This window comes from Ruminococcus sporogenes (genome assembly GCF_054655175.1).
Genome location: NZ_BAAHOA010000001.1, coordinates 516,600 through 747,285, shown reverse-complemented (window position 1 = coordinate 747,285; position 230,686 = coordinate 516,600). Strand labels below are relative to the sequence as shown.

The following is a 230,686-nucleotide window of genomic DNA, read 5'->3' as shown; positions in this document are numbered from 1 at the left end:
GTGCATCGGTGGTGGCTTCGTGGATAAAGCGTACCTGTTCGGCAGGAATGCCACGCTCGGTGAGCTTCCCACGAATATCGTCATAGATGTTAAAGCTGCCGTCATTTTTCGGAGTGGAGAGGTCACAAAAGATAAGCTGCGTTGCTTTCGTGTCGGCGTGTTCCTCCCAGATACGGTACACATTATCCACGCAGGCATTAACCTTACTGTCGGGGTCATCGGGCAGCATTGGGTCAATCATTCTCTGGTCAAGGGCAAGTTTCCGCCCGTCATTCGTGATTTTCAGCATATTATCGACCTGTGGCTCAACAGCTCTGGCACGGACTTTCTCGGCTCGCTTGGCAAGGTTGGCTACCATTTCAGTCTGTATCTCGCTCGGCTTGGTCTTGATATTGTGGTAATTGACCTTTGGAACGGGGAGCTTCAACATATCGGCGGTTTGAATGTCCGCAACCTCACGAAACATCTGCATAAGCTCTGGGAGATTGTAAAACTTGGCAAATCTCGTCTTGGCTCGGTAATTTGTACCTTCTGGAGCAAGCTCCAGAGCCGTGACCGTTTCTCCGAAAGTAGAAGCCCAAGAATCAAAGTGCTGTAAGCCGTTCTGCATCAGCGTGTCGTACTGCAAGTACCTCTGGACAGAGTATAGCTCTACCATTGAGTTTGAAACAGGCGTACCCGTGGCAAATATCGTACCTCGGCTGCCTGTGATTTCGTCCAGATAGCGGCACTTCATAAAGAGGTCGGAGCTTTTTTGTGCTTCGGTCTGTGCAATGCCGCCCACATTCCTCATCTTGGTATAAAGGTACAAATTCTTGTAAAAATGGCTCTCATCAATGAATAAGCGGTCAACGCCCAATTCCTCAAAGTCAATCACGGTGTCTTTCCGCTTGGTGTCGTTGAGCTTGTCGAGCTTATTCTGGATAGACTTTCGGGTTTTCATTAGCTGCTTGACCGTGAACTGTTCGCCATTAGACCTCTGAATATCGTCAATGCCACGCTCAATATCGTCAAGCTGTTCCTGAAGCATATTGTACTGCCGTTCAAGGCTCATCGGCACTTTTTCAAACTGACTGTGACCGATGATGACCGCATCGTAATCGCCCGTGGCAATCCTGCCGCAGAACTTCTTTCGGTTGGCGGTTTCAAAGTCCTGCTTTCGTGACACTAAAATATTGGCACTCGGATACAGCCGCAGATACTCGGAAGCCCATTGCCCCACAAGGTGGTTTGGCACAACAAACATAGACTTATCGCATAAACCAAGCCGTTTGCTTTCCTGTGCGGCGGCGACCATTTCAAAGGTCTTGCCCGCACCGACCTTGTGTGCAAGGAGCGTGTTGCCGCCGTAAAGGATATGGGCAATGGCATTGACTTGGTGGGGTCGGAGCGTGATTTCTGGACTGATGCCGCCGAAAGTGATATGGCTTCCATCATATTCACGGGGTCTGACAGAGTTAAAGGTATCATTGTAGGAACGGACAAGGCGGTTGCGGCGTTCTGGGTCTTTCCATATCCAATCCTGAAACGCCTGCTTGATTACTTCCTGCTTTGCCTGTGCCGCCGTGGTTTCCTTATGGTTGAATACCGCCTTTTTGTTGCCGTGTTCGTCGTAAACATAGTCAAAAATACGCACATCACGCAAATTCAGCGTGTCCTCGATAATACGGTAGGCGGACGCCCTCTTTGTACCGTAGGTGCTGTCCGCCTTGACATTTCCATAATCGGAACTCTTATTCTCGATAAACCAGTCGCCGTTCATCGCCGTGTAGCGTACCTTAATCCTGCCTGCCGCATAGCTTGACGGAGTTAAAAGCTCCATCACAAACTGCTGAATATCCTCCTGCGGTATCCAAGTAGCTCCAAGCCGCACGGAAATTTCTCCTGCACTCAAATCCTTTGGAATCACTTTCCTTAGTGCTTCGGCGTTGATGATTAGCTCTGGGTCTGTCTTTGCCGCCGTTTCTGCAATCACAAGTTTATTGCGGACATTGCCAGACAGATATTCGTCTGCGGTCACATATTTTGCAGGCTCGGAGTGGGGTATCTTAAAGATAACGCCCTGCAAATCACGGATGATTTCTGCCTGCTCCTTGCCTGTCAGCTCCGCCATAAACGGCAAATCAACACGGGCTTTCTCCCCGATGGAGATTGCCAGAGCTTCGCTTGCCGTTTCCACGGAAGTCACGGCACGATGGGGTTTGATTGTCCGCTTGGAGAACATATCGGCTTTCCGTTTGAAGTTGCCCTCGTCGTCAAGCACCTCCAAAGAGCATAACAGGAAGTAGCTCTCATCTGAAGCAAAGGCAAGATAGTTTCCTCGGCTGTTGATTAGACCGTACTTTTTAGTGTAGCTGTCATATAAGCGGTTGAGGTTTTCCTGTTCGGTGCGTATGAGTTCCTCTGGATAATCCTCGGTCTGATAGGATATGAGCTTCCGCACACAATCTCTGATTTCCACCAAACCTTTGACACGGCTCTCGGCGGTCATTGAGAGATTGGCAGGTGTCATCACATCGTTTTCACGGAAATACACCTTGCCGTTGACCAGAGTGTAAGAGAAATTCTTAACGCTTGGGTCGGCAGGGATTACCTCGTCCTGCTCGTCAGAGATTTCGTCAATCTCATATTCTGGAATCTCACCGTGAATGTTCTGCACAGCGACTTGAAGCTGTTCTGCAAGGGAAATATCCTTTTTCGCTTTGCAGGCTGCGTCCATTTTGCCGAAGCGTGTGCTTTCCATTACCATATCGCCCAGAATCATTTCTGGGTGCTGCACAAAATAACTGTTCATCGTGATACCGTTCTCATCGGTATCACGGTGTACCCAGTCTGGCTCTATATCCATTACACGGTCACGCTTCTGCAAAATGAGAATGTCACTTGTGACCTCCGTGCCTGCATTTGCCCGAAAAGTATTGTCGGGCAGGCGGACAGCTCCCAAAAGCTCGGCTCTTTGGGCAATATATTTCCGCACCTCTGGACTTGCTTTGTCCATCGTACCCTTTGAGGTAATGAACATCACAACGCCACCGGCACGGACTTTATCCAATGCCTTTGCGAAAAAGTAATCGTGTATGCGGAAATTCTGGGCGTTGTATCGGCTGTCATTGACCCGAAAATCTCCAAACGGCACATTGCCAAGCACCACATCAAAGTGGTCGTCTGGGAGCTTTGTTTTCTCAAAGCCGCAGGTGGCGATATTTGCTTTCTGGTAGAGCTGCTTTGCAATCCTGCCCGTCAGAGAGTCGATTTCTACGCCGTGGAGCTTTGAATTTGCCATACTGTCTGGAAGCAGACCAAAGAAATTGCCTGTGCCGCAGGACGGCTCCAAGATGTTGCCCTCGGAAAAACCAAGTCGGTCAAGTGCTTCATACATTGCCTTGATAACAACAGGCGGCGTATAAAAGGCGGTCAGCGTGGACTCCTTTGCGGCACGGTATTCCTCTGGGGAGAGGGTCACATACAGCTCCTTAAATTTATTTGCCCAAGCCGCATTGTTCTCATCAAACGCCATAGACAGACCGCCCCACCCCACATAGCCTGCAAGGATTTTCTGTTCTTCGGGTGTGGCAAGACGGTTTTCAATCTCAAGGTCGTGTAAGAGATTGACCGCCGCCATATTCGCCTTAAACTTTTCCTTTGCTCCGCCAATACCCAAAGTATCCTCGGTAATACGGTAGTTGCTGCGGTCAGCGGTAACGGCAGGAGCTTTTTCTTTTTCTGGAAGTGGCGAAGCCTGCTCCTGTGCTTTGAGCCATTCACGGACACGGGGCAGCTTCTCCACACGGTTAATCGGGAAGCCTGCTTCGTTCTGGAATGTGATGTCACGCATCGAAACATCGCCGCTGATTTCTTCAACACTTTCAATGACATAACGGCGGTTATCAAGTGTGATTTCCTTGCCGATGAGGTCGGCATTATCCGCTTCACGCTCGGCATCTTTCGCCGCAAACAGCTTCGTGATATGCTCGGCACTATTCAAAGTATCGGCGTATTCCTGTGCTTCTTCCTCGGTTTCAAAGGTCTGGTAAATGCCGTCCACATCGTAATATTGGTCTTGCGTACCCTCTGGTACGGCATTGTTCCTTATGATAAAGGGGTCTGCAAAGGCATCGGAAGTCTGCTCAACGGTATAATGTGGCTTATCTTCGGATTGCTCCGCTTCTTCGGGTACTCTAAACCATTCGCTTTCGGTAGCCATTATCTCGGCAAGGAGCGTTTCATCCTCTTTCGTCAGCTCGGTGTGCTGCTCCAGATAGGGAATGAACTGCTCACGCCCGAAACGCAGACTCTCCATCTTCTCTCGGTAGTAGTCCTCGCCCTGCTTTTTCCACTCTGGGATAAAGGGGCAGTTCGGGGATAGGCAGTAATCATAGTAATTTTTGATATGGGCAATCAAATCGCCCTCGCCGTCGCCTATGTCAAACCGTCCGTCATAGCGGAAGTCCTCACCGTCAAAAACAGCGGAAATCTCAAAATCGGTCTTGTGATACCAACCGATATTTTTATCGCCTTCACGCTCACGGTGCTGTTTTTCGTCCAGAACGCCAAACAGCTTATTCCCAAGAGCAAAGCTCAAATTGGTAAAGCGGTCATTGAACTCCTTATCATAAAAGGCAGGGTGTTCCGAAAAGCCGATAGAGAATGTCAGGCTGTCTGGCTTTTTCTCGGAGAGTGTTTCTGTTTTCTGCTTCTCGGTAACGACTACTTTCAAGTGGTCGTTTGCAGCATTCTCCTTTAGCTTTTCTTCGAGGTCGCCACGGCTGAACTCTTTACCGAACAGCGGGAACTCCACATTTTGCAGAGAAACACTGTCCTCGGAAATGGTCACTACCTCATACTTATCCGCACCGATATACACCACATCGCCCTCGTGATAGAGGTAGTGCAGAGGGTGCAGCTCCAAAAGCTCCTGCCCGAAACGCCACGCATTACTGCGGCTGTAAACATCGCCCGTCTTACCCTGTACCAATTTCAAGAAATCAATGAGCTGCTGAACGGTGGCAGGGTCGGATAAATGCTGTTCCATCTGCTCGGCAGTCACATTGGAAAGGTCTGTGCGTTCCACATTGGAAAGCAGATTCTTCTCATAGCCGTCCAAATCTCTGATAAAGTCAGAAAGCCTTAACGCAAGGGTATCCCGTTTGTCAGCAGGGGGCAGGTCACGCTTGGAGTCAATAAAGACCTGCCGTTGTATCTTCCTCTGGGCGTCAATCTCATATTGCGGAGCTTCTATCTTTTCCAGATAGTCGGGGTAATGTTCTTCCTCTTTCGGATTGAGATAGCGTTTATTCTTAACTATCAGTTCACGCAGGCGTTTCTCCACCTTTGACCAAGAGAGAAGTAAATCGGGGTCGGTATATGAGCCGTACTTTTCAATAGCAATCCCTTTTCCGCTACACCAGATATGACCTTCTGTACCGTCTGGATAGGTGTAACCTCCGCCACTTATCCCGTATTCCTTTTTGAGAAATTCGATATTTTTCTTGCTGTCCTCAAGTTTCCAAAACTGGCGGTAAATACGGTACTTACTGTCCTCAAATTCACTTCCTTTTGTAAGAACAGCGTCAATATCCTCCTGTGAAACAGAAAAAGCAGAGGATTTTTCGTCCTCTGCTTCAGCTATCATTTCAATCTGTTCATCTACGGTGGGAAGATTGGCTCTAACCTCATCTTCATTGGCAACGCTGTCTTGCGGCTCTGATTCCTCTAATTGTAAATCAGTTCGCTCAAGATAATTTCCTCCGCCTGACTGCGGATGTTGTTCATCAGTCCGACCCACTGCATCGGTGCTTTCTCTTTCAGTTCCTCCGTCACGCCCTGCTCCTTTGAGAGCTGCTTCGTCAGACACTCCAATCTCGTAAGTGCGGTCTGTTCGGTCTGGTAAAGATGTCCGTTCAGTTTGCCCGATGTCAGCAGATTGAGGTAGGTCACTCGCTTGTGCTGCTCCAGATAATCCCTGTGCATCATAGCATACCTGCCAAGCTGAATTTCTGGCTCTGTCGGTAATGTTAGGTCGGGAATAAGGTAATCCCCCTGTTTCGTGTAAGTGATTTCGCTCATTATCATTGCTCCTTTCGGGTTGTTTTCTGCCCACATCATACTGCTTTGGGGCAGGCTGTGCAAAGGTGCGATTCTGGCTTCGCTCCGATATTTGCACATTTCGGACAGTCTGGGAAATCCCCCTAAGAGCCATTTCGGAAATATCACTTGCGGCAAGTCCGATAGCATTTAGAGTAGCAGGGGTATTGAAATTCACGATGTCGGAAAAATCATCACGCTCAAAATACACACCTGTATCCAGACCGCAGCGGCTCATCAGCATAAAAGCAACGCTGTTTACCGCAAGCCGCTTATACATTACCTCTACATTAAAGTCGTCCAGTTCCTCTAAAAAGCTGTCTTTCGTACAGTCTTTAAGCTCTGCCAGATAGTCGGGCAGGTTATCCTCTACGGCATTTTGGGCTGTCTGCATCAGAGCTTCGCCCAAATCGTTACCCTCTAAATCTCCAAACCTGTCGGAGAGCCGTTCAATGACCGCCTGTTCGTATCGCTCATTCATCTGCCATATCGGAACAGGGCGGCTGTTATATCCCTCGTGGGTATCGGAAATGTCAAAGTAGTATTTGAGGGTATTCCTGCGACCTTTCGTGTCAAACACCGCTATACCTTTGCTGTTCTTATTGACCCACCGCTTAAATTGTCTGTTCCAAGTTTCAAGGGTGGTTACAGCGGTAGCATCGGGGCGTTGTGCGAAAATCAAAAGCTGCTCGTCAAAGCGGCATTTATAGTTTCGGCAGGCAGAGGATAAGAAGCTCTGCCACGCCTGCGGACTTTTCGCAACCGACACGCCTGTACGCCGATACAGCTCTGTGATTAGCTGATACTTTGCAGCCATTTTCTTTACACCTCCTTGTCATTTTTGCCCCATCATCAGGCAGGGGCATAGCCGATTTTATTTTGCTCCATTTTCTGTATAAAGTCTTTTGTGTCATAAACCACACCGTCAATTTCTGCACGGCTTTCATCTACATAGCGGCAGAGGACACACTGCGTATCGCCGTTTTCTGAAAACAAGCGGAGTACACCGCCATCGGGAACGGCTGCAACGACTTTATCCTCACTATCCTTAAAGCAGATAATCTGTTTACTCATTTGCACCACCGCCCAAAAAGGAAATGACCTTATTTGCCTTGATACTCTTTTGCAGGTCGTTGATAATGGTAATGTCCGCAACCGTGATGCCCTGCATAGAGAGAATATCGTCCATTGTCATTGCGGAAATGGCTTTCTCATCGGTAAAGCCTGCTTCAAAAATCTTGTTTAAGACTTTCACTGCTTTTTGATTTACATTCACTTTCTCAATCCTCCTTATCTTTCCAAATTCTTATGCTTCGGTGCTTTGACCGCCTGCGGCTCGGCAGGTATCGGCTCATAGGTCGCACCGTTTTTCTCCATACGCTCGGCAAATTCACAGATGTGGTAGAGGTTATTGCCGATTTCGGTATGATACTCGTCAATATAGCGGCAGGTGCGTTCCGACTTTTCTCCCCAAGCGGAAGTGATACAGATTTTACCGCTATCTGGGATACGAAACAGCTCCTTGTAATGAGGGTCGATAAAGCGGATGCCTTTTTCTGCATTGCCGATATGCTTATCAAGCCATTCCTTGACATAGCAATAGCAGTAAAAGTTATAGTCGCCCTTTGTGGGATTTAAGCGGAGCAGATAGGCGTACTTTTCGGTATCCACTCGGAAGCCGTACTCAGTACAGTAATTCCCCTTAAAAGCACTGTCGGGGAAACGCCTTGCATATTCGCTCATCGCAGGACGGTTTTGAAGCAGCCCGTATTGGGGAGAACGCAGGGCATTGATAACCTCGTCAAGCTCGGTCTTAAATTCGTCCGTTTTCCATTGCGGTCTGTGGTCGCTCCAAGTGGTATAAAAGCCGTAACCACCAGAATCAAAGTCGCCACGGAGATGACCGATGCTGCCTGTCTGTCCTGTTATCTGCATACTCTGGGAATAGGTGTATTTCCATTCATTCGGTGCAATCGTTCTTATTTCCATATCAGCGTTCCTCCTTACTGTGGGGTTTCTTTGCCTTTTCCTGTTTCTTGATTGTGGCAACCGCTTCCTTTGCCCAATCGGGCATTTTCTCTGGCTTGATAACGCCAAGCACATCGTACCTTTCCCATCTGGCTCGCTTGCCGTCTGCAAGGCAAGTACCGAACACCGCCTGACCTCTGCCGCCAATCGCACCGTGTCCGCCGTCCACCAATACAAGCTGATAGGCGGAGTGCTGATACTCATAGCGGTTAAGCTCTGCATTGATAACCACCACCTTGCCGACAATGCTTTCACTTCGCTTATCGGGAATACAATCGTCTTTGGTAAACGGGGTCATATCAAAATCAAATCTGGATTGTTCCTCTTTGACAACCTCAATCTGTGCCTGCACTCGGTCAGTAAATATCTGCATTGCTTCCAGATAATCGTCCGTACCCACCGCCTCTGTTGCCCACGCTGCGGAAAACGGATTATCATAGGTGCAGTAGCAGACCATAAAGGGGTATTTGTCTGCTTCGTTTACGCCGAACACAACCTCTTTTTTGCCGATATGGATACTCTGTTTGACCTCATAATCGCCAAGCATACGCTTTTCTTCATTCTCCATCTGGCTGCTCCTTTCTTCGTTTTTTCTCGTTCTGCTCGTCTAAAATCTTTTTGATACAGACATCGCAGAAAATAACAGACCCGTCCTTGTATCGGGGATAAGGGCAGGTCGTACAGTCATAAATCTTTTTCTTATCGCTCACGGTCATCACGCTTTCGGGGCTTTTTATCTGGCTGATTGTAAGGCATATTACATTCGGTTTTATACCGTTCCTTCAGCTTTTCTCTGGCAGAGGACAGCTCATTACAGTAATAGCCCCAGAAATAGTTGTCGCCGCCTTTACAGTACCAACAGACATACGGATTAGGAGCTTTTGGGTTATGACCGATGACAAGCTCGTTATTCCCGATAGTACGGCTCTCAATGATTTCATAACCTCCGTTGATGCGTTTTTCTTCGTTCATAAGCACCTCTCATTCTTTGGCATACTTGCGGTACGCCTTTTCGCCTGCGGCACGGAGCTTCTCCATACGGGCGTTTCCTCTAAGCTCTGGGAACTGTGCCTGCAGCTTGCGTCTTGTCCTGCCCACGCTCTCAAAGCTCGGCAGACCCAGATATTTATACTGCGACATTACCTCCGCAAAGGGCATTGCACCCGTACCTTTCAGACAGGTATTACACACCTTGAGGTAGAGGGTCATATCGTCATTTCTGGCTTCCTCATCTTTTTGCAGGATGGCTTTTACCTTGCCCTCAATGGTCTTGAGATTTCTCATCGCATACCTCCATATATGGAAAGGGGGCAGCCTTTTTCGACTGCCCCCAGACACTTTACTTATTCTTACGGTTACGGATATTCAGCCAGATTGCTCCGCCTACAATAAATGCCACAAGCACTATGGCAACAATCGTTTTCGCATCCATTCCTTAATCCTCCTTTTTCTTTCTGCTTTTATAACCCATAAAGCCGAGTACGCCTGCACCAATAAGGGATACTGCCGCAAGTCCGCCCCAGAGATACGGGTTAAAGTCATCGCCCGTTTTCGGGGTATCTCTGAACTCATTGTGCATCTGGACAACCGTGGTCGCATCCACCTTGATAGTTGCCTGTTTATCGGCAGGCAGGATATATCCTGCGGAAGCCTTGTCGTTTACTTCGGATACGGTGTATTCGCCAATCCTCAAATCTTCAATGAAGATTTCGCCGTTTTTGTCGGTCTTAAAGGTCTTGTCATAGTCCGTACCTGTCACTCGGAAAGAGAAGCCCTCTAACTTGCCGTCAGAAGATGTCTTTACGATTTTAAGAGAGCCAGTCTGTGCGGCGTTCACAAAGCCTTTGCCTGCTTCATTTTCCACCACATAGGTCTTGCCGTCCTCCTCAATGGATACGGTATAGACCTTTTCATCAAGGACAAAGCCTGTCGGTGCCGTTTTCTCACGGACAAAATATTTGCCGTAACGGAGTTCTTTCATCTGGTAAATGCCGCCGTCAAGCTCCGCCATTTCGCCAAGCAGCTCATCGTCCTTATCAAACTCGCCGTTTTTGTTGGTATCGGCAAATACCTCAAAGACAGCACCAGAGAGCTTGTTGTCTGGATAATCCTTATCCACCTTTGTCAGCTCAATATTGCCCTGAATGAAGTAGTTGATAAGCTCGATTTCAACAACCTCGTCCACCTTGCCGATTGTTACGGCAATTTCTTCTTCGGAGAGTACAAAGCCTTTCGGACTTTCGATTTCACGGATTATCCAAGTTCCATACGGCACTTTTACAAAAGAAAAACTACCGTCATCTTTTGATGTGGTAGTCTCGATAGCATTTTCTTTTGTAAATTCCTCTGTGCCTGCCTTAAAGATATCGATAACCGCACCGCCTAACGCCTTGCCGTCCTCATCTGATTTCTTACCGCTGACAGAGCCGTAAATGATGTTGTTCTCAATGGCTTCGCCGTCATTTGCTGTGATGTGGACAGTTGCGGTGTCCTGTCCTTGATATTCAAAGGTTACAGGGTATTTCTGGTCGCTGATGATATATGCGGAGTTGGTGGAGATTTCTTTCACATAGTAGCTGCCAAACGGCAAATCGGTTGCCGCCTTGCCATAGCCGTTCTCGTCAAAGGAGATAATCTCAATCAGACCATCAGCAGGGAGTACCGTACCGTCTGTGGCGGTCAAGTCCTCTGCGGCATACAAGCCAAAGGTTACATCAAAGATTTCCCCGTTGCTGCCGACACCGTAATCTTTATCCACATCAAGGCTCTTAGTAAGGTCGATTTCTACACGCTGTCTTTCGTTATAGAAGCTCGTTGCCGTTTCGGTCACAGCCACATCCTGCCCTGCATAGACAAGCTCAACATTGTGGATTTCCTCATTCAGCACCATACCGTAAGGAGCTTCGATTTCCCTGACCGCATATTTTCCAAGATGCAGCTCCTTTGATTTTGCCGTACCGTCTGCACCTGTGGTAACGGTATCCACGACCTCGCCTTTTTCTGCTCGGAGTGTTCCGTCCAGAGTGTAAATATCCTCGGCTGCGGTAATCTCATAAACTGCACCCTCCAAACCGCCGACTGCGTAAACAGGCTGATACAGACCGTTATTTTCTGATACGGAGCTGAACATCTCGCCAGATTTGGAAACGGTAATCGTGCCTTTCTGTGCCAGATTAGAGCGTACCACCTCAATGACGGTAATGCCGCTTTCTTCGGTGGAATCGGATTGTTCCACATCAAAATAGACAGGCTCGGAATCTAAGACATAGCCATACGGGGCTTGCACCTCTACAAGAGAATAACCCTTGCCGTATTCCAAAGTCTGGGGCGTGATGAGATAACCGTCCGCTGTGGTATAGAAAGTGTCAATCGTCGTTACTTCGGGGTAAGTGAATGTCATTGTGATGAGGTTTCCATTCGGGTCATAAAGCTGAAAGCCTGCACCTGCATACGGAATGGTATTGCCTGTTTCCGCATCTTTCTTGACAATCTTGATATAGCTTTCAAAGTTGGCGTTGTTGATTAAGAAACGGTAGGTCTGACCGTCGGCACTGATAAACACATCAAAGTCCTTCATCAGCTCACGCCCCTCCCAACCAGAAATCTGGTGGACGGTGTAAATACCGTAAGGCATATCTTTTGTCTGGGCAAAGCCGTTCTCATCGCAAGTGAGGGCATCACGCTCGGTTTCCTTTGCGTTCTCATAGCTGCCTGCCGATTTCAGATAGACCTCAAAGGTCGCCCCGACTTCGGGCGTTTCAATCTGGGTTTCGCCGTCATCGGTGTGTTTGATAATGGCGATATTACCCTTGATAACCTGCTCATTCACATCATTGTCGGTAGAGTTATATTCCACGGTATAAAGCTCTGGCTCTGCACCGACCTTGTGGATGGTCGGGTCGAGCAGATAACCCTCGGACGGACTGATTTCTCGGATAGTCCAGTCATCACCGCAGACATAATACTCTGTGGTAAACTGCCCGTTGTTGTCTGTGGTGTAGGTGTCAATGAGTTCTTCTCCCTTGTAAATGCCGTACACCGCACCTGCAAGAGAAGCGTCGCCCTGCGGTGTGCCTGTTTCTGCATCCGTTTTTGTCACGGTCACATTGAACTTTTTGAGTACATTGACAAAAGTGCGGCTCGTTACCTTTTCCCATTCAATCGGTGCTGTCTGGGAAGCAGGAACGACATAGCGTACTGCGGTATCGACTTCCTCCACCACATACGGCGTATCTCCGCTGATAAGGACATTCGGGAATTTCGCCACGCCTTTTTCATTGGTCACGGCGTATTCGTCAACAGGCAATCCGCTTAACGATGTGCCGTAAAGGTGGAACTTCACGCCCTCCACCAGTTTATCCTCGGGGTTCTTGATAATCTCCAGAGAGCCACGCTTCAAGGTGTTATTGAAGTTTACGGTGGTGGTCTTTCCGCCGATAAGGGTCACGGTCTGGCTTTCCTGCGGCTCATAGCGGTCAATGGACTGCTCCGTGATGGTATAGGTGGCAGGGAATAAACCCTCTACGCTGATATTTCCATCCTTATCCGTTGTCACGGTTTTGTTGAAGTTATCGCCCTTGATATTGAACTGAATGCCGCCGACAACGCCGTCCTCGGAAGTCTTTTTGAGAGCAATCGTACCTGTCGGCGTTTCCACATTGAGATATGCTGCCACGGTATCGGCGTTTTCCACGCCTGTGACTACATCCTGCAAGTTCGGGTCGCCGTAAGCAATCATCTTGGCACTTTCACTCACAGTCGGCACGCCGTTTCGCTTTGCCGTAATGCGGACAGAGCCAGAAACGGCAACGGCAGAGCTGATAGTCAGCTTGTTGCCAGACTTTGATACCGATACATTTCCGTCAGAGCTTGAAAAGCTGTAATCGGAAAGCACACCGTTCTTGTCCGTCAGCGTAATGCTGTATTTTCCGTCTTTGTAGGCAAGCTCTTTGGTAATATCATTTTTACCGCCCGACATAAAGCTCGGAATGGTGTTATGCTCACTCATCAGCGAAACAATCTGGTCATAGGCTGCCTTTGCTCCGCTGTTGGGATAGTTTGAGCCGAAATGCAGGCTGTACGCCTTTGTGCTGTTCTGCTGATAGGAGCCTGTGGCTTCACGGCAGCCTGTTACAAACTCCCATACAAGGGTCTGTGTCGCAAGCCACTTTTCATCATCACTGCCCGACAGATGACTGCGGTTACCCTGATACCCGTAGAGCAGGGCAAGCCCTACCGCCTTTTTCTGGTTTGCAGAAAGGGCGTTCCAAGTGTCTGAGGAAGCCTTTTTCAAGGTGTTTCCCGTTTTCAGCGGTACGCCCGGCTGAATACAGAATCCCACATCGCCGTCCACAAACATACGGTACTTGTAATTGCCTGCACCGCCTGCGGTATAACCGTCAAAGACAGCACTTGAATTGTATCTCATCGCATTGCCGCTGCTGTCATAGGTGTGGGTAAAAGAAATCGTGCCTATATCGCCCGCAGCAAACGCCGTTGTCGCAGGCAGGACGGACAATGCCGTGACCGCAGCCATAAGAGCAGCCGCAGCCTTTTTGAATAATCTATGAAATTTCATCGTTTACCTCCTGTTATTGTTGAGTTGAATTTTCCTTACCAACCGAAAAAAGCCGCCTGTTGGCAGCTCATATATTTTCTTTTTTCGGATAGTTACTGGTAGTAGTTAGGGGGAGAGGTGTGGAGAGGGGGAAGCCGAAAATATGGCTATCCACCGCAAACAGGCAGACCTCGCCCTCGGTGTGTGGCTATCGTTCACGGTCTTTGCTCCGCTGCAAATGGCGGTTATAAAACTCCAACGCTTTCACAACAAAGTCCGATTCCTGTCCTCTGGGAACAGACTTGGGGATGAGCTTGGTTATCCGTTCATCACGGAAGGCAGGCTTCTCCCTCTGGTTTGGTTTTTCCTCCTCCATAATGGACTGGATAACCTCGTCCGTGAGCTTATCATCCTGCATAAACTTCTTCATTTTAATAGCCTGTGCAAGTGACGGGGTAGCATCGCTGTACTCCATAGCTTGAAGCAGAGTGTATTGCTGTTCTTCGGGCAGATAAGAGATTTCCACCGCAGGACGAAAAGCAATCTGCCTGTCATCAACCATTTGCAGGATTTCGGGAACAAGCTCGGTAAGGCGGATATAGCGGTAAATTTGAGGTTGACTGTCACCGCTTTTTTCACTTATTTTTTGTGCTGATGTTGTTCCTTTCAACTTATTATCCATTGGAGAATAAGTTAAATCGTTACGCTGTCCTTGTCTGTTCATCGCTTCAAGCCGCATTTTATAGGCAAAGGCTTTCTCACTTGGAAGAATGGTTGACCTCTGCAAGTTGCTCTCCACCATTACGATAATGGCTTCATCACGGGTCAATTCTTTGACCTCGCATTTCAGCGTTTCCAGACCTGCAAGCTCACACGCCTTTTTTCTCCTGTGTCCGCTGATAAGCTCATACCGTCCGTCCTCTTTGAGCCGAACAGTAGCAGGGGTCATTACACCATTTCGTTTAATACTATCGACAAGCTGCTCCATATCCTCGTCTATGAACACCTTAAACGGGTGGTCTGGAAACTCGTCAATTTCTGAAATGGGAATATCCCTTATCTTGCTGAGCTTCGCTTCTTCACGGCTCTGGTCTGTTTCAAACAGGTCATCGTAAGCGGTCAGCTCGATTTTTGTTTCTTTGCTTCTCGCCAATGTCTGCCACCTCCTTTCCAAACTGCTCATAGGCTGCGGCTACCTTTCCGCTTTTGTCATAAGCGAAAATGCTTTTTCCCTCTGCCGTGGCTTCAACCGCACGGATAGAAAACGGTATCTGCGTATCAAATATCCTGATGTTACGACCATAGGCGTTTTTCACGGTTGAGATTACTGTCTGCGTAATTCTCGTCCGTGGCATTACCATTGTCATTAAGATACCGTCAATCCGAAGATTGGGATTGATTTGCCGCTTGACCCTTGATACGGAGCGTAGCAACTGTTCCAGACCTTTGATAGAAAAGTAGTGGGGCTGATTGGGGATAACCACGCTGTCTGCCGCCGCCAATGCGTTAATCGTCAGCATACCAAGAGCAGGCATACAATCAATCAGCACATAGTCATAATTCTTTTTGACCTCACTGATACAGGTTTTCAAAACGCTGTCACGATTTTTTGCATCAATCAAAGTTGTTTCGATACCTGCCAATTCCACGCAGGACGGGAGCAAATCAACGCCCTCATCAGTACGCAGGATACTCTTTGGAACATCAACAGATTTTCCGTCTATAACATTCTGCATAAGGTCAGACAAGGTAATCGGAAGATTATCCGTCTTGGTATATCCCAATGCCATTATGAGGTTAGCCTGTGCGTCCGCATCGACAAGCAGAACTTTTTTTCCCTGCTGTGCCAAGCTCACGCCCAGATTTACCGCCGTTGTGGTCTTGCCGACACCGCCTTTCTGATTGGTCAGAGCAATTACTTTGCAATTTGACATTTGTGCGTCCTCCTTTCGCATAAATTTAGCCGCTTTGTCAAGGCGGCTATGTAAAACGCTGTACTAAACCACACACTTTTGGATACATCAATGGTGTGGTTTACTACAAACTGTTCTTCAGAACGCCAAAAGCCGACTGGCTGTTATACCAATCGGCTATGTAATGTTCGTTTCTCTTATTCAGTTTTTAAGTTGACACACAAGACTTTTTGCACCTGTTCCATATCCCATCTGTTGGGAAAGAGAGCTACCAATATGCGTATCGCATCATACAGTCCTGCGATATATGAGAAATCGGCATACTCTAAGTTCTGGCTATCCCTGCAATCTAATAATACATCACAGACTTCTCGTTGTTCTTTTGTTAAGTCAAGCTCCAAATAGCGTTCCTCTGCCAAACCACTTAAATCTTTTTCTTTTTGATACTCTACACTTTGCTGTACCATTTGATAGATAGTTTCTTCTTTCAAAGTTTCAACCGCTATCTTTACAAGCCTTGTAAATTCTCTGTCATACATCTTAACCTCCCGTTGTGACTATTTTCAGTTTCTTCACGGGAGCATTTATGACTTTGAAGATAAGCTCGTCAACACAGTCCGTATATCTGCCTTGCTGTATGAGTTGATTTTTAAGCTCCACAAGGCTCTGTAACAAGGTTGTCTTTTGGTGGCTATCCAAATATATGTGATATGTTTGCTCTCTCATAAACAGCACCTCCGTTTCTGGCTTCATTATATATAAAAGCCCAAAACTGTTCAAAGGTGCAAATTTGAGCGAAAAAAATAAACGTACCACTATTTCTAATGATACGCTTATCCATTTAGATTACCTCAAAATGCTTCAAAGCATCTTTGATTGCTTCCACTTTCTCCGCTGTCGGATGTTTTCTCGGCTGTTTCAATTCCTCTACCGCATTGGGAGCATCATACATCGGTAAGCCTAAATCTCTCTTAACCTCTGCAATATATGCAGTATGTACTTTGAAGCCATATTTTGCTTCTATGTACTCTTTTATCATTTTGTAGGTGACTCGCTCTTTTGGCTTATAGGCTTCTGCCCTTTCGGAGATTGCCTTTAAAGGAACTTTGCCCTCACCCTCGCCGAACTCAACTTTTACGTTGATATGACTGTCGGGCTTTTTGTGGGAAAGCAGTACTACCGTCTCCACATGCGCAGTTCTGGGAAAGAGGTCGACAGCCTTGACTTTTTTAACATCGAAACCGTTTTCAGAAAAGTAAGAGCAGTCTCTTGCGGCAGTTGATGGATTACATGAAATCATTATAATTTTTTGAGACTTCATTTTAATAACTGAATCCAAAGTGAGCTTATCGCAGCCTTTTCGCGGCGGATCCAATACAATAACGTCCGGCGCCTCATCTATTTCAGCAAAATATTCAGCCGCCTTTCCTGAATCCGAGCATATGAATTCCGCGTTCTTAACTCCGCTGTTTTCTGCATTTTCCCTTGCGTTATCAACCGCCTGAGGTATTATTTCAACTCCGATCAATCTGCTGACCTTATCTGCCATCGAAAGTCCAATGGTTCCTGCACCGCAGTATAAATCAAGCAGTTTCTCATTTCCATTCAGTTCTGCAAATTCTTCTGCAATTCTATAAAGCTTTTCAGCCTGCGGTGAATTAATCTGATAAAAAGTCTCCGGTGAAATACTTATTACATTCCCGCACATAATATCAGTTATTTTTCCGCTGCCCTTAAGTATTATTGTTTCCTTTCCAAGTATTACATTTGTATTATCCGGATTTATATTTAAAGCCACCGTTTTTATAAGACTATATCTTTCGGTCAGCTTACCGCAAAGCTCGTCAAAATTATAATTTTTCGTTGCAACCAAACATACCATTATTTCTCCGGTTGCCGGAGCCTTTCTAAGATAAATATGTCTTAATATACCTTTATGCGTTTTTTCACTGTATGAGCTTACGCCATGATTAAAGCAGTAATTAACTATATATTCCGCAATACTGCAAAACTCGTCAGGCAAAAGCCTGCATTTGCTTCCCCCGATTATTCTGTGACTTCTTTTAGCGTAAAACCCGCATATTATTTTTCCATCATCCGTTTCTGATACGGGATACTGAGCCTTATTGCGGTATCCATCAGGATTTTCACAGCCAAGTATAGGCATAAATTCACAATCTATTTTTCCGATCCTTGTAAATGCGTCATATACAAACTTTTCTTTTATTTTAAGCTCTGCGTCATAGCTTATATGACGGAATGAACAGCCTCCGCATTTCGGGAAATGCGGACAATCGGGTTTTATTCTATCAGCAGACGGATTTATAATACGATTTACTATTCCATATGCATAATTTTTTAAAACCTTTACAATCCTTGCCTCGATTACATCTCCCACTGCCGTTTCGGGAATAAAAACCGCCATTCCATTATATCTGCCGACGCCGTTTCCCTCTGTTGTAATATCCGTTATTTCAATATCTATAATTTCATTTTTTTGCATAATATAAAAATTATTTTCCTCTCTCTGAAATAATTGCCGCCATTTCTCCTACATTTTTCATTCCGGATACCTCTTTCATTTTAAACCGCATGGAAAATTCCTGTTCCACAGCTTCAATAAGATTAATATGCTCTAAGCTGTCCCAGTCTTCAATATCTTCAGATGTAGTATTTTCGTTTACATTTATTTTTTTATCGTCGAAAACGTCCCTGAAAACCTCGTTAAGTCTTTTCCAAAGCTCTTCCTTATTCATTTTGTCTCTTCCCTTTCCTTTACTAAAATAACGTTATTTTTGTTCTTATATACGGATATATCAAGCAGCCACTTGCTGTCCCCTTTTTCATTTTCATATAATTCAATAAACCCAAACTGTTTGTAAAGTCCGCTGACCATAGAATTTTTCTTTGTTTTATAATAATACCCATATATATTTTTTATATTTTTCTCCCTGCATTTCTCCACAAGAGAGTCAAGCATCGCATATTCCATATCTCTTTTAAGCACCCGGCAGCTCATAAGCCATAAATCAATATGCAGATCCCCGCCTTCTATTTTCCCGATAATTACGGAAACCACTCCGTTATCGCCAAACTTATCTTCCAATCTGCCGTATAAATGTATATATCCTCTGTTCCTTGAAATTTCTTCAATTTCATTTTGAGTATACCGTTTCGTAGTAAGATTAAATTGATTACTTTTATTTGTGAGCTGAGTTATTCTTGGCAGATAAACGGCTGAAAACGGTTCTATTTCCGCTGTCATATTCAAACTTAAAAGATAATCGCGATAGCTTTCAAACCTTGCCGCAAACCGCGTTCTCTCAGCATTTGCCTTATACATCTCATTCCTTGAGATATCGTCCTTTGAAATAGACGTAGGCTCAAAAAAACCGTTTCTGTCAAAAATCCTGATGTAATCCTCCGGAGAAGATATTTCAGGCGCACTGATATTAAGCTGCGACCTTACTATTTCTCTTTCGGCAGGATTGTCATCCGCAAATACAAAGCTTTCAGGAAGTATTCCTATTTCCTCGGCCGACGCCGCTATATTCTCACTTTTAGGTTCCCAGTTCGCCTTTATTGAAATAAAGTCAGACGGCTTTAATAATCCGTCAGGATGATTCAATCCGTCAAGCGCATTTTCCTCATCGTTCTTAGAACATACTGTAAGAAGCACTCCAAGCCGGCTTTGCTCCTTAACGTATTTCTGGAATGCAAGAAAAGCTTCCCCGATTGGAGTTTCATTGCCCAATTCTATTCCTTCAGCCGTATCTTCTCCGATCACTCCGCCCCATAATGTATTATCAAGATCCAGAGCCAAGGCTTTCTTATTTTTTCCGAAAACAGATTTTATTATATTTGCAAGGTTAAACGCAAATTCAGGTATTGCCTGAGGACACATAGCGTATTTATACATATACCAATACTTAGGATCCGACCATTCCTTAAGTCCGTATTGAGCCGAAATATAATTTATATCGTTTATATAAAAATTATCATGGATCAATGCGTATTCATTAAACCTCATATTAAGACGGCTAATAAAATTAACTCGTCCGTGATAATCCCATGCGTCGCGGTTTCCCAGAGTTCTGAAAAGCGGCAGTTCAAAATTATTCTGTATAACCGGACAGTCATAAATTTCATTCAGACGATCCCACATTGCTTCAAAGCGTCCGTACTGCTTTTCAAGAGCAGCGTCAATAAATTCCTTATTCAAATTCAAATCAAAAGTATAGTCGGTAATATTTCTGGAGGTAGTATGAATAAAAATAATATCCGGAGAAAACGCGCTAAGCTCGCTGTTTCCAAACATGGCGTCTTCCCAGTATTTATTGTATTCCGACTGATAAAACTCTGCCTCGATTCCGTTTTCAAGTAAAAACAAATCAAGCACGGCTATAATATCGTCGGTTGTCGATCCTCCTAAAACGGCTATTTTCTTTTTGATTCTCTCACAATTCGCAGACAAAAGCGATTTTTTTATTTTCTTTCTGTTTTTCTTTATAAATCCGCTGTCAAACGGATAAAGAAGCTCCTTCATATCATTTTTCCTCACTGTGTCCTGATTTGTTCTATACATTCAAAATTACTTCCGGTCGCGCTAAAGGTATTCATTGCAAAAAGAAGATCAGTTATCCCCCATTCCTTAAACTGAGAAACCGCATTCACTTCAAAATATCTCATATCAACTACATATATATCCTCAAAGGAACCGGTAAGACACGGCACTAAAGCATTGCCGTAGCTATCCTTGACTATAGCGAGCTTTCTGCCGTTTCCAACATCGGTATGAATATGAGCGACAGCCTCGTCAGTGCCCATAAATACAAGATACCAGCTTACAGGATCAACATTATCAATATTTATAAGAAGATTCCCCTCCCTTTCATTAGACATATCAGTATCATAATATGTCGTGGAATAATTATTCATAGGCTTGTAGTAAGAGAACGTTTCAGGATTGTTCTTTAAATCAGCGTCGCCGGTATATCCATAAAGAGTTCCTACATACCCTTCCTTTTCAATATGCTCGTAGCTGCTGAGCTTTGCAAACGGGACGTCGGCCTGTTCCGCAAATTCCATAGCTGCATAATAAGCGCCAAGCTGAGACCAGTGATGGTCGGTTCTCTGATAAATATCTTCGCTTTTATGCTCCATCAGGACGCCATACGCGTCAATCGGGATAACTCCGTCAAGGTACTCGTTTATATTATCAATATTATCCTTTTCACTCGCAGTTAGATCCTCATATTTTTTAGGAAGATAATACGAAACAGGCGTCGGACAAACCATTGAATAAACATTTATCCCTAAATCCCGCTTAAATTTATTTACATATTCAGCATAGGTTTTTCCATTTGAATAGCTTCCTCCGAACAGCATTATTCCGCGGTTTTTATAGACCAGAATATTGTTGCTTATCTCTCCCTCGATATCCGGATCATCAAGAGGATCGGGTTCCTGTGTAGTCGTGGCAACAGTTGTCTGCCGCGCTTGCGTCGGCTGAGTCAAAGCAGACGTATATTCAGCGCTCTCCCCGGTTTCGGCCGGTCTTGTAACTGCCGCATTTTCATTATCCGGACGGCTGTCCTGTTTTACAGGAGTTCCGTGTATCTTTACATCCTGAGACTGTATACCGAATAAATCTCTAATCGAAGCGGTTAAATTTTTAAATGTTTCACGTCCCGGAACCGTATCGTTATAATAATTTTCGACCTCCGAGGTATATTTTCCTGAAAAATAATCTGCAAAAGAAAAATTGGGCCACTTTGCAAGCGTCCTGTTTTCTATTTCAGAAACCTCGGGACGTTTTAAAACTATAAGACAAACCGCAATAACCATAAAAGTAAGCGCGCATACTATAACGTTAATTCTCTTTAAAAGCTTGACCGTATAGCGCTTTTTTACCCTTTTTCGTTTTTTCCGGCGAAGATCTATATCTATATTAAAATCGTCTCTATTATTCATATTAGCCTCCCTTTAAAATCTGAAATATAAAAACGGATTATTAGTCGCGTCCACAAGCATTATACTGCTAACCAGTATAAGCGATAAATTGACCGCGATCTTTGAAACGCTGACTGCATATGCCGCGACCGCAGATTTTCTCGCCGCTTTTTCTATAAGCTTTGCAATAGGGAAAGAACATAATAAAGCCGCTATAATCAAATAGAGATTATTGGTGAAAGCAAGCTTTGTAAATTCGTCAATAAAGCCGTTTCCGTTTAAACCTACAAGATTTTTAAAGAAGCTACCGAGCCTGCCTAAATCTTCAAAATAAAATATACCGAATCCTATTATAATAACTATTTTATTATATATATGTCTTACAACTATCGGAATTTTTTTCATTTTCTTTTTGCCTATTATCTGTTCAATAAAAATAAACAGCCCGAAATAAATACCCCAGATAACAAAGTTCCAGCTTGCGCCGTGCCATAATCCCGTACAAAACCATACAAGAAACAGACCTCCGTATTTTCTTCTCTTGCCGAAAATCGGAACGTATAGAAGATAATCGCGGAAAAACGTACTTAAAGAAATATGCCATCTCTGCCAGAATTCTGAAACATCCTTGCATATAAATGGATAATTGAAATTTTCATCAAAGTGAAAACCGAAAATTCTTCCTAAACCAATAGCAATATCAGAATAACCGGAAAAATCAAAATATATCTGAAGAGCATATAGAGCCGCTCCCAACCATGTTCCAACAACTGAAATATTCTTAAGTTCGCCGTCAAACAGCGAAGTTACGACAGCGCTGAGACTATTGGCGATTATAACCTTTTTTCCAAGTCCTACAGCTATTCGTGAAATACCGCTGTATAAATCGTCAAGTGTAGTTTTTCTTGAACTAATCTCGCTTTCAATCGTACTATACCTGACTATGGGACCTGCAACAAGCTGAGGAAACAAAGAAACATACATCAGAAATTTTGAATAGCTTTTCTGAACCTCAACCTTTTCCCAGTAACAGTCAATTATATAAGATATCATCTGAAACGTAAAAAAGCTTATACCTATAGGAAGCTTTATATCCGGAACATTTAAATTCAGCCCCGCAACAGCGTTAATATTTTCAACTATAAAACCGCTGTATTTAAATATCCCCAAAACTGCTACGTCAAAAATCACAGCGGAAGTAACCGCTATTTTTGAGCCTGTCCTCCCCTTGTAACGGTCTATAACCAATCCGAACAGAAAGTTGACGGCAGCGCTTATTATAAGCAAAAAAACGCAAAGCGGCTCGCCCCAGGCATAAAAAATAAGTGAAAATGCAAGCAAGACCATATTTCTGTAATAAATGCGCTTTGTCGCGGCATAACAGATAACACAAAGAGGCAGAAAGAAATAGAGAAAGAAAAGACTTGAAAATACCATTTTGTCAGCTCCAATACATATTTTTTTCTTTTGTTCATTTATCTTTTGTTTAAATTTTTATATAATTAAATTTTACAGATAATTTTTGCCGTTTTTAACAATTATGCACATATAAAAGTATGAAAATTAACAAAAATATTGCTTATTTCAACATAATTTATTTGAAATTTAGGTCAAATTAACTATAAAATTCAACTATAATAACATTATACAACATAAATATCGTCCTTGCAATACCGCTTAAAAATTTTCGCAAAATATACAATTTTCGATTATATATTACAGAAAAAGGAGTGACATTTGCCACTCCTTAAAAATATCATATTATTTTTTGTTTAACTTTCACAAATTATTGATTATCCGTTTTCTCAGCGTTCTCATCGCTGATAATTCCTTTCAAGCCTGCGGCAAGACCGGCAATGCTCTGAATTTCACTTGGAATGATGATTTTTGTAGCTCTTCCGTTCGCAACGTTCGGAAACGCCTCGATAGCCTTGAATTTAAGCACCGTTTCAGTCGGAGCAGCCTGATTAAGTCTTTCAAGCGACTCAGCCTTTGCGTTCTGAACATTTTTGACAGCAAGCGCGTCGCCCTCTGATTCAAGTATTTTCTTCTGCTTAATTGCTTCTGCACGAAGGAGCATCGCTTCTTTTTCAGCCTCGGCTTTTAAAATCTCCGCCTCCTTAGCTGCCTCGGCACGCAGGATCTGCGATTCCTTATCGCCCTCGGCCACAAGAATCTTGGATTTTTTCTCACCCTCGGCAAGAAGAATCTTTTCACGGCTCTCACGTTCCGCTTTCATCTGCTTTTCCATCGAATCTTGTATTTCTCTTGGGGGAAGTATATTTTTAAGCTCTACACGGCTCACCTTAATACCCCAGCGGTCGGTAGCCTCATCAAGAATAGCCGTTATCTGCTTATTTATTCTGTCCCTTGAGGTAAGAGTTTCATCAAGCTCCATATCTCCGATAATATTACGAAGAGTTGTGGCGGTAAGATTTTCAATTGCAGATATCGGACGTTCAACGCCGTAGGCATACTGCTTTGCGTCTGTAACCTGAAAAAATACTACCGTATCTATCTGCATAGAAACGTTATCCTTCGTTATAACCGACTGAGGCTTGAAGTCAACAATCTGATCCTTTATAGAAACCTTTTTTGCAACTCTGTCAAGGAACGGAACGAGAAAATGAGGTCCCGTACTCCATTCAGAGTAAAACGTGCCGAGACGTTCAACAATATAAACCTGAGCCTGCGGTACAATTTTGATTCGTGTTATCAAAATTATAATAATAAATATTATAATTCCGAAAATGATATAGCCCATAATTTCCTCCCATTATTTAGTTATTTTTATTTTATCCTCATAAAGGGTAACATATAATTTAGTCCCCTTTATATTATCAATTTTAACAATGCTTTCCGCCGGTATTACAGAGCCGTCTGAAGAAACGGCCTTCCAATCAACACCGTTGAGTCTTGCCCGTCCTGCGTCAACTTTATTATTTATCTCTTCGATTACAACAGCCGTTTTTCCAATATCCAGTTCAACATTTGTCGGCTGAACCTTAGGCACTGTAAATTTCTTAAGAAGAGGTCTTGTAACGGTAAGTAAAACTATGGAAACCACGACAAAAACAAACATCTGCAAACCCATTCCGAATCCGCATAGGGCAATAATAAACGAAGCCAGCGCTCCGGCGGCAAACCATATTGAAACAAGCTGCATTGAAGCAAGCTCCGCTATCACCATTACTGCAAAAACTACTCCCCATACAATAAGGTGTACGAACATAACTTTCTCCCTTCACTATGTTTATCAAATAAACTTATGATCAGCGACTGTATCCGACAAAAATTTATAATTTCAGACGCTGATTTCTTTATTATTGTATCACAAATCAGATTATATTACAATATCTTTTAAACAAAAATATTTTGCCATTAAAATTTTATTTTTTCAGCAGCTTTTTTTCCGCTGATAATACTCTGTCCCGTCCAAAGATAATCCCATTCCCCAAAGCGTCCCGCATATATAATATCCAAGCTATCAAGAAAATCATGTATTATTCTTCTTGCGCTGTAAATTTCTCCGGTAAACATTATATTAGCGTACTTTTCAGTTCTTATATCTGTAAAAACAATATCCTTTTCTTTAAAAAGTCCCATTTTTATCATGTCGGAAACCGTTTTTTCTTTTATCTCATTTAAGGATACCTTAAGGGGATTATATTTTGAATAATATATCTCCGCCTGCATAGCTGAGCGCCCGGAAGGCACATTATTCTGAGATTTTATATCCGGACAATAAATCCTTGCCGGCAAAATATCTTCATCATAAATATAAAACCATAGGGACGGTGAATTGTGAGGCTTATCAAGTCCCACCGACACCATTGCTCCGGAAGTATAATCAAGCCTTTCAGCTGCGTTAATAATATTTTCCGGAACCCGCACATCGGCAATTGATTTTACAAGAATCTCTAACGGCACGGTTGATATAAGCTTTTTATATCCTACCTCCTCTCCATCGCTGAAAACGGCGCAGGAATCCTTAATAAAAAGCCTCGCAAGCTCCTTTAACGGTTTATAGCCGGCGTCTCTGCAAAACGACTCCATAAAGCTGCCATAACCGCCGTTTAAGGGATAATGCATTTCCTTACTGTAATGAACGTTGGGCGTATTCTCAGTCATTGCTCCCCGCAGAACCTCATCAATTGAAGGCATATACATTCTGCCCTCAACCCATTTGGTCTCAAGCGACTTCGGCTCAACAGTCCAATATTTACGCGTATATTTTGCAGGGTAATTATCTGCAAAATAATTCCCGTATTGCTTTCTGAGCCATTCGTCATAATTTTTCGGCTCAAAATCCTCTCTGTCTATAAAACCCTTAATAATTCTGATTCTCTCTTCAACGTCAAGTCCTATAAGGTTATTCTGAACGGGATTTCTTATCCAAACGCCTCGACTGTAATTATATGCCTCCGGTTTATGAATAATAAATTCCGTTTTCCCTTCAAGCATAGAAGTAACGTAAGGATCCTTGCTGAAATTTACGTGTGCGAACGTATCGAAAGTATATCCCTTTATTTTAAAGCTCCGGCAAAGACCGCCGGCATGGCTGTTCTTATCATAAACGGCAGCTCTTACGCCGCTTTTATTCAGCGTATACCCCGCGGATAATCCCGCCGGGCCTCCGCCTATCACTAAAACATCATATTTTTTCATAATCGGGAATATTCCTTTTTTACTTTTCGAGAAACGGCCAAAGGTCGTCAAATTCTGCCGCTTTAAGCGATCCGTCCGGCATCACTCTGGAGGCTATCCTCGGAGCGATAGTACCGAACTCCTCAACCATTACCTCGCATACAACGGGACCGTCATATCCGAATACTTCGTTAAGCTTCTCGTCTATTTCGTCATTCGAGCGTATCTTTACAGCCTTTAGACCGTAAGCTTCTGCAACCCTGCAAAAATCCGGCGTCTGTAAGCCGCTGTCAGGACCTACTCCGAGAAACCGATCATTCATATAGTTATGCTGATTATGACGTATCAGCATATAACCGTTATTATTATAAACAAAAAGCTTAAGCGGAAGCTTATAATATTTCATCGTCGCAAAATCTTGAATATTCATCTGAGTACTTCCGTCGCCGGAAAGCGCAATAACCTTGTCGGAAACGGTCGATAATCCTATTGCGCCTGCCCAGAATCCCATGCAAGAAAGCCCTCCCGATATAATATATCTCTGATTTTCCTTGAGCTTCCATGTCTGCGATACTATATTGCAAACGCTTCCGGTGTCTACCACTACATTAACGCCCTCGGGAGTATGCTCCGATAATTTCTCCGTAAAATAATAGCTGTTAATAATATTCGAATCACGATATTCCTGAAGTACGACAGGATACTTTCCGCGCAGCTCCTTACAGCGATCAACCCACCTTTTTCTTGCGTCAGCATTATAGGAGGAATCCGCTCTGTCCGACAGATTATCAATAAAATCAGACAAATCACAATTATAATTCTCATCAACCGGAACGTCTCTCTTGTCAATTTCCTTCCGGTCTATATCTGCCATTACCTTATAGGCGTTTTTTCCGAAACGGTCAGGATAATATCCGATTGTTGATACTGAAAGTCTGCTGCCCAGAATAAGCATAAAATCACACTCCTGAATGGCAAAATGCGACGCTCTGTCTCCATAGCTTCCAGGTCTGCCTACAAACAACGGGTTATCTGTCGTAATAACGTCTATTCCTCCCCTGGACGTCACAACAGGAATATTCTGCTTATCACAAAATTCCAGCAGCTTTCCCGCACTGCCGGACGCTCTCACACCAAAACCCGCGAGAACAAGCGGCTTTTCAGATTTCGCCAGTCTTTCCAACGCTTCGGATGAAATTTCCGCGTCAGTCTTTTTATCCTCCGGAATATCAAATCCCTTCATCTGTTCAGGCGCCTGTCTGTTCTGCACATCAATCGGTACGTCCAGCCATACCGGTCCTCTTCTGCCCTCCATTGCCGAATAATATGCCTTTTCCATATGGAATCTTATGCTATCAGGCGACATTACGGCCGCAAAATATTTAGTGATAGAAGATACCATCGGTTCAAGATCCAAGCTTTGAGTACCCTTCTGTCTTATTCCCGTATCCATCTGATATTGCAGTATTTTTGAATTAGCCTGACCTGAAATAACAAACATAGGAGACGAATCCAAATACGCTTCCGCTACTCCGGTTATAGCGTTTGTTGCGCCAGGACCTATAGTTACAAGACATACCCCCGGAACATCGCCGACACGTCCACAGCAATCCGCGGACATGGCTGCCGCCTGCTCATGATGGCAGCAATAAGCGTTCAGTCTGTCATTTCTTTTGAGTGCGTCCGTCAGCCACATAGCCGAGCTACCGGATACCATAAATACATTTTTTACTCCTTTTTTTTCAAGAAAATCAAATATATATTCTGATACAGTCATTTTTTCCTCCATCATCAATTCGCAGTTATCCAATAATCTTCAGTCATAATATTCTGATAAACAGAATCCTTATCTCCGTTGATGTTCATACTTATTACAAGTCCTGCAATGGTCTCTTTAAGTTTCTTATCGGCAGGAAGCGAGGTAGTATGAATATCCGCATTTGTACATCCGTATTCTGAAAGCTTATCAAGAAAATCACTGTAGTTTACCGCCTTTATTTCAATCGGCTGACTTCCGATATTAACGTTTAACATAGAAAGAAAGCTTCTTGCATCGTTTGCGTTTCTTACACAGAATATTATATATCCGCTGCCGCTGAGCTTTGATATAAGATTTTTAAGAAACCCAAACGGGTTATTATATGAATTCAGCGGACGTCCTACAATTATAAAATCAAATTTATTATTCTCACTTGAAATCAGCGTTTCAGGATTACCGCATATAACCTCGTCGGCAATACTGATATTATCCGCATAATATTTAATATCAGAAGTATAAACTTTTGAATATAAAACATCCGCGCCATAGCTTCGGCAGTAATTTTTCATTTCCAGAACAGGAGTACCGCATTTTACATCAACGGCCAATATACTTTTACCGTTTTTATTCGTTATATCTATATTTTCAAAGGTAAAATTAATATAATTACCGGTATCCTCCCATGCGTCTACCCCAAAATATTTTTCTCTGAAAAATTCTCTGGAGCGTTGACTTATAGCTAATCGTTCAGGAGGCAAAGCTTCCTGATTATGATCATGATGAACAAAGGTATCTCGGCAGAGAATCAGTTTATATCCGGCTCGGCGTACTCTGAACGTAAAATCGTCGTCTCCGAAATCATGCATAAAACCTGCGTCGTATAGTCCTACCGTATCAAATACTTCTCTTCTGTATAACGCGGCTGTAGGAATAAGTCTTATTTTTTCCTCCCATTTAGCAGGGTTACTTTTGTTAAACAAGGCTGCTTTCATCTGCATTTCTTCCGAATTATTAAAGCCGCCCAGATTTTCCTGCTGATAATTGCTTACGTTAGTAGAAGCGGGACATATCATGCCGATATTATCGTCGCTTTCGGCGCAGGTAAGCAGGTTATCGAGCCAACCCTCGGTTACTATAATATCGTTATTAACAACCGCTATATATTTAGTATTAAGTCTGCGCAGAACATTATTGATTGCATAAACGCCTGTAATATTTTTGGTGATACGAATTATCTGTTTTTTGCGGCGCTCCACGCTTTCAAAAAAATCTATTAATTCATTATCAGCAGTACCGTTATCCATTAAGACCAAATCATATTCTCCGCGGGTATATTCAAGTATGCTTTTAACGCAGTTTCGCGTCTTTTCAAGCCGACCATATGCCTGAACAACAATAGACACTCCGTTATTTTCTTCTCCGCATATATAAGCTCTCGCCTTTTTATAGTGAAGCTCCGGCAAAGGCTTTTCAAGGTTATCAGAATTTATAATTATCATTTTCATCTCCGTTCGGTTAAAAGAGTGTATCTGCCGTCTTTCAAATAAGCAATATTTCCGCTATAATCAAGCTCTAAAAGCTCTGTAATTATATCCTCGTAATATTCAGACGATGTTATTAAAATAAGCTCGCATTCATTTAACGCTTCCCTTGACGGCCGCTCCACCGAGCGATTCATTCCCGGTATATACTTTCCGTTCAGGAAAATATTATTATCAAATAAATGCCTTATCCTACTTTCATCGTCATTTATCATATTTAATATGTTTCTGGCTCTTACTCCGATGCCGAAAACGCCTATCCTATTATAGCCATTAATAAGGTCGCTTAGAAGTCTATTATCAGCCTTTTTCTTTGCCGAGAATAAACCGCAGGGCAAAGATTTTTTAAGCCATACGGTTAAATGAAAACCGTTTCCGAAACCTTCCTCCAGATTTAAAATCTCAAAGCCAGAACTGTAAGCCAGTTGAGTCAAGCTTTGCGGAGTAAAATAATTTATATGCTCAGGAAATATATCACTGTATGAAGCAGTATCAAAAATTTTCTGTCCGTTAGGAACATTTAAAAGCATAATTCCATTATCGTTTAAATTATCATACGCAGAATCCATAAATTCTCTTAAATTTTCAATATGCTCTAAAACCATCAAGCAAGTTATACCGTCAAATTTCCGGTCAAATACGGTACTATTTCCAAAATACCCGTTTAAAACATTAAATCCACGGTTTTCAGCCGCCTTACATAAACGTCCGGACGGCTCTATTCCAATACAGTAATTATACATTTCCGATAATATTGAAAGCATATCGCCCGCCGCACAGCCTATATCAAGCACGCTGTCATTATCATCGGATAATTTTCGCATTCTTTCAAAACAATTATGATAATAGCCCATAAGCTTTTCAGGATAACCTGAATCCTCACCCGGTTCAGGCTTATAAATTATATTATAATTACTGTAATAGGATTCATTCAAAAATGATTCAGTCTGTATATGACCGCAGCCGGGGCACCTATATATTTTTATATCAGCTTTAATTTTTTCTACAGGCTTATTATAAAAGCCTGTAACGTCAGTAATATTACTCCATATCGTATCATATAAGCCGGCTTCCGAGCCGCATACTCTGCATATCATAGCTATTCCTTCCCGTTAAATTTCTACAAGCTGTCAATATAGCTTATAACGTCCTTTTCCAGTTCATAATCGCAGTTATCAAGGATATCAATAAGCTGTTCGATATTAGAGCAGCTTACAAGAGCGGTTCCTTCAAGAGCATTTGATGTAATATATCCGCTGACAACCGCCGTAGGCGAAACATTTCTCTTCCCGCAGTATTCTCTGATATAATCAAGCCTTTTCAAATTGCTTTCGGTGACAATACGCCGCTTTAAAAACTCGTCTATATTTTCCAGACCTTTCGTTATTGCTTTCTGAAAAAAGCCCTTGCATTGAGAAGTATATGCCATTGCGAACATTCCGCTTCCTGACATATAGGAATATAATTCACTGTCCATATGCGTAGTGTTGGGATCGTCCCACATCTCATACTTATATTCCGCTAATGACCACCACGTCTGAACGGTACGAAAAGGCTCCATTCCATGCTCGACCGCATAGGCGTTCGCCCTTTTAATTCTTTCCGTACTCCAATTTGACGCGCCGATTATTCCTACCCTGCCCTTTTCTTTTAAATACTGCATAGTCTCAATAATTTCCTCTGCCGGTCTGTCCGGTTCGTCACGATGGAGAAGATATATATCTATATAATCTGTCCTTAACGCCTCAAGGCTTTCACAAAGCTCCTGACAAAGATTTTCTTTAGAAAGATTTATAAACCAGTTCTTACCCTCGTTTCTTACTCCGCATTTTGTAGACAAGCAGATCTTATTTCGATTCCCTCTGGAATCCAGCCATTTTCCTAAACATTCCTCGCTTTTACCTCTGCCGTTTTCAACCCATTCATAATAATTTCTTGCAGTATCTATAAGCGTGCCTCCGTTTTCATAAAAGCAGTCAAGCATATCAAAGGAAAGAGCCTCTGAGACCCTTGTCCCGAATCTGCCTGTTCCAAGACCTATTTTAGATATTTTTGTATCATTTATATATTTCATTGTTAATCAGTCTCTCCTTAGGTACGGCATATAAAACCGTTTCATTCAGATTCATATAGCTTCTCAAAAAAAAGCTGTGATCAGGTAAAATTTCCTTTATTTTCAGCGGAAGCCTCCATAAATCATCAGGCTTATGATATACTGCCGCTGCAATCAAAGGCTTATACTTTTTAATAGTTTCAATCGCTCCGTTAATCAGCTTTTCTTCAAATCCCTCTACATCTATTTTAATAAACGTCGGCTTAATATTATACTTTCCGCATATATTGTCAAGCGTATCCGCATAAACCTCAAAGCCTTCCTTGCCTATCAGTGAGTTTTCGTTCAAGTAATTTTTCATTCTCAGGATCTCAGGCTTATCAGATAAGGCACATTTTATAACGTTTACGCGGCAATCGGCTGCCTCGTTCATTTTTTCTATTCTTCTGTAATTTTCGGGATCAGGCTCAATAGCTATATATTTTTCATAATTCCCGCTGCTGTTTTCAGTAAAATATCTTAATATGTCTCCTCGGAATGCTCCGCAGTCTATAAATACCTCGTCCGATATTTTCTTATAAATGTCATAGGCAAAATATTGTTCTTCTATAGGAAATGAATTTATGAATGAATCATATTTACCACAGGCAAATTCAATAATATTTTCATATGTTTCTACTGATAAATCATCGCGAAAATTGTTTTTCACCAAATTAAGCTTATCCGCATTGTTTTCTCTCCATTTATCCGGTAAATTGAAAATAAGAGGCTGATTTTTAAACAACTCGCATATATCTGATATTTCATAAATACATCTGACATCAATATATCCTAAATCATTCAGATATTTTCTTATACCCGGATAAAATTTCCTGTTTAGCATACAAACTATAACAATACATTCGGAATTTCTGCATTTATAAGGCTCCGAGATATTTATATTATTAAACTGCATTCCATGCTTATTTCTGTCAGAATCAAAAAAAACAGAGGGCTTGATTCCGTTTTCTAAAAGCATATCAGAAAATACCAAACCGCAGAAACCTGCTCCGTAAATAATGATTTCGCTTTTCTGTAATTGACTGTATTTAAGATCTGAAATCATTTTTTTAATACCTTCACTAAAAGTATACCTGCATTTCCAGCCGGTAGTTCTTCTGAATTTATCTGAATCAAACGAAAAGTCGGACTGAGAGCATTCTCCGAAAATTAGGCGGCTTTTATTTCCGGCAATATTGTTCGCAATCCTCAGATAATCCCGAAAAAGCAAATTCTGACCGGAGCCGACGTTATAGACGCCTTCAGCCTGCTTTTCAATAGCGGCTATCACCGCGCAGGCCGCGTCGTCAGCGCAAATGAAATCATAGTGTTGATTTCCGTCGGAATAAAATTTTATATCTTCTCCCTTTATCATTTTATACAGCGAGTTCTGAAGCATCTGTCTTTTAGCCGGAAACGCACCGAAAACACTGTGAAATCTAAGCTCTGTCAGAATAACGCCATTTGCAGATTTTTTCAGACTCTCATATAAATAAAGCTTAGCTCTGCCATAGGAGGAAAGTGTGTTATTATCCGTTACATAATCCTCTCCGACATTACCGTAAGCTCTGCCGTATTCCGCCTGACTTCCTATAAGTATGATCTGATCAATACGGCATTTTTCCATTATATTTTTTACCTGATTGCCAAGTGCGACGGCGCAAGACATATTTATATCTTCATTATTTCTTTCTTCCGCTCCGCTGCCGGCCCACGCTGAAACGATAACCGCTTTATAGAAAGAAACGAGCTTGCCTGACCGACCAATGTCGCTGCCGAATATATCCCATTCAATAAAATTAATATTCTTATTATCAGTTTTTTTTCGCCCTGCGGCGTCAATACAATAGCCCATATTCAGAAGATTTTTACACAGGCATGTGCCAATCAGACCTGAAGAGCCCAACAGCAATATATTATTCATAATTAAACCAATCGTTCATAATAAATTCACCGCTTAAAATAAATTTTTCTATATATATGATTCCACAAAGCCTTACAACCTGCCGCATAAAAAGAAATCATATATTTTCAATAAAGTGATTTTTATATTTATTCCAATACTCCTTATACACAAATTCGTAATTATTATCAAAATTTAATTGATACATTCTGAAAGTAACCAAAAAATTTTTAGGCTGCCATAATTCTTCATAAGAATACATATAATTCATTCCCAACGCCTTCATTACATTACCGCTTCGAATATTATCAATATCATGCGTTGCAGTGATATATGACATACCGTCTTTTTTTACCTGTTCAACGACTGCGCTGCACGCTTCCCTTACAATGCCTTTATGCCAAAGATTTTTCAGTAATCCATAACCAAGATCGTGGCCGACTTCTGTACTTATATTAACATAACCAACAGGAATATTATCTTCCTTTAGGCAAACAGCATATCTGTAACCGCAAGGCTGTAAATAAGCCTTAGCGTATCTTTCATCATAAAAATCCTTTGTTTCTTCAATTGATTTTAACGGAAACCATGGCAAAAACGTATTAACTTCAATATCGCTGAAAATTTTAAACAAAGCATTCAAATCGTTTTCCGTAAATTTCCTCAATATCAAACGATCCGTTTCAAGTCTAGGTGTATTCATTAACGCCTCCCGTTCTTCATAAAAATAAAGGATGCTTCAATTACAAAATCGTTTACGAGCAATAATAAATAAAAGACAAATGATTCATATACGAACGAAGATTAAATCTGTAATCCGGATTAAAGCTCTTTATGATCATAGGAACCTCCCACAAATCCCGCGTTTTATGGTAACCCGCTGCGGCTATCAACGGTCTGAAATTTTTTATAGTATTTTCAGCTCCCTTTAACGCTTTAATTTCAGACCCCTCGATATTCATCTTGATATATGTAGCTTTTCTTCCTTCCAACGCCTTGTCTATCGTTATTGTATTGACACTTTCGTTTCCAATATCCGCCATAAAGCTTCCCGGACCTTTGAGAGAATAAAAAGTTTCTGTTCCGCATTCGCCATAAACGGCAGCGTTAAAAATTTCAGACCTTTTTCTTATATCTAACGGCAGTCCGTTAATAAATTTATTTAAAAGCTGAAAATTATACGAGTCCGGTTCAAAGCCGTAATACCTTTCAAAAACGCCGCCGTTTATTTTCAAAAAAGTTTCCATACTTATACCGTTAAAGGCTCCGCAGTCAACAAAGCACGCGTCTGTTTCATTTCTATAAAAATCCTTCTCAAAATACTGGCTTTCCTGTGTAATCGTCGGTACCTCTGTACTATCGTCAATAAGTCTGAACCTTACTATCTTTTCATAGGTTTCTTTTGAAACATCATCGTCAAGCAAATCATATACATGAGTTACGTTATCCCTGTTTTTAAGCATTTCACCTATATCAGAACAGGACGGTAGGTTATACGGATCTCCATGAAAAAGGCTGTGACATCTTCTGAAATATGTATAGTCGATTACGTTTCTGCAGCCCGCCTCGCTCAGTCGCCTGTGAACACCGCTGTGCCCGCCGATTCTCAAAGCCTCTTCAAAGCTTTTGCAGTATCTTTTGCCGTCGGTATTAATGGTAACTATAACAAGCGCGTCCGCTCCAAACCGTGCGGCGATATTCTCCGGAGAAATAATTTCAAGCCCTTCGCAGAATTGACCCTGCTTTTCCGGCTTGCCGTCAGCAAAGCAGACAGGATAAATACCTGCGTCATTCAGATACTTCAAAAACGCTATACCTGCGCTGCCTGCGCCGTAAAGAACAATCTTATTTATCATATTCCCAAGATCAGATTTCATTTTTTCTATGCTTATTTCAATTTCAGATCTTATTTTGTCAAATTCCTCGTAAATACTATCAATACGGTTCATTATTCTTCTCCGTCAAGAATTAACTTTATTGTTTCCGCAACGCTTTCAGCGTCAATTCCGTAAAGCTTATTAAGATATTCCCTCGAACCTGTAACAGGAGCGAATGAATCAGGAAAACCAAGCTTTACAAGTCTTGCATGAGAACCCGCGCCGCCTTCAAGAATTACATTTCCGACAGCGGATCCAAGACCTCCGTTTTTACTGTGTTCTTCAAGTGTAAAAATAAAGTCATATGTTTTCATGCATTCTTCAATAAGCTCCCTGTCAATCGGCTTGATCGTAGGCATACTGTAAAGAGAAATATTTATTCCTGATTGTCTCAGCAGCTCCGCAGCCCTGACGCCGTCCTTCAGCATAGTTCCAGCAGCAAACAAAACCGCCCTTTCTCCTTTATTCATTTCTATTGCCTTACCGATTTTAAAATCTACAGGTCCGCTATGCACCGCAGGATCAACGCTTCTTCCGATTCTTATGTAAACGGGACTATCAAGCTTATATGCGGCATACATAGCCGCCTCCATTTCAATTGGATCGCCGGGGCATATAACAGTCATATTCGGCAAAGACGTCATAAGCGACAAATCGAAATATCCGTGATGAGTAGGTCCGGCAGGACCGTACGCATGACCGCCTCCTACTCCTACAAGCACTACCGGATTTTCCTGAAAGCTGACGTCAAGCTCTATTTGCTCAAAAGCACGATATGTCATAAATGATACAACATTATAGATAAAAGGCTTCATTCCCATAGCGGCAAGACCGGCGCCGAAGCTGACAAAATTCTGCTCCGCAATACCGATATTAACGAATCTATCCTTGTATTTTTTTTCAAATTCCTCAAACACCGAAAATCCGGTATCGCCGATAACGCAGATAACCCTTTCGTCCTTTTCAGCAATTTTGTCGAGAACCCTAACAAACGTATTTCTCATGATTCAAGCTCCTTTAAAATAGTTTCAAGCTGTTCATCGTTCGGCGATTTGAAATGCCACTCCAGACGGTTTTCCATAAACGACGCGCCCTTGCCTTTGATTGTATCGGCGACTATTACCGTAGGAGCCGAAGGCATTCTTGCCGTGGAGGTCATAAGCGCCTTTAGAATCTGTCCGTAATCGTGACCGTTTATTTCCTGAACATTGCAGCCGAAGCTTCTGAATTTCTGCGCCATATCTCCCATATTCATGACTTCAACATCGCTGCCGTAGGACTGAAGCCTGTTTCTGTCTATGATAAGCGCCAGATTTGACAGACTGAAACGAGCGGCGCACATCGCAGCTTCCCATACGGAGCCCTCGTTGCATTCTCCGTCGCCCATAAGAACATACACGTTTCCGTTATAACCCATGCACCTTTTAGCATAAGCCATGCCTATACCGACATTTGCCCCATGTCCAAGCGATCCAGCCGACATTTCAACTCCCGGAACAACATATCTTCTTGAATGACCCGCATAGTTTTCACCATCGACAACATGCTTTTCAAGATCCTCCATCGGTATAATCCCCTTGTGTGCAAGAACCGTATAAAGCGACGCGGCAATATGCCCCTTGCTCAGAATAAATACATTTCTGTTAGGATCATCGAGATTTTCCGGGCTTATATCCAGAACTCTCGTATATAAGACCGATAATATATCTATCGAGGAATATCCTCCTCCGATATGTGAATCCCGCGTTCTGTGCAGGATTTTTGCAACATCTTTTCTCACATTCAAAGCAAACTGCTGAATATCCCTGTAATTATTATCAGACATTACTTACTCCTTTCATATACCTGTTTATAAAATCCAATGCAATAGCTCTCACGCCTTCACCGGATTTCTGACGCATTGTAAATTCAGCAGACATTTTCACAGTATCCTCAAAGCTGTAAATCGGTCTCCAATCAAGCATATTTTTAGCCTTTGTACTGTCAAGCTTTAAAATATTAGTTTCAATAACATTATCGAGGGATCCGCTTATTTTATAATCCGCTCCGCTGAATTGACCGCACAGCAAATCCGTCGCTCTTTCAACTGTAGCAAACCCGTCAGGTTCCGGTCCGAAGTTAAAGGCAGACGAATAATCCGAATCGGCGTTTCCGCTTTCATACAATTTCTGAATCAGAGCCAGATACCCTCCCAGCACGTCCAATACATTCTGCCACGGTCTTATAGCCTTAGGATTACGTATCTCGGCTACGACGTTCTGCGAAAAGCAATCTAACAGATAAGGAAAGAGTCTGGTAAGGTTATAATCTCCGCCTCCTATAACATTGCTGGCTCTTGCCGTAGCAATAGGAATATTAAGCTTACCTCGCTCAAAAAACGACCTGCGGTAGCATTCGGTTATTAACTCCTGACACGCCTTGCTTGTGGAATAAGGATCCTGAGCGCCCAATACCGAATCCTCTTTATAGCCTAACGTGCTCTCAAGATTTTTATAGCATTTATCGCTTGTTACAACCAAAACCGCTTTTACCGTATTTGTTACCCTTACCGCTTCAAGCAGATTAACGGCTCCTATAATATTGGTATCAAATATGTAATCTGTTATTTCAGCGCTTTTATTAAGGGTTGAATGAGAAGCGAAGTGAATAACTATTTCAGGCCGGACCTCGCATAAATAATTCCTTATACATTTTCTGTCCTGTATAAAGCCTAAAAAACTTCCCGCCATTTGAGGCGAAGCCTGTGAGAAAAACGGCGTGCTCTCGCTTTTTTCAAGCGCATAGCCGTATACCTCTGCGCCGAGCTTTTCAAGCATAAGCGACATCCAGGTTCCCTTAAAGCCCGTATGACCTGTCAGAAGAATTTTCCTACTTTTAAAAAATTCCCTTTCAAACATTATCCGCCGCCTTTTTCTCCCAATTCGGTGAAAATTCCTCCCCAACCTGAATAAAAGACGTTCTTTTATTCCAATTGCAGTGCGACGACTGATAACATCTGCGGCACGGCGAATCCATACCTGCCGTATTTACATTTTCACGGTATTTCTGATATTCCGGAGCGTTCCATACATCCATGAAGCTCATGCCGCCGTCATATTTGAAGAATTTAACCGGAGTTGACATACAAGGTCTTACATATCCGTCGGAGCCAAGGAAAAAGTCTCTCCAAGCTACAAAGCAGTCCTTGTGCATATTATCTCCGGCTATATCCTCGCCGGCAATATGCGGAAGCTTTAAAACTATTCCCAACTCGTCTCCAAGCCTGACCGCTTCGTCAAATATACATCTGACTTCGTTCTCCATTCCCCATAGAGTTTCGTGCAAAAGCTCGTTATTGAATACGGTAAGATAAACTACCTTTACCTCCTCTATTCCTATTTCAGCCGCAAGCCTTACAAGATCCGGCAGTTCCCTTATATTTGATTTCATAGCGCAAAAAACAAAGTTTATCCAAGGATATTTCAAACCCCTTGCTTTTTTCTCAGCGACTATATCTTTCAGATCCGACGTAATAATCTCCAGATCAGAACCTCTTCTTATTCTTGAATTAGTTTCTGAATTAGCTCCGTCTACGCTTACCGCAAAAACGTCCACGTTATATTTAAATATACTTTCCTTGATTTTTTTCAGATTCATTCCATTAGTGCAGAAATACTTCCTTGCGCTGTGCCTGTCGATAATCTCAAGCATTTCATTAAAATCAGGATGTATGGTAGGCTCCCCCCATCCCATCAGCGTAACCTCTTCTATGGTGTCCATCATAGGTTCAAAGGAACGGAATATATCCATATCAAATGATGTCAGTTTAAAATCGGCGGCGTTTCTTCCGCACATAATACAATTCAGATTACAGGCGTTAGTCAGCTCGAAAACAAGTCTTCTCGGATATGATTCAAGTATCGTTTTATTTTCTCTGATCTCATTTAAATTCAATTCTGTATTTTTTTTCTGCTTTTCTGTAAGAGGCTTTCCCTCAAAAAGCATTTTTGTCTTTGCTCTGATTACCATACCTCAATCTCCATTCAATAAATTTTTACTCCCATTTAATCCACGGGGCTTTATTTTCATCAATCAGGCTGTTCAATATATTCTGATCCCTCAATGTATCCATACACTGCCAAAAGCCGTTATGCTTATAAGCGGAAAGCTGACCGTCAATCGCCATGCTTTCCAAAGGTTTTTTCTCAAAAACAAGATCAGGATCGTCGTTTAGATAATTAAAAATTTCCGGCTCCAAAACCATAAAACCGCCGTTTATCCAACCGCCGTCCTCCTTACTTTTTTCTGTAAATCTTCGGATTACGCTTCCGTTATCAATATCCAGAACTCCGAATCTTCCGCCGGGCTGTATTGCCGTCATAGTGGCATATCTTCCGCCCGCCTCATGGTGGTCAAGCAGTCTGTTAATATCCACGTCTGAAACTCCGTCGCCGTATGTAAGCATAAATCGTTCGCCGTGAATATAATCCTTTACTCTTTTTATTCTGGCGCCTGTTTGGGTATTAAGCCCAGTGTCTACCACAGTAACTCTCCATGGCTCCGCTACGTTATTATGTATGATCATTTCATTTTTATTAGAAAAGTCAAATGTCACATCAGAACGATGAAGATAGTAATCAGCAAAATATTCCTTTATCACATATCCCTTATATCCGCAGCAAATAATGAAATCATTATATCCGTAATATGAATAATATTTCATAATATGCCAGAGTATAGGATTACCGCCTATTTCAATCATAGGCTTCGGCTTAAGATGGCTTTCTTCACTGATTCTCGTACCTAATCCGCCTGCAAGTATTACAACCTTCATAATATTCTCCATTCATTAGTAGGCGCATTGACCGTCAATAATAAATACTTTATTAAGAATAACAGTATCGCATACAAAAAAACAAATTTTATTTACAATATAAAATATATATCGGCTGAAAAGTAAAAAATTAAAGACGGTTTTATTTAATTATCAAGCAAACTGAATGGAAGTATTTTACTGATTTACTATTTTTATATATCATAAATTATTAGCTTATTATTGCCTTTTTTAATTTTATGTGTTAAAATGTAATCTATAACGCAAAACAGGAGGCAGCAATGAAAAAGAAAAGTTTATTGAAAAGAATTGCCGTAATAGCTTTAGCGGCGATTATAGTTATTGGTTTTGTGCTTCTGCCGATACTAAATCTGAGCTGATCGGAGGAATACAAATGTCAGAAAAAAAAGATAAGGATTCATATGCAAGAGATACTCTTGCCTTCTCTGTTCCGCCAGAGCATAAAAAGCGTCCGCGACAATCTGAGAATATTCAACAACAGCAGGATCAAATGCATTATCAGCAATATCCTCAGGGACAACAAACACAGGGACAGCGGCCTCAGGGACAGCGACCTCAGGGACAACAAACACAGGGACAGCGACCTCAAGGACAGCGGCCTCAAGGGCAACGACCTCAGGGACAGCGGCCTCAGGGACAACGGCCTCAAGGGCAACGACCTCAGGGACAACGACCTCAAGGACAGCGGCCTCAAGGACAGCGGCCTCAAGGGCAACGACCTCAAGGGCAACGACAAACGCCTAAAAAAAATTCTCAGCAATATTCGGCCTCTTCAAAGCAAAAAGCTAATAAAAGGCGTAAAAAAGGCGGATGCCTTAGTAAAATCTTATTCTCACTGCTCGGCATTGTGGTCGTCATATTCATTATATATTCAGTAATTTCTTTATCACTAATAAGCAAGGTAAACGTTGTTGAAAACGGAGAAAGAAACGAGCCCAGCCACTCTCTTTACACTTCGCCGTCCGTAAGAAATATTCTTCTTATAGGCACGGATTCAAGAGGAGAAGACAGAGGAAGATCCGATTCAATGATACTTATGTCAATAAACAGCAAATCAAATAAAATTTCATTGGTATCATTAATGCGAGACACATATGTTCAGATCCCCGGTTATGGCGGAGACAAGCTAAACGCTGCATATTCATACGGAGGTCCGGAGCTTCTTATGGACACTATAGAAGAAAATCTGTATATTAAAATAGACGATTATTTCACAGTGAACTTTATCTCCTTCGCCAATATTGTAGACGCTGTCGGAGGGGTAGAGATTAAAGTAAACGAGGACGAGGCGGACGCCATAAACGTTCTCCTTGACAGTCCGGAAGGAAAAACTCTTTTCGGGACGCCGGATGAAAGCGACTACTTAAACGGAGCCGGAACCTATAAGCTCAATGGAAAACAAGCGCTCTGCTATTCACGTTTAAGATATGTGGGAAATGCTGATTTTGAAAGAACTGAAAGACAGCGAACCGTCTTGACTGAAATAATTAAAAGCGCAGCGGTCATGAATCCGTTCAAGCTTGGAAGCGCGGCTAAGGACGTTCTTCCGTCAATGAACACTAATATGAGCAAATTAAGCATGTATCTGCTGTCCCTTCGCGCCCCTGCTCTTATCATGGGTTACGATATTGAAACCCTTAGAATACCGGCCGAGGACACCTACTGGGGATCTACAATAGACGATCAATCTGTACTCGAAATTGATGTCGAGGCAAATCTTGATATAATCGAAAAGGAGTTATATTAAATAAAAATGCTGTTGGGGCGTCCTCCGTAAAGGAAGGCGCCCCAAGGCTTTGTATCTCAAATAAAATATTATTGCGTTTAAACAGTGCAACGGATTTAATTTTTTTATTTCCGCAAATTGGGCATAGCACCCATTTTTCATTATTCATCTGTATATTATCGCTCATTTCATTAGTTCATCCGTTAAGCGTAGAATTTCTGGTGCAAGGCGTTCCCGTTCTTTTTTCGTGATACGAACATACAAAGGATAAGATATGCCTACCCCTATAAGTCCGATAATGCCCACAACTATACCAACCGTAAAGAGTGTATCTCCCCACACCATACAGCAGCTCATACCAAAACCCAGAATCAAAGAGCTGATAATGCCGACTACCAAGGACACAATCGTTCCTTTTCTTGTAACGCTTGCGTCTAAACGACGCAGTTGTTCCATTTTGTTTTCTTCTTTCGGAGAGTATTTCTCTCGAATTTGTTTTATTTCGGCTCTGTCTTTTGCCGAATAGGTATAATTGTATTGATTTTCATTATTCATTTTAGGAACTCTCCTTTTCAAGTTGATGTAATTGTTTTGTAGAATGATCAATCATATAAATTGCCATAGCAAGTACGATTACACACACCGCCGCCCCTGTGCAGGCAGTCATAATCTTTCTGAAATTTGGACTGTTTCCCTCGCCAAAGGCTGTAAACATAGCTGTTTCAAGAGATAACATTGACACAAAGGCTGCCACAAGGTTGATTATCTTTGAAGCAGATATAACAGGACTGTTATATTTTCTGTATCGAATCAAATTAACTACGGCAGTTGTAAAGACAGTAAAAGTATAGGCTGCCATTGAGATAGTCATGATATAGTGATAAGTAAAGCCTTTATTTTGACTTACTATATAAAACGCAATAACAGATAAGGTAATATTCATCAGCAGTAAAATAATTCCGCATAAACGGTAATTTAAGTATTCCCTATAAAGATTTTTACCAAGGCTCTCATTCCGACTGTTCTTTAAAAGTAAAAAACGCATTGCAGCAAGCAGTAAGTAGTAACCCGACAAAGCGTAAAACCATACGGAATGGTTGATGAAACCAAGTCCAAGCTGCATTACGGCATATAAAACATTTATCATAAAAGAGCCGTACAGGGATATTTTTACACGCAAGGCTGCATCTGAAAAATATAGTACAGCATATTTGTTTTCCTGCTTTATTGCCCTCGCTTTTTTATAAAGAACGGGCGCTTTCGCACAAAGCACGGTCATCGTATAAGCCGACAAACCGTATGCTGCATACTGCACAGCGGAAACAAGCTTTTTTTCCGTAAAAGCGTATAGCAGCATAACTGCCGAAACAGGTATAAGCAATAGTATAACAGCAGTATGCGGAAACAGTATTTTAAAAATAAGTCGTTTCAGCTTTATCATTTATTACCCTCCGCATTTTTACCGTAAATGTGCTGCCTTTACCCACCTCGCTCGAAACAGATATTTCACTCCCCGTAATATCAACAATGCGTTTGACAAGCGCAAGTCCCAAGCCGTTGCCTTGTGAAGCGTGAGAAGTGTCGCCCTGATAGAACTTATCAAAAATATGCGTTCCCACTTCTTTTGATATGCCGCAGCCCGTATCTGTTATAGTCACGACAGCATTATCATTTTCCGCAGTCAGTGAAAGTGAAACGCAACCGCCTTTTTCGGTAAACTTAATAGCATTTGAAAATAGATTGTTCCATACAAGGCTCATCATTTCCCTGTCGGATTTTACCATAATGCTGTCCGCCATATCCGTGCCGATTTCAATACCTTTTTTCTCCCACAATTCTTCAAAACCAAGCAGACATTCGCAAAGCTGCTCACCTAAGTCGTAAACAGAAGTTTCGGGGAATATTTGCTGATTATCAAGCTTATTCAGCTTCAAAATATTGGAAATCAAATCATTCAAACGATGCGTAGCCCCCGTTATAGCTTTTGCATACTCTTTTCTCTTTTCTTCGGGCAGGTCTTTCTGTGAAAGCAAAGTTGCATAATTTTGAATCACTGTAAGCGGCGTTTTGATTTCGTGAGATACATTGGCTGCAAAATCAGTACGCAGCGTCTCAATGCTCGACAATTCCTCCGCCATTTTATTGAAGCAGTTAATAATTTCATTGAATGTATTATCTGTTATAAAGCCGTCAACTTCGGGAATACGCACGGAAAAATCACCTTGCACAATTTTATCCGCTGCTTCCGTAATCTGATTCAACGGCTTGGTTACAGTGAATTTTCTTCGGACATTATCTATAACAGTGAAAAGAAGCGTCAGTAAAATCACATTTCCAAAAGTCAGTTTGGCAGCGATATCTATATTTTCCGCTGTATAGGTAATTCCCATATTAGAAGAAAACACATTCAAGAACAAGGACATACAGCAGGTAACGGTAACGGAGATCAGCGAAAAAAACATAAAATATTTCCATATTAAACGCAAAATTCTTTGAAAGGTATTCTTTTTCATTTGATTACCGCCTTGTATCCAAGTCCGTGAACGGTTACGATTTCAAAATCATCACACCCCGAAAATTTATCACGAAGCTTCGTCATATACACATCCACCGTCCTCGGTCCCGACGAAGTATCGCTGTCCCAAAACTCATCCATAAGCTGGGAACGGGTAAAGGTTTTTTTCGGATAAGAAAGAAGCTTATATAAAAGATTAAATTCTCGCACTGTCAAAGAGATTTCTTCTTCACCCAAACAGGCGGAGCGTTCCTCTGCGTTTAATATAAGATTGCCAACCGTCAATTTTTTACTCACTGCGATTTTGGCTCTGCGTAGTAATGCTCCAATTCTGAGAAGCAGTTCGTCAAGGTCAATCGGCTTTACCATATAATCATCAATACCCACACGGAAGCCACGCTGTTTGGAAGCGAAGTCATCACGGGCGGTCATAAAAAGAATAGGAATTTCCTCATTCAGTTCACGCACCGTTTTTGCAAACTCAAAGCCGTCAATCTGCGGCATCATAATATCTGAAATTATCATATCGAAAACCGTTCCGCCGTACATTGCGTCATAGGCTTCATTTGCTGAAAGACAACCGAGTGTTTCATACCCGTTTTGACCAAGATATGCACAAACAGTGCGATTCAGCTCTTTGTCATCCTCTACAACTAATATTTTGAACATAGTGATTACCTCCTCGCACAGTTTTAATGTATTATAGCATACAAATGTTAAAGTTTTGTTTGTGTTTTCAAAAAGCAGGAAAGAAAGCGGAGTAAAACCCCACTTTCTTTTCATTTATTTACATTTCTTTTGATTATAATGCCGACGGCAACCGCCGCAGCCGTTGCAACTGTTGCGCCAATCCCGATAATCCACTTCATCATTAACAAAACCTCTTTATCTTTCTCTATCACTCTATCCCGCCATTATATCAAAATAAGCCGTTTTTCTGTGTCAGACGAACTTTTGCTTCTTCAACAGTTTCTCCATCTTTGGTTAAAAAGTGATCAACGAATTTATCTGATATTGCATTGAACTCATTGACAACACCATTTTCAATCTTTTTGTATCCTCCAACAACACCATTTTCAATTTTCTTATATCCACCCACAACGCCTTCTGCGATTTTGGCATTTACAGCTACTAATTTTGACTTTGCCATTTTTTCACCTCATTAACCTTTCATAATATTATCGCTGATAGCGATGATTTTATTTGCGTACTTTTTGCGGCGGCTGTCAAGTATGCCCTTGTAAATTGGATAGTTAACGATTGCCATAAGCATACCGATAACACCAATTACAATACCAGTAGTCATTGTGTTATCCATACCGATAGTAGAGCCGACATCGGTCATTACAAGGCTCATACCGCCGCCCATAATCAAAGCGCCGATAGAACCGAACACATAGGAGAAGATGTTAGCAGGCTTTTTCACCTTGCCGTCCAACTTCTTCAGTTCGTCAAGCTGAGTGTGTTCCTTTTCAGTGTACTGTATACGGATTTTCTGTACGAGAAATTCTTGGTCATTTTTGTTCATGGTGAAATACCTCTTTCTTTTATTTGATGTCTGTATTTTACTGTCCTGATGTTTTTGAAAATTTTAAATTTTGTTAGAGAAATATTAAAATGAAGTTTTAAAAAAGAACAGCAGAGATTTCTCTCTGCCGCCTCGTCTTATAAATAAATGATTTCCCGCTCCCCCGGACAAGCCCGTATGTTATACACCACCATTTGGTCGTTCGCCTTTAACTGTCCGATAACTCCCTGCATTCCTGCCATTCTTAACCGGCTGAAAAAACATTTCTTCCGCCTGCTCCTCAATATCAGCAGGATAGTTGTCAACCTGCAAGATGTCGGCAGATTGACATAAAACACTCGATTATGCTCTTTAATGTATCGCAGACGTCACCGTTCCCAAATACCGGGCGAGTAATAATCGTCCTGTTTTTCATATACCAAAGACCGTCCTTCTCATCGTAAATATGCCTTTCCATTATGTAATCTTCCAAATATATTGATTTTCCTACAATTTTAATCATATCGGCTGATTACAAAGCCGAAGGGAGAAGTTACTTCCTTATGCAGCTTCTCCCAAAGTGTCTTTTTATTTATAGTCATCTACATCAAATACCAGGTTTTTGAAATAATATCGACGGTCATCATCAGTTATTTTACGGATAACCCTTGCAGGATTTCCGACTGCAATAGAATTATCAGGAATATTTTTTGTTACAACGCTTCCTGCTCCTATAACGCAATTGTTCCCAATTGTTACCCCCGGATTTATAACCGCATTCCCGCCTATCCATACATTATCTCCAATGATAACGGCTATGCCGTATTCATAGCCGGAATTTCTTGAAGCAGGATGAATCGGATGACCGGCAGTATAAACGGATACATTAGGAGCAAACATTACATTATTGCCAATCTTAACCTTACCTACGTCAAGTATTACCGTATTAAAATTCGCGAAAAAATTATCTCCAATTTCAATGTTTTTGCCGTAATCACAGTAAAAGGGCGGTCTTATAGTAATATTCTTTCCGGCTTTCCCAAGAATTTCTCTGATAAGCTTTTCTGCGCCTGCGGTATCGTTCGGCGGAAGACTGTTATACCGATATGTTTTCAAGGCATTTTCCATGCTTTCTTCAGGAAGACCGTCCATCCACGCTTTATATGGAAGACCGGCCAGCATTCTTTCTTTTTGATTCATATATAAACCTCTGTTAAAGCTTTCTTTTTTCTTCCTCAAGAGCCTTAATCAAATCGTCTATCGAATTTATATTGTCCTTACCCGTCTGCGTCCTTTTTTGTGCGGTATTTTTTCTGACGGGTTTTTGTGAAACTCCTGAATTTTGCTGCTGTGGCTTTACCGCTTTAAACGCCGATGTCCTACCGGATATATCAGGTTCTACAGCTTTTTGCGCATTAACATCCTGATTTTCGTTTTTCTGGCTTAAAGCCGCCTTAATCGCCGCCAGCTTTTCGCTCACGTCGGGATTAGCGTTTTCGGGAACAAGAGTGGACTTTCTCATTACCGGAGCGTTAGGCTTTTCATCAACAGCCGCCTTGAATCTCTCTACGGCAGCCTTCGGAACCGTCTGATCCATATGTTCAGAACGTTTTTTATCAGCGGCCGGCTTACGTCCGAAATTCTGCGCAATTGATGATTTTTTACGTTCAAAATCATCTCCCGGATTAATATCCTCTTCAGGATTAAATAAAGGAGATGTACTGCGACTTTTTACCGGCTTTCCGTTAAAGCCTTCAAATTCACCGCCGCTGCCGTCTTCTTCCTCGTCTTCCTGATAAGTATCCTCATCGCCGTCGGCTTTTCTAATGGAGATAATTTTAAAAATAAGAAATGCCAGAATAATAATGCAGGGAAGAATCATTCCGATCAAAATTCCCGGAATACTTTTCAGAAAACGAATAACAGCTCCAAGATTATGACTTTCCGTCGTACATTTTGCTATAACGTTTTCTTTTGATACGTCCACCGTACTTTCCGGTGAAGAATCAAGCGCCGCACGGTAAACGGTACTGTCAGTGTTATGTACTACCTCCTTGATTCTCATAACGTCTTCACGGCCGCCGTTTTTAAAGAGAATAACATTTCCCTCGGTAAGAACCGTTATTCCGTCCTCGGAAGCAATAACAGCAGATCCCTTTTCAATTTCCGGCTGCATCTCGGCAGTTTCCATTATATATATATATCTGCCGAACATTTTTCCGGATACTCCGCCTGAACTGAACATATAATTTATGCTCAAAGTAAAGACAATCGCAATAATCATTATAATTGTCAGAACTACGACGCAAACGGAAACGCCGAGTCTTTTGTTCTTCGCCATATTTTTTTCCTCCAGAATATTTTCTTATTTTATTATAGCATATAAATTTATAAAATACAATTTTATTTTCATTTTTTTCTCATATTTTTTTAACATGAGAAAAATAAAAAATACCCGGTAAGGGAGACGTTACATAAAGAAGTAGCAATGAACCAAAGTCAATAAAGTGGGCAAGAAAAATCAGAAAAAATAGAATTCAGCTTGAATAGGAGTCAAGCCGTTATTATGAGAATGAGGTCTTATCGAATTGTAAAAGCCGTTAATGTACTGAAAAACAGTAAGGTTTAAATCCTCAAGAGAAGAATAAGTCTTACGGTTAACTTCTTCCTTTTTCAAGTATTTGAAAAAGCATTCCATAACAGCATTATCATAAGGATGCCCCTTAGCTGAAAAAGACTGAATCATGTTCAGATTGTCCAGTTGTCTGCGAAATTCCGCTGATGTAAATTGACTGCCTCTGTCCGTGTGGAATATTATACCTTTGGATTTACCTCTTGCGGCAACAGCCGCATTAACGGTATCTATCGCAAGTTTAGTATCAATTTTATTTGATAATTTGTATGCAATCACCTTCCTGGAAAACAGATCGAGAATTACGCATAAGTAATAAAATCTTCCTGCTGCTCTTATGTAGGTAAAGTCGCATACCCACGCCTTGTTCGGAGCAGATTGATTGAATTTTTGGGAAAAAAATATTTTTGCATTCTCCATCGGAATCCGATTTTGATTTGTGTTTAAATGGCTTAACAGCGCTCATTTTGGGTAAGTTCATACTCTTCATCAAACGGTACGCTCTGCCGGCGCTGATGTTTATGCGATAATCGCGCTTAAGACAAATTTTCATTTTTTCAGCGCCAAAACGCTTTTTGCTCTTTGCGTAAAGCACAAGAATACATTTGCGCATATGGCGGTTTTCCTTTTCGATGTTTTTATTATATCTTACTTGTACACTTTTTTAGTATATATCCACAAATGAACAATATTCGAGCAAGAGCTAAAGAAATATGTTTCGGGACGAGACGGAGATTGAAGCGTAAAAGAATACAGAGCCTTTGCCGAAAATCAAGGCTCTGTATATCTTTTGTATGATTTTCAATAACAGGCTATCTAATCAGCCTATTATTTTCAAGATAACTGTCAATAGCTTCCGTGTCCGATTCATCAACAAATAAGCCGTCATGCACAGTCCCATTTCCTGCGCTTTTCCGTACAAACTTCATAGAGTTTTCAAACTGCTCTGTATCCATTGAAGCCGACTGCGTAAACGGGTAAATATCAATTCCCGTAAGATCGTAGCTTTCCAAAAATGTACCGATAATCATCGGTGCAGTATGCCACCAAATGGGATAGCCGATTAAAATCGTGTCATATTCGTCAACCGATTCGGGAAGATTTGCGATTTCGGGACGTTGATTTTCATCTCGCTCAACTTTTGCAAGCTCGCCCGTTTCGTTGTAATCTTCGGGATAAGGCGTTAAAGGCTCAATCTCCAAAAGGACGCCGCCTGTCTGCTCTGCAATATTTTCAGCCATTTCTTTGGTGTTTCCCGACCATGTGAAATAGGCGACTAAAACATGATTTTCATCAGATGTCAGGCTTTCCGTTTCTGTGGTGTTCTCAGATTCTTCCGGCGTTTGTTCCGATGATTCCTGCATACGTGCAGTTTCAGCAACTGTTGATTCTTCTGAAATTTCTCCCTGCTCGGCTCCGCAGGCGCAAAGAGCTAATCCCATAGTCATAGATAATATAAAACAAATTATTTTTTTAAGCATTTTCAGTTCCTCCTTACAGGCATTCCATTAAAATCTGATATATCTCCGTACTGTCCAAAGCACGGGGATTGGTTTTTATGATATTCGTGCTGTCGGCAACCTCTTTCAGAAGTTCCTTTGTTATCGGTACTGTCGTTTTAAGCTGTGAAAGCTTGGTCGGCAGTCCGCACTCACGGATAAAGCCTTCGAGCGCCGTAAGTCCCGCCTCAGCATTACTTTCACCGAAAACTACATTTGCAAAACGTGTGAATTTTTCCTGTGTATCATTCAAAATATGCCGATAGTAAACAGGCTGAATTACCGCCAGTCCCTCGCCGTGATTGCAGTCGGTATATGCGCCGAGCTGATGCTCTATCTGATGCGCTTGAAAATCAGTCAGCCTGCCGCATTTGAGTATTCCGTTTTCAGCCATTGCGCTGTTCCACATGAGGTTGCTTCTTGCTTCGATGTCGTTTATATCCGCAAGCAGTCTGCGCATATTAACTACAGTATTTCTCATGACGGCAAGCGCCAAATCATCCGAAACATTATATTTGTCTGAACTTCCGAAATAGGTTTCCATAGCATGGCTTAATGTGTCAAACGCTCCCGAAAATACTTGATTTTTGGATACGGTCAGCGTATATTCGGGGTCAAGCACGGCAAATGATGCCTGTGTTCCAAAAAGCGGAGCTTTCAGCTTCTTGTCTGTAAATGTGATAACCGCACCACCGTTCATTTCCGAGCCTGTTCCCGAAGCTGTGACGATTGCTCCCATCGGTATTCCTGCCGACGGAAAGCTGCCCTTTGAATATTCAAGCTCAAAAATATCCTCATCAAGAGCGGCTTGTGCGGAAATCACCTTACAGCAGTCAATAACGCTGCCGCCCCCGACAGCAAGAATAAAATCAACGCCATGTGTTTTCGCAAGCACCGCTCCCTCCTGCACCTTTTCATAGGTGGGGTTTGACATAATACCCGAAAACTCAATCACTGTTTTGTCCGCTTTCTTAAGAAGCGTCATAACCTCATCATAAATTCCGTTATGCTTAATTGAGCCGCCGCCGTAAGCGAGCATAACCGTTTTGCCGTACTTTTGAAGCTCTGCGTTAAGCGCATCGTCTGCACTGCCATTCCCAAAATACACCTTTGTCGGGTTAGAATAAGTAAATTTGTTCATTTGGATACCTCCGTTTTTATCTGATAAAATTGGTTAAGACCTTTTCATTTGTCGGCTGCGGTACGCCGTTTTCTTTGCCAAGCTCTATACATTTGAGCAGCCACGCCATATTTTTTCCGATATTGTACATCGTCATAAGTCCCTCTTTGTCCTCTGCAACCTGTTCGGGCTGTGCGCCGTAGACATGATTCCAGTAGGTTGAGGAAACAACAGGCATAGAGCAAATGGTAAAATACTTGTTGATGACATCAAACGATGCCGTTGTTCCCGCACGTCTGGCAGACAATACTGCCGCCGCCGGTTTAAATGCAAATGCAGAACCGCAGGAATAAAACGCCCTGTCCATAAATGACAGCAACCTACCGCTTGGGTGGGCGAAATAAACAGGAGAGCCAAATACAAAGCCATTAGCATTTTTCGCTTTTTCTACAAATGCGTTTACCTCATCGTGAAAAATACATTCTCCGTTTTCTCTGCATTTGCGGCAGGCAATGCAATCGGAAATCGGTTTGTTTCCGACAAAGATTTTCTCGGTTTCAATGCCATTCTCGTTTAAGGCTCTCGCAACCTCATTCAATGCAATGTTTGTACAGCCGTTTTCCCTTGAACTTCCGTTTACAAGCAATACTTTCATCAAAGTTTCACCTTCTTTCAATTGCGATTTGTTGGCTTATGTGGTATAATTCGATTGTTTCAATCGGTTTCTATAATCGATTATACAATGCGGTTGTAACTGTCGGTCAATAGGCAAAACAAAAAAATCTCGTGAATTTTTAGTGATTATCTTGTGAAAAGGAAAGTGATACATATGTATACGATGATGCAGGTTTGCAGGGAACTGGATATGACTTATCAGACATTGAAATTTTATTGCAACGAGGGACTTGTCCCGAACGTGAAACGTGATAAAAATAACCGCCGCATTTTTGACGAAAAAGACGTAAAATGGATTCATGACCTTTCGTGTCTGAAAAAATGCGGAATGAGCATACAGGAGATGAAAGAGTATCTTGCTTTGTGCCTTGAGGGGGAGTCAACGATAAAAGCACGCAAGGAAATGCTCGACAAAAAGCAAAAAGCCCTGCGTGAAGAAATAGCAGAGCTTGAAAAAAGCATTGATTATATTGATTGGAAACAGAATTTTTACGATGATGTACTTTCAGGAAAACGACCGTATGTAAGTAATCTGATTTCTGCGAATGAGAATGAATAGCAAAGTGGAACTCTATCCTTTTGTCGATGTCGGTACACATTTGTGTGCCGGATTTTTTAGTTGTCCAAAACGCCGGTTACAACTGAAGACCGGCTGAATGGAATATGATTTTGCGACGACCCCTTTTTCGGAGAGTGAGCAGAACAACGCTGCGGTGAGAGTCCGGGGCAGGGATGGAAAAACGACATTCGGATCAAACGGCAAAATACAACACGAGAACGGCATTAGAGATGTCGTATGCTGTAACGAGTGGGGAAACTGTATTGACAGTTTCCAATCAAATCGGCAGCAAGCGCCGATTCCCCTTTAGTGAGAACCCTAATACCCCTTGAAAAATCAAAGAAAGGACTGATGTTATGAATTAAGTAAAAAGCAAAAATCTTTTTATCGAGTGAGCGAGAAGGAGAAGAAAGCCATTGAGCGCAATGCAGAAAAATGCAGGCTGTCCGTGTCTGAACATCTCCGTCAGCGAGCCTTGGGATATATGCCGAAAGCTGGTGTTCTTCTCTTTCAGCGACAAGCTGGTCCCTCTTTGTATCGTCTGCGAGGATAAAATCACAGCGGATACGGAGACAAAAATTATCGCTTTGATTGATGAAATCACCGAAGAATTGATACTTCCAAAGCGTGAAAAGGAGGCGGTGTGACGTGGCTACAATCGGCTTCTGGCCCGTTAAAAACAGGCTAAAGGAAGTTATCGACTATGCGGAAAATCCCGATAAAACCATCGACAAAAAGTATGTGGTTCGGTGAACTGCAATACCTTATCGACAACGAGGAACAGGAAATGTATGATTTAAACCTGTTTCTGAAAAATGTCCGAAAATATACAAACCCCGAAGAACTTACCGCTGAAATGCTGAACGATTTGATTGACAAAATTTTAGTCCATGCTCCCGACAGGAGCAGTGGACAGCGTACCCAAAAGATTGAAATTTATTACAAGGCTGTCGGCATTATTGAAATACCGGATTTAGACGAGTGCTTCACAGCGAAGATGAAACAGAAAGACAGTAAAATGACGGCGTAGCTTACGCTACACCGCCATTACATAACTTACTTCTTTATGACTACTCTCCATACGAAGGGCGCCCCAAAGCCGGGTATTTTTCAAAAGTGAAAATATTAATTTCTTGATCCTCCGCTTGAGCTTCCCATTGCTGACGCACCGCTTACCGTACCGGTTGTTGCGTATCCGTTATCATCAAGCGTTCCGGAAAATGTTCCGCCGCTATAAATATTGTAACCGTCAATATCCATTGATCCATAAATAACCATTCCGTTTAAATTCATATCGTCGGGCGCTTTCAAAACTCCTATAGTATTTCCCGACGAGTCCGCAACGCTTATTAAATTTCCGGCAGAAATAGCGCCGCTGCCCGTAATATATGTTTTAGACGACGGATAAACCGCCATATCTGAAGAGCCTATACCGAAAAATACTCCTCCGGTATGATTGAACGACGATCCGTTATCCCCAATATCAAATATACCGTTTCCTCCCCCGGTAGGTCCGCAGATTATTGTAGTTCCGCCGCTTATGTTCAGGTTTCCGTTTGAATCAACTCCATCTCCCTCGGCTCTGACAAATATATAACCGCCGCTTATATTAAGAATTCCACTGGAGGTATTCATATTGCCCTGTCCCCAGCCTCCGGGATTAAAATTTCCGGAACCGTCTCCGCCTGCGGCGTTAAGTCCGTCGTCTGACGAAACTATTTTAATCGTACCTCCGTTAATCTCGATATCATAAGCTTCAAGTCCTTCATAGGAATCAGTTATGTTAATCATTCCGTCAGTCACTGTAAGATTATTATCGGCATGAATACCGTCGTCGCCTGTTTTAGCAATAATCTCACCGCCGCTTATATTTATATCCGTACCATGAACGCTGTCATCAGTTGAATCTATATTAAACGTACCTCCGGCTATATTGATAGTTCCTTCTATTACAGTTCCTGAATCGTCTGTACATCCGGCCTTAATACCCTTTGCGCTTACATCGTCCGACGCCGCCGTACTTCCGCTTCCCCAGCTTCCTCCCGGCTGCTGATTTCCGCTCGAGGACTGCTGAGCTGTGGTTTTAATTTTAAAATCTCCTCCGTTAAGGTTCATAAGCTGCGAGGCATGCATTCCATCAGAATATGCCGTAATATCGACCGTTCCTCCGTTTGCAGTTATATAGCCTTTCCCTGAAGACGTATCTGTCTGCGTACTTTTTATTCCGTCCCCGCCTTTTGCTTCTATAGTAATATTGAGATTGCTGAAATCCGTATCAGATGAATTGCCAATTGTTACCGAGTCCTTTCCTCTTATTCCGTCGTCTGCTGCGGTAACCTGAATCGTACCGTTATTAATTTTGATATCATCCTTGCTGACAATTGCATCCTGATAGTTTCCGTTGACTATAAGCGTACCCTTTCCCTTCAAAGTAAGGTCATCCTTGCTGTATATTGCCCCTGCGTCATCATCAGCGTTTAAATAAGCTGACGAGCCGTCTGAAATTGTATTTACAGTACCCTTTTTAGCGGAAATAGAGCATTTATCATCGACACTTGCGATATAAATCGGCGAAGTCAATTCGTTTGTCAGCGACATTCCCTCAAGTGAAAGTTCCACAGTAGCGTCAACATACTCTGTTTTATCTACGTCTACTATAATTTGACCGCCTTCCATTTCACCCTTAACAATGTAAGTACCGGGCTGCGAAATAGTTACCACACGGTTTTCGTCGCTTAATTCCATACCTGTTCCCTCAATAGAAATTGACGAACCGTTAAGATTTATATTATTTTCATCTGAAACGGGGTTCTGCATAACTATTCTTCTTACTGCGACAGCGTCAAATACATTTACGCTTCCGTCGCCGTTAACGTCCGCGTCGCCTGACAGACTGCCGTCCAGTCCCACCAGAAACTTTTTCAAAGCGCTGATATCGTTTGCGTTTACTGCGCCGTCCCCGTTAACGTCCCCGGCGAGAGCGGCTCTCGCGGTTAAGTTTTCTTTTTCCATACCGCTTAAACAGCTTGCTCCTGCCGCAAGCGTCAATGCGGTTACGGCTGATAAAACCTTAATTCCGCTTTTTTTATTAAGCATTTCCAAACTCTCCTTTAATCATTAAATAATTTCTGTTTATTTTATAAATTCATTATAGTAATAGTTTCTTAAATTAGTCTTAAATAACTAAGACATAATATTTTATAAAAAAATTCTGTTGATTTTCAACAAAGGAATATAAAATAATCCCCTGAAATAATACGTTATTTCAGGGGCGGCACAATAAGCATTTATATTTATCAAAACGATTATTTATCATATATCTGATCGTCATATTTGTAAAGTATAAGAGTAACGTTTAGATTACCGTTCAGGGTTCTTATACTGTCTATAAATTTTTTCTGATCAATATTATTTTTTAGCTCCAAACTGTAAACAAGATCAAACAAGGTTCCAAAATCTACTGTTTTTACTCTTTTTAAACGCCACGCTTCAGTATATTCATTAAGAACATTATCAAACAATCCCTGATAATTCAGATTTTCAGGTACGGTAATTTTGAGCGTCATTGAGGAAGTTGACGGGGCTCCGAACCTAACCGCATTCAGTATCAGCATTAACGCGCCTATAAGCAGAAGAAAAACAAACGAATAGCCTATGTAACCCAATCCGCAGCCAACGCCTGCGGCCATTGAAAAGAATATATATGCGATGTCCTTAGGATCGCCCGGCACGCTTCTGAACCTTACAAGCGAAAACGCTCCTGCAAGTCCAAGCGCCTTTGAAGTATCGTTAATAAGAAGTATTATCAGAGACACTATACCTGGCAGCATAACTAAAGTCAATACATATCCCTGCATATAGCCTTCCTTTTTGTGAGTGAATTTATACAGCACACTGATTATAAAGCCTATTGCCGCCGCAGAAATAATACATCCGGCAAATACGCCGAAGTTGGTTTCTGTTCCTACTATTGAATTAAAAATATTAAGCATATATACCGATCCCCTTTTCTTGATTTATATGATCCAAAACAAAGCTCTGATACGCTTTTCCGTATTTTGAAAAACTTGTCTTATATACCCCGAGCAGGGATAGCTGTTCGCTCAACCAGTATGGTATCGAATTGCTGATCTTTATTTCCATCAGCCTTTCATCAGGACGAATAATTTGCCTGCCATAGCATTCTTTTCTTAACGACAAGTCATATCGTCTTTCAGTAAGCTCTCTGTCAAAGGTTATACGGAAATCCTTATCAGCTTTTCCGAAAAACGCCATTCTCTGATAGCTTATATACTGAGCTTCGGATATATCATATTTTGTTCTGAACGCGTCTATTTCATCAAGCACCTGATTAGTTATATATTTATCAGATAAAGGTCTTTCTCCCGTTTTTATGTAACAATCTGCTTCGTCAAGCGTCATAGTAACCCGTCTTTTCGATACGATACCGCCTATTTTTTTCTTTATTTCAAGGAATACCCTGTCGCTGCCGGACGCCGGAGAATAATAGCTTCGCAGACGCAGCTTTTCCTTATAATACGGCTTGGATAACGACTCTCTTATAAGTGTGCTGTCGGCCGTGTCATAATATATATTATAAATGCCGTATTCATTACCGTTTTTACAATATTCATCAGGAATCATATACGCTTCAAGCATTTCAATTAATGAATTAAACTGATACATTGAAAGCCTGAATTTAATTTCTTTTCTCATAAAAGTATTGATAGCCATTATACTTAATCCGCAGATATTGCAGATTTTCCTCCCCTCATTGTTTTTTATATTATATAAAATCTTTCTTAAATTAATCTTAAAAATATGTAAAATAATAAAATCCTCCGGCATAAAACCGAAGGATTAAAGCTTTAAATATTTTTTAGCGTAAATTCTTGAAATACTCGTTTGTAATCGCCATCCATTCTCTTATATAATACGTCGGCATAAGAACCGCATTAAAGAAATCTGTTTGGGCATTTATAGCCGCGGCGTCATATCCAAAGCTTTCCGCAATATATCCGGCGCGGTACTGATGAAAACCGTCGGTTATTATGGCAATCTCGCCGCTTCCGTTTCCTCCCAGCAGAGCAACTGAGTTTTTTATATTTTCAAGCGTATTGACCGATTTATCTTCCGTTAATATCCTGCCCTCATCAATTCCTTTATCAACAAGATATTCTTTCATGGCCTGAGCTTCAGATATTTTTTCGTCCTCTCCTTTGCCGCCGGATACAATACACACAACATCTTCATTTTCATTAAGGTATATTACCGCCGAATCAAGACGTCTTTTAAGCATTCTGCTTGGAGTATTTCCGTTGACCTTACATCCAAGAACTATAACCGCGTCCGGATTTTCGGGCTTGTCCGTCTGTGCCTTTATCATAAAAAAAGTCAGAACAACCACATAAATTACACTCGCCGTTAATATTGCGCCAACAAATAACAGCAATACCTTTCCGGAATTATTTTTCCATAATCCGAAAATTAATCCGATAAGCTTTTCATGAAAAATCGTTGCGGCAAGCAGTAAACCGCAGATAATTATTCCGGCAATATTTCCGGGATTTATTATATTTGAAAAAATCGGAAGCACAAAAAATCCTGCGGCAACGATTTCCAATATAACGGCAATGCTTTTAACAGACATATTAACACCTCATTAATAATATATCATTAAAATGTTTACTTGTCAATATTTATATATTTTCCCCGGACTATTGACTTATAACTGATGATATTTTATAATTGACATATAAATTTTGTTAAACAGGAGTATAAAAAATGGAAGAAAAGATTTACAGGATCCATATGGGAAAGGCTAAATGCGCCGTCGATCTCGGAGACGGAAGTGAAAGAGGAGAATATGTCAATCAGGATTATATTCTTCACAAGCTGGGAAGACCTCACAGAAGCATCAGTCTGATGTACTGCTACTATCCGCTTGATAAGGGCTGGCCGGGACGTGCAAGCGAGGTTCATGCCAGTCCTGACGTAAGCTTTGCATGGGATTATCCATACGACGATTACTTTACTTACAAGGGAGGTATCGGCGGAAATACAGAGGACGAGCCTTTCTGCTATATGCGCGATATTCGCGCTCACGGTCAGGACGTGAACCTTACGCTGACTATTGATCCCCACGTAAGCGACGATCACCTTATCAGGATTGCAGAGGATCTGAAACCATACGGAAGAATGTTCCTGAGAATTAATCACGAGGCTACGGGAAACTGGTTTTCTTTTAATAAAAGATGCAGCTACCAGGAGGTAGCCGACTTTTTTGTAAGATTCTGCAATATATTGAGCAAGCATGCTCCAAACGTATCAAAGGTAGTTTGCATAGGAGGTATAGAAGATCTTTCAAAGACTGAAATGGAAAAGGAAAAGGAATTTGCGCAGACAATTCCGGCAGCCGACGTATGGTCAGTAGATAAATACATGGCTCTCCATTGGGGCTGGCCCTATGACGTTGCCGAGAGAGGCGGAACTTCACATAAACGGGATACCGTAAAAAATACCTTTGATATGACAAAAGCGAGCTTTGAACGCTTCAAGTTTTTGAATAACGGCAAAGCAAAGCCCATGACCATGGCTGAATTCAATGCGGACGGCGATGTAACGGGACCCTATGAGCAGGCCGAAATGGTAAAGGAATTCTGTGATATGATCAAAAACGAAAAGGCTGAATGGTTTACAGGCTTTACATTCTATCAGTTCCGAGACCGCGGCAGACTCGGTCTTGAAATAGAAGATCCTAATTATCAGGACTGCGGCATAGAGCAGCCTGTAATGAAAACTTACAAGGAAATAATTCATGACGAATGGTTTATGCCTGAAATAAAGCAAGAGGAAGAAATAAAACTGCCGGTAAAGCTGCGCTGGGGCGGTTCTGAAGACGCCGAAGGAATCGCCATTCCCATTCATTTTGAAAAAAATCCTGTTTTCTGCGAAGTAACGTTCGACGACGACAGCAATCTTATGCTGGAAATAAACGGAAAATGGTTTTATAAATCCCCCAAAGCAAAGACCGTTGATTTAATGTCCGCTTTCTTTGAAAAGCCGCTGAATGATAAATGCGACCTGACTCTGAAAATATTTGCTCCTCCGGCAAACGGATTAAACGATCTTTCAGAAGAAGACGGTCTTTTTAACAGCTATACAACGCTTGAAAAGCTGCCCGATATCAGAGTAAGATTCGAGCCTGTGGAAATCTGACTATAAAAAGAGCATTTCATAATGAAATGCTCTTTTCGGATATTTATTATAAATATTTAGTCCGCACTTTTTGCCGAAATCTTATCCTCGATAAATTTTCCTATATCTTCTTCGTCAATCCCAAGGACAAATGCAAACTCATGATGCATCAGTCGCTCTGCCTCGCGCATTGCCTTTTCGTCAGCGGCCAGCAGCTTCTTTCCCTTTGAAACCTGCTCCTCCCGCTGTACGTAAATCGTCCTCATCATAGATATAAGCTCATGATAATTATCGCTCTTTAAAACAGAAATAAACTGATTTTTCCTCTGATTTCTATCCTCGCACCATTGCGCCTCGGCATTCGGCATTTCTTCAATCAAAGCGTATATTTCTTCCTTGGAAAGCAATCTTCTTATCTTTTCCTCATAATCGTCAGACGGTATATAATATGTCGAGCCTTTGGAATAAACAGGAATCAGCTTATAATACTCCCTTGGAGTTGTGCCGTCAAAGCAGCGCTTTACCTTTTCCTCGATCCTGCATATTTCATAACCGCCATAAACTACGTAATCACCTATATTAAAACTCATATCAGTCACTTTCCTCCGATCTGAACGGATTTTGATTTATACTACAATATAATTATAACATACTTTTATAAAAATTACAAAGGGATTTTTGCATAAATAAGTTATTAACGCATAAATTTTCTGCATTTATTATGCACAATATGACATTAACCTGAAAAATTCTTGACATTGATTGTAACATATTATAAAATATCATTATAATATAATTTTTCGGAGGAATTTTATGAATTATAGAAAAAAATCAATAATTTCCGTTCTCTCATCTATGGCAATGGCGTTTTTATGCATTTTTCACGTAAGCTCTGTTGAAACTGAAGCCGCTGTAAGAGTCATGCCTCTGGGCGATTCCATAACCGACGGATTCTCAACGGTCGGCGGATACCGCGAGCCGCTGGCTAATAAGCTTGAACAAAACGGCTTATCAGGAAAAATCGATTTTGTAGGCCCTAACTGGGGCGGAAACTGCTATGATCCGCAACATGCCGGTTACAGCGGATATTCCATAGATAATATTCCGCAGGAAAATTCAATTTCAGGAGCAAGAACAGGACTTTCCAGCTTTATAGACTGGCTTATGGAAACGTACCCCGCTGATGTTGTAATGCTCCAGATCGGCACAAACGACATACTAAGCTATTATGACCTTGAAAATATCGGTACCCGTCTTGAAGGTCTTGTAGACTCCGTTCTCAAATACATTCCTGAGGACGGTATGCTTTACCTTGCCACAATACCCTGTATGGACGCAAATAATACTCTTTATATAAACCCCTATTATTTCACGCCTGATTCCATGGACGAATGCGTTGATAAATACAATGAAGAGATAAAAAGAATTGCGGCAGACAAACAGTCTCAGGGAAAAAATATCAGACTTGCAGATATTAACGGCGTTCTTACGAAAGAAGATCTTTATGACGGAGTACATCCCACAGCGGACGGCTATAAGAAAATGAGCGAATATTGGTATGATACCTTGAATCAATATTTAAACGGAGAAGATACGGAACCGACTCTTCCCACCGAGCCGACAGATCAAACCGAGCCGGTTACTACCGCTCCGCCTGTAACGTCTGTTACTACATTCACTTCCGTAACTGTTGTAACAGAACAGACTGTAACTACAACGATTGAGACTACGGCCATACCGGAATCGACTACTGCTCCGCAAACCGTAACTCAGCCGAATGTAACCACATCTTATGCTTATAAAAAGGGGGACGTAGACTGCGACGGACAGATAAATACCGCCGATGTAGAAGTATTGAGCCGTATTCTGGTTTCAGATATAAAATTAACCGATCATTCCGGTTACACTGCGGATATGAATAACGACGGAGTAATAAATGTATTTGATATGATACTTCTAAGGCGAATAATCCTTGACAATTAAATATTATCGGAGATTTAATTATGAAAAAAATATTATCAGTAATAACAGCGTGTATAATAAGCTCGGCAGGATTCGCCGGATGCGTAGAAAAGAATAAAGAAACCGCTGAAAAAGAAAAAGTATACTCTTCTCCTCAATTTGAAAAATATGTTTCCAATACGTTTATTTCCACTTCTAATAATAAAAAAATATCCAATGCGGATAACGTCACCTACAGGGCGTATATCCCTCTTGAGGAATACGGAGAATTTGAATATTGCTTTTATTTTTCCAATACGGTTGATTCCACATGGGGCGACGGGAGAAGTATTTACGCGGGACTTCAGGGCGGTGAATATGAGATTACCAGCGCCTCAGTCGGCGACGGCGGCTCCGGCTTTGAGGACGAACCTGTGAACATGGTTTCAGTTACCTTTAACGAAGCTGCCGGTAAAACGGTGTCTCCCGGAGAAACATTCTGGAGCGATCCGGTGAACGTTAATATACCCGACGGTAATTTTCTTGTATGGGAATGGACTCTGACAGGCGAAAACATACCATGTATAAATATGTCCGACCTTACCCCCTGCTATGCGGACGGCGTATATACAAATGAAATTCCTCTTCCGGCAATGTTCGGCTGTAACCGTGAAGTAAAAAAAACTATTGCCGCACTTGGAGATTCTATTACTCAAGGCTGTCAGACAACATCTCATTCATATAAATTCTGGGCGGCGGATATTGCGTTAGATCTGGGAAGCGATTACAGCCTGTGGAATCTTGGCCTCGGCTATTCTCGGGCAAGCGATATAGCGCAGAATGGAGACTGGCTGAACCGAGCCAAAAATGCCGATATTGTTTTAGTTGCCTACGGAACAAACGATATAGTAAGCGGCAAGAATATTGATTCAGGTCCAAGCTCCGCAGAACAGATTGAAGATTGGGTAAGAACTACAGTTAAAGAACTCAAAGACGCCGGATGCGAGGTCATTCTGTTCAACGCTCCCCCGTTCGATTATGATCCGACCTCTGAAGAAATCAGAACGGCATTTAATGAAAAGGCTCCGCTGATTGCTGATGAATACGGAGCAGAACTATTTGATTTTGCTTCATATCTATCAGATCCGTCAAACCCATCTGCTGCAAAATACGGCGGTCATCCCAATGACGAGGGCTGTAAAATAGTAGCCGACGCTTTTCTTGACAAATACGCAAATCTAATAGAAAAATAGTTTACACATAAAAAATGGAACGTATTAAATACGTTCCATTTTTCTATTACATTATCAAACGGTAAAAAGAAGATCCGTATATGTAGGAAACGGCCAGTATTTTTCCGGTACGCACATTTCAAGCTCATCAGCTACCGCACGAAGGCTCTGCATAGCCGCAAAAATTTCATCTCTGTAATATCTTGCGGTTTTAAGAACATCGTCTTCATAATCCTTTGACGCAATTCTTTTAGAATCAAGCGTTTCAATAGCATTGCTCAGAGAAACGGTAAGAGCCGAAAGCTTATTGGCCATAGAAACCTCAAGCGAAGCGTCCACACCGACAGCTTTCATTGACGCCACAGTATCGCACATTTCCTTTGTATATTCAATAGCGGCCGGCAGAATAGATTTTTTAGCCATATCGAGCATTGTCAGAGCCTCAATATTAATCACCTTGCTATAATTTTCCAGAAGTATATCCATTCGCGAAGCGATTTCAGCCCTTGTATATACCTTGAATTTTTCAAACATAGAAACATATTTATTATCAATGTAGTGTGGAAGTGCGTCTACTGTTGATACCAGGTTGGGCAGACCTCTTTTTGCAGCCTCTTCAATCCATTCGTCTGAATAACCGTTTCCGTTGAAAATAACCCGTTTATGCTCTCTTATCGTTTTAACGAGAAGCTTTTTCAAAGCCTCTTTAAAATCATCGGCCTTTTCAAGCTCATCTGCAAATTCACTGAGTACCTGCGCAAAGATCGTATTCATCATTACGTTTGTACATGAAATTGAATCCGCAGAGCCAAGCATTCTGAATTCAAATTTATTTCCTGTAAAAGCATAAGGAGACGTTCTGTTTCTGTCGGTAGTATCCTTAGGGAAATTAGGAAGCGCGTCGACTCCTATTTCAAAAGTCTTATCAGAGTTAGGCTCCACTGACGTTCCGTTTTCAATAGCGTCAAGGACGCGCTGAAGCTCGCCGCCGACAAATACTGAAATAATAGCAGGAGGAGCCTCATTAGCGCCGAGCCTATGGTCATTACCAGCTGATGCGGCTGAAATTCTCAGAAGAGGAGCATATTCGTCAACACCCTTTATAATAGCGCAGAGAAACGTCAAAAACTGCATGTTTTCCATTGGGGTGTCGCCCGGATCAAGAAGATTCTGACCGTCGTTAGATGAAATAGACCAGTTATTATGTTTTCCCGAGCCGTTTACTCCTGCAAAGGGCTTTTCATGGAGCAAGCAAACCAGACCGTGCTTTAACGCTACCTTCTTCATAATCTCCATTGTAAGCTGATTATGATCCGCCGCAATATTTGAAGTTGTAAATATCGGCGCAAGCTCGTGCTGTGCAGGCGCTACCTCGTTATGCTTGGTTTTTGCATATATACCAAGCTTCCAAAGCTCACAGTCAAGATCCTTCATAAAATCCGATACGCGCTGTTTTATATTGCCGAAATAATGATCCTCAAGTTCCTGTCCCTTTGGAGCCATTGCTCCGAACAGAGTTCTGCCCGTTAGCATAAGATCCTTTCGCTGATCATAATACTTTTTATCAACAAGAAAATATTCCTGTTCAGGACCTACAGTTGTAGTAACTCTTGTTGCGGTAGTATTACCGAATAATCTTAGGATTCTAAGAGCCTGTTCGTTGATGACTTCCATAGAACGCAGAAGAGGAGTTTTCTTGTCAAGAATTTCTCCGGTATAGGAGCAGAAAGCGGTAGGAATATATAACGTATTATCCTTTACAAACGCGTTGGACGTAGGATCCCAAGCCGTATATCCTCTCGCCTCAAAAGTCGCTCTGAGCCCTCCGGAAGGGAACGAAGAAGCGTCAGGCTCACCCTTTACAAGCTCCTTGCCCGAAAATTCAAGGATAACGTTTCCGTCTTCAGTAGGCGTTATGAACGCGTCGTGCTTTTCGGCAGTTATACCTGTCATAGGCTGAAACCAATGAGTATAATGAGTCGCACCCTTTTCAACAGCCCAGTCCTTCATTGCATTCGCAACAATGTTTGCCACGTCGTCGTCAAGAGGAACTCCCATCTTTTTAGTCTGCATAACCGATTTATATGCATTTTTAGGAAGTCTTGCTCTCATCACCGAATCGCTGAACACATTACAGCCGAAATAATCTGCTACTGTCTGAACTTCTGACATAAAAATCCTCCTTAAAAATAAAAGCGCTTCAACAGCGGAAAAATTTGTATTCCCGCCATTGAAACGCCATTGTTTCAATTGATTTCTGAATAATTTATATTTATATGATACACCCTTTTTTAAAAATTGTCAATAGCCATATTTTAAATTAGTTGTATTCAACAATTTTAATTGACAGAAAAAGCTTCATTTATACAAAATTATTTAAAATGCCTTCTATAAATAACTATTTATACATATTTCTGTTTACATTCAGATAAAAATGTGTTATTATAAATGGTATGAAGTTTATTATTGAAAGGAAAGATAACAATATAATGAGCTATAAAAAAAGAAGACGTTCAAGAGTAAGATATGACAGAATAGCAGGGGTTGCAGCAGTTTTTGTTGTTCTGATCATTCTTTTAGTTTCCTGCTGCAAATCCTGCGGCAAGGACAGTCAAAGCAAAGACGACGTTAGTTCCTCTATTGTTCCGACTTCATCCAAGGAGGAAAAAAGCGAAGATAAAAGCAGCGAAAGCACAGCCGGCAGCAATGAAGAATCGTCTCCTGACGATACTGACTCCGCATATACGACTGTAAGCGCGATGCCGAACGAAATTTACACAGGAGACCTTATTCTTGTCAACAAACAGCATGAGTACTCTTTTCCTGCTTCAGAAGAGGACGCCGGAATAACTCCGATATATACAATGATTTCAGATAGCTATCAGTGCAAGGATTACGAAATAAGCCTTGCGTCAAAAACAATTACCGCTTTGAATTCGATGATGGACGCTTTTTACAGCAAAACAAACAATACAGATATAATGGTAATTTCCGGATACCGTAATAAGGAATATCAGGACGGTCTTAACGATCCCGATATAAAAGGCGGATTTTCCGAATATCATACAGGCCTGAGCTTTGATCTCGGCGTATTCCCCGATTCCGAAAGCTCTTATTATTATACGGCGGACGGAGATTACGCATGGATTGCTGAAAACTGTGCAAATTACGGCTTTATATTAAGATACCCGGAGGATAAGGAAGACAAGACCGAAATGGATTCTAAGACCTACCAGTTTAGATATGTAGGCGTGCCTCATGCTATTTATATGAAAGAAAATAACCTATGCCTTGAAGAATATATAGATGAGCTGAAAAATCACACAAGCGACGGAGAACACATCAAGGTAACCGGCGGAGAAAAGAAATATGAGATATATTATGTTCCCGCTGATCCTTCGGCAAATACTGATATACCTGTTCCGAAAGACAAATCCTACTCCACTTCGGGAAATAATGTTGATGGATTCATAGTCACCGTTGAAATATAGTCATAAAACGCAGGAACGCCTTTAGCGCTCCTGCTGTTTTTATTTTAATCATGAACATATAAGCTCCTTTTATAATATAATGTTATGTAGAAGTTTTTATTAACCGTAAAACGGTGAAAGGAGATCAATATGCCCAAAATCTTTTTAAGTCCGTCGACTCAGGAATGGAATCAATACGTAACCGGCGGAAACGAAGAAGAATATATGAATCTGCTTGCTGACAGAATGGAGCCTTATCTTCGATCAAGCGGAATAACCTATGTAAGAAATGATCCGTCGAGGAATGTTGTAGGAGCAATTTCCGATTCAAATGCAGGAAATTTCGATGTACATCTGGCTCTTCATTCCAATGCGGCGCCGGAAAGACTTGCCGGAAAGCTAAGAGGTATCGACATCTACTTTTCCCCTTCAAGCTATGACAGCGAACGTCTCGCTACAATAATCGCAAACAATCTTAAAAGCATTTATCCTCTGCCGGACAAAACAAGAGCCGTGCCGACTACGAGCCTTGGAGAAGTGACGCAGACAAGAGCTGTTGCCGTTTTATGCGAGCTTGGCTATCATGATAATGTCGAGGACGTAACATGGTTGAAAAACAATCTAGAAGCCATCGCCGCCAACCTCGTTCAGTCGCTTTGCGATTATTTCGGAATACCGTTTGTCAAAGCAGGTCCGGTTTTCAACGGAATTGTTGCGGCGGGCGGCTCAAACCTTAATATACGCGATTACCCGTCGACCGGCGGACAAATCATCGGCTCCATTCCGGACGGGGCAAGACTTACCATATACGGAGATGTCGGCAACGGCTGGTACGTTGTACATTATAACGGCGTTACTGGATATGCAAGCAGTCAGTTTATAGTAGTCGGTTAATTTTTTATAAAAGGAAAAATAAAATGGAATTTAAATATAGCGACGATAATAAACGCTATCACACTTTATCGTATTATAATAAGCATAAATTCGGGAGAAAAATATTAAAGGCCGTTATCGACGCCGGATTTACATGTCCGAATAAGGACGGCGTTAAGGGAAACGGCGGCTGTATTTTCTGCCGGGACGGAAGCGGATATTTTACCGGAGCTCCGGAAATTTCCGTTTCCCTCCAGCTTGATTCTGAAATAAAAAGGATACGGAAAAAATTTCCCGATTCCGGTATAATAGCTTACTTTCAGGCGAACACAAACACCTATGCCAATATTGAAAAACTGAAACAGATTTATCTTCCTATCTGCCAAAACACAGAAATTACAGGAATTTCCATAGGTACCAGAGCAGACTGCCTTTCCGACGAAGTAATGGAGCTGCTTTCATACATAGACCGTCATACGTCGCTTACCGTAGAACTTGGAATGCAAACTGTTCACAATAAAACCTTAAAGCTTATTAACACAAATTATTCCCATGAAGAATTTATAGACGGATATAAAAAATTAAAAAAACAAGGTATCAGGACATGTCTGCATATAATAAACGGTCTGCCGGGAGAATCGGAGAACATGATGCTTAAAACCGCCGAAGAGCTTGCCGTTTTAAACCCGGACGCCGTTAAAATACAGCTTCTGCACATATTAAAGGACACGCCTTTAGAAAAAATGTATTTAAACGGCGATATAAAAGTTATGTCTAAAAGCGAATATATCTCAACGGTCATAAGCCAGCTTGAACTTCTTCCTGCGGAAACAGTTGTAGAGCGCATTACAGGAGACGGAGATAAAAAATATCTTATAGCTCCGCTCTGGAGCAGGGATAAAATTTCCGTCATAGGTGGCATAGACAAGGAAATGGTCCGCAGAAATACCTTTCAAGGAAAAAAGTATAATATAAACCCTTGATTTTTTTTTCTTGTTATGATATAATAATAAACGTTAGTGAATTATCAATAGCACTACTGTCTAAGGTAACTGATGGGCTGCTGTGTTAATCATAATTGGTTAAACGAAAGAGGTGACAATCATGAAAGAGGGAATCCATCCTAAGTTTGAAAAAACTACTATTACCTGCCATTGCGGAAATGTTATAGAAACACGTTCCACCAAGCAGGATATCAAGGTTGAAATCTGCTCTAAGTGCCATCCGTTCTATACAGGCAAACAGAAGCTTGTTGACACAGGCGGACGCGTTGACAGATTTAAAAAGCGTTTCAATATGGACAAGTAATAAAATCGGACGGCCTTAAGTCGTCCTTTTTTTATATAAAATTCAATGGAGTTTCAAATGAAATATATAACTGTGAAATCACCTGCCGAAAGCTCGTATATTGAAAAGAGGTCTGAATTTATAGGTCACATATCACCGGCGGAAACTAATGAAGACGCAATAAATTTCATTAATCATATAAAAGAGAACAATAGAAAAGCAAGACATAACGTTTATGCTTATATCCTTCGCGACGGAAACATCTCAAGATATTCTGACGACGGAGAACCTCAGGGAACAGCGGGAATACCTGTTTTGGAAGTTTTGCGCAAAAACAATCTGACAGACGTATGCTGCGTTGTAACAAGATATTTCGGAGGAATTCTTCTTGGCGGCGGAGGTCTGGTCAGAGCGTATTCCCACAGTACAGCTCTTGCAATAGAAGCGGCCGAAGTATTGAAAATGTATAAGTGCTCAGAACTGATACTTTCCCTATCCTATGATCTCTACGGAAAAATTACGTATATTTTTTCTGATTACGAAATCAAACAAATAAATTTGGATTTTTCAGACGGCGTTAAAATTACGGCAAGAGTAAAGTCCGAGCTTGAAAAACCTTTCTGCAATAAACTGACTGACATAACCTTCGGTAAAATAAAAATTAATAAAACTGCTGAAATCTATGACGATTTCCCAAAATAGCTTACAAGTATCAGGTAAATAATATTACTTATATTGTCGAAATTTGCGAAAACAGTGCGGATATTTTGTCGAATTATATGCTATAATGTACTCATGATTACAAAGGAGGTAATTATGAAAATGTTATATGAAATTATAAAAACAGCCAAAAGCTCCGATAATTTAATTTGCTATTTTCTTTATAAGCAAAATATTGATTCGGAAAATATTTCCGCCGATTCATACGGAGTTTGCGCCGCCGATTTATTCGAAATTTTTTCAGTAAACGATGTTTTAACAGATCATGAAAAGGCTCAGGTATTGTTGTCGGAAATAGCTGAAAACTCTGTTTCCGTCAATCGTCTGGAGGATTTTATTACCGATTACATTGATAAGATGTAAAAAATCAACTGCGCTCTCATAATAGATATGAGAACGCAGTTTTATTAATTTGATTTTCTTGATTTAATAACCTTAAGACGTGAAAATTCTTCTCGTTCCTTTTCCTCCAGACTATCCGTTATATACTTAACCATGCTATCATATCTCGGAATAAGTACGTTCTGTAGAGCGTTTGCTCGTCTCTGAGCCTTTTTTATTGCAATAGCGAGACGATAAATACTGTTTTCCACCTCTGCAAGCAAAACGGTTATATCCTTTACCTTTGAAAATGAAACATACGCCTGGTCAAGCTGCGAATTAGTTGAATAAAATCCGTAAGGCACTTCGGTTTTTGTACGTTTCAGCGTAAGCTTCGGTATATCAACTCCCATAACGCTTCTGTAAGAAACGGATATACCGTTTTCCACAGGTATGCTCCTTGCTATATTTTCAATAACGCCAAGAGTTATATTGGCTCCCTGCAAAGCCGCATAAGCCTCCTTATACGTATCCTCAATAGAATCCCGGAGAGACTTTGCCTTGTCCATGAGCGTCATCATTTCTCTGATAAGAATATTGCGTTTTCTATCCATAAGCTCGTATCCGAGATTACAAAGGGCAAGCGTTTTTTTTGCTTTTATTAAATTTCCTTTAGTAGGAAAAACCTGTTCTGCCATGAATAAACACCTCTGTATTCCAATAATGCAAAACGAATAAATGCATTTATATATTAAAAAACTAAAAAAATACATTTACACGCCTCTTCAGCAAAAATTAACGCAGCTCAACCGCTGTTTCAGGCTTATAATGCTCCTTCAAAAGCTGATCGTCAACTCTATCCAGTTCACTTTTGGGTAAGAGCGAAAGAAGTCTCCAGCCTAAATCAAGAGTTTCCTCAATAGTACGCTCCTCATTGAAGCCCTGAGTAAGAAAGTACTTTTCAAAGGCATCTCCGAACCTAATATATTTTCTGTCGGTATCCGAAAGCTCTTCCTCTCCTATAACGGAAGCAAGCGACCTTGCGTCCTGCACCTTTGCATAAGCGGCAAAAAGCTGGTTAGCAGCGACCGAATGATCTTCTCTTGTATATCCCTCCCCGATACCGTCTTTCATAAGCCTTGAAAGCGAAGGGAGAACTGAAACAGAAGGGTAAATACCTGTTTGATCAAGACTTCGGTCAAGAACAATCTGCCCTTCAGTTATATAGCCCGTAAGATCCGGAATAGGGTGAGTTATATCATCGTTAGGCATAGTAAGAATCGGAATCTGCGTTACACTTCCCGAGGATCCCTCGATAACGCCCGCACGTTCATAAAGGGAAGCAAGATCAGAATAAAGGTAACCAGGATAACCCTTCCTTCCGGGTATCTCACCCTTTGACGAGGAAAATTCCCGAAGAGCCTCGCAGTAAGAGGTCATATCAGTAAGAATCACCAATATATGCATATTTTTCTCAAATGCAAGATATTCAGCGGCAGTCAAAGCACATCTTGGCGTCAGTATTCTTTCAATTATAGGATCGTTCGCAAGATTCATAAACATAACAACCTTTTGCTGAACTCCGTTTTCAGCAAAGGATTTTTTAAAATAATCAGCAACGTCATTTTTTACACCCATTGCTCCGAATACTACGGCAAAATCCTGTCCGCTTTCATCGGCAATTTTAGCCTGTTTAACGATCTGTACCGCAAGCTTATTATGAGACATGCCAGATCCTGAAAATATTGGAAGCTTTTGCCCTCTGATAAGCGTCATAAGACAGTCTATAGACGATATACCTGTTCTTATATAATTTCTCGGATACGTTCTTGAAACGGGGTTAAGCGGCTTTCCGTTTATATCCTGAAATTTTTCCGGATAAATATCCCCCAATCCGTCTATAGGCCTTCCTGATCCGCTGAACGTTCTTCCAAGCATTTCCTCAGATAATGCAAGCTCCATAGGCCTGCCTGTAAATCTTGTTTTCGTATTTGTAAGTGATAGTCCTTTTGTACCTTCAAAAACCTGTAAAACAGCTTTATCTCCGTAAATTTGTACTACCCTGCCCAATCTTTCAGTCCCGTCGCTCAAACGCAGTTCCGCAACCTCTTCAAAGCCTATGTCCTTTACGTGATCAAGAACAATAAGCGGACCGTCAATCTTTTTCAGACCAATATACTGTATATTCATACGGCTCCGCCTTCCTTTGCATTCCTTATAAGCTCTGTAAATACGTCCGCTATTTCCGTATTATATTCACCGAACATTTCCGGCTTATCATTAGGAATATCATATTTAACCTTTATGACCTTTTCAAACAATCCGGTAGCCATAATATCATTCATCGAAATCTGTTCCTTTAGAGCCGACTGAGCTTTGTGATAAAGAAAAAGTATGGTTTCCATCATAAGAAGCTGTTTGGAAAGCGGAACATAAGTATCGTCCTTATGATACGCATTCTGCTGCAAAAATCCGACTCTGATAACTCTTGCAAGCTCTATTATAAGCTTTTGTTCGTCAGGCAAAACGTCAGCTCCTATAAGCTTAACAATTTCCATAAGCTGATTTTCCTCAACTAAAATATTTGAAATCTCCTGACGGTATTCCATAAACCTTTCTCCCGCCTCTTTTTCATAAAACGGCGTAAGATCGTCCACATATTCGCTGTAGCTTGTAGTCCAATTTATAGCCGGATAATGTCTCGCATAGGCAAGAGATTTATCCAGCGCCCAGAAGCACCTTACAAAACGCTTGGTGTTTTGAGTCACAGGTTCGGAAAAATCAGATCCCTGAGGTGAAACAGCGCCTATAATTGTAACAGAACCTTCCTTTCCGCAAAGGGTTTCAGTATAACCGGCTCTTTCATAAAATTCCGCCAGCCTTGACGGAAGATAAGCGGGAAAGCCCTCCTCGGCAGGCATTTCCTCAAGACGTCCGGAAATCTCACGCAGAGCCTCCGCCCATCTTGACGTTGAGTCCGCCATAATGGCAATATGATACCCCATGTCCCTGTAATATTCCGCAAGCGTAATACCGGTATAAATAGAGGCCTCTCTCGCGGCCACAGGCATATTTGACGTGTTAGCAATCAACACCGTTCTGTCTGTCAGCGGACGATTAGTTTTCGGATCGATAAGTCCTGAAAATTCTTCAAGCACCTGAGTCATTTCGTTTCCGCGCTCTCCGCAGCCTATATACACGATAATATCGGCGTCGCACCATTTTGCAAGCTGATGCTGTGTCATTGTTTTACCGGTGCCGAATCCGCCGGGTATAGCCGCAGTTCCGCCCTTTGCTATCGGCAAAACAGTATCTATTATCCTTTGCCCCGTTATAAGCGGACGAGAAATCATAAGTCTTTCAGAGACAGGTCTCGGCTGCCGTATGGGCCATTTCTGGCATAATGTCAGTTCATGGATATTTCCGTCTGAATCCTTTATTCTGCATATTATATCGTTTACTCTGTATCTGCCGTTTTCAGCCGTCCAGACAACCTTTCCGGAAAGGAGCGGAGAAAGCATACAGTAATGCCTTATCAAGGGAGTTTCGGGACAAGAGGCGTAAATCATTCCGCCGCTTATCATATCGCCCATTTTAGCTTCAATAGTAACGTCGTAAAATCTATTTGTATCAATTGGCGAAACGTCTGCGCCTTCATTTATGAACGCTCCTGAAAGCCTTTTTATTTCCATAAGCGGCCGCTCTATGCCGTCAAATATGTTTGAAATAATACCTGGTCCCAATACAGCGCACATCGGAGCTCCGGTTGTATAAACGGGTTCTCCGATTTTCATACCCGTAGTAACCTCATAAACCTGTATAGTAGTAAATTCATCATCTATACTAATGACCTCTCCTATAAGCCGCTTATTTCCTACATAAACCATTTCGAGCATGGAGAATTCATTAGTATTCCTGACCTTTACAACCGGTCCGTTAATGGAATATATTTTATTCAAATCAGTTTCTCCTCTTTTCAGCCTTCATATTTGAAGCTATACTTGCTGCTGAAACTTTTTTTCTGATCCTCAAGAGAACCGTCTAAGGTTTTATCTATTATAAAGCCTTGAACAGAATCGGTAATTGAAAGTCCGCCTAATTTTATACCTTGGTCTATCCTTACTTCGCGTCCGGAGACTTTCCTTAAATTTTCTGCATATCTCTGATCATTTTGAGATAAAAATATAACCGCGTCCTCAGAAAGCTTCTCTGCAGAAACAAGTCTTATAAGATATTCTTCATATTTATCCGATTCAGTAAAAAGCATAAGCTCCCTTTCTACATCATCAAATATAGCTTTTGAAAGCTCTTCCCTGTGACGCAGAGCGTCCATTCTGCATTTTTGTTCCGCCAATGCAAGCATTCTGCGGTATTTCGATTCAATCTCCCTTACGGATTTCTGGATTCTGTTAAACGCCTCCTCAAGCGCTTTATCCTCAGCCCTTTTAAGACGTTTTTCACTCTGATCCTTTGCCGCTTCAACAATTTTGTTTATATGTTCCCCGACCTCCATATTAACCGATCTGGTAAACTTATCCAGCTTATGTGCCTGCATATCGTCCATTTTTCCAACCTCCGTAAGTTACATTTTCAAACCGATAGCGTCGCTTACATATCTGTTTATTGCGTCGGTTATCTGAGAAGTTGCGTGTCGGTCCGGTATCTCAACAATAAGAGGAGATTTTCTGTTAAGCTTTATATCGTAAACAAGTTCGCTGCATAGCCTAACCAGCTTTTCAGTCATAAGTATTACGGCAATCTCTTTATCAACCAATGCTTTTTCGAGCTCTCTCTTTACCTCGTCAGGCTCGTGTACCACAACACCGTCTATGCCTGCCAGACGCATCCCCATCTGAGTGTCAATATTATCGCTGATCAAATAAAACTTCATATTTTATCACTCGCTTTTAAAGCTTATTCAATATCATAAACGAAATAAGAAAGCCATATAAAGCTACGCCTTCTCCAAGCGCTACAAAAATAAGCGCCTTTGAAAACGACTTAGGTTCCTCCGCAACGGCTCCTATTGCAGCAGGAGCGGCAGCGCCTACAGCTATTCCGCATCCTATTGAGCCCAGACCAACAGACAGAGAAGCAGCAAGATATCCGAGTCCCGCTCCGCTAAAGGCTGATTTTATTGTTTCTGAAGCTTCAGCGCTGACAAGTCCTCCGATTGGAAATATTGCCGCCAATGCAAGTACTGCAAAAAAAGAACATAAATTAACTATAAATGCGGTTTTAGCCGCGCCGTTGCTTTTTTTCTTTTTCAACGCATAAACAACCGGCAGAATAAGCAAAACGACCGCAAATAAAGGCAATAGCATTAATTCCAGAATATTCATAAAAAATAACTCCTTATTATTCTATATTTGTATCATAATTAATTTTAAGAGGCTCAAAGGGATGACCGTTTCCTTCGTAAAATCTTGAGAAAATTTCATAAAATTCAAGCCTTAAAACCTGAATTCCGACAATAAGACCTTCCATTCCCATAACAAAAAGATTACCTATAATAATAACGACAGGCGACGCGTCGGTTGATACCATTTCCGATAATATCATTACCACCGACATCATTCCTGCATGTGAAAATACAAATCCTCCTATTCTCACAAATGAAAGGGTATTGGTAGCGTATCCCAGCATAAATTCGAAAACCTCAAAAAAATTGGAAGCAAGGAAATCGCCTAAGCCGCTTTCAAGCTTGAACCTTTCCCCTTTGACAAGACAGCCGAGAGGCTCTCTGAAAAACATAACGATAACCGGTATAATAATAAGAACAATTACATAAGGAGCAGTAAAAATATTTCCCCTGCCCGTAAGCATAAATCCAAGACCAACAAGCACAGCCCCGAAAAAAACAAATCCCGCAATTCCGTTGTTTCCAAATACCGCATTGACATAATCCCTGTGCTTAAAGCCTATAAATATATTAATAATTATTGAAACAAATATAATTGCGACTCCTATTAAAATCGCGCCTATTAAAACTCCCATGGTATTTTCCATTATTTCCAAGGGCTTATGCTCAAATCCAAGCTTTTTATATAAAGGATTCAGGGCATTTTCAAAGCCGAATACCGAACCGTAAATAAGTCCGAAAAAGGCGCTTGACAAGCCTATTCTTTGTAAAATCGCACCGAGTCTGTTTCCGCTTTTTTTATAAATTATCAATCCCAAAAAGGATAATAAAAGTCCTTGCCCTAAATCTCCGAACATTATACCGAAAAGAAGAGTATATGTCACCGCCACAAGCATAGTAGGGTTAAACCCATTATATGAAGGAAGCCCGTACATTTCAACGAACATGGAAAACGGTCCGGAAAATTTGTTGTTTTTAAGCTTTACCGGCGGCTTCAAAAGACTGTCCGCACCTGCATTTTTGGTTATCACAGAAACCCTGTCCATAGATTCAAAATGCTTTTTAAAGCTTAAAAGTCCGGCTTTAGGCACAAAGCCAACCATATAAAACTTATCTTTATAAACCGAAACATATTTACGCATTTCAAAAATATCGTAATGATATTTTAAAAAGCTGAAAATTCCGTTCAGCAAATCGCCGTTTTCATCAATAAGACTATCACGCTTTTTATTAAGCTCAGAAAGTCTTATTTCAAGATCATTTAAATTACTCCTTAATATTTCTTCCTCCCTTTCGGGAGTATCCTTTAAAAATTCAGGCACCTTTATAATTTCAAAATAAAGCGTCTTAAAAATATTATCAGCTTCAGCAATACTATCAACAGGAGCAAAATAGAATCCCCACTGATAGCTGCCGTCGTCATCGTACGGTATAAAAATAAAGTTTCTGTCATCGTAATAGGATAGCTTAGCGGCGCTGTCGCATGGCAGCCTTCCAAATCTGACATTTATATGAGTACATTCAAAAAGCCTTCGAAAATCTATTTTCATTCCCCTTAAATGCTTTAATTGAGTAAGCGCCTGTTTTCTTTGCGATATATCATCGCTGCAAGTATTTATTTCATCAGACAATCTATGAAACTCAGTTTCAAGGTCGGAAACAGTTTTCTCAAGTTCCTCTCCGGTCATTATTGAAACGCTGTTCCAATCGGCCCTTTCCCAGATAAAGCCGCTACCGGTTTCAATCGAAATTACCCGCTTCAAAAGAGCTTTATACGGATTTTCACCGTCAGGACGGTTGAATCCCTCCTCTCCGGAGGATTCCTTAACGGCGTCTGCTATATGAAAGCAACCGCTTTCAACGCATTTTTCCATAGTTCTGTCAAGATCCTTCATAAGTCCCACTATGGTGACATATTCCATTTTTTCAATAGACACCCTACCGCCTCCTGTTCTATTGCAAAACTATAAGATTTTCCATATATGATACGCTTTTATTATACCTTATGCCCTCAATTATATTAATAATATTATTAAGCTCTACTTCTGAAAGATACATAAGTGAATAAAGACTTACCGCGGCGTCTTCTGAAAACATCAGCGATCGTTTAGCCAGCGTACATCTTATCCTGACAAGCTCCCTCTCAAATTGCTCGCTGGGCATTGTTTCCGTAAGCGTTTCCATTTTTCTGCCGTAAGACGTCCTGGCAAGCATTCTGAGATAATCCTCCGGAGACTGTGTTTCAAAAAGGACAAACTGTTTTTCCTTTGAAAGACGTCCGTAAAACGGAAGCATATATTTTTTCAAGGTTTGAGCATCTGCATAAAAATATTTTTTCATCCGATAAGCGTTTATGAGATTTATTACGTCAGTCTGTACATTAATCTGATCAAGCAAAGCTTTTTTTGATTTTCCGTGAACACATTCTGACGCTTTTTCAATAAGCCATCTGAGATAATATGTTCTTAATCTAACTTCGCATTCCGTATAAGGAATATGCCCGCGACTATCCGTATTAATGCTTTTTAAAATATCGTAATAGGGCGTATGCCTGATAACCTTAAGCAAGCCGTTAAAATCCGAAGCTTTGGCAAGCTCCATAAGATCAAAGCTTGATTTTTCAATAAGATACGCATGCATAGACTCTATATAAACGTCGTTGCTTTCATTATTAAGATAAAGCAAAGCTTTAAGAAGCTCGCGTATCTCAGAACGCACAAGAAGGAAATTAAAAAACGGCTTTTCATTTAAATGCTGAAATCTGCAAAGTTCCTCATACATATCATAATACGACTTATGCAATATAGATTCAAGAAAGCCTCGGTGAATGGCAGAGGTATCTATTGATGATAAGGCCTCGGAAAAATGAGTGTTCTTTTTAAGATATTCAGCCGCCTCTGTTACCTTTTTTCTTGACGCAAGCTCGAAATAATCGCTTTCCCTGAGTCTTTTTCCATATATTGCCCTCGCCTTTGCAACCGTAGCGTTTTCAGCGGATTTCAATTTGTTCACCTACTATTTCAGAAAATATGCTTTTTTCAATTTCAGTATGGTGATTTTCGAAAAAGCTATCCATTCTTTCTTTTTCCAAATTTATTTTTTTATTTAAAACCGATATTTTGGATTCATAATCCGATTTATTTATGGATTCAATCTCTGCAATCCTTTTTTCAGCCGCCGCTGTAATATCTTCGCGGATTTTCTTGCACTTTTCCTCAGCGCTTTTAAGAATATCTTCGCTTTGCTTTTTAGCGTCGTTTATTCTGCCGTCTGCCATACGGTCTATTTCAATAATTTTATTTACTAAGCTTTCCATAGAAACTTCCAGCCCTTCCTGCTTTAGTTTTTTATACTATGCATAGGCGCGGGTATTCTGCCGCCTCTTGAAATAAACTTGGCGGGAGATCTAGTATTTACTTTCATAACGGGACCGCTTCCCAGCAGCCCTCCGAATTCAAGGGTTTCACCGACGCTTCTGCCAATCGCAGGGATAAGTCTGACAGCGGTAGTTTTATTGTTCACCATACCGATAGCAGCCTCGTCCGCAATAATTGCCGAAATGGTTTCCGGAGTAATATCTCCCGGTACCACTATCATATCAAGCCCTACCGAGCAAACCGCCGTCATTGCCTCAAGCTTTTCAAGTCCCAGCGCTCCGCAGTTTACAGCGTCTATCATTCCTGCGTCCTCGGACACCGGTATAAACGCGCCGGAAAGTCCTCCCACGTTTGACGACGCCATAACTCCTCCCTTTTTAACAGCGTCGTTAAGCAACGCCAGAGCGGCGGTCGTTCCGTGAGTACCGCACGATTCCAGTCCGATTTCCTCAAGAATATGAGCGACGCTGTCTCCGACAGCAGGAGTCGGAGCAAGAGACAAGTCTACAATACCGAAGGGAACACCAAGAATTTCAGACGCTTTCGAGCCTACAAGCTGTCCCATTCTTGTTATCTTGAAAGCGGTTTTCTTTATTATGTCGGCAATTTCGTTGATTGACGCGTCGGGATATTTTGTGATGGCCGAGCGAACCACTCCAGGGCCGGAAACTCCCACGTTTATAACGCAGTCCGGTTCACCGGTTCCGTGAAACGCTCCGGCCATAAACGGATTATCCTCCGGTGCATTACAGAATACAACAAGCTTTGCAGGTCCTATGCATTGTTTGTCCGCGGTTATTTCAGCCGATTTTTTAATAATTTTTCCCATCATAGCCACGGCGTCCATATTTATTCCCGATTTACTCGAACCTACGTTAATTGAAGAGCATATATTAGACGTAAGAGACAGCGCCTCAGGAATTGAATTTATAAGCTCCTTATCTCCGGCGCTAAAGCCCTTCTGGACAAGCGCTGAATAACCGCCTATAAAATTAACGCCGCACTCGTCGGCCGCCTTCTGAAGAGTCAGAGCAAATTTTACGGGATTTTTTTCTCTGCATGCAGCAGAAACTATAGCGATAGGCGTAACAGAAATTCTTTTGTGTATTATAGGAATTCCGTATTCCTTTTCAATTCTTTCTCCGGTTTTTACAAGTTCGCGCGCCTTAGACGTTATTTTTTCATACACCTTTGCGCAAGCGCTGTCAATATCGCTGTCTATACAGTCAAGAAGCGAAATTCCCATTGTAATGGTTCTTATATCCAGGCATTCGTCCTGGATCATCCTTATGGTTTCAAGTATATCATAAGCGTTAAGCATCTGAAAATCTCCTTATAATGATATCAATATTAAATACGATGCATAGAATTAAATATGTCCTCGTGCATCGTATGAATGGAAAGTCCAAGCTGCTCGCCCAGTTCATTGAGCTTATCGCCGAGGACAACAAAATCCGTATTCATTTTAGAAATATCTACCATCATTATCATAGCGAACATTTCCTGCAAAACGCTTTGTGTAACATCCATAACATTTGCATTATATTCGGAGCATATATTGCTGACCTTAGCAAGTATGCCTACATTGTCTTTACCGATAACAGTTATTACCGCTCTCATAATATTCTCCATTTAACCGCATAAGCCATGCGGCGCCGCCGATTACGGCAGACGGCACGCCGAATTTGCATACGGCGTTCATAAATTCAATAAACGCCTAAAATAATATATTTTTCATTATATCATAACTTTTGGAAAAAATAAAGCAAAAAAATCATATTATCAATTTATTTTTCCGCAGCCATTTTACGTTTTTTAATTGTATTTCTCGTAACCGCCGCCATTTTTTCAACGGTATATTCAGGAAACGACGCCAGAAACTGTATGCTCTGATCATTGGCCTGATTTTCGTCAAGCTTAAGAATATCGAAAAAAAATGCATAAACGTCGCGGTAATTTTCTGAAAGTCTTTCCGCAGTTTCTTTTCCTTTATCTGTGAGCTGAACACTTGAAGAATAATCTGGATTAATCAGTTCAAGCCGGACCATGCATTTCAGCATCCGGCTTACGCTCGGCCTGGTAACCGAAAGCGTATTTGCTATATCTACAGATCGTACAACACGCCGTTTTCTGCTTAACTGATAAAGAGTTATCAGGTATCTGCATTGTCCCGCGCAAAGCTTCATTTAAATCCTCCCCTTTTATTTATAATTACATTCTATCACTTTTAACATAATATTTCAATAATTTAAATTGACAAAAATAATTTTAAATGTTAAAATACCCTATGAAAGGATAAAATTATGAAAATCAAAAGAATAATTTCATACATACCGTTAATTATCTGGATGGCGGTGATATTTTTATTTTCTGCGCAGACTTCAGAAAATTCATCAGAAACAAGCAGTCTTCCCGCCGCAATATTAGCTCGTATAATAAATCCGGATTTTGAATTGCTTAATGAAACAGATCAAACGGCGTTAATTGATAAATGTCAGTTTGCCGTAAGAAAACTTGCTCATTTTTCAGTATATACCGTGCTTGGAACGCTTGCCCTTTTCGCCTTAAGCTTTCATGAAAAATTAAACGCAAAGAAAAGAATACTCTTTTCATCGCTTATCTGTTTGGCATATGCTGTAAGCGATGAAATTCATCAATATTTTGTTCCCGGAAGAAGCTGTCGGCTACTGGATATACTGATAGATTTCTGCGGCTCCTTGTTCGGTATATCAATAATATTTATAATAGCCCTGATTATAACAAAAAATAAAATAAAGATAAATGATAAATAAAGCCGCGAGTGATTCTCGCGGCTTTATTGTTTGCTTTATTCCGTAGTCGGCTCCAAAACAGCGTAATTTCCGTCCGCTCTTTTATAAACTACGTTCGTCCCGCCTGTCTGGGCATTGCAGAACATAAAGAATGAATGTCCAAGCATATTCATCTGTAAAATGGCTTCCTCTACGTCCATGGGACGCATTACAAAGGTTTTATGCTTTATAATTTCATAATCGACCTGCTCGTCCACCTGATCCGCATATAATTCCTTAAAGGCTGTATCCTTCAGGCTTTTTTCTATTCTGGTCTTGTTTTTTCTTATCTGGCGTATTATTTTATCAATGGCGCTGTCCAAAGCGTCATTCTTATCCTCAGCCGTTCTTTCCGCGCGGAATATCATATTATTATATTTAACCGTAAGCTCCAGTATTATCTGGTTCTTATGTTCAGTCATCGTTATTTTTGCATCAGCCTCTTCTCCGAAAAATTTACTGAGTTTTGAATCAAGTTTCTTATCCGCATAATCAGGAAACGATTGCGGAACCTGCATTTTTCTTGCTGTAATAGTTACTTTCACGATATATTCCTCCTTAGCCGGCCTCGCCGGTTATTTTTGTATTCTTATTATATCATACCCGTTAATAGATTTCAAGTACTTTTAATACAAATTGCATAAAAAACATTTTTTTGTATATTCTTTATTATGAATTTCATATAATTATTTATTCCTTAGACTTCAATATTTCTATTACCTCTTTAAGATCAGAAGCCTTTGCATAAAGCATTTCGATTGTTTTTTCATCGGGCTCGGAAAGATCCGGAATCATAATGGGAAGGCATCCTGCCCTAAAAGCAGACAGTACACCGTTAGGCGAATCCTCCAGCGCAGCGCATTCTTCCGGCTTTAATTCAAGCTCTCTGCACGCCTTAAGATAGATATCCGGCGCCGGTTTACCGTTATCCACCATCGGACCGCATATTACCTTATCAAAAAATCCCCAAACCCCGGCTTTTTTCAAATAAATTTCCGTTCTTTCATAATCGGTTGCCGTTGCGACCGAAATTTTATATTTACCTTTAAGGTAATTGAGAAGCTCGTCAAGACCTTTTTTCTTTTCAACGCCGAATTTCTCTATATAATCATTCATAAGACGAATCCGCTCCGCTCTGATGGATTTATAGTCAAACCCATCCCCGAATATTCCTTTAAGCTTCGGTTCTGCAAAAACAGCCGCCAGGCTCCGTATTCCGAGAACATGCTCTTTCTTCATTTGATAACCGAATTTTTCAGCCGCCTCAGTCCAAAAACGTGTCAACAGCTTTTCGGTATCCAGCATAAGCCCGTCCATATCAAATATTACGCCCTTTATTTTCATAAGGTTTACCTCCGTTTCTTATATTATACTATAAAAGCTTTAAGAAAACAAGATTTTCGTTCATACAATAGCTATTAAGCCTATTTAGTTTAATATATAATGAAATCCTGAATTTTCTTGTATTTTATATGCAGGAGTGGTATAATATAAAATATATGACCGCATGCGAATACGACCTTTCAAGGCGTATATCCACCGCGGGCAAGTAAATTAACGGAGGAAAATAATATGAAAAATACGGTTGCAACAATTATGAAGCAAAAGTCAGTTCACGACCGCATCGCTATGTTGACTGCCTATGATTATTCCACCGCAAGGCTGATTGACGAAGCAGGCGTTGAAATGATACTGGTCGGAGATTCGCTGGGAATGGTTATGCTGGGATATGAGGATACTATTTCGGTTACAATGGAAGATATGATACATCATACGGCCGCCGTCAGCAGAGGAGTCAAAAACGCCGTAGTCGTTGCCGATATGCCGTTTATGTCGTATCAGACAAGCGTTTACGACGCTGTTTTCAATGCAGGCAGACTAATGAAGGAAGGCCGCGCCAACGCGGTAAAGCTTGAAGGCGGGAAGGAATTTTCTGATCATATCAAGGCGATTACGGAAGCGTCCATACCTGTTGTGGCACATATAGGAATGACCCCCCAGTCGGTAAATATGTTCGGCGGTTTCAAGGTACAGGGTAAAAACATTGAAGCGGCCAAAAAAATTATCAGCGACGCAAGGGCTGTTGAATCGGCGGGTGCATGCGCAGTTGTTATGGAATGCGTGCCGGATAAGCTTGCAGAATATATTACAGATATACTAAAAATTCCAACGATCGGCATAGGCGCGGGAACCGGCTGCGACGGTCAGGTATTGGTCTATCAGGACATGCTGGGAATGTATTCGGATTTTACTCCTAAGTTTGTAAAAAAGTACGGAAATATAGGCGAAGCTATGAAAGACGCCTTTAAAAAATATATAAGCGATATAAAATCAGGCGTTTTTCCGTCTGATGAAAACAGCTTCAAAATGTCCGACGACATAGATTTTAAACAGCTTGAGAAGGAATGTTAATATTATGAAAATTGTTAAAACTATAAATGAAGTCAGAGAAATAATATCAGAATGGAAAAGCAAGGGGTATAAAATAGGTCTGGTTCCTACAATGGGTTATCTGCATGAAGGACATCTGAGTCTGATAAGCCGTTCATTAGAAAATGACAAAACGGTTGTCAGCATTTTCGTAAATCCGATACAATTCGGTCCCAACGAGGATTTTGAGGATTATCCCAGAAATCTTGAAAGCGACGCTGATAAATGCAGGAAATCAGGAGCAGATCTGATTTTTGCCCCGGACGTTTCTGAAATGTATGAAAACAATTTTTCTACATTTGTAGATATGACCGGTCCTACAGATGAGCTTTGCGGAATCAGACGCCCAGGACATTTCAGAGGAGTCTGCACCGTTGTAAGCAAGCTTTTTAACATAGTCGCCCCCGACAGGGCATATTTCGGTCAGAAGGACGCTCAGCAGCTCGCCGTTATAAAACGTATGGTCCGCGATCTCAGCTTTGGAATTGAAATTATAGGTTGTCCCATTGTAAGAGAAGAGGACGGACTTGCTAAAAGCTCAAGAAATACTTATCTTAATTCTGAAGAACGAAAAGCTGCCACAGTAATATTTAAGGCGCTTAATGCAGGCCGTTCCATGATAATGAACGGCGAAACAGACGTTTCTGAAATCATTTCGTTTATAAAATCGCAAATTGAAACGGAACCGCTTGCTAAAATAGATTATGTCAAAGCAGTGAACGCGGACAGCATAGAGCCGGTTAATGAAATAAAAGGCAACGTACTTGTAGCTGCGGCAGTTTATTTCGGAAAAACCAGGCTGATCGACAATTTTATAGCTGAAAGGAACTGAATATATGACTCTGACGATGCTTAAAGGAAAAATACACAGGGCAAGAGTAACGGAAGCCGATCTGAATTACGTCGGCAGTATAACCGTCGATTCAGAATTAATGAAAGCCGCCGGTATCCTTGAATATGAAAAGGTTCAGGTTGTAAACGTTACTAACGGCAGCCGCATTGAAACATACGTCATATGCGGAGAACCGAATTCGGGCGTAGTTTGCCTGAACGGAGCCGCCGCCAGATGCGCCGCAGTAGGAGATATCGTTATAATAATGGCTTACGCTCAGATGAATGAAAAGGAAGCTGAAACATTCAGACCTAAGGTTGTGCTGACTGATGAAAAAAACAGAATAGATAAGATATTTCGCTACGAAACTCACGGTGAAATCAAATGATACTTGCCGTTGACATCGGAAACACGACTGTAGCTGTCGGCCTTATAAATTCCGGAAAAATATTAACGCACGAAAAAATCATGACTGACATATCCGAAATTGAGGTCGATTATCTGGAAAGAATAACCCGTATTATTAAAGCTTGGGAAGTAAGCAAAATAGAAGGCGCGGTTATTTCCTCTGTCGTTCCTCTTTTAACAGGTCTGATAAAAAATATAATTATTTCAGAATTTGGAATAGAGCCTCTTATAGTAAGTAATATTACCGCTTCCGGTATTGTAATAAAGACTGATAAGCCTGAAAGGGTTGGCAGCGACCGCATAGCAGACGCGGTCGGAGCAGTTTACGAATATGGTGCGCCGATTATAATAATTGACATGGGAACCGCCACAACAATATCAATTGTCAATAAGAATAAGGAATTTATCGGGGGTATGATTCTTCCGGGAGTAACGACAGCCTTGAATTCTCTTATAAAGAATACGGCTCTGCTTCCTCAAATTAAGCTTGGCTCGCCGCCGGAATCTATAATAGGCAAAAATACGTCCGAATCCATCGAAAGCGGAATTATTTACGGAACTGCCTCATGTATAGACGGTGTATGCGAAAGGCTCTCCGAAGAGCTTGGATATAGACCTAAAATAATAGCCACCGGAGGAAACGCAGGTAAAATTATTCCTTTCTGCAGAAACGAAATTATAATCGACAAAAAACTTCTTCTAAAGGGGCTGAACATAATATTTAATAAGCACGGGAGGAAAACAGATGCTTAACGGAAAGTCAGTATTGATTGGTATTACAGGAGGAATAGCCGCCTATAAAATTGCAGGCCTGTGCAGCTCGCTTGTCAAGCTTAATGCGGATACAAACGTAATGATGACGGAAAATGCGTGCAGATTTATATCTCCGCTCACATTTGAAACTCTGACAAACAGTAAATGCATGACAGATACGTTTGACAGAATGTTTGAATTTGATGTAAAACATATCTCAGCGGCCAAAAAAGCAGACGTTCTTCTAATCGCCCCTGCAACCGCAAACGTAATTGCAAAGCTTGCATACGGTATTGCCGACGATATGCTTACAACAACCGCTCTGGCATGCAGATGTCCGAAAATCGTTGCTCCCGCCATGAACACCAACATGTATCTGAATCCGGTTGTACAGAATAATCTTAAAAAGCTTGCGGAGTACGGTTGGACGGTCGTTCCGCCAGATAGCGGCAGGCTCGCCTGCGGCGACAGCGGAACGGGTAAAATGCCGTCTGAAAAAACGTTGCTATCCTATATTCTGAAAGAAACGGCATGTAAAAAAGATCTCAGTGGAAAAAAAGTACTTGTTACTGCGGGAGCCACCTCGGAATCAATTGATCCGGTAAGATTTATAACAAACCATTCTACCGGGAAAATGGGATATGCGGCAGCATGCAGAGCAATGCTGCGCGGAGCCGAAGTTACGCTTGTCAGCGGAAGAACAAGCATTGAGCCGCCGCCTTTTGTCAATACAATTAATGTACTCAGCGCGCTTGAAATGTATAATGCAGTAATAAAATATTCAAGCAGCGCCGATATAATTATAATGGCTGCCGCAGTTGCTGATTACAGACCAATAAAAGCAGAGACAGATAAAATCAAAAAATCAGAACAGACTATAACAATTAATCTGGAAAGAACTGACGATATACTTTCCGCCGTATGTAAAAATCGTAAAAAAAATCAGTTTATCTGCGGATTTTCCATGGAAACAGAAAATCTTATTGAAAATTCACGAAAAAAGCTTTATAAAAAGGGCTGCGATATGATTGCGGCAAATAATCTGAAAATTGAAGGCGCAGGATTCGGTACAGATACAAATGTCCTTACGCTTATAACCAAAAGCTTTGAAGAAGAGCTTCCTATTATGACTAAGGAAGAAGCGGCAGACCGTATTCTCGACGAAGCCGTTAAAAAAACAGGAGACAATCAATGAAGCCTGAACAGATTGCCGCTATTGCTGTTATTATTCTTATATTATACTTTATATATAGGCTGTGCCTTTCAAAGAGAAATTCCGGAAGCTTCCTTCCTTATCGAAAAAAGCTATTGCTTACTAAAAATGAATGGAATTTCTATAAAAAGCTGAAACCTGTTACAGACAAATACGGATATGGTATAATTGCTAAGGTCAGGCTTGCCGATCTTATAGAAGTTGATACTGATAAAACAAAAGAATTTGGCAGATTTTTTCCGAAAATCAGTTCAAAGCATATTGACTTTGCTCTTATAAATCCTGATAATATGGAGGTTTTATTTTTAATTGAGCTTGACGACCGATCTCATGATTTGCCTGCAAGGAAAGAACGCGACGATTTCGTAAATAAAGTCTGTGAAAAAACCGGCTACCACCTTATCAGAACCTACGGAGATACAGAAGAAATTAAAGATATTCTCCAAAGAAACAGACTAACATATTAACAGAATACATAAAAAGCTCTGATAATCATATCAGAGCTTTTTATTTACTTTTTAGCGTTAGCCAGCATAAGCTTTATTCTGTTTTCCTGATTTACCTTGGTAGCGCCGGGATCATAGTCGATTGCTACTATATTTGCGCCGGGATATGCCTCTTTTATAACTCTTGACATGCCCTTTGCAACAATATGATTAGGCAGACAGCCAAACGGCTGCGCACAGATTATATTCTCGGTTCCGGTTTCAGCAAGAGCAGCCATTTCTGCCGGAATAAGCCAGCCTTCCCCCATATTGACGCCCTGACTTATATATTTATCAGCCAGCTTTTTTATATGCTCAAAATCATGGGGCGCTTCAAAAACGCCGTGCTCGTTAATCGTTTTGATTATAGTTTTCTGGATCATATGAATAAAGTCGTATCCTATTTTGCTGATAAGCGTCTTTTTATTCTTAGTCTGATAAAGCTTGCCGTCAGCAACAGAACCGGCAAGACAATACATTACAAATTCCATAAGCGCCGGTACTATAGGCTCGCACCCTTCTGAAAGCAGAAATTCCTCAAGATGATTGTTAGCAAGCGGAGAATATTTTACATATATTTCCCCGACTATTCCGACTCTGATCTTTTTTTCTTTGGTACGCTCTATTTTATCAAAATCCTCAAGAATCATTCGGCAGTATTTTTTACATTTAATAAATTCTCTTTTATCAAATATTGTGGTTAACTTTTCCTGCCATTTTTCTCTGACGCTTTCCGATTCACCACTGTGAATTTCATAAGGCTTGCATTGGTTATACAGCGACATTAGCAGATCGCCGTAAAAAACTGCATATACAACCTTAATCAATAACGGAAGCGTCAACGATAAACCGCTTCCCTTTTCCAGTCCGCTTAAATTAAGAGAAATAACCGGAACCTGCGGAAATTCCTTTTTCAAAGCTTTGCGCAGCAAATGTATATAATTTGAAGCACGACAGCCGCCGCCCGTCTGCGTAAGCATAAGCGCCGTTCTATTAACATCGTATTTTCCGCTTTTTAAAGCGTTTATAAATTGCCCGATAACAAGAAGAGCCGGATAGCAGGTGTCGTTATGAACATTTTTTAATCCCTCGTCAACAACCGCTCTGGTAGACGTCTGTAAAAGCTCGACGTGATATCCGTACTTTTTTAGAATATTTATGATTAGCTTGAAATGGATCGGCAGCATATCCGGTATAAGAATTGTATAGCTGCTTTTCATTTCTTCTTTAAAGACAGGATAATCCATAAAAATCCCCTTTCTTTCACAGCCGACGCTATTATTTCTATCGGTAAAATATTAAACCGTATATGAGGCTGTGTTTTATTCTTACTCTATCTCTCGTCCATTGCCGCAACAAGACTTCTCAATCTTATTTTCGCAGCTCCCAGATTATTAATCTCATCTATTTTAAGCTGGGTATATAGCTTACCCTTAGATTCAAGAATTTCCCTGACCTCGTCAGTTGTTATAGCGTCAATACCGCACCCGAATGAAACAAGCTGTACAAGCTGCATATCCGGCTGTGTGGTAACATACTGTGCCGCTCTGTATAATCTTGCATGATAGCTCCACTGATTCAAAACATGAGGATCGGGATAATGACCGTACTGAAATACCGCGTCCTCCGAAACTACTGCCATGCCAAGACTCGTTATAAGCTTGTGTATTCCATGATTTATTTCCTTATCTATATGATAAGGACGTCCGGCAAGAACAATTATCTTCTGACCGTTTTCCCGCGCCCTGTTTATAATCCGGTTTCCTTTGTTGAAAATTTCATTTCTGTAATCGGAAAGAGCGCTGAAGGCTTTCTTAACCGCAATTTTTACCTGAGATTTTTTAACGCCGTATCCGGTAAGAACGTCTGTCATAACAGATACAACATTTTTTTCACGGTTTAGATCAAGATATGGATGAATAAAGTTACCGTCGTTCAGACGCTGATTATTTGCCTTTAAAAGCTCCGGATAATAAGCGACCACAGGACAATTGAAATGGTTATCGCTTTCTCCCTCGTCAAGATTATAGCTCATACAGGGATAAAATATAAAATCGACATTTTTCTCAAGGAGGCTTTCAATATGACCGTGAACAAGCTTTGCCGGATAGCAGACCGTATCTGACGGTATTGTATGCTGTCCTTTATAATAGGTATCTCTTGAGCTTTCCTCTGAAAATACGATCTGCATATCAAGCTCTTCAAAAAACGCTTTCCAGAAAGGAATCAGCTCATAGAAGTTCAAAGCCAGAGGTATTCCGACTCTTGCCTTTGAACCGGAGCTGTTTTTAAACAAATCCAATACATATTTATATTTAAACTCATAAAGACTTTCGTCTCCGCTTGAATTAGTTTTACCGGCGCCCTTTTCGCATTTGTTTCCGGATATAAACCTGCGTCCGTTTCCAAAATTTATAATATTAAGGCTGCATTTGGCAGTGCATCCCCCGCACTGCGCTGATTTCGAGGTATAGCTGAAATTCTGGAGATCCGCGCCTGAAATTATTGAAGATATTCCTTTTGATTTTTCCTTTGCGTAAAGCGCGGCGCCGAACGCGCCCATAAGACCTGATATAGCAGGTCTTATAACGTTCCTGCCCATTTCTTTTTCAAAGGCTCTTAAAACGGCGTCGTTTAAAAAGGTTCCACCCTGAACAACTATATTTTTACCAAGCTCCTCAGGAGATCTTGCGCGTATAACCTTATAGATAGCGTTTTTTATAATTGAAGACGACAATCCTGCGGAAATATCCTCAACAGTCGCACCGTCCTTCTGAGCCTGTTTGACGCTGCTGTTCATAAAGACTGTGCATCGTGATCCCAAATCCACGGGATGTTCAGCCATAAGTCCAAGCTGGGCAAAGTCGGATATGTCATAGCCCAGTGCAAGAGCAAAGGTCTGAATAAACGATCCGCAGCCGGAGGAACAAGCTTCATTAAGCATTATACTGTCAATGCTGTGATTTTTTATCTTAAAGCATTTTATATCCTGTCCGCCTATATCAATTATAAAATCAACCTCAGGACAAAAATAAGACGCCGCTTTAAAATGAGCTACTGTTTCCACAATTCCGAAATCTATAGATAATCCTGATTTTATCAGCTCCTCTCCGTAACCGGTAACTGCCGAACCCTTAATTACTATCCCAGGATTTATCTGACTGTAAATATCCTTTAGCTTAGATACTACTTTATCAAGCGGCTGTCCCTGATTTGAAGAATAATGCTGATAAAGAAGCTTTCCGTCCTCAGTGATAAGAACAAGCTTTGTTGTGGTAGAACCGGCGTCAACGCCCAAATAGGCTCCGCCCTCGTATGTATGCAAATCGGCATATTTTAAATCGTGCTGTTTATGTCTTTCTATAAATTCTTCATATTCACGCTGCGTCCTAAAAAGAGGCTCTCCGGTAACTACTCCTCCGGCAGTTTTTGAATTTTCTATTCTTTTGATAATATTGTCTATTGAAAATTCTTCATTTCCGTTCTGAGCAAACAGCGCGCAGCCTAACGCTACAAATACAGGCGCTTCCTTGGGAAAAAGAGCAGTTTCTCCTTCCTTAAGATGAAGAGTATTTATAAAGGCTCTGCGAAGTCCCTTTAAAAATGAAAGCGGACCGCCTAAAAACAGTACCTTTCCCTCGATCGTCCTTCCCTGTGCAAGTCCGGATACTGTCTGATCAACCACGGCCTGAAATATGCTTGCGCAGATATCTTTTCTTTCAGCCCCCTGATTTAGCAGCGGCTGTATATCAGATTTTGCAAAAACGCCGCACCTTGAAGCAATAGGATAAACCTTTTGAGCGTCAAGCGACATCTGATCCATTTCTGTAACCGTAACTGCAAGAAGGGTAGCCATCTGATCAATAAAAGCGCCGGTGCCTCCCGCGCAGGAGCCGTTCATTCTCTGCTCGACTCCTCCGGTCATAAATATGATTTTTGCGTCCTCTCCGCCAAGCTCAATTACAGCGTCAATATCTGAAAAGCGTTCCTTAACAGCTATAAACGCTGAATTTACCTCCTGAACAAAAGGAATCTCCGCTCCGTTTGCAAGTCCCAAACCGGCAGAGCCGGTCATACAAACCCTGAACGTATCGTCAGGAAATTTTTCGGCAATAATTTCAAGCTGTTCCTTGACAGCTTCTTTGACCTTAGAAAAATGCCGCTGATATTCAGAATATATAATATCCTTATTATTATTAATAATAACGGTCTTGACTGTCGTTGATCCTACGTCAATACCTAATGAATAAATAGCCATATAAGAACTCCATTCTGCTGTATACATACAGCAAAGCTGAAAATGTATCTTTAATATTATAACACAAAATTTTAAAAAAGAAAAGACTTTTTCAAGTCCTTTTAAATCCAACTATTGAAATCCTTAGCATATTTCAGAGTTTTGTAATTTATATTGACATTATAATCATTTAATGGTAAAATATAATTATAATATTTATAGGGAGATGTATTATGAAGCTGGTTAAAAAGATTTATACTTTTATTACGGCAGCGGCATGCTGCGCCGCAATATCAGGCATTATGCCGTTTTCCTCCTCAGCGGAGGAATCTGTGAAAACATACGGCGACTTAAGATATGTTAACTCAGATTCAGACGGCAATGGAATATATGATTATATTGCAATAATCGACTGTAACGAATCAGTAACAAAGATTGAGATTCCGGCAGAAATTGAGGATATACCTGTAGTTGAAATTGAAAGTAGTGCATTTAATGGTTGCGCAAACTTAACAAGCATAATTATTCCTGATTCGATTACTTCTATTGGAGATTTTGCATTTGAAAATTGTTCAGGCTTAACAAGTATAACCATTCCTGATTCGGTTACTTCTATCGGAGATCATGCATTTTACAATTGTTCAAGCTTAACAAGTATAACTGTATCTGAAAACAATAAATATTTTTCAAGTTTAAATGGAGTATTATTTAATAAAGACAAAACTGAATTGGTTACATATCTAATTGGAAATGAACGAACAGAATACGCAATTCCTGATTCGGTTACTTCCATCGGTGATCGTGCATTTTACAAATGTTCAAGCTTAACAAGCATAATTATTCCTGATTCGGTTACTTCTATCGGAGATCATGCATTTTATAATTGTTCAAGCTTAACAAGTATAACCATTCCTGATTCGGTTACTTCTATCGGAGATCATGCATTTCACAATTGTTCAGGCTTAACAAGTATAACCATTCCTGATTCGGTTACTTCTATCGGAGATCATGCATTTTACAATTGTTTAACAAGTATAACTGTATCTGAAAACAATAAATATTTTTCAAGTTTAAATGGAGTATTATTTAATAAAGACAAAACGGAATTGATTACATATCCAATTGGAAATGAACGAACAGAATACACTATTCCTGATTCGGTTACTTCTATTGGAAATTTTGCATTTTATAATTGTTCAAGTTTAACAAGCATAACCATTCCTGATTCGGTCGCTTCTATTGGAAATTCGGCATTTTACAATTGTTCAAGCTTAACAAACATTAAACTTCCTGACGTCATTGATATAATTAGCGGTAATACATTCCGAGATTGTTCAAGCTTATTAAATATAATAATTCCGGATTCAGTAACTGCAATAAAAGAGTGTGCATTTTATAATTGTTCAAATTTAACAAGCATAACCATTCCGGATTCGGTCGCTTCTATTGAAAATTCGGCATTTTACAATTGTACAAGCTTAAAAAGCATAACATTAAATAACCCTGATTGTGAAATTTCTAATGATAAAGATACTATTCCAGAAACTGCTGTAATATGCGGCTATGAAAACTCAACGGCTCAGGCTTATGCTGAACGGTATTACAAAAGATTTGTTGCGATAGAAGATATCGGCGATATTTCCGGCAACGGCAAAATTGATCTCTATGACGCAATTGAAATCGCTAAAGCTATTATGGGTATGAGAACCTTTACTGAAGAGGAAAAGCTGATTGCCGATTTTAATAAGGACGTTACAGTCGACCTTTATGACGCGATAGAAATCGCAAGGACGCTGCTTCCTAAATAACGCTTAACTCCCGTGTATTTTTACACGTGAGTTTTTGTAAATAAATTTGATTGTCAGGAATTAAATTGTAATTTGTATTGACATTATAATCATTTAATGGTAAAATATAATTAAAAAATAAGGAGAGAGACGTTATGAAGCTCATAAAGAAATCTTTAAGTTTTATTACGGCAATCGCTTGCTGCGCCGCAATATCAGGCATTATGCCGTTTTCCTCCTCAGCGGAGGATTCCGGCACCTACGGCGATTTAAGCTATACTAAGGTTGATTTGAACGGCGACGGAACATATGATTATATTTCAATAAGCGGCTGTAAAAGATCTGCAGTAGAGGTGGATATTCCCGCAAAAATCGAGGGACTTCCTGTTGCGACAATTGGAATTTATGCATTTGCATATTGCGAAAGCTTAACAAGCATAACTATCCCTGAAAGCATTTCACAAATAAACATATGGGCATTTAAGGATTGTTTAAGCTTAATAAGCATAAACATTCCTGATAATGTTGTATATATAAGTTCATCTGCATTTTATGGGTGTAAAAGTTTAACAGATATTAACGTAACAGAAAATAATAAATATTACAGCAGTTCAGCCGGATTGTTATTTGATAAAAATAAAACCGAATTAATTAAATACCCTGCCGGAAAATCATTGAAAAATTTCAATATACCTAACGGTGTAAAATCACTAGATAGGTATTCATTTTGTAATTGTTCAAATTTAACTAGTATTAATATTCCTGAATCGGTTACTTATATAGGAATAGGAGCGTTTTACCTCTGTACAAATTTAAAAAGTATAGCTATCCCCGATTCAGTTACTAAAATAGAAAATATCACATTTACCGGTTGTTCAAGCTTAACCAGCATTAGCATTCCTGAATCAGTTACTTATATAGGATTAAACGCATTTAAGGATTGCACAAGCTTAACCAGCATTTATATTCCTGACAGCGTTACATTAACCGGATTATCCGGTACATTTTCTGGGTGTACAAGCTTAACAAACGTTAAACTTCCTGACGTCATTTATATAATTAACACTAACACATTTGCCGGTTGTTCAAGCTTATTAAATATAATAATTCCGGATTCAGTAACTTCAATAAAAGAGTGTGCATTTGAAGGCTGCAAAAGCTTAACAAACATAGCGATCCCCGAAAGTGTTACAAAAATAGGAACCTGGGCATTTAAGGATTGTACAAGCTTAAAAAGCATTGCAATAAATAACCCTGATTGTGAAATTTCTAATGGTAAAAATACAATTTGGGAAACAGCTACAATCTACGGCTATGAAAACTCAACGGCTCAGGCTTATGCTGAAACGTATGACAGAAAATTTGTTTTATTAATAGAATATACCGAAACAATTCTTGGCGATATTTCCGGCAACGGCAAAATTGATCTTTATGACGCCATTGAAATCGCTAAAGCTATTATGGGATTGAGAACATTTACAGACGAAGAAATGATTATTGCCGATTTTAATATGGACGGCACAGTCGACCTTTATGACGCCATAGAAATCGCAAGGGCGCTGCTTCCTAAATAACGCTTAACTCCCGTGTATTTTACACGGGAGTTCTTATAAATCAATTTCAATAAATTTTATATAAGCAATAAGACCGGATACTTTCATTTAAGTATCCGGTCTTATTATTAATTTACGCTTCTCTTTACATATGTTGTATGAAGTAATTCGTGAGCCTTATGACTTCCCGGTTCGCCAAGATAATTTGAATATAGTTCCTTGATAACCGGATTTTCATGTGATTTTCTGATCTCTCTGCTTTCGTCAAGATCATAAAGTACCTTAGCTCTCAACGCTCTAATGTCGGTAAAGTTTCTAACGCTTGCCGGTTGCTGAGGCTGTCCTCCACCGTTTACGCATCCTCCGGGACATCCCATTATTTCTATAAACTGATAATCGGCTTCACCGTTTTTAACCTTGTTCAACAGTTCTCTTGCGTTTGAAAGACCGCTGGCAACCGCTACCTTTACGTTCATACCTGCTACGTCATAGGATGCTTCCTTAATACCCTCGGTTCCTCTAACATCTACAAAATCTACTGACGGAAGCTCCTCTCCGGTAAGCTCTTCGACCGCAGTTCTAAGCGCGGCTTCCATTACTCCGCCCGTAGCGCCGAATATTACCGCCGCGCCGGTCGAAACACCCAGCGGATCGTCAAATTTTTCATCGGGCAAAGCAAGGAATTGAATACCTGCACGTTCGATCATTCTTGCAAGCTCTCTGGTAGTAATAGCTATATCAACATCAGGATATCCGGCGCCGTCCTCGTCATCTCTGCCTATTTCAAATTTCTTTGCCGTACAAGGCATAACGCTTACGGAAACTATATCCTTAGGATCAATTCCTTCCTTTTCAGCATAATATGACTTAACAATAGCTCCGAACATCTGCTGAGGCGATTTACAGCTTGAAAGATTTTCAGTCATATCGGGGAAGTAATGCTCGCAGTATTTAACCCAACCCGGTGAGCAAGAAGTAATAAGCGGAAGCTTTCCGCCGTTTTTAACTCTGTCTATAAATTCGTGAGCCTCTTCCATAATGGTCAGATCAGCGGAAAAGTTTGTGTCAAACACCTTATCAAAGCCGAGCTTTCTTAAAGCTGCCGCCATTTTTCCCTCGACATCAGTTCCTATAGGCAGACCGAACGCTTCTCCTAGCGCCGCTCTAACAGCAGGAGCCACCTGTACTACGACATGCTTAGACGGATCTGCAAGTGCGGCAAATACCTCGTTTGTATTGTCCTTTTCAGATATCGCGCCAACCGGACAAACAGCGATACACTGTCCGCAGGAAACGCAGCTTGTTTCTCCAAGCCCCATATCAAACGGGCTGGCTATAACCGTTTTGAATCCTCTCTCATTAGCGCCGATAACTCCGATTCCCTGAACCTTTTCACAGACTGCTGTGCAGCGTCTGCAAAGAATACATTTATTATTATCCCTGAACATATGAGCTGCGGAATTATCAATATCATATTTATTCTTTTCGCCGTCGTAAACGCTTTCATCATCTACGCCCATATCTCTTGCAAGCTTCTGCAGCTCACAGTTTCCGCTTCTTACGCATGAAAGACATTTTCTGTCGTGATTCGAAAGAATCAACTGCAACGTCTTTCTTCTGGATTCAATAACCTTAGGAGAATTTGTCAAAACCTCCATACCCTCGCTGACAGGATAAACACAGGAAGCTACTATCCTGAATCCGCGTCCCTCGTTAGCCTCTACAACGCAGATGCGACAGGCGCCGATTTCATTGATATCCTTTAGATAACAAAGTGTAGGAATATCAACGTTTGCAAGACGGGCAGCTTCAAGGATTGTAGAGCCCTTTGGCGCGGAAACTTCCACACCGTTTATTTTCAGATTAATATATTCCATTTCCGATTCCTCCACTATTTCTTGGTGATAGCGCCGAATTTGCATTTTTCTATGCAGGCGCCGCACTTCAAACATTTATCCTTGTCAATAACGTGAGGCGTCTTAACGGCTCCGCTTATTGCGCCTGCCGGACATACTCTTGCACACATCGTACAGCCCTTGCATTTATCAGGATCAATCTCGAAGCTGAGAAGATGCTTGCAGACTCCAGCCGGACATTTCTTATCAACTACGTGAGCAATATATTCGTCTCTGAAATAACGTAATGTAGAAAGAACCGGATTCGGAGCTGTCTGTCCAAGTCCGCAGAGAGAATTCTGCTTAATGTAATAGCAAAGCTCTTCAAGCTTGTCAATATCTTCAAGCGTAGCCTGACCTCTGGTTATTTTATCAAGCATTTCATACATACGCTTTGTTCCTATTCGACAAGGCGTACATTTTCCGCATGATTCGTCTACTGTAAATTCAAGGAAGAATTTAGCAATATCAACCATACAGTTGTCCTCGTCCATTACGATAAGACCGCCGGAGCCCATCATTGAACCTATACTTATAAGATTATCATAATCTATCGGTATATCCATATGCTCCGCTGGTATGCATCCTCCGGAAGGACCGCCTGTCTGTGCAGCCTTGAATTTTTTCCCGTTTGGAATACCGCCGCCGATTTCTTCAATAACTGTCCTCAGAGTAGTACCCATAGGAACTTCAACAAGTCCCGTATTATGTATCTTACCGCCCAATGCGAATACCTTTGTTCCCTTGGACTTTTCAGTACCCATTGAAGCAAACCAATCAGCGCCGTTTAATATTATCTGCGGAATATTCGCATATGTCTCAACATTATTAAGTATAGTCGGCTTCTGGAAAAGACCCTTTTCAGCCGGGAACGGAGGTCTTGGTCTCGGCTCTCCCCTGTTTCCTTCGATAGAAGTCATGAGAGCTGTTTCCTCGCCGCATACGAAAGCGCCGGCGCCGAGTCTCAAGCCTATATCAAATGAAAAATCAGTGCCAAAGATATTTTTACCGAGCAGACCATACTCGCGCGCCTGCTTAATTGCTATTTCAAGACGCTCAACTGCAATCGGATATTCGGCGCGGACATAAATATAGCCCTGTGTTGCGCCTATTGCATATCCTGCGATTGCCATTGCCTCCAAAACTACATGAGGATCTCCTTCTAACACTGAACGGTCCATGAATGCGCCCGGATCTCCCTCGTCTGCATTACAGCAAACATATTTCTGATCCGCGTCCTTTACAATGTTTCTGGCAAGCTTCCATTTCATACCCGTTGGGAAACCGCCGCCGCCTCTTCCGCGAAGACCGCTATCGAGAATCGTCTGTATAACATCCTCCGGGGTCATCTCAGTAAGAACCTTTGCAAGAGCCTGATAACCGTTTTCTCCGATGTATTCTTCGATATTTTCAGGATTAATAACACCGCAGTTTCTCAGAGCAACACGATTCTGCTTTTTATAAAATGCAGTTTCCTGAAGAGACTTAATTCCGTTATCGGTAACGGTTTCCTGATAAACCAGTCTTGTAACTACCCTTCCCTTAAGAAGATGCTCTTCAACGATCTCGGGGATATCCTCCTCTTTAACCATTGAATAGAAAGTTCCTTCCGGATAAACTATCATAATCGGACCTAATGCGCAAAGACCGAAACAGCCTGTTTTGACAACCTGCACTTCTTCGGTCAGTCCGTTTTTTGCGATTTCAGAAACAAGCGCCTTTTCAATTGCAGCGCTACCGGATGAAGTACAGCCTGTACCACCGCAAATCAAAACGTGTGAACGATACATAATTTAATTTCCTTTCAGCATGTCATATTTTTGACAGCAATTTATTGCAAGTCAATAGGATAAAACAATAATACTATCAGACGGTATATTCGGACACAACCTGTCCTCCGATAAGATGCTTCTCAATAACCTCGGCCGCCTTATCGGCGCTCATATTTACATATGTAACCTTATCTTTTCCCTTTTCATATATTTCAACGATCGGTTCATACTGGCACATTCCAATGCAGCCTGTCTGTGTAACCGTTACATTTGCAAGATTTTTTTCAGCTGCTCCGTTTGCAAAAGCTGTAAGAACTTCTCTCGAACCGGCTGAAATTCCGCATGTCCCCATGGCGACAACAATCTTTGTGTTGTCGGGATCCTCTGCTCTTAGAGTAACCTGAGCTTTCATTTTATCTCTAATAGCGTTTAATTCTTCTATTTTCATTTTTTCCTCCTTATAACGAAAAATTTTTCTGCCGTAACTGTCAATATTTAAAAATTCCGAATTTTCCTCAAAATATCTTCTAATTCTATACCATAAGCTATAATTATCCGCCGGACCTTCCTCTTTCATTTTACGCGTATCAAACTCAAGCCTTTTACCATCCGACTGAAAGAAAAAGCTTATATCGGGCGCGTTTTCATTCAAAACCGCTGCCGCCAAATCGTCCCTTAGATTTCCGATAACCGGACAGTCGGCATGATCCGTACTATAAACAGCTCTTATAAAAACGCCGTTCCCGCAGTTAGATAAAATTTCAAACGTACCTCCCGTACATTCCGCAGATTGCTTGAAAAACGGGATTCCAAGACCTGTTATTCTGTTTTGTCTTGAAGTAAAAAACGGATCGGTAACTGATTCAAGATCAGATTTTGCGATTCCCGTACCATTGTCCGCAACCTCCACTGTAAGAAGTCCCGCACATTTATTCGAATAAATACGAATACTGACAAGAGTCGCCTTTGCTTCAGCAGAATTGTGAAATATATCAAGAAGATGCCGGGAAATTTCAGAAAACATAATTAATCGGCATATTTTTTAAGAATGTCATCTACATCGTCAACAGTAAGTCTGCCGTAAACCTCGTCATTAACAGTAATAACCGGAGCAAGGCCGCAAGCGCCTATACAGCGGCACGCTTCAAGGGAAAACTTTCCGTCCGGAGTACATCCGCCGCCCTCGATACCGAGCTTTTCCTGAAGCTTGTTATAAATATCGCCCGAGCCTTTAACGTAGCAAGCCGTTCCAAGACAGACGGATATTTGATATTTACCCTTAGGATTAAGTGAAAACTGCGAGTAAAACGTCACTACTCCGTAAATCTTTTCTAACGGAATATTCATTTCATTGGAAATAATAGTCTGAACCTCAATAGGAAGATAGCCGTAAATATCCTGCGCTTTCTGTAGAATAGGCATCAGAGCGCCTCTGTCATCTTTCTTTTCAGCAATCACTTTCAGCAGCTCTGCTTCCTGAGCGGCAGTACCGTTAAAAGGAACTGCGTTTGTACTTTTACTCATTATTGGACCTCCTTGGTTAATTAAGTATATGATCAACGTATACCCATGCTTTTTAATTATAACATAAACCAGTTTTAAAATCCATTCGAATATCTCACTAATGAACATTTAATTATTTGTCAATTTTCCACAAAATCGTTAAAAATTCTACAATCTCTGTTCTATATACATTGCCTCCTTGATAAATATATTATCGCTCATTCTCAGATTATACTTTACATCATATTAATTTCTTGCTATAATAAGACTGTAAATTTTTTTTAAACATGGAGCTTAAATAGTGAATAAGATTTTTAAATATGAAGTCAAATCAGGCGATTTTGAAAACGGCGGAAAAATATCCGACGATATAAGGGAAAAGCTCAGAGAGCTTAAATTTGACGCTGAAATTATTAGACGCGTTTCCCTTGCTCTTTATCAGGGTGAAATAAATATGATAATACATGCCAACGGCGGCAATATCACAGTTGAAATTACCGACGACTGTATTACAATGAATCTGACCGATATAGGTCCGGGAATAGAAAACGTTGAAGCGGCAATGCAAAAAGGATACTCAACCGCCGATGAGAATCTTCGTTCAATGGGCTTCGGCGAAGGTATGGGATTTACTAATATGAAAAAATATACCGATGAAATGACTGTACATTCAAAGGTCGGAGAGGGCACTCAAATTATTATGAAGGTCTATATCCGATGAAACCATGCGATATAAATAAATCACCTGATTTTATACAGATTTCTTACGGAAGGAATCCGGAGATTTCCGGAATATACTGCTGCGATCTTCTGAGCATGGCTCTGGGAAAGCTGAAGGAAAACCAGATCCTTGTTACTGTTATATCGAATATAAATACTCTTGCTGTCGCATATCAGAAAAAAGCATCCTGCATAGTAATAGCGGAAAATATACCGCAGGACAATGAATTTATAATTACTGCTGAAAAATACGGTATAACAGTATTCAGAACAAAATTATCAACATTTGAAGCAGCTTTGAAATTAAGCTCAATGCTATAATATTTTATATTGCGCAAATAAAATTAATTTGCTATAATTACTTTATAAAAAATCACGGAGGATTATTAAATGAAATTTAAAAAAATACTGTCTGCGGCAGCGGCTGTAATTCTCGGCTTTTCAGTAATAGCCGGCTGTTCGGATTCAGATTCTAAATCAGACGCTAAAAAGGATATCAGCTCTATTACAGCAGCCGACGTATTCAGCGATATGAAGGTCGGCTGGAATCTTGGAAACAGTCTTGACTCAGTCGGCAGCGGTCTTTCTTCCGAAACCTCATGGGGAAACCCGATTGTAACGAAAGAACTTATTGACGCTGTAAAATCAGCAGGCTTCAACACCGTCCGAATTCCTGTAACCTGGATGGGACATTTCTCAGAAGCGCCGGAATATAAAATAGACGAGGAATGGATGAACCGCGTTGAAGAAGTAGTTAATTATGTTATTGACAATGGTATGTACGCGATTATTAATATACATCATGACGGTAACGATACCTCGTCATCCTGGCTTACCCCGGAGCCGACTGACGAAGCTGAGATGATCTCGAAATTTACAGTTCTCTGGACGCAGATTGCCGACAGATTTAAGGACTATGACGAAAAGCTTCTTTTTGCCGGAATGAATGAGTTACATAAAGGCTACGACAAGCCGGCCGACGCATATTTGCAGCTCACAAACAAGCTTAACCAGAGCTTTGTGGATACCGTTCGCGCAGGCGGCGGAAATAATCCGCAGAGAATATTAATCGTTCAGGCATATAATACAAACGCCGAATATGCGATCAGCGGTTTACAGATACCAGACGACACAGCAGAGAATAAGATAATGGCTGAATTTCATTTTTACGATCCGTGGAGTTTTGCAGGCGAGGGTAGAAATTCATGGGGCAAAGGCGGTCCGACAAACGACAGATGGGGTCAGGAGGAATGGGTTGACGATATATTCGGCAGATTAAAAACAACGTTTTCTGACAATGGCATTCCGGTTATAATGGGTGAATACGGAGCTGTCAATAATAAAGCCGGATATAGCGATACAAGAAGATATTATGTAGAGTATGTAACAAAAGCAGCACGTCAAAACGGAATTCTGCCTATTTGGTGGGATAACGGCTTTGACGGAATCGACGGCGGCGAAGCGTTCGCTCTTTTTGACAGACAAAACGGAAACGTCGTATTGCACCAGGATCTAATAGACGCCATAATGAGAGGCGTAAACGAAGAAGATTACGAAATAGCTTTACCAGTTTATCCATCATAATGAATTATAATAAATCATAAACAAAAGCCTTCAGCAAAAAATTGCCGAAGGCTTTTTAATCTAAAGAATCCTTTTTCTTATTATTGAATTAACCGGAAACGCCGTACTACACGGAAAACTGAAATTCATCATTGCATGATTCACCGTTTCAAGTATTTCGCCGTTTTCATCAAACAATTTCTCAGGAATAATTGAAAACGGTTTTTCCCCCGGGGAAAGCACTTCTAATTCATCTCCCGCAAAAAATCTGTTTCTTTGCGTAGCATAAATAATACCGTTTTCACATCTGTCAACTACTGCAACTACATCATAGTTTCTTATATAGCCGCCCGTTTCATAATACTGACAATCCTTCGGATACCCAAAGAAAAAGCCCGTACAGTATTTTCTATGACTAACCTTAAATACCTCGCTGCTTATCCATTCCGGAACAGGAACCGCACCGTGCTTCTTATGCCAATCCACCGCCATTCTATAGGCATTTGTTATAACAGATACATAATAAGCGGATTTTGCCCTGCCTTCAATTTTTAAGCTGGTCACTCCTGCTTCTGCAAGCTTATCAATATGATTAATCATACATAAATCCTTGGAATTAAGGATATATGTACCATTTTCGTCCTCGAATACCGGAAAATACTGCCCTTCCCGTTTTTCCTCCATTAAATGATAACCCCATCGACACGGTTGAGCGCATTCTCCTCTGTTGGCGTCACGATTTACAAGATAACTTGAAAGAAGACATCTGCCCGAAAAGGATACGCACATAGCTCCGTGTACAAAAACCTCGATTTCCATATCGGCAGGAGACTTTGCTCTTATTTCAGCGATTTCATCTATAGACAGCTCTCTTGCAAGAACAACCCGCTTTGCTCCCATATTATAAAGCTCGTTTGCTGTTGCATAATTAACGATACCTGTCTGAGTTGACATGTGTATTTCCAGATCAGGAGCGTATTTCTTTATAAGCGACATAAGTCCCAGATCCGCCGCTATTGCCGCGTCAACGCCGCATAGTTCAGTATTCTCCATAAACTCCTTGAAATACGGTATCTCATTATTCCTTGGCAAAGTATTACAAGTCAAATAAACCTTTACACCTTTTTCATGCGCCCTTTCCACAGCCTCTTTTAACTGTTCAAAAGAAAAGTTTCCGGGCGAAGCTCTCATGCCGAAGCCCTTTCCACCAAGATATACAGCGTCAGCGCCGTAATCAAGCGCGGCATTAAATCTCTCCATATCTCCGGCCGGCGCCAGAACCTCTAAATTATTAAAATTATCCAAGCTATTCTTCTCCATCATCATTTCCTGCTTCCTGCTGCTCTCTCACCATATCTTTATTTGCCTCATGCCCTTCATTTGTTCCAGCAAAGAAGGTTTCATTCGTTTCAATATTAGCAAAGAAGAAATAATAATCAGTATCCGCAGGAAATAATACCGCTTCTATTGCGTCGATTCCGGGATTACCTATAGCTCCCGGAGGCAGACCGTTTGATTTATATGTATCATAGGCCTCGAATATTGCTTCGGAAGGAATTTCAATATTAGGTCTTATTACTTCGTCCACATAATAAGTGGTTGGATCGGATTCAAGTCTCGGAAACTCCTCAGGATTTGCCAGTCTGTTTTCAAATACTGAAGCAATTTTCTTCATAGATTCCACGTCAGGCGCTTCCGCCTGAACGATAGAAGCAAGAGTTATAACCTCGTCAAGAGTCATATTCAATTTTTTCATCTGCTCATAGTATTCCGGCTTGAATTTCTCATCAAAATTTTTATATATTTTCTGACATACTACCTCCGGATCCGTATCGACATAAAACGTATAGGTATCGGGAAACAGATACCCTTCCATTCGATTAAACTTCGACGCGGTTGATGTTGGAAGGTACTTTTCAAAATCAAAGCCATAATCGCCGGCATTAAAGTAATAAATAAATCTTTCCGCGTCGCAGACGCCGGCCTCTTCAAGCTTTTTCGCGGCTGAAATAAGATCCGAACCCTCGATAAATGTAACGTCTGCCGTTTCCTTTTCTAACGATTTATCAGTTGTAAGCTCGTTAATAATAGTTTCATACGCATTACTGGGACTCAGCTCGTGCTCTCCCGCTATATATTTTGTATCTGAACCGCCCAGCTTGGATATAAATACAAATGCCTTGGGTATTTTAATAATACCTTCGTCGTAAAGTATCTGCGCTACATCCTCTGTATCTGCTCCCTCCGGAATAGTGACAATTTTTAAATCATCTGATTTTCCGATTGCAAGCATATCCCTGCCGACTGAAATTATTAGTACTGAAAGAGATATGGCAATCGTAAAAATAATTGTTGTAACTATCAGAACCATAGGAAGCCTGCCGGAGCCTCTCCTGCGTTTTCCGGATTTAACTTTATGAGTAGTGACGTCGGCTCCGGGATTTATAGTCTGAACCTTTTTAATCGCAGATGTATGATTATTATCTTCATATATATTATCGGCAGTCTTGCGGCCGGCGGATGACAAATCTGACTTACTCTTCGCAGAACCGTTCATTAATACGCCTGTTCTATCCAACGTATTCATATTACCGGTTTTATGATATTCTGAGGCTCCGCTATTGACTGATCCCGTTCTTCCGGTATCTGATATACCTCCGGAGCTTTTTCTTTCTCCTGAAATATTTGAATCATATAAATAACTGCTTGAGGTTTTACCTGTAGAGGATGCTGAACGATTCAGCGTGCCGCCCGATTCAGACGAATATGACCGACGCTCCGAGGCAGCCCTGTTTGCCGATGAAGCGGCTGCTCTCGCAGCTCTTCCGCCGCCCGTTCTTCCGGAATTCTTTTCCTGAGCGCCAAGCTTAGAAAGAATATCCTCCAGCATTTTATCTCTGTCAGAATCTCTGTTTTTATTTTCCATTATACGCCTCCAGACTTTTTTCTGTAGCAACAAACGCCGCATTACGATCAAACTCATTCCTTACAAGCCGACTCTGGATATTATCGAAATAGCATATCCCAATCGTTATAAGGTTTTCATGCGCGCTTAAAAAACGGTCATAATATCCGCCTCCATAGCCAAGGCGGTAGCCTTCATTATCAAAAGCAAGCGCCGGAAGAATACAGACGGTATTTTCAAAGCTTTTTATCTCGTTATTCTCATCTTCAATCGGCTCCATTATCCCAAAAGTCGATTTTACAAGCGGCGTATTGCCGTTATAGTAATAAAATTTCATTAAACCGCCATTCATGCATTTTGGTAAAGCAATCTTTTTCCCGTTTTCAAGGCAATACTTTATAATAGCGTCTGTTCCGACTTCTATATCCGTAGATTTATAAGCGAGGACTGTTTTTGCGTTTTTAAACGCCTCGCATTTTAATACATTACTGAAAATTTTTAAATCAAGAATACTTTTTCGGCTGTTTCCAATACCTTTTCGCATTGTCTTTAATTCAGCGCGTAATTTGTTTTTTATAATGTCTGTTTCTGTCATTTTTTATAATGCACCGACGCTTTAAGAATATTGCTTCGTTCACTTGAAATAAGAAGCTTTACAAGCTCAAATGAAAACTCCATAGCGGTGCCTGCTCCCCTTGAGGTTATAATTTTGCCGTCTGTGCAGACAGACTTTTTACTGATTACAGCTCCTGTAAGCTGAGATTCAAAGCCGGTAAAGCACGTAGCTGTTTTACCGGATAAAATACCCTTGTGTCCAAGAATAGACGGCGCCGCACAGATTGCCGCGATATATCGATCATTTTCAGCACAAAAATCTATCGCCTTCTGAACATAAGAAGAAGCCTCCAGATTTAAAGTACCCGGCATACCTCCCGGCAGAACTATCATGTCAAGATTATCGTCAAGCCTGATTTCAGAAGCGTCAATATCAGCAGAAACTGTAATACCGTGAGAGCCCTTAATCACCGTACCGTCAACTCCGACAGTTACAACGTCAAGCTCGCATCTTCTGAGCATATCCACCGGCGTCAAAGCTTCCACTTCTTCAAATCCGTTAGCAAGAAATACATAAATCATCACAATTCCTCCCTTATTTAAATGTCACAGTGTATTTGTCAAGTATAAATACAGGATTATAAGATCTTTTAGCTTTTCTAAGTCCTTCAATTCCCAAGTCTTCCTCACGGTTTATATATTTAAATCCGGACGCGGCATATTCGGCAAATTCACGATTGATCGCAGGGTAGAGCCCCTCTACGGAGGCGTCCGCCTTTTCTATATGAACGCAAAAGGTATTGCTGTTAAGCCGCTCTCCAATCGTGAAAGCTCTGACCTTTCCTTCAACCGTTATAACTCCGCCTTTTAGCTCCAGTTCGTTAAAATAAGTAAAATAGGTATGAATTGCATATTGCTCCGCTATGCTGGATTCATCGTCATAACCGTTTTTACTGTTATAATTTACGGCGCTGAATTCAATGCATTCATCAAAAAAAGCTTCGGTCATAGGATAAAACTTCCAGTCATAGCCGTTTATCTTTGAAAGATGATTACGTTTTTTATGATATTTTTTACCCTTAAGATTAATAAGATCATCAGCCAGATAAATATAATCTCCGCTTCCGTCCGCCAATACGGAATTATAATTATCAGATCCGAATATATCATTGAATATTTTTAATCCGGTTTCTGTTACACCGGTTATCGCAAGCGGCTTGCCGTTTGATAGTGCATATTCTTTCAGTACCGAAAAAAGCTCTTTATAATCTCCTTCCCCGGCCGGAAATGAAATACTGGTATAATTCTCATTTTCAGCTTTTATCAAATAAAAATCCTTATATCTTGAAATCGTTGAATTGCTAAGTCTGCGCCAAGCCATATTATTTGCGAAGCTATATTCGCAGCCCATAAAATCTGATTTTCTGAGTAATTCATTTACCCACTGCCTGTCGCTTATGTCTATCTGCCGAAATTCAAGCATTTAATATCACCTTTATAATTTTCCTTTAAGCCGCATTGACGGTAAAGCTATTTTCTTTATTTTTATTTTAAAACACCAATTTTTCTCTAATATATGTTTTCTCGGTTTGTCAGCTTTATACCATATTTTAATCAATTATAAGACTTTACTTAATTTTCTTACAGAACAAATCATTGTCTTTTACGGTCTATATCTTCTTTTATTTTATTGAACTTTTGTCTTACGTCTCCGGATTTCCCGCAGGTCATCTTACCTTCAGAGCATTGCCCTGCACAGCACGACGGCCCGGCGCAGCTAAATAAAGATGGAGCTGCTTTATAGCAAAGCTTAAACATTTCGTCGGCAAGCGCTCTGATTTCCCACTGCGCTCTATTACAGCATCTTAGCCTGAAAAAATTAATCAGGCTTCTTGCATTCATAGTAACTACCATTTTGGTTTCACATGCATTGGGCAAAACAAATCTGGCATCTTCAATCGCCATTTTTTCAGCCTTTGACCTGGCAGAATTACCGCTGATTCCCGACTTTTCCAGCTCTGCCGAGTATTTTTCAAAAAGCTTGTCCGAAATTTTATTATAAGCCTTATAAGAATTCTCCATGGCTTCCGTATACAGTCTGTTTATTTCTTTGTCCTCAGATATTGCGGGAGGAATTATATAAACAAAATTATCTTTTTTGACATACCGCTGGCTTTGGACTGAAAAGGAGGCGTGCCTATGTCTTGTAATCTGAGCCAGCAGAGCACGTGAAACGCCCTCGATTCCAAAGGTAAAGCTAACATGTTCAATAGGGCTCTCATGCCCCATATCTGACAGCATTTTTACAAACGCCGCAGTTTTATCGTTATCAAGACCTTCCATTATATTTTCACAGCCGGAATCAGAATAGCAAAGCTTTGCCGCGGCCGCAACTATTTTTTCGGGATTTGGAGTATATTCTATCAAAGTAACGTTCAATTACAACATTCCTTACAATTTAAATTATTCTTTATAATTATACCATTTTCGGCTTTAAACGTCAACAGTTATTATAAAACAAAAGAGCGTTCCAATCGGAACGCTCTAAATATTATTATTAATTAAGGATTATATTCTATCGGTTGCAAACATTTTATAAAATTTCGCATGATATAAAAAGAGAATATCAAACCTAAAAAAGTATACCAGAAAAAAACTTTTCTCGGCAGCAATTTAATATTTTTATTAAATGCGGCAAATATAAATTCTAAATAAAGAAAAAATAATATAATTAAAATAATTGCCGGTGCGGGATTATTATGCAGCGATCCGAGTATATCTCCTTTTATCAAAGATAAAACGCTTCTGGTATTTCCGCACGCAGGACATAGAAGTCCGGTTATTTTGTTGAATCGGCATTTTGGAAACATAACCGATAAACAGTTAATTTGTTTTCTAAAGGAAAAAATAAGCTCAGCAGATAACGGAACCATAAAAATTATTAAAATTTTAACAATCCTTTTCACATCACATAAGTCCCAATGATCCCAGAATAGCTCCGCCCATAATAATTGTAACGACTGCAAGTGCAAGTGAAATAATACAAAGAACTAATCCCGCAACAGCCATACCCTTTCCTGCATTCGCTTTTTTCAAGGCTACCGCCGCAAATATAAGGCCTAACAATCCGCAGGGAAACGCTATGTAATAAAAGCAGCAGGAAAATAGTATTGAAACTATACCCAGAATCATAGACGCAATACTTAAGCCTGCGCCTCCGCCGTTTTTATTGATTTCATCCATAATATTCAATCTCCTTAAAGTAATATCAGACTCAAATTGCCAATATGATTTAAAACAATACGGAAAAAAATTTTTTTCGATCAGACTTTAATTCAAAATCCCCCCTTCTATAAATCCTCTTGGTTTATTCACCCCCGTCAATCATGTCTTTGACTATCATCTTTTTAACACATAATAAAACCGCTGATCCGAAAATAATCAGAACTGATAACACTAACAGGATTAAATACGGTCTTTTGTCAAAAAGCAAGCCGCCGCCTATTTGTTTTTTCCGCAGTATTCCATACCGTTTCAATCAATCAACCCCTTTAATCGAGTTTTAGGACAATTTGTCCATATTTGTATTATAGGACATATTGTCCTATTTGTCAAGTCTTTTTTTAAGCTGTCTTATAATTATATCTGAGGTGATAGAATGTTTGTAAGAATCAGAAATCTCCGTGAAGATAACGATAAAACCCAAAAAGAAGTCGCAGAATATCTTTTCTGCGATCAATCACTATATTCAAAATATGAAAGAGGTCAAAGAGATGTCCCCGTTGGAATAATCATAAAACTTGCAAAATTATATAACACCAGCACAGATTATATACTTGGACTTACAGATATTAAAACTCCATACGGATAAACAAAAAAGAGAAGCATAAAAGCTTCTCTCAATTTATTTTTATTCACTTACATACGGCAAAAGCGCAACATATCTTGCTCTTTTAATTGCAACAGTCAACTGACGCTGATGGAATGCGCATGTACCCGTAACTCGTCTTGGCAGAATCTTAGATCTGTCAGTCATGCACTTTCTGAGTCTTGCAATATCCTTGTAATCGATCTCTTCAACTCTGTCGGCACAGAACATACAAACCTTTTTACGCGGTCTTTTTGAACCACGGGAATTTCTTTCTCTTTCCATTACAGAAAACCTCCTTCAGTATAAAGATATTAAAACGGAACTTCGCCGTCGCTGAGGATTTCTTCAAAATCGCCTAAATCTCCCAATGAAACAGATTCGTTAGCTGGCTGCTGCTGAACCGACTGTTGCTGATTCGGCTGCTGGAAATTACCTCCGCCGATTCCGATGCCGCCGTTTGGCGCGCTTGCAGATTTGCTTTCACCAAACGAAACATTATCTGCCTGAACGTCCATAGAGTAATGCTTAACGCCGTTTTGATCAGTATAATTATTATTTCTAAGACTTCCTTCAACAATTATCATTTTACCCTTAGAAAAATATCTGCTGACAAATTCAGCCGTATTGCGCCACGCCACGACATTTATAAAATCAGTCTGCCTTTCACCGGTTTCCTTAGAAGTATAATTCCTGTTTACCGCTACCGAAAACCTGCATGACGACACGCCGGAAGGCGTTTGTCTCAATTCAGGATCGGCCGTCAGTCTGCCCATCAGAATAACCTTATTAAGCATTTGAAGTCCTCCAATCGGTTGTAATCGTAATTACTTAACTGTTATCATAGAACGTAAAACGCCGTCTGTGATATTCATTACTCTCTCAAGCTCAGCAGGGAAATCCGGCTTGGATTCAAATGTATAGAGAACATAATAGCCCTCTGTTTCATCATTGATCTCATATGCCAGCTTGCGCTTGCCCCATTCGTTTGCCTCTTCAAGAGTCCCGTTGCTTTCGATAAGCGACTTGAACTTCTCTACAAGAGCCTTAACGTTATCTTCGCCGTTCTTGATGCTGAATACAACCATTGCTTCATACTTAGCGGATAATTTTGCCATATTGAAACACCTCCTTCTGGATTTCACCCGTCATAAAATACGGGCAAGGATAACAAATTAATTATATAGTATTAAACAAGCTTTGTCAAGCTTTAATTTAAATTTCCGGCAATTTTTTTCAAATACTCTTTAAATTCATTGCCAATTTCACAATGAGCAAGTCCAACCTCCACCTGTGCTTTAAGAATACCCAGCTTATTTCCCATATCATATCTTGTGCCGGTAAAATCCACCCCTGCAATTCCGGAACGGGCGGCAAGGACCTTCATAGCGTCGGTAAGCTGAAGCTCGTTTCCTGCGCCGTATGGAATATTTTCAAGTATTTCAAATATTTCCGCCGGAAGAATACATCTTCCCAATATCGAAAACAATGAAAACTCCTCTCCCGGTTTCGGCTTTTCAATCATATCCGTTATTTTATAATAATTGTCCTTTATAGGCTCAAGCTTCATTGAGCTGTATTTGCATACGTCCTGCTTAGAAACCTCCTTTATTCCAACTGCTCCGCACATTCCCGTTTCTTCATAGGCCCTGATGAGCTGACCTATGCAGGGATCGTCTCCGATGATTACATCGTCTCCATATAATACTGCAAAGGGCTCGCCGTTTACAAACTTCTTAGCCTGCAAAACGGCATGTCCCAGTCCTTTCTGCTCCTGCTGCCTTATATACGTTATATTGGCAAGCTGAGCCGCTCCCACAACCTGTTCGAGCATGTCCCTTTTAGCGTCTCCTCCGGCCTTCAGCTTACTTTCAAGCTCAGGATTTCTGTCAAAATGATCCTCCATTTCGGATTTTCCCCTGCTTGTGATTATCATTATATCCTCAATACCGCTTTTTGCCGCTTCTTCAACAATATACTGTATTGCCGGTTTATCAACAATAGGAAACATTTCTTTTGGTATTGCCTTTGTTGCCGGAAGCACTCTTGTCCCAAGACCGGCCGCCGGTATTATTGCCTTTTTTATTTCCATATTTTCCTCCGATTATTGTGTAAATAATAATATAATTGCACCAACTATAAAGGTCTGCACTGCCAATGATATAAATACGGACGCCATGCTTGTGCCGCCGGATTCCAGAAAATTCTCATTAACCCGAGACTCTCCGGCAAGCTTTTTTTGTTTTAGCTTCTTTATTACATGCCTGTAATAAATCCAATTAGAAAACATCAGCATAAGCGCCTGAAATCCGAAATTCAGCAGATTAGCGGTATTATAAACAACTGCAAAGCTAGTTGATTCTATATTAATGCCTTCAAGAAAACCGCCTGTCATGCCTGCATTGACCATCAAATAAATAAAATAAGGCACACTGAATAATGTTGTCAGCAATATCGAAATTATTGCCCACAGCCATACCTTTCTATTTGCAAAATAAAACTGCGGAAAGAAAAAAGAAACTATATTTATAGATATTTTTTGTCCCGTGTCCTTTATTCTCTTAAAAAACGGCAGATAATACATTTGATTTTTACCGACAAAATCAGCTACGTCCTTAAGCTTGACTGATTCAAATTCTTCCTCCGGATCCATGCCGCAGCATTTATCATTAGGATCGAATGCAAAGCCGCCGCCGTAAGGTCCGTTAGCGCCGGACTGCTGCCCGAACGGTCCTCCGGAAGCGTTTTCCCCTCCGGAAGATCCCATCTGCTTATTAAGGCTTTCAACTAAAGGGGCGCCGCAATGCTCACATATTATAGAATGCGGCTTATTTACCGTTTCACAATAAGGGCATTTTTTATATCCGGTTTTACTCCTTTCAGACTCTGTTTCTTCTCTCCAGCTTTCACCGGATTCATGGAGCTTTTCATTTACGCATTTGCCGTTTTTTATAAAGCATTCTCTATGGTACGGCGTACCGCAGTCAGGACAAACGACAATATCGTCGTTTTCTTTGAATTCCTGTCCGCACATAATACATTTTGAGCCCAGATAATTTGACATTTCACCCTCCTGCCAATTTGATTCGACTTTATAGTATATTATTATATCACATTTTTTATGATTTTCAAATACTTTCACAAAATTTTCTTAAAAAATTTGCAGTTTCTGAAATTTTGTAGTATAATAAAAAAGTATAAATTTACAAGGACGATTTATTTAATCATCTTTTAATATTAGCTTAAATAAGAATTATAGCCTTTTTTGCAGAGGAAAGCTGTTATATTTAATATCTATATCGGCGTGTCTTAAAAAAAAATACATAATAATGCCGGAACTGCGGCAGATTGGAGATTTATATGATTTTACTGGACGAATTAAAATCTGAGCTTAATTCATACCTTCCTCAGATAAAAGAGCTTGCGGACGTTCTCAATATTGAGAATTCAAAAACCGAACTTGAAGAGCTTAGAAACAAAGCGGCCGAGCCGGGATTCTGGGATAATCTTGAAAATTCACAAATGGTTCTGCAAAAAACAAAAACCATCGAAAATAAAATAGCAAGCCTGGAATCGCTGTCATCTCAGCTTGACGATCTTATAGCGCTTACCGAGCTGTGTATCGAAGAAGGAGACGAGGACACCGCAAAGGAAATAACCGAGGGACTCGACGATTTTAAAAGAAAGCTTGAAAATGAGAAACTGGCAACGCTGCTTACAGGAGAATACGACAATTCAAACGCAATATTAACCTTTCATGCAGGCGCCGGTGGAACAGAGGCTCAGGATTGGGCCGAAATGCTTTACAGAATGTATAACCGCTGGGGTGAAAGCCACGGATTTAAAATCAATTTACTGGATTACCTGGACGGAGACGAGGCCGGTTTAAAAAGCGCTTCTATTCTTATTGAAGGTGAAAACGCATACGGTTATCTGAAATCAGAAGCCGGTGTACATCGCCTTGTCAGGGTTTCGCCTTTTGACTCCTCCGGCAGACGTCATACTTCATTCGCCGCAGTAGAGGTAATGCCGGAAATAGACGACAACATAGAAGTCGATATACGTCCGGAGGATATAAAAATGGACGTTTTCAGAGCAAGCGGCGCCGGCGGACAGCACATAAATAAAACGTCCTCCGCAGTAAGACTTACTCATATACCAACGGGAATTGTAGTATCCTGCCAGACGCAAAGAAGTCAATTTCAGAACAGAGATTTCGCTATGAAAATGCTGCGTTCAAAGCTTATAGAAATCAAAGAAAGAGAACACCTGGACAAAATATCTGATATTAAAGGCGTTCAGAAGGAAATAGCTTGGGGAGCTCAGATACGTTCATATGTCTTTATGCCATATACTATGGTAAAGGATCACAGAACAAATTTCGAAACAGGAAATATCGGAGCCGTTATGGACGGCGATTTAGACGGATTTATAAACGCATATTTAAAATCGCTGTCTCACGGAACACTTGAAAAATAACAATAAAAGCGGACGTTATAAAGCGCGGTGAGATAAGAAAACAAGCAAAAAGCCTTAAATCATCGCGTTTATGGACGGCGGGCAAACAGGTTACAACTGAATAACCGAGCAAAAGGGGCGTTATCAGACCGATAGCGTCCCTTTCTGCATATTGTCATACCGCAGCTTGAAAAGAGTTGCGGTTTTTTTATGCCCAAAAACAGACGGTAACGTGGAACGTTAGGCGCGAAAAAGCCCTTGCAATACAAGGCTTTTCAGACGCAAAAACGGCAAAGGCATACTGCAATACCAAAACCGCCGAAAACGGCTTTCTAATATTCCACGCAGACCGAGAAAGGAAGTGATAAAAAATGGCAGTTTTCCGAGTTGAGAGAAATACGGGCTATACCGTTATGAGCAACCACCACTTGCGCAATAAGGAACTCACCTTAAAGGCAAAAGGATTGCTTTCGCAAATGCTGTCCTTACCCGAAGATTGGGATTATACCCTTGCGGGCTTATCTCACATCAACCGCGAGAAGATCGACGCAATCCGCGAAGCGGTCAAAGAACTTGAAAAAGCCGGATATATTGTCCGCAGCCGGGAACGCGACGAAAAAGGACGTTTGCGCGGTGCGGATTATGTCATATATGAGCAGCCGCAGCCGCCTACATCGGATTTACCTACATTGGAAAATCCAACATTGGATAATCCAACGTTGGAAAAACCTACGCAGGAAAAACCTACGTTGGAAAATCCAACGCAATTAAATAAAGATATATCAAGTAAAGAACAATCAATTACTGATTTATCAAGTACCCATTCCATTCCTTTCCATTCCCTAAATCCCTTGCCTTATGAGCAGGACGAAGCGGCTACGCCGCCGGAAAGGAAAAGAACGGAAGCGAAAACAAACAGCGCAATAGAGATTTATCGGGAAATTATCAAAGACAACATCGACTATGACATTCTCATTCAAGACCCCAAAATGGATAAAGACCGTCTGAATGAGATTGTTGACCTCATGCTGGAAACCGTCTGCACAGCGCGGAAGTCAATCCGTATTGCCGGGGACGATTATCCCGCCGAGTTGGTGAAATCAAAGTTTTTGAAGCTGAACAGCAGTCATATTGAGTTTGTTTTGGACTGCATGAGAGAGAACACAACCAAAGTGCGCAATATCAAGCAGTATCTAAAAGCGGTGCTGTTCAATGCACCGAGTACCATTGACAGCTACCATACCGCCCTTGTCAATCACGATCTTTACGGCAGCGAATGAGCATAGCCGCAGTTTACCGGGAAAGGAGTTGAGATACCTTGCAGGAGGAAGTAACCCAAAAAACGATTGCCCTGTATGTCAAAGTGGGAAAAGGCGCGGCGAAGCTGACCGAACAGGCGTTGCAGAAAGCAATCAAGAAGTTTTTGGAACAGAAAGGCAAAGCCCCGCATGGGAAACAGACCATGCGGCAGCTTATGAAGCAAAACGCGGGCGTTTCCAACATTGAGATCACCGACAGCAATATCAAAGCCTTTGAGAGTACGGCGAAAAAGTACAACATAGATTTTTCGCTGAAAAAGGTTAAGGGCGAACAGACCCGTTACCTTGTGTTTTTCAAAGGCCGGGACGCAGACGTTATGACCGCCGCTTTTCAAGAGTTTTCCGCAAAGAAGCTGAACAGGGACAAAAAGCCCTCTATCCGCAAAGCCCTTGCAGCGGCAAAGGACAAGGCGAAGCAGCTTAACGCCGCCCGCGACAAGGTAAAGAAAATGGACAGGGGGCGCGAGATATGAAGCAGCTAAACTATAAAAAGCTGATACTTCCGAATATTCCCTATGTGTTCTTTGTCTATCTCTTTGATAAAGTGGGACAGGCGGTGCGGCTTGCCCCCGGCGCAGATGTTTCCGCAAAGATACTGAACATCATGCAGGGATTTTCCGCAGCCTTTGAAAACGCCTTGCCGAGCGTCCACCCGCTGGATTTGCTTGTGGGTATCGTCGGCGCGGTGGTTATCCGTCTGATTGTCTATGTCAAAGGGAAAAACGCGAAGAAATACCGCAAGGGCGCGGAGTACGGCAGCGCACGTTGGGGCGGTACAGCCGATATTCAGCCCTACATAGACCCCGATTTTTCCAACAACATCATTTTGACGCAGACGGAACGGCTTACCATGAACAGCCGCCCGAAGCAGCCGAAGTACGCAAGAAATAAAAACGTCGTCGTGATCGGCGGCAGCGGCAGCGGAAAGACAAGGTTTTTCGTCAAGCCTAATTTAATGCAGCTTCATTCCTCTTACGTCTTGACAGACCCGAAAGGTACGGTTTTGATCGAGTGCGGGAAGCTGCTGCAACGGGCGGGCTACCGCATTAAGGTACTGAACACAATCAATTTTCGGAAAAGTATGCACTACAACCCTTTTGTGTATCTCCACAGCGAAAAGGATATTTTGAAGCTGGTAAACACGCTGATTGCGAATACCAAAGGCGAGGGAGAAAAAAGCGCGGAGGATTTTTGGGTAAAGGCAGAACGCCTTTTGTATTGTGCGCTGGTGGGCTACATCTGGTACGAAGCCCCGGCAGAGGAAATGAACTTTATCACGCTGCTTGAACTTATCAACGCAAGCGAAGCCCGCGAGGACGACGAGGAATATCAAAGCCCCGTCGATCTGCTCTTTGCCGATTTGGAGGAACGCGACCCCGACCATTTTGCGGTGAAGCAATACCGCAAGTACAAATTGGCGGCGGGCAAGACCGCAAAATCAATCCTCATTTCATGCGGTGCGCGGCTTGCCCCCTTTGATATAAAGGAACTCCGCGATCTCATGTCCTATGACGAATTGGAACTTGATACGTTGGGCGACAGGAAAACCGCCCTGTTCCTCATTATGAGCGATACGGACAGCACCTTTAATTTTGTGATCGCTATGCTGCAATCGCAGCTTTTCAACTTGCTTTGCGATAAGGCCGACGACGAATACGGCGGCAAGCTGCCCGTCCATGTGCGGTGTCTGCTGGACGAGTTCGCAAACATCGGGCAAATCCCGCAGTTTGAAAAGCTGATTGCCACAATCCGCAGCCGGGAAATCTCGGCTTCTATCATTCTGCAATCGCAGAGCCAGCTAAAAGCCATTTACAAGGACGCGGCAGAGATTATCCTTGATAACGCCGACAGCACCTTGTTTTTGGGAGGGCGCGGGAAAAATGCAAAGGATATTTCGGAAAACTTGGGACGGGAAACAATCGACAGTTTCAACACTTCCGAAAATCGCGGCACGCAGGTTTCTCATGGCCTCAATTATCAAAAATTGGGAAAGGAGTTGATGACACAGGACGAGATCGCAGTTATGGACGGAGGAAAATGTATTTTGCAGTTGCGCGGTGTGCGCCCCTTTTTCAGCGACAAATACGATATAACGCGGCACCCGAACTACAAATACCTTTCCGACTTCGACAAGAAAAACGCTTTTGACGTTGAACGGTATATGTCTACCCGTCCGGCAATCGTAAAGCCCGATGAAGCCTTTGACATATACGAAATAGATTTGTCCGACGAGGACGCAGCCGCCGAGGAATAACGGCGGCATTTTCATTTTCAACAACATTTTTTGAGCCGCACAGCGGCAGAAAGCGAGGTAATGTATGGATTTTTTCAACAGCGCAGTTGACGTTTTGCAGACTTTGGTAATCGCGCTTGGCGCAGGTCTTGGTATTTGGGGCGGCATCAACCTCATGGAAGGTTATGGAAATGACAATCCGGGGGCAAAGTCGCAGGGCATGAAGCAGATTATGGCGGGCGGCGGTGTCGCCCTGATCGGCCTTACCCTTGTACCGCTGCTCTCCGGCCTGTTTGGATAATGCCACAATCTAACACTACCCGCCGCGCTCTCCCGCTTCATGCGGGAGGGCGCGGGAAAGGAGGGATTAGCTATTGATATGGCAGATGATTGAAGATTGGTTTCGCGGCATATTGACAGACGGGATTTTATCTAACCTTTCCGGCCTGTTCGACAGCGTAAACACAGAGGTTGGCAATATCGCTACGGAGGTTGGCACGACCCCCGCCGGGTGGAACGCGGGCATATTCAACATGATACGCAGCCTTTCGGAAAACGTCATTGTACCGATTGCGGGGGTTATCATTACCTTTGTCATGTGCTACGAACTAATCCAGCTTGTCATTGAGAAAAACAATCTGCACGATCTTGACACTTGGATTTTCTTCAAGTGGATTTTCAAGACTTTTGTTGCGGTGCTGCTGGTAACAAACACATGGAATATTGTTATGGGCGTGTTCGACGTAACACAAAGCGTTGTCAACGACAGCGCGGGGGTTATCATATCGGACACAAGCATTGATATTTCAACCGTAATCACCGACATAGAAGCAAAATTGGAAGCTATGAGCGTCGGCGGGCTGCTTGGGCTATGGTTTCAATCCCTTTTTGTTGGCCTTACCATGAAAGCCCTGTCAATCTGCATTATGCTTGTTGTGTATGGGCGCATGATCGAAATATACCTTGTAACAAGCGTTGCCCCTATCCCGATTGCGACAATGGCAAATCGTGAATGGGGCGGCATGGGACAGAACTACTTAAAATCTCTGCTTGCGCTCGGTTTTCAAGCGTTTTTAATTTTAGTGTGCGTCGGCATTTATGCGGTTTTGATACAGACAATCGCCACAACCGACGACATATCCGGCGCGATCTGGGCTTGCATGGGCTATACCGTTCTCTTGTGCTTTACGCTTTTCAAAACGGGGAGCCTTGCAAAGTCGGTATTTAGCGCACATTAAGGAGGTGGAACATGGCGTATGTAACCGTCCCAAAGGACTTAACAAAAATCAAAAGCAAGGTAATGTTCAACCTTACCAAACGACAGCTAATTTGTTTCAGCGCGGCGGTAGCAATCGGACTGCCGCTATTCTTTTTGGTAAAAGGCAGCGTTGGAACGAGCGCAGCGGCATTGTGCATGGTGCTTGCCATGCTGCCTATGTTTTTGCTTGCTATGTACGAGAAAAACGGGCAACCGCTGGAAGTGATTATTCGGCAATTTGTGGAAGTGAAGTTTCTTCGCCCCAAAGAGCGACCTTATCAGACCAACAATTTTTATGCCGCCCTTGCGCGGCAAGAGCAATTAGATAAGGAGGTACGGGCGATTGTCAAAGGAAAAGAAAAACACCCAAAACGAAAAGCGTAAACTTTCCCGACAGGAAAGAAAACAGATAGATACCCTTATCCGACAGGCAAAGGGCGACGGGAAGCCCCATACGGCGCAGGACAGCATACCGTTTGAGCGAATGTATAAGGACGGGATTTGCCGCCTTGCAAACGGGCGGTATTCAAAGTGCATTGAGTTTGAAGATATTAACTATCAGCTTGCGCAGCCGGACGATAAAACCGCCATTTTTGAAGCCCTTTGCGATATGTATAACTCTTTCGACGCTTCAATCAGCGTGCAACTGTCCCTTATCAGCCGCTATGCAAACAAGGAGGATTGGGGAAACAGTATCACGATTGCGCCGCAGAACGACGACTTTGACAGTATTCGGGCAGAATACACCGAAATGCTACGGGCGCAGTTGGAGCGCGGCAACAACGGGCTTATCAAGACAAAGTTTCTCACCTTTACGGTGGAAGCAAAGGACATTAAAACGGCGCGGGCGCGGCTTGCCCGGATTGAAACGGACACCCTCAACCATTTTAAGGTGATCGGCGCGGCGGCGCGGACGCTGGACGGGAAACAGCGGCTTGCGCTGCTGCACGGCCTGTTCCACCCGGACGGAGAACGCTTCCATTTTGAATGGGAGTGGCTACCCGCAAGCGGCCTGTCTGTCAAGGATTTTATCGCCCCGTCCTCTTTCCGGTTTGGCGACGGGCGAATGTTTCAAATGGGCGGCAAGTTTGGCGCGGTTTCCTTTTTGCAGATTGTCGCGCCGGAACTCTCCGACCGTATGCTTGCCGACTTCATGGACGCGGAAAACGGGATTATCGTCAATCTGCACATTCAGAGTATCGACCACAACGAAGCAATCAAGACGATTAAGCGCAAGATTACCGACCTTGACCGCATGAAGATTGAAGAACAAAAGAAAGCAATCCGTAGCGGTTATGACATGGATATTATTCCGTCCGACCTTGCCACCTACGGCGGGGAAGCAAAAAACCTACTCCGCGATTTGCAGAGCCGCAACGAAAGAATGTTTCTGCTTACGCTGCTTGTCTTAAACCTTGCAGATACCAAGCAGAAATTGGATAACGAAGTATTTGGGGCGGCAGCAATCGCACAGAAATACAACTGCATTTTAACCCGTCTTGACTACCGGCAGGAACAGTGGCTTATGTCCTCTATCCCGTTGGGGGATAACCTTATCCATATCCAGCGCGCTTGACGACCAGCAGCACCGCCGTTTTCGTTCCCTTTACGGTGCAAGAGCTGTTCCAAAGCGGCGAAGCATTGTATTATGGCTTAAATGCCCTTTCCAACAACATGATTTTGTGCGACCGAAAGAAGCTGAAAAATCCCAACGGCTTGATACTCGGCACACCGGGCAGCGGCAAAAGTTTTTCTGCAAAACGTGAAATCACAAACGCTTTTCTCATTACGGCAGATGATATTATCATTTGCGACCCCGAAGCCGAATATTACCCCCTTGTCGGACGTTTGAAAGGACAGGTTATCAAGGTATCGCAGAACAGCACGCAGTACATTAACCCTATGGATATTAACCTCAATTACAGCGAGGGCGACACGCCCATAGCCTTAAAGAGCGATTTTATCCTTTCCTTTTGTGAGTTGATTATGGGAGGTAAAAACGGGCTGGAAGCTGTCGAAAAGACCTTGATTGACCGCGCTGTTATCAGCGTGTACCGCAACTACCTTGCCGACCCGAAGCCGGAGAATATGCCGATTTTGGGCGATCTCTACGACGAGATCAAGAAGCAGCCGGAAAAGGAAGCGCAGCGTATCGCGGCGGCATTGGAACTCTATGTAAACGGCAGCTTGAACATTTTTAACCACAGGACAAACGTTGACATTCATAACCGCCTTGTCTGTTTCGATATTAAGGAACTCGGAACGCAGCTTAAAAAACTTGGTATGCTCATTGTGCAAGATCAGGTTTGGAACAGAGTTACCATAAACCGCAGCGAGGGCAAGGCGACGCGGTATTACATCGACGAGTTTCATTTGCTCTTGAAAGAGGAACAGACCGCCGCCTATTCCGTCGAGATTTGGAAGCGTTTTAGGAAGTGGGGCGGTATTCCGACAGGTATCACGCAGAATATCAAAGACCTTTTGACGAGCAGAGAAGTTTCAAATGTTTTTGAAAACAGCGATTTTGTCTATATGAAAAGACGGATAAGCCCCCAAACGGCAAATTGCGTCATAACCCGTTATCCCGTCCGGCGCAGGAATTGGACGCCGCCGTACATGGAAAAATCTATGAGGTGGAGAAAGAAAACGTCGGTGTGGAAAGCGGACACAGGATAGAACTTGTGGGCGAGAAAGCGGGCGGCATGACGACGCGGGCAGTAAAACGCGGCATACGCAGCCATAAGCTGAAACCCTACCGGGCAGCGGCAGCAGCCGAGAAAAAGGCAGCAAAGGCAAACGCCGATTTCCTCTATCAAAAGGCGCTGCATGATAACCCCGCCCTTGCGCACTCCAACCCGATTTCCCGTTTTTGGCAAAAGCAGCGCATTAAAAAGCAGTATGCAAAGGCGTTGAAAACAGGCGGCAAGGTGAAAAAGACCGCCGAAGCCACCGCAAAGGCGGCAAAGAAAACGGCGCAGGAAACCAAACGGGCGACGTTCTTTGTCGTCCGACATTGGAAAGGCTGTTTGATTGTGGGCGGGATTGCCTTTATTGTGCTTCTGTTTTTCGGCGGCTTGTCCTCTTGTTCCCTGTTCGGCGGCAACAGCGGCAGCGGCTTGATTGCGTCGTCCTATCTCTCCGAGGACGCGGATATTACAGGCGCAGAAAGCGCGTATGTCGCTATGGAAGCCGAGTTACAGGATATGCTGGATAATATCGAAAGCGAATACCCCGGCTATGACGAATACCGGGTAACGGCTGACGAGATCGAGCATGACCCGTATGTGCTAATCTCTATCCTCTCCGCTTGGCATGAGGGCGTGTTTACTCTCGATGAAGCGCAAAGCACCCTTGAAATGCTCTTTGATAAACAGTATATCTTGACGGTTACGGAGGAAGTCGAGGTGCGCTACCGCACCGAAACGCGGACGGACAGCGAGGGCAACGAATACGACGTTGAAGTACCCTATAACTATTACATTCTCAATGTGGATTTGGAAAACTTCAACCTCTCCCATGTTCCCGTTTACATTATGGGCGAGGAACGGCTATCCATGTACGCTATGTATATGTCGTCGCTTGGAAACAGACCCGATCTTTTCCCACAATCCGGCTATATCTCAAAATACTATGAAAACCCGCCAGCGGATTATGAAATCCCGCCCGCCTATTTGGAAGATGAACAGTTTGCGCGGCTCATTGAGGAAGCGGAAAAGTATGTCGGTTTTCCCTATGTGTGGGGCGGCAGCAGCCCGGAAACCTCTTTTGATTGCAGCGGTTTTGTTAGCTATGTGCTGACGAACAGCGGCTTATACAATACGGGCAGACTTGGGGCGCAGGGGCTTTACAACATTTCAACCCGCGTTTCCAACCCGCAGCCGGAGGATTTGGTTTTCTTTACGGGTACATACGACACGCCGGGGGTATCTCATGTGGGTATCTACGTTGGCGAGGACGGGGACGGAAGCCCCGTCATGCTGCATTGTGACGACCCGATACAATACGCAAAACTTGATACAAGCTATTGGCAATCCCATTTTTACGCCTATGGGCGGCTACATTACAACTGACTTTGAAAGGAGTTTATTTCTATGGCAAACACGAAACTTGACCGTATCGAAAGGGATATTGAGAAAACGAGGGCGAAAATCCTTGAATACCAAAAAAGGCTGAAAGACCTTGAAGCGCAGAAAATCGAGGAAGAAAACGCGCAGATCGTTCAAATGGTGAAAGCGGTACACCTTGACGGGGCGCAGCTTGCCGCGTTCCTCTCCGCTTACGCCAGCGGCGAAATCACCTTGCCGCAGCCGGACGCAGACTATACCGACGAACAGGAGGAAACCGAAGATGAAGCATAAAAAACTGTTCCGCAGCGTTACCGCTTTGCTTGCCGCCCTTGTACTCATGGGCGGCTTTTCTGTTACCGCTTTTGCGGGCGGCGGTGATGTGAGCGACGAGCCGCCTACCCCCGTAACCGAAACCGAGCCGGAAGAAACGACAGGCGGCTATGAGCCGCAGCCCTTAACGCCGGAGGGCAACATGAGCCTTGTGGACGACATAACGGGCGAAGCGTCCGGCGATAAGCAGTTTGTTACCGTCGTTACGAAAAACGGAAACTATTTTTACATCATCATTGACCGAGCCGAGGACGGAGAAAACACCGTCCATTTCCTCAATCAAGTTGATGAAAAAGACCTTTTGCAGCTTATGGAGGACGAACAGACCGAAACCCCCGCTTGTAGCTGTACTGAAAAATGCGTTGCCGGAAGCGTCAACACCGATTGCCCCGTTTGCAGCGTCAACATGAGCGAGTGCGCGGGCAAGGAAGCCGAGCCGGAGCCGGAAGAAACCGAGCAGCCGGAGCCGGAGGAAGATAAAGGCGGCGGCATGGGCGGTGCTATTCTGCTTGTCGTGCTGCTTCTTGCCGCAGTGGGCGGCGGCGCGTTCTATTACTTTAAGATTATGAAGCCCAAAAAGGACGCGGCAAAAGGCAGCAGCAACCTTGACGATCTCGACTTTGACGAGGACGACGAGGACGAGGAAGAATTAGAAACCGAGCAGGAGGACGAGGAAGTATGAAACTTGTAATTGCAGAGAAACCGAGCGTCGGGGCGGCGATTGCCGCCGTACTTGGCGCGAATGAAAAGCGCAGCGGATATTTTGAGGGCGGCGGCTACCTTGTGTCCTGGTGTATCGGGCATTTGATTAGCCTTGCGGACGCGGCGACCTACAACGAGCAGTACCGAAAATGGAAGTATGACGATCTCCCCATTGTCCCGCAGGATTGGCAGTTTACCGTTGCCAGCGGCAAGGAGCAGCAGTTTTCCGTACTCAAAGACCTTATGCACCGCAGCGACGTTTCCGAAATTGTCAATGCGTGCGACAGCGGGCGCGAGGGAGAACTCATTTTTCGATTTGTCTATGAACAGGCAAATTGCAAAAAGCCCTTTTCCCGCCTTTGGATTAGCAGCATGGAAGAAAGCGCAATCCGCGAGGGCTTTTCAAACCTCAAAGACGGGCGCAGCTATGACGACCTCTATCAATCCGCGCTTTGCAGAGCAAAGGCAGATTGGCTTGTCGGGATTAACGCGACCCGCCTTTTCTCTATCCTCTATCACAAAACGCTGAATGTTGGCAGAGTGCAAACGCCCACCCTTACCATGCTGGTAAACCGCGACTATGCGATCAGCAGCTTTAAGAAAGAAAAATATCATGTTGTCCGTCTGGACGCGGGCGGTGTTTCGGCTTTGTCCGAAAGGCTGAACGACGAAGCGGCAGCGCAGCAGATGAAAGCGGCTTGCGAGGAATCGCAAGCCGTTTGTACTTCCCTCAAAAAAGAGAAAAAGACCGTTGCCCCGCCGAAGCTGTTTGACCTTACCGCGTTGCAGCGCGAAGCTAACCGCCTGTATGGATTTACGGCGAAACAGACCCTTGATTATGCGCAAGCCCTCTATGAAAAGCGGCTTTTGACCTATCCCCGCACCGACAGTAAATATATCACTTCCGATATGCAGGACAGCACAAAGGAACTCATTACCGGGCTTTGTTCGCTGCTTCCCTTTATGCGGTACGTGAAGCTGCAAGCAGACCTTACAAGGGTTTGCGACAACAGCAAAGTAACCGACCACCACGCTATTTTGCCGACAGCCGAGTTTTTGAAAGCGGGCTTTTCTTCCCTTGCCGACAGCGAAATAAAACTTATGACCCTTGTGTGCGCGAAGCTGCTTTGCGCCGCAGCCGCGCCCTATGAATATGAAGCGGTTACAGCGGCTATCTCTTGCGGCGGCTATACCTTTACCGCAAAGGGAAAGACGACGCTTTGCGAGGGGTGGCGTGAGATTGAAAAGCTGTCCCGCGCCGCGTCCGAGGAACAGGACGAGGACGCAGAGCGCAAAGGGTTAGGCACTACCGCAACGCGGGCGGGTATCATTGAAAAACTCATTAGCGCGGGCTTTGCCGAGCGCAAGGGCAAAAAGCTAATCCCCACAAAGGACGGGTATAACCTTGCCGCTATTCTGCCCGAAGTCCTTACGTCCCCGCAGCTTACGGCAGAATGGGAAACCCGCCTTACCGGGATTGCCAAAGGCAGCGACAGCCCGGACGATTTCATGCGCAGCATTGAGGAAATGACAGCGGGGCTTGTCAAAACCTATTCCGCGATTTCCGAAGATAAAGCGAAGCTGTTTACCCCGCAGCGGGAAGCAATCGGCACTTGTCCCCGTTGCGGCGCGGCAGTTTACGAGGGCAAGAAAAACTACTACTGTTCCGACATGGCTTGCAGCTTTGTCATGTGGAAAAATGACTTGTTCTTTCAGCAGCGCAAAAAGACTTTCACAAAGGCGATTGCCGCCGCCCTTTTGAAAGACGGAAAGGTAAAAATCAAGGGTATGTACTCCACCAAAACGGGAAAGACCTTTGACGGGGTTGTGCTGCTTGCCGACACAGGCGGCAAGTATGTAAACTTCCGCGTCGAGCAGAACCGAAAATGATTAGGCTTGATGAAAAGCAGTATCGAGCCGTTAAGAAAATGACCCGCGCCGCGTGCGCCAACAACGATTGCGGGAACTGTCTGCTATTGGACGACGGGGAAACTTGCGTTTGTGTGCAGAGTATCAGCTATTCGCTGTTATGCCGTTATTTCCGCGAAGCGGTTTTACCCGCAGACAGGCAGCTATGCGAACAGATCACCCGCAGCGGGGAAACCGATTTGAAGCGTTGCGCGGTATGCGGCAGCACGTTTGCGGCGGGAAGCAACCGGGCGAAATACTGTCCCGATTGCGCGGCAAAGATACGCCGCAGACAGAAAGCGGAAAGCGAGAGAAACAGGCGTTTACGGATAAGAACAACTACATAGCAAGCACAGCAAACGAGTACCCGTTTGCGAGAAATGCCCGCGCTGCTCTATGGGAAGCGCGGGCATTTTGCTTGTTGGGATAGTCCCAAACCCTTAAAAATCGAGAAAGGACGTGATGAAACAATATGCCGTATTCTTCATACGACCATGACAAATTGGAAACCGCCGAAACCATGCGGATAGAACGCCGGATATATTTTGAAGCAAAGGACGGGGAGATTGCCCCCTATGTTTCTTTGCCGCTGGAACAGCTACACGCCATGCGCGAGGAAAGCGCGGCAGCGGAACAGGCGATTTTTAACGATCTCTCAAGCCGAGCCGCCGCATGGGAGGAACAGGCGGGCAAAACACTTTTGCTTGACAAAGCGATTGAATACACAAGGACAACCGTTGTGCAGCACACTTCTAACGAGTGGCAGAAAGGCGAATATGACCGATATACCCGCAGCAACCGGGTATATCAGATGAACTACCACATTTACGAAAACACCCGTTACGACAGGGAGAAGCAGCAAAGCGTCCCTTACTCTTATTCTCTCACATGGGGCGTTTATACCAACAGCCCGAACAGGAACGGGCAAGCGAAGATTGCCGGACAGGACAGAAAGGTTTTTTCCGACAAGGCGGCTATGGAAAAGTATCTGAATGGACGTATCAAAGCATACGACCGTCTGTTTACGGAAATCTCCCCGCCTATCCCGCAGGAGTACGCCGAGCATTTCAAAGTAAACGGTATGCTTTTACCGGGCTATACCATTGAGGGCGAGGAACCCCCGCAGCAGCAGCCACAGGCGGCAGCTATCCCCGAAACTACCGGGCAGCAAAAGGAGCGTGAACACATGAGCGAACAGTTTTCTATTATGATTGGCAACCGCAGCCGTTTTGAAGCGGGCGACCCCGGCGGTTATTGGCTGGATATGCCCGCCACAAAGGAGCAGCTTCACGAAGCTATGCAGAGCGTCGGCATTACCGCCGACAACCCGCAGGATTTTTCCATTCGCGGCTTTTCCGACGACCCGGAAAAACATATTGCCTTGCCTTATGACATGGTATGCGCCGCCAACGTAGACGAACTCAATTTTCTTTCGGCGCGGATTGAACAGTTAGACCCCGCCGAGATCGGCAAGCTGAACGCAGCTTTGCAACAGAAAAACGGCTTTGAGAACATCGGACAGGTGATCGACTTCACCTACAACGTGGATTTTTACGTCCATATTCCCGAAGTACATACCTACCGCGATTTGGGCGACTACTACTTAAATCAATCCGGCATGGTACAAATGCCCGAAGAATGGAAAGGCGGGATTGACCTTACCGCTTTTGGCAGGAATGCCGCCGAGCAGGAAAAGGGCGCGTTTACCGAATACGGCTATCTCGTCGAAAGCGGCGACGAGTGGGAGCGTCAATTTGAGGGGCGCGAAGTGCCGGAGGAATACCGCATTATGAGTTACCCGCAGCCGGAGCGCGGCGAACAGGATAAAGCCTTTATGGACGCAGCCGAAGCGCAGCAGACAGAAACACCGACCGCCGAGCCGCCGCAGCCCCGCCCCGTCGTGCCGATTATCCTTTCTTCTGAAAAACCCGGCGACAAGGTAAAGGAGATCACCGCCCGTTTGGAACAGGGCATACAAGCAATTTTTGACAGCGACCGCTACAAAGAGTTTTTAACGGCTATGTCAAAGTTTCACGATTACAGCTTGAATAACACTATCCTAATTGCCATGCAGGGCGGCAATTTGGTAAAGGGCTATTCACAATAGCCCATACTTGACAGCGAGGGAAAGACGGTTAAGGAAGAAAAGGAAGTTACCGTTCCCGCCTTTAAGGTTGTAACCGTCTTTGACATTTCGCAGACCGAGGGCAAGGAGTTCCCCGACCTCTCCGTGAAACCGATGCTTGCCGATGTGGAACAGTACGAGGACTTTTTCGCTGCCCTTGAAAAAGCGTCCCCCGTTCCGATTGCTTTTGAGCAGATCACAAACGGCGCAAACGGATATTTCAGTTTGACCGATAAGCGAATTGCTATCAAAGAGGGCGTGAGCGAGTTACAAGCGGTAAAAACTGCCATTCACGAAATCGCCCATGCGAAGCTGCATGACGTGGACTTAAACGCCCCGCTGGAGGAACAAAACCGCGTTGACCGCCGCAGCCGCGAGGTACAGGCTGAAAGCGTTGCCTATACGGTGTGTCAGCATTTCGGGCTTGATACGTCGGATTACTCTTTCGGGTATGTTGCCGGGTGGAGCAGCGGCAAGGAAATGACCGAATTAAAAGCGTCCCTTGAAACGATACAGGCAACCGCAAAGGAACTCATTACCGAGATCGAGGGGCATTTTACCGAATTGCAGCAGCAGCGGCAAGCCGAGCAGGAGCAGGAAGCGAAAACAAAAGAAACCTTGCTTCTCAACGGCAAGGAGGACAGCTACGGGATTTATCAGTTAGCCCGCAGAGAGGAAACTATGGATTTGCGCTTTGAGCCTTTCGACCGTCTGCAAGCAACGGGGCATACCGTTGACCAGGCAAATTATGAACTCGTCTATACCGCACCGCTTACAAAGGATATGACGCTTGGCGGCATTTGGGAAAAGTTTAATATCGACCACCCCGCCGATTTCAAGGGGCATAGCCTTTCCGTTTCCGACATTGTTGTGCTTCATCAGAACGGCGAGAACACCGCCCATTATGTAGACAGCATAGGTTTTCAGCAAGTGCCGGAGTTTTTACAGGAGCAAGCGCAGCAGACCCCCGTATTTGATAAGCTATCTCCCGAACAGCAGCAAGCCCTATCCGATACCGTAAAAGATACGCTGCAACTGCTTGTAGACGCGGACAAGCGGATTTATGGCGACGTTACGGGCAAGACCCTTGAAGCAATCGCGGCGCAAGGGTATTCCTACAAGGACGGGCAGCTTGAAAAGCAGCAGCCGGAAGCGACCCCCGAAAGCCTTATGACGGGCGAAACCGTCAGAACGCCGCGAGGAAACTTTTGCATTACCGACATGAGCCGCGAACAGATCGAAGCGGCGGGCTTTGGTTTTCATCATGCGTCGGAGGACGGGAAGTATCTCATTATGGGAAACGGCACACAGGCATTTGCCATAGCCGCCGAGCAGCCGCAGCGGGATAATCCCTTAAAGCACGTTGAGGACATTGTAGAGCAGAACGACAACAACTTTGACGGGATTATCAATAACACGCCGCAAACGCCCACCGTCGCAGACTTGGAGCAGCGGGCAAAGGCGGGCGAAGCGATCTCCGTTACCGACCTTGCGAAAGCGGTAAAAGCCGAGAAACGGGAGCAGCCGCAAAAGAAACCGTCCATTTTGAAGAAGCTGGACGAGTACAAGAAACAGGCAGCGCAGCAGCCGAAAGACAAGCAGAAAGAGCAGAAAAAGGATTTGGAGGTTTGATAGTATGAATATCCGCTTTACCATTGAGGAAGAAAACATAATTGCGATTTACGCCGAGGACAGCCGGGAAAGGACGATCGATAATATCAACTCTGCCATGCCCTACATGGACGAGGATATGCGCCAGCTTGCCACCGCAGCAGTAAACAAGCTGCAAACCATGACGGACAGCGCATTTTCCGAAACTGTCTTTACTCTTACCGACGACGAATAACCCATAACGAAGCGGGGCGCGGTTGCCGATTGCCGGCACCGCGCCCCGTTTTTATATGGCTCGAAACGCTTCGAGCATTTCAGCAACATTTTGAAATCTAATGGATTTATCAGAATGAAGCCCCTTTTGAACAAACTCCTTTAATTTTTGATCTGAAATATTATCTGAATTAGTTTTACCTGTCATTACAAAATAAATTACTCTTGTCAATGCGTATGTTTCATGCAAGATATTATAAGTATCAAATCCATCAAGAATGAGCGAGGGATCGTTAAAATACCCTTTGAATTCTGTACTTGCCGTCGTCAAAGTGCTATCGGGAACCTTTACTAATCCGAAATCTGCAATTTTCACCACGACTGTATCATCATATTTTTTAAGTAATATATTCTTGGGGCTTATATCCCTATGTAATCTATCCTTAGAATGAATATAATTAAATGCTCTTAATATTTGTTGCCCTATGCTTTTCCTCTGGACTTTTGTTAATTCGGAGTTGTTTTGTAAAATATATTTATCTAATGTATAATCCATATATTCCATAATATACTCATTATTATTTTCATTATAACAATATACCTCAAGAATATATGGTGAAGAAAACTCTTGCATTTCTTCAAACTCTCTCTTAAACCTTGCTAATTCCTTTTCATTCAAATCCTTTTTAGCACGTTTTAGAACAAATAGTTTGTTGTAAAACTCGTCTTTATATTTATATACATGAGCATACGAACCACTACCAATTTGTTTAAGTTCAAATGAGCTTTTGGCAAAAGTGTTATCTACTGTTATTGATAATGAGGTTTTAAAAATGGGGATAGTATAATATAGCTCTATTTGCTGCATATGTGGGGGTATTTCACTACCACCACTTGAACTTAAAAAGTCACGACATTTTTTTATTATGTCAAAATAATAATCATCTATATCAAATGAATATTGTGTGCGTTTTAGCGTGTTAAAGAGCCCTAATGTGATTTCTATTGTGCTTATCAACTGCCTACTTTCAGCCGCCCAAAAATGCGCACCATTTACTCCCGTCGGTAATCTTGTATTCATGCTTCTAAATAATGAAGTAAAGTTGTAATGTAAAATAGTAAATATTTCCCTTAACTTTGCATGGTTAATGTTTGAATACAGGTCTGCAAACTCTGCATTTAACTCGCTGCTCTCGCGCAATTTTCTATATTGGGTTTCAATGTAGTTTTCTATATTCATATATCTACCTCGGCAGTTTTGTATGTTTGATATTTTGCAAATTATATCATATTTTTGTTTATAATTCTACCATGAGTGAGATTAGGTGCGGTTGCCGATTGTCGGCACCGCGCCCCGTTCTTTTTTGCTTTTTCGTGGAATATTAGAAAGGCACTTTTTGAGGTTTGAGTATAAAGTATCGTCCATGCCCTTTTCGCGCTCTGGAAGCCGCAGAAACACAGGCGTTTTTAGCCCTTAACGTTCCACTTGCTACCCTTGTTTTATGCCTTATCTCTTGCCTTGATATGAAGCAGCAGCATGACGATAAAAGCAAGCCCGCAGACTACATAAAACCAAAGTTGATCTGCATTGGAGATAATAAACGCCAGCAGCCCGAAAATGACCGCCCAGGCAGCGGACAGCAGCACCCCGATTACCCAAAATCCAAAACGTGTTTTTTGGAGAAACAGCAGCAGCGCGAATACAGCCGCGCCGATCAGCACGCACAAGGCGGGGTGCAGCGTGAAAAAGTGATTGCAGCACACGCCGGATATAATACCGAGGGCGATACTGTCAAAAACGATGATATGTCCGATAAAAAGCCCCACTACCATAAGGATAAAGCTAACTACAAGACCGATTATTAAATAGGCTCCCGCCGCCGCTAAATAGCCCATATATACACTTCCTTTGTTCTTTGAATATAGTTTGATTGTAACAGGTTATTGTAAAGAAATCTACGTTCTTACCCCCGTTCCTGTTCTTTTGCCTTGCTTTGGGACGGATATAGAATACTGTCAACGTTCTTTTTGATAACGCCGTATTCCTGCATTTGCTTCTTGGCTTGCCGATAATCCTCATACAATTTGCTTTTCCTGTCGTTTAAGCTGCTATACTCTTTGCGCAGCGCGGCGAGATCGGGCAGCTTCTTTATCTGCATTTCCTTTAATGCCCTTGCCGCAGCTTCAAACAGGATAATTTCGCTTTCATGTCCCCGCAGATACTTTTCCTTGTCCGGCGATTTTCGGTATTCATCGTAAATCGGTTTTAACTGTCGGTATGTGGTGGTGTGCTTGATAAGCAGCGATAAATCAGACATACGCTGTTCCAATTCTTTAACCGCCTTTGCCGCCGCGTCATGGGCGGTCATAATATCCGCGATTTTGCTTTCAAGTTCGCTATAATACTCAATCTTGTTTTCGGTTAGGAAGTTCATGCTTTTAGCAGCCTGTTTCAGATTATGGATTTTCGCCCACCGTTCATAGCCAGCCGACTGTTGGGCTTTGATACTGTTTTCAAGATCAACGACAAGCCGGATTTTCTTATCTTCCCGCAGCGTTTTTGCTTTGGCAGCATACACGCCCTTGATACGTTCCTTTATCGCTTCTTCCGTATATGCCGCGCCGAGCGTCTTTGCGCGGGTAAACCGTTCCTGTCCGGCAGCGCGGAAAGAAATATACTTGCCCTGTTTGATTTCATACCCCATTTCCTGCAAGCGGCGCAGCAGTTCGTCAAAATCTTTCACTTGGGGAATGAGGGTATCTATCGCCGTTTTCAGCTTGGCTTTATAGCTTGTACCTTGCTTTTCGGCGGTATATTCCGCATAGCTTTTCCCCTTGTCCTGTCCCGGCACGACGACGGATAGCCCATGCTCTTTACATATCCTGTCGCTGGTACGCCGGATATGGTGATAGCTTTGTTTGTTGGAATGGTACTTTTTGTAGTCAACGAAGCTGACCGAGTTAAAAATCAAGTGATTGTGCAGATGGTCTTTATCGACGTGGGTTGTCAAAACAAACTCATACTTGCCGCCTAAAATCGCTTGCGCAAGTTCCATTACGATTTTGTGCGCTTTTTCCGGGGTGGTTTCTCCCACCGCGAAAGACTGTATCAAATGCCGCCCTAAATGTGTGCCGCGATCTCCGGCAGCTTCCCGCGTCCATGCAAACTCAATATCGGCGGTTTCCAGCCCGCAGCCGAAAGAGGACGCAAGCAGCTTCCCGTCTGTCTTTTCGGGATTTAAGATATAGTCTATCGCAGCCTTTAAGGTTGATTTAATAGGGTGCGTCTTTGTAACCGCCATATCTCGCCCACCGCCTTTTTAATGTCCTCTATATCCTGCCTGTAAACTGTCCCCGTCGCATTGGCGCGTTTTGCAATTTGGTTGATGTTCCGGCTCACCGCTTGCAGTTCCCGGATATATGCTTTGGTGTCGCTTCGGTCAACGACAAGAATATACCCGTCTATCGCCATTTTACGGAAGTATGCGCCGTATTGCCGGATAGGAAGCTGCTTCATCTTTTCGTCGATCAGCCGCTTTTCTTCTTCCGTAACGTAAAACTTCATCTGTATATTTCTCTTTCGGTTTTCCATTTCCGCGCCGCCTTTCGGTATAAGGGTTTGGGATTATCCCAACAAGCATTTTTCGCAAACGGGTACTCGTTTGCTGTGCTTGCTATCTACTCCATACCCCCACCGAAAGGCGGTATTTGTTGCGCGTTCCTTTGATTTTGGACGCAAAAAAAGATTGCAGCCGCCATGCGCTGCAATCTCCCGATTACCTATATTGTGAGGTTAGTCCTCTGCTTGTTCGACTTCCGTTATCTCCCTTGCTGTTGCGGTTACAATCCGTATGCCTTTATCGCTCATACCGTCCAGCAGCGCGTCAAGCTGCCGCCGCCCGGTGGATTTCTCCGCGTTGCTGTTCGGAAAGAAAAATTGATCTACCGAAATATGATACCGGGTTACAAGGTCATAGAACACCTGCAAACTCGGCTGCTGTCCCTTGTTCTCGATATTCGCAAGGTAACGCGGAGAGATATATAACTCGTCGCTTACCTTTTTCCGGCTCTCGCCGTATTCTTTTCTCGCGGCTTTTATGGCTGCCCCGAAAGCCTTAAAATCGTACAATGGTACAGGTCTTTTTGCCATTACTCATTCACCCTATTACATTCTACTGTTCACCTTTCTTCTTGGATATGTCTATACAGTTCTTATAATCGACTTAAATAATTCCTTTTATTCACGCCCTGTCTATTGCTATTATTCGTTTGACCGTATATAATATATAACGAAATGTCAAAGAAAGGGCGTTTTCTCAATGGAATATATGTCATGCGCGGAAGCAGCAGCAAAATGGGGCATTTCCGAAAGGCGGGTACAGAAACTTTGTGAGGACGACCGCATACCCGGCACGGTAAAGTTCAGCCGCGTTTGGTTGATACCCAAAGACGCGGAAAAGCCGATTGACGGGAGAAAAAAAGACTAAACTCATTAAATGCAACTTCATGTTGCGAAACTGCAAATCTATGTTGGTGGTATAACATGAGTAGTTTGCTTATAATTGTGGTGAAATCAAAAACAAGGAGGTACAGAGTTTGAGTTTTGGTAATAATTTAAGGGAAATCAGAAAACAAAAAAATATTTCACAAGAGGGATTAGCCGAATTACTAAATGTAAGCCGACAGGCTATATCAAAATGGGAGCAGGACATAGGCTATCCTGAAATGGAAAAATTGTTATTGCTGTCAAAAGAGTTAGACGTATCTTTAGACTATTTAGTTGGTAATGGGAAATATACGGACACACCCCAAAAGGAGAACGCATCTGCTTCTGGAAGGATTACGATTAGAACATACGATGGAAAGCTACTGTAAGCTGTTATAAAGTAATTTCTCAACGTATTTCAATAGGCACAGGAGTTCCGAATTACGTATTGTTTGGTATCGATAGGTCATCTTTTTTATCTTTAGATGAAAACAGAAATACTTTAGGGTATTATGCTGATAAGGAGTCTATTACAAAAGAAATAGATGAGATAATGATAGCTCTTGCTAATGGCTCACCCACATATGAATTAAGATATTGCGCCAAAGTCAAGGAAACACTTTTTACCATTAAACTTGACAAATAGAGATATATATGCTGCCCCGCGGTAAATAAAAAAAACCGTTGTTTGGCGGCAAAATCTTCACGTGCCTAACAAAATATGAACGATCTAACGGCGGTTTTGAAATAACAATCAAAGCCGCCGTTTTCTTTTTGAAAAATGAGAATACGGGGGTGTGTTAAAGTCGCCCTTTTTTAAGGATACGGCGGTATCTGGGAGGTATCGCCGTGTCCATTTTTATTTGTAACAACCCGCCTAATACTTTGCGGTCAAAAAAAGTCTTTATCCACTAACGGGATATTTCGGCTATGAGTATGAACTGTCAATACATCTAAATACTTCTTACATTTCCTTTGCGCTCGTCCGCGTCTTGCGGACGGGCGCATTTTGTTTTTTTCAACTTTTTTGTGAAACGCGCACTAAAGAGCCATCTCCCGAACGGGTACGGAGCGAAAGGGGCAGAGAGGACAAGCCTTTAACTCCCGTCCTCTACTCCACGCGGGAAGGAGGTGAACTCTATGGAGCTATCTTCTTCCGACAAGGAAAGAATACAACATCAGTATGACGCATTGGCAAAGAAAACGTTGGTAGGCGAAGCAAAAAGCTACCGACGCACCCTTGCGAAACGCGCAGCCCGCGAAGTAACTTTTTCGGATTTGAGCGAAAGCGAACTCGCGCAGCTTTTCACAACGGACGAATACGAAAGCGATTATTTCCGTTTTCAAGTGTCCGGCTTTGATGTACTCGTCAAAAATGAACTGCTTGCCGAAGCCCTTAACGCTTTGCCCGAAAGGAAGCGCGATATTATCCTTTTGTCCTACTTCTTGGATATGAGCGACGCGGAAATTGGCGAACTGCTGAATGTTGTACGCACGACGGTTTTCCGGCACAGGAAATCCGCGCTTGCGAAAATCAAACAGTATTTGGAGGGAAAAGCAGATGATGAACACCGTCAGCAAAACTGAAAATCTTGTGCCGTTCCCTGTCATTTCCGCAGCGGTCAACGGCGACACAACCGCCATGTGCGCGATCTTGAAGCATTACGAGGGTTACATAGCAAAACTTTGTACCCGAACGCTGAAAGACGACGCGGGCAATACTTACTCCTATGTGGACGAAGAAATGCGTAACAGGCTGCAAGTGCGCCTTATTACTCGCACTCTTGCGTTTCATGTAGGCTAACTCTTTAAGCCCATGCGGGGATCGTGTACCCCTTTCCACGCTTCCCGTTATGGGCTGTTTGTCGTTCCGTAAAAGCATATCGGAAACGGTATGCTTTTACAGGCTGACAAAGCCTTATTGTTCCTTGTCAAAGAAAGCCCGCAAGATAACGGCGGCGCAGTATAACAGGCAAACGAATAAATACCGCTTATATCGAGCCAAACAGCGGGTACGCCAGGACAGCTTTTCACACAGGGAAAGCCGAGCGAGAAATACCGCGCTGCAAAACAGGTTTAGCAGCTTGTGGGCGACGACATATAGGCGGGACGAAACGCCTTTATAGCCATAGTCCGAGCGTTAAGAGCGTCGCAGGCATTGGGTAAAGCTGCCTTAAATGAGCAGGGGTGAAACTCCCGCGGTGCTGCCGCTGACAGCCGTTCGTTTCTGCCTTTCATTTTTAATCTTTTTGTTATCCCACGAAAGGGGGATTTTACATTATGGAACAAACAAAGCAAACAACAAAATCCCCGGTTGTGCGCAAATACAAAATCGGGGATATTACCTATATTGTCAAAGCCGTTGTTAAAGACGGTGTAAAAGAGGACGCCGCGACAAAGGTACGCCGCTTAATCCAAAATGACTTAAACCGGGGAAAAAGCCCGGTATAATGCCGAAAATGTAATCCTATTGCAGACGGACGACGGGTTTTGTGGTATAATATACATAACCTGTTTGTCCGGCTGTCGGAATAGGAGGTAACATGAAACAGTCGGATAAATTAACCGCATACTATGTTCGTGCGGTGCATAAAACAGATATTTTGTACCTTGACAATCAAATGCAAAGACTTCTTTATCACGCAGCCCCCAACGGGTATGCAGCACTTACCGCGAAAGGCGGTGAGCGCAAATGACAAAGACATTTTCTTTTCAGCAGATTGCTGTCCCCAAAGTGTTAAGCGAAGAAGTCCGCGAAGCCATTTCAAATAATGTCTTGCAATTCTATGTGCGCGATCAGCAGCAGGAAGCACAGGACGAGGGCATAACGGCTTTATATGAACGCCTTTCACAAGAGGACAAATTAGAGGGCGAGAGCAACAGTATTGCCAACCAAAAGAAGATTTTGGAACGGTACTGCCGGGAACATGGAATTACCGCTTATCGACATTATGACGAGGACGACGGGTATTCCGGTACAAACTTTGCTGGGGTTAGATAGCGATACTTTTTACATCTACCATGTTGCGGCGGTCATGGTTGACAACTTGCGTCGGCTCCTGCTCGGTATCAACCTGTCCGACAAAGCTATAATGGATTTCGATTTTCCGGGTGTTGGTTTCCCGGTCTAATTCATGTATCAAAATACGGTCGATAAACTCATGGACGTTTTCATAGGTCAATTCCTGTATGTCGCTGTATTTCCCGACAATCTGAATAAACCTTGATATATCCCTTTTTCGCTCGGTAACGGTTGCGATCTGCTGTTGTAACTCGTCTATCCTTGCGGCAAGGGATTTCTTTTCGTCCTCATAGCCGGAAGTTAGAAACACAAACCGTTCATCTGTCAGTCTGCCTAATGCGTTGTCCTCATACAGCTTGCGGAAAAGCGTGTCAAGTTCGGTCATACGCGCCTGTGCTTTGAAAAGTTCCTTTTGCTGCTGCGCTAATGCCTTTCTCGCTTCCATGTCGCCGTACTCGGTAGCTTTACAGATAAAGTCCTGTTCGTGTTCCTTAACATACCGCAAAACCCGCCGCATATCTTCCAGCACTAAATCAAGAAGTACGTTTTTGCGGATATAATGAGAGGTACACTCGCTGCCTGTCCTTGCCCTGTTGCGCCATGCGCCGCAAGAATAGGAAAACTTGCGCGGCTCGATATTTACGCCCTGTTGGTAATACATCTTATGTCTGCAACCAGCGCAAAACAGCAAGCCGGAAAAAATATCAATCTCCGCTGCTTTTGTCGGGCGGTGGCGGGTAGCAATCCGCTTTTGCGCAAGTTCAAAGGTTTCCTCGTCAACAAGCGGCTCATGGGTGTTTGGGAAGAAATAGCGTTGTTCTTCTTCGTTCTTCCGGGTCTTTTTCGACTTGTAGGATACCTTGTGAGTTTTCGCGGTTATGGTATGCCCTAAATATTCCTGCCTTGCTAATATGTCATAGAGCGTTTTGTCCGGCCAAGTATAGGGGGCGATCATTGCCCGCTGATACCGCGCCTGTCCTGTACGCTGATAGCGCAACGCTCCAATCGTCAAGACTTTGTTTTCCGCAAGCCATTTTTGGATTTCGCACATACGCACGCCGCTAACAAACATAGCGAAAACCTGTTTGACAATCGGCGCGGTTTCCGGGTCGGGTATAAGGTGGTGGCGGTTGTTCGGGTCTGGGATATAGCCGTATGGATATTCCCCGTTGACGCGCTCGCCTTTTTGCGCCTGTGCCTGTTTAACTGCGCGGATTTTCTTGCTTGTGTCGCGGGCGTAAAACTCGTTAAACCAGTTCCGCAAGGGGGTAAACTCGTTATCCTCCCGCGCTGTGTCAACTCCGTCGTTGATCGCGATATAGCGTACTCCGTTTTCGGGAAATACAATCTCTATGAGTTCGCCCGTTTTCAGATAGTTTCTGCCAAGACGGGAAAGGTCTTTGGTAATGACCGTCGCCACTCGTCCGGCTTCCACTTCCTGCAACATCGCTTGCAGCCCCTCGCGCTCAAAACTCACGCCGGAAAATCCGTCGTCCACAAAAAACTTTGTGTTCAAAAAATGGTGTTCGTCCGCATAGCGTTGAAGTATCATTTTTTGGTGCTGTATGCTTCCGCTTTCTCCGGCTTGCATATCCTCTTGACTTAAACGGCAGTAAAGGGCGGTGATTTTATTCGACTGTAACATTAGTCCTCCTTTCCGACAGCCGAATAAACAGGTATAATGTGTTGCTATCATTATACCATATCCCGCCGCCTAATGCACTACTCGGACGCTAAAAATCCCGGATTTCCGGGCTTTTTCTGCAAATCCTTTACAATGAGTTTCTCAATCTTTTTATGGATTGTATCGGTTGCCTTTTCACTCGGCAACGCTTGAACAAGATAGGTGATTTTCCCTATTTTGCGTTCGGTTGTAATTGTCTGTTTTTTATCCATTAGAAAAACCTCCTTTTCCTGTATGGATAAACTATATTCGTCAAAAGGCAAAAACGGGCGGTTGTTAGCTGCAACCTCACGGGAGTTTCACCCCGGCCCATGCTTATGGGTGCGCCGCGCAATACTTTGAGGGTGTTCAACGCGGGAGTATCATTGTGCCGCCTTGTATGTCGTCGCCCACAAGCTGCTAAACCTGTTTTACGGCGCGGTAGTTCTCGCTCGGCTTTTCCCCTATGGGGAAAAGCTGTCATGGCGTACCCGCCGACTGGCTCGGTACAGACGGAATGTACCCGTTTGCCTGTTATGCTGCGCACCAAAGGCCGCTTTCTTTGTCAAAGAACAATAGGCTTTGTCGGCCTGCAAAAGCACATCAACAGCGGATATGCTTTTGCGGAACGACAAATAGCCCATAACGGGAAGCGTGGAAAGGGGACACGCTCCCCGCATGGGCTAAAAGATTATCCTACATGAAAAGCAAGGGTGCGGGTAATAAGGCGCACTTGCAGCCTGTTACGCATTTCCTCGTCCACATAGGAATAGGTATTGCCCGCGTCGTCTTTCAGCGTGCGGGTACAAAGTTTCGCTATGTAACCCTCGTAGTGCTTCAAGATCGCGCACATGGCGGTTGTGTCGCCGTTTGCCGCTGCGGAAATGACAGGGAACGGCAACAGATTTTCAGACTTCCTAACGGTATTCATCATCTGCTTTTCCCTCCAAATACTGTTTGATTTTCGCAAGCGCGGATTTCCTGTGCCGGAAAACCGTCGTGCGTACAACATTCAGCAGTTCGCCAATTTCCGCGTCGCTCATATCCAAGAAGTAGGACAAAAGGATAATGTCGCGTTTCCTTTCGGGCAAAGCGTTAAGGGCTTCGGCAAGCAGTTCATTTTTGACGAGTACATCAAAGCCGGACACTTGAAAACGGAAATAATCGCTTTCGTATTCGTCCGTTGTGAAAAGCTGCGCGAGTTCGCTTTCGCTCAAATCCGAAAAAGTAACTTCGCGTGCTGCGCGTTTCGCAAGAGTGCGGCGGTGGCTTTTCGCTTCGCCGACCAAAGTTTTCTTTGCTAATGCGTCGTACTGATGTTGTATTCTTTCCTTGTCGGAAGAAGATAGCTCCATAGAGTTCACCTCCTTCCCGCGTGGAGTAGAGGACGGGAGTTAAGGGCTTGTCCTCTCTGCCCCTTTCGCTCCGTACCCGTTCGGGAGATGGCTCTTGAGTGCGCTTTTCAGAAAAAAGTTGAAAAAAGCAAAATGCGCCCGTCCGCAAGACGCGGACGGGCGCAAAGGAAATGTAAGCAGTAGCTAAATGTATTGACAGTTCACATTCATAGCCGGAATATCCCGCTTGCGGAGCATAGCTTTTTTTGACCGCAAAGCATTAGGCGGGTTACAGTAAATAAAAATGGACACGGCGATACCTCCCCGATACCGCCGTATCCTTAAAAAAGGGCGACTTTAATACACTACCCGCAATCCATTCTATAATAGGGAACAGCGGCTTTTGCGCAATATTAAATAAAAAAGCCGATAACACATAGGTTTTTTGACCTAATGCGTTATCGGCTCTGCGTCTATGCGTCTGGCACTTTTAATCATTTTTTTTTGAATTTATTATATGTGTTAGCTAACTGTCCACAAGCCGCGTTAATCTCTCTGCCATGAGAAACTCTCATAGTAACTTCAAGTCCTGCTTGCTCTAATTGATGTTTGAATGCAACTATTTCCCGTTTCTGTGGTGCTTTAATTCTTGAATTGCTTGTTGGGTTGTATTGTAACACGTTAATCATAACTTTTTTGCCCCGAAACCATTTTGCAAGTTGTCTTACATCTGAGGGCCGGTCATTTATACCCGGTAAAAGCAAATACGCAAAGACAATTTTGCGATTATGCCTTTCAGAATAGGATAAGGCTTGCTTAACAACATCTTCAATAGCATATATGCGCATGTGAGGAATAATACGATTTCTTGCAGATTGTGTTGCTGCGTGTAAAGATATTGTCAACTGAATTTTAAGATGTTCCTCGCGCAATTTTTTTAATTGATCGACCGGACCAACTGTTGATATGGTAATGCCGTCGGTTGGAAAGTTGAGCCCATATCTATCTCGGAGAATATGGATTGCTTTTATCAAGTTGTCATAATTGAATAAAGGCTCTCCCATACCCATAAAAACGATACGGTTTACTTTTCGACGCAACAATATAATCTGTTGTACGATTTCTGACGATGTTAGATTACGAACAAAGCCATTTCGCCCGGACTCACAAAAAATACAACCAACAGGACAACCGACTTGTGTGCTCACGCAAACAGTTCCACCATCTCGCCGCTTGATAAAAACCGTTTCAATGTATTTGTTGTCTTTCAGTTCGTAAACATACTTTTCAGTATCACTGCTTTTGCAAATATTTTTTACCAACATTGATAGATTTTTTTTGCGTGGTAATTGCTTATATAATTCTTCATATAAGGCTTTTGCTTCATTCTCGCCAATAACTTCCGACATTTCTTTGTAAGTAAATCCGTATGGATCATTCCGTACTTCCGCAGGCGTATATTTAGGTAAACGTTTCATTTTTATATCCTTTCTTCTAAATAATAAAAGTTTGTTTTTCTGTATTTTTGATTACAATCTCTAATTTTTCTACATCAATGATATGCGTCAATTTGCATTTAGGGCAGAAAAGAGGAAAATCTTTTAATACAGTATTATGAAATACTTGAACTCTCGTCTTTCCGTTACAAATCGGACATTTTATCCAATATTTTTTAAGCATTATATTTCACTCGTCCTTTTTACACAAAAAAATGCAGGTCAATCCTCAACATGAGCATTGACCTGCATTTATAATGCACAGAGCAGTACAACAAAACTAAGGCATAGCTTGCACTATGTCTATACTATATCTATACGTCGTTAGTTTTTTGTATAGCATCCGCAAAATAAGCATGACAAAAAAGCCCATGTTGAAAATGGGAAAATCCTTTTTTTCAATGCTTATCTAATACGCATGCTATGCAACATAAACGCCGCCTCCTTTTACATAAATTTTATTTTATCAGAAAATCAGTCTACTGTCAATACACAACAGGAAGTATTTAACCTAATGATATGAATTGTGTGGACATATCCAAAAAGAAAGGTGAACTGTAAAATGTAACAGGGTGAATGAAAATGGCAAAAAGACCCGTACCATTGTACGACTTTAAGGCTTTCGGGGCAGCTATAAAAGCCGCGAGAAATGAATACGGCGAGAGCCGCAAAAAGGTAAGCGACGAGTTATATATTTCCCCGCGCTACCTTGCGAATATCGAGAACAAGGGACAACAGCCGAGTTTACAGGTATTCTATGACCTTGTAACCCGGTATCATATTTCGGTAGATCAATTTTTCTTCCCGAACAGCAATGCGGAGAAATCCACCGGGCGGCGGCAGCTTGACGCGCTGCTGGACGGTATGAGCGATAAAGGCATACGGATTGTAACCGCAACAGCAAGGGAGATAACGGAAGTCGAAAAAGCAGAGGATTAACCTCACAATATGAGAAATCGGGAGATTGCAGCGCATGGCGGCTGCAATCTTTTTTTGCGTCCAAAATCAAAGGAACGCGCAACAAATACCGCCTTTCGGTGGGGGTATGGAGTAGATAGCAAGCACAGCAAACGAGTACCCGTTTGCGGAAAATGCTTGTTGGGATAATCCCAAACCCTTATACCGAAAGGCGGTGCGGAAATGGAAAACCGAAAGAGAAATATACAGATGAAGTTTTACGTTACGGAAGAAGAAAAGCGGCTGATCGACGAGAAGATGAAGCAGCTTCCCATAAAGCAGTATGGGGCATACTTCCGTAAAATGGCGATAGACGGGTATATTCTTGTCGTTGACCGAAGCGACACAAAAGCATATATCCGGGAACTGCAAGCGGTGAGCCGGAACATCAACCAAATTGCAAAACGCGCCAATGCGACGGGGACGGTTTACAGGCAGGATATAGAGGACATTAAAAAGGCGGTGGACGAGATATGGCGGTTACAAAGACGCACCCTATTAAATCAACCTTAAAGGCTGCGATAGACTATATCTTAAATCCCGAAAAGACAGACGGGAAGCTGCTTGCGTCCTCTTTCGGCTGCGGGCTGGAAACCGCCGATATTGAGTTTGCATGGACGCGGGAAGCTGCCGGAGATCGCGGCACACATTTAGGGCGGCACTTGATACAATCCTTTGCGGTGGGAGAAACCACACCGGAAGAAGCGCACAAAATCGGCATGGAACTTGCCGGGGCGGTATTAGGCGGCAAGTATGAGTTTGTTTTGACAACTCACGTCGATAAAGACCATCTGCATAATCACTTGATTTTTAACTCGGTCAGCTTCGTTGACTACAAAAAGTACCATTCCAACAAACAAAGCTATTACCATATCCGGCGCACCAGCGACAGGATATGTAAAGAGCATGGGCTATCCGTCGTCGTGCCGGGACAGGACAGAGGGAAAAGCTATGCGGAATATACCGCCGAAAAGCAAGGTACAAGCTATAAAGCCAAGCTGAAAACGGCGATAGATAACCTCATTCCCCGAGTGAAAGATTTTGACGAACTGCTGCGCCGCTTGCAGGAAATGGGATATGAAATCAAACAGGGCAAATACATTTCTTTCCGCGCCGCCGGACAGGAACGGTTTACCCGCACAAAGACGCTCGGCGCGGCCTATACGGAAGAAGCGATAAAGGAGCGTATCAAGGGCGTGTATGTTGCCAAAACAAAAACGCTGCGGGAAGATAAAAAAATCCGGCTTGTCGTTGATCTTGAAAACAGTATCAAAGCCCAACAGTCGGCGGGCTATGAACGGTGGGCGAAAATCCATAATCTGAAACAGGCTGCTAAAAGCATGAACTTCCTAACCGAAAATAAGATTGAGTATTACAGCGAACTTGAAAGCAAAATCGCGGATATTATGACCGCCCATGACGCGGCGGCAAAGGCGGTTAAGGAAGTGGAACAGCGTATGTCTGATTTGTCGCTGCTTATCAAGCACACCACCACATACCGACAGTTAAAACCGATTTACGATGAATACCGAAAATCGCCGGACAAGGAAAAGTATCTGCGGGGACATGAAAGCGAAATTATCCTGTTTGAAGCTGCGGCAAGGGCATTAAAGGAAATGCAGATAAAGAAGCTGCCCGATCTCGCCGCGCTGCGCAAGGAGTATAGAAGCTTAAACGACAGGAAAACCAAATTGTATGAAGATTATCGGCAAGCCAAGAAGCAAATGCAGGAATACGGCGTTGTCAAAAAGAACGTCGATAGTATTCTTTACCCGTCCCAAAGCAGGGCGCGGGAGCAGGAGCGATAAGGCGCAAAACATGGGGTGGCAAGTGGAATGTTAAGGGCTGAAAACGCCTGTGTTTCTGCGGCTTCCAGCGCATGAAAACGACATAGACGATAAAGTATATTCAAACCCGCAAAAACGGCTTTCTAATTGTCCACGCAAGGACAAAAAAAGAACAGGGGCGCGGTGCCGGAAATCGGCAACCGCGCCCCTGTTCTCTATGGGCTATTCCTCGTCGGTCAAGATAAACTCCCTTTCGGAAAACTCGCTGTCCGTCATGGCTTGCAGCTTGTTCACCGCTGCGGCGGCAAGCTGGCGCATATCCTCGTCCATGTAGGGCATGGCGGCAAGGATATTTTCAAGCGTTGTTTCCCGGCTGTCCTCGGCGTAGATCGCAACAATGTTTTCTTCCTCAATGGTAAAGCGGGTATTCATGCTATCAAACCTCCAAATCCTTTTTATGCTCTTTCTGTTTATCTTTCGGCTGCTGCGCCGCCTGTTTCTTGTATTCGTCCAGCTTCTTCAAAATGGACGGTTTTTTCTGCGGCTGTTCCCGTTTCTCGGCTTTTACCGCTTTTGCAAGGTCGGTAACGGAAATCGCTTCCCCCGCCTTTGCCCGCTGCTCAAAATCCGCGACGGTGGGCGTTTGCGGCGTATTATTGATAAGCCCGTCAAAATTGTTGTCGTTCTGCTCTATGGTGTCCTCGACGTGCTTTAAGGGATTATCCCGCTGCGGCTGCTCGGCGGCTATGGCATAAGCCTGTGTGCCATTTCCCATAATGAGATACTTCCCGTCCTCCGACGCATGATGAAAACCAAAGCCCGCCGCTTCGATCTGTTCACGGCTCATATCGGTAATATGAAAATTGCCCCTCGGCGTTCTAACGGTTTCACCCGTCAAAAGGCTGTCGGGGGTCGCTTCCGGCTGCTGCTTTTCAAGCTGCCCGTCCTTGTAGGAATATCCTTGCGCCGCGATTGCTTCAAGGGTCTTGCCCGTAACGTCGCCATAAATCCGCTTGTCTGCGTCAACCAGCATTTGCAAAGTGTCTTGTACGGTGTCGGACAAGGCTTGCTGCTGTTCGGGCGGCAGCTTGTCAAATACGGGGGTCTGCTGCTCCTGCAAAAACTCCGGCACTTGCTGAAAACCGATACTGTCTACATAGTGGGCGGTGTCCTCGTCGTTCTGATGAAGCACAACAATGTCGGAAACGGAAAGGCTATGCCCCTTAAAGTCGGCGGGGTGGTCGATATTAAACCTTTCCCAAATGTCGCCCAGCGTCATATCCTTTGTAAGCGGTGCAGTATAGACGAGTTCATAATTTACCCGGTCAATGGTAAGTCCAGCCGCTTGCAGACGGTCATAAGGCTCAAAGCGCAAGTCCCTTGTTTCGTCCCCGCGCTTTAACTGATAAATGGAAAAGGTATCGCCCTGCTCCTGCTCGGCTTGCCGCTGCTGCTGCAACTCGGTAAAATGCCCCTCAATCTCGGTAATGAGTTCCTTTGCGGTGGTCTGTATTGTTTCAAGGGACGCTTTTAACTCGGTCATTTCCTTGCCGCTGCTCCAACCAGCCACATAGCCGAAAGAGTAATCGGAAGTATCAAGGCCGAAATGCTGGCAAACCGTATAAGCGACGCTTTCCGCTTCTACCTCGCAGGTATGGCGGTCAACGCGGTTTTGCTGCTCCGGCGGGGCGTTTAAGTCTACGTCGTGCAGCTTCGCATGGGCGATTTCGTGAATGGCGGTCTTTACCGCCTGTAATTCACTCACGCCCTCTTTGATTGCAATACGCTTGTCGGTCAAACTGAAATACCCATTTGCGCCGTTTGTGATCTGCTCAAATGCAATCGGGACGGGGGACGCTTTTTCAAGGGCGGCGAAAAAATCCTCGTACTGCTCCACATCGGCAAGCAGCGGTTTAACGGAAAGGTCGGGAAACTCCTTGCCCTCGGTCTGCGAAATATCAAAGACGGTTATAACCTTAAAGGCGGGGACGGTGATTTCCTTTTCTTCCTTTACCACTTTTCCCTCGCGGTCAAGCATGGGCTTTCTCGTTTCGGGGTCGATTTTATCAACCAGCTTTTTCACCTTGTAGGGCGCGGGGGCAAAGATTTTAATGCCTTTCTCGCCTTTCTTTACATGGCGGTCAAACTCCTTTTCCCATTGACGGAAGCCCATTACCAAATTGCCGCCCTGCATAGCAATTAGGATAGTGTTATTCAAACTATAATCATGGAACTTTGACATAGCGGTTAGAAACTCTTTGTAGCGGTCGCTGTCAAAAATCGCCTGTACGCCCTGTTCCAAACGCGCGGTGATCTCCTTTACCTTTTCGGCGGGCTTTTCGGAAGTAAGGATAATGGGGACGACGGGGCGGGGCTGCTGCGGCTCTGCGGCCTGTGCGTCTGCTTGCTGCGTTTCGGCTGCGTCCATATAGGCTTTGTCCTGTTCGCCGCGCTCCGGCTGCGGGTAACTCATAATGCGGTATTCTTCCGGCACTTCGCGCCCCTCAAACTGCCGTTCCCACTCGTCGCCGCTTTCCACGATATAGCCGTACTCGGTAAACGCGCCTTTTTCCTGCGCGGCAGCGTTCCTGCCAAAAGTAGAAAGGTCAATGCCGCCTTTCCATTCTTCGGGCATTTGTACCATGCCGGATTGATTTAAGTAATAGTCGCCCAAATCGTGGTAGTTATGTACTTCGGGGATATGGACGTAAAAATCCACGTTGTAGGTGAAGTCAATTACCTGTCCAATATTTGCAAGCCCGTTTTTCTGCTGCAAAGCTGCGTTCAGCTTGCCAACCTCGGCGGGGTCAAGCTGTTCGAGCCGCGCCGCAAGAAAATTGAGTTCGTCCACGTCGGCGGCGCATACCATTTCATAAGGCAAGGCAATATGTTTCTCCGGGTCGTCGGAATAGCCGCGAATGGAAAAATCCTGCGGGTTGTCGGCGGTAATGCCGACGTTCCGCATAGCTTCGTGCAACTGCTCCTTTGTGGCGGGCATATCCAACCAATAGCCGCCGGGGTCGCCCGCGTCAAAGCGGCTGCGGTTGCCTATCATAATAGAAAACTGTTCGCTCATGTGTTCACGCTCCTTTTCCTGCCCGGTATTTTCGGGGATAGCTGCCGCCTGTTGCTGCTGCGGGGGTTCTTCGCCCTCTATGGTGTAGTCCGGCATGAGCATACCGTTTACTTTGAAATAGTCGGCGTACTCCTGCGGGATAGGCGGGGAGATTTCCGTAAACAAGCGGTCATACGCTTTGATACGCCCATTCAGATACTTTTCCATAGCTGCCTTGTCGGTGAAAACCTTTCTATCTTGTCCGGCAATCTTCGCTTGCCCGTTCCTGTTCGGGCTGTTGGTATAAACGCCCCATGTGAGAGAATAGGAGTAAGGGACGCTTTGCTGCTTCTCCCTGTCGTAACGGGTGTTTTCGTAAATGTGGTAATTCATCTGATATACCCGGTTGCTGCGAATATGGCGGTTATGCTCGGTGGTCTGCCACTCGTTAGCGGTGTGCTGGACGTGCGGCGTTCTCACATATTCAAGTGTTTTATCCAGCAAAAGCGTTCTTCCCGCCTGTTCTTCCCATGCGGCGGCGCGTTCTTTAAGGTCGTCAAAAATCGCCTGTTCTGCCGCCGCGCTTTCGCTGCGCATGGAAAGTAGCTGCGCAATCGGCAAGGAAGCATAAGGGGCAATCTCCCTGTCCTTTGCTTCAAAATATATCCGGCGTTCTATCCGCATGGTTTCGGCGGCTTCTAATTTGTCATGGTCGTATGAGGAATACGGCATATTCTTTCATCACGTCCTTTCTCGGTCATATAAGGGTTTGGGACTATCCCAACAAGCAAAATGCCCGCGCTCTCTATGGGAAGCGCGGGCATTTCTCGCAAACGGGTACTCGTTTGCTGTGCTTGCTATGTAGTTGTTTTTATCCGTAAACGCCTGTTTCTCTCGCTTTGGGCTTTCTGTCTGCGGCGTATCTTTGCCGCGCAATCGGGGCAGTATTTCGCCCGGTTGCTGCCCGCCGCAAACGTGCTGCCGCATACCGCGCAACGCTTCAAATCGGTTTCCCCGCTGCGGGTGATCTGTTCGCAAAGCTGCCTGTCGGCGGGTAATACCGCTTCGCGGAAATAGCGGCATAGCAGCGAATAGCTGATACTCTGCACACAAACGCAAGTTTCCCCGTCGTCCAGCAGCAGACAATTCCCGCAATCGTTGTTTGCACAAGCGGCGCGGGTCATTTTCTTTACGGCGCGGTATTGCTTTTCATCAAGCCTTATCATTTTCGGTTCTGCTCGACGCGGAAGTTTACATACTTGCCGCCTGTGTCGGCAAGCAGCACAACTCCGTCAAAGGTCTTTCCCGTCTTGGTCGAGTACATACCTTTGATTTTTACCTTTCCGTCTTTCAAAAGGGCGGCGGCAATCGCCTTTGTGAAAGCCTTTTTGCGCTGCTCAAAAAAGCGGTCATTCTTCCACATCACAAAGCTGCAAGCCCTGTCGGAGCAGTAAAAGTTTTTCTTGCCCTCGTAAACCGCCGCGCCGCAACGGGGGCAAGTGCCGATTGCTTCCCGCTGCGGGGTAAACAGCTTCGCTTTATCCTCGGAAATCGCGGAATAGGTCTTGACAAGCCCCGCTGTCATTTCCTCAATCCCGCGCATGAAGTCGGCGGGGCTGTCGCTGCCCTTTGCAATCCCGGTAAGGCGCGTTTCCCATTCTGCCGTAAGCTGCGGGGACGTAAGGCTGTCGGGCAGAATAGCGACAAGGTTATACCCGTCCTTTGTGGGGATTAGCTTTTTGCCCTTGCGCTCGGCAAAGCCCGCGCTAATGAGTTTTTCAATGATACCCGCCCGCGTCGCGGTGGTGCCTAACCCTTTGCGCTCCGCGTCCTCCGGCGTGTCCTCCTTTCCCGCACTCTCCATAGCCGAAAGTAACGTATCTTCGGTAAATGCCTTTGGGGGCTGCGTGTAACGTTCGGAGATCTCCGCTGCCGGATTGTCAAAGGTCTGCCCCTCGGCAAGCGGGGGTAAAACCGCTTCCGGCTCTGCGTCCTCGTCCTGTTCCCCGGACGCGGCGCGGGATAGTCTTTCAATCTCGCGCCAACCCTCGCAAAGCGTCGTCCTGCCCTTTGCGGTAAAGGTATAGCCGCCGCAAGTGAAAACCGCCGTAACCGCTTCATACTCATAGGGCGCGGCAACGGCGCAAAGCAGTTTTGCGCACACAAGGGTCATTAGCTTTTTCTCACTTTCGGCAAGGGAAGAAAAGCCCGTTTTCACAAACTCCGCTGTCGGCAAAATGGCGTGATGGTCGGTTACTTTGCTGTTGTCGCAAATCCTCGCAAGGTCGGCTTGCAGCTTCACGCCCTGCATAAAGGGGAGAGCAGCGCAAAGGCCGGTGATAAGTTCCTTTGTGCTGCCCTCCATATCGGAAGTGATATATTTGCTGTCGGTGCGGGGATAGGTCAAAAGCCGTTTTTCATAAAGGGCTTGCGCATAGTCAAGGGTCTGTTTCGCCGTAAACCCATACAAACGGTTTGCTTCCCGCTGCAAGGCGGTGAGGTCAAACAGTTTCGGCGGGGCTGCGGTCTTTTTCTCTTTTTTAAGGGAAGTACAAACGGCCTGCGATTTCTCGCAAGCCGCTTTCATCTGCCGCGCCGCCGCTTCGTCGTCCTGCCTTTCGGAAAGGGCGGCAACGCCGCCAACGTCCAGCCGGACGACATGATATTTCTCTTTCTTAAAGCTGCTGATTGCATAGTCGCGGTTTACCAGCATAGCAAGGGTGGGCGTTTGCACTCTGCCGACATTCAATGTTTTATGGTAGAGGATAGAGAAAAGGCGGGTCGCGTTAATGCCAATGAGCCAATCGGCCTTTGCTCTGCAAAGCGCGGATTGATAGAGGTTGTCATAGCCGCGCCCGTCTTTGAGATTTGAAAAGCCCTCGCGGATTGCACTTGCTTCCATGCTGCTAATCCAAAGGCGGGAAAAGGGCTTTTTGCAATTCGCCTGTTCATAGACAAAGCGGAAAATGAGTTCCCCCTCGCGCCCGCTGTCGCAAGCATTGATAATCTCGGTAACGTCGCTGCGGTGCATAAGGTCTTTGAGAATGGAAAACTGCTGCTCCTTGCCGCTGGCAACAATAAACTGCCACTCCTGCGGGACAATGGGAAGATCGTCGTACTTCCATTTACGGAATTGTTCATTGTAGGTCGCCGCGTCTGCAAGGCTAATCAAATGCCCGATACACCACGACACAAGGTAGCCGCCGCCCTCAAAATATCCGCTGCGCTTTTCATTCGCGCCCATAACGGCGGCAATCGCCGCCCCGACGCTCGGTTTTTCTGCAATTACAAGTTTCATAGATTATCGTCCTCCTGCTCGGTCTGTTCGGTTTCGACTACTTCCGTTTCCTCGTCGTCCTCGTCAAAATCAAGGTCGTCAAGGCTGCTGCTGCCTTTCGCCGCGTCCTTTTTGGGCTTCAAAATCTTAAAGTAGTAGAACGCGCCGCCGCCCGCTGCGGCAACAAGCAGCACGACAAGCAGAATACCCATGCCGCCGCCTTTTTCTTCTTCCGGCGGCTGCTCGGTTTCTTCCGGCTCCGGCTCGGCTTCCTTGCCCGCGCACTCGCTCATGTTGACGCTGCAAACGGGACAATCGGTGTTGACGCTTCCGGCAACGCATTTTTCAGTACAGCTACAAACGGGGGCTTCGGTCTGCCCGTCCTCCATAAGGGCGGTTAAATCCGCTTCGTCCACTTGGTTAAGGAAATGGACGGTATTTTCCCCGTCCTCGGCGCGGTCAATGATGATGTAAAAATAGTTTCCGTTTTTCGTAACGACGGTAATAAACTGCTTATCGCCGGACGCTTCGCCCGTTATGTCGTCCACAAGGCTCATGTTGCCCTCCGGCGTTAAGGGCTGCGGCTCATAGCCGCCCGTCGTTTCTTCCGGCTCGGTTTCGGTTACGGGGGTAGGCGGCTCGTCGCTCACATCACCGCCGCCCGCAAAAGCGGTAACAGAAAAGCCGCCCATGAGTACAAGGGCGGCAAGCAAAGCGGTAACGCTGCGGAACAGTTTTTTATGCTTCATCTTCGGTTTCCTCCTGTTCGTCGGTGTAGTCTGCGTCCGGCTGTGGCAAGGCAATTTCGCCGCTGGCGTAAGCGGAGAGGAACGCGGCAAGCTGCGCCCCGTCAAGGTGTACCGCTTTCACCATTTGAACGATCTGCGCGTTTTCTTCCTCGATTTTCTGCGCTTCAAGGTCTTTCAGCCTTTTTTGGTATTCAAGGATTTTCGCCCTCGTTTTCTCAATATCCCTTTCGATACGGTCAAGTTTCGTGTTTGCCATAGAAATAAACTCCTTTCAAAGTCAGTTGTAATGTAGCCGCCCATAGGCGTAAAAATGGGATTGCCAATAGCTTGTATCAAGTTTTGCGTATTGTATCGGGTCGCCACAATGCAGCATGACGGGGCTTCCGTCCCCGTCCTCGCCAACGTAGATACCCACATGAGATACCCCCGGCGTGTCGTATGTACCCGTAAAGAAAACCAAATCCCCCGGCTGCGGGTTGGAAACGCGGGTTGAAATGTTGTAAAGCCCTTGCGCCCCAAGTCTGCCCGTATTGTATAGGCCGCTGTTCGTCAATACATAACTCACAAAGCCGCTGCAATCAAAAGAGGTTTCCGGGGTGCTGCCGCCCCACACATAGGGAAAGCCGACGTATTTATCCGCTTCCTCTATGAGCCGCGCAAACTGTTCATCGGAATTAAGCAGCGCGGCGGGTACTTCATAATCGGCGGGCGGGTTTTCATAGTATTTAGACACATAGCCGGACGACGGGAACAAATCGGGGCGGTTTCCCAGCGACGACATATACATAGCGTACATGGATAGCTGTTCCTCGCCCATGATGTAGACGGGGACATGGGAAAGGTTGAAGTTTTCCAAATCCACATGGAGAATGTAATAGTTGTAGGGTACTTCAACCTCATATTCGTTGCCCTCGCTGTCCGTCCTCGTTTCGGTGCGGTATCGTACCTGTACTTCTTCCTCAACGGTCAAGATATACTGTTTCTCAAAGAGCATTTCAAGGGTGCTTTGCGCTTCATCAAGGGTAAACACGCCCTCATGCAGCGCGGAAAGGATAGAGATTAGCACATAGGGGTCATGCTCGATCTCGTCCGCGTTCACCCGGTATTCGTCATAGCCGGGGTATTCGCGCTCGATATTATTCAGCATATCTTGTAACTCGGCTTCCATAGCGGCATACGCGCTTTCCGCGCCTGTAATATCCGCGTCCTCGGAAAGATAGGACGACGCAATTAAGCCGCTGCCGCTGTTGCCGCCAAAGAGGGAGCAAGAGGACAAGCCGCCGAAAAGCAGAAGCACGATAAAGGCAATCCCGCCCACAAGCAAGCAGCCTTTCCAGTGCCGGACGACAAAGAACGTCGCCCGTTTGGTTTCCTGCGCGGTTTTCTTCGCCGCCTTTGCGGTGGCTTCGGCGGTCTTTTTCACTTTGCCGCCCGCTTTCAGCGTCTTTGCATACTGCTTTTTAATGCGCTGCTTCTGCCAAAAACGGGAAATCGGGTTTGAGTGCGCAAGGGCGGGGTTATCGTGCAGCGCCTTTTGATAGAGGAAATCGGCGTTTGCCTTTACCGCCTTTCTCTCGGCTGCCGCCGCTGCCCGGTAGGGTTTCAGCTTGTGGCTGCGTATGCCGCGCTTTACCGTCCGCGCCGCCATACCGCCCGCTTTCTCGCCCGCAAGTTCTACCCTGTGCCCGCTTTCCACACCGACATTTTCTTTCTCAACCTCGTAGATTTTCCCATGTACGGTGCTGTTCAACTCCTGCGCCGGACGGGACAAGGGGTTATGCCGCAACTTGCCGTTTGGGGGCTTATCCGTCTTTTCAAAGGAAAGGCGCGTCTTTGCCTTGCCTTTCGCTTCGTCAAAAACGCGCTCTTTCTTGATTTTGGTCTGCTTGGGGATAGCCGCCCGCGCTGCGTCTAAACGGTCTGCCGCTTTCTCGGATTTACGGATAGATTTCTGCAATTCCGGCGTTGCCCGTTCCGCTTCGGAAAACTGCAAGCGGGAAGTATGGGTTTTTAGCTGCGCCGCGTCAAGGGCTTTTTTCCCTGCGCCCTTTGCCGCTTGCCGTTCAACCTCTGCGCCGATACGGTCAACAGCCTTTTCTGCCGCTGCGGTAGGGGCTTGGGAATAGTTTTCCTCCTGCGGCCTTTCGCTGATACTCGTTGTTTCGCCCGTCGTGAGGTTTTCCGCAACCGCCCCGTCGCGGGTCATTTTCTGCGTTACCTTGTCGGGGGCTTTCCATTCCTTGCTCAATCTTCATCACCTCCAATCCGCTGTTTTGCAAGGGTGCAATAGTCGGGGTTTAACTCAATGCCGATATAGCGGCGGGAAAGGTGCTTTGCCGCCGCTGCGGTGGTGCCGCTGCCTAAAAACGGATCAAGGACAATCCCGCCCACGGGACAGCCCGCCAAAATGCACGTTTCCGCAAGTTTGGGCGGGTATGCTGCGAAATGCCCGCCATGATACGCGACATTGTTGATCTGCCAAACGTTGCGACGGCTGCGGACGGGACAAATCAACTCGTCGGCGTATGCGCCCTTTTCGCGGGGGCGGTTGATTTTCTGCGGCTGGTTTTGCCCCGGAACAGTAACGTTATACTTGTTTCCTTTGCTAACTCCGCTTTTCAGCCGCCCCGCCGTTGTGGGGGCTATCGGCTCGGCTACTGCTTGCCAATTGTAGTAATACTTCTTTGACTTGGTAAGCAGAAACACATATTCATAGCAGCGGGTCGGCCTGTCCCGCGTGCTTTCTGGCATGGGGTTTGTTTTGTGCCAAATGATAGAACTGCGCAAATACCAACCGTCGCCCCGCAAGGCAAGGGCTACAAGCCACGGAATACCGATTAAATCTTTGGGCTTACAGCCGGGGGCGCGGTGGTTGAACGCCACTTGCTGCCCGTTCCTGCCTTTGGGATATTTGGGGTCTTGGTGGTCGGCTTTGCTGCCTGTGCCGCAATAAGTGTCCGCGATATTCAGCCAACAAGTCCCCTCCGGCGTAAGCACCCGCTTTACCTCATGGAATACCGCCGTAATGCGGGAAACATATTCTTCCGGCGTTGCTTCCCGTCCGATCTGCCCGTCTGCGCCATAGTCCCGCAAGGCATAGTAGGGCGGGGACGTTACGCAACAATCAACTGCGTTTTCCGGCAAGGTTTGAAGCACCTGCAAGCTGTCGCCGCAATAGATTTTGTCCGTTTCTATCCTCATGCCGACACCTCGCCGGGTTTGGTCGTCATGACGCGGTACAGTTCCGTATCCTGCGGGAAACGGTCAATAAAGGGCAAAATCACGTTGCCGTAGAAAATAAGCCCCTCGCCCGCGTCGGAATGGGTTACATAGGTCATTTGCTGCTGCGAAATGTTAAGCTGCTTTGCAAGGATTTCCCTGTCGCCCTGTGCTTGGTTGAGCATATAGACAAAATCGCTGTTTTCAAAAACGTTTGAAACTTCTCTGCTCGTCAAAAGGTCTTTGACGTTCTGCGTGATACCTGTCGGAATACCGCCCCACTTCCTAAAACGCTTCCAAATCTCGACGCTGTATGCTGCGGTCTGTTCCTCTTTCAAGAGTAAATGAAATTCGTCGATGTAATACCGCGTCGCCTTGCCCTCGCTGCGGTTTACCGTTACTCTGTTCCATACTTGGTCTTGGACGATAAGCATACCGACTTTTTTAAGCTGCGTACCGAGTTCCTTAATATCAAAGCAGACAAGGCGATTATGAATGTCAACGTTTGTCCTGTGGTTAAAAATGTTCAAGCTGCCGTTTACATAGAGTTCCAATGCCGCCGCGATACGCTGCGCTTCCTTTTCCGGCTGCTTCTTGATCTCGTCGTAGAGGTCGCCCAAAATCGGCATATTCTCCGGCTTCGGGTCGGCAAGGTAGTTGCGGTACACGCTGATAACAGCGCGGTCAATCAAGGTCTTTTCGACAGCTTCCAGCCCGTTTTTACCTCCCATAATCAACTCACAAAAGGAAAGGATAAAATCGCTCTTTAAGGCTATGGGCGTGTCGCCCTCGCTGTAATTGAGGTTAATATCCATAGGGTTAATGTACTGCGTGCTGTTCTGCGAAACCTTGATAACCTGTCCTTTCAAACGTCCGACAAGGGGGTAATATTCGGCTTCGGGGTCGCAAATGATAATGTCGTCGGACGTGATAAGAAAAGCGTTTGTGATTTCGCGTTTTGCAGAAAAACTTTTGCCGCTGCCCGGTGTGCCGAGTATCAAGCCGTTGGGATTTTTCAGCTTCTTTCGGTCGCACAAAATCATGTTGTTGGAAAGGGCGTTTAAGCCGTAATACAATGCTTCGCCGCTTTGGAACAGCTCTTGCACCGTAAAGGGAACGAAAACGGCGGTGCTGCTGGTCGTCAAGCCGCGCTGGATATGGATAAGGTTTTCCCCCAACGGGATAGAGGACATAAGCCCCTGTTCCTGCCGGTAGTCAAGGCGGGTCAAAATGCAGTTGTATTTCTGCGCGATTGCCGCCGCTCCAAATACTTCGTTATCCAATTTCTGCTTGGTATCTGCAAGGTTTAAGACAAGCAGCGTAAGCAGAAACATTCTTTCGTTGCGGCTCTGCAAATCGCGGAGTAGGTTTTTTGCTTCCCCGCCGTAGGTGGCAAGGTCGGACGGAATAATATCCATGTCGTAGCCGCTGCGGATTGCTTTTTTCTGTTCCTCGATTTTCATACGGTCAAGGTCGGTAATCTTGCGCTTAATCGTCTTGATTGCTTCGTTGTGGTCGATACTCTGAATGTGCAGATTGACGATAATCCCGTTTTCCGCGTCCATGAAGTCGGCAAGCATACGGTCGGAGAGTTCCGGCGCGACGATCTGCAAAAAGGAAACTACGCCAAACTTGCCGCCCATTTGAAACATTCGCCCGTCGCCAAATCGGAAAGAGGACGGCGCGATAAAGTCTTTGACAGAAAGACCGCTTGCGGGTAGCCATTCCCACGCAAAGTTAAAGCGTTCCCCGTCCGGGTGGAAAATCCCATGCAGCACTTCAAGACGCTGTTTCCCGTCCAATACCCGCGCCGCCGCGCCGATCACCTTAAAATGGTTGAGGGTGTCCGTTTCAATGCGGGCAAGACGCGCCCGCGCCGATCTAATGTCCTTTGCTTCAACGGTAAAGGTGAGAAACTTGGTCTTGATAAGCCCGTTGTTTCCGCGTTCAAGCTGCGTCCTAAGCATTTCGGTGTATTCTGCTCTGATACTGTCGAAGTCATCATTCTGCGGCGCAATCGTGATACTGTTCTTGAAATCGTCCTTGTTCGCATGGCGGCTGATTAGGGAAAGCTGCACGCTGATAGAAGCGTCGAACGAGTTATACATATCGCAAAGGGCTTCAAAAATGGCGGTTTTGTCGTCCGGCTGCGCAAGCTGATAGTTGATGTCCTCAAACTCAATGCACTTGGAATACCGCCCGTTTGCAAGGCGGCAAATCCCGTCCTTATACATTCGCTCAAACGGTATGCTGTCCTGCGCCGTATGGGGCTTCCCGTCGCCCTTTGCCTGTCGGATAAGGGTATCTATCTGTTTTCTTTCCTGTCGGGAAAGTTTACGCTTTTCGTTTTGGGTGTTTTTCTTTTCCTTTGACAATCGCCCGTACCTCCTTATCTAATTGCTCTTGCCGCGCAAGGGCGGCATAAAAATTGTTGGTCTGATAAGGTCGCTCTTTGGGGCGAAGAAACTTCACTTCCACAAATTGCCGAATAATCACTTCCAGCGGTTGCCCGTTTTTCTCGTACATGGCAAGCAAAAACATAGGCAGCATGGCAAGCACCATGCACAATGCCGCTGTGGTTGTTCCAACGCTGTCTTTTACCAAAAAGAACAGCGGCAGTCCGATTGCTACCGCCGCGCTGAAACAAATTAGCTGTCGTTTCGTAAGGTTGAACATTACCTTGCTTTTGATTTTTGTTAAGTCCTTTGGGACGGTTACATACGCCATTTCAAACCTCCTTTCTGCCCGGAATGTAATCTTCAAAACGGGGGACAGCATAGAAAAGCCGTTTGTTATTTACCCACCGTTGCAAATGGCGGGTAACAGGCGGGGCGGTTGGACGCTCGTAAATCATCACATACGGGTCAAAGCCCATAGCCCGCAAGGTGTTCACGCGGTATAAATCCTGTTCGTGAGTGCTGCCGTAGTTGGTAAGAACATACACGCGCCGCTGGCGGCTGCTCTTAATGGCGGTCAAATCCAAAAAACGTTGGAAATACCCGGTTAAGTCCTCGTCGGGATTATCCCATGCAAAATGTACCGCTTTTATCCGTACCCGATTTAACAGGCTGACATTATCCCTGTTCACAAGGCGAATATCCAGCCCTTGCGAAAAATCCACCCATGCGCGGCTTCGTATAAGCTGCTCAATGAGATTTTCATGGTCGGGACAGGCAAGCAGATTAGCGTCCATGATTTTTATTTCCGGCTGCCATTTCCAAAACTCGGACAAATCCGCAACCTTAACACTTTTGCGTCCCTCTTTACTGCTGACAATGCAAAACCCGCAATTTCTCGGACAACCCCGGCTTAAAAAGCCGTAGGCAATCCCGAAAAACTGCGGGTAGATAGAATAATCCGGGTAACTGTGTTCCACTTCCGGCGGCAAGCGGTTTTTCGTGTCGTAGCCCGTACCGCCGAAAATAACTTGTTCCGCGTTGGTAACGGTTATCGTGTCTTTGGAATAGGTGTCCGTAAAGACGCGGCTTTTATATACAAGGTCGTACCGCCCCTTTGCGTTCCACCATTCCACCGTATGCCCCTTTGCTTTATGATACGCGGATAGCTTCATCAAGCAGAGGTTGGGGAAATTATGGCTGTCAACGTCGATTAAACCGATTTTCAAATCATAACTCACCCCCTTAATGTGCCGAAAAGACGCTCTTTGCAAGGCTTCCCGTTTTGAAAAGCGTAAAGCACAAGAGGACGGTATAGCCCATGCAAGCCCAGATCGCGCCGGAAATGTCGTCGGTCGCTGCGATTGTTTGTATCAACACCGCATAAATGCCGACACACACCAAGATCAGAAACGCCTGAAAACCAAGCGCAAGCAAAGATTTTAAGTAATTCTGTCCCATGCTGCCCCATTCGTGATTTACCATTGTTGCCATAGGGATAGGGGCAACGCTCGTTACAAGATATATTTCAATCATGCGCCCATACACCACAAGCATAATGCAGATTGACAGGGCTTTCATGGTAAGCCCTACAAAGAGGGATTGAAACCATAACCCCAAAAGACCGCCCACGCTCATAGCGTCGAGTTTTGCTTCAATGTCGGTAATGACGGTGGTAACGTCTATGCTTGTATCGGATATGATAACCCCCGCGCTCTGATTGACGACGCTCTGCGTAACGTCGAAAACTCCCATGACGATGTTCCAAGTGTTTGTTACCAGCAGCACCGCAACAAAGGTCTTAAAAATCCATTTGAAGAAAATCCAAGTGTCGAGATCGTGCAGATTGTTTTTTTCAATTACAAGCTGGATTAGTTCATAACACATGACAAAGGTAATGATAACGCCCGCAATCGGTACAATGACGTTTTCCGAAAGGCTGCGTATCATGTTGAATATGCCCGCGTTCCACCCGGCGGGGGTCGTGCCGACTTGTGTTGCGATTTCTCCAACCTCTGTATTTACGCTGTCAAACAAGCCGGAAAGGTTCGATAAAATCCCGTCTGTCAAAATGCCGCGAAACCAATCTTCAATCATCTGCCATATCAAAAGTTAATCCCTCCTTTCCCGCGCCCTCCCGTTTCCGAGAGGGCGCGGCGGGTGGTATTTGTTTTAGGCATTATCCAAAAAGTTGAGAAAGCAGGGGAACAAGGGTGCCGCCGATCAAAGCGACGCCGCCGCCCGCCATGAGCTGCTTCATGCCCTGGCTCTTTGCGCCCGGATTGTCGTTGCCGTAACCCTCCATGAGGTTAATGGCACCCCAAATGCCAAGACCTGCGCCAAGCGCGATAACCAAAGTCTGCAATACACCAACTGCGCTGTTGAAAAACTCCATATAAACCTCGCTTTCTGCCGCTGTGCGGCTCAAAAAAAGTTGTTGAAAATGAAAATGCCGCCGTTATTCCTCGGCGGCTGCGTCCTCGTCGGACAAATCTATTTCGTATATGTCAAAGGCTTCATCGGGCTTTACGATTGCCGGACGGGTAGACATATACCGTTCCACGTCAAAAGCGTTTCTTTTGTCGAAGTCGGAAAGGTATTTGTAGTTCGGGTGTTTCGTGATGTCGTATTTGTCGCTTAAAAAGGGACGCACACCGCGTAGCTGCAAAATACATTTCCCACCGTCCATAACTGCTATTTCGTCCTGTGTCATCAGCTCCTTTCCTAATTTTTGATAAGTAAGTCCATGAGAAACCTGCGTGCCGCGATTTTCGGAAGTATTGAAACTGTCGATTGTTTCCCGTCCCAAGTTATCCGAAATATCCTTTGCATTTTTCCCACGTCCTCCCAAAAACAAGGTGCTGTCGGCATTATCAAGTATGATTTCTGCCGCGTCCTTGTAAATGGCTTTTAGTTGGCTCTGCGATTGCAGAATGATAGAAGCGGACATTTCCCTGCTGCGAATGGTCGCAATTAACTTATCAAAGCGGGGTATCTGCCCGATGTTGGCAAATTCATCAAGCAAAAACCGGACATGAATAGGCAATTTGCCGTTGTATTCGTCGTCCGCTTTATCACAAAGCAAATTGAAAAGCTGCGATTGCAGAATAGCGATAACAAAATTAAAGGTGTCGTCGGTATCGCTCATTATGAGGAAAAGCGCGGTTTTCCTGTCGCCCAATGTATCAAGTTCCAATTCATCATAGGACATGAGTTCCCGGAGTTCCTCTATATCAAAAGGGGCAAGACGCGCACCGCAAGAAATAAGGATTGACTTTGCCGTTTTGCCCGCCGCCAATTTGTATTTTTTATATTGCTTCACCGCGAAATGGTCGGGGCTGCGTTCTTCTAAATCGGCAAAGAGCAGATCAACGGGGCTTTGGTATTCCTCGTCGTCCTCGCGTGCTTCGCTTGCATTGATAAGTTCAAGCAGCGTTGTAAAGTTCATTTCCTCGGCGGGGGCTTCATACCAAATGTAGCCGATCAACGCGCAATATAATAATCTCTCGGCTTTCACCCAAAAATCTTCCGCGCTTTTTTCTCCCTCGCCTTTGGTATTGACAATAAGGGTATTGACAACCTTTAACACGTCCTTTTCGCTGCGGATATACACAAAGGGGTTATATCGCATGGATTTCTTGAAGTTTATCGTATTCAGCACTTTTATCTTGTAGCCGCCGCGCTGCAAGAGCTTTCCGCACTCGATTAAGACGGTGCCTTTTGGGTCGGTCAAGACGTAGGAAGAATGAAGCTGCATTAAATTAGGCTTTACGAAAAACCTTGTCTTGCCGCTGCCGCTGCCGCCGATCACCACGACGTTTTTATTTCTCGCATATTTCGGCTGCTTCGGGCGGCTGTTCATGGTAAGGCGTTCGGTCTGCGTCAAAATGATGTTGTTCTGAAAATCCGGGTCGATGTAGGGCTTTATATCTTCGGCGTTGCCCCAACGTGCGCTGCCGTATTCTGCGCCCTTGCGGTATTTCTTTGCGTTTTTCCCTTTGACATAGACAATCAGACGGATAACCACCGCGCCGACAATGCCGATAAGCAAATCCAACGGGTGAACGCTCGGCAAGGCATTTGAAAACGCTTCGGAAAATCCCTGTGTGATATTGAGTATCTTTTCGGAAATATCCGCGCCGGGGGCAAGCCGCACCGCCTGTCCCACCTTATCAAAGAGATAGACAAAGAACACATAGGGGATATTCGGGATTATCAACTTTTTGTAGTTCATCTGCTTCATATCTCGCGCCCCCTGTCTATTTTCTTTACCTTGTCGCGGGCGGCGTTAAGCTGCTTCGCCTTGTCCTTTGCTGCGGCAAGGGCTTTGCGGATAGAGGGCTTTTTATCCCTGTTCAGCTTCTTTGCGGAAAACTCTTGAAACGCTGCGGTCATAACGTCCGCGTCCCTGCCTTTGAAAAACACAAGGTAACGGGTCTGTTCGCCCTTAACCTTTTTCAGCGAAAAATCTATGTTGTACTTCTTCGCGGTACTCTCAAAGGCTTTGATATTGCTGTCGGTGATCTCGATGTTGGAAACACCCGCATTTTGCTTCATAAGCTGCCGCATGGTCTGTTTCCCATGCGGGGCTTTGCTTTTCTGCTCCAAAAACTTCTTGATTGCTTTCTGCAACGCCTGTTCGGTAAGCCTTGCCGCGCCTTTTCCCACATTGACGGATAGGGCAATCGTTTTTTGGGTTACTTCCTCCTGCAAGGTATCAACTCCTTTCCCGGTAAACTGCGGCTATGCTCATTTGCTGCCGTAAAAGTCGTGATTGACAAGGGCGGTATAGTAGCTGTCAATGGTACTCGGTGCGTTGAACAGCACCGCTTTTAGATACTGCTTGATGTTGCGGATTTTGGTTGTGTTCTCCCTCATGCAGTCCAAAACAAACTCAACGTGGCTGCTATTCAGCTTCATAAACTTTGATTTGACAAGTTCGGCGGGGTAGTCGTCCCCGGCGATACGGATTGTCTTTCGGGCTGTGCAGACGGTTTCCAGCATGATTTCTACAATCTCGTCCAAACGGTCTTTATCCATTTTGGGGTCTTGAATGAGAATGTCATAGTCGATGTTGTCTTTGATGATTTCCCGATAAATCTCTATTGCGCTGTTTGTTTTCGCTTCCGTTCTTTTCCTTTCCGGCGGCGTAGCCGCTTCGTCCTGCTCATAAGGCAAGGGATTTAGGGAATGGAAAGGAATGGAATGGGTACTTGATAAATCAGTAATTGATTGTTCTTTACTTGATATATCTTTATTTAATTGCGTTGGATTTTCCAACGTAGGTTTTTCCAACGTAGGTTTTTCCAACGTTGGATTATCCAATGTTGGATTTTCCAATGTAGGTAAATCCGATGTAGGCGGCTGTTCGCTGCTGGTAGCTGCTTCCGGCTCTTTGGGCTGCGGCTGCTCGTATATGACATAATCCGCACCGCGCAAACGTCCTTTCTCGTCGCGTTCCCGGCTGCGGACGATATATCCGGCTTTTTCAAGTTCTTTGACCGCTTCGCGGATTGCGTCGATCTTCTCCCGGTTGATATGGGATAAGCCCGCAAGGGTATAATCCCAATCTTCGGGCAGCGAAAGCATTTGCGACAACAAGCCCTTTGCCTTTAAGGACAATTCCTTGTTTCGCAAGTGGTGGTTGCTCATAACGGTATATCCCGTATTTCGCTCCACTCTGAAAACTGCCATATTTCCTCACTTCCTCTCTTGGTATGCGTGGACAATTAGAAAGCCGTTTTCGGCTGTTTTGGTATTGCAATATGCCCTTTGCCGTTTTCGCGTCTGCAAAGCCGCATGGCACAAGGGCTTTTGCCCGTCTATTTGTCCATGCTGGCGTGCGTTTTCCGCGTCCTTTTGCCGGGGCAATAGGGACACTCTTTGAAAACGCAAAACTCATATTTCCACCCGGGGCGGTAGAAACGGCAAGTGCCGCAATCTTCATCATCTCCGGCACAACCGGATTGATAGCGGTCAAATCCCGGCTTCTGCTGCATGAGCAATTCAAACGCCCGCTGCTTGCCCTTTGTGAAATACATTCCGGCTGCACCTCCTTTCCTGCGGGCATAAAAAAACGGCGTTACTTTCTCCCCCAAAGGGGTTAAGGTAACGCCGTTTGTGTGCGTATTCAGTTTTTAACACATTCCCTGTCTATCCGCTGTCCGCAAAACCATTGATTTTATTAGCTTTTTGCCGCTATCGCTATCACACCTCATTATTCAACCGTCCCGGATTTCAACGTATGCTTGCCGATATAAAAGCTGGAAAAATCAAGCGCGTTATCGTCAAAGATATGTCCCGTTTCGGGCGTGATTACCTGCAAGTCGGTTTCTACACCGATATGTTGTTCCCCGATTTTGGCGTGCATTTTGTCGCGGTCAATGACGGAGTTGACAGTACGCGGGGCGAAAACGAGTTTACCGCAATCCGCAACGTGTTCAATGAAATGTATGCCCGCGACACTTCAAAGAAGATACGCGCTACTTGGCAATCAAAGGGAAAATCCGGCGAACATCTTACTACAATCCCGCCTTATGGCTATATGAAAGACCCCGACAACAAAAAGAAGTGGATTATTGACGAGGAAGCCGCAGCCGTTGTGCAACAGATTTTCGCATTGTGCGTTTCCGGCATGGGACCGACACAAATATGCCATTGGTTAGAGAAAAGCGAAGTCCTCAATCCTACTTTCTATTGGCTGTCAAAGGGCGTAAAGGTAACAAACAAACCGAAGCCGGGGGCGAACCCGTACAAGTGGACGAATGAAACGGTTTCCCGTATGCTTGAAAAGATAGAGTATTTAGGGCATACCGTAAACTTCAAGACCCGCAAGCAATCCTACAAGAGCAAAAAGACATTGTGGAACGACCCGTCCGAATGGGTGATCTTTGAGAACACGCAGCCGCCGATTGTAGAGGAAAGTGTATTTCTCATTGTGCAGAACATACGCAAATCCCGCCGCCGCCCCACCAAAATGGGCGATATGGGTATTTTCTCCGGGCTGCTTTATTGTGCAGAGTGCGGCGGTAAAATGTATCAATGCCGAGCAACGAACTTCACCGAAGAACAGAAATATTTTATCTGTTCAACCTATCGGAAAGGCAAAGACTTGTGTACGACCCATTCAATCAAAAATGTTGTTCTGTATGAAATCGTCTTGAAAAATCTACGGGAAGCAATCGACTATGTAACAGAGTATGAAGCCGAGTTTGTGCAGGAAGCAGCAGACAGCCGTTTGCGAGAGCGCGACGTTGAGTTTTCCCGCAAGCGCGAAACACTTTCCAAAGCCAAAAGCCGTATTGCCGAGTTGGATAATCTGTTTAAGCATTTATATGAGGACAATGTAACCGGGAAATTGTCTGATGAACGGTTTATCAAAATGTCCCATGACTACGAATTGGAACAGAGCAATCTAAAAGCTATGGCAGAAGTGCTACGGGAAGAAATCAAGCAGCAGGAAAAACAAAAGACCAACGTTAAAGCGTTTATCAGCGCGGTAAAGAAGTACACCGATATGCAGCAGCTTGACGCTGCTATGCTACGGGAGTTTATAGATCGTATCGAAGTTTCCCATACCGACAAAAAATCCAAGACAAGGGAAATCACGATTGTATATAACTTCATCGGTGCATTTGATTTTGGACGGGCGAAAGAAAAAGCCCAAAATACAACTCAAAAACAGCAAAGAACGGCATAGCCGTTTAGCTACACCGTTCCTTGCTAAAATGTTTTCTTAATTCACCGCCCCATAAACGTCCGCTTTTATTATTTACAATTTTAAAAAGCTTTCCCTTATTAATTTTTATATCTTAACGCCCTCATAGCGTTCAGAATAGCTATCACTGAAACTCCGACGTCTGAGAAAACCGCGGCCCACATATTAGCCATACCGGCCGCTCCCAAAATCAGCACAATGAATTTTACAGCGAGAGCAAAAACAATATTCTGATGAACAATTTTAAGCGTTCTTCTTGAAATTCTGACTGCGGCTGCAATTTTGGAAGGCTTATCGTCCATAAGTACAATATCGGCGGCCTCGATAGCAGCGTCCGAGCCGACTGCGCCCATTGCAATTCCTATATCTGCCCTTGATAATACCGGAGCGTCGTTTATTCCGTCTCCGACAAAAATCAGCCTGCCTTTTTCAGATTTTTCTTCAAACAGCTTTTCAACCTTTTCAACCTTGCCGTCCGGCAAAAGCTCCGTATATACCTCGTCTATACCAAGCTCCGCAGAAATACGCTCGCCGACCGCCTTAGCGTCGCCCGTAAGCATAACCGTTTTTCTAACGCCCTCTTTTTTCAGTTCCTTTACCGCGTCAGCCGAATCCTCCTTAATTTTATCAGATATAACGATATGTCCGGCATATACGCCGTCTGAAGCAACATGAACCGTTGTCCCGATATGATGGCAAGGATGCCAGCTAACGCCTATATCGTCCATCAGCTTTCCGTTTCCGACGCAAATGTCTTTGCCGTCGATAACCGCTTTTATTCCCCTGCCTGATATTTCTTTAACGTCTGAAATTCTGGATTTATCTATTTGAGCATTAAAAGCTTCTATTATTGAACGTGAAATAGGATGACTTGAATACACTTCCGCATATGCAGCAAGCTCTATAAGCTTTTGCTCGGATATAATCTGCGGATGTACGGCGGTTACGTTGAATACGCCCTTTGTTAGAGTGCCGGTTTTATCAAACACAACGATTTCAGCCTTTGCCAAGGCTTCAAGATAATTGCCGCCTTTTATAAGTATACCGCATTTTGACGCTCCTCCGATACCGCCGAAAAAGCTAAGCGGAACCGATATAACCAAAGCGCACGGACAGGATATAACTAAGAAAATAAGAGCGCGGTTTATCCATTCCGACCAATTTCCGGTAACAACTGACGGAACTACCGCAAGCAGCAGGGCGCAGGTCACAACGCATGGCGTATAGTATCTTGCAAATTTGGTAATAAAGTTTTCCGCCTTTGCTTTTTTACTGCTTGAATTTTCAACAAGGTCAAGGATTTTTGCAACTGTAGACTCGCCAAATTCCTTTGTTACCCTTACTCTTATAACTCCGTTTATATTAATACAACCGCTTATAACGTCATCGCCGTCAGTTAAACTTCTCGGTACCGATTCTCCCGTAAGCGCCGAAGTATCGACGCTGGTCGAACCTTCTATTATAACGCCGTCAAGAGGTATTCGCTCGCCCGGTCTGATAACTATTATATCTCCTATGGAAACCTCGTCAGGATCGGCCTCAATAATTCCTCCGTTCTTTTCAAGATTCGCATAATCAGGACGTATATCCATCAGAGAGGAAATAGACTTTCTAGATCTTCCCACTGCTACGCTCTGAAAAAGCTCGCCTACCTGATAAAAAAGCATAACTGCGCTTCCCTCCCGGTATTCCCCTAAGGCAAACGCTCCGACAGTTGCAATAGTCATAAGAAAATTCTCGTCAAAAATCTGACCGTGCATTATATTTCTTACGGCTCTCCAAAGTATGTCATAGCCTATTATAAGGTACGGCACAAGATACGCCGCAAGCTGTAAATAGCCTTCCGCAGGCAGAAAAGACGCGATTAAAAGAGCTGCGAACCCAATAACGATTCTTACTAATGTTTTCTTTTGTCCAAAACTCATAAACTGCCTCCCGTTCAAATATTTAATTACAAGATGATTCTACAGTCTGGCTCGATTTTTTTACATACCTTTACAGCCTTTTTCATAATTTCATCAAGTCGGGCTTCCTCCGCTTCAATAATAAGCTTTTGCGTCATAAAGCTAACGGACGCTTTCTCAACTCCTTCTATTTTATTAATGGCCGCTTCCATTTTTGCAGCACAGTTAGCGCAGTCAAGCTCTTCAAGCTTATATATTTTTTTCATAATAAATTCTCCTTTTTATTATATACAATTATTCGTTTATATGATCCATTCCCTGATTAATAATACTGTAGACATGATCGTCTGCCAGAGAGTAAAAAACGTTTTTACCGTCCTTTCGGCTCTTTACAAGCTTATTTGTCTTCAAAACCCTTAGCTGATGAGAAACCGCCGTCTGACTCACCTTCAAAAGCTGCGCTATGTCGCATACGCACAGTTCCGCTTCAAAAAGAGCGTATAAAATTTTTATTCTTGTGGAATCTCCGAATATTTTAAACAGCTCTGCCAGATCATAAAGCTTTTCCTCCTCAGGCATATCATTTATGACCTTTTTTACAGTATCCTCATGCACAAACAAATACTCGCATTTTTCATTATCCATATCCGCATATCCTTTCATATGTTTATCTGTTCATATGATACCATGTTTTTGTATTCTTGTCAATAGCTTTTATATATTTAAATAAAAAAATAATCTGCGATAAAACCGCAGATTATTATGAATCATATATTATCCTTTGCCTTAACTTGCTTAATAATTCCTCCGATAACAAAAAACATTGAAACAAATGTACATACTGCAAATACAATCATAGTTATATTGCCGTTGATATATTCATTATTCCAGATTTTAAAATTAATTGGATCCAGATTAAACGGCTTATTATCAATAATAACATTCACAATAGGACGCAAAATAAAAATGTTTAATCCAGTTAAAAACGTACATATTGACGCTTTAAACAAACCGTTAATTTTCATGTAGCGTATAGTAAACAAATAGCACCAAGGCAAAATCAATTGAAATATACATATCTCAATAGCTGTCCAAGATTTAGCCGTGAACATACACAGTAAAATTAAAAGAACGGAATCTATCCCCATAGAAATTATAGCATTATGCTTTCTGATACATTCCGGAAAGATATTATCCAGTAATATCAAAGGAACAAATACTACCGCCATTGCAAATGTTACTGACAGAAACGCGGTAAAAAACCAATCGCCCTTTACATAGAAACAGCAATATGCAAGCAGTACGTTCAGTGAGAAATAAAAGCTGCCTATCGTCCATAATCCTTTATGTTTATTAACGATAACGGGTACGTTAAGCAGAGAGAATACCAGCATTTCAGAAAACAGAACAATAAAAAACCACGATAAATTCTGACTGAGACATATATTTACTATAAAGCATGGAACTAACGACAAAATATACGCGGCATATAAAATAATACTGTAGGTTTTTACTACCTTCAAATAGCTGTTAGCGTTTTTTTCAGTTTCTTTCAGACGATAATCATCGCTGGCGGTTAGAAGCTCGTGCTCTGTTACCGATAAGACCTCGCATATTCCCTGAAGCATTGAAATATCAGGATATGAAATTCCTCTCTCCCATTTACTGACGGCCGATTCGGTAACAAAAAGCTTATCCGCCATATCCTTTTGCGATAAGCCCTTTTCTTTCCTCTTCAATTGAATAAACTTTCCGAAGTTTATTTTTTCCTCCATAATGTAATCCTCCTTTTTTACTTTTTATTATGGCATTATTATAACATCAACAATAGAAAATGTAAATAAAACCGTGCCCATTTCTAACTGGATTATCAAGCCACCCGCGTATTTACGGCATTTTTTCTATAATAATAAAAAAATCCACAGATATTTTAATTAATCTGCGGATTTTATTTGATTTCAGATTATTATTTCAACAAGGCAATAAGCACTGAAAAATAATGCAGTACGCTTCCGGCAACGGTAAATAAATGCCACACCGAATGAAACCACTTGATTTTTTTCAATGTATAAAAAATTACGCCCACTGTATAAAATATTCCTCCAAGCAAAAGAAAAACAAGCGAAAGTCCCGGCAATGAATTAAGCATCGGTTTAACTGCAATAATAATAACCCAGCCCATAAGAATATAGCAAACTACCGAAGGCTTACGGAATTTTTCAAGATCTATGGAATTAAGTATAATTCCGATTAGGGCGGAACCCCATACAATACCGAAAAGTATCCAGCCCAATTTTCCTCTGAGAGTAACCAGTGTAAAAGGCGTATATGTTCCGGCGATCAAAAAAAATATCGTATTATGATCCATTACCCTGAAAAATTTTTTTGCTTTTTCGTTTGTTATTGCGTGATAAAGCGTCGACATTGTGTAAAGAATAATCAAAGAAGCCCCGTAAACACATGCGCTTATAACCGACCACGCGTCCGAATAAACCGCGCACAATGCGATCAATACAACTGTGCCGGCTATAGAAAGCAAACCTCCGGCACCATGAGAAACGGCGTTGAAGATTTCTTCACCAAGCGTGTAGCGTTTATTTAATTTTTCACCTGACATTTTATACTCCATTCCAACAGCTTATATTAAGACAAAATAGAACCGTTAGTTTATATCTATAATTCTATATCTAAATTATAAATATGTCAATAGAGTTTAAATATTGTTGTCAGTCTATTATCTGCTCTCTGAAACGGCTATATTTGACGATCTTATGCTTACAGTTCATTTCATCAAAAACTGAATCTTTGAAATACCGCTGTGCAGAACGCTTATATAAAAACTTTTTACCCATATCCGGAAAGTGAAGAGCAACGCGTTTTGTAAACATATAAAGCTTTTCCGTTTCTACTTCAACTTCGACAATATAATAAATATCATTATTTAAATCATCATAAAAACCCATTTTTACACTCCATAATTTTACATTTTTATATCCATAATATTATTTTAGCATATTTTAGTAAAAATTACAATATAATCATGGATTTTTTTACCACGATTTTATAAATAATATTTAAACATTTTTTTCCTTGTCGCATTCTAACGATTTCTGCATAAACTATAATAAGCAGCAAATCAGACCGCGGCTTTGTTCAGTGGCGTTATGCGCCCTCAGAACAGCTGAATGAAATGACGGCCTGAATTTAATGCTTTTAATATAGATTCAGTTACGGCAGTTAATCATGATATCTGCCGTAACTTTTTTGTTTCAGCGCAAGCTCCTCATATTTTTTCTTTGTTGCAAGTCCGCCCCTGATATGACGTTCCTTCTTGTTCTGCTCCAGCACCTTTTTTACCTCAGGATATAGCTGCGGCTGTATTTTAGGCAATCTTTCGCTGACGTCCTTATGAACAGTGCTTTTACTTATTCCGAATTTCTTTGCCGCCGCTCTTACGGTAGATTTATTCTCAATTATGTATTGTCCTAACATTATTGCTCTGTCGTTTGGCTGACCTTTCAATCTTCTCACTCCAATACAGTTTTTGTTAATTTATATGCGGATTTTTTTCATTTTATTATTAACTTGCATTAAAGTGAGAATTAAAAAAAGCGGCTGACAAAGTCAACCGCGTTTGTGTTACTATCCGATATTAACAGCAAAATAATATCTAACAAGAATATTTTCCTTTTTGCTGCCCCAGTTTACACCGACAGATATATAATATTTTCCTTTTTCGCTGCCTGAAAAATATATATTTTCCTGAGATTCTGATATTATATTAAAGCTATCGTCGTATATATCGTATTTTACCGCTCCTGTAAAATTCTTTCGAAACGTCAGCTTTATATCCGGCTTATCGTTATCCGTCACACTTATTTCATATAAATTATCTGCAATCTCCTTTAAATCAATTTGTTCATATTCTGTTTTTCTATTATTTGATAAAGAGCTAACTTTATATCCCTTCAAAGCTGTTTCATTCTCCCCGCATATGAGATAAACATAACCGATATTTTTTTCTATTGGATCTTTTCTTGTTAAGGTCAAAAAAATTCCCAGCACGAACACAAAAGCCGCAGCGGTAAAGCATAATTTTCTTTTCATTCTATCCCTGCTTTTTCAATTCATTTTCAAATTCTGCAAGATAAAATGAAACCAAATCCTTCATCGGCTCACAAAGACTCAAGGCTTCCTTAAGACAACGTATATACGCAATATTCTCATTATTCTCTTTTGCGTTAACAGCAAGCATCATATAATACCCAAACCTATGAAGCTCCGGCAGTACCTCAATATCCTCAGGATTCAAAAGATCCGCATTGTATATATTCATTACATAATCCGCAAGAACCGCAATAAATCTGTCAAACAATATTTTTTTATCTCCGGTATAAAGCTTCTGAGATGATAAAACTGCCGTTTCCAAAGCAGACAGCATCCAGAAAAGCTGTCTGATCGTATCTGAAAACCTTTCCGGCAGACAATATTTGACCGCAACCTCTGCGTAATCGGCATGTCCTTCCGCAATTATCGGAAAATGTGATTTCAATACCGTATGACACATACCCGATATAGCATCCGATAAATCAATATCGTATTTCATGGCAAGATATATTGCCTCGGCATATCCATCCTTCCATGAATCCACAGAGCTTATAAACAAAGTCAACTCGGCGGCTATATCTTTTCCCTCCACGCTGTCTCGCACCAGCCTCATAAGATCAATATATTTACCCTCAACGCCTGAATTAATCAGATCCTCTGCAAATTTTTCACGTTCCAGTTCATGCTTCATATAGTATTCTTCCAGCAGAAATAACATCAAGCCGGTTTTATCATTATCATTCATTAACAAAATATTATGATACAGCTCTGCCGCCTGCTTATAATTCTTGCTTTCATTTAAAAGCTCACGATAATTTGCCAGATAAGTTCTCAGTTCCTGCGCCTGCATTTTATCTATTTCAATTTTATTCATATATTTATGGGCTTCATCAAACCTTTTCAATTTACATAAACAATGTATCATAGATAAAAGCTGCTGATCGTGTTCATATTCATTGCAGCCGCTTAAAACCATCATACGCAGTTCCAACGTATTCAGCTTTCCGTCTTTATATCGGTCATATGCGTCAAAATAATTCTGAAATGATATTACAGCCTTTTCATAATCGTCAGTCTGCTCATAAACTACAGCCTGAAGCAAATAAACGTTCAATATTGCTACGTTATCTTCATTACCCTCTATATCAAAAAACTGCTTGCAAAGCTTTAAAACCTTATTATATTCTTTAACCTTGGAATAAATTCTCATAGCCCTGATAAGTATTGTATTTCTCCAGAAAAAGTTTTCAGGCTTTTTTATAAGTTCAAGCGCTTTTTCAAGATATATGACCTTGTCCCTTGTCTTATCCAAGGCGTCCAGAAGCATTCCGAGCATACGAACATCTTCAGGATTTTCTTCATATTCCTTCAAGATGAGCGGCAGATTTCTTTCATTTCTTTTTCTTATATATTCCGGATCGTTATTCATATATCCGTAATGATGAAAAACAGTACCGAAGTAACCATGCGGTAAAGCGCCGGGGAGATATTCATGTATAGCGCCCTCAAATTTCACGCCGGGTTTAAGCTTTATAAGACGGCTTCCCAAAAAATCATTGGCGGATTTCGTAACATTATCATCATAATTTCTTATGATATAGCTTGCTGAATTATATTTCTCATATAATTCCGGCATCGAAAAAAAGCTAACCATTTCACTGCAATCTTCATCCATATACTCGTCTGCATCAAGAAACATAAACCATTTGCCTTTTGCTTTTTCAAGACCAAAATTTCTTGCCGCGGCAAAATCGTTTATCCATTCAAAATCATAAACCTTATCCGTATATTTTAAAGCAATTTCCTTCGTTCTGTCCGTAGAACCGGTATCAACGATAATTAGCTCGCAGGGAATCTGATTCATAAACCTTTTCAAAGCTGAAAGACAATTGTCAAGGTGCTTTTCCTCATTTTTTACAATCATGCCTATAGATAAAATTATATCATTGCCGGACGATTTATTTATATTAGATTTCATATATTACTCCTTTTTTACATATATGAAAACCTAAGGCGCACGAGCTTTCATATATGTAAACAGTTAGTAATAAACCGCCCTTTTTCAAGAGCGGTTCATTACCGATATTAAGTAAAATTCAATACTCAAAATATGAATTACTGGAGAAGCTGAAGTACGTTCTGAGGCTGTGTATTTGCCTGTGCAAGCATTGCCTGAGCAGCCTGTGTAAGAACGTTGCCTTGTGTATACTTCATCATCTCTTCAGCCATATCTGTATCACGAATACGGCTGTTAGCTGATTCCATATTTTCCTTAGTTGTATCAAGGTTATTGATTGTATAATCAAGTCTGTTCTGTGTAGCTCCAAGCTGTGCTCTCTGAAGCGATACTTCATCGATAGCGTCTCTGAGGCATTCAGCAGCCTTAGAAGCAAAGGCCTGATCGCTGATATTGATTGTAAGACCAGCCTGGTTAGCTGAAGCAACACCTGATGAAGCATTTTGTGTAGCATCAACAACTGTTGAAGCCGTAGCGCCGGCGCCGTTCTTGATTGTAAGATTCTGACCGCCTAAAGCTGAAGAACCATCAGCAGAAATAACAGTCTGAGACTTCATTGAAGAGAAGAGTCTGTCAGTTGTCATTCTCTTGATGTTTACGCAAAGCTTATCAGCCTTATTAGACGTCTCGCCGATTTGGAATGTCATAACCTTACCGGCAGAGTTTTTAGCAGTTCCGTCTTCATTGATGATAGAAACTGTATTCTTGTCAAGAGCACCGTTGAGAAGCTTGTTTCCGTTGAAATTAGCTGTCATAGCAATTCTGTCGATTTCAGCTGAAAGCTGATCCATTTCAGCCTGAAGAGCAGCTCTGTCTGTTCCAGCATTCTGAACGCCGCCGCTTACACCATAAGCTGAACCGCCTGTATTGCCGCTGTCCTCATTAATACCGTTAGCTGATTTTTCAGAAAGCTCAACCATTCTGTTAAGCATGTCGTGAATTTCAGTCATATATCCTTCAGCGGTCTGGATAAGAGAAATACCGTCTTCACAGTTATCTGAAGCAGTACCCAACGCCTTAATCTGAGCCTTCATTTTTTCTGAAATAGCAAGACCTGAAGCGTCGTCGCCTGCACGGTTAATTCTGAAACCGGAAGCCAGCTTTTCAAGAGAACCTGAAACGCCCTTGTTGTTTTTGCCTAAATTTCTGTTGGCGTTAATAGCCATCATATTAGTTCTAACTACCATTCCCATAACAATACCTCCATGTTAAATTAATTCAGAAACTTCCCTGTTTCCGTAAATTTATGAGAAAATTTAACAGCAATTAAATCGCGCAGCCCTTTTCGGGAGGGCCCTTCCTTCAAGGGCTGCCAAACGTTTTGTTGCTTATATTATATATATCGTCCGTTAACCGAAAAAGTAAATGGCAAATATTCCATAACATTTACAAGAATATTTTGTGCATATTGCTTAAAACACTATTGCTTCTTTCAAATTCGGACTCATAATATAAGTCTTATCGTTTTTCCTTGCAATTGAGCATTCCTTCAATTCCATATCAAGGGTATATGAGCTTCCGCAAACGTTCAAATTAATAATAGGGTATATATTACTGCATTTTAAGCTGCACATCTCAGTGTTGCTTTGAATTTTCCGCTTAATTTTTTCTAGCGAGGATTCATATTTCATCTTCTGCATATTCATAATCTGATATTGAAACTTCAGATTTTTCAGAAGTTCCTTGCGTTCGACGTTAACGTTTTCAATATTGCTTTCAAGATATTTTATATCCTGAGCTGTTTTGAAAATATTTTCCTGAACATCGTCAAGATGCGTTTGTATTCGTTTTTCTTCCATGATAAGCTCCGGAACAGCCCCAAGAACGATTTCAGTCCTAAGATTACCGTTAAGGGGCGTACCGATAGAAACTGCTTCAATAGATCTGCCGGCAATCAGCTTACCGCCTGTCACAGAGCCTTTTCTTCCTTTAATTATAATACTATCGTCCGTTGAAAGAGCGCTGTACATAATCTGCTCAGCCTCTATGCCGCCCTTGGCGTATACCCGGCAGTTTTCAAGATAACGGCATTTCAGAATACCCTGTGTTTCAATTACTCCCTTATTGCCGCCTGTCATTCCTCTTTCTATCGTAAGATCGCCTCCGGCAATAACCGTTGCGCCCTCTACTGTACCAAAAATTGTAACGTCACCTTCGGCTTTTACAGAATAGCCTTCTCTGACGTCGCCCTTTATAAGTATATCACCGGTAAAATCAATATTTCCGATTGAATTGTCAACGTCATGATTAATAGTCAACAGATTCTTTACATTAAACTTGTTTCCTTCATACACTACTTCTCCGTCTATATCTGCCAGCAGCTTTGTTTTATCCTCAGATAAAACCGTATTTTTGCCAACGGGAATATGCGGCGGCTTTCCGTCCTTACCTTTAATCGGCTCTCCTGTTACCGATACTCCGTTAACGGAAAGGGTAGGAGGCGTTATTTGGCAGATAACATCTCCCTTATGTATGCTCTGAATCATATTCAATTCTTTATAATTTACATTCCCCTGAATATCTTCCTTAATATTAATCTTATTTCTCGTTTTCGAATAAAGGTTTTTAACTGAACCGTCCTTACCGTTTACCGCTTCTTTACCCTTAGCAATTTCAATTATTTTAAAATAAATCTTATTTTCAGCAATTTTATTTATGACCCCATCTTTAGCTCCGTATCTGACATTCATTTCTTCAAGCTTAAGCCTGATCTGCTCCGACGATACATCAGATCCGCCGTTCAATGGTCCGAAAACGAAAATCCATAATCTAAGCTTATTATTTGTCATATAAAGAAAAGGCTCTGCATTCAAAGGAGTCGAATTCATTCTGCCGCCGTTATCACCACCGGAAGCCGAGGATTTTTCAGCTTTGATACCGTTTAATATTACCTCGGAACGTTTCTGGATCTCCTGTATAAACCTCAAAAGCTCCGTTTCGTTAATATCCAGACCGTTAAACTCTTCTTCGCCGCCCATCTGCTCCTTTGCTCTAATTATAGTCTTTTCAATATATTCAAGAGGCGAAAAGCTTTCGATTAAACCGTTTGAGGAATGATAGATTTTCCACAAATCGTATATCGGAGTTTTTTTCTTTATTGCCAGTCTCGGATTCAATATATATATATTCTTTGATTCATTACTATCCGCAGTCTTTACCGCCTGCTTCTTTCCGGCGTCCTGCTCTGATAAGCCGCCTTCTGAAATTTCTTCCTTTTTATCGGATGTCTCGCGTTTTTTTCTGAACTTTTTAAACAGGCTCATAATATCATCCCACCTTTACAGGCTATTTCTATTGTTAAGAAATTCCCTCTGCTTTTTAAATAGGAACGAACAAAGCAAATCGGCGTCCTCCGATTTACTGTATACAAATTCGCATCCATACTGATATTCTCCGTTTTCAAATCCTATTATTCTCAATATCCTGCATTGAAAGCAGGAATTTTTATTTTTATTAAGATTTAGCTCTATAGATAAAGTATGATTTTCAGAAAAAGTATACGGTGTTTTAAATCTCAGTCCGCTAAGGCTCATATCCATTATTGTAACGTCGGCCTCTGTGGGATACATATCCATAGCGGTTTTTTTAAATACGACTTTTGCCGATATTTCCATGTCCACTCGGAAAAAGTTTCTTCTTTCCTTGTCTACAAGGTTAATTACATTATCAACGCTCATATCGCTTTTAGTCGAGGTATAAACATTGCCCACAAGAACTCTGAATCCATTTTTACCGTTAAATACATTCACCTTAATTGATGTTCCGTAATCTACTATCTGCAATTCCTTTTTTTCATTATTTATCTTAATATATTTTTGAGAGATCTCTTTTATTTTTCCAATAGCTATCAGTTCATTCTCCATAGTTTTTATTTCGCATACAGATCCTTCATAATCCTTTGGCATTGGTAATTCAGCCATAATGAAACCTCCGATTGTTTATTTTTCAGAATTAACTGTTTTTATATCCTTTGAAGCCTTCAGAAGCTGGCAATATATCGCAGCAATAACCTCGTATAATTCAGGAGGAATACTGTTTCCCACTTCAAGCATACACATAAGCGAGGACGCGCTGTCGTCCCTATATACCGGTATTCCGTTCTGCTCTGCTATATCGATTATCTTATTAGCTATATCTCCCGAACCGGAAGCTATAATAACAGGAGCCTTATCAACGTCGGCATTGTATTTTAAAGCTACAGCTTTATTTTTTCGGTTAAATTCTAACATTAATCCCAGTCCTTTTCTGCGGAAGCGTCGGAAAAACCTCAATCAAAGAGCGCGATTTTTCAAGCCTTGAAACTCTTATATCATTAAAACTGTAATCTGAAAAGCTTATACTTTCCTTAAGCTGCGCTGATAGCGAATTGAATTTCTCCTGCATTACCGCAGGACACATAAGCGACAGATCAATTTTCTTGTCCCTTACATAAAGCTCTGTTTCAAATCTTCCGATATCCGGAATATCGAATACCAGAAACATATGAATTGTTCTTTGACGATCTCCGGACTGATTTTTTGAAGATGCGCCGTTATCCTCATCAGGATTTATCCACATTTCTCCAAAGGCCTTAGACTGACCGTCGTCAATCGGCGCTATAAAATGCAGCAAAGGAGTAAAGTTGCTCGGCGATGACAAGAGACTGTGTATAACGCTTTCCACGCTTTCTCCCTTCATTTGCATAACGCTCTCGCTATCGGTCTGTTTTTCAAGGATTTTAATCAGCACGTCAAGAACCCTTGAATTACCGGTTTTTACTCCATGTCCTGAAATACTGTTATAAAGCTTCTGAAGAAATCCGGCTCTTTTAGTATCCTCCGGTATAAACATAAGAAATTCGCTTGCCGCGTCTTTGAGAAAAGATGAATTTGTATTATATCTTGAAAGATTATATGTAACCATAGACGTAAGACAAGAAAGCTTTTTAGAAAACATTATGCTTTTTTCTATATCCTGCATTGCAAGAGCGGTTTCATGCTTTAATACCGGAAATTCCGCGTCCGCGCTTTCAGAACGGAATCTTGCGGAAAGATTTGCAAGTCTGTCGGACAGTTCTTTATTCGGCGACAGCGTTTCAGAAAGATATTTCATAGTTCCTGAAAGAGCCTTGAGCACTTCCTGCTTCGTATTTTCCGAATTAACCGCCTTAAGCACATTAATAACTGCATTTTTCAATTCCGGAGACGGATTTTCCTTTACCATGTTACGCAAAAAATCGAACAATTCACCCTTAAACGCAGTAGACGAATTTTCCTGCCTTATTAGTTCCTCGGGAAGATTTTCCGGTTTAACAGCCAACTGCGAAAATAGCTGTTCGATTTCTTCTGTAACAGGGGCGTTCTGCATAGAAATCAATCCGACGATCTCTTGCAGCATTAGTATATTTTTTATAAAATTAACAGTAACAGACGGATCCTTTAATAAATCCATAAGGATTTCAGGAGCTGTCTGCTTTTCTATATTACCGGTATTTTGTTTTAGCAGCTCTGAATCCGGAAGAGCCTTTACAATTTTTGAAGGATCCTGTAAATCAAAGGGGGCAATATCCGCGTCATGATGCTCACGCAGGGGCTGAACAATATTTTTATTTGTAATAGGCGTTGCCGCCCTTATCATATCAGCCATAATCCCGCCCCCTAAATAACTATCACTGCTTTCTCAGGCTGTTAGCAACCTGTTCTATTTCATCTGCTGTAGAAACTACTCTTGCTGAAAACTGGTAAGCTTTCTGTGAAACGATAACGTCGGCAAACTCCTTTGCCACGTCCACGTTTGAACGCTCAAGCGTCTGTTCAAATATATTATAATCGCCGTCAGCCGCATTTTCAGCGTCTCCTGAAATATCAGTCGGCTGAAAACTTGCATTGTCAAGACGTCTTAAGCCATATGGATTTGAAAAGGTAAACACTCCCAGCCTGTCTGAAAGTCCCTGACTGTTTATAACGTTTGAACCCTGATTATACGGAACTGCAATCCGGTTGTAATTATGGTCAAGAACATAAGCCCCGTCTCCGGAAACAATGTAAGCATTCTCCCCCTCGATACTTAAACCAAAGGAACCGTTTCTGGTATATTCAATTTCACCGCCGCGGTCCAGCGCAAAAAGTCCGTCGCCCTGAATGGCGTAATCAAGCTGATATCCCGTATTATAAAACGCGCCCTGAGTAAACAGCAGATCCTGATTTGACATTTTTACTCCGTGTCCTTTAAGTATCTTTTCATTTTCTCCAAGCTCCCTGTTCTTGTTTATGTCCATATTATTATTAAGAAGCTCTCGAAACTCAGGTTTTGTCGCCTTATAGCCGTATGTATTGCTGTTGGTAAGATTATGCGACGTAATATCAATTGCCGTCTGATGCGCTCTCAGTCCCGACGCACCCGTATAAAAAGCATTATTCATAATTCATATTCCTCTCGTTTCAGGCTATACTGGAAAGAGTAGCAGCCTTAGCGTTCATTGCGTCTACAGTCGAAAGAGCGGTAGCGCATGCCTGAAGATTTCTCTGAGCCTCGATAAGACGAGTATACTCCTGATTCATATCAACGTTTGAACGCTCAAGCGTTTTCTGATAAATATCCGAATCGTCAACAATATTTGCCCTGTCCGTACTGAACATTCCGTTTGGATATTTTTTCAGCTCTGAGCCTTCCGCTACTCTTGTAATAAGTAATTTATCTAAATATTGATTATTTGCGTCGAATACATACCCTTCCTTAGTAACAGTGAAATCCGATCCGCCTATCAGCAGATCTCCGCTTTCGCCCATGACTCTTCCTACACCGTCAAGTACCAGATAACCTTCTTCATCTATGTTAAAGTTTCCGTTTCTGGTCATGTATTGTCTGTTCTCACCGCGTATATTAAAATAGCCCTCTCCTGCTATGGCCATATCAAAGGGACTATCGGTATCTTCAAGAGAAGAAGCGTTGAAATTAGTTTCAACCTCGTCAACAAGAGTCGCCGGATCCCCTTCGCCTATATACTTATACTTGCCGTCCTCATATTTAGTAAGAAAATTATGTTCAAATGTGGACTGCATAACACGCTGGCTTCTATAGCCAACCGTTTGAGAATTAGTCATATTATTACCAATAACATTAATATTCCTCTGCTGCACCAGAATACCGGAAGCAGCGGTATAAAATCCTGCTAACATAATTTTTTCCTTTCAATATCTAAAACAAATAATCCTTAAGACAATCACGCAGCTTTGTAACAGCCCGCGTATTTATTTGCGAAACCCTCTGAACGCTTACTTCCATAACCTTTGATATATCAGAAAGATTCAAATTTTCAAAATAATAAAGAGTTATAACCAGACGCTCGCGTTCTGAAAGGTTTTCTATCGCCTCTTTAAGAACCTTTCTAAGCTCTTCCCTGAGAAGATTACGCTCGGGAGTAATGTCATCCGCTGAACTGTTTTCCAGCGCGCCTCCCATCTGGGAAACATTTTGAATAAGCTCTTCAAAGGAATAAACGGCGGCATTTGATATTTCAGCATTATATTTGCGAAGCTTCTGAATATCAATACCCATCTTGTCCGCTATTTCCTGCTGAGTAGGCTCTCGTCCAAGCATATTCGCAAGCTCGCTTGCAGTCCTGTTAATCTCCTTTGCATTGACTCTTACTCTGCGGGGAATCCAATCCTGTTTTCTTATAAGGTCAATAATTCCCCCTCTGACTCTCATATATGCATATGACTCAAATCTTATTCCCTTTGAAATATCATATCTGTCAATGCAGTCAATCAGAGTAACGATACCCTGATTTATCATATCCTCAACCTGAGCGGTAGTATCAGCTATTCCTCTTAGCTGAAATGCCGATACCTGCGCTATATAGCTGTATGCCATAACAAGCCTGTTTCTTAACGCAATATTACCGCTTGTTTTATATTCATTATAAAGAGCTGCAAATTCCTCATCGGTAAGCTTTTCTTTTTCCGATAAATTAATCATTTTCAGCCCCCTTTTAATATATTATACAGTAAAAACCGATGTTTGACAAGTAATACATTCAAAAAAATCATATTTCAATAGTACCCAAAGCCTGTATCTGTATATTTGTATCTATTTCGTTAAATGAAAGTACGTTGACATTAGGACAGAACTGATCGATCAGCTTTTTAAAATATATCCTGACAATCGGAGATGTAAGTATAACCGGCGAAGGTATTAGATCGCGTATTTTTTCTATCTGTTCAGTCGAAGCGATAACGATTTTCTGTATACTGTCCTGATCAAGCGCAAGATATGAGCCGTTGTCCATTTTCTTGACCGAACCCATAATAAGATTTTCAACCTGAGCGTCCAGACTGATAACTTTAAGCTGACCAGCTTCTGCAAATTTATGAGAGATTGTACGTTTAAGAGACTGACGGACATATTCTGTAAGCATATCTGTATCCTTGATTTTCGGACCGTAATCTCCCAGCGTCTCAAGGATAGTTTCAAGATCTCTGACAGGCACCTGCTCCTGTAAAAGCCGGCACAGCACCTTCTGCAGCTCTCCGACAGTAATTGCCGCCGGAATAGTATCATTGACGATAGCCTCGTTGGCCTTCTTGAGATTTTCAAGCATATTGTTTATTTCTGAACGGTTTAGAAGCTCATATGCATGAGCCTTTATTATCTCTGAAAGATGAGTGATTATCACGGAAACAGGATCTATCAGAGTATAACCCAGCAGCTCCGCTTTAACCTTTTTATCGTCGCTGATCCATTTAGCCTTTATTCCGAACGCCGGCTCTATCGTATCTATGCCGTCAACCGTATCCTCCTCCTCAGACGGAGCGAGCGCAAGAAAATGATCGACCAGAATATCGCCCCGAGCAACCTCCTCGCCCTTTATACATATGGAATACTGATTCGGGTTTATCTGACCGCTGTCCTTAAGCTGAACAGGGGGTATTACAATACCCATTTCCATAGCATACTGTTTTCTGAACATAACTACACGATCGAGAAAATTTCCGCCGCTGTTTTCGTCTACCAGAGGTATAAGACTGTAGCCGAATTCTATTTTAATCTGCTCAACATTTAAAAGCTCATAGAGATTATCAATATTTCTGTAATACTCCGCCTCGCTGGTAATATGCTCTTCGGGCAATTCCTCCTCAGGAGTTTCCGGAACGAGCTGCTTGGCACGTCTTGTAAGCATAACTGAAACTGTAATAAGAATTGCCGACAGCAATATAAGCTGCAGCGGAGGGAAACCGATAAAAATAAGAAAAAGCAAGGCGATTCCGGCAAGAAAAAGCACTCTCGGCTGAGATAGAAACTGCTTCGAAAAATCATCGTTCATATTTGATTCGGAAGCGGAACGAGTTACAATCATACCCGTTGAAACCGATATCAGCAGCGCCGGGATCTGAGACATAAGCCCATCGCCGACGGTGGCGACACTGTATGTACTGATAACGTCGCCGAAGCTTCCGCCGTTTATCAAGCCTATAACTATACCGCCGATCAGGTTGATAAAAGTAACCACAATCGACATTATCGCGTCTCCCTTTACAAACTTAGACGCACCGTCCATAGCTCCATAAAAGCTCGCTTCACGCTGTATGTTTGAACGCCGTAACCTTGCGGTCTGCTCGTCTATAAGCCCTGAACTGAGATCGGCGTCAATTGCCATCTGCTTTCCGGGCATGGCGTCCAGTGTAAAACGCGCGGACACTTCGGCCACACGCTCAGCGCCCTTTGTGATAACAAGAAACTGAACCAAAACTATAATAAGGAATATAACAAGACCTACCACTACGTCGCCGCGTATTACAAACTGACCGAATACCTTTACAACCTCTCCGGCATATCCGTTGTTTGTAAGAATCGAACGGGTAGATGAAATATTAAGACCGAGCCTCAGCATTGTAGTAACAAGAAGCAGAGTAGGAAAAACTGAAAACTCCAGTACTTCCTTTACATACATCGTCATCAGAAGAATAACAAGCGAAAGTCCCAGCTGCATAATGAACATAAAGTCCAAAATTGCCGTCGGCAGCGGTATAATCAAAAGGAATACTACTAAAACGACAAATGCCGCGACTGCATTATTCATTAATTTTAATATTTTCTTCAAGACCTTCTCAAATCCTTTTCCTTTAAGCTGTATACATAAGCGAGAACCTCGGCTACCGCATTATAAAACTCTGACGGAATCTCCCTGTCCAGATCTACCTCGGCATAAAGCGCTCTCGCAAGAGGTTTATTTTCCATTACGACTATATCGTGCTCTTTAGCTATTTCAACTATTTTCAGCGCTAACTGATCCTGACCCTTTGCAATTACTACGGGCGCATTGTTTTTCTCTGTGTCATATTTAAGCGCAACGGCAAAGTGGGTAGGGTTTCTTATTACAACGTCTGCTTCCGGCACTGCCTGCATCATCCTGCGTCTCGACATAGCCTGCTGCTTCTGCTTAATCTGCCCCTTTATTTTCGGATCGCCTTCTGTCATTTTAAATTCTTCCTTAATTTCCTGCTTGGTCATACGAAGATTTTTTTCATAGCTCCAGCGCTGATAAAGATAATCAAAGCCGGCTACAAATGCAAAAGCAATCGAAACCTTTACGATAATATTCCAAAGAACAGAACCGATAGATGAAGTCGCTTCATTTACGGACATGTCTATCATTTTCGGAAGAACATTCAATTCACTTCTAATACATAAATATATAATATAAAAAAGCAGAATTATTTTAAGTATTGATTTTAAAAGCTCTACCATTCCCTTGAGCGAAATCATATTTTTCAGTCCGCTCAATGGATTCATCCTGCTGAATTTCGGCTTAATGGCCTTGAAAGAAACCAGTCCCTTCGTCTGAACAATCGCCGCTGTCACTGCGGCGGCAGCGGCAATCAAAAGCATCGGCAAAGCCGCTTTTGCAAAAACTATACAGCCGCTTATAAAAAGCTGAGTTGTATCTGAAATTTCAAGTGTTTCCTGTGTTCCGGCCAGACTGAAATATGATTTTATCGCATCGGTCAGCGAGCTTTTCACTAAAGGAAAAAGCAGCCGAAATGCAACAAAGGTTACAATTAGGGAAAAGGCTATTATTACTTCCTTACTCTGAAAAATGTTGCCTTCTTTTCTTTGGTCAGAACGCTTTTTCGGAGTGGCTTTCTCGGTTTTTTCTTCCGATGAATCCGGCAAGCCTCATTCCCCCTTTTAATTCAATTTCAGCCGGACGCAGCTTGTAATGCGTCGTGCATATAATCAAACATAATCAATATATAATTATCTATAAAAACTGATATAGGATTCGCCAATACATAAAGAAGAAGTATAGCCAGAAGTATTTTAAACTGGAATTCGATTACGAACACATGTATCTGAGGGATAAGCTTCATAAGTATACCCATAGATATTTCCAGAATAAATTCAACGGCTATAAACGGTATCGCAAGTCTTAAAGCCAAACCGAAAACAGCTCCGAATATATCAACTGCAAATTCCGCCGCTGATAGCAGCGATAATCCGCCGGCTCCAACGGAAAACAAATCATATGAAGACACGGCAAGCTCTATCAGAACAAGATGACTATTGGTTGCAAAAAAATATAAAATAAACAGGAGATTCAATATATTGGCGGTAAACGCCGACTGAATATTCGTTGCCGGATCGAAAATCTTGGCCATCGCAAAGCCGAAATTCATATCCAATATATCTCCCGCCGTTATAAGCATATAATAAAAAACATTGAATACGTATCCGAGAAGAAATCCTATGAAAATTTCCTTTCCGAAGTAAAGAAGAAAATCAATGGCTCCGGAATCATATCCCGCGGGAATAGGTACCATAGGCGTTATCAAAATAGTAACCCCGAATGCAATCGCCGTTCTGAGCGCCGCAGGAATACTATTCCTTGAAAGCAGAGGATTGAACAGAATTATACCTGCCATCCTTGCAAAAACAAGCATATATAAATCAATGTTATTGAGAATTAAACTAAGCTCTCCCAAACCCTTTACCTCAGATTCCGGCAATCATATCAAAGATCTGATTAAAAAATTCCGAAAATGTAGTCATCATCCATGAACCAAGAACGAGAAGCATCACGGCAAGCACCAGAATTTTCGGCACAAACGTAAGCGTCTGCTCATGAATCTGCGTAGCCGCCTGAAATATTGCAATAATAAGCCCTATTACTATACTCACTATCAGCAGCGGGGCGGCGATTTCAAGTCCGACATACATTGCCGAACGGAATATTTGAAGAACTTCTCCCTGATCCATTTACACACACTCCTATCTGAAGCTTATTATCAACGATTCAAACAGCAGATTCCAGCCGTCTACTACAATAAAAAGCATAAGCTTAAACGGAAGGGAAATCGTTGTCGGCGGCAGCATAACCATACCCATTGACATAAGAGTGCTTGACACTATAAGGTCTATGAGAAGGAACGGTATGTAAAGCAGAAATCCGATAAGAAACGCTCTTTTAAGCTCGCTGGTTATAAACGACGGCACAACGACAGCCAGACTAAGATTCTGAAGATCCTCCTGACTGGTATATTCCGACGAATCAATAATTCCGCGGCTGTCGGCAAGGCTCATAAACATATCAAGATCCGCCTCGTAAACCTGCTTGAGCATAAATGTTTTAAGCGGTCTGGAGCCCTCGGCTATTGCCTCCTCCATAGTAATTTCTCCCGATTTATACGGATCGTAAGCATCTTGCTTTATTTCCTTTAAAACAGGAAACATTATAAATAATGAAAGAAACAAAGCCAGTCCTATTAGCACCTGATTAGGAGGTGAAGTCTGTGTACCAATAGCGTTTCTTAAAAATGAAAGAGCGATAATAATCCTGACAAAGGATGTCATCATTAATAAAAACGACGGTATCAGCGCCAGAAACGCCAGCAAAAAAAGTATATCAAGTACACTTGAATTTTCGTCCGCTTCACCGGAACTAATATCAAGCGTAATTGAAGACTCCGCCGATACAGAAGCGGCAAGGAAACTAAAGGAAACTATAACAACCGCAAGGCAGATAATAAAGCAGATAATATATTTTAAAAGCTTTTTCTTTGCAGCTTTATTTCTTATCACTGCCGCCATTCTCATTCTCCTCTTTGTTACTGTTTTTTCTGCCGAAATTATTTTCCAGCACCTTTTTAAACGCCGTTTTAAAATCCATGGTTTGAGGCTGCAAGACATCGCCGTCGCATAAGAACTCGTTGCTGTCAAGCTCGCTTATAAGATTTATATCCTGCCCCGAGCCTATAAGAAAGGTTTTGCCTCCGGTCTGAACGATTAAGATAGTTTTGCCCTGTCCGACAGAAACGCTGTCTAATATTTTGATTTTTTTACTGCCGCCTCCCCTAACGGAAAAGCGTTTTCCCAAAAGCTTCGTAGCAGCATAGGCCAAATAAAGAATTACAGCAATCGCAAGCAGCGTGCCAAATACAACGCCGATCTGGCCTATTATTGATTTACCTTCCACAAAAATTCTCCAAGTCTTAAAAAACTATTTTATTCCTTTGACACAAACCCATTGTTTCCTACAATTTCAGTTATTCTGACGCCGAAATTATCGTCGATAACCACAACGTCTCCCCTGGCGATTAGCTGACCGTTCACAACAATATCCACCGGAGCTCCGGCCTGCTTTTCCAGGTCAATAACCGTGCCCTGCGTAAACTCCATAATGTCGCGCATTTTCCTGCGTGTTTTACCAATCTCAACTGTTACGCTAAGAGGAACGTCCATAAGCAAATCCATATTTCCCTGAAGAAGCGATATACCGCCTATGCTGCCTTGATTTGAAAAATTCGGGAATTGCGCGGACTGTACACTGATGGAATCCTTTACCACAGAAACCGGCTTTCCCGCCTTTCTCGCTTCCGCGACCGCCTTCAGATCCATTGGATTGTTTCCTCCGGCAATAGCATTGAGAAACATACTTTCATCCTCGTTTTCCGGTATCATATTAAGCTTTCCGGAAGTAAAATTAAAGGTGTCATAATCTACTTCTATATTAAAACTGCCGCTTAATTCGTCCCCTACGGAAAACTTACTTATTATGCTATAAACCTTAACGTCGGAGCCGCATCCAAATATCTCAGCTATTTCGTCGCATTCCTCGGAAAGATCATAAATATTTTCCGCCTCTATTTTAACCTCCGCCCCGAAAAAACTGGTAAGAGACCCGGAAAAAGCAGAAGCCATCTGCCCCACCAGTTCCTTAAAGGTTCCCATGGAAATTTCGTCTATATCGTCGTCGGAATCCTCATTATCGTCGTCAGAATTCATAAGAATATTCAGAATACCTTTAGCATAGTTATTCTGAATAACAATCGCCGTCTTTCCGTTTAACGCTCCTGATAAATTAAGAGCTACTACTACTCCCGCTTCAACGCCAAAGGATTCAAGTCCGTCTATTTTTTCAGATACGATTTCCTCAGCTTTCAATTCAACATCGTTATTCAAAAGCTTAGATAAAATTTCAGAAGAGGAATTAAGTCCTATCGTCAGCAGTTCTTCAAATCCTTCAAGTATAGAATCCTCAATTTTAGCATTGTTTTTCATTTATTAACTCCCTTCAAAGCTCATATATTATTAAATTCATTTATATCCGCATCTTTAGCAATATCGCAGATTTTAACCGATTTCTTTATTTTCCTGTCGCCCAGCTTAGCGGTAAACTTAGGCTCGCCCTCAACTGTCAGAATAATATTTTCATCTATTTTTCGTTTAAGCGGAATAACATCGGAAACCTCCAGACTGATAATATCATGCATATCCAGCATAATATTATCAAGAACCGCCGTAAGCTCCATAGTTGAGTCTCTCAGTGAATTTCCAATTGCCTCACGTCTTAAGTTTTCCTTCTCATCTTCCTGCTTAACAGTATTTTTGGAGAATTTTGAAAGAGTAGTTCTTAAAATCTCATCAAGATTTATAGACGGAATACAAAAGCTGAATTTATCTACTATATCGCGAATTTTTATTTGAAATGACAAAACTATTACCGAATCGTCCAGCGAAATAAACTGTGCGAGTCTTGGGTTTGTTTCATTTCCTGAAAGCTCGCATTTTACGTTGACCAGACTTTTCCATGATTCTGCAAAGTACTGCGTTAGCTTTCCGTAGAAGTTTTCGAGAATTGCGATTTCTATTTCAGTATACCCCCTGTTCAGCTTATATCCGTGTCCGTCGCCTCCTAAGAGAATATCGATAAGAAAAAAGTTAACAGAGGACGGAAAATGTATTATAGCTGTACAGTCGTTAAGATTCTGATCGTCTACGCTCATATTGATAAGTCCGATAAAAGTCTTATCCGGAAGCATATTGAGATATTCCATATAACGGCATTCTTCCATTTTAAGCATATCAATTTCACAAAATGCTCTTAGCATACTTGATATATTAGACGCAAATATCCTTATAATATTTTCATTTACAGTATTAAGACCTCTTAAATGCTCCTTTGTGAATTTTTTAGGCTTTTTAAAATCATAATCCTTTATTCTTTTATCCTCGCCGCCGTCTGAGCTTAAAGGAAAATTATAATATTGAGCCGCATCTAAATTTCCGGATTTTTGTTTACTGGTATTTCTGCTCATTAGCTTACTCCCTGACTGATAAAATTAATCGCCTGAAATATTCTCGATATCGGCTACGCCGGTATCAAACGAGGCGCCGAGAATTCTAAGTAATTCACCGCTTTTAGCAAGATCGCTGTTTTTTCCTATAATAACAATTTCAACACGCCTGTTTTTGCTTCTTCCCTCTTCATTCTCGTTGGTAGCAATGGGATAATCTCCCGATAAGCCTATGGGATAGAGCTTTGTAGACGGTATTTCATATTTATTTTCAAGGTAATTTGAAATAGTGCTGGCACGGTCTGACGAAAGCAGGCGCGAATCGACTACAGATGTAGGACTTATAGCCGTATGTCCCTTAATTATAATCAAAGCTATATCAGGCTCAACCTTTTGCAGGCACTCGCCCAGAAATTCCATGACTTCATAGCTGTCGTCCCGCAATACAGCCTCGTCAGGCATAAACAATACGTTATTATTGAACTGAATATATATGTTCTTAGATTTGTCGCCGTCTTGGCTGTAAGGCTTTTCAGTTGAATCCGAGGAGTCGGAACCCGTCCCCTGCTTGCTGTCGTCCCCCTGCTTCACGCTTATACTTTCCTGCATATTGTGATCTTCAACATACTGCTGAATATTAATAAAAAGCTCGTCCAATTCGGAATTGACAAGACTGTTTTGCTGAGGTCCCATCGTACCCGCATTTCCGGTATTCTGAAACGGCTCCGTTCCGTCGGACTGAGACGAATATCCGAAAACAATTTGATCGACAACCTCGTCGCCGTGTATATTGAACGCGCGGACAAGCATAGCCCATTTATCCTCCTGTACGGACGACATACTGTAAAGCATAACAAAGAATGTCAGCAGAAGAGTAACCATATCGCCGTATGTATCCATCCAGTTTCCGCCGCTTTCGTCATTATTCTTCTTTGCCATACCGTTTTCCCCCTGTTAATTTGTATTATTTAGAGTTTTTAAGATCACCCTTCAATGAATATGCCGGAAGAAGTCTTGTAAGCTTTTCCTGAATAAAGTTGGGATTATCTCCGTCCTGAATAGCCTGAACGCCCTCGCTGATAATCATTTTGCAAAGATACTCTTCTTCGTGCCTTGCCTTAAGCTTATTTGCAATAGGCTTGAAAATAAGATTTGCCAGTATAACTCCATAGAAAGTAGTAACAAGAGCTACCGCCATATTTTTAGTAAGGGTAGCCGTGTCCTCAAGGTTGGCCAAAAGGTTAATAAGTCCGATAAGCGTGCCTATCATACCAAACGCAGGCGCATATTCCGAGCCCTTATAATAAAACGCGGTATCCTGCACATGACGTTCTTCCAAATATTCAAGCTCTCTGTTGAGAAGCGATCTCACCTTTTCCGGCTCAATTGAATCTACAACAAGCAAAATAGAATTTTTAAGAAACTTGTCCTTTGTTTCCGAAAGCTTATCCTCAAGCGCAAGCAGACCGTTAATTCTTGCCTCCTTAGCAAAATAAACAATCTGTTCTATATATTGCTGCGGATTGTATTTTTTAGGAAAGAAAATAATTTTCAGGTGCTTCGGAATTTTTGCAAAAGCTTTAAGAGGAAACGAAACCATAAGAGCGGCAATAGTTCCGCCGAAAACTATCATTATTGAAGGCAGATCAAAAAAACCCTGAAGCTGTGCCGGTACTAATTCAAATGCTCCGTCAGGCGTTTCTCCCATAAGTATTGATATAATAATACATCCAAAGCCAACTATCAACCCGAGAAATGATAAAAAATCCATAATTATACGTCCCTTTCTAATATGGAGTCATTAATATATAAAATATGAAAAGGCTTTACTTATTTCTTTTCATACATTGTTATCATATTTAAAACAGTTTCCATCGGCTCTTCTACTATATATACATTTCCGTTGGAAAGCTTAATCGTAGTATCAGGATTCTCCTGAATTGTTTCAATAAGGCGGTTATTTAAGGCAAATTTCTGCCCGTTGAGTTTTGTTAGAATAATCATATCAGTCATTAACGGAATATCCGTTTTCTCCTTTATATTTATTTACAATTCCGGACGATATAATCGTCCGGAATTGTAAAATCAAATTACCTCTTTAAATTAATCAGTTCCTCAAGCATAGTATCAGATACTGTTATAAGCCTTGAACACGCCTGAAAGCCTCTTTGAGTCGTTATCATATCCGCCATTTCATGAGCAAGATCTACATTTGAAGTTTCAAGCGTTCCGCCGAGAATATCTCCGGTTCCGTCCGTTCCGGCAACGGCGAGTATAGGCTGACCCGAATTCTGAGACTCGGCAAAATAAGTATCTCCTACCTGGCTTAATCCCGCAGGGTTCGCAAACGTTGCAAGGTCTATTCTTCCTATTTCCATAAGACCGAACGTAGGATGAGTAGCTGAAATAATGCCCTTGTCGTCAATAGCTATTCCGGTAAGATCGGCAACAGTCTGTTCTCCTCCCTCCGTTCCTCCTGAAAGCATAAAGTTTCCCTGTCCGAGTCCAAGATTTGCCGAAGGCTCGCTGGGAGTAAGATTTGCAGTGCCTGTCATAGAATCAATGCCGTACGTTTTTACTGTATCAAGATTAGGATAAGACAGAACAAATGAATCTGTAGAGGAGCCGTTATTCTTCATAACGACAGTACCTGCCTTAGACATCTGTTCAGCAGTAATAGTTGCAGTATAAGCGCCCATTGTGATAGTAAAGCTGTCGTCGTTGTTAAGCACAAAGCTTACGCTGGCGGCGCCCTGTCCGCTGAATTCGTCTCCTACGGACTTTATACTGAAATACTGCGATATATTATCAGGAAGAGATATGGTACCCGATTTTACTCCGAAATCAGGATTAACGATTTCCGCGCCGGTAAGCGAGCCGGAAAATGCTGAAGGATCGCTCATATTAATTGTAAAATCTCCCGCCTGGTGCTTCTGACCGCCGTTAGCCGCCGTTATCGCATTATTCATTTCAAGATTAAGCTCTGCAAGACTGCTGAACGATTCGTTGGAATTAAGCGTTACAACGATTGAAGAGCTTGTTATTACTGCGGAAGCTTTTTGGCCCAAAGGCATATTTGAGCTTGAGGCAAAGACTATATTTACATTGCCGTATTCGTTTTCATTGGAAGCGTTTATTGTATAAATATTGCCGTTGATCGTATCAGAGGTCTGAGCCGCCGCAGCGCTTTCATAAGGCAGCGAAATCTTGATCTTATTAGAGGAAGCCGGCTTACCGGTCGGATCCCCCGAAACGCCGAGAACAAAATTTCCGTTCACGTCGACAACATTTCCTTCTGCGTCAATATCAAGCATACCGGCTTTCGTATAAAAAATATTTCCGTCGGCGTCCATTACCTGAAGATACCCCTCACCCGCAATAGCTACGTCAAGAGTATATCCGGTAGTGGACATTACAGACTGCGAATGATTTACGTCAACGCTTCCAAGCTTTGCACCGTAACCTATCTGCGTCGGATTAGTACCTCCGCTTGTAGCGGTAGCGGCAGAAGCCGAGGAACTGGTCTGATAATAAACGTCCCTGAACGTTGCTCTTGAAGATTTATATCCGTATGTGCTTACGTTTGAAATATTGTTACCAATTACGTCCATCTTTGATTGATGCGTAACCATACCGGCAACGCCTGAATATAACGATCTAACCATGATTCAAAAATCCTCCCTTTACATACGGGACCATAGCATGCGCCTTCAGTCGGTCGGGCGCACAAAGCTTCCTTTAAAGGTCCGGCTTTATATAACTACGGTTCCGTCTATGTTTGTAAATACGTTTCCGGTCATTTCTTCCTTATTGACCGTAGTAATTACAGTATTGTTTTTCACACTTACTATAAACGCGGCATTATCCAGCAATATCAGGGTATCGTCAAGTCCTTTTTCACCCGCCAGCTTAACGCCCTCGTTAAGTCTTTCAATGTTTTCATCCGATAAATCAATATTTCGCTCCATAACGCGGTTCATCGCGTGCCTGGAAAAATTCACACCGCTGGAGCTGTCCAGTTTATCCTGTAAAATCGCCTTAAAGCTTCTTACCGAAACAGAATCGGCAACATCCTGCGGGGATTTATGCGGAATACCTGTCGTTATCGGCGTAGATATTCTTTTTAAATCAATTTGATTCATAGCTAACAGACTCCTTTCCATTAGATACGATATAATTCTATCAGCCGTCCGCCTTTTCTTCGGATCCGACCTCTTCTGAGCCGTCGACTTCCTTGCCGGACGGTTCAGCGGATATCTGGGTTATTTTGCTGAAATCATAGGGCTTACCATCGACATAGACCTTATACTCCCCGTTTTCAATAAGAATTTTTTCCGCAATTCCTGTAATTGCCTCGGAAGCTCCTCCTATCTTATTCTTGCTGACGGTTACTTCTTTACCGAGTATAGACATTACATAATTCTGCTTTGAATACTTACACAGATCCATCATTTCCTGCATAGTGGCAAACTGAGCCATCTGTGCGAGGTATTGCGTATCGTCAACCGGATTCATAAAATCCTGATTCGTAAGCTGAGTTATCATCATGTTAAAAAAGTCATTTACTGATAAATCACTACTATCATCGTCGCTGAATACGGCGTTATATACCTTACCGGAAGTACCGCCGCCGTTTATTATAGAAGAATAGTTTCTGTCTGAATCTACTCCGTTTACCGGCATATGATCATTCCTTTCTATATAATAATATCAAGACCCTCACGTCCGACGGGCGCAGAAGCCTTTTCCTCAAATACGTCAGCGCTGTCAGTCCTGCCGTAAATTATGTACCCTTTATTTTGATTATAGAATTGTTCGTTCTGCGGTTGATTACCGCTGTTTTGACCATAATACTGTTCAAATGACGGAGCTGCGGGCGCTACTGCATTCTTAATCATATCTGAAGGATTCACTATTTCCACATTATGCTGATTAAGAGAGCTCTGCAAAGAAGAAAGATTGCTGTTTAAAAGCTCGGCAGTTTTTGCGCTTGACGCCGTCATGCTCATCAGCATTTTTCCGCCGTCATTTTGAACAAGCCTTACTATAATTTCCCCAAGCCCCTCAGGTTTTAGCTTAACGGTAAACTCGCTTTTTCCGTTTTTAAGGTTTTCCTCCACGCCCTTTAGCAGTTGCTTTTCAGGAGCTTCAAATTCAGTTTTCATTCTGATATCTGACGTTATTCTGTCAAATCTTATATCAAGACCTTGCGCATCATTTTGCATCGCGCCTATCCCCGACGATTTCGTCTTTTCAGAATCCTTTACGGCAGGAACAGCTTCCTTTGCATTTTGCATGGTTCTGTAAAAATCCAGCAATCCGCTTTCATCCTGACTATCTGACGCTGAATCCTTGCCGGCAAACGCTTCGGCTCCTCCCTCACTGCCGGACTTATATCCGATGATCTCAAGCTCACCGCTTTCAATGTATTCATTAATAAGCTCGGACGCCGCGATTCCGTCAGCATTTAATCCGTTTGGCTTTACGGGCATTTCCTCATAAAGCGCGCTTAATTGTCCGCTGTTTCGGAGCGTATCGCTGCCCGTCATGACAAAACCGAGTAAACCTGATAGCTGACTCGGATCAACAGAAATAAGATTTCCGAAAAAATCAGAATTTTTTAAATCTATATCTTCGTTTTCCTGTGGTATAACAGGAAACTGCGTCTCTCCCGACATCAAATTTTCGGACAATATGTCTATAATTTCTCCGTATTGTGAAGGTATAGCTTTTTCATTCTGCAAGTCTCCGCCTGAACCGGTATTTGAAAGCATCGTCAGTATAATATCTGAAAATGAAAATCCGGATCCAAGCATTCGACTTATACCTGAAGAAATTCCGTTTTGCTGAATTTCCTGCTGTCTTAGACTCTGAACAATCTGTGCTGTTTCCATTTTAACTCACCTCCTTTCGCTGATTAGGCTTTCATGCGCCGTCTGAAGACATTTTAAACGATAAAAATTCTTCAACGGAGGTTTCATTTTCCTTAGCAAGAAGCTTTTTATATTCCTCAAGCTGCTGATCCTCCAGCTTGTCAAGACCTGAGACCTCCTGCGAAAGCCTCACGACGTTTCTGCGCTGTTTTTCTATTTTCATATCCGTCAGATTTATCTGATATCTGACCTGCGTCTGCTCACGCTTTACACCGTCCATTTGCATGCTGTAAAACATAAGCTTTGCAGCGGTAGTTCCGCTGGTTATGTCGTGATTAGAGCTATTTCTTAAATCCGTCATAGTCTGCTCAAGCATATTCATTTTTTCTTCATAAGCCAGCTTTTCGCGTCTTAGTCCAAGCAGAACATTTTTTTCTGATTCCAAAATCTGCTTTTTATAATCGCGCATTTTCTGCATAGAAAAGACAAATTTTTTCATAATCTGCCTCCGCATTTATCATATAAGAATTTCATTAATCATATCCACGGTGTCAGAAAATTCTACTTTAACGTCTACCGGCTGCTGCAAAAACTCATTGATTGCAGGCATACGTCCGATCGCGTCGTCAAGCTCCGGATTGCTTCCGGTTTTATAAGCTCCTATAGAAATCAAATCGGCATTTTCCTGATAAAGCGACATGATCTTTCTTATCTTAGAAGCGTTCGCTTTATGCTCTCCCGACACTATCTCCGACATAAGACGGCTTATGCTTGCAGTTATATCAATTGCAGGATAATGATTTTTCATTGCAATTTTTCTTGACAGCATTATATGTCCGTCTATAATTCCTCTGACAGTGTCCGAAACCGGCTCATTTGAATCGTCGCCCTCCACAAGAACCGTAAATATTCCGGTAATAGAACCTGTTTTAAAATTTCCGCAGCGCTCCAGAAGCTTAGGAAGCGAAGCGTATATCGACGGAGTATATCCTCTTGCAACCGGAGGCTCTCCGATGCTGAGTCCGATTTCACGCTCAGCCATACAGTATCTGGTAAGGGAATCCATCATCAGAAGCACATCCTTGCCCTGATCCTTAAAATATTCAGCTATAGTCGTCGCCGTCAAGGCGCATTTTGATCTCATGAGAGCCGGCTGATCAGACGTCGCGACAACAAGAACGGAACGCTTTACGCCCTCAGGTCCAAGATCACGGTCGATAAACTCCATAACCTCTCTTCCGCGCTCTCCCACAAGAGCAATCACATTAACATCAGCTTTTATATTGCGTGCAATCATACCCATAAGCGTACTTTTGCCAACGCCGCTTCCGGCAAAAATACCCATTCTCTGGCCCTTTCCTATGGTAAGCATGCCGTCGATAGCTTTAACGCCGAATTCAAGCGGTTTAGCGATAGGAGGTCTTTCAAGCGGATTAGAACGCATTCCGTTTATACTGTAAAGCGTTCCGCCGCTTAAAGCTTCCTTTCCGTCAAGAGGCTCTCCAAGGGCGTCAACCGTTCGTCCTATAAGACTGTTGCTTACGTTAATCATAAGCTTCTCACCGGTATTTTCTACAAAGCTGCCATATCCTATACCGTCCATATCAGAATAGGGCATCAGCATTACTTTGCCGTCCTTAAAGCCCACAACCTCGGCGGTTACATACTTTTTACCGGGTTTTACAGAAATTTTGCAGACATCTCCAATATTACAGTTTATTCCTGAGGCCTCAACAGTCATTCCTACAATCTGTTCTATCTTGCCGTAGGTTTTATAAAAAGAGTTCATTCGTATTCCACGACATAGATTTGAATGGTCAAGGTCAAATTTCATTTTCCTCACCTTTATCCTGTCTGCAAATATAATCCTTTAGGTTCTCAAGCTGAGCCGAAACTGACGCTACAATAATACCTTCCGACGTATTAATAATACATTCGTCGGTCGGAGCGTCCTCGTTAATTGATATTTCCACATTCTGACCGCCCTCGCACAGTTCCTTTTCAAGAGAATCAGCATATCCGGAAAGCTGCTCCGAAACCTCCGCCTTTACCCATGGAACGTCTCTGACTGACCTGACAGCATTCTTTACAAGCTTATACATAGTCATATCGTCATCGCTTATCTTCTGATAAATAATTTTTTCAGCTATTTCTACCGCAATATATTTAAGCTGTACGGCATACTCCTCGAAATATTCGTATTCATCCCGCTTCAATTGCTCGATACTTTGGGACAGATATTGTGAGAGATTTTCAATAAGCTCTGATTTTTCGGATATTCCCTTTCTAAGTCCCTCTCCATAGGCGTTCGTTTTAAGCTGTTCAGATTCCGCTCTGGCCTCTTCTAAAATACGGCTCTTTTCCTCTTCTGCTTCGCTTAAAATCTTCTGTGCTTCCAGCCTTGCATTATGTATAATAACATCTCGCTCATGAGCGGCTTTAAGTCTGCGTCTGCCTATCTCTCCGGAATTATCATTTAGCACCTTTTCCAGAATTTTATTGTAAACCTCTTCTGTCAGTACTGTTTTCCCCTCAGAATCATCTGCTTGAGCAGTCGTATCGTTAATAAATTCCACATCGGGAATTTTTACGGTTTTTTCTTTTTTCACAACATTTTCGGGCTTAAAGACTTTACGCAATTATCTCATCCTCTCCGCCCTTGGAAATAACAATATCGCCGGATTCCTCAAGCCGTCTGATAACAGAAACAATTTTCTGCTGAGCTTCCTCAACGTCGCGCATACGAACATTATGCAGATACTGCATATCTGTTTGAATAGTTTCACGCTGTCTTTGCGACATATTGTTGAATATAACGTTTGTCACTTCTTCTGAGGCCGCCTTCAGGGCGACTGTGAGATCCTTTGTATCAACTTCTCTGATAAAGGTCTGTATTTCCATATTGTCAAGATAAATAATATCCTCAAATACAAACATAAGCTTTTTAATATCCTCAGCCAGAACAGGATCTTCGTCGGATAATTCCTCGAATATGTACTTTTCAGTTTTTCTGTCAACACGGTTCATAATCTCAGCAATATAGTTGATACCGCCCATTTCCATAACGTCAACGGAGGTTACGGCGGATAATTTTTTATCAAGGACAGATTCAACTATACCAATTATTTCAGGCGAAGCTCTGTCAAGATTTGATATTCTTTTAATCACATCAAGCTGTATCTCGCGGAGAAGCTCCGATATAATAGATGAAGCCTGATCGGCCCTTGCATAGGACAAAACGATAGCAATAGTCTGAGGATGCTCATTCTGCAAAAGCATTAACAGATTCTTATAATCAACCTTTCTGACAACCTCGAACGCTCTTACTTTTCCGGATTTCACTATCTGTTCCATAAGATATGCTGATCGCTGTGCTCCGAATGCCTTTTCAAGAACCTCCTTGGCGTAAGTTTCTCCGCCCTCCGTTACCACCTTCTGGGTTATGCACATATCATAGAAATCGTCGATGATTTCTTTCATGTCATCAGAGGAAAGAAGATCTATACGGGATATTTCACTTGTTATCTCTTCAATTTCCTCATCCCTCAGATATTTGTATACTTCCGAAGCGCTATCGGCGCCCAAAGCAATAATAATTGCTGCAACCTTTGTTGCCGGAGTTATTTTCGGCTGCTGCTTTGACGTAGCGTTCGCCATTATTCACCACGCTCCTTTAACATAGAACGAATAAGAGCCGCAGCTATTTCCGGATTATTCTTTGCAAATTCCTTAACTTCTATCTCAGCCGCTTTTTCCGCTTTATTATGCTCCTCGGCTGCTTCCTCAAGGGTTTTTCTGTTATTTTCATCAATGGTGTTCTGTAGCCCCTGAATAGTAGCGTCATTCTCCTCCTGCTGCCTTTTCATTTTTTTCTTCATACTTCTTATAATCATAAATATAACTATAAGAGCCACCGCCAAAAATACGAATCCGCAAAGGCCAAGCAGAATAATAAGCTTTTTAGTATCCAGCCCCAGCTTTGAGGTAATACTTTCATCTCCCGCTGCAACCGGCAGCTTACCGCTTTCGCGGCTGTAAACTGAAATATTTTCCTCGTTTATATTTGTTGCATTTTTAACAAGCTGTATTACCGCGTTTCTCTCGTCTCTTGAAAGATAAGCGTTTTCAGTTGTTACTACAACAGAAATTGTAGCGGACTTTACAACGCCCTGCTCTTTTTCAGTCTGGGTAAGCACATAGCCCGGATCTATCCATTCCGTTTCTCTGTCGTAATGCGGGGTATTATCGCTGTTGAGTTCGTCCTCAGCATTGTTTTGATAATTCGGAATATCGGAATTATTTTCCTCTCCGGTTACTCCTCCCTCGTCCACAGGCGTGTTTTCAGTATCGTATGAAACATGCTCCTTGCTCTTTACACTTTCGCCATTTTCATCAGTCAGCAGTTCGCGTCGTTCCTCTACGATCTTATCATAGTCAAGCTCAACGGCCGCTACGGCGTCGACGCCCTCAGGATAAATATTCTGGAGTATTTCCTTTGCATTCGCCTCGTACATGCTCTTAAACGTATTTGTATATTCCATTTTGGTTTCCATATCGACCGTATTACTCGCGACAGCGTCTGCCTCTTCCTGAGACTGAAGCTCTCTGCCGCTTGTACTGTCAATTACCGTTACGTCCTCAGGCTCCATTTTCTGCGCGCTGTAAGCAACGAGCTTTTTAACTGCCGATACGTTTGCAGGAGTAAATCCCGCGCTGTTTGATAACGTCAGGGTAACGCTGGCGGAAGCCTTGTCACTAGATTCAGTCCATGCATAACCGTCCTTTTCCGGAACATTTATAGTTACAATAGCTCCGACAACGCCGTCTATCCTTTTAAGTGTTGTCTGCAATCTATCCTGAAGCTCAAATCTAAGCGTCTGTTTTTTTTCAAATTCCGTCATAGTCATGCCAAGATTGTCAAAAAAAGTACCATACGACGGCGCCGACTGAGGATATCCCAGCTCCGCCATTTCAAATACAAGACTATCCCATTCTCCGCGCTTGACTTCAATTTCGCCGTCTGAATTTATTTTCGTATCAACGCCTCTGTTCTGAAGCTCCAAGTAAACCTCGGTGGATTCCTCCTGAGACATATCAGGAAACAAGACTATCCAATCGGAAGACGATTTCTTATTCAGAAAAACCGTAAGCCCTACCGAACCGACAATAATAACGATCAGCGCTGAAATAATAAGTATCTTTGCAGCCTTTGCAAGTCCTCCCCAAACAGTTTTAAGCTTTTCCTTTACTGAATTGAATTTTTCCTTCATTTACAAACCAAACTTCCCGTATTATTTTTTAAAATCAAACCTGCATAGACATGATTTCCTTATACGCGTTCACCGCTCTTGTTGTAAGCTGAACAGTAGTTTCAATCGCGGTAGAAGCCTTTGTAGCGTCGATCATTGCAGACTCAATATCGCTCGACGCTCCTGTCGATATATCATAAGCGCTCTGAAGCGACTGCATCTCAAGATCCTTGACGCTCTGAATTTTCTGCTTAAGTATATCTCCGAAAGAACCGGAACCGTCGTTTTCTTCTGTCCGGTCAATTTTATCAATAGTATTCAAAGCCTCAATAGAAGGCATTGAGGTAAACGGCACTATAAACATAAGCTATTCTCCGTTCCGCCGTAAAATCCGGCATATTTTAATAATTTTTTATATTATACATTTCTGCCGATTTCAAGCGCTTTAGAAGCCATAGCTTTAACGACTGAAAGCGCGCTGACATTAGCCTCGTAAACCCTTGAAGCTTCCATCAGATCGACCTGCTCCTCCGTATTATTCACATTCGGGTAATAAACATATCCTTCCTCGTCCGCGTCCGGATTGTCAGGGTCATAGACAGGATTAAAGTCCTCCTGACTTTCAACTACCTCCGCAACCCTTACCCCTCCGCCCATAACGTTATTAAGTGTTTCGTCGAAGGATTGCGTTCTTGTCTGGAATACTACCTGCTTTCTTCTGTAAGGCTCGCCGCTTTCAGTTCTGGTAGTAGTCTGATTTGCTATATTCTGTAAAATAATATTTGTTTTGAAACGTTCGGCGGTAAGCGCGGAGCCTACAATATTAATAGAATTTAAAAAAGCCATAAAAATTTTCCTTTCATGCTTTTGCATTTAATTTTATCTGAAATTGGTGTTTGTCAGAACATACCGAAGATCCGCGATAGACGAATTCATTTTTCTTATAATGGCGGACGACTGAAGATATGTGCTGTAGAGTTCCAGATTCTCCTTATCAACGTCGACATTGTTTCCGTCTACAAGTACTTCCGTATCCTCAACCTCCGAAACCTTCGCCCTGAAATTATATTTTCTTCCGCCGTCAATCTTTTCATCAAGAGTATTTTCAAAAGTAACATATTTATATTTGTAATCAGGCGTGTCAATATTTGCTATATTCTGTGTATGAATCTGCTGTTTGATATTAAGCTGCTTCAAGCCGCTTTCCATCGCTTTGAAAGCCAGTGAATCCAGATACATATTACCAAACCTCCGTTAAAATATTAAATTAATTTACACTTTTTATATTTCTTTTATTATACATTAAATCCGTTTAAAAATCAACTAAAAATTTATTTTTCCTTTTTTTACTTTATATTATTACATATTTCAACTAAAACTATTATTTAAACTTTGAACTGCTTTTTCGCCCTCGTCAAGAATATTTACTACTCCGCGGACACAGGATATATATCCCTGAGCTACAAGAAATGAAATTCTGCTTTTGACAAATATCTGGGCAATGCACAATACGTTTGAAATATTTCCTACAGTAAGGCGGTTTCCCTTAAATTCGTAAGCGGCTTTTAAAATAAAATAATCCAGTATATTGATCCCGTCCGCAGATTCTTCTGCCGGTTCATCGCCGAATACCGACGCCTGAAAATCTGCTGTTTCTCTGTATTCTTTATCATACTTCGCCGTAACAGACGCTTCAGGAAGATTTGCGGGATTTCTTATTCCATTCAGCTTCTTTACATGCGAATAAATATCCGTAAACATTTCCCTTGCCTCCTCGTCTTTCGAGCCCGTAAAGTTTTCAGGACAGCCGACAATAACAAGAAGCTGTTTGGCTCTTGAAAGCGCTACGTTTATTCTTCGGCAATCTTTCGCAAAGCCTATATTATGTAAATTATTATTTCTGACAAAGCTGATAATTACAATATCCTCCTCCATTCCCTGAAAACGGTCCACCGAACCAATACGCAGATCTATATTGGACAATCCGCCGAAAAAACCGCTTCCTATGAGCTTATCCTCAAGCAGCTTTACCTGCGCGTCATAAAATGTTATAACCCCTACGCTGCGTCTGCTGCCGCTTTGCAGAAGATTTTGATTAATCATAAATAATATTCTTTTTATATATTCGGCTTCATATATATTGTAATAGCTTTTATTCCGCCTTGCTTCAAAATAATGTTCCCTGTTTTCAGTTACATACCATATAACATGATTATCGGTCCCGATATCGTTGCATCGGCAGCCGTGATCCTTAGGTTCCACAGACGGAGACTCAAGCCTTCCTGCGTCTGTGTTGATATAAAAGCGGTTTATAAGTCCGGCTATATCCCTGTGCATACGGTACTGCCGGAAAAGCATAGTCTTCATACCGTCAGGCGCCGATTCATAAAGTTCTTCAAAAAGGCTAATTTTCATCAGGCTATGAATTCTGTCGTCCGAATCTTCAGCGCCCGTTTCGTCATAGGCCTTACTGTCAATATACGGAGGAAGCTGCTTATGATCCCCTACAAGAACTATTTTCTTTCCCTTAAGCATAGGAAGTATAATGTCCGGAGGCGTGCTTTTGCTGGATTCGTCTATTATTACAACGTCAAACGACGGATAATTGTTTTCAAAATCCGCCGTGCCGCTTTGTATACAGGTTATGCCTATAACGTTTGCGTTATCTATATAAAGCTGTTTCAACGCGCTGTAGCTGACGCCTTCGCCGTTTATTCTGTTCCTCCATTCTGATAAAAGCTTTTGCCATTTAATATAGCGGGACGCTAAATTGGCGTAATAAAGATTAACGGAATTTTCTATTTCATCTAACGGAGGATTTTCAGCGCATACACCGTCAAGCGCATTAGCATAGAATTTATCCGAAATCTGTTCGCTGAATAAATTAACGGAATATTCATGTTCCCTGATAGCGCCGCGCAGTTCCTTCAAAACGTCGTTATACTTAATCTTCACAGAAAAATACTGAGAATCAAAGTCCTCGCATAATGCGTCAAGGCTCAAACGGAAAGCGTCTGTATTAAAACGGTATTCTTCGTTATTTTTTATAGAATATATTCTGTCAGCCAGCTTTATGGTTTTAAGCTGAATACTCATCATAAGATTTTCAGCGCGTCTATAATAAATTGCCGCTACTTTCCCCCATTTAGGGCGGAAAAACAGCGATTTCATTCCAAAGGGAATGGATTTAATTATTCTTTCTCCTTCCCTGTAAAGATTGATGGTAATATCCCTGTCAGCATAATAAAAAACTCCCTCGTACGCCGTATTCTCCATTCTTCTTTTGGACGTATGCTTTTTAATAAATGCGAACTGACGCGTAAATTTCGAGGTATACTCGCTGAAAAATTCAAGCTCGTCTTCCAGCTCGCGGATTTTTTTTACATCGGATTCAATATCTGCAAATTTCAGCGATATTTCATTATAAATATTATTCGGAACTCTGAAATCGGAAGGATAAAATTTTCTGGCTGCGAAAGCGTCCTCTATATCCTCCTTTTCATAGGCGGCCCCTACAAGCTCAAGAAAGACATCTCTTTTTGAATCTGCCTCCTCAAGTACGTTTTTATAAAAAAAAGCCTGCGTTTCAAGGTCGTTCCTAATCCTGTAATTTGCCGCAGCTTCCTCAGCGGCGTTCAAAACGTCCGGAAGTCTGCTTTTTTCCTTTTTAAGCTTATTAAGCCGGTTATTTAAATCAAGAGCCATTTTACCTGCCGATTCAGAAACGCATCCTATCCATGTGCGGACAACGTTATCCTCAACAAAGGGAAGTCCCTCGTCTTCAACCCTTGAAGAATCTCCCTTACGGAGCACTCTTACGTCATTGTGATTCATTACTCTTGATATAGCGTTGTCAACCGCAAGATTGGATTGCGATACAACAAGCGTTTTAAGTCCTCTTACAGCATTCTGATAGCATATTTCCGCAATTACCGTAGTCTTTCCTGTTCCGGGAGGGCCTTGTATAAGATAAAGATCCTCCGCGTTGAGCGCTCCCTCCACTGCTGAAAGCTGTTCGATATTCATATTTTTCATAAGCAGATCTTCCGGCTGAAGGGAAATATTGTCTCCTCTTTCCATATTGGCCCTTGACGGATCAAAAAGAAATTCAGTAAGCCGCTTGTTTACCGCCTCCCCCCTGCACAATTTATCAAGTCCCGTTTTCATTCTTTTGCAGGTAATCAAAGCGGCGGCGTCAAAAACGGCCAATTTGGTTTGTCCGCTTACAAGACTGCCGGGAAGTCTATCGGTCCTGACGTAAAGCGTTCCTTTTTCAAATCTTTCTACCTTACCGAAGGAATAGGACGGTTCATTGCTGTTATCCACAGCTCCGATACTCAGATTCTTTATTTCGCCGATTTCATCATATCCGCTTACATGGATAAAAAACAATCCGCCGCATTCGCCGGTTACTTCTTCAAACCGGAAAAAGTATATATTTTCCCGTGCCTTTTTCATAAGTATATCTATATATTCATACCACATATCCAGTCTTTTTTTCAATTCCGGACTAATATGAAATAATTTTCCTCCGGCTTTATGCACAAAGCTTACGGCTATTCGCTTACCGTTTGTTACCGATCCTCTAGAAACGCTACGGCAGGAAAAGGTTTTTCCGTCAAGCTTTCCCTTCAGCAAAACAGAAATATCCCGGCAAATAATATTGATCCACACCAATTCGTCTACGATAGAAATATCTGATATAAATTCACGGCTTTCCGGAATAAGCAAAAGAGGCAGCTCGTACTTGGAGCATTTCATATCTGAAAAAATCGCTTTAAGCTCGTCAACAGCGCGCGGCGACGCTTCAAATTCAAGTCTAAGACCTTTAACTTCCATCCTCTTTGCCTCCCAAAGCAATAATCAGTAATTTATTATAGCATAAAATCATACATTTTACAATAATCAATAATATGAACCATAACCGGATACATACTCGGTATTTATCCTTGTAATTTCTCTGCAACAATGTTATAATATATTTAAAATATCAAATTGACGGGAATGGTGTCCGATGAAAAAATGGGTGGTTAAAAAACCCGATAAACAAATATCCAAGAAGCTTGAAGCGGAATGCTCTGTAACTCCGTTGTGCGCAGACGTGCTTGCGGCCAGAGGTATCAGCTCGCCTGCCGAAGCCGCGGAGCATTTTAACGCCGACAGCCTTTCGGATCCTTTCCTTTTAAAGGATATGCGCGAGGCGGCTCAGCTTATCAATACCGCAGTGGAAAATTTCACCTGTATATGCGTTTTCGGAGACTACGACTGCGACGGCATAGCTTCTACAGCAATGCTTTTTTCATATTTGGAGTGTATGGGAGCTAACGTCTTTTACATGATCCCTGAAAGAAACGACGGCTACGGATTAAATGAAAGCGCTGTACGAAAAATGCATGAGCAGGGAGCGGAGCTTATTATAACTGTGGACAACGGAATATCCGCCCATAATGAAGCGGAGCTTATTTACGAACTCGGCATGAAGCTTATAATCACAGATCATCATCAGCCGGGAGAAACGCTGCCGAAAGCAGAAGCGATAGTCAATCCTCACAGAAAGGACTGCGCCTCTCCCTTCAAATACCTATGCGGAGCCGGAGTCGTCCTGAAACTGATAGCAGCGGCAGAAGGCGGCGGATATGATACAGCGCTTAACGAATACGGAGAGCTTGCGGCTCTTGCAACAATAGCAGACGTAGTTTCCCTTACAGGAGAAAATAGACTTATTGTAAAATACGGTTTGAAGCTTCTTGAAAATTCAGAACGAACAGGTATAAACGCATTGATCTCCAAAAGCGGAATAAAATTTCCTATAACTGCAACGGCCGCTGCTTTCGGATTGGTTCCTAGGATCAACGCCTCAGGACGCTTTGGATCTCCTCTGACTGCCGCAAGGCTTCTCCTTACCGACGACGAAAACGAGGCGGCTCTCTTTGCAGACGAGCTTGAGGAATTGAATACCCAAAGAAAAAAGGAAGAAAATTCCATTATACAAAATATCAGTGATTCGGTAAATCATAATCCTGATCTGCTCATTGAAAGAGTTCTGGTACTAAGCGGAGAAGGCTGGCATCACGGAATCATAGGAATAGTAGCTTCAAGGATTCTTGAACGTTTCGATAAGCCCTGTTTTATAATTACGCGGGAGGGAGAAATTTCAAGAGGCTCCGCCCGATCCTTCGGAGGCTTCTCGATTTTCGGAGCGCTTCAATACTGCGAAGATCTGCTGATAAAGTACGGCGGACATCCCGGAGCAGGAGGCTTTTCGATAGAAACCTCAAAGATTCCGGAATTTACAGAAAGACTTCAAAAATACGCCGGAGATATATTTGATTTTATGCCGCTTCCGGATATTACTGCCGATAAACTTATATTACCGTCCGAAATAACGATTGATAACGTAAAAGGGCTAAAGATTCTTGAGCCTTTCGGAGAAGGCAGCAGACAGCCTGTATTCGCCATGGGAGGAACCTCAGTTCAAGAAATCGTGCCGTTGTCCAAGGGATTACATACCAAGCTGCGCCTTGTCTGCGCGGGAAAAAGATTTGACGCCCTCCTTTTCCGTCAATCTCCCAACGAGCTTTTTATCAAAGCCGGCGACCGTATAGACATAATGTTTACAATGGAGGCACAAACATTTGCAGGCAAGGAATCCGTCAGTATAATTTTAAAGGATTACAGGAAAAGCGGTCTTGAGCAAAGAAAATATTTTGCCGCAAAGGACGCATATGAAAAATACCGCCGGCATGAAAAGCTGCCGATTTCCTATTATGAAAAAATATGTCCCGACAGAAATGAGCTGATTCCCGTATATAAAAAAATCGTATCGGGAAAATTCTGTACCGATACGCTTTATATGTCCTTTATTCCGGATCTGAATTACTGCAAAATGATGATATGCATTGATATTTTCAGAGAGCTGGGATTAGTCCGTCTCGATCCGTTTTCACAGGAAATAAGAGCGGTGAAGGGCGCGCCAAAGGCTGATCTGGAAAATTCATTAATTTTAAAGGATCTTAAGGAAAAATGCAATAAGGAGGTAACGGTATGAACGACGAATATACTATTGATATGCTTATCCAAAAAATACTTACCGACGACAAGCAATATGATTTAAGTAAAATAATAACCGCTTATGAGTTTGCTTCAAAGGCTCATGAGGGACAAAAGCGTTCCTCAGGTCAGCCTTACATCATACATCCGCTCGCCGTTTCATATATCCTTCTCGAGCTGGGAATGGACACCGACACAATATGCGCCGCAATGCTCCATGATGTCGTTGAAGATACTCATACAACGCTTGAGGAAGTAAAAAAACGCTTTGGGCAGGATGTCGCAATGCTTGTAGACGGCGTAACCAAGCTGAATCAGGTTCCCATGTTCAACAAAGAGGAGCAGCAGGCGGAAAACGTCAGAAAAATGATGCTTGCAATGTCGCAGGATATACGAGTAATTATAATAAAGCTTGCCGACAGGCTTCATAATATGAGAACGCTTGAATTCCGCCCGGGAGTAAAACAGCGTAACACAGCGCATGAAACAATGAACATTTATGCGCCTATCGCACACCGCCTTGGAATGAGAGGAATCAAAGAAGAGCTTGAAGATCTTTCCTTCCATTATCTCGATCCTTTTGCATATTCCGAAATAGAGCATATTCTCGAAATAAAGAAAAGCGAGCGCGAAGCATTTATAAACAGCATAAAGGAAACGATTGCCTCCCGCTTCAAAGATCAGAAATTTATCAAACCTCCTCAGATCGACGGACGCGTTAAAAGTATTTACAGCATATATAAGAAAATGTTCGTACATCATAAATCCATAGAGGAAATATACGATAAATATGCTGTCAGAATAATTGTATCGACCGTCGGCGAATGCTATAATGTTTTAGGACTCGTCCACGATATGTACAGGCCTATCCCAAACCGATTCAAGGATTATATATCGACTCCGAAAGCAAATATGTACCAATCGCTGCATACTACGGTACTGGGCAAAGAGGGTATTCCCTTTGAAATACAGATAAGAACGTGGGAAATGCATGCAACCGCCGAATACGGTATCGCAGCCCACTGGAAATACAAGCAGGGCATAAGCCGCAACGACACAAAAATGGAACAGAGGCTGGCCTGGATAAGGCAGGTAATAGAGGCCCAGCAGACTTCTGATGATGTGGAAGAAATAGTCCGTATTATAAAAACCGATCTTGCTCCGGAGGATATCGTCGTAATGACGCCAAAGGGAGATTCCATCTCACTGCCGATCGATTCCACAGTCATTGATTACGCCTATAAAATTCATACTCAGATCGGTCACAAGACGGTCGCGGCAAAAGTTGACGGAAAAATCGTTCCCTTAGATTACAAGCTTCAGACCGGAGAGATATGTGAAATAATAACGAGCAGCGATCCGGACAAGGGCCCTAACAGAGCATGGCTTTCCATTGCCAAAACCAACGAGGCGAAATCAAAGATCCGATCATGGTTTAAAAAAGAACGGCGTGATGAAAATATACAGACTGGCAAAGCTGAGCTTGAAAGAGAATTCAAGCATTTCAGAATAAGAATACCTGAAGGAGAGCTTGAGGAATTCCTTGCGGACGATCTTAAACGTCATAACTGTAATACTATTGAGGATTTTTACGCTTCCATAGGCTACGGCGGTACAACGCTTTCAAAAATCCTTCCGAGGCTCAGGGATAAATACCAAAAACTTTACCAAAAAGAGGAAGAGCCTGAAAAATCCGTAATAAAGCCAGTCAGAAAACAAAGCAGCATAATACTTGATAAAATTGACGATTGTACTGTAAAATTTGCACAGTGCTGCAATCCGCTTCCGGGAGATGAAATCGTCGGATTTATTACCAGAGGACACGGAATATCGGTTCATACAACCGGGTGCACCAATTACATTGCCGCCCTAAAAAGAGACGACGAGGAAGAGCTTGCAAGATGGATGGACGTTCAATGGACTGATAGCGAACAGGCAAGCCTGCAAACAAGCATAGAGGTAATAGCGCTTGACCGCGTAGGACTTGTTTATGATATTACAGCAATCCTCACAGAAGCCAGGATTCCTATCCTTCACTCGTCGTCTCGTAATCTGAAAAACGGTAACGCTCTTTTTGAAGCTACTATTACAATAGCAAACATCGAGCAGCTAAAGGGGCTGTTTGATAAATTAAGAAGAGTAAAAGACGTTATTTCAGTGGAAAGAGCAAAAATATAAAAAAAGGCGTCCTTAAAGGACGCCTTTTTACTCTTTTTCCTTTGTACGCTGCCTTATATTCTCTTCCTTCAGGAGCCTTCCTTCCCTAAGAAGAGCTTCAAGCGCTTTTGAATCATTATTGAAAATAGCGTTTCTGTATTCGGATAAATGGCAGATTAACTGATCTATTTCATAAATAAGGCAATCCCGATTTTCAAGAAACAGCGATGTCCACATAGATTCGTTGAGCGTAGCCGTTCTTGTCATATCCTTAAAGCTTCCTGCACTGAACCCGAATTCCTTCTGCATGGTCGGACTTTTTACATAGGCGCTTGAAACTACATGCGCAAGCTGCGAAGTGTAGGCTATAACGCTGTCATGTATAAAAGGAGTAGTTTCAACAATTCTTCCGAAGCCTATTTCCTTTGCCAGCTTTTCCACAGTCAAAACAGCGTGTTTATCTGTTTTCTCCAGCGGAGTTATTATAAAATTAGCGCCGATAAACAGCGAACCGTCTGAAAATTCAAATCCAAAGCGCTCCTTTCCCGCCATAGGATGAGTTCCTACATAACAAACTCCGTACCGGGCGGCTATGTCAGTCGTTTCTACCGTCATTCTGCCCTTTATTCCGCATACGTCGGCAAGTATCGCGCCTTTTTTAAACGAGCTTAAATATCCGTTCATAAATTGCTTTGCAGCGTCAGGATGAAGCCCTACTATTATCATATCAAATAATCCGAAGCTATCGGGAGTAACTCCTTGAATTATACATCCGCATTCCTCAGCAGCCTTGATAACGCCAGTATCCAGATCATATCCGTAAACCTCATGTGACGTATAGCTGCTTATAGCCTTGCAGTAAGACCCTCCTATAAGACCAAGACCTGCTACCAGAATTTTCATTTATATCTCCTTAAATAAACCGTTATTATATTATTTTATTTTCCAGCGCGCATATTTTACTGACGTCGTTCATAACTTCTTTGAAAGCTTCCGGCGTCAGCGACTGCGCTCCGTCGCATAACGCCTGAGAAGGATTCGGATGAACCTCTATCATTAATCCGTCCGCACCCGCTGCGGCGGCAGATTTGGCAAGCGGTCTTATAAGAGAGGACTTTCCGGAAGCATGACTGGGATCAGCAATAACCGGCAAATGAGTAAGCTGGTGAAGAACCGGAATAGCTGAAACGTCAAAAGTATTTCTTGTAGCCGTTTCAAATGTCCTGATACCTCTTTCGCAAAGTATGACGCTTTCATTACCGCCTGACATAATGTATTCGGCGCTCATGAGCCATTCCTCAATAGTATTGGCAAGTCCTCTCTTAAGAAGAATTGGCTTTCTGCATTTTCCCAATTCAGCAAGCATTTCGAAATTTTGCATATTCCTTGCCCCTACCTGAATTATATCTACATCGTTGAAAAGATCAATATGCTCAAGACTCATAAGCTCGGTTACAACAGGCAGTCCGGTTTCTCTTTTTGCAGTAAGAAGAAGCTCCAACCCCTTTTCCTTTAATCCTCTGAACGCATAAGGCGATGTACGCGGCTTAAAGGCTCCTCCCCTCAGAAAAGCCGCTCCGGACGCCTTTACCGCTTTTGCACAGCCTACTATCTGCTCCTCGCTTTCAATCGAACAGGGCCCTGCCATAACGGCAAAATGCCCGCCTCCTATTTTAACGCCGCCGACGTCTATTACAGTATCCTCCGAATGAAACTTTCTGTTTACAAGCTTGTATGGCTCCGATACTCTTTGTACCTTTTCAACAATATCCAGAGCCTCAACGTCCTCAACGTTTATCCTTGAGGTATCTCCGATAAGCCCTATAATAGTAGTTTCCGCGCCCTTGCTTAAATGAATTCTGAAGCCCTGAGATTCAAATTTTTCAGTCAAAGTTCTTAACTTTTCCTTATCCGCATTTCCACATACAATTATCATAATAATCCTCCGATTCCGCCTTTTAAGGCATAGTCACAAAAATCCTTTCAGGCTGTACGCGCAAATTCCGTATGCTACGCGCCTTTGCTGAAACGTCGGCAAAGCGCCCTACTGAACGATATTAGCGACTTTTGAAAAATTCCTGTTTATACAAATAAATATAACACAAATGCTATTTGCTGATTTAAATAGTATATCACTTTAAAGTCTAAAAGTCAAGAGCCGTTTATAAAAAAATTAAACCGGCTGAATAATATCAACCGGTTTTGACTTATAAAAGGCCGAAGCTAATTGAAAGAGCATTATTAACGCGGCTCATATCCCCCGTTTCAAGCTCTCCCATTCGTTCCTTCAGGCGCTTTTTATCTATTGTTCTGATTTGTTCAAGCAGCACGACGCTGTCCTTGGCAAGGCCGCAGCCAGACGCGCTTAATTCTATATGTGTAGGCAGCTTAGCCTTCTCCTTCTGGCTTGTGATGGCCGCCGCTATAACTGTCGGACTATGTCTGTTTCCAACATCATTCTGAACTATAAGTACCGGTCTGACGCCGCCCTGTTCGGATCCGACAACAGGGCTGAGATCAGCATAATAAATTTCGCCTCTTTTAACTGACATAATATGCACTCCTAATCCTGTTTTTATTGCTCCGAAAGCAATTCTCTATGTAATTATGATTGCCGATTTTTTTATATTTCATACATGAAAATTAAAAATTGTATGTATGTTTTATTAACAGTATATTCCTAAAAGCAGCTTTGGTGAATATGTAGTTCAAGCCGGATACCATATGGCAGACGATATTATTTACATATAATTTGACATAAAATGTGAAATATGCTATAATAAAAAAATAACAAAAAATTTATTAAGGAGATGCAGGAATGGAAAAAAATATTGAAGAATTTTACTCTTTTATTTCGTCACAATCAAAACAGTGCAGCGATAATTTTGTTATCGACCCTGAATTATACGACAAGCTAAACGTCAAAAGGGGTTTAAGAGATAAAAATGGAAACGGCGTTCTTGCAGGACTCACTTCGATTTCGTCAGTTGAATCATTTAAAATTGAAAACGGAGAAAAAATACCTGTAGACGGTACTCTTCTTTACAGAGGATATAACATTAACGATCTGGTAAACGGCGTTGTTAATGCTAAAAGGTACGGCTTTGAGGAAACCGCTTACCTTCTTCTGTTCGGAAAGCTGCCGAATCAGAAAGAGCTTAAGGACTTCTGCGGAGTACTCGGTAATTTGAGATGTCTGCCCACAAATTTTGTACGCGACGTTATCATGAAAGCGCCGAGCAAGGATATTATGAACACGCTGACGAGAAGTATTCTAACCCTTGCTTCCTATGATGAAAATGCCGCCGATAATTCTATTGAAAACGTACTTCGCCAATGTCTTATGCTGATAAGCGAGCTGCCTATGCTTGCGGTTTACGGTTTCCATGCTTACAACCATTATGAATGCGACGACAGCATGTATATCCACCGCCCTGACTCTGAGCTTTCCACAGCGGAAAATATTCTGAGAATGCTGCGTCCGGATATGAAATATTCTCACCTTGAAGCGGAAGTACTTGATATAGCGCTTATGCTGCATATGGAGCACGGCGGAGGAAATAATTCAACATTTACAACTCATGTTGTTACGTCGTCAGGCTCTGACACATATTCCGTTATGGCAGCGGCATTGTCTTCTCTTAAAGGTCCTAAGCACGGCGGCGCTAATATAAAGGTCGTTGAGATGATGAACGATCTGAAGGAAAATGTTAAGGATCTTTCTGATCAGGAACAGGTTGGCGAGTATCTTGAAAAGCTGCTGAATAAAGAGGCCTTTGACCGAAAGGGATTAATTTACGGCATGGGCCATGCAGTATATACTATTTCAGATCCAAGAGCCAAGATTTTCAAAAATTTTGTTTCTGAATTAGCGGAGGAAAAGGGCCGTCTTGAGGATTATAAATTATATTCCATGGTTGAAGAGCTTGCGCCGAAAATTATATCTCAAAAGCGTAAAATTTATAAGGGTGTAAGCCCTAACGTTGATTTTTACAGCGGATTTGTTTACGGTATGCTTGATATTCCTCTTGAACTGTTTACTCCCATTTTTGCAATGGCAAGAATTGTAGGCTGGAGCGCACATAGAATAGAGGAGCTTGTCAATACTGATAAAATTATCAGACCCGCCTATAAGAGCATTGTTAAGCCTTTAGAATATATAAATATGAATGACAGATAAAAAAGTCCGGTAACATTACCGGACTTTTTTATTTTATTCATAAAGCAAGCCGGCATATAAATACCGGCTGTTCACTTTATTATGGAAGAAGAGTTTTTGCTATTTCTATCGCGTCATAAAGATCGCATATTCCGTCGCCGTTTACATCTGATAATTGAAGCGTTTCCGAATCAAAATCTATCATTTCCATAATATATTTTGCTATTTCAATTGCATCATAAAGATCCGAAGCAATTCCGTCGTTATTTACATCGCCTTTATCCCGATTTGATACAGAAGTTACTTCTACTCCATTTTCATTTTTATTTAACATATATTTATAAACAGAATATACATTGTCATCAAGTACACGTTCAATCTTAATAGAATATTCACCATTTTCAGCAAATCTATAAACCGAAACGTCTATATTTGCTCCGCCAACAGAGTTTTCAATATCATCATTATTCCAGTTTATATTATTTATATCAGTATCTCGACTGCATATCTGATTAAATATCTTTTCCGGCTTATTTGTTTCAGAAAAACTTTCTGACAGCGTAAATCCTGAAAACAATTCATCAGTAACGATAATAGCTGTATCATCTACTACTTTAATATTGCCATTATCTTCAAGAAACAGTTTTGACTGCGAAAGAGTAGTAGGAATAGGTGAAAGTTCAAATTTACCATTTCCCAATGAATTATATAATATTGTTAATTTTGAACCTCTCTCATCTATTTTCTTTTCATCAAAATCATAAAATACCATATCAATTTCAATATCTTCGTTACCATTTAATGACAAATCATAAACATCGTATTTTCCGAATTTTTCAGACGAATCGACAGTATAATTTACCGAACTTCCTCCGTCAATCAGATCGTCCTCAAACACATATCCATATCTTTCAGTAAAACCGTCGTCAGGTACTACCAATATTGCGCTTTTTCCACCGTCAGTTACAACTGTTTCACCAAATTTTTCATAAAACTCTTTTGCTGATTCCACATCATTCGGAACTGTAATTGATTCAGATTCACCCAAAGCGCTCACGGTAAAAATCGAAGTACAAGATAATGAAATCACAGCTGCCAAACATACTGAAATAGTTTTAATAACTTTTTTCATATAAAGCCCTCCTTAAATCTTTAAATATTACCATTTTATAGCATTTTAAAACTATAAATATCGTATTGGTTATATTATATAATACGGATATTATTAATTCAATGGTTAAAACACACAAAATTCGCATAATATTTTCTAATTGTATTTTTTGTGTGAACAAATCATGAACAAACTATGAACAGCCGACATTCATTTAAAATGTCGGCTGTTACTTTATTATGGAAGAAGAGTTTTTGCTATTTCTATCGCGTCATAAAGATCGCATATTCCGTCGCCGTTTACATCTCCTATTGATAATTGGCTTTCCGTAAATGAAAATTTATTTATCAAATAACTTCCTATCCAAACAGCATCATATAAATCTACCGTTTCATCAACGTTTACATCACCTTTAATCAATTCTCTTTCTTGTGAAGGAGGAAATAATGTATCAACAGGCACGTATGTAAAATCACATACCTGACGAATACAATATAAAACTTTACTATGAATAATTATGTTTTCTTCAGTTGCCTGTATTGATTTGCCATAATAATCTGTCAGATTTATAGAATAAATGTCCTGATAAAAGTTTTGATAATTATTTACTGGTTCAACTGAAATGTACTCAATATCATTATTAATTAATGAATTTATAGTATTTTCAGATATGTTTGCCTTATATCTCAAATCAAATTTTGTCGTTATAAAATGACCGCTGATTATATTATTATAGTCAGAAAAAATCTCATCTTCATATTCATTAATTCCGTTTTTAATTTGCTCATAACATTCAATCGCATTATCAAGAGCTAAAAATCTTTCATTGCTCATTTCAAGCAATTCATTTAACGTATATAACTTTTCATTACTCTCCGCATATGCAAAATTTGAACCTAATAATGACAAAGACATAATTGCTGAAAGAAATACGCCCGTAATTTTTTTAATTTTCATAATAATCAACTCCTTCTTGATTCAAAAAATACTGCTGTATTCTCTCATCTAATTTATTAATCTGATAAGAATTTTCCATTGATGTTAAACTTGATCTAATGCCAATTACATCAGCAATATTTACATATCCGTCATTATTATAATCTCCAAGATAAAGTTGCAAATTAGACAATGGAGATATCATAGAAACATAATCCATTAACATATCTGCATCTTCTTCTGTTACCGATCCACTATAATTCAAATCTCCTTTATTTAGACCAAGTTGATGATATGCCGCAAATCTATTACTCATATTACTTAATGATTTAAAACTAGTAATTTTGTTCCCCTTATTATCCATTAATCTAACATCGTGTACTTGTCACAACAATTTTTCCTTCATTTAAAACATTTTTTAAACCTTGCAATGCAGTTGAGGATGGTGATGATATATTGGAATTAACAGGAATTTCATATTTATTAATTTTTGTTATACGTGTTTGTAAAGCTTCTATTTTTTCATCTTCTAAGCCAGAAGCCCATTCGATATAATCCGAACTATTTCCGGTATAAGGAAAATCATTATTTTTCAAACATCCCAAGCTCATTAATACCTTGTAATTATTGGTTAATGTTGTTCCACTATTATATCCGTTATTTGCAAAATTATATGTCCATTTGGGTGAATATATGACTCTATCTGATTCGGAATTTACATGATTAAGTTTATTAACTTCATATGTATACTGATAATACGTTGTAGCATATGAGGCGCATGACCCTAAACTCTTTTGATCTCCAATCGGAGGAAAACAAGGTGATGTACTTAAATCAACAGAACTTGGCAATATATATTTAGTCCCTACATCATTTTTGGCACTACCATAGAATTCATCAAGTTCCTCTTATGTCTCTGGAATACAACCTAATTTATATTCGATATATTCAGCATATATACTTTCTGTTCCAATATAAATATTTGTTATAATTAAGCATATTACAACCATACAATAATTAAATTTTTTTAAGTTTCATTTTTAACACTCCTCAATTTTTCTTATTTAATCAGGATATAACCCAATTATTCCATAATCACATTATATAACTAATCTTGATTTTATTCAATGGTAAAAATGAACAAAATCCGCATAATATTTTCTAATTGTATTTTTTGTGTGAACAAATTATGAACAAACTATGAACAGCCGACATTCATTTAAAATGTCGGCTGTTCACTTTATTATGGAAGAAGAGTTTTTGCTATTTCTATCGCGTCATAGAGATCTGTCACACCGTCACGGTTTATGTCGGCGAGGAGAATCGTGTCCTCGTCAATATCAGTAATGTTCATGATGTACTTTGAAATTTCAATTGCGTCATAGAGGTCGATTAAATTATTTCTGCTTATATCCCCCCACATATAAATGGATTTTGCTGCGTATAAATCAGGATTTTCAGAATCGTTTATCGGAATCTCCGGAAAAATTGGAGAAACAGAAATTATGCCGTCATAATTTTCTATAAGTGAATCACATACAGATACAATTTTTGTAAGAATATCTTTATCAGTATAATATTTAGAAAGTGTTAAAAATTTTCCGTCATTCGTAATTTTAAATTCATCATCAGTATCATAATATCCGGCGAGTTCAGGAAAATCAGAAGGTTTTGTATCGATAAAAGAGCCGTCAGTATTAATTGTAATACCGCCTATTTCATTAAAAGTATCTTTGTAAACCATATAATTGACTCTTGCACTTGTTATTTTACCTTCAGTCATGAGGTTTCTTGCAATTTCCGTCACTTCATCTTCAAGTTCGCATAATGTTTGTAATGAATCAAGAGTAACACCAATAATATACTCATTTTCCTCGGGTTCTAATTCGCTATAGATTTCCTGACCATATTCGGTCTGATACATAAACTTTTTATCGAATTTGGAGACATATGATATTCTGTCAACGCCAAAGTATTCAATATCAGGATTAACACCGTCAGGAACATTTACAACTACATAGCAAAATTCTGAAGAGAATCTTTCAATATTTCCGTCAGAATAACAGGTAATTTGAACTGAATTAGTATTAACGCTTCTTCCCTGTTCATACTGCCATGCAATTTCACTCTCTGATTCTGCCGCAAATGCCTGAACCATGCCTGACGACAGAACAATAACGGCTGACAAAATCACTGATAGACGTTTTTTGTATTTTTTCATAAAAATCAGCTCCTTATTCAAAGATAATTATTATCGTATGCAAACTGAAGCGTTTCAGAATCTATTCTCGTACTACCACAATTCTGAGTAGAAACTATTCCAATTACAGTTCTATATGTTTTTATTTGAAATACTCCATCTGATGTTCCGGGCACGCCAAAACTGCTTTCTACATATATCGGCCCGCCGCTTGTTCCACCTGTTACATATGCACTTGTTGTAAATACATTACTATTTATAGAATTTACAACTCCGCTTGATTTTTTCAAAATCGAATCATAACTTACATCTTCTAAATAATAATAATATCCTAAAACATGAACAGGAATATTACTATTGTTCAACAATGTGGAATTTGTTTGCGCTCCTAAATAAAATTTTCCATATTCACTTAAATCTTCTTGAACAGTGATAATTGCATAGTCTGCTGCAATATCGCTTTCATAGAATCCAGAATTAGGATGATCAGCTCTAGAATTTATGAAATCAAGGGGGATATGAGCGGAAATTGCTGTTAGATGAACAACTGTATTAACGGCGCTGTCTGACGGATTACTGTAATTTATCATTAAGTTCATACTTGAACAAAAAGACGTACCGCCATAAACCACATGAGCAGCAGTCATTATTTCATGATCACCAATAATGAATCCAGTGCCATTAAATCCTATATTAACAACAGCTGTATCTGGAGATGCCGTTTCTCTTGGATCATCTGATAAAGAACGAGACATTGCATAAGAAGCGTAATTATAAGTAGGTATTTCCGGTAATGTATAAGTCTGTGTCTGCCCAGTTGCATAAGTATATTTCACATAATCCGTTCCGCCCGTTGCCGCTGCTTTCTGCATATCGTATCCGCTGAAAATAACAGTCGCAGACATTACAAGAAATGTTATAACAACCAAAATTTTATTTTTCATTCTAAATTTAACCATTTCAGTTTCCTCCTTTTACTGCATTGTGATTGTCAGAATACCCACCATTGTAACATATGCCATAATAGACGTTCTATCCAAATCATCAACAACGCCGTTCTGATTTACATCAATGTCAGATAAATCTGACGGTTTCCAATTGCCAATCAACGCCATGTTGATTGCAACAGCATCTGATATATTTATAAAGCCATCACCGTTGACATCATAGCCGCCGGAGCATTTAACGCCGAAGCGCCGCTCATTGTACCTACAATTACAGCCACAGCAGTCGAAACTACCGCTAAAACTTTTTTGAGCTTCATTATAACCAACCTTTCATAAATAAACAAATAATTGACAAAAATTCCCTATAGCTTCTTATAAATATTATATAATTTATCAAGTAAAATTTCAATATACAAATTCCACAAAATTTATATAATAATTTTTTAATTGTATTTTTTGTGTGAACAAATTATGAACAAATTATTAACTATCAAAAAAAGACTTGACATTTTTATTAAAACATAGTATAATTAAATACTCTCAAAGAAACGGAGGTATATTCATGAGTAAACAGAATTTCAAAACTATAGCTGAAAACAGAAAAGCAAGACATGAGTATTTCGTTATTGAGAGTATGGAAGCAGGTATAGAGCTTACGGGTACTGAAGTTAAATCTCTAAGACAAGGACAAGTCAACCTTAAGGACAGTTGGTGTTCTATTGACAGAAGCGAGATTTTTATAAAGGGTATGCACATATCTCCATATGAAAAAGGAAATATTTTTAACCGTGACCCTATAAGAGTCAGAAAGCTTTTAATTCACAAAAAGGAAATAAACCGTCTTTTAGGAAAAGTCAAACAGGACGGACTGACTTTGATTCCACTGTCAATTTACTTTAAGGGCTCCATCGCAAAGATTCAACTCGGACTTTGCAAAGGAAAAAAGCTATACGACAAACGTGAAGACGCCGCTAAAAAGGATGCGAAACGTCAGATTGAGAGAGCGGTCAAAAGCCGTTATTAATCGGGGGCGTAAAGGTTTCGACGGGGACTTTGAACCATAATAAGCGAGTAGAGCAGGAGTATACTCTTTAAACTGCACCACGTTTAAATATAAACGCTAGAAAAAACATTACTGTAAGCACAAGAAACTTACAGGTAGCAGCCTAAGTCTGCTACTGTCCTCCTTTTGAGTACCACGGCAAAAGCCAGGGCACAGATTAGTGGTGAACGTTAATGCGGAAAGCTCCTGCCGTATTAATGTATTCGGAGCTACCAAAGCCGGCAGACTGTTTATCGCCGGCCGGCAGAGGGAATTTTAAACGATAAACTACACTCGTAGAAAGTTATGCGGATTGGTTTTCGGACACGGGTTCGATTCCCGTCGCCTCCACCAACACAATATTACACAAAACCCTGCTACTTTTATTATGTAGGCGGTTGGTTGTAATAACACAGAAAACCCCACTAAGGTTTAAAATCCTTAGAGGGTTTTTCTTCGTTTATGGAATATAATGTAAAATGCTACATATATTCAAATTCGTCATACGGCTTAGGATTTGTACAAATACAGTAGTAACGTTTCAATAAAATTTTTAAGTTGATATATAACAGTTAATAAATATAGTTTCCAAATTTCTTTTCAAATATTTCAATTATCTGTTTTTGCTCTTCGTCAAGATAAAGTAATGCCTTGTTATAAAGGTGCTTTGGGACTCCGTAGTACACCTCTGCAATAGAGCAAGTGATAGCAGCTAATGTATCGCTATCTCCTCCAACAGAAATTGCAATTCTTAAAGCATCTTCAAATGATTTTGATTCAAAAAAAGCTTGCAATGCTTGAGGAACTGTACCTTGGCAAGTTCGATAATATCGCAAAGCTGTTTCGTACTTCGGGTTATTCTACTGACTTCCGTTGCAATAATTGTATCTCCCGATTGAACAATATCCAGTAGTTTATTTAGTTCCACTCGGTCAGCTTTCATTCCGCTTTCGTATTCCAGATAAATAGTTTTATCTTTTGCCCCTTGACGTTTCAGTTCTCGTACTTGTCTGTTAATGTCTTGTAGCTTCTCATTAGTTGAACATCTTGCATAGCCGTAAACCATTGTTAATATCTCACAAACATTCAAGATTTAATTGTGTAAATATCATAAGATATAAACAAAAAGAAGTCAACTGTTTCTTTTATATTTTCAGCCGTAATTTTTATAGATTACGGCTGATTTTTTTGTGTATAAAATTATAAGCGGAAAGAGATGTTTTCTTTAATATAGACTTCATTACGGTAACCAGTTATGACCACAGCTGGGGCAACTGAACCCTTCTGTTCCGACCCCGGTTATAAAAAAGCCATAGCCGCATTCAGGACACCATACGTTTGGTGTTTCGTCCATATAAAACGAATCATCAACAATAGTGGCTTCGTACATATTTATCCAGCCTAAACCGGATTTTAGCTTTCCCCAGGTATATCCGATTGAGGTTTGCCCTGGCTCAATGTATTCCTCAACAATTGTATATTTTGATTTGTCTGTAATTTCTCCAACAATATTTCCACTGTAGCTTGGCGAATCATATATAGATAATTTAGGATTTGTAACTTGAATGCTATACGGCTCAAAAGAGGACGGATCGTCAAATCCTTCATATTCCCAAGAATGTTCATGACGTCCGTCAAAGGTCATAAGCTCTGGTGTCATATATGGACGAGAGGAATTTGTGATTACAACAGTTATAATATCATCTTCAAATGTAAGATATCCCTGAACATCTCCCGTATCAAAATATGCGGTATCATTTTCAAGTGTAGCGAGAACATCCTCAATGGAATCTGTTCGATAATACCATAGTGAAAAGATAATGTTATTTCTTTTTACACTTGAAATTGTCAGTTCTCTGTCATAGCCAATGCTTTCTTTGTGCCAGAATCCAATATAACTGCTTACATCTTCATAATATGATTCAGTTGTTGTAACAGTTGAAGTAATTGTAGTAGTGGTGCTTGTTGATGTTGTTGTGGCAGTTGTTGTGGTTGGGCTTTTTGTTGATTCTGTAACCGCTGATTCTGTTGTGGTTTCTGATATGGAATTTGAAACAGAAACTGCATTATTGTCAGGGTTATCTTTAGTGAAATACAAAAACGCAAACACTATTAAAGCAATAATGACAATTACCAGAAGTATGCTAAGTACAATAACTGGAGCTTTTGATTTTCCGGAAATTTTTTCTACATCTTTTTGAACGGTGTCAACTGGCTGTTCAGAAATCGGAATCTTTTCTATAGGTTCTGTTTTAACTTCTTCATTATTGACTATAGAAGAGGAATCATCGGTAAACTCAGCTTTTGGATTATCAGGAATTTTCTCTTTTTGTACCGGAGCATTTTCTGTACTTTTACTAACATCTGAATCTGATATCGTTTCATTTTCTTGATTTGCCGGTTCATTATTTTGATTCCCCCAGTTTGGTTTCGCAGAGGAATCTCTGTTTCCCCAACCGGGAGGAAGATTGTTATTGGGCATTTTCTTCCTCCTCCGTAGGAACAATAGCTGCAATGATAAAATACAATGCCATTGGGAAAATCAGGATGATTGTCAGCAAGCGTACAAGCCATAAGGGCATATTGGAATATTCTGCGAAACCTGCACACAGTCCCAGAAATATTTTTTTGTTCTTGACTTTATAAAGCTTTTTGCGCACTATGCTTTGTTCTACTTTTTCTTTTACCGGGACAAAAGCTGAAACGATAAAGTAAAGAATCGGTCCGATTATTGTAGCTATGGATAACACGGCAAAAATACGCACCCACATAACCGGAATGTCTGTATACACTGAAAATCCTTTGCACAATCCTGTGATGTCTTTGCCTTTCTGAATACGATAGAATTTTCCTCTTTGGATTCCCTCTTCCGCATTTTCTTTATATGGAATGCAAGCGCCAATCAGAAAATACAGAATTGCGCCAATTACCGTCAATCCGTAAAACACAGTCATAATACGAATCCAAAGCAGAGGAATTCCGGTATATTCTGAAATACCTGTACACATTCCCATAACCACTTTGTCTTTTTTAATTCTGCAAAATTTAGGCGCTTTGACTTCTTCCCGAATTACATCAGGCGGTGCCATGGAATAGCTGTTTCCGCAGTTTGGGCAAAAAGCATATGTCACGTTGTCAATTACTTTGACAGCTTCAATTAGCTTAAATCCATATATCATCACCTGTACGATATAAAGATATAAAAGAGAAAGTAAAAATTTCAATCCATATGACGGCAGCTGAATGGAAATTTTCTTTGATGTGGTTTTGCTGAGCAATACGGCATGGTCTGTATTGCAGTAGGGGCAATGAATATCTCTTTCAATAATTTCATTTTCTTTATTCTTGTTATGTGCCATTTTTGTTTAATCCTTTATTTTCTGTATTCCGCAACTTCAATCCAAGCCTCATTCTCCCATTCAATAGGTGAGCAGAAAGAAGTTTTTTCGTTTATTGCCTTTCTAACTGTGTTCTGAAAAGCGATATACTCGTCATAATTCCACTTGCTCCAAGGTTTAGAGCTACCTTCGCTGTATTTGCTGACAGTACCGTTTTTTTTCGGAACACATTTAAGTTTCAGACAATGTTTCAGTTTTGCATTATCAGAGCCGACAGCTTGCATAATTAAGCTGTCAACGGGAATATGCAGATAACTTTTCAGTTCTGAATTTTCCTCAAGCAAAACAATATATTTAAGCGTCATATTAAGCCACTTTTGAGCTTGTCCGTATGTAAATTCGCAGATTTCAGAATACGTACCGATGATTTCTTCGCATATTCTTTTATGCTCACTGTCAAAAGCATTCTGTTTATCATCAGAGCTTTCAACAGCATTAAGCAAAACGTCATACGCCTTAATAATAAGTCTATCGCAGACTTTTGACTTATATTCTGCCTTTAAGTTCTTATCTGCCGTCTTGAATTTGATTGTTCGGCATAAGTCGAGATAAGCCTTTTCCGCACATTTTTTCATAATTTCCTGCATACTATCATCCTTTGTAATATTAAAATACGAATACTTAAAAAAATCGTTTATCATAATATTCATCATTCCTTTCACGGATAAAACTATTTATTACATTATACTCCTAAATTTGACAAATGTCAAGTATAAATATCATAATGATAATGCAATATCTTTTTGACTATAATATTATCTATATAGAGGTGATATATAATGTCAAAAGAGCTGTTTACACTAGCGGAGAGAATAAAGCTTCTTCGGGAACAAAAGGATATTACACAATCATCACTTGCAAAATCTTTGGGAATTTCCCGTTCAGGCGTAAATGCTTGGGAAATGGGCTTATCTACTCCGTCTACGCAATATATTGTAGAACTTGCAAAGTCTTTCAATGTTTCTACAGATTACTTACTGGGAATGGATGAAACCTCTACAATCTCTGTCAAAGGTCTTTCTGTCAAACAAGTTGCAGTTGTAATGGATATTATACAATGTTTTAAAAATCCTGATAAATAAAATATCAGACTATATTTATACCATTATTATAAGTCATATTGGGCAAATAATTTTCCAATGAATTTGGCAATTTGTTTGTCCCCCTGTGCGTTTGAATGTATAAGAATCAATTTCATATTCTATACAATGTAGGGATTGTGTTGTCGCTATACTTTTATAATAATTTAACCACCCCCTTATTTTACTTTTCAGCAACTTATATAGGTGTTCAATAGGTATTTGAGGCATAGTTTTAAAAACTTCCTCAATTTTTCCTATCAAAGAATCTATATTCTCCCTTGTCGGTACAGAGATTATGTCATTGTTTTCTTTATAAATTCTATATCCGAGGAAATTAAATCCTTTTTCAATACGAGAAATTTTAGTTTTCTCTTTAGAAAGGCTTAATCCACGTTCAGATAAAAAGCATTCAACCACAGGGGCAACAACTTGCAGGGAAACAGCTTTACTCGTCCCTATGATAATAAAATCATCTGCATAGCGTATAGCTTCTATAGAATCTCCAAATCTGCTTTTGAGAATTTTCTCCAGTCCGTCAAGCGTCATATTACATAAAACACCTGATATACAAGCCCCTTGGGGAATTCCTTTATCAGTAGAGTAAAAGTCAGAGTCATACACATATCCACATTTGATAAATTGTTTTAGCATTTCTTTATCCATAGGAATATTATCCATAAGCCAATTGTGACTTATGCTATCAAAGCACGATTTAATATCAGCTTTCATCACCCACTCATACTCAGGGCATTTAGATAATATCTCAACTGTTTTTACAATTGCATCCCTTGCACTTCTATTTTGACGAAATCCAAAGGAATTTGTGTCAGCAGTTATTTCCGCAATAGGCTCTAATGCAAATCTGTATAATGTCTGCATTGCACGGTCTTTCATTGTCGGTATTCCCAATGGCCGTAAATGTCCATTGTATTTTGGAATATATATCCGCCTTAAAGCTTTGTGCTTATAGCCTCGGCGTTTTAATTTATCTATTGCTTGAAATTTATCCGTAGGTGTAGTCCATAAAGTATTATCAATACCAGTGGTATGTTTTCCTTTATTGGATGTAACAATATCTATAGATAATGCTTTAGCGTAGAATGAATGAATCAGTTTATTTTGAAGATTCATCACTAATCTATTATCACTATTGAGGTAAGCTGTAGCAATACACTTTTGCAGCTTTTTAACGCTCTTTTCTGCTAAGTCAAAATCAATTTTGCCCCAACAGTCAATTGTGTCAGAAGAGGCACACATATTATTTATGTTAATTTTGCTCATCTCCTTTCAAAAGTTCGGCAAAAGCGTAAAAAGTGTAATTATGTTATAATAGAAGGTGCTCTTGCCCTATTCAGCAGTTTCAAAACAGTAAAATCACACTCTATCTGTGGACATTTATACTTTTGGGTTATGTATTTGTCTGTAAGACAGAATGAAATGGTTTCGTGTGATTTGGTACATCGTATCTTGCAAAAGTGCTGTAGATGCTACGGAATTTCAAAAAGCTGTCAATATTGGCAGTAATCGAACGGCTCTCAGCGTTCTGAATAAAATACGAGATGCTATGGGTATGATTGAAAATGAAAAATTCAACAATGTTGTATATGTGGACTATTTTCCTGTATTTGCGAGGACAAAAAAAGAATCTAAAGATGTTTACATTGTAATAGTGAAAGATAAGAGTGGCGTTCTGCGGATAAAAATGCAATTAAAAAAAGCCTATGCCACAGATGATATAGGCGAATTTATAGAAAACTGCATTGCAAAGGAAAGCACCGTTGTTTCTGCAAAGGTGAATTTTTGGGGATATTACGGCGAGTTTGATAAAAGACTTCCTCATAGTTACAGATACAAAGCTTCTGATAAAATAGGTGCGGACAATAAACTGCTTATAACAAAGAAAATTCTCACTTATTTGAAAGACAGGCAACTGATTAACGTTCATCAAGGCAGCTGTTCCCTTGCTCATAGTGAACGCTATTTATCAGAGTGCTGTTATAAGTTCAACAGACGTAAGAAAAAGCCGGATAGAATGTTCAATGAAATTCTGAAATTTATGATACGAATGAAATACCAGACAACAGTTGACTTCTGTACTGAAGCATCATATAATTAAATACATCAACAAAGCATTTTCTGAAAGGAATTAAAAAAATGAATGTGGTAATATACGCTCGTTTTAGTTCAAACGGACAGCGTGAGGAAAGTATCGAAGGACAAATTAAGGTATGTACAGAATATTCAGAAAGAAATGATTATGCTATTATAGATACCTATATTGACAGAGCAATGACAGGTAAAAATGATAACAGACCCAGTTTGAAAAGGCTGTTAGCTGACAGTAAGAAAAATATTTTTGATGCTGTCATTGTATATTCTATTGACCGTTTTGGACGTAATCTAATGCAGTCTTTGGTAAACGAAAGTAAGCTACAGCAAAACGGGGTTGCTCTTTTTTCCGCAACAGAGCATTTTACGAACGACCCGGCAGGCAGATTTTACCGAAATATGATGATGGCTCATGCTCAATACTATACCGATGAGTTATCCGTGAAAATCCACAGAGGTATGGATATAAACGCTGAGAAACGCCTTTCTACGGGTGGGAACATTGCGTTAGGTTATAAAGTGGATAAAGATAAACGTTTTCAGATTGACCCAGAAACCGCCCCTATCGTCCAATTTATTCTTGAAAGCTACGCAAGCGGAAAAACAGTAACCGAAATAACAAATAAGTTGAATGCTCAAGGAATAAGGACATCAAGAGGAACTAAGTTTAATAATAATTCTCTACACACGATGCTGAAAAATAAAAGGTACATAGGCATATAAAGGTACTGAAAAGCCCGGTGGTATTCCGAGAATTATTTAAGATGAATTGTTTGCAAAAGTTACAGAGATAATGAACAAAAATAAAAAAGCTCCCGCAAGAGCGAGAGCCAAAGTGGAATATTTGCTTACTACTAAACTTTTCTGTGGTCACTGTAAAGAAATGATGACTGGTTTTTCTGGTACTGGTAAAATGGGTAAGGTTTACAGATAATTGCAATTGCAGAAGCCGAAAAAGACACAACCAATATGAAATTTTTAAAAAAGCAATTGAACACCGCGGACTTAAGGCGTACTATGACAAAGAAACGTCCATATGCTAAAAGGTCTATTCAGCGTTTCCGTCCGTCAGAGAGGTAAACGGAGAGCTTATGGGAATTTTTGATTGTCAGATTTCCGGAGAGCTTACAGACAACGAGCTGGAAGAGCTTCGCGGTTATCAACGAGGTTCCGAGGATCGCTCAGCATTTTGCACTGGATACAAGCTTTGATGAGCGTTTCCCACACTGTGAATACTGCCGTAAGGGCGGGTTAGTTCGTAGCGAAAAAGCTTGTGTGATTTTGTTGACTTTTTCATTAAAACATGCTACAATTCAATAAACTAACAAGTTTTACGCTGATTAGCTAAAGCTTAATAAAGGAGTATAAAATAAATGGCAGCTATCAGGAATGAAAGAAAAGAGGATTTCAGAACAGTCGAAGAATTAACTAAAAAAGCCTTTTGGAATGTTAATTTTCCGGGATGTAACGAACATTACATTGTTCACGTCATGAGAAATCACAGAGATTTTGTACCGGAATTGGACTTTGTTATTGAGGAAGATAATTGTATCATCGGAAATATAATGTACACAAAGTCTAAACTGATAGATGAAAGCGGAAATGAAAAGGAAATATTGACATTCGGACCGTTAAGCATTCTACCGGAATATCAGCGCAGAGGATATGGCAAACAGCTCTTGGAGCATTCTTTTAAAAAGGCGGCAGAGCTTGGTTTTGACACAATCGTGATTTTCGGCAATCCTGAAAATTACGTAAGCTGTGGATTTAAAAGCTGTAAAAACTATAATGTTGGAATTTCTAAAGATGTATTTCCTGTACCTTTACTTGTTAAAGAACTTAAAATTAATGCTCTTCAAGGAGAAAACTGGATTTATAAGGAAAGCGATGTGTTTAATATTAAAGAAGAAGATGCAGCGGAATTTGACAAGGACTTCGAACAATTTAAAAAGGAATATAGGTCAAGCCAAGAACTGTTTTATATCTATAGCAATTCATTTATTAAAGCTACTGAGCATTAAATTTTCTATATGCACAATCCGATTGCAGTAAAATGCAATGACACATCTCTGGACCTTTCTGCCCTTTGCGGTAACGGCTGTGTTACACTTGTTTGCTTAAATTTAATATGGTATAATCAGTACAATAAGCTTCGGGAGGAATGTTCATGGAAAATAAGTTCACACTGACAATTGAAGAAAATTAGGACATAACAATTGTAATTGTCCTAACAGATAAATGGAACATAGAGCCGCGTTGTCGACTCTTTTTTTGGCGCCGGATATATGGCTGTGTTGATTTTAATATCTGTATATGGTATACTTTAGTAAACAGGACGGTGATAGAAATGGACACAACAAACGGCTTTACAAATCAGGTCAATGAAGAGAAACGCTCTCCTCCGGATTATCTTTATTACGCTGTCGGAGAAAACCGTGTAAATTCAATCTGGACAGACGGTTTATATGCAAAAGGAAATCGGTATGTCCATCTGTCAAATAACGCTGAAACAGCTTTAAGAATCGGAAGAATATACGGAAAGCCTCACGTTTTTAAAATACGGTCAGGCGAAATGTACCGCAGAGGCTTTAAATTTTATCTTTCAGAAAACGGAGTATGGATGACAAAACGCGTTCCGGTGCAGTTTATCTCAGACGATCTGACGTGAGGATAAAATTTATTAAATAAAGCACGACAAAAGAAAATCCGCAAAGGTTGTCAAACCAATGCGAATATAGGCATTACTATTTCTATTATATAGACATTTGGTATCTGTTTTTAGGGTATAAGAGTTCCACGCAGAAGCAAGGATTTTTTTACATGTTATCCTCGTTAATCCGTGGTATTATAGAAAGTTACCGCTTCTGATAAGCAGCGTTGCGGTGACACTTGACCAGCATATAAGAAATCCCTCCAAACTCAAAACAGGTCTGGAGGGAAACTGTTAATCTGAGCGTGAAGAAACAGCCCACCAAAAACACCATTTTTTATTTGGCGGGCTTGTCCTACTTATGTTATGTGAAAAGAAAGAGCCGATGAATTACGAGATTATCTCGCCAGTTCATCGGCTCTGCGTCTTTGCGTCTGGCTCTTTGATAACTGTTATATACAAAATTCTTTGCTTCAATCAAACTTTCCTGCTTGCACTTCGGGCAGTATAGGGGAAAGTTTTTCAGTACTGTATCTTCCCGTATCTGCACCCTTGTATTATTCCTACAAACATGGCATAATTTCCATTTTTCTTTTATTCTTATCTCTCCATATATTATAACGCAACACTTCATTCAAAGGCTAAAGCCAAATATTTTTCGGCATTATATGAGCTGTATTCAAAGTAATAATACAAAACAGCGCTAATATCGCCTCTATGGTATTCTAAAAACCCGTAAGAGATTGACCAAATCCTTGTCACTACCTATTTTGACAAGGAGCATTTGCACAATCATTTCTGCTTCAATTCAGTTTCATTTTGTATTTAATAATTGCTAAATATATAAAATTGTGTTATTATATATTAAGTGGTAATTTTATACAATCTGGTATTAGAAAAATATATAAAGGGAGGTCTTTATGAAAATATTAAAAAGAATCTATATAATACTGCTGTCAGCAGTATTAATAATCGGAGGGAGCGGATGTGAAACCGTAAATCCAGATTTGTCAGAAGCAAAAGTTGAAACATCAAGTATAAATGTAATAACTAAGGATGATGATGAAGTAACAGAGATAGTCGAGGAATATTTAAAAGAAAAGTATAAAAAAGAATTTGAAATAGCGTTAACAGACAGACCAAGCAGCATTTATAATAGTTATTATTTGACCGCATACGATGAGAGTTATGATTCAATGAATATAACAATTACGTTTACAGATGAAGAAAATTATACAATATCAGACGATGGGTTAATGTTAGGCATTAAAGATGATTTGGAAAAATGGTTTGCAGAACTTGTTGATCCGTATATAGAGTGTGAATACAAAGTTTTTTATAGAAATAACGGATTCACATTGCCGGACGATTATAAGGATTGCAGAACAGCGGAAGATTTTTTGAAATTATCACCGACATCGGAATATTATGGATTGCTGTTTACAGTGCTGCTTCCCGCATCTGAATATGAAAAGTCATATACAGAAACTGCCTCTGAGATAGCCAACAGAATGGCGGAGGTGGGAATTCGAGGGCAGGTTGGTATTACTGTTTATAAAGATGAAAGCATATACGACAAGATTAACACACGCAAAGATTATGGACATTATTGGTCTATGCCGCTAAAAGTAAAACTTACTGGTAGTGGAGTTCAGGCAAACTTTAATGTCTCTAATAGCAGAGAAAATAAATACGGCATAGCCGATAAGGAGGAAGATTTAAATGAATAATGAACAATTGATGAAGCTTGACGGGTTGGTGTATTTAAGGGAAATAACGTCTGGTAATTTTGAAAATGTAAGTGAATTTATTGAATATATAACCACCGATGAAAACGGAAATGTTAATCCAGAAGGAAAAATTAATGAAACGAAAATTCGTATTGCAGAAAGAGATTATCAGATATCTACATTGGAGGCTGCCGGAAAATTTGAGGAAGCGGATAAAATTCGCAAGGAATACAGCGGCGATAATGTGGTAAACTTTGAAGTTAAAGCGATAAATAACGGAGCTATGCAGAAAACCGTAGATATGATAAGAGATGATGATGAACTATTGAATCTTAAGGTTTCATATACGTCGGGTGAATATCAGCAAGAGCTTATGGAAAATGGCGCCGATAAATATTGTACAGACGGATTAACGGCAGCCTGCTTTGAGGATTCAAACGGAAATGCCTATGTGATATACAGAGGAACCGATGGATATATAGCATGGCTTGAAAATACTGAGGCGGCAACTTTAGCAGACACAGAGTATCAGCAAAAAGC

At 42.1% G+C, this 230,686-nt stretch carries 238 protein-coding genes, 1 other RNA gene and 4 pseudogenes (2 of these 243 only partly in view); 67 read left to right on the top strand and 176 right to left on the bottom strand.

Annotated features, from left to right (window positions below):
* The 34 genes from ACYQ0N_RS03975 to rfbF form a co-directional block, all read right to left on the bottom strand.
* Positions 1-5,032, bottom strand: partial view of an LPD25 domain-containing protein gene (locus ACYQ0N_RS03975; RefSeq protein ID WP_460162167.1) — the 5' portion only. The gene continues 1,082 nt to the left of window position 1, outside the view; the window shows 5,032 of its 6,114 coding nt (coding positions 1-5,032); the start codon lies at positions 5,030-5,032; its stop codon lies off the left edge, out of view.
* 680 nt (positions 5,033-5,712) lie between these two features.
* Positions 5,713-6,066, bottom strand: coding sequence for a TnpV protein (locus ACYQ0N_RS03970; protein WP_460161911.1), 354 nt, complete (start codon positions 6,064-6,066; stop codon positions 5,713-5,715).
* Positions 6,067-6,936: 870 nt separating this feature from the next.
* Positions 6,937-7,158, bottom strand: a complete 222-nt coding sequence (locus ACYQ0N_RS03965; protein ID WP_460161910.1) for a hypothetical protein — start codon at positions 7,156-7,158, stop codon at positions 6,937-6,939.
* The gene (locus ACYQ0N_RS03960; protein WP_460161909.1) at positions 7,151-7,360 is read right to left on the bottom strand and encodes a hypothetical protein; all 210 of its coding nucleotides are present in this window, start codon (positions 7,358-7,360) and stop codon (positions 7,151-7,153) included. The genes ACYQ0N_RS03965 and ACYQ0N_RS03960 overlap by 8 nt, the downstream gene beginning before the upstream one ends.
* Before the next feature lie 14 nt (positions 7,361-7,374).
* Positions 7,375-8,073: a hypothetical protein gene (locus ACYQ0N_RS03955; RefSeq protein ID WP_460161908.1), complete on the bottom strand. Its 699-nt coding sequence runs from the start codon at positions 8,071-8,073 to the stop codon at positions 7,375-7,377.
* A 1-nt stretch (position 8,074) separates the two neighbouring features.
* A complete protein-coding gene (locus ACYQ0N_RS03950; RefSeq protein WP_460161907.1) occupies positions 8,075-8,680 on the bottom strand; it encodes a hypothetical protein in 606 nt (201 codons plus the stop codon).
* A complete protein-coding gene (locus ACYQ0N_RS03945; protein ID WP_460161906.1) occupies positions 8,670-8,822 on the bottom strand; it encodes a hypothetical protein in 153 nt (50 codons plus the stop codon). The genes ACYQ0N_RS03950 and ACYQ0N_RS03945 overlap by 11 nt, the downstream gene beginning before the upstream one ends.
* Complete coding sequence (locus ACYQ0N_RS03940) at positions 8,812-9,084, bottom strand: hypothetical protein (protein WP_460161905.1); 273 nt, start codon at positions 9,082-9,084, stop codon at positions 8,812-8,814. The genes ACYQ0N_RS03945 and ACYQ0N_RS03940 overlap by 11 nt, the downstream gene beginning before the upstream one ends.
* A gap of 9 nt (positions 9,085-9,093) precedes the next feature.
* Complete coding sequence (locus tag ACYQ0N_RS03935) at positions 9,094-9,396, bottom strand: hypothetical protein (protein ID WP_460161904.1); 303 nt, start codon at positions 9,394-9,396, stop codon at positions 9,094-9,096.
* Positions 9,397-9,547: 151 nt separating this feature from the next.
* Complete coding sequence (locus ACYQ0N_RS03930) at positions 9,548-13,690, bottom strand: SpaA isopeptide-forming pilin-related protein (protein WP_460161903.1); 4,143 nt, start codon at positions 13,688-13,690, stop codon at positions 9,548-9,550.
* Positions 13,691-13,877: 187 nt separating this feature from the next.
* Entirely contained in the window at positions 13,878-14,822 is a 945-nt protein-coding gene (locus ACYQ0N_RS03925; RefSeq protein WP_460161902.1) for a ParB/RepB/Spo0J family partition protein, read from the bottom strand.
* On the bottom strand, positions 14,776-15,603 hold the full coding sequence (locus ACYQ0N_RS03920) for a ParA family protein (protein WP_460161901.1): 828 nt from the start codon (positions 15,601-15,603) through the stop codon (positions 14,776-14,778). The genes ACYQ0N_RS03925 and ACYQ0N_RS03920 overlap by 47 nt, the downstream gene beginning before the upstream one ends.
* A 176-nt stretch (positions 15,604-15,779) precedes the next feature.
* Positions 15,780-16,121, bottom strand: a complete 342-nt coding sequence (locus ACYQ0N_RS03915) for a hypothetical protein (protein WP_460161900.1) — start codon at positions 16,119-16,121, stop codon at positions 15,780-15,782.
* 1 nt (position 16,122) lies between these two features.
* On the bottom strand, positions 16,123-16,308 hold the full coding sequence (locus ACYQ0N_RS03910) for a hypothetical protein (RefSeq protein WP_460161899.1): 186 nt from the start codon (positions 16,306-16,308) through the stop codon (positions 16,123-16,125).
* Between the two features lie 115 nt (positions 16,309-16,423).
* Complete coding sequence (rlmD, locus tag ACYQ0N_RS03905; protein ID WP_460161898.1) at positions 16,424-18,085, bottom strand: 23S rRNA (uracil(1939)-C(5))-methyltransferase RlmD; 1,662 nt, start codon at positions 18,083-18,085, stop codon at positions 16,424-16,426.
* 10 nt (positions 18,086-18,095) lie between these two features.
* Positions 18,096-18,338: an acyl carrier protein gene (locus tag ACYQ0N_RS03900; RefSeq protein WP_177532064.1), complete on the bottom strand. Its 243-nt coding sequence runs from the start codon at positions 18,336-18,338 to the stop codon at positions 18,096-18,098.
* Complete coding sequence (locus tag ACYQ0N_RS03895) at positions 18,335-20,128, bottom strand: HAD-IIIC family phosphatase (protein WP_177532140.1); 1,794 nt, start codon at positions 20,126-20,128, stop codon at positions 18,335-18,337. The genes ACYQ0N_RS03900 and ACYQ0N_RS03895 overlap by 4 nt, the downstream gene beginning before the upstream one ends.
* A gap of 11 nt (positions 20,129-20,139) precedes the next feature.
* A complete protein-coding gene (locus ACYQ0N_RS03890; protein WP_460161897.1) occupies positions 20,140-21,555 on the bottom strand; it encodes a DHHW family protein in 1,416 nt (471 codons plus the stop codon).
* A gap of 12 nt (positions 21,556-21,567) precedes the next feature.
* Positions 21,568-22,971 carry an MBOAT family O-acyltransferase gene (locus ACYQ0N_RS03885; protein WP_460161896.1) on the bottom strand — a complete coding sequence of 468 codons (1,404 nt, stop codon included), beginning with the start codon at positions 22,969-22,971 and terminating at the stop codon, positions 21,568-21,570.
* Between the two features lie 349 nt (positions 22,972-23,320).
* Complete coding sequence (locus tag ACYQ0N_RS03880) at positions 23,321-24,298, bottom strand: SPFH domain-containing protein (protein ID WP_177532067.1); 978 nt, start codon at positions 24,296-24,298, stop codon at positions 23,321-23,323.
* Between the two features lie 12 nt (positions 24,299-24,310).
* On the bottom strand, positions 24,311-24,766 hold the full coding sequence (locus tag ACYQ0N_RS03875) for an NfeD family protein (RefSeq protein WP_177532068.1): 456 nt from the start codon (positions 24,764-24,766) through the stop codon (positions 24,311-24,313).
* Positions 24,767-24,915: 149 nt separating this feature from the next.
* Positions 24,916-26,202 (bottom strand): protoporphyrinogen/coproporphyrinogen oxidase, encoded by a 1,287-nt coding sequence (locus ACYQ0N_RS03870; RefSeq protein WP_460161895.1) that lies wholly within the window; start codon positions 26,200-26,202, stop codon positions 24,916-24,918.
* 19 nt (positions 26,203-26,221) lie between these two features.
* Positions 26,222-27,958 carry a thiamine pyrophosphate-binding protein gene (locus ACYQ0N_RS03865; protein ID WP_460161894.1) on the bottom strand — a complete coding sequence of 579 codons (1,737 nt, stop codon included), beginning with the start codon at positions 27,956-27,958 and terminating at the stop codon, positions 26,222-26,224.
* Between the two features lie 14 nt (positions 27,959-27,972).
* Positions 27,973-29,439 carry a glycosyltransferase family 2 protein gene (locus ACYQ0N_RS03860; protein WP_177532071.1) on the bottom strand — a complete coding sequence of 489 codons (1,467 nt, stop codon included), beginning with the start codon at positions 29,437-29,439 and terminating at the stop codon, positions 27,973-27,975.
* 2 nt (positions 29,440-29,441) lie between these two features.
* Positions 29,442-30,578 (bottom strand): class I SAM-dependent methyltransferase, encoded by a 1,137-nt coding sequence (locus tag ACYQ0N_RS03855; protein WP_177532072.1) that lies wholly within the window; start codon positions 30,576-30,578, stop codon positions 29,442-29,444.
* Between the two features lie 23 nt (positions 30,579-30,601).
* Positions 30,602-31,555: an aldo/keto reductase gene (locus ACYQ0N_RS03850; protein ID WP_460161893.1), complete on the bottom strand. Its 954-nt coding sequence runs from the start codon at positions 31,553-31,555 to the stop codon at positions 30,602-30,604.
* A complete protein-coding gene (locus ACYQ0N_RS03845) occupies positions 31,539-33,497 on the bottom strand; it encodes an FkbM family methyltransferase (RefSeq protein WP_460161892.1) in 1,959 nt (652 codons plus the stop codon). Before ACYQ0N_RS03845 ends, ACYQ0N_RS03850 begins: the two co-directional genes overlap by 17 nt.
* 97 nt (positions 33,498-33,594) lie before the next feature.
* The gene (locus tag ACYQ0N_RS03840; RefSeq protein ID WP_460161891.1) at positions 33,595-34,179 is read right to left on the bottom strand and encodes a GNAT family N-acetyltransferase; all 585 of its coding nucleotides are present in this window, start codon (positions 34,177-34,179) and stop codon (positions 33,595-33,597) included.
* Positions 34,180-34,231: 52 nt separating this feature from the next.
* Positions 34,232-35,425, bottom strand: coding sequence for an FkbM family methyltransferase (locus tag ACYQ0N_RS03835; protein WP_460161890.1), 1,194 nt, complete (start codon positions 35,423-35,425; stop codon positions 34,232-34,234).
* Positions 35,425-36,357 (bottom strand): transketolase family protein, encoded by a 933-nt coding sequence (locus ACYQ0N_RS03830; protein WP_460161889.1) that lies wholly within the window; start codon positions 36,355-36,357, stop codon positions 35,425-35,427. Before ACYQ0N_RS03830 ends, ACYQ0N_RS03835 begins: the two co-directional genes overlap by 1 nt.
* Positions 36,354-37,178, bottom strand: coding sequence for a transketolase (locus ACYQ0N_RS03825; protein WP_177532078.1), 825 nt, complete (start codon positions 37,176-37,178; stop codon positions 36,354-36,356). The genes ACYQ0N_RS03830 and ACYQ0N_RS03825 overlap by 4 nt, the downstream gene beginning before the upstream one ends.
* Positions 37,171-38,250, bottom strand: a complete 1,080-nt coding sequence (gene rfbG / locus ACYQ0N_RS03820) for a CDP-glucose 4,6-dehydratase (RefSeq protein WP_177532079.1) — start codon at positions 38,248-38,250, stop codon at positions 37,171-37,173. Before rfbG ends, ACYQ0N_RS03825 begins: the two co-directional genes overlap by 8 nt.
* Positions 38,243-39,361 carry a radical SAM/SPASM domain-containing protein gene (locus ACYQ0N_RS03815; RefSeq protein ID WP_460161888.1) on the bottom strand — a complete coding sequence of 373 codons (1,119 nt, stop codon included), beginning with the start codon at positions 39,359-39,361 and terminating at the stop codon, positions 38,243-38,245. The genes rfbG and ACYQ0N_RS03815 overlap by 8 nt, the downstream gene beginning before the upstream one ends.
* A 25-nt stretch (positions 39,362-39,386) precedes the next feature.
* Positions 39,387-40,166: a glucose-1-phosphate cytidylyltransferase gene (gene rfbF, locus ACYQ0N_RS03810; RefSeq protein WP_177532081.1), complete on the bottom strand. Its 780-nt coding sequence runs from the start codon at positions 40,164-40,166 to the stop codon at positions 39,387-39,389.
* Between the two features lie 422 nt (positions 40,167-40,588).
* Here rfbF and ACYQ0N_RS03805 point away from each other — a divergent pair, with 422 nt between their 5' ends.
* Both ACYQ0N_RS03805 and ACYQ0N_RS03800 read left to right on the top strand, forming a co-directional pair.
* Positions 40,589-41,065: a hypothetical protein gene (locus ACYQ0N_RS03805; protein ID WP_460161887.1), complete on the top strand. Its 477-nt coding sequence runs from the start codon at positions 40,589-40,591 to the stop codon at positions 41,063-41,065.
* Positions 41,035-41,934, top strand: a complete 900-nt coding sequence (locus tag ACYQ0N_RS03800) for an LCP family protein (RefSeq protein ID WP_460161886.1) — start codon at positions 41,035-41,037, stop codon at positions 41,932-41,934. The genes ACYQ0N_RS03805 and ACYQ0N_RS03800 overlap by 31 nt, the downstream gene beginning before the upstream one ends.
* Before the next feature lie 162 nt (positions 41,935-42,096).
* Here ACYQ0N_RS03800 and ACYQ0N_RS03795 read toward each other — a convergent pair whose 3' ends face one another.
* From ACYQ0N_RS03795 to ACYQ0N_RS03725, 15 genes and pseudogenes are all read right to left on the bottom strand, one after another.
* A complete protein-coding gene (locus ACYQ0N_RS03795; RefSeq protein WP_460161885.1) occupies positions 42,097-42,468 on the bottom strand; it encodes a hypothetical protein in 372 nt (123 codons plus the stop codon).
* Between the two features lies 1 nt (position 42,469).
* Positions 42,470-43,354, bottom strand: a complete 885-nt coding sequence (locus tag ACYQ0N_RS03790; protein ID WP_177532085.1) for a hypothetical protein — start codon at positions 43,352-43,354, stop codon at positions 42,470-42,472.
* Positions 43,326-44,426, bottom strand: coding sequence for a HAMP domain-containing sensor histidine kinase (locus ACYQ0N_RS03785; RefSeq protein ID WP_177532086.1), 1,101 nt, complete (start codon positions 44,424-44,426; stop codon positions 43,326-43,328). Before ACYQ0N_RS03785 ends, ACYQ0N_RS03790 begins: the two co-directional genes overlap by 29 nt.
* Positions 44,423-45,097, bottom strand: a complete 675-nt coding sequence (locus tag ACYQ0N_RS03780; RefSeq protein ID WP_177532087.1) for a response regulator transcription factor — start codon at positions 45,095-45,097, stop codon at positions 44,423-44,425. Before ACYQ0N_RS03780 ends, ACYQ0N_RS03785 begins: the two co-directional genes overlap by 4 nt.
* Positions 45,098-45,207: 110 nt before the next feature.
* Positions 45,208-45,330: a hypothetical protein gene (locus ACYQ0N_RS03775; protein WP_460161884.1), complete on the bottom strand. Its 123-nt coding sequence runs from the start codon at positions 45,328-45,330 to the stop codon at positions 45,208-45,210.
* A 17-nt stretch (positions 45,331-45,347) separates the two neighbouring features.
* Positions 45,348-45,578, bottom strand: a complete 231-nt coding sequence (locus ACYQ0N_RS03770; RefSeq protein ID WP_177532088.1) for a hypothetical protein — start codon at positions 45,576-45,578, stop codon at positions 45,348-45,350.
* Between the two features lie 12 nt (positions 45,579-45,590).
* Positions 45,591-45,956, bottom strand: coding sequence for a dihydropteridine reductase (locus tag ACYQ0N_RS03765; RefSeq protein ID WP_177532089.1), 366 nt, complete (start codon positions 45,954-45,956; stop codon positions 45,591-45,593).
* A 301-nt stretch (positions 45,957-46,257) separates the two neighbouring features.
* Entirely contained in the window at positions 46,258-46,413 is a 156-nt protein-coding gene (locus tag ACYQ0N_RS03760; RefSeq protein WP_177532090.1) for a hypothetical protein, read from the bottom strand.
* A gap of 110 nt (positions 46,414-46,523) precedes the next feature.
* Positions 46,524-47,135: a sugar O-acetyltransferase gene (locus tag ACYQ0N_RS03755; protein ID WP_177532091.1), complete on the bottom strand. Its 612-nt coding sequence runs from the start codon at positions 47,133-47,135 to the stop codon at positions 46,524-46,526.
* Between the two features lie 13 nt (positions 47,136-47,148).
* Complete coding sequence (locus ACYQ0N_RS03750) at positions 47,149-48,276, bottom strand: hypothetical protein (protein ID WP_177532092.1); 1,128 nt, start codon at positions 48,274-48,276, stop codon at positions 47,149-47,151.
* A gap of 180 nt (positions 48,277-48,456) precedes the next feature.
* Positions 48,457-48,987 (bottom strand): IS3 family transposase, encoded by a 531-nt coding sequence (locus ACYQ0N_RS03745; protein ID WP_460161883.1) that lies wholly within the window; start codon positions 48,985-48,987, stop codon positions 48,457-48,459.
* Positions 48,988-49,051: 64 nt separating this feature from the next.
* Positions 49,052-49,180: pseudogene (locus ACYQ0N_RS03740) on the bottom strand (IS3 family transposase); the annotation flags it as partial.
* Between the two features lie 199 nt (positions 49,181-49,379).
* Positions 49,380-50,048 carry a flavodoxin gene (locus ACYQ0N_RS03735; protein ID WP_460161882.1) on the bottom strand — a complete coding sequence of 223 codons (669 nt, stop codon included), beginning with the start codon at positions 50,046-50,048 and terminating at the stop codon, positions 49,380-49,382.
* A gap of 13 nt (positions 50,049-50,061) precedes the next feature.
* A complete protein-coding gene (locus ACYQ0N_RS03730; protein WP_460161881.1) occupies positions 50,062-51,207 on the bottom strand; it encodes an iron-containing alcohol dehydrogenase in 1,146 nt (381 codons plus the stop codon).
* Between the two features lie 16 nt (positions 51,208-51,223).
* Complete coding sequence (locus ACYQ0N_RS03725) at positions 51,224-51,841, bottom strand: flavodoxin family protein (protein ID WP_177532096.1); 618 nt, start codon at positions 51,839-51,841, stop codon at positions 51,224-51,226.
* A 174-nt stretch (positions 51,842-52,015) separates the two neighbouring features.
* Between ACYQ0N_RS03725 and ACYQ0N_RS03720 the strand changes: the two genes are divergently transcribed.
* The 3 genes from ACYQ0N_RS03720 (at position 52,016) to ACYQ0N_RS03710 (ending at position 53,450) form a co-directional block, all read left to right on the top strand.
* Complete coding sequence (locus ACYQ0N_RS03720; RefSeq protein ID WP_177532097.1) at positions 52,016-52,420, top strand: MerR family transcriptional regulator; 405 nt, start codon at positions 52,016-52,018, stop codon at positions 52,418-52,420.
* 391 nt (positions 52,421-52,811) lie between these two features.
* Complete coding sequence (locus tag ACYQ0N_RS03715; protein ID WP_177532098.1) at positions 52,812-52,973, top strand: plasmid mobilization protein; 162 nt, start codon at positions 52,812-52,814, stop codon at positions 52,971-52,973.
* Between the two features lie 150 nt (positions 52,974-53,123).
* Positions 53,124-53,450: a DUF4368 domain-containing protein gene (locus ACYQ0N_RS03710; protein WP_177532099.1), complete on the top strand. Its 327-nt coding sequence runs from the start codon at positions 53,124-53,126 to the stop codon at positions 53,448-53,450.
* A 95-nt stretch (positions 53,451-53,545) separates the two neighbouring features.
* On the opposite strand, the gene ACYQ0N_RS03705 is transcribed toward ACYQ0N_RS03710, so the two are convergent.
* From ACYQ0N_RS03705 to ACYQ0N_RS03690, 4 genes are all read right to left on the bottom strand, one after another.
* The gene (locus tag ACYQ0N_RS03705; RefSeq protein ID WP_460161880.1) at positions 53,546-55,516 is read right to left on the bottom strand and encodes a carbohydrate-binding domain-containing protein; all 1,971 of its coding nucleotides are present in this window, start codon (positions 55,514-55,516) and stop codon (positions 53,546-53,548) included.
* 209 nt (positions 55,517-55,725) lie between these two features.
* Positions 55,726-56,412, bottom strand: coding sequence for a DUF4956 domain-containing protein (locus tag ACYQ0N_RS03700; RefSeq protein ID WP_460161879.1), 687 nt, complete (start codon positions 56,410-56,412; stop codon positions 55,726-55,728).
* Complete coding sequence (locus ACYQ0N_RS03695; RefSeq protein ID WP_460161878.1) at positions 56,405-57,154, bottom strand: polyphosphate polymerase domain-containing protein; 750 nt, start codon at positions 57,152-57,154, stop codon at positions 56,405-56,407. Before ACYQ0N_RS03695 ends, ACYQ0N_RS03700 begins: the two co-directional genes overlap by 8 nt.
* Before the next feature lie 145 nt (positions 57,155-57,299).
* Positions 57,300-58,070: a YdcF family protein gene (locus ACYQ0N_RS03690; RefSeq protein ID WP_460161877.1), complete on the bottom strand. Its 771-nt coding sequence runs from the start codon at positions 58,068-58,070 to the stop codon at positions 57,300-57,302.
* 134 nt (positions 58,071-58,204) lie between these two features.
* Here ACYQ0N_RS03690 and ACYQ0N_RS03685 point away from each other — a divergent pair, with 134 nt between their 5' ends.
* The gene (locus tag ACYQ0N_RS03685) at positions 58,205-59,638 is read left to right on the top strand and encodes a glycoside hydrolase family 26 protein (RefSeq protein WP_460161876.1); all 1,434 of its coding nucleotides are present in this window, start codon (positions 58,205-58,207) and stop codon (positions 59,636-59,638) included.
* 56 nt (positions 59,639-59,694) lie between these two features.
* Here the strand turns inward: ACYQ0N_RS03685 and ACYQ0N_RS03680 are convergent, their stop codons facing one another.
* Positions 59,695-60,207 carry a CarD family transcriptional regulator gene (locus ACYQ0N_RS03680; protein WP_177532105.1) on the bottom strand — a complete coding sequence of 171 codons (513 nt, stop codon included), beginning with the start codon at positions 60,205-60,207 and terminating at the stop codon, positions 59,695-59,697.
* Between the two features lie 223 nt (positions 60,208-60,430).
* Here ACYQ0N_RS03680 and ACYQ0N_RS03675 point away from each other — a divergent pair, with 223 nt between their 5' ends.
* Together ACYQ0N_RS03675 and ACYQ0N_RS03670 are read left to right on the top strand one after the other, a co-directional pair.
* Positions 60,431-61,600, top strand: a complete 1,170-nt coding sequence (locus ACYQ0N_RS03675) for a GDSL-type esterase/lipase family protein (RefSeq protein ID WP_460161875.1) — start codon at positions 60,431-60,433, stop codon at positions 61,598-61,600.
* A 20-nt stretch (positions 61,601-61,620) separates the two neighbouring features.
* Complete coding sequence (locus ACYQ0N_RS03670; RefSeq protein ID WP_460161874.1) at positions 61,621-62,811, top strand: SGNH/GDSL hydrolase family protein; 1,191 nt, start codon at positions 61,621-61,623, stop codon at positions 62,809-62,811.
* 54 nt (positions 62,812-62,865) lie between these two features.
* Here ACYQ0N_RS03670 and ACYQ0N_RS03665 read toward each other — a convergent pair whose 3' ends face one another.
* Positions 62,866-64,962, bottom strand: a complete 2,097-nt coding sequence (locus ACYQ0N_RS03665) for a glutamine synthetase III family protein (RefSeq protein WP_460161873.1) — start codon at positions 64,960-64,962, stop codon at positions 62,866-62,868.
* Between the two features lie 317 nt (positions 64,963-65,279).
* Here ACYQ0N_RS03665 and ACYQ0N_RS03660 point away from each other — a divergent pair, with 317 nt between their 5' ends.
* From ACYQ0N_RS03660 to ACYQ0N_RS03635, 6 genes are all read left to right on the top strand, one after another.
* A complete protein-coding gene (locus ACYQ0N_RS03660; RefSeq protein ID WP_177532109.1) occupies positions 65,280-66,281 on the top strand; it encodes a D-alanyl-D-alanine carboxypeptidase family protein in 1,002 nt (333 codons plus the stop codon).
* A 129-nt stretch (positions 66,282-66,410) separates the two neighbouring features.
* A complete protein-coding gene (locus ACYQ0N_RS03655) occupies positions 66,411-67,154 on the top strand; it encodes an SH3 domain-containing protein (protein WP_460161872.1) in 744 nt (247 codons plus the stop codon).
* 23 nt (positions 67,155-67,177) lie between these two features.
* Positions 67,178-68,116, top strand: a complete 939-nt coding sequence (mnmL, locus tag ACYQ0N_RS03650; protein WP_460161871.1) for a tRNA modification radical SAM protein MnmL/YtqA — start codon at positions 67,178-67,180, stop codon at positions 68,114-68,116.
* Positions 68,117-68,237: 121 nt separating this feature from the next.
* Positions 68,238-68,441 carry a 50S ribosomal protein L31 gene (gene rpmE / locus ACYQ0N_RS03645; protein WP_177532112.1) on the top strand — a complete coding sequence of 68 codons (204 nt, stop codon included), beginning with the start codon at positions 68,238-68,240 and terminating at the stop codon, positions 68,439-68,441.
* 57 nt (positions 68,442-68,498) lie between these two features.
* Positions 68,499-69,122 (top strand): YigZ family protein, encoded by a 624-nt coding sequence (locus ACYQ0N_RS03640; protein ID WP_460161870.1) that lies wholly within the window; start codon positions 68,499-68,501, stop codon positions 69,120-69,122.
* A gap of 114 nt (positions 69,123-69,236) precedes the next feature.
* A complete protein-coding gene (locus ACYQ0N_RS03635; protein ID WP_177532114.1) occupies positions 69,237-69,503 on the top strand; it encodes a DUF6514 family protein in 267 nt (88 codons plus the stop codon).
* A gap of 44 nt (positions 69,504-69,547) precedes the next feature.
* Here ACYQ0N_RS03635 and ACYQ0N_RS03630 read toward each other — a convergent pair whose 3' ends face one another.
* The 12 genes from ACYQ0N_RS03630 to ACYQ0N_RS03575 all read right to left on the bottom strand — a co-directional run bounded on the left by ACYQ0N_RS03630 (position 69,548) and on the right by ACYQ0N_RS03575 (position 80,386).
* The gene (locus ACYQ0N_RS03630; protein WP_177532115.1) at positions 69,548-70,159 is read right to left on the bottom strand and encodes a V-type ATP synthase subunit D; all 612 of its coding nucleotides are present in this window, start codon (positions 70,157-70,159) and stop codon (positions 69,548-69,550) included.
* 97 nt (positions 70,160-70,256) lie between these two features.
* A complete protein-coding gene (locus ACYQ0N_RS03625) occupies positions 70,257-71,651 on the bottom strand; it encodes a V-type ATP synthase subunit B (protein ID WP_460161869.1) in 1,395 nt (464 codons plus the stop codon).
* Positions 71,648-73,420 (bottom strand): V-type ATP synthase subunit A, encoded by a 1,773-nt coding sequence (locus tag ACYQ0N_RS03620; protein ID WP_460161868.1) that lies wholly within the window; start codon positions 73,418-73,420, stop codon positions 71,648-71,650. Before ACYQ0N_RS03620 ends, ACYQ0N_RS03625 begins: the two co-directional genes overlap by 4 nt.
* A 17-nt stretch (positions 73,421-73,437) precedes the next feature.
* The gene (locus ACYQ0N_RS03615; RefSeq protein WP_460161867.1) at positions 73,438-74,025 is read right to left on the bottom strand and encodes a V-type ATP synthase subunit E; all 588 of its coding nucleotides are present in this window, start codon (positions 74,023-74,025) and stop codon (positions 73,438-73,440) included.
* Between the two features lie 18 nt (positions 74,026-74,043).
* Entirely contained in the window at positions 74,044-74,352 is a 309-nt protein-coding gene (locus tag ACYQ0N_RS03610; RefSeq protein WP_177532119.1) for a V-type ATP synthase subunit F, read from the bottom strand.
* Between the two features lie 16 nt (positions 74,353-74,368).
* A complete protein-coding gene (locus ACYQ0N_RS03605; RefSeq protein ID WP_177532120.1) occupies positions 74,369-74,803 on the bottom strand; it encodes an ATP synthase subunit C in 435 nt (144 codons plus the stop codon).
* A 16-nt stretch (positions 74,804-74,819) separates the two neighbouring features.
* On the bottom strand, positions 74,820-76,760 hold the full coding sequence (locus ACYQ0N_RS03600) for a V-type ATP synthase subunit I (protein WP_460161866.1): 1,941 nt from the start codon (positions 76,758-76,760) through the stop codon (positions 74,820-74,822).
* A gap of 16 nt (positions 76,761-76,776) precedes the next feature.
* Entirely contained in the window at positions 76,777-77,826 is a 1,050-nt protein-coding gene (locus ACYQ0N_RS03595; RefSeq protein WP_460161865.1) for a V-type ATPase subunit, read from the bottom strand.
* On the bottom strand, positions 77,813-78,139 hold the full coding sequence (locus ACYQ0N_RS03590) for a hypothetical protein (protein ID WP_460161864.1): 327 nt from the start codon (positions 78,137-78,139) through the stop codon (positions 77,813-77,815). The genes ACYQ0N_RS03595 and ACYQ0N_RS03590 overlap by 14 nt, the downstream gene beginning before the upstream one ends.
* 23 nt (positions 78,140-78,162) lie before the next feature.
* Complete coding sequence (locus ACYQ0N_RS03585) at positions 78,163-79,521, bottom strand: PFL family protein (protein WP_460161863.1); 1,359 nt, start codon at positions 79,519-79,521, stop codon at positions 78,163-78,165.
* 29 nt (positions 79,522-79,550) lie between these two features.
* Positions 79,551-79,820: an ACT domain-containing protein gene (locus ACYQ0N_RS03580; RefSeq protein ID WP_177532125.1), complete on the bottom strand. Its 270-nt coding sequence runs from the start codon at positions 79,818-79,820 to the stop codon at positions 79,551-79,553.
* A 167-nt stretch (positions 79,821-79,987) separates the two neighbouring features.
* Positions 79,988-80,386, bottom strand: a complete 399-nt coding sequence (locus ACYQ0N_RS03575; protein WP_177532126.1) for a metal-dependent transcriptional regulator — start codon at positions 80,384-80,386, stop codon at positions 79,988-79,990.
* A gap of 117 nt (positions 80,387-80,503) precedes the next feature.
* On the opposite strand from ACYQ0N_RS03575, the gene ACYQ0N_RS03570 reads away from it, so the two are divergent.
* The gene (locus tag ACYQ0N_RS03570) at positions 80,504-80,992 is read left to right on the top strand and encodes a VanZ family protein (RefSeq protein WP_460161862.1); all 489 of its coding nucleotides are present in this window, start codon (positions 80,504-80,506) and stop codon (positions 80,990-80,992) included.
* A gap of 35 nt (positions 80,993-81,027) precedes the next feature.
* Here ACYQ0N_RS03570 and hpf read toward each other — a convergent pair whose 3' ends face one another.
* Complete coding sequence (gene hpf, locus ACYQ0N_RS03565; RefSeq protein WP_177532128.1) at positions 81,028-81,555, bottom strand: ribosome hibernation-promoting factor, HPF/YfiA family; 528 nt, start codon at positions 81,553-81,555, stop codon at positions 81,028-81,030.
* Between the two features lie 145 nt (positions 81,556-81,700).
* Complete coding sequence (locus ACYQ0N_RS03560; protein ID WP_460161861.1) at positions 81,701-82,354, bottom strand: HAD family hydrolase; 654 nt, start codon at positions 82,352-82,354, stop codon at positions 81,701-81,703.
* A gap of 228 nt (positions 82,355-82,582) precedes the next feature.
* Between ACYQ0N_RS03560 and panB the strand changes: the two genes are divergently transcribed.
* Genes panB through ACYQ0N_RS03530 form a run of 6 tightly spaced genes read left to right on the top strand, consistent with a single transcriptional unit; the run spans position 82,583 to position 87,113 of the window.
* Positions 82,583-83,422, top strand: coding sequence for a 3-methyl-2-oxobutanoate hydroxymethyltransferase (gene panB / locus ACYQ0N_RS03555; protein ID WP_177532130.1), 840 nt, complete (start codon positions 82,583-82,585; stop codon positions 83,420-83,422).
* A 4-nt stretch (positions 83,423-83,426) separates the two neighbouring features.
* Positions 83,427-84,272 carry a pantoate--beta-alanine ligase gene (gene panC / locus ACYQ0N_RS03550; protein WP_460161860.1) on the top strand — a complete coding sequence of 282 codons (846 nt, stop codon included), beginning with the start codon at positions 83,427-83,429 and terminating at the stop codon, positions 84,270-84,272.
* Positions 84,273-84,276: 4 nt separating this feature from the next.
* Positions 84,277-84,660: an aspartate 1-decarboxylase gene (gene panD / locus ACYQ0N_RS03545; protein ID WP_177532132.1), complete on the top strand. Its 384-nt coding sequence runs from the start codon at positions 84,277-84,279 to the stop codon at positions 84,658-84,660.
* Entirely contained in the window at positions 84,657-85,433 is a 777-nt protein-coding gene (locus ACYQ0N_RS03540) for a type III pantothenate kinase (RefSeq protein WP_177532133.1), read from the top strand. Before panD ends, ACYQ0N_RS03540 begins: the two co-directional genes overlap by 4 nt.
* Positions 85,426-86,628 carry a bifunctional phosphopantothenoylcysteine decarboxylase/phosphopantothenate--cysteine ligase CoaBC gene (gene coaBC, locus ACYQ0N_RS03535; RefSeq protein WP_177532134.1) on the top strand — a complete coding sequence of 401 codons (1,203 nt, stop codon included), beginning with the start codon at positions 85,426-85,428 and terminating at the stop codon, positions 86,626-86,628. The genes ACYQ0N_RS03540 and coaBC overlap by 8 nt, the downstream gene beginning before the upstream one ends.
* The gene (locus ACYQ0N_RS03530) at positions 86,625-87,113 is read left to right on the top strand and encodes a DUF2726 domain-containing protein (RefSeq protein WP_177532135.1); all 489 of its coding nucleotides are present in this window, start codon (positions 86,625-86,627) and stop codon (positions 87,111-87,113) included. Before coaBC ends, ACYQ0N_RS03530 begins: the two co-directional genes overlap by 4 nt.
* Positions 87,114-87,157: 44 nt before the next feature.
* Here ACYQ0N_RS03530 and ACYQ0N_RS03525 read toward each other — a convergent pair whose 3' ends face one another.
* Positions 87,158-88,378, bottom strand: a complete 1,221-nt coding sequence (locus tag ACYQ0N_RS03525) for a 2-hydroxyacyl-CoA dehydratase (RefSeq protein ID WP_177532136.1) — start codon at positions 88,376-88,378, stop codon at positions 87,158-87,160.
* Between the two features lie 86 nt (positions 88,379-88,464).
* Positions 88,465-91,389, bottom strand: a complete 2,925-nt coding sequence (locus ACYQ0N_RS03520) for an acyl-CoA dehydratase activase-related protein (protein WP_460161859.1) — start codon at positions 91,387-91,389, stop codon at positions 88,465-88,467.
* 212 nt (positions 91,390-91,601) lie between these two features.
* Between ACYQ0N_RS03520 and ACYQ0N_RS03515 the strand changes: the two genes are divergently transcribed.
* Positions 91,602-93,176, top strand: coding sequence for a leucine-rich repeat protein (locus ACYQ0N_RS03515; protein ID WP_460161858.1), 1,575 nt, complete (start codon positions 91,602-91,604; stop codon positions 93,174-93,176).
* Between the two features lie 134 nt (positions 93,177-93,310).
* Complete coding sequence (locus ACYQ0N_RS03510; RefSeq protein ID WP_460161857.1) at positions 93,311-94,729, top strand: leucine-rich repeat protein; 1,419 nt, start codon at positions 93,311-93,313, stop codon at positions 94,727-94,729.
* Between the two features lie 107 nt (positions 94,730-94,836).
* On the opposite strand, the gene ACYQ0N_RS03505 is transcribed toward ACYQ0N_RS03510, so the two are convergent.
* The 4 genes from ACYQ0N_RS03505 to ACYQ0N_RS03490 all read right to left on the bottom strand — a co-directional run bounded on the left by ACYQ0N_RS03505 (position 94,837) and on the right by ACYQ0N_RS03490 (position 99,899).
* Complete coding sequence (locus ACYQ0N_RS03505) at positions 94,837-96,585, bottom strand: NADH-dependent [FeFe] hydrogenase, group A6 (RefSeq protein ID WP_460161856.1); 1,749 nt, start codon at positions 96,583-96,585, stop codon at positions 94,837-94,839.
* Positions 96,586-96,599: 14 nt separating this feature from the next.
* Positions 96,600-98,393, bottom strand: a complete 1,794-nt coding sequence (locus ACYQ0N_RS03500) for an NADH-ubiquinone oxidoreductase-F iron-sulfur binding region domain-containing protein (protein WP_177532613.1) — start codon at positions 98,391-98,393, stop codon at positions 96,600-96,602.
* A 76-nt stretch (positions 98,394-98,469) separates the two neighbouring features.
* Positions 98,470-99,399, bottom strand: a complete 930-nt coding sequence (locus tag ACYQ0N_RS03495) for a (2Fe-2S) ferredoxin domain-containing protein (protein ID WP_460161855.1) — start codon at positions 99,397-99,399, stop codon at positions 98,470-98,472.
* 2 nt (positions 99,400-99,401) lie between these two features.
* Positions 99,402-99,899 (bottom strand): NADH-quinone oxidoreductase subunit NuoE family protein, encoded by a 498-nt coding sequence (locus ACYQ0N_RS03490; protein WP_177532611.1) that lies wholly within the window; start codon positions 99,897-99,899, stop codon positions 99,402-99,404.
* 280 nt (positions 99,900-100,179) lie between these two features.
* Here ACYQ0N_RS03490 and ACYQ0N_RS03485 point away from each other — a divergent pair, with 280 nt between their 5' ends.
* From ACYQ0N_RS03485 to ACYQ0N_RS03475, 3 genes are all read left to right on the top strand, one after another.
* A complete protein-coding gene (locus tag ACYQ0N_RS03485; protein ID WP_460161854.1) occupies positions 100,180-100,599 on the top strand; it encodes an ATP-binding protein in 420 nt (139 codons plus the stop codon).
* Positions 100,596-100,919, top strand: a complete 324-nt coding sequence (locus ACYQ0N_RS03480; protein WP_177532610.1) for a DRTGG domain-containing protein — start codon at positions 100,596-100,598, stop codon at positions 100,917-100,919. Before ACYQ0N_RS03485 ends, ACYQ0N_RS03480 begins: the two co-directional genes overlap by 4 nt.
* Before the next feature lie 69 nt (positions 100,920-100,988).
* A complete protein-coding gene (locus ACYQ0N_RS03475) occupies positions 100,989-102,182 on the top strand; it encodes a glycoside hydrolase family 5 protein (protein ID WP_177532609.1) in 1,194 nt (397 codons plus the stop codon).
* 60 nt (positions 102,183-102,242) lie between these two features.
* Here ACYQ0N_RS03475 and ACYQ0N_RS03470 read toward each other — a convergent pair whose 3' ends face one another.
* The 8 genes from ACYQ0N_RS03470 to ACYQ0N_RS03435 form a co-directional block, all read right to left on the bottom strand.
* Positions 102,243-103,487 carry a peptidase U32 family protein gene (locus ACYQ0N_RS03470; RefSeq protein ID WP_460161853.1) on the bottom strand — a complete coding sequence of 415 codons (1,245 nt, stop codon included), beginning with the start codon at positions 103,485-103,487 and terminating at the stop codon, positions 102,243-102,245.
* On the bottom strand, positions 103,468-105,087 hold the full coding sequence (gene mltG / locus ACYQ0N_RS03465) for an endolytic transglycosylase MltG (RefSeq protein ID WP_460161852.1): 1,620 nt from the start codon (positions 105,085-105,087) through the stop codon (positions 103,468-103,470). The genes ACYQ0N_RS03470 and mltG overlap by 20 nt, the downstream gene beginning before the upstream one ends.
* Positions 105,077-105,661 (bottom strand): 5-formyltetrahydrofolate cyclo-ligase, encoded by a 585-nt coding sequence (locus tag ACYQ0N_RS03460; RefSeq protein ID WP_177532607.1) that lies wholly within the window; start codon positions 105,659-105,661, stop codon positions 105,077-105,079. The genes mltG and ACYQ0N_RS03460 overlap by 11 nt, the downstream gene beginning before the upstream one ends.
* On the bottom strand, positions 105,658-106,203 hold the full coding sequence (locus ACYQ0N_RS03455; protein WP_177532606.1) for a DJ-1 family glyoxalase III: 546 nt from the start codon (positions 106,201-106,203) through the stop codon (positions 105,658-105,660). The genes ACYQ0N_RS03460 and ACYQ0N_RS03455 overlap by 4 nt, the downstream gene beginning before the upstream one ends.
* 13 nt (positions 106,204-106,216) lie before the next feature.
* Positions 106,217-107,104, bottom strand: a complete 888-nt coding sequence (locus ACYQ0N_RS03450) for a DUF2156 domain-containing protein (protein ID WP_460161851.1) — start codon at positions 107,102-107,104, stop codon at positions 106,217-106,219.
* A 170-nt stretch (positions 107,105-107,274) separates the two neighbouring features.
* Entirely contained in the window at positions 107,275-108,060 is a 786-nt protein-coding gene (gene thyX / locus ACYQ0N_RS03445; protein WP_460161850.1) for an FAD-dependent thymidylate synthase, read from the bottom strand.
* 122 nt (positions 108,061-108,182) lie between these two features.
* Entirely contained in the window at positions 108,183-108,491 is a 309-nt protein-coding gene (locus ACYQ0N_RS03440; protein ID WP_460162166.1) for a DUF2752 domain-containing protein, read from the bottom strand.
* A gap of 97 nt (positions 108,492-108,588) precedes the next feature.
* Entirely contained in the window at positions 108,589-108,864 is a 276-nt protein-coding gene (locus ACYQ0N_RS03435) for a DUF4190 domain-containing protein (RefSeq protein WP_177532602.1), read from the bottom strand.
* Positions 108,865-109,279: 415 nt separating this feature from the next.
* Between ACYQ0N_RS03435 and ACYQ0N_RS03430 the strand changes: the two genes are divergently transcribed.
* Positions 109,280-109,492 carry a helix-turn-helix domain-containing protein gene (locus tag ACYQ0N_RS03430; protein WP_177532601.1) on the top strand — a complete coding sequence of 71 codons (213 nt, stop codon included), beginning with the start codon at positions 109,280-109,282 and terminating at the stop codon, positions 109,490-109,492.
* A 39-nt stretch (positions 109,493-109,531) separates the two neighbouring features.
* Here ACYQ0N_RS03430 and rpsR read toward each other — a convergent pair whose 3' ends face one another.
* The 5 genes from rpsR to ACYQ0N_RS03405 form a co-directional block, all read right to left on the bottom strand.
* Positions 109,532-109,774: a 30S ribosomal protein S18 gene (gene rpsR, locus ACYQ0N_RS03425; protein ID WP_177532600.1), complete on the bottom strand. Its 243-nt coding sequence runs from the start codon at positions 109,772-109,774 to the stop codon at positions 109,532-109,534.
* A gap of 29 nt (positions 109,775-109,803) precedes the next feature.
* Positions 109,804-110,286, bottom strand: a complete 483-nt coding sequence (locus ACYQ0N_RS03420; protein WP_177532599.1) for a single-stranded DNA-binding protein — start codon at positions 110,284-110,286, stop codon at positions 109,804-109,806.
* 30 nt (positions 110,287-110,316) lie between these two features.
* Entirely contained in the window at positions 110,317-110,607 is a 291-nt protein-coding gene (rpsF, locus tag ACYQ0N_RS03415; RefSeq protein ID WP_177532598.1) for a 30S ribosomal protein S6, read from the bottom strand.
* A 92-nt stretch (positions 110,608-110,699) separates the two neighbouring features.
* Positions 110,700-111,581 (bottom strand): UTP--glucose-1-phosphate uridylyltransferase, encoded by an 882-nt coding sequence (locus ACYQ0N_RS03410; protein ID WP_177532597.1) that lies wholly within the window; start codon positions 111,579-111,581, stop codon positions 110,700-110,702.
* Positions 111,582-111,593: 12 nt separating this feature from the next.
* Positions 111,594-112,553 carry an RING finger protein gene (locus tag ACYQ0N_RS03405; protein ID WP_177532596.1) on the bottom strand — a complete coding sequence of 320 codons (960 nt, stop codon included), beginning with the start codon at positions 112,551-112,553 and terminating at the stop codon, positions 111,594-111,596.
* Positions 112,554-112,849: 296 nt separating this feature from the next.
* On the opposite strand from ACYQ0N_RS03405, the gene prfB reads away from it, so the two are divergent.
* The 15 genes and pseudogenes from prfB (at position 112,850) to ACYQ0N_RS03330 (ending at position 129,735) form a co-directional block, all read left to right on the top strand.
* Positions 112,850-113,968 carry a peptide chain release factor 2 gene (gene prfB / locus ACYQ0N_RS03400; protein WP_177532595.1) on the top strand — a complete coding sequence of 373 codons (1,119 nt, stop codon included), beginning with the start codon at positions 112,850-112,852 and terminating at the stop codon, positions 113,966-113,968.
* A gap of 350 nt (positions 113,969-114,318) precedes the next feature.
* Positions 114,319-115,227 carry a DUF6017 domain-containing protein gene (locus ACYQ0N_RS03395; RefSeq protein ID WP_460161849.1) on the top strand — a complete coding sequence of 303 codons (909 nt, stop codon included), beginning with the start codon at positions 114,319-114,321 and terminating at the stop codon, positions 115,225-115,227.
* Between the two features lie 38 nt (positions 115,228-115,265).
* A complete protein-coding gene (locus tag ACYQ0N_RS03390) occupies positions 115,266-115,739 on the top strand; it encodes a PcfB family protein (protein ID WP_460161848.1) in 474 nt (157 codons plus the stop codon).
* Entirely contained in the window at positions 115,736-117,520 is a 1,785-nt protein-coding gene (locus ACYQ0N_RS03385; protein WP_460161847.1) for a VirD4-like conjugal transfer protein, CD1115 family, read from the top strand. Before ACYQ0N_RS03390 ends, ACYQ0N_RS03385 begins: the two co-directional genes overlap by 4 nt.
* A gap of 64 nt (positions 117,521-117,584) precedes the next feature.
* Positions 117,585-117,800, top strand: a complete 216-nt coding sequence (locus ACYQ0N_RS03380; protein WP_460161846.1) for a Maff2 family mobile element protein — start codon at positions 117,585-117,587, stop codon at positions 117,798-117,800.
* Positions 117,801-117,885: 85 nt separating this feature from the next.
* Entirely contained in the window at positions 117,886-118,737 is an 852-nt protein-coding gene (locus ACYQ0N_RS03375; RefSeq protein WP_460162165.1) for a VirB6/TrbL-like conjugal transfer protein, CD1112 family, read from the top strand.
* 11 nt (positions 118,738-118,748) lie between these two features.
* Positions 118,749-119,141 (top strand): PrgI family protein, encoded by a 393-nt coding sequence (locus tag ACYQ0N_RS03370; protein WP_006774460.1) that lies wholly within the window; start codon positions 118,749-118,751, stop codon positions 119,139-119,141.
* A pseudogene (locus ACYQ0N_RS03365) lies at positions 119,101-121,292 on the top strand (VirB4-like conjugal transfer ATPase, CD1110 family); the annotation flags it as partial. The gene ACYQ0N_RS03370 and the pseudogene ACYQ0N_RS03365, both read left to right, overlap by 41 nt.
* Before the next feature lie 167 nt (positions 121,293-121,459).
* On the top strand, positions 121,460-122,827 hold the full coding sequence (locus tag ACYQ0N_RS03360; RefSeq protein ID WP_460162164.1) for a C40 family peptidase: 1,368 nt from the start codon (positions 121,460-121,462) through the stop codon (positions 122,825-122,827).
* A 21-nt stretch (positions 122,828-122,848) separates the two neighbouring features.
* Positions 122,849-123,115, top strand: coding sequence for a DUF4315 family protein (locus tag ACYQ0N_RS03355; protein ID WP_460161845.1), 267 nt, complete (start codon positions 122,849-122,851; stop codon positions 123,113-123,115).
* Positions 123,105-123,836 (top strand): DUF4366 domain-containing protein, encoded by a 732-nt coding sequence (locus ACYQ0N_RS03350; protein WP_460161844.1) that lies wholly within the window; start codon positions 123,105-123,107, stop codon positions 123,834-123,836. Before ACYQ0N_RS03355 ends, ACYQ0N_RS03350 begins: the two co-directional genes overlap by 11 nt.
* The gene (locus ACYQ0N_RS03345) at positions 123,833-125,746 is read left to right on the top strand and encodes a type IA DNA topoisomerase (protein WP_460161843.1); all 1,914 of its coding nucleotides are present in this window, start codon (positions 123,833-123,835) and stop codon (positions 125,744-125,746) included. The genes ACYQ0N_RS03350 and ACYQ0N_RS03345 overlap by 4 nt, the downstream gene beginning before the upstream one ends.
* Positions 125,743-126,111, top strand: coding sequence for a cysteine-rich VLP domain-containing protein (locus ACYQ0N_RS03340; protein WP_007709568.1), 369 nt, complete (start codon positions 125,743-125,745; stop codon positions 126,109-126,111). The genes ACYQ0N_RS03345 and ACYQ0N_RS03340 overlap by 4 nt, the downstream gene beginning before the upstream one ends.
* A 125-nt stretch (positions 126,112-126,236) precedes the next feature.
* Positions 126,237-129,521 (top strand): annotated as a pseudogene (locus tag ACYQ0N_RS03335) (YodL domain-containing protein).
* A 4-nt stretch (positions 129,522-129,525) separates the two neighbouring features.
* The gene (locus tag ACYQ0N_RS03330) at positions 129,526-129,735 is read left to right on the top strand and encodes a transposon-transfer assisting family protein (protein ID WP_460161842.1); all 210 of its coding nucleotides are present in this window, start codon (positions 129,526-129,528) and stop codon (positions 129,733-129,735) included.
* Positions 129,736-129,786: 51 nt separating this feature from the next.
* Here ACYQ0N_RS03330 and ACYQ0N_RS03325 read toward each other — a convergent pair whose 3' ends face one another.
* The 5 genes from ACYQ0N_RS03325 to ACYQ0N_RS03305 form a co-directional block, all read right to left on the bottom strand.
* Positions 129,787-130,953 (bottom strand): protein kinase domain-containing protein, encoded by a 1,167-nt coding sequence (locus ACYQ0N_RS03325; RefSeq protein WP_460161841.1) that lies wholly within the window; start codon positions 130,951-130,953, stop codon positions 129,787-129,789.
* 260 nt (positions 130,954-131,213) lie between these two features.
* Positions 131,214-131,609 carry a hypothetical protein gene (locus tag ACYQ0N_RS03320; RefSeq protein ID WP_077734539.1) on the bottom strand — a complete coding sequence of 132 codons (396 nt, stop codon included), beginning with the start codon at positions 131,607-131,609 and terminating at the stop codon, positions 131,214-131,216.
* 68 nt (positions 131,610-131,677) lie between these two features.
* Entirely contained in the window at positions 131,678-133,015 is a 1,338-nt protein-coding gene (locus tag ACYQ0N_RS03315) for a relaxase/mobilization nuclease domain-containing protein (protein WP_460161840.1), read from the bottom strand.
* Positions 132,976-133,305: a plasmid mobilization protein gene (locus ACYQ0N_RS03310; protein WP_460161839.1), complete on the bottom strand. Its 330-nt coding sequence runs from the start codon at positions 133,303-133,305 to the stop codon at positions 132,976-132,978. Before ACYQ0N_RS03310 ends, ACYQ0N_RS03315 begins: the two co-directional genes overlap by 40 nt.
* Before the next feature lie 201 nt (positions 133,306-133,506).
* Positions 133,507-133,863 carry a helix-turn-helix domain-containing protein gene (locus ACYQ0N_RS03305; protein WP_460161838.1) on the bottom strand — a complete coding sequence of 119 codons (357 nt, stop codon included), beginning with the start codon at positions 133,861-133,863 and terminating at the stop codon, positions 133,507-133,509.
* A 169-nt stretch (positions 133,864-134,032) separates the two neighbouring features.
* Here ACYQ0N_RS03305 and ACYQ0N_RS03300 point away from each other — a divergent pair, with 169 nt between their 5' ends.
* From ACYQ0N_RS03300 to ACYQ0N_RS03280, 5 genes are all read left to right on the top strand, one after another.
* A complete protein-coding gene (locus tag ACYQ0N_RS03300) occupies positions 134,033-134,200 on the top strand; it encodes a helix-turn-helix domain-containing protein (protein WP_177531869.1) in 168 nt (55 codons plus the stop codon).
* Between the two features lie 109 nt (positions 134,201-134,309).
* Entirely contained in the window at positions 134,310-134,588 is a 279-nt protein-coding gene (locus tag ACYQ0N_RS03295; RefSeq protein WP_177531868.1) for a helix-turn-helix domain-containing protein, read from the top strand.
* Positions 134,589-134,647: 59 nt separating this feature from the next.
* On the top strand, positions 134,648-134,845 hold the full coding sequence (locus ACYQ0N_RS03290; RefSeq protein ID WP_177531867.1) for a hypothetical protein: 198 nt from the start codon (positions 134,648-134,650) through the stop codon (positions 134,843-134,845).
* Positions 134,846-135,339: 494 nt separating this feature from the next.
* A complete protein-coding gene (locus tag ACYQ0N_RS03285; protein WP_460161837.1) occupies positions 135,340-135,786 on the top strand; it encodes a sigma-70 family RNA polymerase sigma factor in 447 nt (148 codons plus the stop codon).
* Positions 135,761-136,003, top strand: a complete 243-nt coding sequence (locus ACYQ0N_RS03280) for a helix-turn-helix domain-containing protein (protein WP_418530457.1) — start codon at positions 135,761-135,763, stop codon at positions 136,001-136,003. The genes ACYQ0N_RS03285 and ACYQ0N_RS03280 overlap by 26 nt, the downstream gene beginning before the upstream one ends.
* A 272-nt stretch (positions 136,004-136,275) precedes the next feature.
* Here ACYQ0N_RS03280 and ACYQ0N_RS03275 read toward each other — a convergent pair whose 3' ends face one another.
* Entirely contained in the window at positions 136,276-136,437 is a 162-nt protein-coding gene (locus ACYQ0N_RS03275; RefSeq protein ID WP_460161836.1) for a hypothetical protein, read from the bottom strand.
* A 42-nt stretch (positions 136,438-136,479) separates the two neighbouring features.
* Here ACYQ0N_RS03275 and ACYQ0N_RS03270 point away from each other — a divergent pair, with 42 nt between their 5' ends.
* From ACYQ0N_RS03270 to ACYQ0N_RS03260, 3 genes are all read left to right on the top strand, one after another.
* Positions 136,480-136,650, top strand: a complete 171-nt coding sequence (locus ACYQ0N_RS03270; RefSeq protein ID WP_418530456.1) for a transposon-encoded TnpW family protein — start codon at positions 136,480-136,482, stop codon at positions 136,648-136,650.
* Positions 136,651-136,742: 92 nt separating this feature from the next.
* Positions 136,743-136,895 (top strand): hypothetical protein, encoded by a 153-nt coding sequence (locus tag ACYQ0N_RS03265; RefSeq protein WP_195409883.1) that lies wholly within the window; start codon positions 136,743-136,745, stop codon positions 136,893-136,895.
* Positions 136,892-137,200, top strand: a complete 309-nt coding sequence (locus ACYQ0N_RS03260) for a recombinase family protein (protein ID WP_460161835.1) — start codon at positions 136,892-136,894, stop codon at positions 137,198-137,200. The genes ACYQ0N_RS03265 and ACYQ0N_RS03260 overlap by 4 nt, the downstream gene beginning before the upstream one ends.
* Here the strand turns inward: ACYQ0N_RS03260 and ACYQ0N_RS03255 are convergent.
* The 6 genes from ACYQ0N_RS03255 to ACYQ0N_RS03230 all read right to left on the bottom strand — a co-directional run bounded on the left by ACYQ0N_RS03255 (position 137,193) and on the right by ACYQ0N_RS03230 (position 141,898).
* Positions 137,193-138,866, bottom strand: coding sequence for a recombinase family protein (locus ACYQ0N_RS03255; protein ID WP_002604471.1), 1,674 nt, complete (start codon positions 138,864-138,866; stop codon positions 137,193-137,195). The two genes, ACYQ0N_RS03260 and ACYQ0N_RS03255, sit on opposite strands and share 8 nt — an antisense overlap.
* A gap of 77 nt (positions 138,867-138,943) precedes the next feature.
* Positions 138,944-139,117, bottom strand: a complete 174-nt coding sequence (locus ACYQ0N_RS03250) for a transposon-encoded TnpW family protein (RefSeq protein WP_002604472.1) — start codon at positions 139,115-139,117, stop codon at positions 138,944-138,946.
* Positions 139,118-139,575: 458 nt separating this feature from the next.
* Entirely contained in the window at positions 139,576-139,818 is a 243-nt protein-coding gene (locus tag ACYQ0N_RS03245) for a helix-turn-helix domain-containing protein (protein ID WP_002604473.1), read from the bottom strand.
* Positions 139,802-140,239, bottom strand: a complete 438-nt coding sequence (locus ACYQ0N_RS03240) for a sigma-70 family RNA polymerase sigma factor (protein WP_002604474.1) — start codon at positions 140,237-140,239, stop codon at positions 139,802-139,804. The genes ACYQ0N_RS03245 and ACYQ0N_RS03240 overlap by 17 nt, the downstream gene beginning before the upstream one ends.
* Positions 140,240-140,712: 473 nt before the next feature.
* Complete coding sequence (rlmN, locus tag ACYQ0N_RS03235; protein WP_002584956.1) at positions 140,713-141,696, bottom strand: 23S rRNA (adenine(2503)-C(2))-methyltransferase RlmN; 984 nt, start codon at positions 141,694-141,696, stop codon at positions 140,713-140,715.
* Between the two features lie 16 nt (positions 141,697-141,712).
* Complete coding sequence (locus tag ACYQ0N_RS03230; RefSeq protein WP_003431289.1) at positions 141,713-141,898, bottom strand: cysteine-rich KTR domain-containing protein; 186 nt, start codon at positions 141,896-141,898, stop codon at positions 141,713-141,715.
* 398 nt (positions 141,899-142,296) lie between these two features.
* Here ACYQ0N_RS03230 and ACYQ0N_RS03225 point away from each other — a divergent pair, with 398 nt between their 5' ends.
* The 3 genes from ACYQ0N_RS03225 to ACYQ0N_RS03215 all read left to right on the top strand — a co-directional run bounded on the left by ACYQ0N_RS03225 (position 142,297) and on the right by ACYQ0N_RS03215 (position 144,479).
* Positions 142,297-142,653, top strand: a complete 357-nt coding sequence (locus ACYQ0N_RS03225; protein WP_002584957.1) for a helix-turn-helix transcriptional regulator — start codon at positions 142,297-142,299, stop codon at positions 142,651-142,653.
* A gap of 201 nt (positions 142,654-142,854) precedes the next feature.
* A complete protein-coding gene (locus ACYQ0N_RS03220) occupies positions 142,855-143,184 on the top strand; it encodes a plasmid mobilization protein (RefSeq protein WP_002584958.1) in 330 nt (109 codons plus the stop codon).
* Positions 143,145-144,479, top strand: coding sequence for a relaxase/mobilization nuclease domain-containing protein (locus tag ACYQ0N_RS03215; protein ID WP_055143071.1), 1,335 nt, complete (start codon positions 143,145-143,147; stop codon positions 144,477-144,479). The genes ACYQ0N_RS03220 and ACYQ0N_RS03215 overlap by 40 nt, the downstream gene beginning before the upstream one ends.
* A 201-nt stretch (positions 144,480-144,680) precedes the next feature.
* Here the strand turns inward: ACYQ0N_RS03215 and ACYQ0N_RS03210 are convergent, their stop codons facing one another.
* The 17 genes from ACYQ0N_RS03210 to ACYQ0N_RS03130 all read right to left on the bottom strand — a co-directional run bounded on the left by ACYQ0N_RS03210 (position 144,681) and on the right by ACYQ0N_RS03130 (position 163,252).
* Positions 144,681-144,890: a transposon-transfer assisting family protein gene (locus ACYQ0N_RS03210; protein ID WP_002584960.1), complete on the bottom strand. Its 210-nt coding sequence runs from the start codon at positions 144,888-144,890 to the stop codon at positions 144,681-144,683.
* Positions 144,891-144,894: 4 nt separating this feature from the next.
* Positions 144,895-148,245, bottom strand: a complete 3,351-nt coding sequence (locus ACYQ0N_RS03205) for a YodL domain-containing protein (RefSeq protein WP_117471272.1) — start codon at positions 148,243-148,245, stop codon at positions 144,895-144,897.
* A gap of 125 nt (positions 148,246-148,370) precedes the next feature.
* The gene (locus ACYQ0N_RS03200) at positions 148,371-148,739 is read right to left on the bottom strand and encodes a cysteine-rich VLP domain-containing protein (protein ID WP_002584962.1); all 369 of its coding nucleotides are present in this window, start codon (positions 148,737-148,739) and stop codon (positions 148,371-148,373) included.
* Positions 148,736-150,811, bottom strand: a complete 2,076-nt coding sequence (locus ACYQ0N_RS03195) for a type IA DNA topoisomerase (RefSeq protein ID WP_002584963.1) — start codon at positions 150,809-150,811, stop codon at positions 148,736-148,738. Before ACYQ0N_RS03195 ends, ACYQ0N_RS03200 begins: the two co-directional genes overlap by 4 nt.
* On the bottom strand, positions 150,808-151,539 hold the full coding sequence (locus ACYQ0N_RS03190) for a DUF4366 domain-containing protein (RefSeq protein ID WP_055143068.1): 732 nt from the start codon (positions 151,537-151,539) through the stop codon (positions 150,808-150,810). The genes ACYQ0N_RS03195 and ACYQ0N_RS03190 overlap by 4 nt, the downstream gene beginning before the upstream one ends.
* Positions 151,529-151,795, bottom strand: a complete 267-nt coding sequence (locus ACYQ0N_RS03185) for a DUF4315 family protein (RefSeq protein ID WP_003508256.1) — start codon at positions 151,793-151,795, stop codon at positions 151,529-151,531. Before ACYQ0N_RS03185 ends, ACYQ0N_RS03190 begins: the two co-directional genes overlap by 11 nt.
* A 21-nt stretch (positions 151,796-151,816) precedes the next feature.
* Positions 151,817-153,745, bottom strand: a complete 1,929-nt coding sequence (locus ACYQ0N_RS03180; RefSeq protein ID WP_431603105.1) for a C40 family peptidase — start codon at positions 153,743-153,745, stop codon at positions 151,817-151,819.
* A gap of 38 nt (positions 153,746-153,783) precedes the next feature.
* Complete coding sequence (locus ACYQ0N_RS03175) at positions 153,784-154,740, bottom strand: DNA-methyltransferase (protein WP_055143064.1); 957 nt, start codon at positions 154,738-154,740, stop codon at positions 153,784-153,786.
* Positions 154,737-157,133: a VirB4-like conjugal transfer ATPase, CD1110 family gene (locus ACYQ0N_RS03170; protein WP_055143062.1), complete on the bottom strand. Its 2,397-nt coding sequence runs from the start codon at positions 157,131-157,133 to the stop codon at positions 154,737-154,739. Before ACYQ0N_RS03170 ends, ACYQ0N_RS03175 begins: the two co-directional genes overlap by 4 nt.
* Positions 157,093-157,485, bottom strand: a complete 393-nt coding sequence (locus ACYQ0N_RS03165) for a PrgI family protein (RefSeq protein ID WP_007860207.1) — start codon at positions 157,483-157,485, stop codon at positions 157,093-157,095. Before ACYQ0N_RS03165 ends, ACYQ0N_RS03170 begins: the two co-directional genes overlap by 41 nt.
* Position 157,486: 1 nt before the next feature.
* Complete coding sequence (locus ACYQ0N_RS03160; protein WP_040415648.1) at positions 157,487-158,395, bottom strand: radical SAM protein; 909 nt, start codon at positions 158,393-158,395, stop codon at positions 157,487-157,489.
* 4 nt (positions 158,396-158,399) lie between these two features.
* Complete coding sequence (locus ACYQ0N_RS03155; protein WP_007860210.1) at positions 158,400-159,263, bottom strand: VirB6/TrbL-like conjugal transfer protein, CD1112 family; 864 nt, start codon at positions 159,261-159,263, stop codon at positions 158,400-158,402.
* A gap of 70 nt (positions 159,264-159,333) precedes the next feature.
* Entirely contained in the window at positions 159,334-159,549 is a 216-nt protein-coding gene (locus ACYQ0N_RS03150) for a Maff2 family mobile element protein (RefSeq protein ID WP_003431213.1), read from the bottom strand.
* Between the two features lie 63 nt (positions 159,550-159,612).
* On the bottom strand, positions 159,613-161,397 hold the full coding sequence (locus ACYQ0N_RS03145; RefSeq protein ID WP_055143520.1) for a VirD4-like conjugal transfer protein, CD1115 family: 1,785 nt from the start codon (positions 161,395-161,397) through the stop codon (positions 159,613-159,615).
* On the bottom strand, positions 161,394-161,867 hold the full coding sequence (locus ACYQ0N_RS03140) for a PcfB family protein (protein WP_006775667.1): 474 nt from the start codon (positions 161,865-161,867) through the stop codon (positions 161,394-161,396). The genes ACYQ0N_RS03145 and ACYQ0N_RS03140 overlap by 4 nt, the downstream gene beginning before the upstream one ends.
* A 36-nt stretch (positions 161,868-161,903) precedes the next feature.
* Entirely contained in the window at positions 161,904-162,848 is a 945-nt protein-coding gene (locus ACYQ0N_RS03135; RefSeq protein WP_055143522.1) for a DUF6017 domain-containing protein, read from the bottom strand.
* A 128-nt stretch (positions 162,849-162,976) separates the two neighbouring features.
* Entirely contained in the window at positions 162,977-163,252 is a 276-nt protein-coding gene (locus tag ACYQ0N_RS03130; protein WP_017141831.1) for a hypothetical protein, read from the bottom strand.
* Positions 163,253-163,272: 20 nt separating this feature from the next.
* On the opposite strand from ACYQ0N_RS03130, the gene ACYQ0N_RS03125 reads away from it, so the two are divergent.
* Positions 163,273-164,853, top strand: coding sequence for a DUF4368 domain-containing protein (locus tag ACYQ0N_RS03125; protein ID WP_460161834.1), 1,581 nt, complete (start codon positions 163,273-163,275; stop codon positions 164,851-164,853).
* Positions 164,854-164,951: 98 nt separating this feature from the next.
* On the opposite strand, the gene ACYQ0N_RS03120 is transcribed toward ACYQ0N_RS03125, so the two are convergent.
* The 41 genes from ACYQ0N_RS03120 to ACYQ0N_RS02920 form a co-directional block, all read right to left on the bottom strand.
* Positions 164,952-166,796: a heavy metal translocating P-type ATPase gene (locus ACYQ0N_RS03120; RefSeq protein WP_460161833.1), complete on the bottom strand. Its 1,845-nt coding sequence runs from the start codon at positions 166,794-166,796 to the stop codon at positions 164,952-164,954.
* 26 nt (positions 166,797-166,822) lie between these two features.
* On the bottom strand, positions 166,823-167,041 hold the full coding sequence (locus tag ACYQ0N_RS03115; protein ID WP_460161832.1) for a cation transporter: 219 nt from the start codon (positions 167,039-167,041) through the stop codon (positions 166,823-166,825).
* A 28-nt stretch (positions 167,042-167,069) separates the two neighbouring features.
* On the bottom strand, positions 167,070-167,420 hold the full coding sequence (locus ACYQ0N_RS03110) for an ArsR/SmtB family transcription factor (RefSeq protein ID WP_177532146.1): 351 nt from the start codon (positions 167,418-167,420) through the stop codon (positions 167,070-167,072).
* A gap of 122 nt (positions 167,421-167,542) precedes the next feature.
* Positions 167,543-168,550: a helix-turn-helix domain-containing protein gene (locus tag ACYQ0N_RS03105; RefSeq protein WP_177532147.1), complete on the bottom strand. Its 1,008-nt coding sequence runs from the start codon at positions 168,548-168,550 to the stop codon at positions 167,543-167,545.
* A gap of 191 nt (positions 168,551-168,741) precedes the next feature.
* Positions 168,742-169,392 (bottom strand): PAQR family membrane homeostasis protein TrhA, encoded by a 651-nt coding sequence (gene trhA / locus ACYQ0N_RS03100; RefSeq protein ID WP_460161831.1) that lies wholly within the window; start codon positions 169,390-169,392, stop codon positions 168,742-168,744.
* 109 nt (positions 169,393-169,501) lie between these two features.
* Positions 169,502-169,738, bottom strand: coding sequence for a hypothetical protein (locus ACYQ0N_RS03095; protein WP_177532149.1), 237 nt, complete (start codon positions 169,736-169,738; stop codon positions 169,502-169,504).
* Positions 169,739-170,012: 274 nt separating this feature from the next.
* Positions 170,013-170,297 (bottom strand): sporulation transcriptional regulator SpoIIID, encoded by a 285-nt coding sequence (gene spoIIID, locus ACYQ0N_RS03090; RefSeq protein ID WP_177532150.1) that lies wholly within the window; start codon positions 170,295-170,297, stop codon positions 170,013-170,015.
* Between the two features lie 120 nt (positions 170,298-170,417).
* Entirely contained in the window at positions 170,418-170,882 is a 465-nt protein-coding gene (locus ACYQ0N_RS03085) for a hypothetical protein (RefSeq protein WP_177532151.1), read from the bottom strand.
* 1 nt (position 170,883) lies between these two features.
* Positions 170,884-172,860, bottom strand: a complete 1,977-nt coding sequence (locus ACYQ0N_RS03080) for a tetratricopeptide repeat-containing glycosyltransferase family 2 protein (RefSeq protein WP_460161830.1) — start codon at positions 172,858-172,860, stop codon at positions 170,884-170,886.
* 137 nt (positions 172,861-172,997) lie between these two features.
* Positions 172,998-174,092, bottom strand: coding sequence for a flagellin N-terminal helical domain-containing protein (locus ACYQ0N_RS03075; RefSeq protein ID WP_460161829.1), 1,095 nt, complete (start codon positions 174,090-174,092; stop codon positions 172,998-173,000).
* Between the two features lie 219 nt (positions 174,093-174,311).
* Entirely contained in the window at positions 174,312-176,162 is a 1,851-nt protein-coding gene (locus tag ACYQ0N_RS03070; protein WP_460161828.1) for a DUF342 domain-containing protein, read from the bottom strand.
* A 15-nt stretch (positions 176,163-176,177) separates the two neighbouring features.
* On the bottom strand, positions 176,178-176,819 hold the full coding sequence (locus ACYQ0N_RS03065; RefSeq protein WP_177532154.1) for a PilZ domain-containing protein: 642 nt from the start codon (positions 176,817-176,819) through the stop codon (positions 176,178-176,180).
* An 18-nt stretch (positions 176,820-176,837) separates the two neighbouring features.
* Complete coding sequence (locus ACYQ0N_RS03060) at positions 176,838-177,128, bottom strand: EscU/YscU/HrcU family type III secretion system export apparatus switch protein (protein WP_177532155.1); 291 nt, start codon at positions 177,126-177,128, stop codon at positions 176,838-176,840.
* Entirely contained in the window at positions 177,115-178,524 is a 1,410-nt protein-coding gene (locus tag ACYQ0N_RS03055) for a hypothetical protein (RefSeq protein ID WP_177532156.1), read from the bottom strand. The genes ACYQ0N_RS03060 and ACYQ0N_RS03055 overlap by 14 nt, the downstream gene beginning before the upstream one ends.
* Before the next feature lie 22 nt (positions 178,525-178,546).
* A complete protein-coding gene (locus ACYQ0N_RS03050; protein WP_460161827.1) occupies positions 178,547-179,299 on the bottom strand; it encodes a flagellar hook-basal body protein in 753 nt (250 codons plus the stop codon).
* A gap of 19 nt (positions 179,300-179,318) precedes the next feature.
* On the bottom strand, positions 179,319-180,056 hold the full coding sequence (locus ACYQ0N_RS03045; RefSeq protein ID WP_460161826.1) for a flagellar hook-basal body protein: 738 nt from the start codon (positions 180,054-180,056) through the stop codon (positions 179,319-179,321).
* 19 nt (positions 180,057-180,075) lie between these two features.
* The gene (locus tag ACYQ0N_RS03040; RefSeq protein ID WP_177532159.1) at positions 180,076-180,858 is read right to left on the bottom strand and encodes a sigma-70 family RNA polymerase sigma factor; all 783 of its coding nucleotides are present in this window, start codon (positions 180,856-180,858) and stop codon (positions 180,076-180,078) included.
* A gap of 67 nt (positions 180,859-180,925) precedes the next feature.
* A complete protein-coding gene (gene flhA, locus ACYQ0N_RS03035; RefSeq protein ID WP_460161825.1) occupies positions 180,926-182,980 on the bottom strand; it encodes a flagellar biosynthesis protein FlhA in 2,055 nt (684 codons plus the stop codon).
* A complete protein-coding gene (gene flhB, locus ACYQ0N_RS03030; RefSeq protein ID WP_460161824.1) occupies positions 182,977-184,053 on the bottom strand; it encodes a flagellar biosynthesis protein FlhB in 1,077 nt (358 codons plus the stop codon). The genes flhA and flhB overlap by 4 nt, the downstream gene beginning before the upstream one ends.
* Positions 184,054-184,079: 26 nt before the next feature.
* On the bottom strand, positions 184,080-184,862 hold the full coding sequence (locus tag ACYQ0N_RS03025) for a flagellar biosynthetic protein FliR (RefSeq protein WP_460161823.1): 783 nt from the start codon (positions 184,860-184,862) through the stop codon (positions 184,080-184,082).
* A 10-nt stretch (positions 184,863-184,872) separates the two neighbouring features.
* Positions 184,873-185,136, bottom strand: a complete 264-nt coding sequence (gene fliQ / locus ACYQ0N_RS03020; protein WP_177532161.1) for a flagellar biosynthesis protein FliQ — start codon at positions 185,134-185,136, stop codon at positions 184,873-184,875.
* 12 nt (positions 185,137-185,148) lie between these two features.
* On the bottom strand, positions 185,149-185,967 hold the full coding sequence (gene fliP, locus ACYQ0N_RS03015; RefSeq protein WP_177532162.1) for a flagellar type III secretion system pore protein FliP: 819 nt from the start codon (positions 185,965-185,967) through the stop codon (positions 185,149-185,151).
* Complete coding sequence (locus ACYQ0N_RS03010; protein WP_460161822.1) at positions 185,945-186,352, bottom strand: FliO/MopB family protein; 408 nt, start codon at positions 186,350-186,352, stop codon at positions 185,945-185,947. Before ACYQ0N_RS03010 ends, fliP begins: the two co-directional genes overlap by 23 nt.
* Before the next feature lie 29 nt (positions 186,353-186,381).
* Positions 186,382-187,437, bottom strand: a complete 1,056-nt coding sequence (fliN, locus tag ACYQ0N_RS03005; protein ID WP_460161821.1) for a flagellar motor switch protein FliN — start codon at positions 187,435-187,437, stop codon at positions 186,382-186,384.
* A gap of 20 nt (positions 187,438-187,457) precedes the next feature.
* Complete coding sequence (locus tag ACYQ0N_RS03000) at positions 187,458-188,474, bottom strand: flagellar motor switch protein FliM (RefSeq protein ID WP_177532165.1); 1,017 nt, start codon at positions 188,472-188,474, stop codon at positions 187,458-187,460.
* A gap of 24 nt (positions 188,475-188,498) precedes the next feature.
* Positions 188,499-189,392: a flagellar motor protein MotB gene (locus tag ACYQ0N_RS02995; RefSeq protein ID WP_177532166.1), complete on the bottom strand. Its 894-nt coding sequence runs from the start codon at positions 189,390-189,392 to the stop codon at positions 188,499-188,501.
* 25 nt (positions 189,393-189,417) lie between these two features.
* Positions 189,418-190,224, bottom strand: coding sequence for a motility protein A (locus ACYQ0N_RS02990; protein ID WP_460161820.1), 807 nt, complete (start codon positions 190,222-190,224; stop codon positions 189,418-189,420).
* 59 nt (positions 190,225-190,283) lie between these two features.
* Positions 190,284-190,466, bottom strand: coding sequence for a flagellar FlbD family protein (locus ACYQ0N_RS02985; protein ID WP_460161819.1), 183 nt, complete (start codon positions 190,464-190,466; stop codon positions 190,284-190,286).
* A 77-nt stretch (positions 190,467-190,543) separates the two neighbouring features.
* On the bottom strand, positions 190,544-192,118 hold the full coding sequence (locus ACYQ0N_RS02980) for a flagellar hook-basal body complex protein (protein WP_177532167.1): 1,575 nt from the start codon (positions 192,116-192,118) through the stop codon (positions 190,544-190,546).
* A gap of 87 nt (positions 192,119-192,205) precedes the next feature.
* Positions 192,206-192,595, bottom strand: coding sequence for a TIGR02530 family flagellar biosynthesis protein (locus ACYQ0N_RS02975; protein WP_177532168.1), 390 nt, complete (start codon positions 192,593-192,595; stop codon positions 192,206-192,208).
* Between the two features lie 40 nt (positions 192,596-192,635).
* Positions 192,636-193,136, bottom strand: coding sequence for a flagellar hook capping FlgD N-terminal domain-containing protein (locus tag ACYQ0N_RS02970; protein ID WP_460161818.1), 501 nt, complete (start codon positions 193,134-193,136; stop codon positions 192,636-192,638).
* Positions 193,137-193,150: 14 nt separating this feature from the next.
* Positions 193,151-194,347, bottom strand: a complete 1,197-nt coding sequence (locus ACYQ0N_RS02965; protein WP_460161817.1) for a flagellar hook-length control protein FliK — start codon at positions 194,345-194,347, stop codon at positions 193,151-193,153.
* A gap of 31 nt (positions 194,348-194,378) precedes the next feature.
* The gene (locus tag ACYQ0N_RS02960; protein WP_177532171.1) at positions 194,379-194,825 is read right to left on the bottom strand and encodes a flagellar FliJ family protein; all 447 of its coding nucleotides are present in this window, start codon (positions 194,823-194,825) and stop codon (positions 194,379-194,381) included.
* 18 nt (positions 194,826-194,843) lie between these two features.
* A complete protein-coding gene (gene fliI / locus ACYQ0N_RS02955) occupies positions 194,844-196,115 on the bottom strand; it encodes a flagellar protein export ATPase FliI (protein WP_177532203.1) in 1,272 nt (423 codons plus the stop codon).
* Between the two features lie 34 nt (positions 196,116-196,149).
* Positions 196,150-196,965: a FliH/SctL family protein gene (locus ACYQ0N_RS02950; RefSeq protein ID WP_177532172.1), complete on the bottom strand. Its 816-nt coding sequence runs from the start codon at positions 196,963-196,965 to the stop codon at positions 196,150-196,152.
* Positions 196,958-197,983 carry a flagellar motor switch protein FliG gene (gene fliG, locus ACYQ0N_RS02945; RefSeq protein WP_460161816.1) on the bottom strand — a complete coding sequence of 342 codons (1,026 nt, stop codon included), beginning with the start codon at positions 197,981-197,983 and terminating at the stop codon, positions 196,958-196,960. Before fliG ends, ACYQ0N_RS02950 begins: the two co-directional genes overlap by 8 nt.
* Positions 197,983-199,596: a flagellar basal-body MS-ring/collar protein FliF gene (gene fliF, locus ACYQ0N_RS02940; protein WP_460161815.1), complete on the bottom strand. Its 1,614-nt coding sequence runs from the start codon at positions 199,594-199,596 to the stop codon at positions 197,983-197,985. Before fliF ends, fliG begins: the two co-directional genes overlap by 1 nt.
* Before the next feature lie 34 nt (positions 199,597-199,630).
* A complete protein-coding gene (gene fliE, locus ACYQ0N_RS02935; protein WP_460161814.1) occupies positions 199,631-199,939 on the bottom strand; it encodes a flagellar hook-basal body complex protein FliE in 309 nt (102 codons plus the stop codon).
* Between the two features lie 53 nt (positions 199,940-199,992).
* On the bottom strand, positions 199,993-200,421 hold the full coding sequence (flgC, locus tag ACYQ0N_RS02930) for a flagellar basal body rod protein FlgC (RefSeq protein WP_177532176.1): 429 nt from the start codon (positions 200,419-200,421) through the stop codon (positions 199,993-199,995).
* 33 nt (positions 200,422-200,454) lie between these two features.
* Positions 200,455-200,814: a flagellar basal body rod protein FlgB gene (locus ACYQ0N_RS02925; RefSeq protein WP_460161813.1), complete on the bottom strand. Its 360-nt coding sequence runs from the start codon at positions 200,812-200,814 to the stop codon at positions 200,455-200,457.
* Between the two features lie 129 nt (positions 200,815-200,943).
* Complete coding sequence (locus tag ACYQ0N_RS02920) at positions 200,944-204,414, bottom strand: DEAD/DEAH box helicase (RefSeq protein WP_460161812.1); 3,471 nt, start codon at positions 204,412-204,414, stop codon at positions 200,944-200,946.
* A 175-nt stretch (positions 204,415-204,589) separates the two neighbouring features.
* On the opposite strand from ACYQ0N_RS02920, the gene recJ reads away from it, so the two are divergent.
* Positions 204,590-206,623 (top strand): single-stranded-DNA-specific exonuclease RecJ, encoded by a 2,034-nt coding sequence (recJ, locus tag ACYQ0N_RS02915; RefSeq protein ID WP_460161811.1) that lies wholly within the window; start codon positions 204,590-204,592, stop codon positions 206,621-206,623.
* On the top strand, positions 206,620-208,803 hold the full coding sequence (locus ACYQ0N_RS02910) for a RelA/SpoT family protein (RefSeq protein ID WP_177532180.1): 2,184 nt from the start codon (positions 206,620-206,622) through the stop codon (positions 208,801-208,803). Before recJ ends, ACYQ0N_RS02910 begins: the two co-directional genes overlap by 4 nt.
* A gap of 27 nt (positions 208,804-208,830) precedes the next feature.
* Here ACYQ0N_RS02910 and ACYQ0N_RS02905 read toward each other — a convergent pair whose 3' ends face one another.
* The 3 genes from ACYQ0N_RS02905 to ACYQ0N_RS02895 form a co-directional block, all read right to left on the bottom strand.
* A complete protein-coding gene (locus ACYQ0N_RS02905; RefSeq protein WP_460161810.1) occupies positions 208,831-209,685 on the bottom strand; it encodes a prephenate dehydrogenase in 855 nt (284 codons plus the stop codon).
* 25 nt (positions 209,686-209,710) lie between these two features.
* The gene (aroF, locus tag ACYQ0N_RS02900; protein ID WP_460162163.1) at positions 209,711-210,721 is read right to left on the bottom strand and encodes a 3-deoxy-7-phosphoheptulonate synthase; all 1,011 of its coding nucleotides are present in this window, start codon (positions 210,719-210,721) and stop codon (positions 209,711-209,713) included.
* A gap of 268 nt (positions 210,722-210,989) precedes the next feature.
* Complete coding sequence (locus tag ACYQ0N_RS02895; RefSeq protein WP_177532182.1) at positions 210,990-211,334, bottom strand: type II toxin-antitoxin system PemK/MazF family toxin; 345 nt, start codon at positions 211,332-211,334, stop codon at positions 210,990-210,992.
* A gap of 266 nt (positions 211,335-211,600) precedes the next feature.
* On the opposite strand from ACYQ0N_RS02895, the gene ACYQ0N_RS02890 reads away from it, so the two are divergent.
* A complete protein-coding gene (locus tag ACYQ0N_RS02890; RefSeq protein ID WP_460161809.1) occupies positions 211,601-212,962 on the top strand; it encodes a citrate/2-methylcitrate synthase in 1,362 nt (453 codons plus the stop codon).
* 79 nt (positions 212,963-213,041) lie between these two features.
* Here ACYQ0N_RS02890 and ACYQ0N_RS02885 read toward each other — a convergent pair whose 3' ends face one another.
* The 8 genes from ACYQ0N_RS02885 to ACYQ0N_RS02850 all read right to left on the bottom strand — a co-directional run bounded on the left by ACYQ0N_RS02885 (position 213,042) and on the right by ACYQ0N_RS02850 (position 218,452).
* Positions 213,042-214,073, bottom strand: coding sequence for a dockerin type I repeat-containing protein (locus ACYQ0N_RS02885; RefSeq protein ID WP_460161808.1), 1,032 nt, complete (start codon positions 214,071-214,073; stop codon positions 213,042-213,044).
* A gap of 216 nt (positions 214,074-214,289) precedes the next feature.
* Positions 214,290-215,009 (bottom strand): dockerin type I repeat-containing protein, encoded by a 720-nt coding sequence (locus tag ACYQ0N_RS02880; protein WP_460161807.1) that lies wholly within the window; start codon positions 215,007-215,009, stop codon positions 214,290-214,292.
* On the bottom strand, positions 214,999-215,352 hold the full coding sequence (locus ACYQ0N_RS02875; protein ID WP_177532186.1) for a hypothetical protein: 354 nt from the start codon (positions 215,350-215,352) through the stop codon (positions 214,999-215,001). The genes ACYQ0N_RS02880 and ACYQ0N_RS02875 overlap by 11 nt, the downstream gene beginning before the upstream one ends.
* 4 nt (positions 215,353-215,356) lie before the next feature.
* On the bottom strand, positions 215,357-215,839 hold the full coding sequence (locus tag ACYQ0N_RS02870) for a hypothetical protein (protein ID WP_460161806.1): 483 nt from the start codon (positions 215,837-215,839) through the stop codon (positions 215,357-215,359).
* A gap of 392 nt (positions 215,840-216,231) precedes the next feature.
* Entirely contained in the window at positions 216,232-217,209 is a 978-nt protein-coding gene (locus tag ACYQ0N_RS02865; RefSeq protein ID WP_177532188.1) for a dockerin type I repeat-containing protein, read from the bottom strand.
* A gap of 17 nt (positions 217,210-217,226) precedes the next feature.
* Positions 217,227-218,147, bottom strand: coding sequence for a trypsin-like serine peptidase (locus ACYQ0N_RS02860; protein ID WP_460161805.1), 921 nt, complete (start codon positions 218,145-218,147; stop codon positions 217,227-217,229).
* A gap of 15 nt (positions 218,148-218,162) precedes the next feature.
* Positions 218,163-218,303 (bottom strand): hypothetical protein, encoded by a 141-nt coding sequence (locus ACYQ0N_RS02855; RefSeq protein WP_460161804.1) that lies wholly within the window; start codon positions 218,301-218,303, stop codon positions 218,163-218,165.
* Positions 218,304-218,329: 26 nt separating this feature from the next.
* On the bottom strand, positions 218,330-218,452 hold the full coding sequence (locus ACYQ0N_RS02850) for a hypothetical protein (RefSeq protein ID WP_460161803.1): 123 nt from the start codon (positions 218,450-218,452) through the stop codon (positions 218,330-218,332).
* A gap of 245 nt (positions 218,453-218,697) precedes the next feature.
* Here ACYQ0N_RS02850 and smpB point away from each other — a divergent pair, with 245 nt between their 5' ends.
* Both smpB and ssrA read left to right on the top strand, forming a co-directional pair.
* On the top strand, positions 218,698-219,159 hold the full coding sequence (gene smpB / locus ACYQ0N_RS02845) for an SsrA-binding protein SmpB (protein WP_177532190.1): 462 nt from the start codon (positions 218,698-218,700) through the stop codon (positions 219,157-219,159).
* 2 nt (positions 219,160-219,161) lie between these two features.
* Positions 219,162-219,531, top strand: a transfer-messenger RNA (tmRNA) gene (gene ssrA, locus ACYQ0N_RS02840).
* A gap of 218 nt (positions 219,532-219,749) precedes the next feature.
* Here ssrA and ACYQ0N_RS02835 read toward each other — a convergent pair.
* The 5 genes from ACYQ0N_RS02835 to ACYQ0N_RS02815 all read right to left on the bottom strand — a co-directional run bounded on the left by ACYQ0N_RS02835 (position 219,750) and on the right by ACYQ0N_RS02815 (position 223,216).
* Positions 219,750-219,971 (bottom strand): ADP-ribosylglycohydrolase family protein, encoded by a 222-nt coding sequence (locus ACYQ0N_RS02835; protein ID WP_460161802.1) that lies wholly within the window; start codon positions 219,969-219,971, stop codon positions 219,750-219,752.
* On the bottom strand, positions 219,929-220,243 hold the full coding sequence (locus ACYQ0N_RS02830; RefSeq protein WP_460161801.1) for a recombinase family protein: 315 nt from the start codon (positions 220,241-220,243) through the stop codon (positions 219,929-219,931). The genes ACYQ0N_RS02835 and ACYQ0N_RS02830 overlap by 43 nt, the downstream gene beginning before the upstream one ends.
* Before the next feature lie 174 nt (positions 220,244-220,417).
* The gene (locus ACYQ0N_RS02825; protein WP_460161800.1) at positions 220,418-221,659 is read right to left on the bottom strand and encodes a hypothetical protein; all 1,242 of its coding nucleotides are present in this window, start codon (positions 221,657-221,659) and stop codon (positions 220,418-220,420) included.
* The gene (locus ACYQ0N_RS02820) at positions 221,649-222,536 is read right to left on the bottom strand and encodes a PspC domain-containing protein (RefSeq protein ID WP_177532192.1); all 888 of its coding nucleotides are present in this window, start codon (positions 222,534-222,536) and stop codon (positions 221,649-221,651) included. The genes ACYQ0N_RS02825 and ACYQ0N_RS02820 overlap by 11 nt, the downstream gene beginning before the upstream one ends.
* Positions 222,537-222,550: 14 nt before the next feature.
* Positions 222,551-223,216 carry a hypothetical protein gene (locus tag ACYQ0N_RS02815; RefSeq protein WP_460161799.1) on the bottom strand — a complete coding sequence of 222 codons (666 nt, stop codon included), beginning with the start codon at positions 223,214-223,216 and terminating at the stop codon, positions 222,551-222,553.
* A gap of 138 nt (positions 223,217-223,354) precedes the next feature.
* Between ACYQ0N_RS02815 and ACYQ0N_RS02810 the strand changes: the two genes are divergently transcribed.
* On the top strand, positions 223,355-223,657 hold the full coding sequence (locus ACYQ0N_RS02810; protein WP_177532194.1) for a helix-turn-helix domain-containing protein: 303 nt from the start codon (positions 223,355-223,357) through the stop codon (positions 223,655-223,657).
* A gap of 33 nt (positions 223,658-223,690) precedes the next feature.
* Here the strand turns inward: ACYQ0N_RS02810 and ltrA are convergent, their stop codons facing one another.
* On the bottom strand, positions 223,691-224,938 hold the full coding sequence (ltrA, locus tag ACYQ0N_RS02805) for a group II intron reverse transcriptase/maturase (protein WP_460161798.1): 1,248 nt from the start codon (positions 224,936-224,938) through the stop codon (positions 223,691-223,693).
* 283 nt (positions 224,939-225,221) lie between these two features.
* Between ltrA and ACYQ0N_RS02800 the strand changes: the two genes are divergently transcribed.
* The 4 genes from ACYQ0N_RS02800 (at position 225,222) to ACYQ0N_RS02785 (ending at position 228,434) form a co-directional block, all read left to right on the top strand.
* Positions 225,222-225,773 carry a hypothetical protein gene (locus ACYQ0N_RS02800; RefSeq protein WP_177532196.1) on the top strand — a complete coding sequence of 184 codons (552 nt, stop codon included), beginning with the start codon at positions 225,222-225,224 and terminating at the stop codon, positions 225,771-225,773.
* Positions 225,774-225,811: 38 nt separating this feature from the next.
* Complete coding sequence (locus ACYQ0N_RS02795; protein WP_177532197.1) at positions 225,812-226,489, top strand: recombinase family protein; 678 nt, start codon at positions 225,812-225,814, stop codon at positions 226,487-226,489.
* A gap of 650 nt (positions 226,490-227,139) precedes the next feature.
* Positions 227,140-227,787, top strand: a complete 648-nt coding sequence (locus ACYQ0N_RS02790) for a GNAT family N-acetyltransferase (RefSeq protein WP_177532198.1) — start codon at positions 227,140-227,142, stop codon at positions 227,785-227,787.
* 326 nt (positions 227,788-228,113) lie between these two features.
* Positions 228,114-228,434 (top strand): RNA 2'-phosphotransferase, encoded by a 321-nt coding sequence (locus ACYQ0N_RS02785; protein WP_460161797.1) that lies wholly within the window; start codon positions 228,114-228,116, stop codon positions 228,432-228,434.
* A gap of 393 nt (positions 228,435-228,827) precedes the next feature.
* Here ACYQ0N_RS02785 and ACYQ0N_RS02780 read toward each other — a convergent pair.
* A pseudogene (locus ACYQ0N_RS02780) lies at positions 228,828-229,050 on the bottom strand (cysteine-rich KTR domain-containing protein).
* Between the two features lie 108 nt (positions 229,051-229,158).
* Between ACYQ0N_RS02780 and ACYQ0N_RS02775 the strand changes: the two are divergent.
* The 3 genes from ACYQ0N_RS02775 to ACYQ0N_RS02765 all read left to right on the top strand — a co-directional run.
* Positions 229,159-229,245, top strand: a complete 87-nt coding sequence (locus ACYQ0N_RS02775) for a relaxase/mobilization nuclease domain-containing protein (protein WP_460162162.1) — start codon at positions 229,159-229,161, stop codon at positions 229,243-229,245.
* Between the two features lie 91 nt (positions 229,246-229,336).
* A complete protein-coding gene (locus ACYQ0N_RS02770; protein WP_460161796.1) occupies positions 229,337-230,146 on the top strand; it encodes a hypothetical protein in 810 nt (269 codons plus the stop codon).
* Positions 230,139-230,686 carry the 5' portion of an Mbeg1-like protein gene (locus ACYQ0N_RS02765; RefSeq protein ID WP_460161795.1) on the top strand. It continues 3,382 nt past the right edge of the window, so 548 of the gene's 3,930 nt are visible here — the first part of the coding sequence; it begins with the start codon at positions 230,139-230,141; its stop codon lies beyond the right edge, outside the window. The genes ACYQ0N_RS02770 and ACYQ0N_RS02765 overlap by 8 nt, the downstream gene beginning before the upstream one ends.

Bases quoted from the DNA above. Each gene is read 5' to 3' on its own strand.
- ACYQ0N_RS03240 (WP_002604474.1), bottom strand. From the start codon at position 140,239: ATGGAGCTATCTTCTTCCGACAAGGAAAGAATACAACATCAGTACGAC.
- ACYQ0N_RS03370 (WP_006774460.1), top strand. From the start codon at position 118,749: ATGGCGTATGTAACCGTCCCAAAGGACTTAACAAAAATCAAAAGCAAG.
- ACYQ0N_RS03755 (WP_177532091.1), bottom strand. From the start codon at position 47,135: ATGAATCAAAAAGAAAGAATGCTGGCCGGTCTTCCATATAAAGCGTGG.
- ACYQ0N_RS03310 (WP_460161839.1), bottom strand. From the start codon at position 133,305: ATGGAAAACCGAAAGAGAAATATACAGATGAAGTTTTACGTTACGGAA.
- ACYQ0N_RS03940 (WP_460161905.1), bottom strand. From the start codon at position 9,084: ATGAACGAAGAAAAACGCATCAACGGAGGTTATGAAATCATTGAGAGC.
- ACYQ0N_RS03500 (WP_177532613.1), bottom strand. From the start codon at position 98,393: ATGTATCGTTCACACGTTTTGATTTGCGGTGGTACAGGCTGTACTTCA.
- ACYQ0N_RS03525 (WP_177532136.1), bottom strand. From the start codon at position 88,378: ATGGATTATCCTGTCTTTAAAGAAGAAATGAAAAGCAGCTATACAATT.
- ACYQ0N_RS02970 (WP_460161818.1), bottom strand. From the start codon at position 193,136: ATGCCGGTAAACGGAGTAGATTCAGACAGAAACTATTCTTCTATAATA.
- ACYQ0N_RS03910 (WP_460161899.1), bottom strand. From the start codon at position 16,308: ATGAGAGAGCAAACATATCACATATATTTGGATAGCCACCAAAAGACA.
- ACYQ0N_RS03590 (WP_460161864.1), bottom strand. From the start codon at position 78,139: ATGGAAAGCTTAGTAAATAAAATTATTGAAATAGACCGTATGGCAGAC.
- ACYQ0N_RS03045 (WP_460161826.1), bottom strand. From the start codon at position 180,056: ATGTTAGCAGGATTTTATACCGCTGCTTCCGGTATTCTGGTGCAGCAG.
- ACYQ0N_RS03305 (WP_460161838.1), bottom strand. From the start codon at position 133,863: ATGGCAAAAAGACCTGTACCATTGTACGATTTTAAGGCTTTCGGGGCA.
- ACYQ0N_RS03070 (WP_460161828.1), bottom strand. From the start codon at position 176,162: ATGAGCCTGTTTAAAAAGTTCAGAAAAAAACGCGAGACATCCGATAAA.
- ACYQ0N_RS03735 (WP_460161882.1), bottom strand. From the start codon at position 50,048: ATGCTTAAAAAAATAATTTGTTTTATATTATCTATGACTATGGGATTA.
- ACYQ0N_RS03230 (WP_003431289.1), bottom strand. From the start codon at position 141,898: ATGCTTAAAAAATATTGGATAAAATGTCCGATTTGTAACGGAAAGACG.
- fliN (WP_460161821.1), bottom strand. From the start codon at position 187,437: ATGAAAAACAATGCTAAAATTGAGGATTCTATACTTGAAGGATTTGAA.
- rfbF (WP_177532081.1), bottom strand. From the start codon at position 40,166: ATGAAGGTTGTAATACTTGCAGGCGGATTAGGTACGAGAATCAGTGAA.
- ACYQ0N_RS03825 (WP_177532078.1), bottom strand. From the start codon at position 37,178: ATGTCTGATAATAATTACAGGGATATTCAGCAGTTTGCTTTGAATGTG.
- ACYQ0N_RS03350 (WP_460161844.1), top strand. From the start codon at position 123,105: ATGAAGCATAAAAAACTGTTCCGCAGCGTTACCGCTTTGCTTGCCGCC.
- ACYQ0N_RS03685 (WP_460161876.1), top strand. From the start codon at position 58,205: ATGGAAGAAAAGATTTACAGGATCCATATGGGAAAGGCTAAATGCGCC.
- ACYQ0N_RS03665 (WP_460161873.1), bottom strand. From the start codon at position 64,962: ATGTCAGAAGTTCAGACAGTAGCAGATTATTTCGGCTGTAATGTGTTC.
- ACYQ0N_RS03780 (WP_177532087.1), bottom strand. From the start codon at position 45,097: ATGTTCAAAATATTAGTTGTAGAGGATGACAAAGAGCTGAATCGCACT.
- ACYQ0N_RS03730 (WP_460161881.1), bottom strand. From the start codon at position 51,207: ATGAACAAATTTACTTATTCTAACCCGACAAAGGTGTATTTTGGGAAT.
- ACYQ0N_RS03510 (WP_460161857.1), top strand. From the start codon at position 93,311: ATGAAGCTCATAAAGAAATCTTTAAGTTTTATTACGGCAATCGCTTGC.
- ACYQ0N_RS03185 (WP_003508256.1), bottom strand. From the start codon at position 151,795: ATGGCAAACACGAAACTTGACCGTATCGAAAGGGATATTGAGAAAACG.
- ACYQ0N_RS02800 (WP_177532196.1), top strand. From the start codon at position 225,222: ATGGGTATGATTGAAAATGAAAAATTCAACAATGTTGTATATGTGGAC.
- ACYQ0N_RS03470 (WP_460161853.1), bottom strand. From the start codon at position 103,487: ATGATGATGGAGAAGAATAGCTTGGATAATTTTAATAATTTAGAGGTT.
- ACYQ0N_RS02820 (WP_177532192.1), bottom strand. From the start codon at position 222,536: ATGGCACATAACAAGAATAAAGAAAATGAAATTATTGAAAGAGATATT.
- ACYQ0N_RS03000 (WP_177532165.1), bottom strand. From the start codon at position 188,474: ATGAGCAGAAATACCAGTAAACAAAAATCCGGAAATTTAGATGCGGCT.
- ACYQ0N_RS03265 (WP_195409883.1), top strand. From the start codon at position 136,743: ATGAAACAGTCGGATAAATTAACCGCATACTATGTTCGTGCGGTGCAT.
- ACYQ0N_RS03320 (WP_077734539.1), bottom strand. From the start codon at position 131,609: ATGGGCTATTTAGCGGCGGCGGGAGCCTATTTAATAATCGGTCTTGTA.
- rfbG (WP_177532079.1), bottom strand. From the start codon at position 38,250: ATGTTTGAAAGGGAATTTTTTAAAAGTAGGAAAATTCTTCTGACAGGT.
- ACYQ0N_RS03430 (WP_177532601.1), top strand. From the start codon at position 109,280: ATGTTTGTAAGAATCAGAAATCTCCGTGAAGATAACGATAAAACCCAA.
- ACYQ0N_RS03855 (WP_177532072.1), bottom strand. From the start codon at position 30,578: ATGATATGCAGAGTATGCGGCTCGGAAGCCGGCTTATATGATACGATA.
- ACYQ0N_RS03275 (WP_460161836.1), bottom strand. From the start codon at position 136,437: ATGAAAGGCAGAAACGAACGGCTGTCAGCGGCAGCACCGCGGGAGTTT.
- fliF (WP_460161815.1), bottom strand. From the start codon at position 199,596: ATGAAGGAAAAATTCAATTCAGTAAAGGAAAAGCTTAAAACTGTTTGG.
- ACYQ0N_RS03225 (WP_002584957.1), top strand. From the start codon at position 142,297: ATGGCAAAAAGACCCGTACCATTGTACGACTTTAAGGCTTTCGGGGCA.
- ACYQ0N_RS03165 (WP_007860207.1), bottom strand. From the start codon at position 157,485: ATGGCGTATGTAACCGTCCCAAAGGACTTAACAAAAATCAAAAGCAAG.
- ACYQ0N_RS03860 (WP_177532071.1), bottom strand. From the start codon at position 29,439: ATGATAATTATAAATTCTGATAACCTTGAAAAGCCTTTGCCGGAGCTT.
- ACYQ0N_RS03705 (WP_460161880.1), bottom strand. From the start codon at position 55,516: ATGCTTAATAAAAAAAGCGGAATTAAGGTTTTATCAGCCGTAACCGCA.
- prfB (WP_177532595.1), top strand. From the start codon at position 112,850: ATGATTTTACTGGACGAATTAAAATCTGAGCTTAATTCATACCTTCCT.
- ACYQ0N_RS03215 (WP_055143071.1), top strand. From the start codon at position 143,145: ATGGCGGTTACAAAGACGCACCCTATTAAATCAACCTTAAAGGCTGCG.
- coaBC (WP_177532134.1), top strand. From the start codon at position 85,426: ATGCTTAACGGAAAGTCAGTATTGATTGGTATTACAGGAGGAATAGCC.
- fliI (WP_177532203.1), bottom strand. From the start codon at position 196,115: ATGAACTCTTTTTATAAAACCTACGGCAAGATAGAACAGATTGTAGGA.
- ACYQ0N_RS03805 (WP_460161887.1), top strand. From the start codon at position 40,589: ATGCAAGAGATACTCTTGCCTTCTCTGTTCCGCCAGAGCATAAAAAGC.
- mltG (WP_460161852.1), bottom strand. From the start codon at position 105,087: ATGGAAAATAAAAACAGAGATTCTGACAGAGATAAAATGCTGGAGGAT.
- ACYQ0N_RS03970 (WP_460161911.1), bottom strand. From the start codon at position 6,066: ATGAGCGAAATCACTTACACGAAACAGGGGGATTACCTTATTCCCGAC.
- ACYQ0N_RS03635 (WP_177532114.1), top strand. From the start codon at position 69,237: ATGAAAATGTTATATGAAATTATAAAAACAGCCAAAAGCTCCGATAAT.
- ACYQ0N_RS03200 (WP_002584962.1), bottom strand. From the start codon at position 148,739: ATGATAAGGCTTGATGAAAAGCAATACCGCGCCGTAAAGAAAATGACC.
- ACYQ0N_RS03145 (WP_055143520.1), bottom strand. From the start codon at position 161,397: ATGAAGCAGATGAACTACAAAAAGTTGATAATCCCGAATATCCCCTAT.
- ACYQ0N_RS03270 (WP_418530456.1), top strand. From the start codon at position 136,480: ATGGAACAAACAAAGCAAACAACAAAATCCCCGGTTGTGCGCAAATAC.
- ACYQ0N_RS02795 (WP_177532197.1), top strand. From the start codon at position 225,812: ATGAATGTGGTAATATACGCTCGTTTTAGTTCAAACGGACAGCGTGAG.
- ACYQ0N_RS03245 (WP_002604473.1), bottom strand. From the start codon at position 139,818: ATGATGAATACCGTTAGGAAGTCTGAAAATCTGTTGCCGTTCCCTGTC.
- ACYQ0N_RS03760 (WP_177532090.1), bottom strand. From the start codon at position 46,413: ATGGAAAGGCATATTTACGATGAGAAGGACGGTCTTTGGTATATGAAA.
- ACYQ0N_RS03955 (WP_460161908.1), bottom strand. From the start codon at position 8,073: ATGGAAATAAGAACGATTGCACCGAATGAATGGAAATACACCTATTCC.
- ACYQ0N_RS02960 (WP_177532171.1), bottom strand. From the start codon at position 194,825: ATGAAAAAATTTGTCTTTTCTATGCAGAAAATGCGCGATTATAAAAAG.
- ACYQ0N_RS03285 (WP_460161837.1), top strand. From the start codon at position 135,340: ATGGAGCTATCTTCTTCCGACAAGGAAAGAATACAACATCAGTATGAC.
- fliP (WP_177532162.1), bottom strand. From the start codon at position 185,967: ATGGCGGCAGTGATAAGAAATAAAGCTGCAAAGAAAAAGCTTTTAAAA.
- ACYQ0N_RS03095 (WP_177532149.1), bottom strand. From the start codon at position 169,738: ATGGGTTTTTATGATGATTTAAATAATGATATTTATTATATTGTCGAA.
- ACYQ0N_RS02830 (WP_460161801.1), bottom strand. From the start codon at position 220,243: ATGGTTTACGGCTATGCAAGATGTTCAACTAATGAGAAGCTACAAGAC.
- ACYQ0N_RS03355 (WP_460161845.1), top strand. From the start codon at position 122,849: ATGGCAAACACGAAACTTGACCGTATCGAAAGGGATATTGAGAAAACG.
- ACYQ0N_RS03885 (WP_460161896.1), bottom strand. From the start codon at position 22,971: ATGGTATTTTCAAGTCTTTTCTTTCTCTATTTCTTTCTGCCTCTTTGT.
- ACYQ0N_RS03110 (WP_177532146.1), bottom strand. From the start codon at position 167,420: ATGGATAATGAAAAATGCGAGTATTTGTTTGTGCATGAGGATACTGTA.
- ACYQ0N_RS03515 (WP_460161858.1), top strand. From the start codon at position 91,602: ATGAAGCTGGTTAAAAAGATTTATACTTTTATTACGGCAGCGGCATGC.
- ACYQ0N_RS03085 (WP_177532151.1), bottom strand. From the start codon at position 170,882: ATGAAAAGAAAATTATGCTTTACCGCTGCGGCTTTTGTGTTCGTGCTG.
- ACYQ0N_RS03150 (WP_003431213.1), bottom strand. From the start codon at position 159,549: ATGGAGTTTTTCAACAGCGCAGTTGGTGTATTGCAGACTTTGGTTATC.
- ACYQ0N_RS02905 (WP_460161810.1), bottom strand. From the start codon at position 209,685: ATGAAAATTCTGGTAGCAGGTCTTGGTCTTATAGGAGGGTCTTACTGC.
- ACYQ0N_RS02770 (WP_460161796.1), top strand. From the start codon at position 229,337: ATGAAAATATTAAAAAGAATCTATATAATACTGCTGTCAGCAGTATTA.
- ACYQ0N_RS03410 (WP_177532597.1), bottom strand. From the start codon at position 111,581: ATGGAAATAAAAAAGGCAATAATACCGGCGGCCGGTCTTGGGACAAGA.
- ACYQ0N_RS03890 (WP_460161897.1), bottom strand. From the start codon at position 21,555: ATGAATAATAGAGACGATTTTAATATAGATATAGATCTTCGCCGGAAA.
- ACYQ0N_RS03180 (WP_431603105.1), bottom strand. From the start codon at position 153,745: ATGACCCGCGACGGGGCGGTTGCGGAAAACCTCACGACGGGCGAAACA.
- ACYQ0N_RS02995 (WP_177532166.1), bottom strand. From the start codon at position 189,392: ATGGCAAAGAAGAATAATGACGAAAGCGGCGGAAACTGGATGGATACA.
- ACYQ0N_RS03460 (WP_177532607.1), bottom strand. From the start codon at position 105,661: ATGACAGAAACAGACATTATAAAAAACAAATTACGCGCTGAATTAAAG.
- ACYQ0N_RS03435 (WP_177532602.1), bottom strand. From the start codon at position 108,864: ATGGATGAAATCAATAAAAACGGCGGAGGCGCAGGCTTAAGTATTGCG.
- fliE (WP_460161814.1), bottom strand. From the start codon at position 199,939: ATGTTTATAGTGCCGTTTACCTCAATGCCTTCTATTGAGGCTTTGAAT.
- rpsF (WP_177532598.1), bottom strand. From the start codon at position 110,607: ATGGCAAAATTATCCGCTAAGTATGAAGCAATGGTTGTATTCAGCATC.
- ACYQ0N_RS02810 (WP_177532194.1), top strand. From the start codon at position 223,355: ATGTCAAAAGAGCTGTTTACACTAGCGGAGAGAATAAAGCTTCTTCGG.
- ACYQ0N_RS03615 (WP_460161867.1), bottom strand. From the start codon at position 74,025: ATGGACGATATGCAGGCACATAAGCTGGATAAGTTTACCAGATCGGTT.
- ACYQ0N_RS03865 (WP_460161894.1), bottom strand. From the start codon at position 27,958: ATGACTGTATCAGAATATATATTTGATTTTCTTGAAAAAAAAGGAGTA.
- ACYQ0N_RS03700 (WP_460161879.1), bottom strand. From the start codon at position 56,412: ATGCTTAATATTTTTAATTCAATAGTAGGAACAGAAACCAACTTCGGC.
- ACYQ0N_RS02865 (WP_177532188.1), bottom strand. From the start codon at position 217,209: ATGAAAAAATACAAAAAACGTCTATCAGTGATTTTGTCAGCCGTTATT.
- ACYQ0N_RS03195 (WP_002584963.1), bottom strand. From the start codon at position 150,811: ATGAAACTTGTAATTGCAGAAAAACCGAGCGTCGGGGCGGCGATTGCC.
- ACYQ0N_RS03495 (WP_460161855.1), bottom strand. From the start codon at position 99,399: ATGTTTTCTGAAATTTCCCGGCATCTTCTTGATATATTTCACAATTCT.
- ACYQ0N_RS02875 (WP_177532186.1), bottom strand. From the start codon at position 215,352: ATGGATAATAAGGGGAACAAAATTACTAGTTTTAAATCATTAAGTAAT.
- rlmN (WP_002584956.1), bottom strand. From the start codon at position 141,696: ATGAAACGTTTACCTAAATATACGCCTGCGGAAGTACGGAATGATCCA.
- ACYQ0N_RS03920 (WP_460161901.1), bottom strand. From the start codon at position 15,603: ATGTCAAATTGCAAAGTAATTGCTCTGACCAATCAGAAAGGCGGTGTC.
- ltrA (WP_460161798.1), bottom strand. From the start codon at position 224,938: ATGAGCAAAATTAACATAAATAATATGTGTGCCTCTTCTGACACAATT.
- ACYQ0N_RS03950 (WP_460161907.1), bottom strand. From the start codon at position 8,680: ATGGAGAATGAAGAAAAGCGTATGCTTGGCGATTATGAGGTCAAACAG.
- ACYQ0N_RS03935 (WP_460161904.1), bottom strand. From the start codon at position 9,396: ATGAGAAATCTCAAGACCATTGAGGGCAAGGTAAAAGCCATCCTGCAA.
- ACYQ0N_RS03765 (WP_177532089.1), bottom strand. From the start codon at position 45,956: ATGAACAAAAATGACCAAGAATTTCTCGTACAGAAAATCCGTATACAG.
- ACYQ0N_RS03915 (WP_460161900.1), bottom strand. From the start codon at position 16,121: ATGTATGACAGAGAATTTACAAGGCTTGTAAAGATAGCGGTTGAAACT.
- ACYQ0N_RS03080 (WP_460161830.1), bottom strand. From the start codon at position 172,860: ATGAAATCTAATATAAATAAATCGTCCGGCAATGATATAATTTTATCT.
- ACYQ0N_RS03330 (WP_460161842.1), top strand. From the start codon at position 129,526: ATGAATATCCGCTTTACCATTGAGGAAGAAAACATAATTGCGATTTAC.
- ACYQ0N_RS03220 (WP_002584958.1), top strand. From the start codon at position 142,855: ATGGAAAACCGAAAGAGAAATATACAGATGAAGTTTTACGTTACGGAA.
- ACYQ0N_RS02895 (WP_177532182.1), bottom strand. From the start codon at position 211,334: ATGTCAGTTAAAAGAGGCGAAATTTATTATGCTGATCTCAGCCCTGTT.
- ACYQ0N_RS03795 (WP_460161885.1), bottom strand. From the start codon at position 42,468: ATGAATAATGAAAATCAATACAATTATACCTATTCGGCAAAAGACAGA.
- ACYQ0N_RS03060 (WP_177532155.1), bottom strand. From the start codon at position 177,128: ATGTTAGAATTTAACCGAAAAAATAAAGCTGTAGCTTTAAAATACAAT.
- ACYQ0N_RS03475 (WP_177532609.1), top strand. From the start codon at position 100,989: ATGAAATTTAAAAAAATACTGTCTGCGGCAGCGGCTGTAATTCTCGGC.
- ACYQ0N_RS03790 (WP_177532085.1), bottom strand. From the start codon at position 43,354: ATGATAAAGCTGAAACGACTTATTTTTAAAATACTGTTTCCGCATACT.
- ACYQ0N_RS02975 (WP_177532168.1), bottom strand. From the start codon at position 192,595: ATGAATCAAATTGATTTAAAAAGAATATCTACGCCGATAACGACAGGT.
- ACYQ0N_RS03630 (WP_177532115.1), bottom strand. From the start codon at position 70,159: ATGGCAGAACAGGTTTTTCCTACTAAAGGAAATTTAATAAAAGCAAAA.
- ACYQ0N_RS03105 (WP_177532147.1), bottom strand. From the start codon at position 168,550: ATGGAGGAAAAAATAAACTTCGGAAAGTTTATTCAATTGAAGAGGAAA.
- ACYQ0N_RS03605 (WP_177532120.1), bottom strand. From the start codon at position 74,803: ATGAATATTCTGGAATTAATGCTATTGCCTTTATTTGCGGTCGTTTTG.
- ACYQ0N_RS03345 (WP_460161843.1), top strand. From the start codon at position 123,833: ATGAAACTTGTAATTGCAGAGAAACCGAGCGTCGGGGCGGCGATTGCC.
- trhA (WP_460161831.1), bottom strand. From the start codon at position 169,392: ATGTCAGGTGAAAAATTAAATAAACGCTACACGCTTGGTGAAGAAATC.
- ACYQ0N_RS02785 (WP_460161797.1), top strand. From the start codon at position 228,114: ATGGACACAACAAACGGCTTTACAAATCAGGTCAATGAAGAGAAACGC.
- ACYQ0N_RS03575 (WP_177532126.1), bottom strand. From the start codon at position 80,386: ATGAAGCTTTGCGCGGGACAATGCAGATACCTGATAACTCTTTATCAG.
- ACYQ0N_RS02990 (WP_460161820.1), bottom strand. From the start codon at position 190,224: ATGGATTTTTTATCATTTCTCGGGTTGATAGTTGGCTTTGGATGTATT.
- ACYQ0N_RS03845 (WP_460161892.1), bottom strand. From the start codon at position 33,497: ATGAATAATATATTGCTGTTGGGCTCTTCAGGTCTGATTGGCACATGC.
- ACYQ0N_RS03255 (WP_002604471.1), bottom strand. From the start codon at position 138,866: ATGTTACAGTCGAATAAAATCACCGCCCTTTACTGCCGTTTAAGTCAA.
- ACYQ0N_RS03675 (WP_460161875.1), top strand. From the start codon at position 60,431: ATGAATTATAGAAAAAAATCAATAATTTCCGTTCTCTCATCTATGGCA.
- ACYQ0N_RS03280 (WP_418530457.1), top strand. From the start codon at position 135,761: ATGATGAACACCGTCAGCAAAACTGAAAATCTTGTGCCGTTCCCTGTC.
- ACYQ0N_RS03120 (WP_460161833.1), bottom strand. From the start codon at position 166,796: ATGAGTTTTGGACAAAAGAAAACATTAGTAAGAATCGTTATTGGGTTC.
- panC (WP_460161860.1), top strand. From the start codon at position 83,427: ATGAAAATTGTTAAAACTATAAATGAAGTCAGAGAAATAATATCAGAA.
- ACYQ0N_RS03695 (WP_460161878.1), bottom strand. From the start codon at position 57,154: ATGGCTATCAATACTTTTATGAGAAAAGAAATTAAATTCAGGCTTTCA.
- ACYQ0N_RS03135 (WP_055143522.1), bottom strand. From the start codon at position 162,848: ATGGCAGTTTTCAGAGTGGAGCGAAATACGGGATATACCGTTATGAGC.
- ACYQ0N_RS03670 (WP_460161874.1), top strand. From the start codon at position 61,621: ATGAAAAAAATATTATCAGTAATAACAGCGTGTATAATAAGCTCGGCA.
- ACYQ0N_RS03580 (WP_177532125.1), bottom strand. From the start codon at position 79,820: ATGAGAGCGGTAATAACTGTTATCGGTAAAGACAATGTAGGCATACTT.
- ACYQ0N_RS02850 (WP_460161803.1), bottom strand. From the start codon at position 218,452: ATGAAGCTCAAAAAAGTTTTAGCGGTAGTTTCGACTGCTGTGGCTGTA.
- ACYQ0N_RS03520 (WP_460161859.1), bottom strand. From the start codon at position 91,389: ATGGCTATTTATTCATTAGGTATTGACGTAGGATCAACGACAGTCAAG.
- ACYQ0N_RS03660 (WP_177532109.1), top strand. From the start codon at position 65,280: ATGAGCTATAAAAAAAGAAGACGTTCAAGAGTAAGATATGACAGAATA.
- ACYQ0N_RS03405 (WP_177532596.1), bottom strand. From the start codon at position 112,553: ATGTCAAATTATCTGGGCTCAAAATGTATTATGTGCGGACAGGAATTC.
- ACYQ0N_RS03830 (WP_460161889.1), bottom strand. From the start codon at position 36,357: ATGAGAAATACGTTTGTTAGGGTTCTCGACAAAATTGCTGAAAAGGAC.
- ACYQ0N_RS03815 (WP_460161888.1), bottom strand. From the start codon at position 39,361: ATGGTAATCAGAGCAAAGACAAAAATGCTTTTTGAGGGAAAGCCTCTT.
- panB (WP_177532130.1), top strand. From the start codon at position 82,583: ATGAAAAATACGGTTGCAACAATTATGAAGCAAAAGTCAGTTCACGAC.
- ACYQ0N_RS03840 (WP_460161891.1), bottom strand. From the start codon at position 34,179: ATGAATACACCTAGACTTGAAACGGATCGTTTGATATTGAGGAAATTT.
- fliG (WP_460161816.1), bottom strand. From the start codon at position 197,983: ATGGCGAACGCTACGTCAAAGCAGCAGCCGAAAATAACTCCGGCAACA.
- ACYQ0N_RS03505 (WP_460161856.1), bottom strand. From the start codon at position 96,585: ATGGAATATATTAATCTGAAAATAAACGGTGTGGAAGTTTCCGCGCCA.
- rlmD (WP_460161898.1), bottom strand. From the start codon at position 18,085: ATGCAAAAAAATGAAATTATAGATATTGAAATAACGGATATTACAACA.
- fliQ (WP_177532161.1), bottom strand. From the start codon at position 185,136: ATGGATCAGGGAGAAGTTCTTCAAATATTCCGTTCGGCAATGTATGTC.
- ACYQ0N_RS02920 (WP_460161812.1), bottom strand. From the start codon at position 204,414: ATGGAAGTTAAAGGTCTTAGACTTGAATTTGAAGCGTCGCCGCGCGCT.
- ACYQ0N_RS03870 (WP_460161895.1), bottom strand. From the start codon at position 26,202: ATGAAAAAATATGATGTTTTAGTGATAGGCGGAGGCCCGGCGGGATTA.
- ACYQ0N_RS02880 (WP_460161807.1), bottom strand. From the start codon at position 215,009: ATGAAAATTAAAAAAATTACGGGCGTATTTCTTTCAGCAATTATGTCT.
- ACYQ0N_RS03895 (WP_177532140.1), bottom strand. From the start codon at position 20,128: ATGAAGGAGCTTCTTTATCCGTTTGACAGCGGATTTATAAAGAAAAAC.
- ACYQ0N_RS03205 (WP_117471272.1), bottom strand. From the start codon at position 148,245: ATGCCGTATTCCTCATACGACCATGACAAATTAGAAGCCGCCGAAACC.
- ACYQ0N_RS02925 (WP_460161813.1), bottom strand. From the start codon at position 200,814: ATGTATCTGGATTCACTGGCTTTCAAAGCGATGGAAAGCGGCTTGAAG.
- ACYQ0N_RS03690 (WP_460161877.1), bottom strand. From the start codon at position 58,070: ATGTCTGTTAAAAGCATTGCCGTTATATTGGAAATCGTTGCCGCAGGA.
- ACYQ0N_RS03850 (WP_460161893.1), bottom strand. From the start codon at position 31,555: ATGAAATATATAAATGATACAAAAATATCTAAAATAGGTCTTGGAACA.
- ACYQ0N_RS03450 (WP_460161851.1), bottom strand. From the start codon at position 107,104: ATGCTTGAATTTCGGCAGATAGACATAAGCGACAGGCAGTGGGTAAAT.
- recJ (WP_460161811.1), top strand. From the start codon at position 204,590: ATGAAAAAATGGGTGGTTAAAAAACCCGATAAACAAATATCCAAGAAG.
- ACYQ0N_RS03065 (WP_177532154.1), bottom strand. From the start codon at position 176,819: ATGGCTGAATTACCAATGCCAAAGGATTATGAAGGATCTGTATGCGAA.
- ACYQ0N_RS02825 (WP_460161800.1), bottom strand. From the start codon at position 221,659: ATGCCCAATAACAATCTTCCTCCCGGTTGGGGAAACAGAGATTCCTCT.
- ACYQ0N_RS03325 (WP_460161841.1), bottom strand. From the start codon at position 130,953: ATGAATATAGAAAACTACATTGAAACCCAATATAGAAAATTGCGCGAG.
- ACYQ0N_RS03835 (WP_460161890.1), bottom strand. From the start codon at position 35,425: ATGAACCGTATTGATAGTATTTACGAGGAATTTGACAAAATAAGATCT.
- ACYQ0N_RS02815 (WP_460161799.1), bottom strand. From the start codon at position 223,216: ATGATAAACGATTTTTTTAAGTATTCGTATTTTAATATTACAAAGGAT.
- ACYQ0N_RS03050 (WP_460161827.1), bottom strand. From the start codon at position 179,299: ATGAATAATGCTTTTTATACGGGTGCGTCGGGACTGAGAGCGCATCAG.
- ACYQ0N_RS03040 (WP_177532159.1), bottom strand. From the start codon at position 180,858: ATGATTAATTTATCGGAAAAAGAAAAGCTTACCGATGAGGAATTTGCA.
- ACYQ0N_RS03745 (WP_460161883.1), bottom strand. From the start codon at position 48,987: ATGGAGAATGCAAAAATATTTTTTTCCCAAAAATTCAATCAATCTGCT.
- ACYQ0N_RS02965 (WP_460161817.1), bottom strand. From the start codon at position 194,347: ATGGAAACAGCACAGATTGTTCAGAGTCTAAGACAGCAGGAAATTCAG.
- ACYQ0N_RS02855 (WP_460161804.1), bottom strand. From the start codon at position 218,303: ATGGCGTTGATTGGCAATTGGAAACCGTCAGATTTATCTGACATTGAT.
- ACYQ0N_RS03360 (WP_460162164.1), top strand. From the start codon at position 121,460: ATGACGACGCGGGCAGTAAAACGCGGCATACGCAGCCATAAGCTGAAA.
- ACYQ0N_RS03770 (WP_177532088.1), bottom strand. From the start codon at position 45,578: ATGGCAAAGTCAAAATTAGTAGCTGTAAATGCCAAAATCGCAGAAGGC.
- ACYQ0N_RS03750 (WP_177532092.1), bottom strand. From the start codon at position 48,276: ATGGCGAAGAACAAAAGACTCGGCGTTTCCGTTTGCGTCGTAGTTCTG.
- ACYQ0N_RS03315 (WP_460161840.1), bottom strand. From the start codon at position 133,015: ATGGCGGTTACAAAGACGCACCCTATTAAATCAACCTTAAAGGCTGCG.
- ACYQ0N_RS02860 (WP_460161805.1), bottom strand. From the start codon at position 218,147: ATGGTTAAATTTAGAATGAAAAATAAAATTTTGGTTGTTATAACATTT.
- ACYQ0N_RS03640 (WP_460161870.1), top strand. From the start codon at position 68,499: ATGAAATATATAACTGTGAAATCACCTGCCGAAAGCTCGTATATTGAA.
- ACYQ0N_RS03875 (WP_177532068.1), bottom strand. From the start codon at position 24,766: ATGTTCGTACACCTTATTGTATGGGGAGTAGTTTTTGCAGTAATGGTG.
- ACYQ0N_RS03585 (WP_460161863.1), bottom strand. From the start codon at position 79,521: ATGCTTAACGCTTATGATATACTTGAAACCATAAGGATGATCCAGGAC.
- flgC (WP_177532176.1), bottom strand. From the start codon at position 200,421: ATGGCTTTTTTAAATTCTATTAATATTGTAGGCTCCGCGCTTACCGCC.
- ACYQ0N_RS03900 (WP_177532064.1), bottom strand. From the start codon at position 18,338: ATGAATAAGGAAGAGCTTTGGAAAAGACTTAACGAGGTTTTCAGGGAC.
- ACYQ0N_RS02890 (WP_460161809.1), top strand. From the start codon at position 211,601: ATGGAAAAAAATATTGAAGAATTTTACTCTTTTATTTCGTCACAATCA.
- ACYQ0N_RS03785 (WP_177532086.1), bottom strand. From the start codon at position 44,426: ATGAAAAAGAATACCTTTCAAAGAATTTTGCGTTTAATATGGAAATAT.
- ACYQ0N_RS03190 (WP_055143068.1), bottom strand. From the start codon at position 151,539: ATGAAGCATAAAAAACTGTTCCGCAGCGTTACCGCTTTGCTTGCCGCC.
- ACYQ0N_RS03725 (WP_177532096.1), bottom strand. From the start codon at position 51,841: ATGAAAGTATTGCTTGTAAACGGAAGTTCAAGGGAAAACGGCTGTACA.
- ACYQ0N_RS03260 (WP_460161835.1), top strand. From the start codon at position 136,892: ATGACAAAGACATTTTCTTTTCAGCAGATTGCTGTCCCCAAAGTGTTA.
- ACYQ0N_RS03420 (WP_177532599.1), bottom strand. From the start codon at position 110,286: ATGCTTAATAAGGTTATTCTGATGGGCAGACTGACGGCCGATCCTGAA.
- ACYQ0N_RS02910 (WP_177532180.1), top strand. From the start codon at position 206,620: ATGAACGACGAATATACTATTGATATGCTTATCCAAAAAATACTTACC.
- ACYQ0N_RS03375 (WP_460162165.1), top strand. From the start codon at position 117,886: ATGATTGAAGATTGGTTTCGCGGCATATTGACAGACGGGATTTTATCT.
- ACYQ0N_RS03115 (WP_460161832.1), bottom strand. From the start codon at position 167,041: ATGAAAAAAATATATAAGCTTGAAGAGCTTGACTGCGCTAACTGTGCT.
- ACYQ0N_RS02985 (WP_460161819.1), bottom strand. From the start codon at position 190,466: ATGACTGATATGATTATTCTAACAAAACTCAACGGGCAGAAATTTGCC.
- ACYQ0N_RS03480 (WP_177532610.1), top strand. From the start codon at position 100,596: ATGAAACCATGCGATATAAATAAATCACCTGATTTTATACAGATTTCT.
- smpB (WP_177532190.1), top strand. From the start codon at position 218,698: ATGAGTAAACAGAATTTCAAAACTATAGCTGAAAACAGAAAAGCAAGA.
- ACYQ0N_RS03530 (WP_177532135.1), top strand. From the start codon at position 86,625: ATGAAGCCTGAACAGATTGCCGCTATTGCTGTTATTATTCTTATATTA.
- ACYQ0N_RS02980 (WP_177532167.1), bottom strand. From the start codon at position 192,118: ATGGTTAGATCGTTATATTCAGGCGTTGCCGGTATGGTTACGCATCAA.
- ACYQ0N_RS03380 (WP_460161846.1), top strand. From the start codon at position 117,585: ATGGATTTTTTCAACAGCGCAGTTGACGTTTTGCAGACTTTGGTAATC.
- ACYQ0N_RS03720 (WP_177532097.1), top strand. From the start codon at position 52,016: ATGTATACGATGATGCAGGTTTGCAGGGAACTGGATATGACTTATCAG.
- ACYQ0N_RS03625 (WP_460161869.1), bottom strand. From the start codon at position 71,651: ATGAATATACAGTATATTGGTCTGAAAAAGATTGACGGTCCGCTTATT.
- ACYQ0N_RS03340 (WP_007709568.1), top strand. From the start codon at position 125,743: ATGATTAGGCTTGATGAAAAGCAGTATCGAGCCGTTAAGAAAATGACC.
- ACYQ0N_RS02790 (WP_177532198.1), top strand. From the start codon at position 227,140: ATGGCAGCTATCAGGAATGAAAGAAAAGAGGATTTCAGAACAGTCGAA.
- ACYQ0N_RS03490 (WP_177532611.1), bottom strand. From the start codon at position 99,899: ATGAGTAAAAGTACAAACGCAGTTCCTTTTAACGGTACTGCCGCTCAG.
- ACYQ0N_RS03610 (WP_177532119.1), bottom strand. From the start codon at position 74,352: ATGAAGTTTTATTTGATCAGCGATAATATTGACACTCAGATGGGGATG.
- ACYQ0N_RS03680 (WP_177532105.1), bottom strand. From the start codon at position 60,207: ATGAGTTTTAATATAGGTGATTACGTAGTTTATGGCGGTTATGAAATA.
- ACYQ0N_RS03965 (WP_460161910.1), bottom strand. From the start codon at position 7,158: ATGAGTAAACAGATTATCTGCTTTAAGGATAGTGAGGATAAAGTCGTT.
- ACYQ0N_RS03175 (WP_055143064.1), bottom strand. From the start codon at position 154,740: ATGAGGATAGAAACGGACAAAATCTATTGCGGCGACAGCTTGCAGGTG.
- ACYQ0N_RS03560 (WP_460161861.1), bottom strand. From the start codon at position 82,354: ATGAAAATAAAGGGCGTAATATTTGATATGGACGGGCTTATGCTGGAT.
- ACYQ0N_RS03395 (WP_460161849.1), top strand. From the start codon at position 114,319: ATGGCAGTTTTCCGAGTTGAGAGAAATACGGGCTATACCGTTATGAGC.
- ACYQ0N_RS03710 (WP_177532099.1), top strand. From the start codon at position 53,124: ATGCGGAAAATCCCGATAAAACCATCGACAAAAAGTATGTGGTTCGGT.
- ACYQ0N_RS03655 (WP_460161872.1), top strand. From the start codon at position 66,411: ATGCCCAAAATCTTTTTAAGTCCGTCGACTCAGGAATGGAATCAATAC.
- ACYQ0N_RS02885 (WP_460161808.1), bottom strand. From the start codon at position 214,073: ATGAAAAAAGTTATTAAAACTATTTCAGTATGTTTGGCAGCTGTGATT.
- ACYQ0N_RS03455 (WP_177532606.1), bottom strand. From the start codon at position 106,203: ATGATTTATGTATTTCTTGCTAACGGATTTGAAGAAGTGGAAGCTTTG.
- ACYQ0N_RS03250 (WP_002604472.1), bottom strand. From the start codon at position 139,117: ATGGATAAAAAACAGACAATTACAACCGAACGCAAAATAGGGAAAATC.
- ACYQ0N_RS03075 (WP_460161829.1), bottom strand. From the start codon at position 174,092: ATGGGAATGGTAGTTAGAACTAATATGATGGCTATTAACGCCAACAGA.
- ACYQ0N_RS03540 (WP_177532133.1), top strand. From the start codon at position 84,657: ATGATACTTGCCGTTGACATCGGAAACACGACTGTAGCTGTCGGCCTT.
- ACYQ0N_RS03055 (WP_177532156.1), bottom strand. From the start codon at position 178,524: ATGGCTGATATGATAAGGGCGGCAACGCCTATTACAAATAAAAATATT.
- ACYQ0N_RS03930 (WP_460161903.1), bottom strand. From the start codon at position 13,690: ATGAAATTTCATAGATTATTCAAAAAGGCTGCGGCTGCTCTTATGGCT.
- ACYQ0N_RS03385 (WP_460161847.1), top strand. From the start codon at position 115,736: ATGAAGCAGCTAAACTATAAAAAGCTGATACTTCCGAATATTCCCTAT.
- mnmL (WP_460161871.1), top strand. From the start codon at position 67,178: ATGGAATTTAAATATAGCGACGATAATAAACGCTATCACACTTTATCG.
- panD (WP_177532132.1), top strand. From the start codon at position 84,277: ATGACTCTGACGATGCTTAAAGGAAAAATACACAGGGCAAGAGTAACG.
- rpmE (WP_177532112.1), top strand. From the start codon at position 68,238: ATGAAAGAGGGAATCCATCCTAAGTTTGAAAAAACTACTATTACCTGC.
- ACYQ0N_RS03210 (WP_002584960.1), bottom strand. From the start codon at position 144,890: ATGAATACCCGCTTTACCATTGAGGAAGAAAACATTGTTGCGATCTAC.
- ACYQ0N_RS03440 (WP_460162166.1), bottom strand. From the start codon at position 108,491: ATGTTTCCAAAATGCCGATTCAACAAAATAACCGGACTTCTATGTCCT.
- ACYQ0N_RS03880 (WP_177532067.1), bottom strand. From the start codon at position 24,298: ATGGGCTATATCATTTTCGGAATTATAATATTTATTATTATAATTTTG.
- rpsR (WP_177532600.1), bottom strand. From the start codon at position 109,774: ATGGAAAGAGAAAGAAATTCCCGTGGTTCAAAAAGACCGCGTAAAAAG.
- ACYQ0N_RS03570 (WP_460161862.1), top strand. From the start codon at position 80,504: ATGAAAATCAAAAGAATAATTTCATACATACCGTTAATTATCTGGATG.
- ACYQ0N_RS03300 (WP_177531869.1), top strand. From the start codon at position 134,033: ATGGAATATATGTCATGCGCGGAAGCAGCAGCAAAATGGGGCATTTCC.